The following is a 230,686-nucleotide window of genomic DNA, read 5'->3' as shown; positions in this document are numbered from 1 at the left end:
CTTCCCTTCGGGGCACAAAGCAAGGTGCTGCATGGCTGTCGTCAGCTCGTGCCGTGAGGTGTTGGGTTAAGTCCCGCAACGAGCGCAACCCCTACCTTTAGTTGCCAGCGGGTCAAGCCGGGGACTCTAAAGGGACTGCCTTCGCAAGAAGCGAGGAAGGCGGGGACGACGTCAAGTCATCATGGCCCTTACGCCTAGGGCTACACACGTGCTACAATGGCGCATACAGAGGGTCGCTACCTAGCGATAGGGTGCCAATCTCAAAAAGTGCGTCTCAGTTCGGATCGGAGTCTGCAACTCGACTCCGTGAAGCCGGAATCGCTAGTAATCGCGCATCAGCAACGGCGCGGTGAATACGTTCCCGGGCCTTGTACACACCGCCCGTCAAGCCATGGAAGTCAGGGAGACCTGAAGCCGGTGACCGTGAAAGGAGCCGTCTAGGGTAAAACTGGTAACTGGGGCTAAGTCGTAACAAGGTAGCCGTACCGGAAGGTGCGGCTGGATCACCTCCTTTCTAGAGACGGCCCGGGCTTTCCCGAGAAGCGAGGGGCAGCGGGCGCGGACAGAGGCCTTGGAGGCCTGTTTCAACCGATCACACTCAAACACGATCACGGCCTATGCAGCAGGCATAGGCTACTATTTGGGGCACCTGAGAGAGAGCGGGGTGAAGGGTTAGACAACCCTTGGCCCTGGACTCTGGACTTGTGCCCTGGGGAAAGTTCTTTGACATGATGGGAGAGAGAGAAAGAAGGACGTTCCGGCCTTAGGGCCGGGACGGAAGAGAAGAGGCGGGCCGCCCCCACGCTTGTGGGGCGGCCGAGAACGCAGAGAAGGGCGCACGGGGGATGCCTAGGCTCTCAGAGGCGATGAAGGACGCGACAAGCTGCGAAAATCCGCGGGGATCGGCACATACGATTTGATCCGCGGGTGTCCGAATGGGGCAACCCAGTGCATTGAAGATGCACTACACCTTCGGGTGGGCGAACCCGGGGAACTGAAACATCTAAGTACCCGGAGGAAGAGAAAATAACAATGATTGCGCAAGTAGTGGCGAGCGAACGCGCAGGAGCCCAAACCAGCGCTGTCACGGCAGGGCTGGGGTTGTAGGACCACGCCGTCGGACCAATGAACGAAGCTTAACTGCCTGGGAAGGCAGGCCGGAGCGGGTGATAGCCCCGTGAGCGCAAGTTGATTGGCCGTAGTGGAATCCTGAGTAGGGCGGGACCGGAGGAATCCCGCCTGAATCCGGCGGCACCATCCGCCAAGGCTAAATACTCCTGAGAGACCGATAGTGAACCAGTACCGTGAGGGAAAGGTGAAAAGCACTCCGAATAGGAGGGTGAAAGAGAACCTGAAACCGTGCGCCTACAAGCGGTCGGAGCCCCTGTGTGGGGTGACGGCGTGCCTTTTGCATAATGAGCCTACGAGTTACTCCTCCCTGGCAAGGTTAAGCGTCTGGAGGCGCGGAGCCGCAGCGAAAGCGAGTCTGAATAGGGCGCAGAGTCAGGGGGGGTAGACGCGAAACTTTGTGATCTACCCATGGGCAGGATGAAGGTTGGGTAAAACCAACTGGAGGTCCGAACCAGTTTGCGTTGAAAAGCATTTGGATGACCTGTGGGTAGGGGTGAAAGGCCAATCAAACTGAGAAATAGCTCGTACTCCCCGAAATGCCTTTAGGGGCAGCGTCGCGGTGGAGTCATGTGGAGGTAGAGCTACCGATAGGACTAGGGGGAGTCACATCCTACCGAATCCTGACGAACTCCGAATGCCACTTGACATACGCGGCAGTGAGGCGCGGGGTGCTAAGGTCCCGCGCCGAGAGGGAAAGAACCCAGACCGCCGGCTAAGGCCCCAAAGTCCACGCTAAGTTGAACAAAGGGGGTCCAGCTGCCCGGACAGCCAGGAGGTTGGCTTGGAAGCAGCCATTCCTTTAAAGAGTGCGTAACAGCTCACTGGTCGAGCGGCAGGGCATCGATAATAATCGGGCATCAAGCGAGGCGCCGAAGCCGCGGATTATGACACGGGTCATACTGGTAGGGGAGCATTCCAAGGACGGCGAAGGCGTCCCGGCAAGGGGCGCTGGAGTGCTTGGAAAAGCAAATGTAGGCATAAGTAACGATAATGCGGGCGAGAAACCCGCACACCGAAAGACCCAGGTTTCCTGATCAACGCTAATCGGATCAGGGTTAGTCGGGTCCTAAGGCCGAGGCGAAGGCTAAGGTCGATGGACAGCTGGTTAATATTCCAGCACCGGCGCGCCATAGCGATGCGGTGACGGAGAAGTGAAAGGACGGCGCACTGACGGAATAGTGCGTTTAACACCGTAGGTATTGGGCCGGTCGTCAAGCACGCCGGGCTAGCCGAAAGTGGAAAGTACTCCAACCCCCCGGGGGCGGAGATCGTCCCTAAGCAGGCTCCCTAGAAAACCCGCTAAGCGTTTAAATGGCGCGCCGCCCGTACCGCAAACCGACACAGGTGGTCGAGGAGAGAATCCTAAGGTGCTCGAGTGAATCACGGCCAAGGAACTCGGCAAAATGGCCCTGTAACTTCGGGAGAAGGGGCGCTTCCTTGCAGCGATGCAAGAAGCCGCAGTGAAAAGGCCCAGGCGACTGTTTAACAAAAACACATGGCTTTGCCAAATCGAGAGATGACGTATAAGGCCTGACACCTGCCCGGTGCCGGAAGGTTAAGAGGGGGGGTTAGCCGCAAGGCGAAGCTCTGAATCGAAGCCCCGGTAAACGGCGGCCGTAACTATAACGGTCCTAAGGTAGCGAAATTCCTTGTCGGGTAAGTTCCGACCTGCACGAATGGTGTAACGATCTGGGCGCTGTCTCAGCCGTGAGCTCGGTGAAATTGTAGTATCGGTGAAGATGCCGATTACCCGCAACGGGACGGAAAGACCCCATGAACCTTCACTACAGCTTAGCATTGCCTCTGGGTCACTCATGTGTAGGATAGGCGGGAGGAGAAGAGGCGGCGTCGCCAGGCGTCGCGGATCCGTCCTTGAAATACCGCCCTTGAGTGGCTTGGAGCCTAACCGCGTGAGCGGGACATTGCTTGGCGGGTAGTTTGACTGGGGTGGTCGCCTCCAAAACAATAACGGAGGCTTTCAAAGGTTCCCTCAGCACGCTTGGTAACCGTGCGCAGAGCGCAATAGCAGAAGGGGGCTTGACTGTGAGGCCCACAAGCCGAGCAGGGCCGAAAGGCGGATATAGTGATCCGGTGGTTCCGCATGGAAGGGCCATCGCTCAAAGGATAAAAGGTACTCTGGGGATAACAGGCTGATCTCCCCCAAGAGCTCATATCGACGGGGAGGTTTGGCACCTCGATGTCGGCTCGTCACGTCCTGGGGCTGGAGAAGGTCCCAAGGGTTCGGCTGTTCGCCGATTAAAGTGGCACGCGAGCTGGGTTCAGAACGTCGTGAGACAGTTCGGTCCCTATCTGTTGCGGGCGTCGGAGATTTGCGGGGCTCTGTCCTTAGTACGAGAGGACCGGGATGGACGAGCCTCTGGTGGACCTGTTGTGCCGCCTGGTGCAGCGCAGGGTAGCTACGCTCGGACGGGATAAGCGCTGAAAGCATCTAAGTGCGAAACCCGCCCCAAGATGAGATCTCCCTTGAAGGGCCGTGGGAGACGACCACGTCGATAGGCCGCAGGTGTAAAGCCGGAGACGGCAAAGCCGAGCGGTACTAATTGCCCGGGCGCGTTCTCCAAGAGGCCGGACACGGCCCGCCGCTTCCCCCCCTTTCCCTCTCCCCCACAAGGTCAAAGACACACCACAGCATCAGGCACGGACAGCAACCGTGCGACGGCAATGGTGGCTATGGCGCCGGTGTTCACCTCTTCCCATCCCGAACAGAGAAGTTAAGCCCGGCTGCGCCGATGGTACTGGGGTCACACCCGGGAGAGTAGGTGGCCGCCAACCACATCACGAAGGGTTACCCCCACAAAGGGTAACCCTTTTTTTATGCCACCACACCCCACACACTGGCCGCGGCAGGGCCAATCCCTTCCCGCTCATGCACGCCCGCATCCGACCCCAGGCAAAGATCTCATTGTTCTTCAGCAGCCGAACCGAGTGCTCCAGAGCCCCGTCCCGATGGAGCAAGTCTGCTGAAGGAAATCCTTTTTCATCCATATACAGTACTTCCCTGTAAGCCTTACATAGTAAAAGTTAGTGCAGGTTGATAGGATGCAGCACTATACATTGCTTTTAAGGCTGTTCCTGTCTATCTTGTACCTATGGCTTTACTATACCCTACTTTTCTTTACGCTCTTACAGCTATTGCTATACCCGTCATTCTGCACTTGGCTCAATTAAGACGTGCTAAAAGAATCAACTTTAGCAATGTAAGGTTTATTCAGGCTTCGAAAGATGTAACAGCAAGTCAGCGGAATCTAAAGGAGGTACTCATCCTGCTGTGTAGAATATGTTTTATTACCTTTCTTGTGCTTGCATTTGCACAGCCTTTCTTGCCGGCCTCTGAATCTACTGTACCTACAGATACCTCACAGGTAACTATTGCAGTAGACAATTCCTATAGCATGCAGAATATGCAAGATGAGCAGGACATATCTTTACTAACTGCAGCCGTAGATCAGGCTAAGTCAGTTATTGATCTTTTTCCGGCTTCTACCTCTTTTGGGTTGTTATCAGGGAATAATATAAGCCGATCGGGTACTGTACCTGCCAGTGATGCAGCTTCTAAGCTGGATGAACTTGATTATGTAGCTAACGCTAACTTAGGTCTGCAAAACAGGAACAATGAAGCGGAGCATCTGTTTTACTTTTCAGACTTTCAGAAGAGTACCTTTTCGCCTGCTTTACTTTCTCAATTTGATTCTACAAAACAGCTCCATCTGATTCCTTTAAAAGCAGATGGAATTTCTAATATAACTATTGATACTGTATATCTGGAGGATGAGTTCTTAAGAGCCGGAGGAGATAATACCTTACACGTTCGTATTTATAATACTGGAGTCACAGCAGTGGAGGACTGTGCTGTAAAACTAATTATAGGTGGCCGGCAAACCTCTGCACTAAGTCTTGACTTACCACCACAGCAGGCTACAGAGGCTGTTCTTAACTTTAAGTTTAGTGGTGACATCAGCCAGAGTGCTTCTATCGAGATTGAGGATTTCCCGGTTGAATTCGATAATGTTTACTATTTTACACTGGCCCCATCTCAAAGAATAGAAATAACTGAACTTGCCGATCGTACAGGTAGTCCTCTGCAAAGGCTATATAACAATGAGTCGTTTTTCAGGCTAATACAGTTTAATGCTAATAATATGGATTATGCGCGTGCCAGCAGCTCGAATGCTATTGTTTTGAACGGTTTGCCTGTTATTTCTCCGGCCATCCTGTCTACAGTTAACAGCTTTGTGCAGGCAGGAGGCACGGTTATAGTTATACCTCCGGCAAATGGCGATGCTAATAGTTATAAATCTCTATTCCAGGCATTGAGCATACCTGCCGATTTTAACAATGCTACAGCAACTACAGCTAAAGCAAACATTGCTGCCCCTGCTTCAGATAACCCTTTCTTCAGAAGCATTTTTGCAGATTACGACCCTAAAATGCAAATGCCGGCAGCGGTAAGGCAGCTATCCTGGTCAAGAGCCTCAGATGATATTCTAAAGTTCAGAGGCGGTGCGCCGTTTCTATCCCGCTTCAATCGTGGGCAGGGACAAGTCTTTCTAATGGCATCAACTTTAAATGAACAATATAGTGAACTGGCAGGGCATGCCTTATTTGTGCCTATTATGTATCGTTTAGCAATTGCCAGCTACAAACAGGAACAGCAGTTGGCTTACTCCCTGGCAGGCGGTACCATTCATGTTCCGGCAGTACCTTCTGTTAAAAAGGAAGGTATTTATAAACTAGCAAAGGATAGCCTGGAGTTCATACCTGACCAGCAGGTAAGAGAGGACAGGGTGTTTTTTGATATTCCTGCCGAAATGGATGAAGCAGGAGTTTATGAGGTGCGTCTGGGGGATTCAACCATTACAAGACTTGCCTTTAACTACGATAAGAAAGAGTCTTTTCTGGAGCAATATTCACCCGATGAATTAAGGGGTATGCTGCGTCAGGATCAGCAGCATATTCATGTCTATAACTACGGCGACACATTTTCTGTGAAAGGAGAGTTCGAAAAAAGATTTTTTGGCGTAAAGCTTTGGAAATATTGCCTAATATTGTGTTTGTTTTTCCTGATGGCAGAAATAGCACTTATTAGATTCCTCTAGCATGAAAGTACTTCTTCGAGCAGCACAAATTATTAACCCCGATTCAGCATATCATTTACAAACACAGAATATACTTATCGAAAATGGTAAGATTCTATACATTGGCACAGATGAACCTGAGGCTGACACACTGATTGCAGCAGATGGCTTATGTGTATCAGCAGGTTGGGTTGATTTACATGCCTTCGTAGGTGAGCCGGGGCTGGAGCATAAAGAAGATCTGGAGACAGCCGCTGCAGCTGCTGCAGCCGGGGGCTTTACAGAAATATTATGTTTGCCTAATGTACAGCCTGTTGTTCAGACAAAAGGCGCGGTTAGCTTTTTAAGAAACAGAACTGCACATTTACCTGTTACTCTGCACCCGGCCGCAGCACTTACTGTTGATACAGAAGGTAAAGACCTGACAGAGATGATAGATCTTCACACGGCAGGGGCAGTAGCTTTTACAGATGGCATAAAACCTTTGCAAGGTGCAGACGTCATGCTGAAGGCTTTGCAGTATGTGCAGATGTTTGATGGTTTATTGATGAACAAACCCGAACATACCCGCCTGACAGATCATGGGCAGATGCATGAAGGACAGGTAAGTACATTGTTAGGTATGAAAGGCATACCTGCCATGGCTGAAGAAATAATGGTAACCCGCGATTTACAGTTGTTGGCATATACAGGCGGTAAGCTGCATTTTTCGCTGATTTCCACTGCTGCTTCGGTTGAGGCTATTCGTAAAGCAAAAGCAGAAGGGCTGCAGGTTACCTGCGATGTAGCCAGTTACCAGGCAGCTTTTACAGACGAAACCATTGCTCCATTTGATACAAACTATAAAGTAGCTCCTCCCTTCAGAAGCGAAAAAGATGCTGCTGCCCTGGTACAAGGACTTGAGGATGGCACCATAGATGCCTTGGTATCTGCACATATACCACATGATACCGAATCCAAAAAGCTTGAATTTGACTTAGCCGATTTTGGCATAACAAATTTGGAAACGGCTTTTTCAGTTGCCTATACTTCTTTGTCAGATACCTTATCCCTGGAAAAGATAATCTATAAACTGACAGATGGGCCACGTCAGGTCTTAAGTTTGCCAAAACCTGCTATTGCCGAAGGAGAGGAGGCTAATCTTACTATCTTTAGCCCTGTCCTTGGCTGGACACCAGATCAGGATACCGTAAAGTCTAAATCATTTAATAGTCCGTTTTTTGGTGTTAATCTAAAAGGAAAAGTCCTTGGTATAATTCATAAAGGGCAAGTAGTCCTTAATTAATCTTTTTTAATATATTTAAGCTTAATAACAGCATGGCAGCAGAATCGCTGCCTGATTTTATAAAATGTTTGATCAAGGTATTGCACGGGTTGGTGTGCGTTATGGAGTGCTTTCTGGAGTAGCATGTTTTGCTTTGGTGATCGTTATGCACCTGGTTGGGTTTAATCCCTTAGCGGAATCCGGACGTATTACTTATTTACCTATCCCGGTTTTTCTTTTTCTGGGGATAAAATATTATAAACAGTTTATAGATGCGGAACTGGGCTTTTTAAGGGGCTTACGTGTTGGTGTTTCCGTGTCATTCTATACTGCGCTAACAGCAGCTATGCTTCTGTTTCTGTTCTTATACTTTGCCGGAGATACAATCATTAGTGATTATATAGCTGAATCGAAGAGAATAATGGAAACGCAACGGGAGATGCAGGTAGAGGCGTTAGGAGAAAAATTATATGAACAAACATACGCTGCGCTCGATTCGGTAAGTGCTTCGTTGCTGGCAACTTCTGATTTTGTAACCAGGTTTCTGGCAGGTTTCTTTATTGCTATAGTAGCGGCCGTTTTCTTTAGAAAATAATATCTTCAAACCTATAAATTAAAACTCATGGACACAATTACTGAAAAGCAGCCTTCCGTATCCTCTGTAGCACTTAAATACGGCTTAATCTTTGGATTGATCAGCGTAGTTTATTCACTGATTCTGATGCTTGCCGATTTAGGCACAAATAAATGGCTAGGTGGGCTTGGTTATATAATTTTGATTGTTGCCATTGTTGTTGCCATTAAAGAATTTAAACAGCGAAGCGGGGGCTTTATGTCCTACGGGCAGGGCTTGGGAATAGGTACTTTAATTTCAGCTGTGGTAGGCCTATTGGGTGGAATATTTATGTGGGCGTACACCTCGTTCGTCGATACTAATTATATGAGTAATATGATGGAGCAGCAACGAATAGAATTAGAAAACAGGGGCATGAGTGATGAGCAAATTGATGCAGCACTAGAAATGGGGCAAAAGTTCCAAGGTCCATTAATCACTATTTTTGCAGCATTAATAGGTTATGTAATCATTGGTTTTATTATTTCCCTTATTATATCCGCTATTATGAAAAATACGCGGCCGGAATTTGAGTAAATACATGCAATATCCTTATGATATTTCGGTAGTGGTTCCTCTTTTTAACGAAGAGGAATCGCTGCCTGAACTGGTGCGTTGGATCAGACGTGTGATGCACGCACACAGTTTTTCTTACGAAATAATTTTGATTGATGATGGCAGTACCGACCGCTCCTGGGAGGTGATTGCTGATCTTAGTGAAGAAGATAAGTCAATTAAAGGTGTTAGCTTTAACAGGAACTATGGTAAGTCCGCTGCTCTGCACGTTGGTTTCCAGCGATGCGTAGGAGAAGTGGTGATTACCATGGATGCCGATTTACAGGATAGTCCTGAAGAAATCCCGGCGCTATATGATATGATTAAACACCAAAAGTATGATCTGGTGTCGGGCTGGAAGCAGAAGCGTTTTGATCCTATCAGTAAAACTGTTCCTTCCAAACTATTTAACGCAGCTACCAGAAAGCTTTCAGGAATAGAACTACACGATTTTAATTGTGGCCTTAAAGCTTATCGGCAGTTAGTGGTTAAAACAATAGAAGTGCATGGGGAAATGCACCGCTATATACCTGTTTTGGCTAAATGGAACGGCTTTTCTCGCATTGGAGAGAAGGTAGTGCAGCACCAGGAGCGGAAATACGGCACTACCAAATTTGGTCTCGAACGTTTTATATACGGTTTCCTGGACCTGCTTTCCATTACATTTGTCTCCCGCTTCAAAAAACGGCCCATGCACTTTTTCGGTACAATGGGGACATTATCATTTATAGTTGGTCTGGGTATAACTATCTGGCTGATCATGCAGAAGGTGTTCAGGCTGTATCCGGATGGGCGTGCGCGAGATGTGGTTGATCAACCTCTTTTCTTTTTAGCCCTGGTAGCGGTGATAGTGGGAGTACAACTATTCCTAGCAGGATTTCTGGCAGAAATGATTTCATTGGGAAGCAGAAATAAAAACGAGTACCTGATCAGGGAGCGAATTGGTGCTTTTCAGAAGTAATGGGTAGGCAAGTGGTGATAGTAGGACCTGCGCACCCGCTTCGGGGTGGTGGAATGTCTACTTTTAATGAGAGGCTGGCCAGAGAGTTTCAGGAACATGGAGATGAGGTGGAAATTGTTACTTTCAGCCTTCAGTATCCAGCTTTTTTGTTTCCTGGCAAAACGCAATATTCAGAGGAGCCTGCACCACAAGATCTATCTATCAAAGTTCTTATTAATTCTGTTAATCCAGTTAGCTGGATCAGAACAGGTAACTACATTCGCAGGAAAAAGCCTGATCTTGTGTTGTTCCGCTACTGGTTGCCTTTTATGGGACCTTGCCTGGGAACAATTGCCCGCCTTATCAGGCGAAACAAAGTCAGTAAAGTGCTGGCAATTACAGATAATGTTGTGCCGCATGAGAAACGGCCCGGCGATAAACTCTTTACGCAATACTTTCTTAGTTCCTGCCATGGTTTCATAACTATGTCGCGTTCAGTGCAGCAGGAACTTAAAATTTTTGAGCCGGAAAAACCTGCTGTATACCTGCCTCACCCGCTGTACGACAATTTCGGCGAAGCAGAGACAAGAGAAGCAGCCTGTAAAGCTCTGGACTTAGATCCAACTTTCCGGTACTTGCTCTTCTTTGGCTTTATTCGTGCCTATAAAGGTTTAGATCTGCTGCTACAGGCAATGGCAGAACTGCCACTTCAACAGCTACCGGATGTTAAATTGATTGTTGCCGGAGAGTTTTACGAAGATGCCGCACCATACCATGACTTAATGGAAAAACTGGGGCTTCGGGATAGGCTGGTGCTGCATACCAATTTTGTGCCGAATGCTGCCGTAAGGCATTATTTCAGTGCTGCAGACCTAGTTGTACAGCCTTACAAACATGCTACACAGAGTGGCGTAACACAAGTTGCCTATCACTTTAACAAACCAATGGTAGTTACAAGAGTAGGTGGGTTGGCTGAAACAGTGCCAGACGGTAAAGTTGGCTATGTGGTGGAACCTCAGCCGCAGGCTATTGCCGAAGCCATAAATAAATTTTATACATCAGATAATACCTCAGGCTTTGCTGAAAATATAAGTGAACTAAAGGAACAGTTTAGTTGGAAAAAGTTTGCGCAGGCTGTTTGGGACCTTGCAACAATAAATAAGTAAGCATATCTACTACTCCCTTTAACATTCCATTCTACTTTTATTTCAAAAAGATAAAGCTGCCAAAGGTCCTCTACCGTTCCAAGAGACTATCTTGTGTTCAATATTATCTTTTTCGTACAATTATTTTTAATTTACTTTTAATCCATATAATTTTTAGTATATTAGAATAATAAATCGATAATTGGGCATTTTGTGTCATTACAATGAAAATTTCAGTACTAGCGGTTTTCATAACCTTCTTTGCTTTAGTTAATTCTTTACGAGCACAGAATGCTATGCCCGATACAGCCTTTATTCAAGTAGCTGTTTCAAATGCTACAGAAGCTTATAAAAGTGCTGTAGGAATTCATGCACACCTTTATACTGGTCCTGAATATGTGAATCATCGTAAACAGTTTATGGAAGGGCACCAGTTTTTTGAAACTAACCAGCTATCAGAAGGAAGCGTGCTATACGATGGCGCATGGTATCAGCAGGTGCCAATGTTTTACGATGTTGTAACAGATGAAATCATTCTTTATAACAGTGGATTTTCCCAGAAACTTGTAAGCAAGAAAGTAAAAACCTTCTATTTCCTTAACCATAAGTTTGAGAGGTTTGAGCACGATTCTACTGGAGCTTTTCCTTACCAATCGGGCTTTTATGATGTACTACACGAAGGAAGCGTGCAGCTTTTGGCTAAAAGAGTTAAAGTAGCTAATGAAAGAGCCACAAGCCAGGGCATGGAAGGAGACTATAGCATCGCTGATAAATACTTCCTGGAGAAAGACGGAAAATATCAGCAGGTGAAGAACAAGCGATCTTTGTATAAAGCACTTCAAACGAATAAAAAGCAGCTCAACGAGTATGTAAGAGCAAATAAAATTAAGTTTAGAAAGAATCGTGAAGAAGCAATGGCTCGTGTCGTCGGCTACTATGATAGCTTGAATCCTTAAACTCCTGGTCTGCATTTTTATCCAAAACATCTTCTGATTCTTTATTATATGAAATATTTCTACAGAAATGTCTTCATTGTTCTGGTTTATGTTCTTTGCAGTATACAGCCCTGTGCAGGGCAGGGAGCAAGCGAGGCCACTATTAGCGGAACTTATCAAAATACTTCTTTCCTGAATTTTGTTTTAAAAGTCGAATCTGAAACTCCTTATCGCTTTTATTTCGATCCCGCAGATGTAGACAGCATTTTTGTAAATCTGCAAATACAGTCGCAACCATTACCCACCGTACTTACAGCCATTTTTAAAGATACCAACCTTAAATTTGCTTTAAGTCCCCAAAACCAAGTATTTATTACGGCAGGCACTCAAATTTATGCAGGTTTACCAGAAGGTTTCTTTGACAAAAAAACTCAGGGAGGAGATGCACAGCTGGAGGTTATAGCGGAGCAGTATCAGCCTCCTAAAAGTAAAAAAAGTGCTGCTTCAGAAGTAAAACTCTACGAGATTGGCACCAGAAAAGAGAACAGCAGTGGCAAGGCAAGTCTGGCAGGTCACTTGCGTGATGCCAGTTCCGGAGAGCCCATTATCGGAGCTTACATCTACATTCAGTCGCCGGTAATCGGCACCGTATCCGACCAATACGGCTATTATGCGTTGTCTTTACCGGTTGGGCAACACGAGCTGAGAATTAAAGCTGTCGGTTTAAAAGATACAAAACGCCACATCATGTTACAGTCTGACGGCAAACTGGATATTGAAATTGAAGAGGATGTCCGGTTACTAAAAGAAGTTGTGATTGAAGCCGAAAAAGACAGAAATGTGTCTGGTATGCAAATGGGGATGGAACGCCTTGATATCAGAACTATTAAGCAGGTGCCAACGGCTTTTGGCGAAACAGATATTTTAAGAGTAGTACTTACGCTTCCTGGTGTAAAATCTGTCGGCGAGGGTAGTACCGGTATGAACGTTAGAGGCGGCTCTACCGATCAGAACCTGATTCTTTTCAACGATGCCACCATTTATAATCCCTCACATTTATTTGGGTTTTTCTCCGCCTTTAACCCGGATGTCCTTAAGTCTGTTGAGTTATATAAAAGCGCTATACCTGCTAAATATGGAGGACGCTTATCGTCTGTGTTGGAGGTAACTTCGCGTGAGGGTAATAAAAAGAAGCTTTCCGGTGGCGGTGGTATCGGTTTGCTAACCAGCAGGCTTACCTTAGAAGGACCCATTAGAAAAGATAAGACTTCTTTCTTAATTGGCGGGAGAAGCACTTATTCAGACTGGCTGCTAAAACAGATTCCGGGCTACAAAGAAAGTTCGGCCTCCTTTTATGATATTAATGCAAACATTAGTCATGAAATGAACAGGAACAATACATTTTACCTGACAGGTTACACCAGCAGCGATAAGTTTAAGTTCAGTGCCGATACGCTTTACAAGTTTACCAACTACAATGCCAGTGCAAAGTGGAAGCACATCTTCGGGAATAAACTTTATAGTGTTGTTACCGGAAGCTATAGCCATTATGCTTATAGCGTAAACAGTTCTTCAAATCCTGTTAACGCTTTTTCTTTAGGGTTTGGTTTGGATCAGGGAGGTGTGCAAGCCGATTTTAATTATTTTCATAATAGTAAACACACAGTGGATTTCGGAGCTAGTTCAACGGTTTACGCTATTAAACCCGGTACTATGCAACCCAACAGCCCCGAATCGTTAGTTGCCCCCGATGTGCTACAAATAGAAAAAGGAGTCGAAAGCGCAGTTTACTTATCTGATAGGTTTGATATTACTCCTAAACTATCGGTATCATTAGGCCTGCGTTACTCCATATTTAATGCAGTGGGTGCAAGAGAGGTATTTAGCTATGCCCCTGGCGTACCAAGAACAGAAACTTCTATTCAGGATACTATTTCATATGGAGCTGGGGAGAATATAGCTACTTACCATGGCCCCGAGTACAGATTGTCGGCCAGATTGGGTTTAACTGATAATTCTTCCATAAAAGTTAGCTTTAACCGCTTACGGCAATACATTCACATGCTATCCAATACCGCATCCATATCTCCAACAGATATCTGGAAATTAAGCGATGCGAACATAAAGCCCCAAGTAGGAGACCAGGTGGCATTAGGTTATTATAGAAACTTCAGAGCCAATACAGTTGAATTCTCTGTGGAAGGATACTACAAAAAGATGAAGGACTTTCTGGATTATCGTAGTGGAGCAACTTTGGTAATGAATCATCATGTGGAGACAGATGTGATTAATGCCGAGGGAGAGGCTTACGGCGTAGAGTTTATGCTTAAAAAGTTGTCTGGAAAACTGAATGGCTGGGTAAGTTATACCTATGCCCGCACATTGGTACGGGTGAATGATCCGGCCATTTCTGAAACTATAAACGGCGGCAATTACTATCCTAGCAACTTCGATAAGCCTCATGACTTTACCCTGATCAGTAATTACAGGTTCAGCCAGCGGTTTAGCACTTCTTTAAATTTTACATACAATACAGGCCGACCGATTACTTTACCAATTGCCAAGTATAACGATGGCACCAGCGACAGAATTCTCTACTCTGATAGAAACCAATACCGGATTCCAGATTACTATCGCGTAGATTTTGCCATGAACATAGAAGGCAACCATAAGGTAAGAAAGCTGGCACATAGCTCCTGGACCCTGGCCGTTTATAATCTGACCGGGCGCAAGAATCCTTATTCAGTTTATTTTAGATCAGAAGGAGGAAGAGTGAATGGGTATCAGCTTTCAATCTTTGCGCATCCCATTCCTACCATTACTTATAACTTTAAGTTTTAGTATCATGTTTAATTTGCTTAGAATAAAGGCAGCATTACTGTTCTTCCTGTTTCTAGTGGTTGGCTGCGAAGAACCTTACCTTCCTAAGGTATTGGAAATGCCCAACGCATACCTGGTGGTAAGTGGCTTTATAAACACGGCAGGCTCAACTACAATTAATTTATCCTATACACAGAACCTGTACGAAGAAGGAGTGCCACCAGTAGAATCTGGTGCACGGGTGTCGGTTGAGTTGGAAGATGGAGGCCAAATAGAGCTATATGAGCGAAGCCCGGGAATCTATGTTAATGAATTAAACATCGGGCCTGGCGCTAAATGCAGGCTAAAGATTGTAACTTCCACCGGGAAGCAGTACCAATCGGAGTATGTAGAGGCAAAACAGACTCCGGCCATTGATAGGGTAAGCTGGAGGGCAGATTCGGATGCGCTCGGGATTTATGTCAGTACACACGATGCGACCAATAAAAGCAACTATTATAGTTGGACCTTTGATGAAACCTGGCATTATACTTCTGCTTTTCCAACAAACCTGGAATACAAAGATGGAAAAGTAACTTATAACTTTTACATGGAAGATATTTACAACTGCTGGCGGTCAGAAAATTCTTCAAACATACTAATTGGAACTTCTACTAAACTCACCAGTGATGTTATCAGCGATTATTTGGTAACACAGGTTCCAAGTGCTTCTGCTAAGCTTGGCATTAAATACAGCATTCTTGTAAAGCAAAGGGCATTAAGTAAAGAGGCTTTTAATTATTACGAAAAGCTCAAGAGAAACACCGAAAGCATCGGGACTTTGTTTGATCCACAGCCTTCTCAGTTAACAGGGAATATAAGCTGCACAAGCAGTCCTGAAGAACCTGTGATCGGCTTTATAACTGCATCAACAGTGGAAGAAAAAAGGCTTTTTGTTAGCCGTAGTGAAATGCCGCAGCATTGGAGGCCTGCTTACCAGCGATGTGAGTATGATACTATTATGGTAGATGAGGTACGGGAGCAACTCGAGGGCGGGTTTAAACTTCCTTTTGGCGAATATATGGTAGGCATGACTGTAGTTGGCTACATGGTCTCTCAGAAATCGTGCGTGGACTGTCGGGTATACGGTACAAACGTAAGGCCTCCGTTTTGGGAATAGTACCTGCGCGTATGGATTTTATAAGGCCGAAAAACATAACTAAAGTGGAAATGATACATACCCATTTTAACAGAGCATCATTTTTTTTGATTATGCTATGTCTGTGCTTTGTAAGCAATGCGCTCGGGCAGAGCCGGAGCACCTCAGGTATAGTTCAGTCTTTTGACAAGTATCGGCTGAAGGCATTGCAGGAAAAGCTATTTCTGCACCTGGACCGGCCAGCTTACATTTCGGGAGAAACGCTTTGGTTTAAAGCTTACACCGTGGATGGTGATTTGCATAAACCTTTGGATATAAGCAAGGTAGCTTACGTGGAGGTACTAAATGCTGAGAACACACCTGTACTACAGGCTAAAATACCACTCAGCAAAGGGATGGGCAATGGTTCTTTTATACTGCCATTTACACTGGAGTCCGGTCAGTATACGGTGCGGGCGTATACCAGTTGGATGAAGAACTTCAGCCCGGATTTTTTCTTCCATAGTCAGATTACCATTGTTAATACACTTAAAAATGCCGAAGCGGCAGCGCCTGCACTCCAAAACAGAGAATATGAGGTTCAGTTCTTTCCTGAAAGTGGCAACCTGTTAAGTGGCATTGAGAACAAGGTAGCTTTTAAGGCTGTAGATATTGTTACCGGTAAAGGCATTGATTTTGAAGGAGAGCTTAGGGATGAGGAGGGTGACATAGTAGCTCAGTTTACTCCTGCCCACCTGGGGATTGGCCATTTTAATTTCATTCCGAAAGCAGGCGTACAATATGTTGCCACACTCCGGGTTCACGGAAAGGAAGTGCTTTCAAAACCTTTAGATGCTTCGCTTGCTGCAGGATACCACCTGAAGCTTCTGGATAACGGTCCCGAAACTATTAACCTTACATTACAGACTGTCGGAATGCCTCATGAGCAACTGTACCTGTTAGGGCATGCAAGGCAGATAATCTCTGTGTCTGAAGACAGATACGTAGGGCAGGAAGCCGTCACCTTTTCTGTTCCTAAAAGTAGTCTGTCCGAGGGTATCACACACTTTACTGTATTTAACAGTAAAGGCCAGCCTGTGTGTGAACGCTTATACTTCAAGCGTCCTGCTGAAAAGCTTTTAGTTGAAGCAATAGCAGACAAAGACTTTTATGCCAACCGTGATAAAGTAAAACTAAGCCTTGAAACTTCAGGTAGCGGAACAAAAAGTAGTGTTCCTGCTAATTTGTCTATGGCTGTATATAAGCTCGATGCTTTTCAGCAAGCTATAACAACTGATATGGGTACTTATTTGTGGCTTTTATCCGACCTGAAAGGTACAATTGAAGATCCTGATTCTTATTTTAAAGAAACATTACAACACACGGATGAAGCAATTGATAACCTGCTGCTCACCCATGGCTGGAGTCGCTTTGCCTGGAAAGACATACTGGATAATAAGGAACCTGTTTATGCCTACCTGCCTGAGATGGATGGACATTTCATCCAGGGAAAAGTAACTAAAATTTCCAGTGGAATTCCTGTCTCTAATGTGACTACTTACCTGGGTTCACCTGGCAAGCATATTCGTTTTTATAATGCAGTTAGCAATATGCAGGGGGAGTTTCGTTTCGAAGTAAAAGACTTTTTTGGGGCAAGAGAAATTGTTGTGCAGGCTAACAATGCTAAAGACACCACTTACAGCTTTCAGGTATACAGCCCTTTCTCAAACAGATTTGCTTCTCAAAAGGCTTTTGGCTATAACATAACATCTGCTGTAGAGCCGGAGCTGGCACAGCGGCATTTAGAGATGCAGGTTCATAACAACTATTTCAAGAAGTACACCAATCTGTTTAAAGCTCCTCTTGTAGATAGCCTAGCGTTTTATGGCATACCCGACGACCAGTACCTGCTCGATGACTATAAGCGCTTTAAAGTGATGGAGGAGGTAATGAGGGAATATGTACCAAGGGTAATGGTGCGTAAGCGTAGAGATGGTTTTCATTTTCATGTGCATGATTCTCCTCACAAAGCTGTGTTTGAGGAAGATCCGCTGGTGCTGCTGGATGGGGTACCAGTCTTCGATGTAGACAGGATAATGGCATTTGATCCTTTGAAAGTGAAACGGCTGGATGTGACAGCAAGTAAGTTTCTGGTTGGCCCGCATCTATATAATGGTATAGTAAGCTATGCCACCTATAACGGTGATTTGGGCGGTTTCAAATTGAGTCCGCATGCGCTTTTGATGGAATATGAAGGAATGCAGCTGGAAAGGGAGTTTTACGCACCAACCTATGACTCCGAAGCAGCGAAGAGCAGTAGGCTGGCTGATTTTCGCAATCTGCTGTTCTGGTCTCCAAACCTGCGTACAGATAAGAACGGAAAAGGGACAGTTGAATTCTATACTTCTGATCTTGCAGGAAAATACATAATTGTAGTGCAGGGGCTGAGTGCCGATGGAAAGGTTGGCAGTAAAATACTAACGCTCGAAGTTAAACAGCCTATCTGAACCCTGAGTAAGTTTCTGTGATTTCCCGATAGGCAACCCTGTATCGCTTGCCTGTTTAAAAGAAGCAGGGTTTGGAAAGTATAGGGTCTAATCAATAAAAATTAGCGTCTGATAGTGAATAGGTTACATAGCCTACTGAAATCATTTACAGATACAGTAAACATGTATAGCGGTTTTGCTGTACTTGGTGTTAGCTTTATATATCATTAGTTAAATATCTTATTCTTGTTAGGAACAGAATTATAAATCATAGATGAGAGTCAGAAAGGCAGTAATTACCGCAGCAGCACGCGGAGAAAGGCTATACCCGGTTGCAGATACGATACAAAAGGCAATGCTTCCTATTATTGATATAGACGGATTGCATAAGCCTGTTATCCAGATTATAGCAGAAGAGGCAATAGCCAGCGGAATAGAAGAACTATGCATTGTATGTGCGCCGGGTGATGAACAACGTTATGTTGAGGCGTTCACCTCTCTGCGCGAAAATCTGGTAAAATCGTTTGGTAACAGCAGTTGGGCCAATGAAGAAGCCGCAAAGCTTAGCGACCTAATTACCCGCATTCAGTTTGTGGAACAGGAGCAACCTTTAGGATACGGGCACGCTGTTTATTGTGCCCGTGATTTTGTAAACAACGAGCCTTTCCTGTTACTGCTTGGTGACTACCTGTATGTATCTAACCTTGTGAAAAAGCGCTGTGCGGCACAACTCATTGAGCTGGCCATACAGGAAAACTGTTCTGTTTCGGCGGTAAATCCCACAGTTGAGCACCAGATTGGCAGGTACGGGACCGTTACCGGGAAGCATGCAGACAGTACTGGTGTTTATCAGATTGAAAAAATAATAGAAAAGCCATCATTAAGTGTGGCCGAATTAGAATTGCAGACACCTGGCTTAAGAATAGGGTACTACCTCTGCTTTTTCGGAATGCATGTTTTTACACCGGAGCTGTTTTCTATTTTAGAAAAGCATGTGGCAGATCATGACACTAATATTTTGCTTACTCCAGCCTTACAGGAACTCGCCGACAACGCAAAATATCTTGCTTTAGAAGTTAAAGGAAATCGCTACGATTTAAGCAAAAAGCTAGGGTGGTTGCAGGCTCAAATTGCTTTAGGATTAGCTGGCGAGGCACATGATGAAACACTTACTTCGATGGTGGAGCTTCTGGCCGAAGCAAATACAAGATCAAAGTCCTGATATTTGAAAGTGGTGCTGCAAGTTTATAAATGAAAGCAGTGCCTGAAGCTTTTTAATACTAAGCTGCATGAATATTTTTATAGAAACAATCACCTCTACAGATACTGCAAAACGGAACCGCTCATTTTACGAAATGAGCCGCGGGCTGTCGAGCAGAGAACTACTGAAGGCTTTGAAAGAGCTGGAAGACTTCCGCAAAACAACAAGCAGCCTCTACGATAAAGTAAGAGCTATTCTGTTCTTGTTTGCTGGCTACAGGTTCTTTTTAATGGAATCTAAAGACACGCCAAGTGTAGGAAAAATTCCTTATGCGGGGTTCGAAGATTTATTAGGACGCCGTTTTGAGCAGGCAATTGCTACATTTTTACTGGAGCTTGATAAACATGGGCCCAATGCAGCCTTGTTTAGCGGTATAGCCGAGGCTTACCACCATTTATCTTTCCAGATACTGGCCGATCAGGTGCGAAAAAGCGTGCGCTCCAGCAAAGGCAATCAATGGATGTTCAGGGTGGGGCACCAGGATGAGCATCCTATTCGCATCCATCGTAAGCTGCTGGAGCGCCAGGAAAATACTCTTTTCTATCCGGTTTTACACGAGCAGACTTCTGTGCGGATGGACTTAACCCACAGCGGCTGGTCCGATATTTTCTTTTTAGGAATGGATTATCCGGAGGGAGCAAGAGTTGTAAATATTTCGATTGACCTGGGCGTTTACGGTCGTGATAAAGACATTAAGCCGCCTTTAAACACCTACATACGAGTTATTCAGGAGCCTGTGCTACGGCTCACCAGTATCGATCTGAACACTACCAAAGATGTTACCAGTCTAGATGATCTTTTCAACTTTGGGAATGATTACCTGAGCTTAGTAAAAGCAGGAGTTATAGCGTCTGGCCTTATTCCGCCTTCTTTTGAAGGTACCAATCAGTCCCTGGCTGCTATACTTGGTCGAATTGTGGCGCCTGGAATGGGAATAGAAGTGGTAACAAAGGTGAATGATATTCCGAAAGGCTCCAGGTTTGCTGTATCAACAAACCTGTTGGGTTCTATTATCAGCTTGCTGATGCGTGCAACAGGGCAGACTAAAAACCTAGAAGGAGGCTTAGAGGAAACTGAAAGGCGTTTAGTGGCTTCACGTGCCATTCTGGGCGAATGGATCGGTGGCTCTGGCGGAGGCTGGCAGGATTCAGGTGGTGTATGGCCAGGTATCAAGGCTATTCAGGGAACCTTTGCCCAACCAGGCGATCCGGAGCATGGAATCAGCCGTGGTACTTTGTTGCCAAAACACCGGGTGTTGAAAGGCGAGGAGATTCACCCGGATTTTGAGCAAAAGATTATGCATTCGCTTGTGCTGATGCATGGCGGTATGGCTTCCAACGTGGGGCCTATTCTGGAAATGGTAACTGAAAAGTACTTGCTCCGCGGAGAGAAAGAATGGGCGGCCAGGCAGCAGACCAATCAGATTTATGATAACATACTGGCGGCCATCAAAGGCGGTGATATAAAAGCGCTTGGAGCCAATACAGCAAAAAACTTTGCTGAACCTATCAAAACCATTATACCCTGGGCATCTACCTTTTTTACAGAACAGATTATTGCAAAAGCTAAAAAGCAGTTTGGCGAGAACTACTATGGTTTCCTGATGCTCGGAGGTATGTCCGGTGGAGGGATGGGGATGTTTGTAAATCCGGACGGCTACGAAGAGAGTAAAAGTGCTGTGCTGGAAATGCTTCATCAAACGAAGCAGGAACTTTCGGCTTCCCTGCCATTTGCTATGGAACCAGTAGTGTATAACTGGAGCATCAATTCTAAAGGTACCTGGGGAACGCTTAAAGCTGGTAATGATGCTTTAATGCCTGAGCAGTACTATGGCATTCAGGTATCGGAACTGGTAAGAAAGGAGCCTGCCTCTATTTCATACATTCGACGCGCTGAAATAGACTTCTTTACAACTCACTGCCAAGAAAATAACTTAGCTTACCCACTGCTCAGAACCATTATCAGCAACTTGTTTAAAGTATCTGATCCTACTTCACAAAGCAACCAGTCTGCAGAAAACGAAAAGGCAGATCGTATTAAAAAAGAAAATGGCTTTGACTATATTCAGCATGAAGAGATTCGCGAAGAGCTACAGAAGGGACGAATAGGGTTATCCAGAAACCGCTTATCTGCTGAAACAACCATTGAAGATGTGCAGGCCAATGATACAGTAGCATTAGAGGAACTGGCAGGACATTCTAAAGCTGGCGAGGAAGTTATAAGAGCAGGAGGGGTTGCCGTAATGAGTCTGGCCGCTGGCGTTGGCAGCCGCTGGACGAAAGGGGCTGGCGTTATTAAGGCGCTTAATCCTTTTGTAGAAATGAAGGGCATGCACAGGAGCTTTTTGGAAATTCATTTAGCAAAGACTCACCGTGTTGCTGCCAACTACAATGCTGCTGTTCCGCATATAGTGGCTACCAGTTACCTGACACATGCTCCTATCCGGGAGAAGCTGGAACAGACAGGCAACTATGGGTATAATGGTTCTGTACTGCTTTCGGAAGGAAGATCAATTGGGCAGCGTTACGTGCCGATGGAGCGTGACCTGCGGTTTATGTGGGAGGAAATGCCACAGGAAACGCTGGATGAGAATAAGCAGAAAGTGCGCGATGCTGTGCGGGAGAGTATGATTAACTGGGCTAAGACAAAAGGGGAGGGTTCTGATTATGTGGATAACATAGCCGCACAACGTTTCTCGCCTTTGGGCCACTGGTATGAAGTGTCGAACATGCTTCGAAATGGTACTTTATCCAAGCTATTAAAAATGCAGCCTTCTCTCCAGACAATCATGCTGCACAATATAGATACCTTAGGGGCCGATATTGATCCGGCTGTTTTAGGCTATCATTTGCAATCGGGTAACATGCTTACATTCGAAGTGGTGCCCCGCCGGATAGAAGATACAGGTGGAGGTCTGGCCAGAATTAACGGACGCGTTCGCTTATTAGAAGGCTTGGCTCAACCTCGCGAAGAAGATGAGCTGAATCTGAGTTATTATAACTCTAATACCACCTGGATCCAAATAGACCCGCTGCTAAAACTGTTTGGCCTTACACGGGAGGAACTACAAAGTGCAGATGAAGCACGTTTGGCGAAAGCCGTTAGGAGTGTAGCGCATCGGATACCTACTTATGTTACTATAAAGGATGTGAAGTACCGCTGGGGACACGGTCAGGAGGATATCTATCCGGTAGCCCAGATCGAAAAGTTGTGGAGTGATATGTCGGCTTTACCAGATGTAAAGGCAGGTTATGTGGTCGTGCCAAGGTCCAGAGGGCAGCAAATGAAAGACCCTGCTCAGCTGGATTCCTGGGTGATAGATGGCAGCAAGGACTACGTTACTTCTTTAGGCGTTTTTTCGGATTAAAAATTACTTTAAGAAAGGCTATAAAAAAGGACGGGCTGCCTCATATAGAAGCATCCCGTCCTTTTTAATTAGTATAAGTTCACAACCTACAACGCCTCATCATGCTGGCTGAGGTCCAGGCCTTCCAGTTCTTCTTCTTTGGATACCCTGAGTGGTGAAATCATGTTTGTGAGAAGGAGAAGTAACCAGGAGCCGCAGAAGGCGAATACTGAAACTCCGATCATTGCTCCCAACTGTACCAGGAATAACCTGGTTTCTCCAAAAATAAGGCCGTTGCTGGTTTCGTTAGCGGCATTAATGGCCTGATTGGCAAAAACACCTGTTAAAAGCATGCCTACCATACCACCCACACCATGGCAAGGGAATACATCTAAAGTATCATCAAGAGAAGTTCGGGAGCGCCAGTCCACTACAAGGTTGCTGATAATGGCAGCAATAACGCCAATGGCAATAGAATGAGGTATAGTTACAAAACCGGCCGCCGGGGTTATGGCTACCAAACCTACCACAGCACCAATACAAGTACCCATGGCAGAAGGCTTTTTGCCTTTGGCAGCATCAAAGAACACCCAGGCCAGAGCCGCCGCCGCAGAAGCCGTTGTAGTAGTGGCCAGGGCAATGGTAGCTAAATCGCCGGCACCTAAGGCTGAACCGGCATTAAAACCAAACCAGCCAAACCATAGCAATCCTGTGCCTAGCATTACATAAGAAATATGTGCCGGAGTATGGCTGGAGGTATCATGTCGCCTTTTCAGGAAAATAGCCGAGGCAAGAGCTGCCCACCCGGCAGACATATGTACAACAGTGCCGCCGGCAAAATCAAGTACACCCAGGTTTAGGAGCAAGCCATCAGGATGCCAGGTCGCATGCGCTAGGGGAGCATAGATGAAAACAAAGAAAAGGCAGATGAAAAGCACATAGGAGATAAACCTGATGCGTTCCGCAAAGGCACCAGTGATTAGTGCTGGTGTTATAATGGCAAACTTCAACTGAAACATTGCAAACAGTAGTAGCGGAATAGTTGGAGCCGCAGGCCATGGAGCGCTCTCTATCACGCCCTTCATCATAAAAAAGGTGAGGGGATTGCCAAATATACCGCCAACAGAATCGCCAAAAGCAAGGCTGAACCCGAATACCGCCCAGATAACAGCTACAATGGCCATGCATATAAAACTTTGCAGCATAGTAGAAAGCACATTTTTCTTGCTAACCATACCACCATAGAAGAAAGCTAAACCTGGTGTCATGATAAGAACCAGCGCGGTGGCTGTCAGCATCCAGGCGGTGTCTGCGGCACTGATTTCGGAAGAGCCTGCTGCAGCCGGAACAGACGGAAAGAAAAACGTGGCGGCTACAATCAGGAGAAGTACAATAAAAGGAATAGGAGATAAAGGTTTGGTCATTTGTGCTGTATTGTATTGGTCCAAAAATAAAGTTGTAATAAGAGAAAAAATAACGCAGCATTTTATGCTCTACATCAAACGAGATGAGAGAACATGGCTCAGCAGGCTGCCAAGCATTTTGTTATCATAAATCTATTTCATAGAAAAGCAGTCGCTCCGGGAATGGGAGCGACTGCTGTAAAGTTAAGCTAACTGTAGCTTTGAAAGGTCTTTTGAAGGTAACTCAGAGCTTCCCATCAGGTAAATATCTATGGCGCGTGCGGCTTCACGTCCGTCCGAGATGGCCCAAACTACTAAAGACTGACCTCTGAAAGAATCGCCTGCAGAGAAGATGCCTGCTACATTGGTTTGCCATTCCTGTAGTTTAAAGTTGCCTCTGTTGTCGAACTCAAAGTCGAAATTTACCTGGAAAGCATCGTGCACCGGTCGCTCATAGCCAATGGCAATGAAGGCACGCTCGCAGGGAAGAATACGCTCGCTGTCTGGCTTTTCGGTATATTCGCGCTGGTTTTTCCATTCCAGTTCAACTACCTTCAGGCCTTTTACATATCCGTTTTCATCGGCTATGAATTCTTTGTTTAGCCACCCCCAGCTACGTTCGCAGCCTTCTTCATGAGAGCTGGATGTGGTCAGGATCATGGGAGCTTCGGGCCAGGGATTGACATGGCTTCTGTGGCCGGATGGCATCAGGCGGTACTGCAGTTGTGTGATAGACTTCGCACCCTGGCGGTTAGCTGTACCTACACAATCAGAACCTGTATCTCCGCCACCAATCACAATTACATGCTTGTCTTTGGTGTCAATATCATCTTCTGCGGGAATCACCTCGCCAGCAACTTTACGGTTTTGCAGTGTCAGGAAGTCCATAGCGAAATGAATTCCCTTCAGGTGATTGCCCGGTATTGTTAAGGATCTCGGTTTGCTGGAGCCAATGCACAACAGCACTGCATCGTACTTTTTATGCAGCTTCTTTAGGGTTGTGTCCCTGCCAATTTCAACATTGTATTTAAACCGGATTCCTTCCTGCTCCATAATGGCCAGGCGGCGATCAATGGTCCATTTCTCAAGCTTGAAATCAGGTATGCCGTAGCGAAGCAATCCACCCGCTTTGTCGTCTTTTTCATACACAACCACCTCATGGCCGGCTTTGTTTAATTGAGCTGCTGCTGCCAGACCTGCAGGTCCGGAACCTACTATAGCCACTCTTTTGCCAGTTCTTTTTTTAGGAGGTTTCGGCTTTACCAGACCTAGTTCAAAAGATTTTTCAGCAATTGATTTCTCGATGTGCTCAATCGTTACTGCTGGTTTATTAATGGAAAGCACGCAACTCGACTCGCATGGTGCCGGGCAAATCCTGCCTGTAAATTCAGGGAAATTGTTGGTGCTGTACAGGATTTGGGCTGCCCGTTCCCATTCTCCCTCGTACACAGCATCGTTAAAATCCGGGATAAGGTTACCAAGCGGGCAGCCATTGTGGCAAAAAGGCACACCGCAGTCCATGCAGCGGGCTGCCTGCTCTTTGGTTTTTTCTTCCGGAAATGGTGTATATATTTCGTTTGAGTCGTTTATTCTTTCTTTAGGGTCTCGTGTTTTTGGTAGTTCACGATCATATATCAAGAACCCGTCTGCTTTTCCCATCAGGCTACTACTTTTAAAGATTCATTAGATTTTACTTGCATCACACGCTTCAGGTCGTGCGGCATTACTTTCTGGAAGTGAAGCTTGGTTACATCCCAATTGTTCAGAAGCTCTTGAGCCAGCACGCTGCCTGTATAAGCATAATGCTCATGCAGCTTCTGGTTAATCCAGGCTAAGTCTTCTTCTTCCAGCGTTTCCAGGTCTACCATGCTCAGGTTGCATTGGTCCGGGAACTGGTTGTGCGGATCGTAAATGTAGGCCATTCCACCGCTCATACCCGCAGCAAAGTTTCTGCCTGTAGCACCCAATACAAGTACCTTACCGCCTGTCATATACTCGCAGCCGTGGTCGCCTATGCCTTCTACCACCGCCTCTGCTCCCGAATTTCTTACACAGAAGCGCTCACCGGCCATGCCATTGATGTAAGCCTGCCCGGAAGTAGCTCCGTAGAATGCCACGTTGCCTGCAATAATGTGTTCATGCGCCAGGTATTCGCTTTCTTTGAAAGGCTTCAGAATAAGTTTACCGCCAGATAAACCCTTGCCGATATAGTCATTGGCTTCACCAACCAGCCTGAACGTAACGCCCGGAGCCAGGAAGGCACCAAAAGTCTGACCGGCAGATCCATGAAATTCAGCATTAAAGCTGTTTTCCGGCAAGCCGATTCTGCCAAACTCTGTAGATATCTCATACGATAGCATCGCACCCACCGAACGGTCTGTGTTTTTTATCTGGTATTCCAGTACACCTTCTGTTCCATTGCCATTCCTGAAGTCAGCAATCAGCTTTCTGTCCAGTACAAAATCAATCTCATGATCCTGCGAAATCTGGTGATAAGTACCTACGTTATGGCCAACATATTCCTGGTGAAGAATAGGAGTCAGGTCCAGGTTCTTCAGTTTCCAGTGGTTCAGGTCTGTTCTAACCTTCAGCACCTGCGATTGTCCTACCATCTCATTTATGGTACGGAAACCGAGCTGTGCCATTACCTGGCGTAGCTCCATTGCCATAAATGTAAACAGGTTTACCACATGGTCCGGATCGCCTGTAAAAAGCTGGCGCAGTTCCGGGTTCTGGGTAGCTATACCTACCGGACAGGTGTTCAGATGGCATTTACGCATCATAATACATCCTTCTACTATAAGCGCTGCCGTTGCTACGCCGTATTCTTCAGCGCCCAGTAAGGTAGCCACCGCCAGGTCGTAACCTGTCATCAGCTTCCCGTCTGTCTGAAGCACCACACGGCTGCGCAGGTTGTTTTTGATGAGCGTTTGATGCGCTTCGGCCAATCCGATCTCCCAAGGCAGGCCGGCATGGCGAATTGAACTGAGCGGGCTTGCACCTGTACCACCATCGGCACCGGAAATCATAATAGCATCGGCCTTTGCTTTAGCCACACCGGAGGCAATGGTTCCAACTCCTGCTTCTGCCACTAGTTTCACATTGATGCGTGCATTCGGGTTGGCATTCTTCAGGTCGAAGATCAGCTGTTTTAAATCCTCAATCGAATAAATGTCGTGGTGAGGAGGAGGAGAAATTAAACCTACACCAGGAGTAGAATGGCGCACTTTGGCAATCCAGTGATCTACTTTATGCCCTGGTAACTGACCGCCTTCTCCTGGCTTAGCGCCTTGTGCGATTTTAATCTGTATTTCATCGGCATTAGCCAGGTAGTGGCTGGTAACACCAAAGCGGCCGGAAGCAACCTGCTTAACAGCCGATCTTTCAGAGTCTCCGTTAGGTCTTGGAATGAAACGTGCTTCATCCTCACCACCCTCACCGCAATTGCTACGCCCGCCAATGCGGTTCATGGCAATTGCCAGCGTTGAGTGCGCTTCATGCGAAATAGAACCAAAAGACATGGCCCCTGTCGCAAAGCGTTTCAGGATGTTTTCTACGGGTTCTACTTCTTCCAGCGGCACCGCCAGGCGCTTGCGGAACTCAAAAAGATTGCGAAGCGTGATAGTTTGCTGCTGATGCTCTCTTACCAGCTTCGAGTATTCCTTAAATAATTGGAAATCGTTCAGGCGCGTAGACTTCTGCAGCAGGTGGATTACGTTCGGGTGCAGCAGGTGGGCTTCGCCGTTGCGCTTCCACTGGAAGAAACCGCCGGTTTCCAAAATGCCATTCCGATCAGGATAAGCCGTAAAATGTTTGGTCAGGCATTCCTTCTCAAGATCTTCAAAATTCAATCCCTCTAAACGGCTGGTCGTGCCTCTGAAGCATTTCTGCATCACTTCCTGCCCAAAGCCGAGGCATTCGAAAATCTGTGCGCCCTGGTACGACTGCAATGTGCTGATGCCCATTTTAGACAGGATCTTGAGAAGACCATTGCCTACTGCCGAAATAAAGTTATCGAAGTAATGGGTATATGGCTTCGCATTGTCCAGCTTTTGCTGGTCATGCAGGCTTTTGATCGTATCATAGATCAGGAATGGATATACCGCACTGGCACCGTAACCTATAATAGTTGCAAAATGATGTGTTTCCCAGGCATCGCCGGCTTCTACTACCAGTCCTGCCTTGGTGCGTATTCTTTTCTCGATCAGGTGGTGATGCACGGCCCCTACCGCCAACAGAGAAGGTACGGCAGCCCGTTGTTTAGAAATATTTCTGTTCGATATTATCAGGATCTTCTTGCCGCTTCGAACGGCTTCTTCAGCTTCTTTGCAAATAGCATCCAGTGCTTTTTGTAAAGACCCGGGTTCATAGCTCGAAAAGGTAGCATCGATTGTCTGGTGTTCAAAACCTTCTTCACTCAGGTACACCAGCTTCTGAAATTCCACAGGGGAAAGCACAGGTTGCGAAATATGTATCTGGCGCGTATGCTCCGGGCTCTCTGCCAGAATGTTCAGCGATTCGCCCACTCTGGTAAAGAGCGACATAACCAGGCGCTCCCGGATAGAATCGATAGGCGGATTGCTTACCTGTGCAAAGAACTGTTTAAAATAATTGGCAACGTGCTGGCTTTGCTGCGAAAGTACGGCAAGCGGAGCGTCAGAACCCATACTGCCTACTGGTTCATACCCTGAAGCAGCCATAGGCTGCACCACCATTTTCAGGTCTTCCTGAGAATAACCAAAGGCTTTTTGCTTCTGCCTGATTTCGGCTGGAGGAAACGGTTGCAGGTATGTTCTTGGCTCGGGGCGAAGACGAAGCTTGATGCGGTTCTGGTCTATCCAGTCGCCGTAAGGCTTATCGTTGCATATCAGTTCTTTGATTTCGTCGTCTTCGTATATTTTATTTTGAGAGATATCTGCCAGCAACATTTTACCTGGCTGCAGACGACCTCTTTTAATTACATCCTTCGGGTTTACCTCCAGCGCACCTGTTTCAGATGCCATAATCAACCTGCCCTGCTTTGTTACGCAGTAGCGCACGGGGCGCAGGCCATTACGGTCGAGTGTAGCACCCACCTGTGTACCATCTGTAAAAAACAGCGCAGCCGGGCCATCCCAGGGCTCCATCAGTGAAGCATGAAATTTATAGAAAGCTTTGCGCGCCTTGTCCATGAAAGGGTTATCCTGCCATGCCTCAGGCACCATCATCATCATTACATGCGGTAAGGGCCTGCCAGCCAGCGTCAGCAGTTCTACCACGCCGTCCAGGTTAGCTGAGTCTGAGTACTCCGGATTCGTGATCGGAAGCAGCCACTGTAGCTCCTCGTCGGTAAACAGAGGAGAAGACATCAGGGCTTCTTTTGATTTCATTTTGTTCACATTCCCTTTAATGGTATTTATTTCACCATTATGGGCGATAAAGCGGAACGGTTGTGCCAGTTTCCAGTTGGCAAATGTATTAGTAGAGAAGCGGGAGTGCACTATAGCCAGTGCTGATACAAAATCTGGGTGGCGCAGGTCGTGGTAATACCTGGCTAACTGATCTGTTTTCAGCTGACCTTTATAAATAATTTTGCGGGAGGAGAAGCTGGCAATATAAAATGTGTCGTTTACTCCTTCGACATTTCTCTTAATCTCGTTTGTAATAAAGTTTCTCAGTACAAATAGTTTGCGTTCCAGGTCAGCACCTTTAATGGCCGTGTCTGCCGGTTTCACAAATACCTGTTCAATGTAAGGTTCCACAGCTTTGGACTCGTGGCCAGGTACTTGGCCATTGACAGGCACCAGCCTGTAGCCAAGCAGTTCAAACCCAAGGTTGCGAATACCGGCATTAATTGCCCTACGGCATTTTTCCCTTACCTCGTACAGAATAGGGAAAAAGATCATACCTACTCCATAGCCACCTTCGCCAGGTAAGTCGATCGCAAATTCCTGCAATTCCTTTTGAAAGAAATCGTGGGGCATCTGTACAAGTATACCCGCACCGTCGCCAGTTTCGGCATCACTACCTGTGGCACCACGATGCTCCATGTTTTCCAGCATGGTTAGGGCATCTTTCACTACATGGTGGTCTTTGCTGCCGTTCAGGTTCACAACGCAGCCAACACCACACGAGTCGTGTTCCAACTCAGGCGTGTAAAGTCCTTTGTTTCTTTCTACTGTTTGGTCCATTAACTAATTACAATGTATTTGTGAGATTTCTTTATTAGGGAGAAATCATGAAGATAAAATATAAAATTGATAAAAACAAAGAAACTGATTTAGTATACTTACCTAAGTTTGTGATTTAACTTATTAGAGTGGTAAATTTTTATCTTATATTTTGACTAATTATTAAATATATGCTTTGTTGAGAGGGTTTAATTAGTAGTCTCTGAATTTTTGAGGATAAAAATTTAAATAAATTAAACTTTAGATAAGTATTTTATTAAAGTAGCATAACTGCTTCTTTTAAATGAGGCAACAGATAATAAAATGTGTTAAATTTTATTAATGTAATATTTGGTTTTTAATCCGTTAGATAGGTGCTGGAGAATATGATATGTGGCCGAGAACAGTATAAGCAGATAGTAATTATGTTAGATGAGGGCGGAAATATGTGAAGGAATTTGCTGCGTATAAGTAAAGTTTTATAGCTGGTGTTTTGGGCAATAATACTTAAAGGTTATGATGCCTTAAAAAAACAATAAAGGTATAAATGCCTAAACTGGGTGGTCTGCCCTATAGCATTTAGGCATCTGCGATGGTCTTGTTTACCTAATTTAAAATGCTTCTCAGGTATATTCCAAGCCAGACGCGGAGGCTGATGGAGGGAAAGCGAAACAGTCAGTTTTGAAAATTTTTACAGATAGCCGCTGTTTTAAATTTTATTGTGCAATTTTAGCATCAAATGAAGGACGATGTCTTTTTTAGAGTAAATTATAACAAACTATAAAACATGGAGAAAGAACAGCTATTCCAGGTAACAGAACAAAAGTTAACGGAACAGGGATTCACAATTGATAAACAGGATCAGACCCGCCCATGGGGAGGATTCTTTGTTATTAACGAAGATCAGGCACAGGCTTTTGCCGATACTTATTTTGACGGGATGCCTATCGATCAACTGAAGATATCAGGTAAGCTAAGCCCTAAAATTTTAATTGTAGCCCCTGAAAAGCGCCTTTCCTGGCAGTATCACCACCGCCGCGCTGAAATCTGGAAAGTTGTTCAGGGCAAGGTTGGTGTTGTTACCAGCGATACAGATGAAGAGGGAGCCTTAAATGAATACGAACCAGGACAACTGATCACACTTAAGCAAGGTGAACGCCATCGTTTAGTGGGTTTAAAAGAATGGGGTGTACTGGCCGAAATCTGGCAGCATACCGATGTGAACAATCCATCGGATGAAGATGATATCGTGCGGGTGCAGGATGACTTTGGTAGATAACATCTTACTCAATAGAGAAATCAGTAATAGTTTTTGGAAGGAGGCTTAGGCCTCCTTTTGTTTTTTGGAAAAGCATTATAAAAAGATTCTTCTTAAAACCGGCTTGTTTTGGGTAGAGGCAGCACAACAGCTGTTCAAAATTTGGAGCCTCAGGTGCAGGAAACTATCGTGCTATTTCTTATTTTGGCAAAAGTTACGGCTCTTACGCTATACCTGTATGGAAGTGTGAAGGCAAAACAGATCGAAAACAAACCTAGGCCAATAAATATGTCTTTTTCGCACCCCATCCTCTCGCTCAACCATATTACGGTACGTCATCAAAACCACATGTTATTCCAGGATTTAACCTTTCTTGTAAATAAAGGAGAGCATTGGGCCCTGGTGGGGGAGAGTGGTTCCGGCAAATCTACGCTGTTAAAGACAATTGCGGGAAGTTATAGTATTGCGAAAGGTCATGTGGAACACCATTATTTTAAGGAGTTCCAGGAGCAGCATCCGCAGGATGATCCGTTGTTTACTTACCATAATCTGGTGGCAGAGGTGTCGCAGAAGCATGACTTCAGAAATTTGTCTAACCAGGCAGACTTTTATTATCAGCAGCGCTACCACTCTCAGGATTCTGAGGATGCTCCCACGGTACAGGATTATCTGAGCGGAATCAGCCCCTCTTATATAGCCCATAGCTACTGGTCTTATGAGAAGGTGGTTGCTACTTTTCAGCTCGAAGCTTTGCTGCAAAAGCAGCTTATAAAGCTTTCGAATGGAGAAACAAAGCGACTTTTATTGGCAGCTGCGCTACGTAAGCACCCCAAACTGTTACTGCTGGACAACCCGCTTACAGGCCTGGATGTGCAGACACGGCTCGATCTGGATGCCATTATAGCAGAGATAGCTGCTTCAGGAATTACCATCATCATGGCTACCTCTCCAACAGAAATTCCGGATGTTATTACGCATGTGGCCGTGTTACAGGAAGGAAAGATAGTGCGCACGGTGCCTAAAAGTGTGTATCACCCGGATCTGGTGCATCTGGTTGCCCATGTTACGCCAGATGAGGAAGAACTGCAGGAACTGCTTGCTTCGGAGCATCCTGAAGTGTTTCATACTATTGTGCACATGCAGGATGTCTCTATTAGATATGGCGACAAGCAAGTGCTCAGTCGTATAAACTGGCATGTAAAAGCCGGAGAACGGTGGGCATTGCTGGGTAAGAACGGAGCCGGTAAAACTACTCTGCTCAGCCTTGTTAATGGCGATAATCCGCAGTCGTATGCCCAAAAGATTACCCTTTTCGATAAAAAAAGAGGCAGTGGCGAAAGCATATGGGATATAAAAAGAAGGATCGGTTTTGTATCTCCGGAGCTGTACCAGTACTTTCCATATCATAACACCTGCCTGCAGGTAATTGAATCAGGATTCTACGATACATTAGGCCTCACCCGGCCAAGCGAACCTGCTAAAGCTGCTGAGGCCTTGCGCTGGATGCAGTTACTAGGGATAGAGCAGGAGGCAAACAAGCAGGTGAAGCAGGTCGCTGCCAGTGTGCAAAGGCTGTGCCTGCTGGCTAGGGCATTAGTTAAGTGCCCTCCATTGCTTATCCTCGATGAGCCTTGCCAGGGGCTTGATCCAAAACAACAGAAGCGGTTCAAGCAGCTTCTGGAGGCTATCTGTACGCACAGCGATACCACCATTATTTATGTAACGCACTACCAGGAAGATATTCCGGCCTGTATCAACCATGTGTTGCACCTCGAGGCCGGAAAAGTTAATCCAGCGTATCAACTGGTAGAGTAGTAACCTGTAGGAGCTGTTTTTTTTCGGCTGCTGTTTAAAATTTTTCTCTGAGTGATTATACTTAGGTGTTCTTCTGTGCATTTTTCTAAAATAACAGCATTTTCTTTTTGAGCCTGTCAATTTATAGTTATATTGGCAGCGTTTTAGCCTTGTTGTTGTTTTAATGTTAAGCTTGCAGGGTGAATTTTGCGAAATTTTAAACAGTTATTGACTATGGAAGTAACAGAACCTACCTTAGATGTTACCGAAGATCGGTTAAAATCCATCTTTGTGGAGGAATACCAGATTCCTATTGCCTACAAACTGGAGGAAGAAATCCACCAGCGCGAGTATCTCTCGAACGGAGAGATGAAAAAGTGGGATGGAGATGTGCATACCGTTTATTCTCCGGTTGCTATAAAATCTGAAGCTGGTTATAAGCGCAAAATAATCGGAACATACCCTGTCTGTACTGCAAAAGAGGCTATGGAGGCGCTAGATGCTGCCGTAGCTGCTTATGACAACGGGCGCGGACAATGGCCAACGATGAGTGTGCAGGACAGGATCAGCTGTGTCGAAAAGTTTACACATAAGATGATTGAGCAGAAAGATATTGTGGTGAAGCTCATCATGTGGGAAATCGGCAAATCCTATGCAGATTCGGTTAAAGAGTTTGACAGAACGGTAGAGTATATTTATGCAACCATCGATGCTCTGAAAGACCTGGACCGCCAATCGTCTAAATTTGAAATTGAGCAGGGCATTGTGGCACAGGTACGTCGTTCGCCGCTGGGGGTGGTGCTGTGTATGGGGCCATTCAATTACCCGCTGAACGAGACCTTTACAACACTTATTCCAGCCCTTATCATGGGCAATACCTTGCTGTTTAAGCCGCCAAAGCACGGTACTTTACTGCACTACCCTTTGCTGGAGGCTTTTAGAGAAAGCTTTCCGAAAGGCGTTGTAAACACGATCTATGGTCGTGGCAACACCATTGTGCCTGGCCTGATGCAATCAGGTAAAATAAATGTGCTTACCCTGATCGGCTCGAGCAAAGTAGCAGATGAACTAAAGAAGCTGCACCCTAAAGTAAACCGCCTGCGTGCTATCCTGGGGCTTGATGCAAAAAATGCGGCTATTGTAACCGAAAATGCCGATGTAAGCCTGGCGGTTTCTGAAACGGTTCTGGGGGCTTTGTCTTTTAACGGACAACGTTGTACGGCCCTGAAAATAATTTATGTGCATCGTTCTAAAGTAGAGCAGTTCCTGGCCGAATTGAGTGCAGCTGTAGGAAAACTGAAGTATGGTATGCCATGGGAGAAAGGCGTTGCTTTAACACCGCTGCCGGAGCCTCAAAAACCTGCGTATCTAAAAGACCTGATAGATGATGCTGTTGCCTATGGAGCCTCTGTTGTGAATGAAGGGGGCGGCACTTCTTTTGAATCCTTTGTTTACCCGGCTATTCTATATCCGGTGAATGAAAACATGAAGGTATACCGTGAAGAACAGTTTGGTCCGGTAATTCCGGTGGTGCCTTTCAATGATCTGGAGGAGCCTATCCAGTACCTGATTGACTCGACACATGGGCAGCAGGTAAGCATTTTCAGTAACGATGCCACTGAGGTTGCTTCGCTGATCGACCCTTTGGTGAACCAGGTGAGCCGTGTAAACATCAACTGCCAGTGCCAGCGCGGACCAGATACGTTCCCGTTCACAGGGCGTAAAGACAGTGCCGAAGGTACCTTGTCCGTTGTAGATGCGCTGCGTTCATTCTCCATCCGCTCTCTGGTGGCTACAAAGCTTAACGATAGCAACAAAAAGTTGATCAATGAGATTGTAGGTGGTGAAGAATCCAACTTCCTGAGTACAAAATTTATTTTCTAAGGAATAGAAATTCCTGTTAAGTCGCATTCCGAATAAAGTGAGAAGCTGCATTGGCCGATAACCTTACCTGCACAGTAGCTCCCTTTATTCGGAATGTTTTTATTTTATCTAGGAAAGACTTCAGATAAATGGCTTTGCCACTGGTTCGGTCTGTATTTTATTTCAGCGTTTATTCCTTTTCTGGTTGAAGTGCTGTGTGCAGCCAGTAAGGTACTACATCATATAAAATGCTTCCGGGGCCAAAGGAGCAGGTACATTGGGCTCCTGTAAAATTTGCTTCAGGTTTATTTCTATGGTTCTGGCAATGGCCGTTACCGATGTATCGGTTGGTTTGTTATCGAAAGGCTCCTGCATGTGCTTGGCGGTTTTTTCTATCAGGAAGAAAGTAGAGGCAATGAACGTGAGAATAGGAATTTCCCATACACCTACCAACTCTACCAGGGCTAATGAGAGCGTTACCAGGAACAGGTAAATAAAGAAGTGCACAAACAAGCCATAAGTCACCGGAAACACTGTGTTTTTTATCCGCTCGGCCTTGCCCATCGAATCGCATAGGCGCACAATGGTGCTGTCGAGTTGTACCTGCTGATACGCATTGATAGCGCCTTCTTCATGTAATTTTTTTAAGTCGGCCATGTGCAGCATAAGCAGAGCATAAGGCTTATTGTTTTGAGTCTGAATAAAGTCCAGCTCGGCTGGCGATAAAAACTCCGCCATATGATTAAGATCGAACGCCTGCCCGCGTAACGACTTGCCAAGGCAATAGCACCAGGCTATCTGGCGATAGGCCATTTTCGTTAAAGTGGAAGAAGCATCTCCCGATGCCATTGCTTCTGTGGCAATAAAGCCTTTTAACTGGATAACAAGCGAGCGGGAATCGTTCACAATAGCTCCCCATACCTTTCTTGCTTCCCACCAGCGATCATAAGATTGGTTAAGCCGGAAGGCAAGCAGCAACGAAATAGAAGTACCTAACACTGTTGGCAATTGCAGCGGAATATTAGGCAGGTAATCAAAAACGAAAAGCTTTAGAAGGTGGAATGCAATGGAAAACAGCAGGACCCTGAATACATTGTTTCTGATTTTATCAAAAATGTACTTAGGTGGTATTCGTGTTTCTATAAGCATGACAATAGCTGTTAAGTAGGCCGACAGGCGTCTGAATTATTTGCTTTCTTATAGTACTTCTTCTGGCGGCTATATGTTTAGCTGTTTCTCTTAAGCATCTCTTAAAGAATAAAATCAGTGTGTCTGGAATATTTTGCTGTAGTTTTAACTATATGTGGTGCAGGTTGAGCTTTTATTAATATTTTTTTTATATTGAAATAATTTTATCAAAACAACGCAAGCTGCATGGAGGCTCTTTTACCCATTTTATTTGCGGCACTGGTAGGCATGGGCCATGCTTTTGAAGCAGATCATCTTATTGCTGTCAGTAATATAGTTTCGAAGCGCGATAGTATGGTATTAGCGGTAAAAGATGGCTTTTACTGGGGGCTTGGCCATACCACTACTATCGTTGTCATAGGTTCGGTTATTATCTTAAGCAGGGCCACCTTTTTAAACTCCGGCTACTTTGAGGCAGGGGTGGGAGTTATGCTCATTGTAATGGGAATCAGCAGGCTTACCAACAAGAACAACTTTAGCAAAACCAGGATACCACGCTACCAGCATAGTTTTGCCTATACAATTGGGTTAGTGCATGGTTTAGCAGGAAGTGGTGCTTTGGTGCTGCTGGTTATGAGCGAAATCAGCGATCCGATGCTGGGCATCACATACCTGTTTGTTTTTGGCATTGGCTCTATCATCGGTATGTTTATCGCGGCAGGCCTTTTCAGCATTCCCTTTACCCAGCGCATGAAAATTAACAAGAGCGTAAGAGCAGGAATCGTTGTCGTTTCTTCCCTGATCTGCATCCTGTACGGTAGCTGGATGATCTATGAAAATATGGTGCTGTAGCAGGACCGGTGCAGGTATCGTGTATCAGGTCTTTTACTTTTAATCTTTAAATATTTGAATGTTAACTTTCTACCTCTCTAACTCAAGATCATGCACCTTTCTCCTAAAGATATAGATAAGCTTGTACTGCACAATGCAGGTTTTGTAGCCCAGAAACGGTATGCCCGAGGGCTGAAGTTAAATTACCCGGAGTCAGTAGCTCTTATTGCCACCCAACTGCTCGAATTTATCAGGGATGGAGAAAGCGTAGCCTCGCTTATGAACTTGGGAAAACAGATTTTAGGCCTGCAGGATGTGATGGAGGGCGTGGCTGATATGATTGCTGAAGTGCAGGTAGAAGGTACTTTCCCGGATGGCACAAAGCTGGTGACTGTACACCACCCTGTTTGTCGGAACAGTGGTTCCCCAGAACTGGCGCTTTATGGTTCCGGGCTTAGCCGCAGCCCTAAAACAGCCTCACCGGATAACTTGGTGAATGCTAACCCGGGAGAGTATATATTATCAGCAGGTGAACTGATCCTGAATGAAGGGCGGGCTACAGTAGAGGTGGAGGTAACCAACATGGGAGACCGGCCGGTGCAGGTCGGGTCGCATTATCCTTTCATTGAAACCAATGCGGCCTTAAAGTTCGATCGGGAAAAAGCGTTTGGGTTTCGCTTGAACATACCGGCCGGCACAGCAGTACGCTTTGAGCCGGGAGAGCGCAAAAAGGTAACTTTAGTAGCACTGGCTGGTGAGAGAACGGTATACGGCGGCAATAACCTTACGGGCGGTATACTTTCAGAAGAAAACAAGGCTGCTGCCATAGCCAAAATTAAAGAGCAGCACTTTCAGCACGAGAGCTGATTGTAAAGCAGATATGCCTCAGACTTTATCAGATAGCTAAAATAAATTAAGACGATGAGCTACAAAATCGACCGCCACGCTTATGCCGATATGTATGGTCCTACTGTGGGCGATAAGGTTCGTTTAGGAGATACAGACCTGGTAATAGAAGTTGAAAAAGACTATAGCACCTATGGCGAAGAATGTAAGTTTGGAGGAGGAAAGGTTTTGCGCGATGGTATGGGACAGGCAGCCGGCATCCGGCAGGCCGATGCTTTGGATATGATTATTACCAATGCGTTGGTGCTCGACTATACAGGTATCTACAAAGCAGATATAGGCATTAAGAATGGCAGAATTGCAGGTATAGGAAAAGGAGGGAACCCACACATTATGCCAGGCGTGTCGCCAGGTATGGTAGTGGGCGTTACCACCGAAGTAATAGCCGGCGAAGGGCAAATTTTAACGGCTGGTGCCATTGATTGTCATATTCACTTTATCTGTCCGCAGCAGATTACGGAGGCGCTGGCCTCAGGTGTTACGACAATGGTAGGAGGTGGCACAGGTCCGGCTGCAGGTACAAATGCCACTACTTGTACACCGGGAGCTTTCTTCATTGAGATGATGCTGAAAGCGATAGAAACTTACCCTTTGAATTTCGGTTTTTTGGGAAAAGGAAATTCATCTAAACCGGAGGGGCTGATAGAGCAGGTGGAAGCCGGTGCCCTAGGCTTTAAACTGCACGAAGACTGGGGAACTACACCGGCCGCTATAGATTCGTGCCTGAGCATTGCTGAGCAGTACGATGTGCAGGTCTGCATCCACACCGATACCTTAAATGAAAGTGGTTTTGTGGAGACCTCTACCAGTGCTTTTAAGGGAAGAACCATTCATGCCTACCATACCGAGGGAGCCGGTGGAGGGCACGCACCGGATATCATCAAAATATGTGGTGAACCCAATGTCATTCCTTCTTCCACCAATCCTACCAGGCCGTTTACAGTAAACACCATAGACGAGCACCTGGACATGCTCATGGTGTGCCATCACCTGGATAAAAATATACCGGAAGATGTAGCCTTTGCCGAAAGCCGGATCAGGGGAGAAACCATTGCTGCTGAAGATATACTGCACGATATGGGAGCTCTGTCTATTATTGCTTCTGATTCGCAGGCAATGGGGCGTGTAGGAGAGGTGGTTGCCCGCACCTGGCAAACAGCACATAAAATGAAACAGCAGCGCGGGCAGTTAGGCGAGGACGCCTCCACAGGCAGCGACGCAGATAATTTCAGGGCGAAGCGCTATGTCGCCAAGTATACCATTAATCCTGCCCGTGCACATGGTTTTTCAGAAGAGATTGGCTCTGTAGAGGTAGGCAAACTGGCAGACCTGGTGCTATGGAAACCTGCTTTCTTTGGCTCCAGGCCAGAAATGGTAGTTAAAGGAGGCGTTATTGTGCAGTCGCAGATGGGAGATGCCAATGCTTCTATTCCAACGCCACAGCCTTATTTTTCGAGGCCTATGTTCGGTTCTTTCGGGGCAGCAGTTGGTAAAACTTCTATGGTATTTGTGTCCGGGGCATCGGTAGCACATGTAAAAGCAAACTATGGCCTCAGCAAAGAAGTGGTGGCGGTAAAGAACTGCCGCAGCGTTACTAAAAAAGATATGGCCCTGAACGACTACCTGCCAAATATTGCCGTGGACCCGGAAACCTATAAAGTAACCGTAGACGGAGAGCACCTGACCTGCGAACCTGCTACCAAACTGCCGCTGGCACAGCTGTATAATTTATTTTAGGAACAGACATGATTGGCAGCGGCTATTCTTCCAATATTTAGATCTACTATCTAAAATCTAACATCTAGTCTCTATGTCACAATTTGCCCGACTGTTGCACCTGGTAGATTCTTCTATTCCGACAGGCTCTTTTGCCTATTCGTATGGCTTGGAGAGCAGTATCACGTTTGGCCTGATCAATAGTCAGTTTGGCTTACGGAATTACCTGTACTCTTACCTGCAGCAGGTGGCAAGCATGGAGATTCCTTTTATCAATTCGGTTTTTGAACTGGTGCAGCCAGAAATGGAGCAGGAATTACAAACTATGGCTGCTGAGTATGATGCCATGATGTTAGTGCCTGCCATTCATAAAGCAAGTGTAGTGCAGGCAAAGAATTGGCTGAAGCTACTGAAATTATTTTACCCGGACGCAGGTATGGGAGCTGTAAAAGAATGGTTTTCAGTACTTGAAATTCCAATGCATTATACATTGGTTTTTGCGCTCTGCCTGAAAAAAATAGGTTTCAGTTTACAGGATGTGCAGACGATGTATCTGCACATGGCTCTGCGCGACCAGGTAAGTGCTGCTATTCGTTTAGGCTTTATCGGGCCTATGGAGGGGCATAAGCTGCAGCACGATTTCTATAGCATCTTCGATAATTTGCTGGCTGCACATGCTGATAAACCTTACTCGCATGCTAGCAGGACAGCTTTTTTGTTAGATACAGCACAGGTGTTTCATGAGGATATTTACTCTAAGTTATTTCAAAACTAAGATTAGAAAATGTGAGGATTTGGGAAAGGCTTCAAATTTCCAAATCCTCAAGTTAGGAAGTTTTAAATCAATATAATCAGCACATTAACACATTAAACAATTAGCACATTAAACCATGGCCTTTGTAGATAAATTAGCTCTGTTGCTCCACGGGCACTCACACGAGTTTTATGAGTCGCCTGGCGACTATAATGAACGGGAAACACGTAAGCTGCCTTCTTACCGCAACTTCCGTAAAAGGGCTTTTACGGTAGGTATAGGCGGGCCTGTAGGTACCGGAAAAACAGCCCTTCTGAAAGCATTATGTGAAAGGCTCCGGAACGACTACGAATTAGGTGTCGTTACGAATGATATTTTTACACGTGAGGATGCAGAGTTCCTAATCCGTAACAGTGCTCTTAGCGAAGACAGAATTGTAGGAGTGGAAACAGGGGGATGCCCGCATGCAGCCATACGCGAAGATATTTCCCTGAACATGGATGCGCTGGAAGGGCTGATGACAAAATTTAACAACAAGATAGACTTCCTGTTTGTGGAGAGCGGTGGCGATAACCTAGCTGCTCATTTCAGCCGCGAACTGGTAGATTATTCTATTTATGTAATAGATGTGTCCGGCGGAGATAAAGTTCCCCGTAAAGGCGGGCCTGGCATTACACAATCTGACCTGCTGGTGATCAATAAAATCGATTTAAAGGACTTAGTGCGTGCAGACCTGGGTGTGATGGAAAGAGACTCTAAAAAAATGCGGGGCGAAGGTCCTTTTGTGTTTGCCCGTGCCTTAGATGGTTATAACCTGGATCTGATTATCGACCATATTAAAGCGGCGAAAGAAAGAGCCTATAGCTTGGTTAGAGAAGACAGGCGCTAACTATAAAAGTTTAAAATTTCCGCTTCACGGGGTTATAGCCAAGCAACGCTTCGGTGGCAAGTATCGCCATGATACGTTCGTACAGAGGCTGTAACTGCATGCGGGTTTTTGCCATGGCCCTTAAAATATAGACTCCTTCTTTTACTTTTGATACTGATAATACGCATACCTGTTGTGTCATATTAAAATGAAGAGAAGAGCTTTCGGGCATCTTGAGTTCAAGCAGCTTTTCAGCCAGAAAGGCGAAACGTGCATCGCCTGGAGAGCCAACCAGATATGCTGAAAACATGGTCTGGTACTGATCGAAATTGGCTGGAGAAGTGGCAATGTTTTCTGCTGGGGAAAAGGAGAAGCGGTCCAGCAATACAAGCTTACCGGCCATACTTACCCGGATCTCAGAAGCAAATGAGGTGAATAGAAATTTCTCGCCCGTATCCATACGGCCCGAGTGAAACCAATCCACGGCAAAAAGAAGTGCATGAGGAGCTAGTTGCCATTGCTGCACCTGCTTGTAATGGCTGCTTTCCTGTAGTACTACCGGGTCAGGAAACACAATGGCCAGCGCCTCCTCTTCCGCCACGCCATTCAGTACCTGTTCTGCCACAGCACCGTTTTCCGACTTAAATATTTTGGTGTTGGACTGAGAGTTGAGAAATAATCTGCTGCCGGCTGCACACGTTATGCGCAGCTTTATCTGATCGCCTGCCACCATACCACCCCCATAGCTCGAGAGTACTACATGGCAACTACCGTTGGGGGAGGCGGGGTTCAGGATTTTAAGAGGCTGAATGTTTTTAGAAGTAACCAGCTTAGACTTATACTTTACTTCTTCTACTGCAATTTCACTCCAGTCTGTTGTTTGGCTCATGAGTTCAGGCTATGGGAGCAATATAATGTGAAAAAGGCATAATGTTTTTATAGTCTTTACAAAAGTTTAAAGAAAGAGCTGTGGTTATTAATAATATTCTATATATATTGGCATCATATCCTATGAGAAAGAATTTCACAATTACGACAACCTTTACAACCATCATTCAAGTAATGCATGGGGAAGGTCGTTATTAGGTATAGATAAAAGAATTTGAACCAAGCGCCTTCCCTCACAGGGAGGCGCTTTTATTTTAACTGGCACATGAAAGTTTTAAAGTTCGGAGGTACAGCAGTAGGCTCACTGGAGGGCATCAACAACATGTTAGACATCATAAATGCAGAAATACAGCAGGGAGAAACACCTGTTATTATTATTTCTGCCATGGGCGGTGTTACAAACATGCTGGCAGCTATGGCCGAACAGGCTGCTCAGGGGGGCGAGTTTGAGGCAGAGCTGAACGAAATTAAGGCGCGCCATATAGATGTTGTAAAGGAAATGCTGCCTATGGAGCAGCAGAACGAAGTATTTGGGCAGCTTCAGCAGTATTTCGATGAATTGACGAAAGTTCTGCAGGCCATACAAAGCTTAAAGGAATGCACTGCCAAAACCCACGATCTTGTCATCAGCTATGGAGAAAGATGTGCAGCTTATCTTATCAGTAAAATAGCAGAGCAGCAATTTCCGGAGTCTGTTTTTGTCGACTCTACTCACTTAATCAAAACCGATAGTAACTTTGGGCAGGCAAGAGTAGATACAAAGCTTACAGACAACCTGATTAGTGCCTTTTACCATAGCCAGTTGGGCAGCCTGCTGTTTATAACTGGGTTTATAGCCAGCGACCACCACGACCAGGTAACAACTTTGGGGAGAGGGGGCAGCGATTATACGGCAGCCATAGTTGGATCGGCACTTAACTGTAGTGAAATACAGATCTGGACCGGCGTAAACGGTATGATGACGGCTGACCCGAAACTGGTGAAGAAAGCTTTCTCGTTGCCTGAACTTACCTACACCGAGGCTATGGAAATGACATTTTTCGGAGCCAAAGTGGTTTACCCGCCAACAATGATGCCGGTGTTCCTGAAAAAGATCCCGATCATCATCAAAAATATTCATGATCCGGCATTTGCCGGCACCAAGATTTGCAGCGACTGCCAGCATACTGATTTGCCTATCAGAGGTATTTCTTCTATACACAATATCAGTGTGGTAAACCTGCAGGGCAGTGGCATGATCGGGAAAGCAGGCTTTAGCGGGAGGCTGTTCTCTATGCTTGCCCGCGAACAGATAAACGTGATATTGATTACGCAAAGCTCATCAGAGCACAGTATCACGTTTGCCATCGATCCGAAAGATGATACCAAGGCACAGCAACTGATAGAGCAGGAGTTTGAACTGGAACTGCAGGCTAAAAAGCTGGAACTGCCAGAGGTGGAGTCCGGTCTGTCGATCCTGGCCATTGTAGGAGAAAATATGAAAAAGGCGCCTGGTATATCAGGTAAGCTATTTCATGCACTTGGCCGAAATGGCATTAACATTCGTGCCATTGCACAGGGCTCCTCAGAGTATAACATATCGGTTGTAATTGCACAGCAGGACCTGGCGAAGGCAAATAATGCCGTACACGATGCGTTCTTTACAGAATTGAAAAAGACGCTGCATGTTTTCTGCGTAGGCACAGGCAACATAGGTAAAACCTTGTTCAGGCAGCTGAACGAAAACGCTGATTTTCTGCAGAAGCACAACGGCATACAGGTAAATGTAGTTGGCATCAGTAACTCCAGAAAAATGCTGCTGACCGGTGCGGGCATTGCGCTGGAAGACTGGCAACAAAGGCTAGAGGAGGAGGGAGAGCCAGCTGATTTAGGCCAGTTTATCGGTAGAATGAAAGAAATGAACCTGCCTAACTGTGTTTTTGCTGATAATACTGCCAGTCCGTTGCCTGTTACTTACTATGAGGAGATTCTGAGTGCTGCTATCTCGGTGGTTACCTCTAACAAAATTGGAAACTCCTCTTCCTACAGCCAATACAATGCATTCAAAGAAGCTGCACGTTCGCATGGTGTCGATTTTTATTATGAAACCAATGTAGGCGCAGGCCTGCCCATTGTGCGCACGCTCAAAGACCTGATGCTAAGTGGCGACCGGGTGCTAAGCATAGAAGCAGTGCTTTCCGGTACCATCTCCTTTATTTTTAATTATTTTAAAGGCGATGCTTCTTTTCACGATGTGGTTAAACTGGCGCAGGAAAAAGGCTATACCGAACCAGACCCGCGTGACGATCTGAACGGAACCGATTTTATGCGTAAGATGCTGATCCTAGCGCGTGATGCCGGGCACGAGTTGGAAGCGCAGGATGTGCAGATCGAAAATATATTACCTGCTTCCTGTCTGAATGCCCAGTCTGTTCCCGAGTTCTACCAGGAACTAAAAGCTGCCGATGATTATTTCAACAACCTGAAACAGCAGGCAGAGAGCAGCGGCAGAGCGCTTCGGTATATCGGGAAGTTAGAAGGCGGTAAAGTAAGTATTACGCTTCAGATGGTGGACGAAAGCCATCCCTTTTTTGTGCTCTCGGGCAGCGATAACATCATTTCCTTTACAACAGAACGCTATAAAGAGCGCCCATTGGTGGTAAAAGGGCCTGGTGCCGGAGCAGAAGTAACCGCTGCGGGAGTATTTGCCGACCTGATAAACGTGGGAACCCTCTAAAGCAGGCAGGCCTAAAACACAGCGGCATCTGTAACGAAATTTACAGATGCCGCTGTGTTTTACCTTACCGGCAATATTAGCTTGAGCTGCCCTGGTACACAGAAACTGACAGCGCAGGCAAGTTTATTTTTTTCCCTGCTGGTGCTGTGCCTGGTGCCGTGGGCAATTTCTGGTCGCTGTGTTCCAGCCATTCGGCGCTGTTCGAGTCGAGTATCTTTTCCCAGTTATCCGACCAGGTCGGAAAGGTATAAGGTATTTTATCTTCTGACAGGTTAAAGATGCAGAGCAGGCTAACTTGGCCATCAAAGCTCTTGCGCTGCAGCACATACCCTTTCTGATCCAGCGGAATTACGTTTAAGCCATTTTTGTTGAAGTTTTGTAAAACAGGATTTGAGCGGCGTAGCTTAATTAACTGCTGATGCCAGAGCAGCATGGTGCGGTGCTTTCCTTCTTTGCGCTTTTGCCAGTCCAGCTTCGATTGTTGGAAAGTATCCTCAGCCTGAGGATCAGGCGGCGCAACTTCCCAGTTAAATCCTTCAAACTCCTTTTGTCGTCCTTGCTGCACCGCTTTTATCAGTTTTTTGTCGGAGTGACTTACAAAATAAAAGAAAGGCTTGTCTTCAGCATATTCTTCTCCCATAAACAGCATCGGGATGTAAGGGGAGAGCAGAATAGCGGCGGCTGCAAGTTTAAGGCGCTCAAACGAAACAAGAACAGTTAAGCGTTCTCCTCTCACCCTGTTTCCTACCTGATCGTGGTTCTGGTTAAACACAATAAACTTATTCCCGGATACGCCTGCAGATGAAGCCCCATGCTTACGCTTCCTGAATCTGACGTAGTCGCCGCTGTGTACGAAGCCTTCTTTGTAAGCCTTTCCTACCTGTTCCATCTGCCCGAAATCCTCATACAAATGCTGGCCTTCTTTATCCAGCTTTACATAAAGCGCATGGTGGAAATCGTCGAGCCATTGTGCATCAAATCCAAAGCCGCCCATTTCAGGCGATTTTATAACACGGGGACTGTTAAGGTCGCTTTCTGCGATCATGTAAAACGACTTGCCCAGCTTTTGCTCCAGTTGCTTGATTTTGTTATAGGTAAGCTCCCAGAAGCTAACAGCACCTGTGTCGTAGATTGTGTGTATCGCATCGAGGCGAAGTCCGTCTATATGATAGTTTTTGAACCAGTGGATAGGGTTATTCGAAAAGTACTCCCGCACCGGATCGCACCATGCCCCATCATAGTTAATGGCATCTCCCCAGGGAGTGCAGTAGGCATCGGTAAAGTAGGGCCCATACTGAGAGAAATAATTACCCTCCGGCCCCAGGTGGTTGTACACCACGTCCAGGAAAACTGCTATGCCTCTGGCATGGCAGGCATCCACAAAATGTTTAAAGCCCGTCGGTCCTCCGTAAGTACTTTGTGCAGCATACGGAAAAACGCCGTCGTAGCCCCAGTTACGTCCTCCTGGAAATTCGGAAACCGGCATTACCTCAACTGCATTTATACCTGACTGAACCAGGTCGTCGAGGTAAGGAATGGCCGCTTCGAAGGTGCCTTCGGGGGTAAAGGTGCCAATGTGTAGCTCATATAGAATCAGGTCTTTAAATGGGATGCCACGCCAATTCGTGTCAAGCCATGTATAAGACCGGTGATCAACTACCTGCGATGGCCCATGTACCCCTTCCGGCTGGTAATGAGAAGCCGGGTCGGGGTAATCATGCTCACCATCAGGCATAAAAAAGTACCTGTCTCCGGGGCTAATACCTTCTAATTCTATACTAAAATATCCCCATTTGTCTTTCTGCATTTCGTGCTTCTGATCCTGGGGGTACACCAGGTGCAGTAGCATCGATTCTCTATGGGGTGCCCATACGCTAAAAGTACAGTGGCCATTTTCTGAGTAACTAGCCCCTGCATTCATAAAATTTATTAGATGTCATTTGTGTTGGTTGAGTTGCAGGTGTTTTTTACTTTAAATAGCCATAAATGTTTAGTGCTTAGCTGGTAAAAGGAGTAATTAGTTTGTAAATGCAAGCTTTGCTAAGCTTCATCCAACTTAATAATCAGGCCTTCGTCTCCGCTCAGGGTAATGGTGCTGCTAATAATTTCGCCTTCGCGCTCCGGATAACACGATAGAAGAATGGTGCCTTTAAACGTTTCCTGCTTTGGCTTGAAATAGCAAGGCCGGTGCGACAGGTTGAGTACAATAAGGAATCTTTGCTGCTCATATACTCTGATGTACGCCAGCATTTGCCTGTCTGAACCGACAGGTATATAGTCTCCCTGGTGGAGCGCTGGCTCCTGCTTGCGGAGCTGTATGAGCCTTTTGTAAAAAGTAAGCATAGAGTAATTGTTGTTCTGCTGCACTTTTACATTTTCACGCCGGAAATTATCGGCTAGCCTTAGCCAGGGCCTTGCACTGGAGAAGCCGGCATTTTCACTGTCGTCCCACTGCATAGGCGTGCGGGCCGGGTCGCGGCTTAGGTTCAGGTCTGGCATGTTGAGGCCCTGCGGGTCCTGTACTTCTTCGAGCGGAATAGGTACATCGTGCATACCTATTTCTTCTCCATAATAAATAGTAGGGGTGCCGCGCAATGTTAAGAGCAACATGGCGGCTACTCGGGCCTGCGTGCTGCCTACCCGGCTTGTAATGCGCGGCTGGTCGTGGTTGCCCAGCACCCAGTTTGGCCATCCGTCTGCGGGCAAAGCACCTTCATACTGATCAATGATCGAAGCTATTTGTTCGGCTTTCCACTCTGCATTCAACAACTGAAAGTTAAAGGGCAGGTGTGCTTCCTTTTCTTCGGACCCATAATAGGTAATCAGCTTGTGAATAGGTAAATATATTTCACCTATAATCAACCGGTCTTTGTACGCATCGGTCACTTTGCGCATCATTTTTACAATATCGTGCACCTCGGGCTGATCGGTAGAGTAAACAGGCAACAGCTTTTCGTAAGTTGCCATATACGGTTCGTAGTCCGGGTTCTTAGGGTTATCGCGTAACTGATCGTCTTTGATCATGTGCCACATAACGTCAATCCTGAAGCCATCCACCCCTTTGTCGAGCCAGAAGCGCATTACATCCAGCATCGCCTCCTGCACTTCCGGGTTGCGCCAGTTCAGGTCGGGCTGCTCTTTCAGAAAAGCATGGTAATAATACTGTTCTGTTTTTTCGTCCCATTCCCAGCCGCTTCCGCCAAAAACACTTAACCAATTGTTCGGCTCAGATCCGTCGGGCAAAGCATCTTTCCAGATATACCAGTCGCGCTTCGGGTTATCACGGGAAGAGCGGGACTCCAGGAACCAGGGGTGCTCGTTGGAAGTATGGTTCGGCACCAGGTCGAGTATAAGCTTCATGCCGCGGCTGTGCACTTCCTGCTCCAGCTTTTCGAAATCTTCCATGCTTCCGAAAAGCGGATGTATGCCTTTGTAGTCTGATATGTCGTACCCGAAATCTGCCATAGGAGAAGAGAAGATAGGAGATATCCAGATGGCTTCGATGCCTAGCCACTTGAGGTAATCCAGCCTGCTGATAATACCTTTTAAATCGCCGATACCATCGTTGTTGCTATCCTGAAAAGAGCGCGGGTAAATCTGATAAATGACACCTGTTTGCCACCAGAGGTACTGGTTGTTATCTTTCATGTTGGTTAGTTATAGCGGTTATAGCAAAATACATTCAGCCAAAACGATTCGGGAAAGGGAAAGGTTATTAGGGGGCAGCACCCCAGAGAGAAGATTGGCAGGTATAGTTCTTACGGAAACATTAAATAAAGCAGCAGTTTAACATTTTTAAGAGGAAACTCCGGAGAGGGTACTTTATTCTATCAAAGGAATTATTATCTTTCCATAACATTAAATTGAATAATCAGAACAGCAAACCACCCTTATGGCACAACCCGTTGAACAACCCGTTAAAAGTAAAACATTAGTAGTCCGAAGTGCCGTTATTGCTGCATTGGGAGGGCTGTTATTTGGCTTTGATACAGCGGTTATTTCCGGTGCTGAACGTTCCATCCAGGAGCTGTTTCAGTTGGATGGTTTCTGGCATGGTTTTACAGTAGCCATTGCCCTGATTGGTACGGTGGTTGGTTCGTTAACAGGAGGCAAACCGGCCGATAAGTATGGGCGAAACTCGGTGCTGATGGCCATTGCAGTACTTTACCTGGTGTCTGCTTTAGGAAGTGCTCTTACAAGTTCGTGGATTGGTTTCCTGATATTCCGTTTTATAGGGGGCTTAGGTGTGGGCGCATCATCCGTGATCGGGCCGATGTATATAGCTGAGATTTCTCCTGCTGCCTTAAGAGGTAGGTTAGTAGGTTTGTTTCAGTTTAATATTGTGCTGGGCATTTTGCTGGCTTTTTTATCTAATTACATGGTGGCCTCTATGGTAACCACAGATGCCTGGCGCTGGATGCTGGGTATAGAAAGTGCACCGGCACTGCTGTTTCTTGTACTCATTTTTCTTTTGCCTTCGTCGCCGCGCTGGCTTGTATTAAAGAACAGACGTGAAGAAGCAGCCGATACACTGGCCAGGTTAGGAGTGGCAGATGTTGGAGCCCAGTTAAAAGTAATTGAAGAATCAGTATACTCAGAACAGCATTTGCAGACAGAGCGGCTGTTTGTAAAGCGCCTGCGCGTGCCGGTGATGCTGGCCATACTTATTGCTTTCTTCAACCAGTTTTCAGGTATAAATGCCATTATGTACTACGCGCCGCGCATTTTCGAAATTGCGGGGTTAGACCATGCTTCTGCGCTGTTTCAATCGGTGGCAATAGGGGTAACCAACCTGGTTTTTACCATGCTGGCTATGAGTATTATAGACAAGGTTGGAAGAAAAACCTTGCTGCTGATTGGCTCTGCGGGCACTGTGGTTAGCTTAGGCCTGGTATCTACTGCCTTTTTTGGCGATGAGCCAGCCGGGGGAGCTGTTGTGCTGGTTGGGTTACTTGGTTTTATAGCCTTCTTTGCTGCTTCGCAGGGGGCGGTTATCTGGGTGTATATCTCAGAGATATTCCCGAATCGCACGCGGGCTAAAGGCCAGACCCTGGGCAGTTCAACCCACTGGATACTGGCAGCTATAATCTCATGGCTCTTCCCGGTGGTAGTAGGCGGAGATCGTATGGCAACCAGTTACGCCTTTGCCTTTTTTACCCTGATGATGTTACTGCAGGGGTGGGTTGTGTGGCGGTATTTTCCTGAAACCAAGGGAAAAAGCCTGGAGCAGATACAGGAAGAGTTTGGCCTGTAGTTTTTGCTACTGATTAGTTGTTGCAGGTTCTGTTTTCTTTTCCCGGGCACCACCTTCCAGGTAATCCTTAATGTATAGCTCCCGGATAAAAACCTGTATGACAGCAACCAGTGGAGCAGCCAGTATGACACCCAAAGGCCCAACCAATATGCCAAACAGTACCAGCGACAGCAAGGTAACTACAGGCGAAATATTTACGGTTCGCTGGAAAATCATGGGTGCCAGTAAATAACTCTCAAGCGACTGCACAAGCAGGTACAGAATTGCCACATAAAGCGCCATCATCGGGCCATCGAGTAAAGCTATCAGCACGGCGGGTACCGCAGCAATAATAGGACCGACAGTCGGAATAAAATCCAGGAAGAAAACAATTACTGCCAGCGCCAGTGCCAGCGGTATGCCCAGTAGCATCAGCCCCAAACCGGTTAATATACCTACAAATACCATGGTAACCAGTTTGCCGAACAGCCACCATTTCAGGGTATCATAACTTTTTTCCAGCACATCGTTTAAGCGTGGTCGCTGCCGTGGGGGAAATAGACTGACAATGCCTTTCTGGTAGGAGGAGGGATTGCCGGCAAAGAAAATGCCCACTACTATAACAATAAGCAGGTTGGTGATGATGTTTATGGTAGAGGTAAAGAAGCTGCCTGCGCGGCTTGCAAGCTCCTGGGTATCCGGCACCAGGCCCCCGCCGTTTTCTGTGAGTTCATCCAGTGCCTGCTCGCCCCACTCTGTCTGTCTGAGTTGCTCTTCCAGGCTGCTGATAGATTCCGGAATTGTTTCACGCAGGTCCTGCACCTGTTCCTGTACGGTTGGAGCAATGAGCCAGATTGCCAGGGCTATAGTGCCAAAGAAGATCAGGTTAGCCAAGGCCAGCGCCAATCCCTTTTTCATGCTGGTTTTGTCGTGTAGCCAGTTAGTAATGGCGCGCAGCATCACAGCAAACAGAATACCGGCAAACACTAAGAAAAAGAAGTTAATAGCATAAATCAGCAAAAGAATTCCGCCAATAAATAAAGTAACAATAACGGTGGTGATAACTACTCTCTGTGTAAATGTATATTGCTGATTCATTGTTACGGACTAACTGTAGTGTTTGCGTTAAGAACTAAAACCTGTACATAGGTATACTACAGGGAGCGGATAAGGATATGGCAGATCAAAAAAGCCCCACTTTGAACAAACAAAGTGGGGCTTCTTGTAAGGTTTGAAGGGTGTTTACTGCTTCACCAGCTTCTGGTTGAAAACCTGGTTGCCGTATTGAACCTGCAGCACGTAAAAACCTGGAGAAAGGGCATCAAGGTCAGCCAGTGTAAGCGCTCCGGAAGCATCTGTGGTGTGCTGCTCCTGTAAAAGTGATTTTCCGTTAATAGCCGTTATTGTAACAAATGCCTTGGTGCTTTCCGGAACACCAAGCGAAATTGTTATTTGGCCCTGGAAAGGGTTAGGCATGGCCACAACTTTAAAAGCAGTTGTGGCATGTTGTGCAAAAACGATAGTTGAATATTCAAAACTGCCATTTTCGTCGATTTGCTTTAGACGGTAATATTGTATGTCGCTGTTCCAGAAAGCTTTGGCATCTGTAAACTGATAATTTTGTTCTGTGTTCGATGTACCGGCTCCTTTCACGGTTCCAATTTTTTCAAAAGCAAAGCCATCTTTGCTGCGCTCTATTTCAAAACGGTCGTTTTTGATTTCTGTAGCTGTTTTCCACTGAAGTGTAACACCAGCATTGGTAGTAGTGGCTTTAAAGCTGATGAGCTCTATGGGCAGCGGCGTGTAATTGGGGTTGATGTATTTTACAGCAGCATTATCGTTACAGGTAACGCAAACGTGGTCGATTGGTAAGTAAGTTAATGTACTGGAATTATTAATCTTTGTAGTGCCAGTAGATGCTGTATTGTTGTTCTGGTCAAATATAACACCGGTGCGGCTTACATCATAAAACGTTATTTTATCGTCAGCGCCCATGGCAAATCTACCCTGGTTTACTGTATAACCTGTAAACATAAAGTTGCCGTTGTGCCCGCTTACGGTACCATCGTTCCAGAAGTCTTTACCCTGTATTCTTCCGTCAGCACCAGGATATTCCACACCTTCAATTATATCGCCGTTTATTACAGCTCCCTGGTTGCGGAACTGCCCGTTATCCACCGTAAACAACCCTACATTGGTTATGGTGCTGCCACTGTTATTAATAACGTCCTGTCCGGCTACAAACGTGCAGTAATTCAGTAATTTGTTGTTTGAGTTAAGCTGTACTTTGCCTTTCGCATCGAACAAGCCCTTGTTTATTAAAGTACCATCAAGCGTTACATTGCCTGTGCTGGTTACTATAGAGCCCTGGTTCGTTATCTTGGTTGATTGATGCGTTGTGAAATCTCCTTTAACTTCCAGCTTGCCCAGATTCTCAACATTGGAACTGTTCGCTAATACAAAGTTGCTTCCGAAAGAGATCTCAGCGTCTTCGCCGTTGTGGATGGTTGTGCGGTCGTTAAAGTTAACACTCGACTTAAAAGCCAGTGATTTTCTGTTTGTAATGGTGGAGTTGTTCCTGAGATTTACGCCATTGTTGAAAGTGAAATCGCCATCGTTGGTGATAGTTGCTACGCCGCTGTTATTTACATTAAAATCGCCGTTTACAGTTGTTACAGCGCTCGCGTAGTTGTTCAGGTTTAAATTTCCTTCAATTCCAGATGAGTTGTTAAGGGTAAGTGTTTTATAGTTGTCGAAATTCAAAACGCTTCCTGACCTTACGGATAAGCCTAGAATGGCAGTACCTCTGTTTTCGAAGCTTACAGCGTTGCCATAAGAGTTTAACGTGTTAAATGTAATGTGGCCTGAATTCAGGATCTGGGATCCCGCATAAAAGTTAACCTCTCCGGTGAAGTTGGCAGTACCCTGGTTTTCGAATCGAACGTTGGTGCCGTTTGTGGTAATTTTATTGATACTGGCATTCGCGTTTCTTTTGTTTATAACAGTAGAATTCGTGTTCATAGTAAAATCATTTCTGAAACTCACGGTGCCATAGTTCTCAAAATAAAATCCGGAAGCAGTTCTGAAGTTGTCGAATACAATTGAGCCGCAGTTAAAAACTTTGCCGGCTGGATTGTTGCCTAAGCTCTTATCGAAGGTGCCTGATATAATATACAGCTCTTTTGATGAAGTAAAATCGCCGTGTATATTGCCACTGTATGAGCTGGCGCCAAAGTCGATGCAGACTTTGGAAGTGTTGTTCCAGTTTATGTTCTTATTAGAAGTGGCAGTTGTGATAACTGTTGCATCTGTAGGGCAAACAGGGCACTGAGCAGTAGCATGAAAGGAAATAAGGTATAACCCAAGAAACAGGCAGAAGAGAGATACATATTTGGAGGTTGCTCTACCAGTGAATGTCAGCAGAAAAGTTACCAGGGTGAATAAATTTCGAATCATTTTTCTAATTATGTCCTAGTGATTAGGGGCAAGTGCTTTGGCTAAAGGCACGCTTGCTTTTGTATCAGACAGACTTAATCTTAGAAGAAGACTTCTGTGAATTTGTCTATCTCTTTATAGCATTGATGAATCATATTTTATGTATGATATGCTATATAGCTATAGACCTTAATTCTATTTCTATGCCAAATGCCAGTACTGTGGCATTTGGCAGTTTAAACGCTGTTTACGGTTCAGGTTGGGTTTAATTTATTCCATCATGGGAGAGGCTATTCCATAAATGGGAATTGTATGCTGCCAGGAGAAATGGGAATTATCCTACTGATGAGATGCAAAAATGGGAGTAGCTTAGCCTGTAAGCTGTTGGAGGTTGTATAGAGGCTATTTATCCAGAAACTGAATTAAAGGTGTTATAAACCTGTCAAAAGCTTCGATATGCGGTAGATGTCCCACATTATTGAGTTCTACCAGAGAGGAATTCTTTATTTTTCGGGCGGTATCTTTTCCGAGCTGCGGGTAATTGCCCATTGTTTTTCTTACTTCCTCAGAAACCAGGTTTTTACCCAAGGCTGTTTTATCGCGCTGACCAATTATAAGCAAAGCAGGCGCTTGAATGGCAGCAAACTCGTAAACGACAGGCTGTGTAAAAATCATGTCGTAGGTCAAAGCCGAATTCCAGGCAATGCGAGGATAATCTTTGTTTAATGTCCATCCAGCCAAAGGTACAACCCATTTATCATAAGCAGGCTTCCATTGCCCGCCGTAATAGTTCTCCTGCTGGTATTGCTTTATCTTTTCATAATTCTGGTTCAGTTCGTTTTTATACCACTGGTCTACCGTCTGGTAAGGTACTTTCAGCTTCCAGTCTTCCAGGCCAATCGGGTTTACCAGAACAAATTTTTCTGTTGATTCAGGGTACATAAGTGCAAACCTTGTTGCCAGCATGCCACCCATCGAGTGTCCTAAAACAGTAATCTTCTTAATCTGAAGGGTATCTATTACTGCCTTTGTATTTTTGGCCAGCAACTGGAACGTATACTGCAGGTGCTCCGGTTTAGACGACTTCCCAAAGCCAACCTGATCCGGTATAACTACTCTATACCCTTTCTGAGCCAGTGCTTCTGCCGTTTGCTGCCAATAGGCGCCATTAAAGTTTTTGCCGTGAAGCAGCAACACCGCCTTTCCATTGGGCTTGGCTGGTCTTACATCCATATAAGCCATCTGCAGCTGTTGCCCCTGTTCTGCCAGTTGTATAAAGTGTACCGGGTAAGGGTATTCGTAATTTTCTAAGTTAATACCAAGAGGCTGCTGCTTTGCCTGTTGTGCCAGCGCACTATGTAAAGAAACTGTCAGGAAAAGGAATAAGAAAATTTTCTTCATCTCGGCCATAAAGCGTGTAAGTGTGTACAATACCTGCCATAACGGTTACTGTATATAACCTGGGCAATGCCCCGGGTAGGAAATTAGGTAGCGCTATGCGCTACCTAATTTCTCTATCATTCGGGCAATAAAAATCAGGACTGCAGCGGGTGGTGTAAAAGTACGATAGACCGGCCATCTATTTCAATGGTGGAACCAGCTTTATACGTTACTCCTTCATCCTCTACTCTGTTCTCACTGGTATCGATAATTTTTGTCCATTCTGTACCGTACTTCTTGGAAGGAAGCTTGTACTGCAACGGTTCATAATGTGCGTTAAATATAACGTAAAAACTATCGTCGGCAATATGCTCCCCTTTTGGCCCACTCGAACGAAGGCCTTTACCATTCAGAAACACAGCCAGCGACTTAGCAAAGTCCTGGTTCCAGTTTTCGTCCGACATTTCTTTGCCATCGGGCAAGAACCAGGCAATGTCTTCTATGCCCACACCTTTTATCGGCTGGCCCTGGAACCATCGTCTGCGACAGAACACCGGGTGGTTGCGGCGCAGGCTTATCAGTTTTCGGGTAAACTCCAGTAAATCCTTATCGGCTTCAGACCAATTAAGCCACGAAATTTCATTATCCTGGCAGTAGGCGTTGTTGTTGCCGTTTTGCGTGCGGCTGATTTCGTCGCCGGCCACAATCATAGGCACACCCTGCGAAAGGAAGAGCGTTGTAAGGAAATTACGCTTTTGCTTTTGTCTAAGAGCAAGCACTTCGGCACTGTCAGTCGGGCCTTCTTCGCCACAGTTCCAGGAGCGGTTATGGCTTTCCCCGTCGTTGTTATCTTCGCCGTTTTCGGTATTATGCTTCTCGTTGTACGATACCAGGTCGTTCAGCGTAAAGCCGTCGTGTGCAGTAATAAAGTTGATACTTGCCGTCGGCCTGCGGTTATCATCCTGGTAAAGGTCTGAGCTACCAGTAAAACGTTCGGCAAATTCTGCTAACATACTGTTCTCGCCTCTCCAGAAGTCACGCATGCAGTCGCGGTATTTTCCGTTCCACTCTGTCCAGCCCGGAGGAAAGTTGCCTACTTGGTAACCGCCTTCTCCTACATCCCATGGCTCTGCGATTAGCTTAACCTGCGAAATAATAGGGTCCTGGTGAATAATATCAAAGAAAGAACTTAGCCGGTCTACCTCATGAAGCTCCCGGGCCAGCGTAGAGGCTAAGTCAAAACGGAAGCCATCTACGTGCATTTCCAGTATCCAGTAGCGTAAGCTGTCCATGATAAGGCGCAGCACGCTCGGCAGGTTCGCATTAAGTGTGTTTCCCGTTCCGGTATAGTCCATGTAATAACGAGGATTATCGGCTACTAAGCGGTAATAAGAAGCATTGTCTATGCCTTTAAAAGACAAGGTAGGGCCCATGTGGTTGCCTTCGCCGGTGTGGTTATACACCACATCCAGAATAACCTCTATGCCTTCTTTATGCAGCGCTTTTACCATATTCTTGAACTCTGTTACCTGCTCCCCAAGCGTTCCGCTGCCAGAGTAGCGTACATCTGGAGCAAAGAATCCGATGGAGTTATAGCCCCAGTAATTGGTGAGGTTTTTTTCTACCAGGTAGCGGTCTGTAATAAAGTGATGCACAGGCATCAACTCTACAGCCGTAATGCCCAGGTCTTTGAGGTATTGTATGGTAACAGGGTGCGCCAGCGCGGCATAAGTACCCCTGATTTCTTCCGGAATATCGGGATGTTGCTTTGTAAAGCCTTTTACATGCGTTTCATAAATGATGGAGTTATGATAAGGCACTTTCGGTGATTTGTCTCCTTCCCAATCAAAGTTAGGGTCAATTACAACCGATTTAGGTATATAAGGCGCACTGTCGGTGTTGCTGAAGCTAAAGTCTTCGTCTTCGTGGCCTACCTCATAACCAAACAGCGAGTCATGCCATTCAATGGTACCAGATATGGCCTTTGCATAGGGGTCGATTAATAGTTTATGAGGGTTAAAGCGATGGCCGTTCTGTGGCTCATACGGGCCATGTACCCTGTAGCCATACAACTGGCCGGGTTTGATGTCCGGAATATATACGTGCCAGATCTCATGCGTTCGCTCAGCCAGCTTTATCTTGGCTGTCTCTTTTTTGTCGTCTGTCGAATCGAAGAGGCACAATTCAATTCCTGTTGCGTTGGCTGCAAACAATGCAAAATTCACTCCTTTCCCGTCCCACGTTGCACCTAGCGGATATGGTGATCCAGGGTATGATTTTATTTCCATATAGTGTTACCTCTAAATAATGTTTGAAAGTCTTGTTTTGTTGAAAATCAAATTCTCAGGGTGTACGAAGAATAGCCTTGAATGGTCTACAGGGATAATAAGTATATTGCAATTTTAAGTGTAAATGGCAAAAGATTTTGTAAAAGCCGAAGTTGACTGCCGCTGTACTTTGTGCGTATTTGTAGGAGTAGCTAATGCCTGGAGCAGGCAGAAAAAAGCAGTTAAAGGTTTATGATCAATTTTACAGATATATTTATTGTCTTTATACTACTCTCCAGTTTGTACACTGGCTGGCACCGTGGCTTTTTAATTGGTATGCTGGATCTGCTCAGGTGGGTGGGAAGCTTCCTGCTGGGGCTACGGTTCTATCCGTACCTGGCTGGCTGGCTGAGCCGGCACACCGATTGGAGCGAAATATGGATTCCGCCCATTTCCTTTTTTATAGTAGCTATAATGGCTGGCATAATTATACAGTACGTAGGTATGCTGTTGGTAAGGCAGTTTCCTCGTTCTGTTCATACCCGCAAAAGCAACCAGGTGCTGGGGCTTATACCCGGCTTTTTTAGCGGGTTGATTACAGCTGCTATTCTGGCTGTTTTTCTGCTGACCATTCCACTTCCCGGGAGTGTAGAAGATAGTGTACAGAACAGCAGGCTCGCTAATTACCTGGCTTCCTATACCGATCAGGTAGAAACCCGGTTAGCGCCTGTGTTTGATAAAGCAGCACAAAGAACTCTTACAAAGCTTACTGTAGATCCGGAATCTGAAAAATTTATAGAATTACCTTTCCGGGTAGCTGATTCTAAACCCAGGCCAGATCTGGAGGCAGAAATGCTGCAACTGGTAAACGAAGAACGTATTGCTAATGGCTTACAACCCCTGGAAGCAGACACAGCGCTACGGGAAGTAGCCCGCCAGCATTCTGCTGATATGCTGAACCGTGGTTATTTTTCCCATTACTCACCGGAAGGCAATGATGCTTTTTACCGCATCCGGCAAGCCAACATCTCTTTCCGGGCTGCTGGTGAGAACCTGGCGCTGGCTCCCTCGCTTACCATTGCCCATGATGGCCTGATGAATTCGCCTGGTCATCGTGCCAATATTCTGCAAAGGAGGTTTGGCAGAGTAGGCATCGGCATTATGGAAGGTGGCTCGCGCCGGCTGATGGTAACGCAGAATTTCAGAAACTAATTTATAACCAGGAATTAAGAGGATTTTCAAATCTTCTTAATTCCTGGTTATAAATCTTCAAATTCTCAAATCTCATCATTCCCGATCATGCGTCTTCCTGGTATAGCAGGTGCTGGTACTGCTGGTGGCGGTTTATATAGGTAGCAACGGCGGGGCAGGTGGCTATAACTTTAAAACCGTTATCTGCAGCGAATTGAAGTCCTTGTTCAATAAGCTTATGGGCAACGCCCTGGCCGCGTGCAGATTCAGGTACAAACGTATGTGTGAAATCCAGTACTTTATCCGAAGGTAAAGCATAGGCAAGTTCAGCTTCTTCGTCTGCCTCCAGTTCTATAGTAAATTGCTGGTATTTTTTATCGTGTTTAACAGTTAATTCCATTTGAATTCTTTTGGTAATGCTACGTATACGTTCTTTCGGAGTTAGGCAAAGGAGCAGCTGGTAGTAAAGGTTCTGCCTTTCACTAAAGTTTAAACAAGGGTTTTGTACCTTTGCGTTTTATTTCAGATCCATGACACGTAAACAACACATTACTATAATTCTTATACTAGGGTCTTTAGCCACTATCAGTCCTTTTGCCATTGATATGTATTTGCCAGGTTTCCCGGCTATAGCTAAAGACCTGAATACGACCATCGATAAGGTGCAGCTGTCGCTAACCAGCTACCTGATTGGTATTTCTGCCGGTCAGTTGCTGTACGGGCCGCTGCTGGACCGTTATGGCAGGAAAATTCCGCTTTATATTGGCCTGGTTATTTACCTGATAACCTCTGTAGGCTGCGCTTTTACAACTTCCATAGATGCACTTATTACCATGCGTTTTCTGCAGGCAATCGGAGGTTGTGCCGGTATGGTGGCAGCTCAGGCGCTGGTGCGGGACTTGTTTCCGGTGGATAAAACAGCACAGGCTTTCTCGCTGCTGACGCTTGTTATTGCCGTTTCGCCTATGGTGGCACCAACAGTAGGAGGCTATGTAACCACGGCTCTTGGGTGGCATTATGTTTTTATAGCACTTGCCCTGATTACCGCTTTAATTATAGTCGGGGTTTTCTTTCTGCTGCCCCAGGGCAAAGAACCGGACGCAACTATATCGCTTCAGCCCAGAGCGGTTATAAGTAATTTTCTGACTGTGCTAGGGCAGCCGCAGTTCCTGCTTTATGCCTTAGCCGGAGGCATTGCCACTGCTGCCCCCTTTGCCTACATTGCCGGTTCGGCAGATGTATTTATCAATATTTATGGTGTAAGCGAGCAGGAATACGGGTGGATATTCGCCATTCTGGCGTTTGCCATGATAGGATCGACGCAGCTGAACCACGGCTTGCTGAAAAGATTCAGGAGTGAACAAGTTGTTAACTTCACCTTATTTTACCAGACATTTGTAGGCATTGTTTTAGTAGCAGGAACCTGGTATGGCCTGTATGGCAAGACTGCTTTAATTATACTGATGTTTATCTTCCTGACAGGGCAGGGGCTTACAAACCCTAATGCCACAGCACTTTCGCTGGCTCCTTTTTCCAGGCATACAGGTAGTGCCGCTGCATTGCTGGGTAGTTTCAGAATGGCCATGGGAGGACTGGTTTCCGCTGCTGTAAGTGTGCTACACAACGATACCACCTTGCCAATGGTTATAGTAATGACGCTTTGCGCTTTGAGCGGGCTTATTATCTTATTAGTCGGCAAAACAGCCATTCAACACAGGGCCAGCAGGAAAAAAGTAGAAGAAGATACGTCGGTTATACTATAAGTTCCTTTTATAAAAAGCGCACCGGCTGCAGGCCCGATCCGGACCTGCAGCCGGTGCGCTTTTTATATCTAAAAATTGTATCCGAGCCGCAAGCTGTTGTTCCAGGTGCCTACCAACTGCTTTTGTTGCGACTGCATTCCATCAAAATCAAGTCGCAGTTCAGGGTTCGTAAGCAGAAGATCGGTTTCCAAGCCAAATTCCAGCTTGTTAATTCTGTAAGAAATTCCTCCGGCTGCACTATATGCTTCCGCAGGTTTTCTAACAGTACTTAGCCTCCCTGTTTCTACAGAAGTGTGAATGTCCAGTTGCCAGGTTTTGGGCATTGCTAAGCCAACAGATCCCCTGGTATAAATGGAGAACTGCTTTAGCGGGAGTTTCAGGTAAAGGTCGGCCAGAGCAGTAGTGGTTCTCCAGGGCGGAACAAGCACAGTGCCGGAAGTAGCCTCTTCCATAACCGCAATGTTAAAACTATTAACGCGCCTGCCTATAGTAGCACCTACAGCCAGAAAGCTGAAAATATCTTTTGCATAGCTTATTTTTGCTATACCACCATCGTTTATCATGCCTTCTATTCTGAGCCCCATCAGGTCCAGCTCACCCAGAGGAGCCGCAATGCCTCCCTGCAAATAAATGTGGTGCGTTCTTTTAGACCTTTCCTGTGCCAAACCTGGAAATGTTACCAGGGCCGATATAAGTAAAGATAAAGCTACTTTCATAAGGGTATTTCTAAAATCAGGGCTAGTATCAGAAACCAGGCTTCTTAAAAAAGAAACGGGTAATCTACCTTAAGCTGTTGTACGTACAACAGAAAAATTTATATTGCATATCCTATAATAATCCAAAGAACTGAAGCTATGCAGTTCTTTAGCAGATGGAAGGATAGGGCAGAAAAAAACAGTTTAACAGTATGGCGCAAGTACTGTTGGCTAAAGCGATAAACAAAAAATAACTACTAACAAACTTTAATATTTACATGAAACAGGAGCTTACAAATCCGTTTGGCAGAGTTTTTTTAACGATAGAAGAGGATGCGCTAAACAAATGGATATATGTAAACTGGATGGGGTACCTGACAGCAGAGAACATTAAAATGGGGGCAAATGCGTATACTACTGCTCTGGAGAAGGCTGGTTATAACTGTGTGCTTAACGATACGCGCCTGATTATAGGTTCCTGGGATCATTCGATGGATTGGGTTATAAATGAATGGGCTCCTCAGGCTGCAAAAGCAGGCTTAAAGTATTTCGCCATGATTACAACACCTGAAACCTTTGCTGACTCTTCGGCATCAAATTTTTATAGCAAGCTTACAGCTTTTAAAGCAGAGGTGTTCGACGACATGGATAAAGGCAAGCAATGGTTAAAGCAATTTTCACTATAGAAGAATATCCTGTTATTTAGCTAAACTTATAAAGTAAGGGTTGAGTTATATACTCTTTTCTACCTACCTTAGAAAAAAACTTCAAGTTCATCTTAACAAGTAAGAATACATGAAGCACGAAGCTATAGTAGGTATGGATATTGGCACAACCAGTACAAAGGCAGTTGCCTTTGATGCAGCAGGCGCTTTTCTTTACCAGTATACTATAGAATACCCGCTGCTGGATACAGAGCCGGGATATGCTGAACAAGACCCGGACGTGGTGCTTCAGGCAGTATTGGATGCCTTAAAAATTGTGGCGGCTGAACTGGCCGTTAAAGGCTATGTGCTGGAGGGGGTGAGTTTTAGCAGCGCCATGCATAGCTTTATGGCACTGGATGCACAGGGCAACCTGCTCACAAAATGCATTATATGGGCCGATACGAGAAGTAAAGAGTATGTGAGAAGTCTGAAGAACACCGCTTTGGGGCATCAGATCTACCTGGAAACAGGCACACCTCTTCACCCCATGTCACCCTTGCTTAAACTCTGCTGGTTTAAAGACCACGAGCCGGATATCTTTTGCAAAGCTCATAAGTTTATCGGCATAAAAGAGTATGTGTTCTTCCGGTTGTTTGGTGAATTTATAATAGATTACTCTATTGCCTCCGCTACAGGCCTTTTTAATATTTTCAAGCTGCAATGGCAGGCATCGGCTCTTGATGTTGCCGGCATTACTCCTGATAAGCTTTCGCAACCTGTTACGCCTGCCTATACGCTTCGTAATCTGCAAGCAGGTTATGCCGCCTATCTAGGCATAAACCCTGCAACACCTTTTATAGTTGGTGCCAGCGATGGCTGCCTGGCAAACCTCGGGTCTAATGCTGTCAGGCCGGGGCAGGCTGCTGTCACTATCGGAACCAGCGGGGCTATCCGGGTTATGGCCAGCAGGCCCGCCACCGATATACAGGAACGTATTTTTAGCTATATTCTGACTCCCCGGCATTTTGTGTTAGGAGGGGCCGTAAATAACGGGGGCATTGTGCTGCGTTGGTTCAGGAACAACTTTGGGGAACAGGAAATAGCAGAAGCACTGGCCATGCATGCAGACCCCTATGTACTGCTGTGCGATAAGGCTTCTACTGTGCCGGCCGGTGCCGAAGGACTTATTTTCTTACCTTATTTATTGGGAGAGCGTGCCCCTATCTGGGATGCGGATGCACGTGGCTGCTTCTTTGGAATTCATTTTAACCATACCCGCTTACATTTTTTAAGGGCTTTGCTGGAAGGTGTTATTTTTAGTGTATATGATGTATGCCAGGCCCTGGAGCAAACAACTGAACCGGTTACAGCTATTTTTGCCAGTGGCGGTTTTGCCCGCTCTGCTATGTGGGTGCAGATGCTGGCCGATATCTGCAATATAAAAGTGCACCTGACAGAAACACCTGAGGGCTCTGCCTTTGGCGCTGCCATTATGGGGATGTACGCGCTCGGAAAAGTAGAAAGCCTGGAAGTGACGGAGAAAATGGTGCAGGTAATCAGAACATTCGATCCTGATCCTCAGGCACACGAAACGTACATGAAAACCTATGCTTTATATAAAGCCCTTTACCCGAAATTAAAAGACTGCTTTACAGAAGTTGTGTCGCTGGAGAAATAAAAACCGGAGAGCCACATCCGATTCAAAAGCCCGGACCTTTCAGGGACTGGAGTTTATTTAGCTGGCAAACGGGCAAAATAAACTTTTAAGATAAAAATCAGAACCGGGAATAATGGCAGGTATAGGAAAAGCCTGCAAACCTGTTAATTTCTAACCCTTTAACGCTAAACTATGGCTTTGCTGATCCTTTTTGCAGGTATTATAGCACTTCTCATCCTGATCATCGTCTTCAAGTTTAACACATTTATTTCTCTTATCCTGGTATCAATCGGCGTGGGGATAGCAGAAGGGATGGCTGTAAAAGATGTGCTGGTATCGGTGCAGAAGGGTTTGGGCGACACACTTGGTTCGCTTGTCTTAATTCTGGGTTTTGGTGCCATGCTGGGAAGCCTGGTGTCTGAAAGCGGGGCGGCACAACGTATCACACAAGGGCTGATCAGGCAGTTCGGAAGAAAAAACCTGCAGTGGGCAATGGTGCTGACAGGTTTTATCGTAGGCTTGCCGATGTTTTACAATGCCGGTTTTGTTATCCTGATTCCACTGGTGTTTACAGTAGCTGCTTCGGCAGGCGTGCCGCTGCTTTATGTAGGCGTACCTATGGCGGCGGCCCTGTCGGTAACGCATGGCTTTTTGCCGCCTCACCCAGGCCCTACTGCAATTGCCGTTATCTTCGGAGCCGATATTGCTTTAACGCTATTGTACGGGCTCATTCTGGCAGTGCCCACCATCATTCTGGCAGGCCCGGTGTTTACCAGCATGATCAAGAACCTGAAGGCAGAGCCACCTGCTAATTTGTTTACTCCCCGGCACTTTACAGAAGAGGAGATGCCTGGCTACGGAATCAGCATTTTAACAGCGTTGGTGCCTATTATACTAATGGCCACGGCTGCTGTACTTTCCATTACTGTACCGGCTACTTCTGCTATAAGGCAACTGTTTGAATTTATAGGAGATCCGGTTATAGCGCTGCTTATCTCTGTGTTAGTGGCTTTGTATACGTTGGGGCTAAGCCGCGGTAAAAGCATGGCGGAGCTAATGAAATCCACCACGGATTCGGTAACAAGTATTTCTATGATTCTGCTCATTATCGGGGCAGGCGGTGCTTTAAAACAGGTGCTGGTGGATAGCGGGGTGGGAAACTTTATCACCGGCCTTATAGAAGGCACAACTTTGTCGCCGCTGTTTATTGCCTGGTTAATAACTGCGCTGCTGCGCGTTTGCCTGGGCTCTGCCACGGTGGCTGCCATTACAGGAGCTGGTATAGCGTTGCCCATGCTGGCCTCTACAGGAGTCAACCCCGAGTTAATGGTCTTGTCCATCGGAGCCGGGAGCCTTATGTTTTCGCATGTCAACGATCCTGGCTTCTGGATGTTTAAAGAGTATTTTAATCTTACGATCCCGCAAACCATTCTCACCTGGTCTCTGATGGAAACAATCGTATCTGTGCTGGGGCTGATTGGCGTGCTATTGCTGGAGCCGGTTGTTTAGCCAGGCGCAGGCATCCGTGCTTCTGAAAGCTTTAAAATAGAAAAGGCTCCCACCATCGGGAGCCTCCTCATTATATTGAAAATTAAACTTTTCAACTTTTAGCCGTTTATTTATACGGGAACAGCCAGAGCAGGGTTACAGCTTTTAAAAAAATAATTGAAAAATTTTAGGTTGCTTTTACAGGCTGAGCCAGGTCAGGATGCAAAACTTCAGGATGCCATTGCCTGCTGCACAGTTAGATCACATGAATTTCATGATAACAACTAGGCGTTAAACTTGGTAAAAGCGAATAGCAGGACGAAGACAGAGAGGTGCTTCCTTCTTAGGGTTGAATGAAAGGTGATTTGTTCCAAACAAAATTCGTGCAGCTGGAGTCTTGTTACTGGTATCCGTTTCCTTCCTTATTTTTGCGCTCATGTACACAAGAGAACAAGCATCACAACTGCGCCAGGCTTTCTGGACAGCCTTCGGGCAATACATAGCACCGCATCCTTCAGCGGAAGGCATGAAAACGAACTGGCTTAACTATAAAACAGGCTTTAAGAATTTATATTTCAGAATGGTGGCCGAAAAGAAAAGCGCATCCATTGGTATAGAAATGACGCATCCGGATGCGGAACTGCAACAACTTTTTTTTGAACAGTTTGAGCAGTTGAAAGCCCTGCTGCACGAAACACTGGGGGAAGAATGGGAGTGGGAGCTTCATACAACAGACGATAATGGCCGCACGATCAGCAGAATTTACAAGGAAATAGAGAAGGTAAATGTTTTCAACAAAGACGACTGGCCAGCTCTTATTTCATTTTTCAAGCCCCGCATTATCGCTCTGGATGAATTCTGGAGTGATGCCAAATACAGTTTCGAGGAACTGAAATAAGGTGCTTTTGCCGCACAAATCTGCTCTATTAAGTAAGCATAAACAAAACCACTGCCTTTGTAGTTAGGTATAGAGATGTTAGCAATTAACACCGGTTGCTTAAACTGGATATCCGATACCTGATGAATTCAACCACCATTGCCATTGTTGGCGGAGGAGCAAATGGCGTTGCTACCTTTGTGCATCTTGTGCTAAAGCTTATAGTTTCACCTGTAAAGTGCGAGCATGTAAAAATTGTTTTAATAGAAAAAGACCGTGAGTTTGGGCCCGGACTGGCTTATGGTACAAAGGAGGAAGGGCATCTGCTGAATACCTCGGCCGGGCTGATGGGTATTTTTGCTGAAGAGCCGCTGCATTTTGTGGAATGGCTATACAAGAACAGGGAAACAGTACAGCAGGAGTATGCCGGAATTGAGATAGATGCAAACAGCTACGTGCCCCGCCACTTGTACGGTCGTTACCTGAAAGCAACTCTGAGCGAGTATAAAGATGTTGCGCAGCGCCATAACCTCCGGGTCAGCTGGCTGCACGATGAAGTGACTGATGCCGAGATAACTGACAAACGTGTTGTGCTCGCATTAAGATCAGGTGCTGAGGTAAAAGCTGACTTTGCCGTGCTGGCAACAGGCACACCGGAACCTAATAATTTCCCACATTTAAAGGAATCTCCGCAATACGTCGATTTTCCCTGGCCTTCTGACCGGCTTCTCCGGAAAATTCCGCGGGATGCTGCTGTAAGTATGTTAGGTACCAGCCTGACAGCTATCGATACCATAGTTACATTGACAGACAACGGGCACCGCGGAAAACTAACTCTGTACTCTCGTAATGGTTTATTGCCGAGGGTGCAAACTCCTTTTGATGTGCCTTTTGAGCGGGAGGTGCTTACGCTTGCACAAATCCGGAAGATGATCCGTGAAAAGAAAAGGACGCTCCGGGCAAAAGATCTTTTTCGCCTGTTCAGAGCCGAAGCGGAGCGCGTAATGGGCATCCAGGATTCCTGGAAACAGTTTAGCCGGGTAGAGAGGCCTCACCTGGAACTGCTGAAGCAGGACCTGGAGCTGGCACTAAAAGGGGAGAGCGTATTTCAGAATATAGCTTTCTCAACGCGATATCTTTCTTTCGAAGCCTGGAAGCTGCTGCCCGAGGACCAGAAAGTCTTATTCATGAAATGGTTTGGTGCGCACTGGGACATTAACCGCCACAGCATGCCGCCGCAGAACGCCCGAAAATTGCTCCGTTTACTGGAATCGGGGCAACTAACTATAAAGCCGCACTCGAGCAAAGTGGAATGGAAACCTGAGGAGAAAAAGTTTTACATGTACCTGGAAGACGGCTCAACAGACCAGGCTACTTACTTGGTAAATGCGACAGGTACTGCCAAGAAAATCGAGAGGATGGAGATTCCCTTGTTACAGGCATTGCTGCACAAAAAGCAACTGTTACCTTATAAAGCAGGTGGTATAAAGGCTAACCCGGATACACTTCAGATTATAGTGCCAGGCAAGCCACAGGCTCGCTTGTATGGAGTGGGGCAGCTGTTAAACGGAGAGTTGCTGGATACAAATTCTGTTTGGTTTAATGTTGCCTGCGTAGACCGTATGACAAACGATATTCTTCACCGCCTGGCCAATGGATGTATTTAATAAACTGCTCACCAATGTGCTGCCGCTCTATGCCTTTATAGGCGCCGGCTATGTAGCCAGCCGCTGGTTCGGCTTAAAAAGCAAACCGGTTTCGTGGGTGCTGCTCTATATACTGATCCCGATCGTGATTTTCGAAAACATTGTGGATGCCGATCTGAACCAGTTTCTGGTGGTAGCTGCCATTGTGTTTGCACTGTGCCTGCTCATGAGCCTGCCTGCCTGGCTCACGCACCGTTATCTTGTCAAAGATTTTAACAAGTACCTGCTTTCCTGTTCCTTCTCCTACTTTAATATTGGCTGGTTCGGTATTCCGGTTGTGCTGGCTTTGTTCGGGGAAGAGAAAATGGCGCTTATCATCAGTGCCTACATGGGCAACGTGTTTTACGGCGATACCATTGGCTACTACCTGGTTTCCAGGAGCAAAGACTTACCTGTGATGGCTTCTGTGAAGAACGTACTTAAGATTCCGGCAATTTATGCCTGTATAGTGGCGATTGCCGCCAATTTACTGGGCTTTGAATTGCCTGAGTCTGTAGGACCTGTTATGGAAGGAGTCAGTTGGGTATTATCAGCCCTGGGCATGGTGATGATCGGGATCGGCTTAACCGAAGTCAAGTTCAAGAAAGTGGATTATAAAATGTTCGGGAAAATACTTGGTGTGCGCTATGTCATAGCCGCCATTTTGCTGGGCCTGCTGGTGCTGGGCGAGTCCGGCCTGGTAGGGCAGCTAGAGGCAGAAGATCAGAAACTGCTGTTGCTTATCCCTCTTTTCCCGATTGCAGCCAACCTGGTGGTATTTGCCTCTTTCCTGGATACAGAAAAAGAGAATGCCGCTTTAGTAGTCTCTCTTTCTTCTATCATTTCCCTGATATTGGTTCCGGTAGCATGCGTGCTGCTGTTCCAGTAAGAGTATCCTGTTTAAAATCGCCTTGTATGCTGCCGTGCCTGCTTTTTCAGGGGCTCCAGCAGATACTCTAGGCCATTGGTTTTGATTTCGTAGATGGTAGCTAATTGCATCCCGAGTTTGCCGGCTGGCAGGCCCTGGCTGTAAAACCACTCCAGGTAAGAAACCGGCAGATCGCATAAGGTAGTGCCCTTATACTTGCCGAAAGGCATCTGCACTTTTACCAGGTCCAGCAAAATATCAGCATTGGGTTGTGTTTGTTCAGACATAAGGCAAGTGCTTAGGCTTTGGTCATTTCTATGTGGTCGATCCCATCTTCGTCGTATACTTCGCCTGACTGCTCAAAACCGAAGGCCTCGTAAAATTTTCGGGCATACACCTGTGCTCCGATCTTGATCGGGCCTGCGCCATAAAGTCTATAGCAGGCATCCAGCGATAGTTGCATTAGCACTTTGCCTACGCCGGTGCCTCTTACAGCCGGGCTGGTTACAATGCGGCCAATCGACATGTTGTGCTCGTAAGACAGGCCCGGCGGTACAAGTCGCGCTGTAGCGGCCAACTTATTATCCTGGTATAGCAGCAAGTGGTGGCACTTCTGGTCTTTATTGTCAAGATCCAAGAATACACAGTTTTGTTCTACTACAAATACCTCGCTTCGTAGCCGGAGCATGTCGTACATTTCATCAGGAGACAGCTCCTGAAAAGCTTTGCAGATGTGGGTAAAAGCCATAATCAAAGTTCATTCAGCCTTCAATGTTACTAAAAAGCAGGCGAACAACCGCTGGTAAAATGCAAAAAGCCCCTGCCACAAAAAGCAGGGGCTTGTGTGCCAGTTAATTGCCGGTTTAAATTTCTATTGCGACCATTCCGTTGGCTCACGGTCCCAACGGTGCTGCTTTAGCTCTTCCAGGAGTTCCTGTGTCAGTCCTTTGCCATCGCTGGCGCCAATGTTGGTCCGCACGTTCTTCTCTTTGCGCATGCCTGGTATGGTAGTATGAACGCCAGGGTTGCTCAGGATAAAGCGCAAGGCCATTTCTGCCATGGTCATGCCTTCAGGTATAAGCGGTTTTAATTTATCGGCATGTTCTACGCTGGAATTCAGGTTTTCCGGTACAAAGTAGGTGCTGCGCCAGTCGTCAGCCGGGAAAGTAGTTTCTTTCGTGAAGGTGCCGGTCAGGGTGCCCTCATCGAATGGGACGCGTGCAATAATGCCAATGTCCAGCTTCTCGCAAAGAGGGAACAGGGTATCTTCCGGGGCCTGATCAAAAATATTGTATATCACCTGCACACTGTCAATCAGGCCTGTGTGTAGCGTGTTCAGTACATTCTCGGGTTCCCAGCGGTTTACACTCACGCCCATGTGCTGGATTTTGCCGTCAGCTTTCAGCTTTTCTACTGCCTTTTGCCACTCTTCGTGTTCGGCCCAGCTGTCTTCCCACACGTGGAACTGCTGCAGGTCTATTGTTTCTACGCCCAGGTTCTTCAGGCTTTTTTCGGTATATTCTACAATATGAGATGCCGGAAAGCAATCTTCCAACTTAAATTCGCGGCGGGAAGGCCATGTAAAGTTTTTGGGCGGAATTTTAGTGGCAATGTACAGGCGCTTTCCCGTATGGCGCTTTAAAAGGCGGCCAAGAATCTGTTCGCTTTTACCTTCGCCATAGCCCCAGGCAGTATCAAAAAAATTGCAGCCACCCTCTACGGCTATATCCAATGAGCGGTCCGACTGGGCATCGTCTGACTCCGTCCAGCCTGCCATGCCCCACATCCCGTATCCTATTTCACTTATGTTCCAGCCTGTGCGGCCAAATCTTCTGTATTCCATAGTTATCAGTTTATAATGAGTATTTCAGTAAATATAAAAAAGCTATCTGGTTTTAACATATAATACAGCTTTCTGTACCTGTCAGGTTTGCCTTGTATGCTATAAGCAAAAGATGCCCTTAACGCCGCACAGCCTGAATTTATACCTGATCTTGAGTATTAATACTTATTATATCTACGCTCTAAGTACATATTCGGTAAGCAGCTGCTATTTTCGTACATAACATTGCACAGGTAGAGCCGTAACTCATGGCATCAACTTGTATTTGATCATAAGGGTAAGTCTATTCTACTTACCTGCAGCTTTTTCTACTAAAGACAATATGAGCACAGAATCTCTTCATATTTTTAAGGGAGGCGGGGAAATGGGCGCTTTAATGCGTGCATATGACTGGGATACACATCCGCTCGGGAATCCTGAAACGTGGCCCCAAAGCCTGAAAAACAATGTGCGGCTGTTGTTGAACTCTGGTTTCCCGATGTTTATCTGGTGGTCCAGAGAACTGTATTCTTTCCATAACGATCCGTACTTGCCTGCTTTAGGAGATAAGCATCCTATGGCATTGGGAACTTCGGCTCCTGTTGTGTGGGCTGAGATCTGGGGCCAGTTGCAAGGCATTGTAACAGATATTTTAAACGGCGGAGAGCCCTTTTATGCAGAGGCCTTAAAATTGATGTTGGAAAGGAAGGGGTTTTTAGAAGAAACCTACTGGACCTTTTCATACAGCCCTGCATTCGATGACGATGGAAGTGTAAAAGGGATTTTCTGTGCCTGCTCAGAGGTGACAAGTACTATACTCGGGCAGCGGAGGCTAAAATCTCTGAAAGATATTTCTGATGCCATGTCTCAGTTACAGACACAGCAGTCTGCCTGCCAGTCAGTTTGTGATATACTGAACCAAAATACCAGTGACATCCCGTTCAGCATGATTTTCCTGTTGAATGGTGCTGGTTCAGTAGCTCAATTGGCAGGACATTCAGGAGGCAACCTTTCAACAACTGATCTTCTCAGAATTGATCTTACGGAAGAAGGAAATGAATTTGCACGACATTTAAATGCAGTACTGGCATCTGGTAGAGCTGAAATAATAGACCTTAAAAGCCTTTCCGTTGAAGCCATGATACACATCAGACATGTAAATGGTGCCCGGCAAGCTGCTATCATACCCATTTTCAGGCCTGGTCACAATTATCTGATTGGCTTTTTCATCTCAGGCCTGAGTTCAACGCTGGAGTATAACCAGGATTTTCAGAATTTCCATCAGTTGCTGGCAGGGCAGATAGCAACTTCCATTGCAGGTGTGCAGGCCAGGGAAGAAATGGCCCGGCAGCAAAAGTATTTAAGCGAGATTTTTCAGCAGGCTCCTGTAGGTATTACAATTTTGAACGGACCCGACTACATAGTAGAGCTGGCTAACCCCGGTATATGCGAGCTTTGGGGGCGTACGCTGGAAGAAGTATTAAACAAGCCGCTACTGTCTGTTCTGCCCGAGGTGAGAGACCAGGGGATAAAGGAGCTTCTGGATGGTGTATTAACTACCGGTATACCTTATGTAAATAACGAACTGCCCGTGACGCTCGAACGCAACGGAAAAATGGAGAAAGTTCATTTTAACTTTGTGTATCAGCCGCTGCGGAATGCCCAGGGGTTTATAACAGGTATTATTGCTGTGGCTGTTGGAGTAGATGAGCAGGTGCAGGCGCGGCACGAAATCGAAGCGATGAACAAAGAGCTGCTAGCCACCAATGCCGACCTCGATAATTTTGTTTATTCCGCCTCACACGATTTAAAAGCTCCCATTTCCAATATAGAGGGGCTGATGCATGCACTGGTTCATCACCTGCCGGAAGAAACACTGCATTCTGATACCGTAATGCGCCTGATCGAGCTGATCCGGGGCTCGATAGACCGGTTTAAGCGTGCTGTAGCCGACCTGACGGAAGTTGCCAAAATTCAGCGGGAATCAGAGGAGGATGTAACTAATATCCAGTTGCCGGAGGTGGTGAAAGAGGTGCTGCTGGACTTTGAAACGTTGATCCACGAAACCCAGGCGCGCATCGAGACTGATTTTGCAGAAGCATCAACAATTAGTTTTTCTGCAAAAAACATCCGTAGCATCGTGTATAACCTGGTGAGCAATGCCCTGAAATACCGTTCTCCCGACAGAACACCGCACATACATATTGCCACTGAGGTGACAGCAGATCAACTGGTTCTAACTGTTTCCGATAATGGTCTGGGTGTAAACATGGCAGATAAGCAAAAGATGTTTTCCATGTTTAAGCGTTTACACGATCATGTGGAAGGTTCCGGCGTTGGGCTTTATATTGTAAAAAGAATAGTTGAAAATGCCGGAGGCAGGATAGAAGTAGATGGCACAGTAGGAGTTGGTACAACATTTAAAGTATATTTTATACTAAAATAGTACCTTTGTACGTATAAGGAGAAACTCTTCACAATTATAGAGGCGTACTACATGAGAAAGATAGATTCTGTGCTGCTGGTAGACGATGATGAAGCTACTAATTTTGTTAATGAATTACTTTTTAAGAAGCTCGGTATAGCTGAGAAACTCCATATTGCCAAGAACGGGAGAGATGCCCTGGAATTGCTGCAACCTTGTAGTTTAGTAGCGGACAACCTGGAAGCGCCATTGCCAAAACTTATTCTCCTGGACCTTAACATGCCGGTGCTGGATGGGTTTGGATTTCTGCATGCTTTTGACTCGCTGGATATACCGGGGAAAGAAGCAGTGGTAATCGTAATACTTACCACCTCGCTGAATGCGAAGGATGTGGAGAAAGTAAAAATTAACGGCGTAAAAGACTTTGTAAACAAGCCCCTGACCGGAGATGCTTTACAGCAGCTGCTTCAGAAGCACTTTGCTTAGCCCTCCTCATCTTTTACATGGTCGAACTTATAGGCAATGGAGCTCGGTTCAATATCGCGGCCATGGTTGTTGGCGTATGCCTTTGTTACAATAGCGCCAATATATAGAATAATAGAAGAGTAAAACACCCACAGCAGCAGCACCACAAAAGAACCTGCCGCGGCATAAATACCTGCAATCTTAATATTGTTCAGCACCAGGTTAATAACCTGCTTCCCGATCAGGAAGAGGATGGAGGTGATGATGCCCCCTGCAACGGCATCTTTCCAGCTGATGCGCGCATCGGGTAAAAATTTATGTATGGCTGTAAACACCACCAGCACAACAGCTACTGAAAAGGCAATGTTGATCGTTCTTACGGCGGGCTCATACCACTCATCAAAAACCTGAAACAACTGATCGCTGAACATGGCAAACAGCGTGTCCAGCATCAGGCTGATAGAGAGCAATATTCCTAAGCCAGCCAGCAGAGCCAAGGTCAGGAGCCGGTGTTTCAAGAGCTTGAAATACTTTACCTTCGGCTTTACCTTAATATTCCAGACAGAGTTAAGTGCTTTTTGTGTGATGAACAGAATAATGGTAGCGCTTTTAACCACCACCACCACAGCTATCAGGATGCCCCAGATGCCGGCCGGTACTTCTACTACATTTTCCAGCACGGTGCTTACCTGTTCGCCGGCTTCTTCGTTTATCAGCTCCTCTACGCGATGCACAATCTCTGTTCTTACTTCCTGTTCGGCAAAAAAGGCGGAGCCTATCAGGGTAAGCACGATCAGGATGGCAGGAAGTGAGAAAATAGTAAAAAAAGCGATAGCAGCACTATAAACGATAGGTTCGTTTTGCTTGAAACCTTCCTGGGTGTCTTGCAGGATATGCCATGTTTTCTTAAAAAAAGCTTTAGAAGTAGTCATCATACGGTAGCCATAACAGGTTCTATAGGACCAGCTTTTTTTGTAAACGCTAAACGGAGGCTTGAGTTAGCTTTTGGCAGTTGAAGCCAGGCTAGCGGGCGGGCTGCCTTGGCTTTTCAAATTCCAGCCGGAAGCATGCTCCCTCCTCATTGTCGGGCCTGTCGATAATGCTAATGTGGCCATGCATTTTTTCAACTATCGCTTTAACAGTCGCCAGCCCGACCCCTACGCTGTTTTCCTGTTGGTTCGGATGAAAATGAAGCGTTTCGAATAACTGAAATACCTTTTCCCGGTACTGTGGCTGAATGCCGGGACCATTATCAATCACATAAAAGAGGTAGCGTTTATCGCTTTCCATAAAATCCACTAAAATTTCGCCCATTTCTTTGTTGTTATATTTAACAGCATTGGAAATAAGGTGGTGCAGTATCTGGTGCAGCCCAGGCTGGTAAAGCAAGAGGAGGGGATGCTCCTGCGGATAATCAAGCACAAAGGAAGCCGGAACATGAACTTGTGTAATAATTTCCCGGATCAGGTCTGTCAGATCGAATGTTTCGGCTTGGTTAACGGAAAGAGTAGTTACTTTGGAATAAGTCAGAATACCGTTGATGAGCTGGTGCAGCTGGTTTGTTCTCTGGTGGATAAGCGACAGGTATTCCATACCCTGCGCATCCAGTTTGTCGCCATACTCATCCTGCAGCCAGGTAGCCAGCGAACTGATGCCCCGGAGTGGCGTTTTCAGGTTGTGTGAGGCCCGGTACGAAAATTCGGCCAGGTTTCGGTTGAGCCTGCTCATTTCCTTGTTTAACTGTTCCAGTTGCCTGTTTCTTCTTCTGAGCTCCAGCTGGGACATCACCTGGTTGGCAAGTGCCCGTAACGCGTCTAATTGGTTTTGGGTTAATTCTCTGGGTTTATAGTCCAGCACACACAGCGTTCCGAGTGCATATCCGTCAGGACTCATGAGCGGGATACCAGTATAAAAAATTAGTTGCGGTCCTGCTGCTACATAAGGATTGTCGTGAAAGCGTTCATCCTTTGTTGCATCCGGAATAATTGTTGGCCGATAGGGATCGTTAATGGTATAGGCACAAAAGGCCAGTTCTCTGGGCATTTCTGTTACTTCCAGACCATAATACGACTTGGTCCATTGTATGTCAGCATCAATCAGGTTAATAAGGGAGATTGGAGTCTGGCATATTTCGGAAGCGATTTTGGTTATATCGTCAAAGTCTTTTTCGGGTAAAGTGCCCAATACCTGGTACTCATGCAACACAGCCAACCTGCTTTTTTCATTTTCAGGAATTTTCGGATTTATCATTTCTTATGTATATGCTAAAGTAATACAGGTAATTATGATCTACTCGTTGAAAAGGGGCTGTGATACAGGTGTAAAATACACAATTATTTTTAATTTAATCATATTTTTTTGGATATTATGCTGATGTGTGATACGCTTTATACCTGATGTAGCACTTTAAGCGATGCAAAAACGTTTGAAGCAGAGGCAGTGGCGCTTGCAGAAGAACTGCCTAATTTTATTACCTTTGCACACAATGAGAATAGGAATAATTTTCGGTGGGCCATCGCGTGAGCGTGAGATCTCTTTTGCGGGTGGCCGTACGGTTTACGATAACTTAGATAAATCACTGTTTGAGGCGGTTCCGGTATTTGCCGACAGCCTGGGCAACTTTATATTACTAGACTGGCAGTACATTTACAAAGGCACCATCCGTGACTTTTACCCACCTGTAGAGGCGCTGCCGGAGACAGAACACGGGCTGCAGATCTACCTGGAATCGTTGGGAGAGCTAAGCATCACCGAGCAGGATGAGATCATTGCCAGAGCAGGTAAGCGCCTGTTGCCGCATGAGTTTAGCCAGCACTTCGACTTTGCTTTCCTGGCATTGCACGGGCCCTACGGCGAAGATGGTAGCATTCAGGGGCTGCTGGAGTGGTATCATATCCCTTATTCCGGCTCTGGCATCCTGCCTTCTGCTATAGGGATAGATAAAGCCATTCAGAAAGAATTGCTCAGGCAAAACGGTTTTCCAACGCCCGACTACAGAACCATTTCCTACAGCGACTGGATGCAGCAGGAAAGCCGGGAACAGTTGTTTGACCGGTTGGTGGCAGAGCTGGGTTTGCCGCTGGTGCTGAAGGCTCCTCACCAGGGCTCTTCTATTGGTGTGTCTATCATCAAAGAAAAGGATTTCAGCCTTTTTGAGCAGGGAGTAGACCGTAGTTTCTTTACCAAGACCATCTACAAAGCACAGTGGCAGCAGCTTTCGGAAGAGAAGCAGGTAGCCGCCATGAAACAATTGGTAGATATACGTGAAGGAATCGGAATGCCGGTTACCCTGGAAGATGGTACTATCATATATCACCCGGAGGAGTTGTTGCGGCATATCAACCAAACTTTTGCCGTCTCTGTTGCCAATACCATAACACTTACCAGCCTGGAGCGTGAGCCAATGGTGCTGGTGGAGGCCTTTATACAAGGCAGGGAGTTCTCGTGTATTGTAGTGCAGGATGAAACCGGAAAAGCGCTTGCCTTGCCGCCCACTGAAATTGTGAAAGGCAGCGAGGTATTCGACTACCGTTCGAAATACCTGCCTGGGCTGAGCCGGAAAATTACCCCTATCAACCTGCCTACGGAGCAGATACAGCAGATCAGGCAGGCCTGCAGTAAGTTATTTACAGCCTTCGGCTTTAATGTGTATGCCCGCCTCGATGGTTTTATTACCGGAAATGGCGAGATTTTCCTCAACGACCCAAATACGACCTCCGGCATGTTGCCTTCGTCGTTCTTTTTCCACCAGGCTGCCGAAATCGGGCTTAATCCTTCGCAGTTCCTGACGTATATCATTCGTACGTCGCTGGTGGAGCGCCTGAAGTCGGGCAAAGATACCGTGAAACTGGCCGGGTTGCTGCAAAAGCTTGATGAGGCTATCAAAGAAGAGCAGGCACAGCGCCACGATAGAATTCGGGTAGGCGTAATTATGGGTGGCTACTCTTCTGAGAGACATATTTCGGTGGAAAGTGGACGCAATATTTATGAAAAGCTCTCTTCTTCTACCCAGTATGAGCCGCTGCCAATCTTCCTGACAGGCAGCAACGAGGAGCACCGTTTGTACAGCATTCCGATCAACATTATGTTGAAAGATAATGCCGACGATATCAAAGAAAAGATACTGCACTTTGAGCATGGCGGCAAAGCGCATCCGGTGTTGCAGGATATTATGGCAGAGGCCGAAAACATTACCCGCAAGTATACAGGTAAGAGCCTGGAAGAGCCGCAGCGTATCTCTTACAGCCAGCTGAAGAACCTGGTGGATGTGGTGTTTATCGCCTTGCATGGCCGTCCGGGAGAGGATGGTGCGCTGCAACAGGAACTGGAGAAGCTTTACATACCTTATAATGGTTCCGGCATACGCTCTTCGCAGATCACGATTAACAAATACGAGACCAACGAGATACTGGCAAAGTATGGCGTACCGGTAGCCAAACATCGGATGGCCTTTAAAGAAGACTGGCTGCAGGATGCAGAGGCTTTTTACCGGGAACTGGAGGCGGAGTTTACGTATCCGTTTATAGCCAAGCCTGCTGATGATGGCTGTAGCTCTGCAGTTAAAAAAATAAAGAACCGCACTGAACTGGAAGCTTTCACAAAGCTTATTTTCAGAGAAATGGAAGAACTGGACACAGAATGTACCAGAACCTTATCGCTGGGCTTTAAAGAAGAGTTTCCGAACAAGGCCGGCTTCCTGGTGGAAACGCTTATCTCCAGAAACGGAGCCAAGCACTTCCTGGAGATAACCGGCGGCTTACTGACGCGCTATAGCCCGGATGGCACGGTAGCGTACGAGGTGTTCGAAGCATCCGAGGCCCTGGCAGAAGGCGAAGTACTGTCGCTGGAAGAAAAGTTTCTGGCGGGCGAGGGGCAGAATATTACACCGGCGCGTTATGCTGCTGACCCGGCGCGCCGCCAGAAGATATCGGATAAGGTGAAAGAGGACCTGAAGCGTGTCGCGCAGATTCTGCAGATTGAAGGGTATGCCCGTATAGATGCCTTTGTCCGCATCCTGGAAGACGATGAAGTTGAAACAATCATCATAGAAGTGAACTCCTTGCCAGGTATGACACCGGCAACCTGTATTTTCCATCAGACGGCTATCAACGGCTACAAACCTTACGATTTTATTCACAGGATTCTGCAGTTTGGCATAGAACGTACAAAATTGAAAGCAACCATATAAGTTAGAAAGTTAAAAAATCAGAAAGTTTGAAAGTTAAGAATTAGCATGTGAAGGAGAGGCTGATTGTATCAGTCCTGTGTTTTGTGCCTAACGTCTTATGTCTTATATACCCATGTTAAAAGCAAATTCATTTAAAGATGTAGTCATACATCTGGCCATTATGGCAGGAATTGTTGCCCTGCTGATTTTTGGTTTCTTTTACCTGTATCTGCCTTCGGCCACCAATCATGGCGAAACCATATCGGTGCCTAAAATTACCGGCATGCAGTTGCCCGATGCAGAAGAGTACCTGGAAGAGCAAAGCCTGCGCTACTTTATTAACGACTCGACCTATAATCCTGACAGGCAGCCTTTCGAGATTCTGACGCAGGACCCGAAGCCGGGGGCCAAGGTAAAAGAAGACCGTAAAATCTACATCAGCGTTAACATGAAAAACCCGCCGATGATCAAGATGCCGAAGCTGATAGGAGGTTCTGTTAAAAATGCCGAATTGATCCTAAAAAGCTACGAACTGCGCAAGGGCCAGATTACCTATGTGCCGGATTTACAGGAAAATGCCATCCTGAAGCAGTTTATTGGTGGTAAGGAAGTAAAACCCGGCGATCTTATTCCGAAGGGTGCTGTGATAGATTTGCATGTAGGAAATGGCTTGGGGAATACTGAATTTGAGGTGCCGAACGTTGTAGGTATGCCGGTAGACGAAGCCACTGTTCTGATTGTTGGGCAGCGCCTGCAGATTGGTAACATCATTTATCAGCCAGGCAGCGCTGAGCCGGATGGTACTGTTCTAAGACAGCGGCCTTTTGCTGAAGTAGGAGCCAAGATACGCGAAGGCGACCTGGTGGATCTTTGGGTAGCGGGGTCTGATCCTGTTCAGGGGATCGACTAAATATAAACCATGAAAGCGCCTGCCAGCTCGGTGGGCATTTTCATTTTAAGATGCTGTTACGCAGGATGTATGGAAGTATGCCTGCTGCGTTGTTGCCGGAAATTTAACGTCTGAATCTGATTTCTAAAGTCTTTATTATATGCGGTTTCTGCTGGTGCTTTTAGGTGTATGGTTACTTTGCTGTTATGAGGCAGCGGCACAGGTAGTGCTGTCGCCGCTCCAACAGGAGGTGCGCCAGCCCGATACACAGCAGCACAGCCAGGTGGAAAGGCGAATGGCGAATGCGCTTTCGCTGCCTTTTTTCGATGATTTTGCCACTTCTGCGCCAGCGCCTGATCCCGGCCGCTGGATAAACGGAGGGGTGTATATTAACAACAGGTTTGGCCGGAATCCCATCACTAAAAATGTGGCTTCCTTTGATGGATTAAATGCCGCCGGCGAGCCTTATGCACCCAATTCAGTTGCTCCGGGACCTTCAGATACTTTAACTTCGCAACCTGTTCTGCTGGGTAACCTGAACCCGGCCGATTCTGTTTACCTGAGCTTTTACTGGCAGTCGGGCGGCAATGGCGATATTCCTAACCGGGATGTGAACAATAATATTTTCCTGCAGCTGGAGTTTAAAGATGCGTCGGGCAACTGGCAGGCGGTTTGGAGGCAACAAAGCGTAGGCATCTTTACGGAATTTGCCCAGGTGTTCGTAGCTGTAAAAAATCAGCAATACTTCCACAATGCCTTCCAGTTCAGGTTTCGGGCAGCAGGTATGCGCACCGGTATGCTGGATACCTGGAATCTGGACTATGTGGAGTTGGGAAGCAATCGCCGCAAAGGCCAGGTGACCACACGGGATATTGGCCTAAGCGGACCTGTATCCCGTCTGTTGAAAAATTATACTGCCATGCCTATACGGCAGTTCTTAGAGAATCCGGAAAACGAATTGGCCGAAACCATCTCTGCCCGCATCAATAATCTGGGCGATTTTCCGGGGGCAATTACCTGGAGTAGCTTTGTGAAGCGGGTAGGAGCCGGAGCAACAGATACCTTTGAAACCGTTCCGGTACTATTGCCGGCGCTGGCAAGGCAGTATGAAATCAGTAGTGCCCCCCGTCTCTCACAGGTGCCTTTGCCAGAAGAACATTTTGTGCTGGAGCATGGCTTCAGGCTAAATACAAGAGAGCAAAACCAGCTGCAGCTGGCCAACGACAGCACCACACGTAAAACAGTTATAGCCGATTATTATGCCTTCGACGATGGAACGGCAGAAGGAGGTTATAGTTATGTTGCAGGTACGCAGGTGGCGCAACGCATTGTGCTTAACCGCCCCGACCAGGTGCGGGGTTTCAGGGTATATTTCCCCAGAGCAGGCGTTAATCTGGCAGGAACCAGTATTGCTTTCAGAATATGGTCGGATAACAATGGCATTCCCGGCGCCATGGTTCACCAGGAAGCTTTTCAGGTGCAGTATACCGCAGGTTTTAATGAATTTTACGAGGTGATTTTTGCAAAGCCTGTACGGGTAAGTGATGTGTTCTACATTGGCTGGAACCAACCCAGCGGCTTGTTTTTAAACATAGGATTTGATGTGAATGAACCCGCCACCGGCCGCTACATTGGCAGCGTGAGCGGCTGGCAGGAAGACCCGACCGTTGGAGCTGTGATGCTGCGCCCTTTGCTGACAGGAATTGCGCTAGGGCTGGAAGAGGAGCTGGCACAGCAGGCCATCCAACTATATCCGAATCCATCCTCCGGAAATGTGTTTGTAGAAGGCGACTACAAGCGCCTGGTCGTGTATGATATCCTGGGCAGAGAAGTTTATACTTACCGGCCAGGTGTTACAAAAGAAAATTTTCCTTTAGATTTACGGCACTTAGGCAGCGGAGCCTATATGGTACGTATTGAAACAAGTAAAACAGTCATTACAAAAAAACTAATTTTAAGCAGACCATGATAACAACAGATATCACAGTAGACGAGCTGAAAGAGCGACTAAACAAGGGCGAAACACCTGTTATTATAGATGTACGGGAAGAGTATGAGTACCAGGAGGGAAACATCCCGGGAGCAAAGAATATTCCGCTGAACTCATTGCCGCACCACCTCGATGATCTGGAAGACCTGAAAGAGCAGGAGGTAATCGTGCAGTGCCGTTCCGGTAAGCGCTCTGCCACAGCACAGGCTTTCCTGCAGCAGCAGGGCTTCAGCAACGTACGCAACCTGGTTGGGGGCATGCTGGCCTACGAAGAACAGCGCTAGTTCACATAGCTATAAAACAAAAGAGGCAGAAGATCTTTACAGATTTTCCGCCTCTTTCACCTTTATTAAAACCTTACTCTATTATGAACGGAGAAGGACTGAAGCATAGTATAAAAATGACGAAAGCAATTATGCCTAATGCTTTTCTGGCAGGTGTAAGCGGTGCTTCGTCGGGGCAGGAGGGGTGAAAAATGCCCATTACGCGCGATAGCAGCAGCCCAAAAACCAGCCAGCCCGAATAGCCGTCTGCATTCGGGAAAGCCAGCGACACCAATACCTGGACAACCAGCACAATGCCGGCAAGGTAAAGTGCATAGCGAATACGAGGCACTGCCGGTTCCAGCACAAACACCAGATACAGTAAGTAAATCGGCCATAACCAGATATATCCCTCTGCTTTGGGAAATGTAAAGGCTAGGCTGTACTGGAGCATCAGCATCATAAGAGAAGCCGCAAAAGCATACCGCTTTTCTCCCAGCAGTTTGTTAAAAGCCCAGAAGATAAACGGTACAAAAATAATCAGCAGCTCCTCCGACCATAGCGGTGTGCTGTAGGGCGATATAATGCCTAATCCGGCGTAGGTAATAAAGCAGACAAAAAAGATCGGGGAAAGCTGGTTAAAGCGTTTGTAGCCCAGCAAGCCATACAGCACATGGCCGCCATCCAGCTGGCCAATCGGCAGCAGGTTAAGAGCTGTAAAAAAAAGCGACAGGTACCCGGCAAACAGGTAAGGGTAGTGCATCACCTCGTACTTGTTCGGCACAAGCGCCGGGTCTGTAGCCACAAAACGCTCAAAAAAGATAAACAACAGGTTCTTGCCTAAAGCCAGGTTTACATCTGCTTCTCGATAAACATGCTGGGCATAGTCAAGCCCGAACTGCCTGTATTCCGGGTGTACCGTAAAAATGTGTTCCGGTGCCGGTAAGTGGGTAAAAGCATAGAACAATAATGGAATAGCCACCACAAAGCCCGCCAATGGTCCTGCTACCCCTATATCAAAAAACTGCCTCCGGGAAGAGATGCGCCCTTTTATCCGGATAAAGGCTCCCATGGTGCCAATGGTAGAGGTGAAACCGAACCAGAGCGGAATATAGTAAGGTAATGTAACGCGGGTGCGGTAGTATTTAGCCGTGAAGTAATGGCCAAACTCATGCACCGTAAGCACACCCAGGAATGGCAGCGAAAAGTAAAGCCCGGCGGTGAGCTCAGGCCACGAGATCGTGCCTCCCATGTTAAACCCCTGCGGACTCAGGAAAAAGATTTTACCAAACTGCCATTCGGCCCCGGCGATGGTGGTGGTCAGTAACGTAAGGCAAAAAAGCAGCAGGTGTAGGGTATAGCCCCTTTGCTGCCTAGTTATCAGCATCTTTAAAAAATTCGTTTATAGTAAGTGGTGGCTGTAGGTGTAAGGTCTGTATGCCTATTTTCCTGGCGCTTTCGATATGTTGTATACTATCATCTATAAACAAAGTTTCTTCTTTCTGTAAGTTGTGCTGCTGCAATATCTGTTCAAAAATAACAGCATCGGGCTTGCGCAGGCCTACCAGGTGCGAGTAATAGGTTTGCTCGAAAAGCGAGTCCAGGCTCGGGATGGTAAAGCTGTGGGCCACGATTTCGTTAAAGCGCTTCAGGTGGATGGCATTGGTGTTACTTAGCAGAAAAATACGGTACTTTTTGCCAAGCTCGAGCAGCAGGTCTATGCGCTCCTGCGGAATGTCGAGCAGCATGGCATTCCAGGCTGCGTCTATTTCTTCGTCAGTCGCCTCCAGGTCATACTCTTCGCGCAGTTGCGCTCTGAACTCTTCAGCAGTGCTGGCACCGGTTTCAAAGAGGTCGAACAGCTTGGATTGCGCTTTCTGGCTATACTCTATGGAGCGGCCGCTTTTGCAATACCGCTGCAGTTCCTGTATGCTTTTATGGTAGTCAAGGTTGATGATGACCCCGCCCAGGTCGAAGATGATATTTTTGATTTGAGCTAAATTCACAGATTTTTTTTGCGTTAGTGTTTGAAATCTCAATGCAAATATGTAGAATTGCACTCCCAAATCAAAGAAAGCAATCTAAAGCGGTTTTGATGGGAACGGGCCTATAGCTCATTCGGTTAGAGCAACTGACTCATAATCAGTAGGTGCCTGGTTCGATTCCAGGTGGGCCCACTTGATAATCAAGCACTTACATCGTTAATTCGGAGTAAGTGCTTTTTTGTTTGCAAACAATTTGAGAAACAGGAGCTGCTATTTTTTAAGCTTCCTAAAACTTAGGAGGAATATTGGATTATCAGAGAAACAAGCACCTAATATTAGATTAGGTGCCTGTTGTCAGTAGATTTAAGTGCTAAACATCGTCAAACTCAAATGTGCCTTGGCATACCAGACTCTAAAGAGGCATTTCAGCTACCTCAGATATAGTCATAAGCCTTTCATTTTATTGTCGCTCTTCAGAAAATATATAATTCACAATTTTATTAACCTCTTTTAGCTTCTCCAGCCATGCCTATGCAGTGCCTGAGAGCTTCCTTAAGATAATGAAAACTTCAGATGGTATACCACCACCAATTTACTCAAAGACAGCAAGCCCCACTGGCTGTCTTTGAGTAAATCGAAAGCTACTATAACAGGAAAAGGGTATCGGCCCTATGAACTACATATTTGCTTTGTTTTTGAAGTTCTGCGGCAAGAGGTCTTTGATGTTTTTGTGGTTGATGGACATGATGTTTTGCAGGGTGTGTTTTAGCCACTGGTAGGGGTTTACCTCATGCTTTTTGCATATGGCCAGGAAGGAGTAGATCATACCGGCCCGCTTTGCAGCATCATGTGAGCCGGCGAACAGGTAGTTCTTGCGCCCCAGGGCCAGCGGCCGGATGGCGTTCTCCACCCCGTTGTTGTCGATGTGCAGGCTGCCGTCGTAGAGGTAGGCCGAGAGGGCGTCCCAGCGGGCGTAGGCGTAGGCCATGGCTTTGCCGATCTGGCTCTTGGGCAGCGTGCTCTTGATCTCCTCGAAGATCCATTTGCCCAGCTCGTTGAGCACCGGCAGCGACTCGGAGAGCCGTAGTTCTTTAATGGCTGCTGCCTCCAGCCCCTCTTCTTTTGCCTTCCTTTCCACTGCATACAAGAGCTGGATGAGGGTGAGCGCTTTGCCAGCCCTTGCCTTGTCATTTTCCAGGGCCCGCTCGAACTCTCTTCGGGCATGGGCCCAGCAGGCCAGGTGGGTGACCTCCTTTTTCCTGCCGTACTTTTCGTACACGGCGTACCCGTCGGTTTGCAGGTAGCCCCGGAAACCATCGAGCATGGCCTTTACCCCCACCGCAGCGCGCGTGGGTTGGTAGTCGAAGAGCACCGTCTTGTCCAGGGGGGCATGGTAGACCCAGTACCAGCCGGTATGGGCGGCACCTTTCTTATCCGAGTCCAGCACTTTGATCGGCGACTCATCCACCTGCAGGTAGCCTTTTGCCTTGGTCTCGAACACCAGCTGCTCGTAGAGCGGCTCGAGCTTCAAGAGCGCCTCCTTGGTCCAACCCTCAATGGTGGAGGAGGCTATCTGGATGCCCTCCCGGGCGAAGCGCTGCTTCTGGCGGTAGAGCGGGAGATGGTCCATGTACTTATCCACCAGGATGGAGGCCAGCAGTCCGGCCCCGGCAATGCCCTTGTCGATCACCCGTTCCGGCAGCTGGCCGATCACCACGCTTTCTTTGTCTTTGGCGGCATACTTATAGCGGATGTAGCGGCGGATGAAGAAGCGGGCCGGCTCACACTCGAGCTCCTCGGTGACTTCCCTGCCGATGCACACCATCTGGGAGAGGTCTCCTTCGGGGTGTATCTCCACCTCCTCCACGGGCAGGTGCTCAGGGAGCTTGGCGCGACCGTGGTGGCGGGGGCGACGGCGCACGTAGTCGATCTTCTGCTTTACCTCCTGGTGCTGCTCTTCTACCTCTTTGGCCGCAGCTTCAAAGGGAAGCTGGAACTGGGAGGCGTCGCCCTCGAAGCGCTCGCGCCTCTGGCCGAACTGCATGCGGCGGTACATGGCCACCTGGGCCTCCAGGTAGGCGATCTTCTCGTCACGGCTGGAAATAAGCTCCAGCAGCTCCTGTTTGGAGAGGTTTTCCAGTACCGTTTGCATGCTCTAAAAATAAGCAAAAACAGCCATGGCACCAAGGATAATGCGTTTATGGTGGCAAAGAAAATCTTCTCCTGCGGTTGCTCTTCACCACTTCGATTCCTTCCACCATCAGCACCAGTTCGCTCCAGCTTATAGCGCCAGTAGTGGTGTTTTTCGGTAAAGGGAAGGTGCCCTGCTCGAGCCTTTTGTAGTAGAGCACAAAGCCCCCGTGTTCCCAGTGGAGCAGCTTGAGATGGGTACGTTTGCGGTTGAGAAACACGAACACTTCACCGCTGGTGGGACTGCGGCCCAGTTCCGATCCTACCAGACCGCACAAGCCGTCGAAGGATTTGCGCATGTCGCAGTTGCCTCGGTAGAGCAGGTAGCGGAGGGAGGAGGTGAGGCTGAGCATTTAGTAAAGGTGCAGCAGGCGGCTCACAAGGGCCAGGTCCCGGGAATCGACCCGTACCTGCACGCCATTGGGATAAATTACCTCCAGGTAGCTAGCTGCTCGCTCAGCGCTTAGCTGCATAAAACCGGAAGCCGGCTGCTTTTCCTTCCGTACTTTGTGGATCCAGTAGATAAACTGAGAAACTTTTAGGCCCTGCTCCTGACAGAAGGCCCGCTGGCTCTGCCCGCTTTGCTCATAAACCTCCACTAAGTGGAGCATCTTTTCCTGGTGGGTCATCTCTCTCTTTTTACCAGCAAAACTAAGCCCTGCAACTCAACTACAAAATATGCACTTGGTCGGCCGGATACGGAAAAGGGGGCATACGGCTTTGGGCTACCTGACCCCTTGACAGGTCGAGGAAGAATTATATCAACAAAAGAGCGCTGCATAAAAAAAGCCTTCAGTAAACTATTGCAATTCCAAACAGATCGCAGTACCCAAGCTTCCCGAGGCCTTTCGGCAGTGCTGGCAGTCATGTCATTGGTTTGCCTGGGGCTGCAGGAATCCAGAAAGGCGATACCCACACGAACAAATAGCATCGGTAAGAACTTGAAAAGCTTCATTCAAAAGTGTGTTTAGGTGTTGTGTGTAATTCCTGACATATTAACTATTAATTTCCGTAGCTAACGAAAGCTCATTATTTAGGGAACTCGTACATTAAACTGATGCTCTATGTTAAGACCGTATTTTAATTGATGCGTCACAGCTCGTGCGTAATTCTGGTTAGGAATGCAGGTTCTTCTAATAGAAGATATGGTAATTTCATTGGTGGCTCATTAGAGACCCCGTTCAGGATACTTATAGCATTTGATAGGCATTCCCTTAGAGCAGATTTTTTTGAACAAATTTTTGAAAATTGAGAAATCAATTAGTGATATTGCTTTGCCTTTTCTGAAAGAAAAGATGATAAAACCCTCTTTATTTTGCTACTTTCAACAAAGTCGTTAGTCAGGATTCTTTGCTTAACCCTCCCAAGCCTTGCTAATGCCTATGTTATATGATAATTATATAAGCAGCAGGTACTTCTATCACTCATAATAATTCTATGAAAATATTATGAGCGATAGAAGTACCTGCTGTAGGTTTAATACTGAAGGACTAAAACACTTGTATAATCAAATGAGGCTAATTTCCGTACCCAGGATTTTGTCTCAATTGAGGGTTTATATTCAAGACGTTCTGCCCGATAGGAAAAATTTTTAGATGTTCAGCGTTATCCGGAGTTTTATCCCACCATGTTCCAGTCGTGAACTTGTTAAAGCGAATCAGGTCAATACGTCGGCGTCCTTCTGCCAAAAATTCCCTTCCCCATTCATCCAGGAGTTCCTGTTCCGTTAATTCATTGCCACTTGCCTCATAGAGACTGGTTGAACCGGCCGGATAGTAGCGGCTTCGAACTAAGTTGAGCAGCCTGGCAGCTTCTGCCTTGTCACCAGCTCTGAACTTACATTCCGCCAGAGTATAATAGATTTCTGCTAAGCGTATCTCCACATAATCAGATTCTATTTTATGAGGTGAAGTAGAAGGGTAAAAAGGGTATTTAACTGGATAAACCCCAGAGTTCTGATCAGCATGGTTCATGTTAGATTCTTTATCAGCTAATTCTTGGCCTGGTTTTAGATCTTTGAACCACCCCACCTGATCCCGTATATAAAGTTTATATCCACGAGTGGTTTTAACTGTATCTTGATCATTGTTATAAGGGAGGTAACCGTATAAAAACATTCCTTCCCGTGTGCTCTCTCCCGTATTCTTATACTTTTTCAATCGGACATCATCCTTATATTTTTGAAACTTCACGAATGGTTTCCCAAGTTCAAAAGTATATTCGACACTGTCCACGTTAAGACCTGGTTGTAAAGCGAACCGAGGATTCATTCCCCCCCAATCTGTAAACCCGAAATACTGGTGACCGTTATAAGGCCCCATCCACCAATACATGCCACCATCATACTGCCAGTGGGATCGACCGAATGTCCCAGGAAAAGCAAATATAGTTTCTTGGCTTTCGTCATTATTCCAGTCAAAAGGAGCATCCCATCTGCTCTCAATACCGTAGCTACCATAAGTTCCATCGATGATTTCTTGGCAAATAGTAGCACATTCATTGTACTTATTCTGCCCAATATACACTTCCGCATTGAGGTAAAGGCGCGCCAAAAGTGACATAGCACCGGCTTTAGTCCATCGGCCATCAAACTGTTCAGTACCAGGCTGACCTTTCGCAAGTAAATCTGGAAGCGATTCCTGTAGTTCTTTTTCTATAAAAGCAAATGTCTCTTCAGGTGAGGATTGTTCCTTTCCCCGTGTTTGGCCTTTTACTTGCGTTATTAACTCTATATTGCGGTATAAATCAAATAATCTGAGGTAATACCAGGCACGAAGCGTACGTAGCTCCGCAATTAGTTGCTTTTGCTCTTCAACCGACATGCTAAACTTGGCAGGGTCTAGAGCCTGAATATCCTCTAGAGAGTTTGTAGCTTGGACAACGCCTGTATAAAGGTTATTCCATCCATCATTCACAAACCAATCTTGGGGAGTCCAAGTATGATTATGAGCGCGTATATAAATGCCTCCATCGAACCAGTCACCTTCCCGGTTTGGGGTCATAATTTGGTCTGCTGTGTTTTCCTGCATGATGTACTGAGCACCTTGTACGGTCCAGTAACCGTGCTCGAAACTTCTTAAAAAAGTGCGATAAACATCATTTTTGGTCTGGATAAAGTTTTCGGAGGTCACTCTGTCATAAAGCTCTTCGTCTAAGTCGGTACAACCGCCTAGCAACGAGGTGCTAATTAGGCTAACAGCGATATAAGTAAAGAATTTATTATTTTTCATTTTGTATGAAGTTGCAGTTAAAAACCAAAATTTACACCTAACAATACCTGAGTGGTAGCCGGGTAGAAAGAGCGCGTAGCGTTTATACCAGGATATAGTCCGTTTACCGGGTACCGATCTGGGTCGCCTCCTGTAAAGCTGGTAAAGGTTGCCAGGTTTCTTCCCGCAGCATATACCCGAAGTGAGCGGGCGAACTTGCTGTTAAAGCTAAAGGTGTAGCCAACAGTAACATTATCGATTTTCATAAAGTCACCTTTTTCCAAGAAGTAGTCAGAAAGAATTACACTCGTGCTGCTGTTTGTTAATTTGGAGTATTTGCCTCCATCATAAGCAGACTCTAATAAGTTAGCACCGGCTTGGGTAGCAGGTGTTCCAGTGTAAAATGCATGCGTATTAAAGAGATCATAGCCAAAGTTGCCGCGCAGGAAGAGACTCGCATCCCAGTTTTTATATTTAACCGTGTTACCTATGCTTCCTGTAAACTTGGGCAGACCATTCCCAACATACTGCCTATCTTCATTCCTGGCCTGATCTGCGGGTATGATATCTCCGGCATTATTATATACCAGTAATGCACCCTGATCATTAACTCCGGCTGACCGTAGCATATAAAAAGAACCTACTCGTCTTCCTTCTTCCAAACGCTGGGCATTTCCTGGGCTACCAGGTGCAGGCAGACCGACTACATCAATAAAGCTTTGGCCCTCGTACTGTTCGTTTGAAAAAGAAACAAACTCATTCTGGTTTGTAGCGCCTGCAAGTGAAATATTATAAGTGAAGTTTTCCTTATTGATAATATTAGCATTCAGTTGAAGTTCAAGCCCTGAATTTTTCATTGTCCCTACATTGGCGTAGGTTTGATTCACAAGATTTGGTGGAAGTTGTACATTGTACCAGCCTAATAAGTCTTCATTTTTACGGGTGTAATAATTAATACTTCCAGATACTACATAATCAAAAATAGAAAAGTCTATACCAAAGTTAGTATTCTTGGCCTTTTCCCAGCGCAGGTCATAGTTAGTATTTTGATTAGGCCCCCACACCTGGTAAAATTCATTGTTCAGCAGGTAATAGCCATAGCCAGTGTAGGTGTCTAATGACAAATAATTCCCAAAATCTTGGTTGCCAGTAACACCGTAGTCAGCCCGTAATTTAAGCTCGTTTACCCAATTGAATCCATCCATAAAAGACTCTTCACTAATTCGCCATCCTATTGAGGCAGCAGGGAAATAGCCCCACTTGTTGGAATAACCGAACTTAGAGGAACCTTCATACCGCACACTGGCAGAAGCGAGATATTTGTCTTTAAAGGAATAATTAACCCTTCCGAAAAATGCGATCAACTTAGAAGTGTTTTTAAAGCTGCCCATTTCGTTTCTCCCTTCTACTTGCGCATACAGTCCAGTACCAATATTATTATAAGTTAAGGCATCACTAGGGAAGTCTCTATTTGAGACAGAAATGCCAGAATTTTCAAATTGTTGGTAAGAGTACCCCCCCAGAACTTTGAAAGAATGTTCTTTGAAATCAAGATCATAGTTCCCTATCCATTCTAAACTTCTTTGGTTATACTTATTAGATGCCCGACTAGCAGAATTCATACCTCCCTGGTTTTGTAAAGCGTATGTGGAGGTAGAGGGGCGGAAAAAAAAGTCAAAAAAATCAGTCGAAAATTGCCCTACTGTCAACTGCGTATTTAAAGTAGGCAGTATGTTTAACTTAAAACTTGCATTCCAGTCCAATATCTTTGCTTCCGATCCACTAAGCTCTGTTTCTAACCGCTCAACCGGATTATATGGATTATCATAACCTGTATTGATGTTAAAGTAATTTACCGGATTGTCCGGATTCCTGACAGGCATTGTTGGATTTAGGGTTAAAGCCCGGGTGAAAACCTCATAATCCGCATCTCTCCTGGTGTAGTAGCGGGGAGCAATAGTGAATCCCACAGAATAAAGGTTGCTTTTAGCTGTATGATTTAACATGATGCGAGCACCGTACTCCTCTCTTCCTGAGCGGAGGTCAAGCCCTTCTGCATCACGGTAATCCGCTGTTGCCCGATAACTGTTATTTCTGTCGCCTCCTGAAACAGACAAAGTATGCTTGTGTGCAAAAGCATATTTCTTAGTAACTTCATCCAACCAATTGGTTCTTGCGCCAAAATCAGTACCTCTGTTCTCCTCAATAAATTTTTCTGCACTTAGGGGCCTAAGTTCTTGGTTTGAGAGAAGGTCAAAAGAGGTATAGCCACTGTACTCAGCCCTTAACTCGCCCGTTCCAGCTTTTGTTGTGACTATAATAACGCCATTACTACCTCGGGTACCATAAATAGCAGAGGCAGCACCGCCTTTGAGCACATCGATTGATTCTATGTCATTTTGATTGATGTTATCTAAACTTCCCCCAGGCACACCATTAATAACTATCAAAGGGCCTAAACCTGCATCACGAGAAGAAACGCCTCTTAACTGAATACTCGGTCCTGCATTAGGGTCTGCCCCTCCACTGTTGGAAATAGTAAGTCCAGCAACCTTGCCCTGTAAGGACATTAACGGGTTGGTAGCGGCTACTGTCAATAAATCTTCCCCACTAACATGGGTAACAGCACTTGTTACTTCTTTTTTATCGAGAGTACCATACCCTACCACTACTACTTCTTCCAACGTTTTAGTATCAGTTCTTAAAATAACATTAATTTCGGTCTGATTATTTATAAGAACCTCCTGGGTGACAAATCCAATGAATGAGAAAACCAGGGTTCCTCCACCATCCTGAAGGGGAAGACGATAACTCCCATTGGTGTCAGTTGCACTACCAGTAGAAGTACCTTTTAATAGAACGGTTACTCCCGGAAGAACAGAGCCTGACTCGTCCTTTACTACACCACTTACAGTCAAACCATTTTGCGCCAGAGCCGGCATAGCTTGAGCTATAAATATGAATAGCAGGGCTACATAGTAAACCCTTTTAGCATTTAAAAATTTATTGACCTTAGGGTAGAACATATATGAAAATATCTGCCCTAAGAGTAGAGATAGAGTTGGTTTCATAACTAAATGAATAACTATTTTAAATTAAAAATTTGACTAATTGGGGAAGAATAAGATTAATAATCATCAAGTTTGGCATGTTAACTATCATATGACAGCCATTATTTAAATAATATCATAGATTACATAATTATCCTGCAGTAGATAAGCTTCATATAATAGACCTAAAATAAAATGGCAGGCAGAAGGTACACAATAGTAATTGTTCACTAAGAGTTTAAGAAAGAATATAATGCGAACAAACTAGTTAACAAAGGAATAGACATTTTTTTCATGTCATAAGCATCGATAGTTAAATAAGTGAGTAAGTACAAGATTATCGGTTTTACTACAAATTTTACTCTTGAGATTGCTCAAATTGCGTAAGGCATTTAATGTATTCTTGTTTAAACAATGAATTTATTAAACAAAATATAGTTAAACAAGTAATAAAGTAGATAATTTTTAAAAGATTGTTTTTGAACCTCTTAAAATATTATTAAATAAGTGAGAACTTACACAGTAATTTTATTGGCAATTATAATGTTTTTGTCTGCTTAAGCAACGTGTGTATAAGCCTGATATAGGTGCATTACTTATCTTATATACTCTATCTTAAGCCTCGTATACTATTAGTTCGAAGCGCCACCTCTATTGTGCCCTATTGCCCTCGAAAAATATGGGAGGAAGCCGGAAGAAAGTAAATAGCTAAATAGTTCAGAGTAATTCTTTTGGCGCTATCCGGTAAGGCTTTCGGAATGGTTAACTATAAAAATAAAACGCCCCTCAGAGTTTACTGAGGGGCGTTTTGTAAGTCATATTATAATTCTTACTTTTCGTTTGCTTCTAACCACTTCCGGGCGTTTACAAACGCTTCCATCCAGGGTGATACTTCATCCTGACGGTCTTTCGGATAATGTGCCCACTGCCATTGCAGAAGCGAACGCTCGATGTGCGGCATCATGACCAGGTGGCGGCCCGTTTCATCGCAAAGCATGGCGGTGTTAAAGTCGGAGCCGTTCGGGCAGGCAGGATAGGTGTCATAGGCGTACTTCGATACGATCTGGTACTTGTCTTCTGTTAGCGGCAAGCTAAAGCGGCCTTCTCCGTGCGATACCCAAACACCCAGTGTACAGCCGGCCAGGCTGGAAAGCATCACCGATTTATTTTCCTGTATGGTTAAAGACGTAAAGATGCTTTCGTGCTTCCCGCTCAGGTTATGGTGCATTCTAGGTTTCTGGTCGTGGTTCAGGTTAATGAGACCTAACTCCACGAACAGCTGACAACCGTTACAGATACCTACCGATAGCGTGTCTTCACGTTTGAAGAAATTCTCCAGTGCTGTTCTGGCTTTATCGTTGTACATAAAGGCACCTGCCCATCCTTTGGCGGAACCCAATACATCGGAGTTAGAGAAGCCACCCACAGCACCGATAAACTGAATGTCTTCCAGGGTCTCTCTTCCAGAGATCAGGTCCGTCATGTGTACGTCCTTTACGTCGAAACCTGCCAGGTACATGGCGTTGGCCATTTCACGCTCCGAGTTGCTTCCTTTCTCGCGGATAATAGCTGCTTTTATTCTTGGCTTAGAAGGATCGATAACTGGCTTTTTACCGTCGAATCCTTCCGGGAACTTGTAGATCAGCTCGTGCTTCTTGTAGTTGTCGTAACGCTCTTTTGCACTAACCGGACCACTTTGCTTGATGTCCAGCAGGTAAGAAGTTTTAAACCAGGTATCACGTAACTCGGCAATGTTGAAACTGTAAGCATCTGAGCCGTTCTTCAGTTCAAGGGTAGCAGAAGATGTAGCTGTACCTATTTTGTGGAACGGAACATTATTCGCTTCTAAAGTAGCTTCTACGTCAGCAGATGCCTGGAATACCACGCCAATGTTTTCAGCGAATAACACTTTCACGCTGTCTTCCTCGCCCAGTGATGTTAAATCAATACTTGCACCCAGGTTGTTGTCCGCAAAGCACATCTCCAGCAGGGTAGTGATCAAACCCCCGCTGCCAATATCATGGCCTGCTTCTATTTTGCCTTCTTTGATCAGGCCTTGCAACGTGTTAAAGGCATTTTTAAACTGCGCCACATCGGTAATATCAGGTGTTTCGTTGCCTATTTTGTTTACTACCTGTGCAAAAGACGAGCCTCCTAGTTTATAGGTGTCGTTAGATAAGTTGATGTAGTAAATATTACCGCCATCGCGTTGCAACACCGGCTCTACCACCTGGCGTACGTTGCTGCAATTTCCGCCGGCTGAGATAATCACTGTACCAGGGGCAATAACGTCCTCGTCTTTGTACTTCTGCTTCATAGAAAGCGAATCTTTTCCTGTCGGGATGTTAATGCCCAGGGCAATAGCAAAATCCGAACAAGCCTCTACTGCCTGGTATAAACGAGCGTCTTCACCAGCGTTTTTAGAAGCCCACATCCAGTTAGCAGAAAGCGAAACGCTCTGTAAGCCATCTTTCAGCGGAGCCCAAACTATGTTAGATAAGGACTCGCCAATAGCATTACGGCTACCAGCTGCCGGATCAATCAGGGCTGAAATCGGAGCATGGCCAACTGACGTAGCAATACCTTCTTTGCCCTGGAAGTCAAGTGCCATCACACCGCAGTTGTTCAGTGGCAGCTGCAGCGGACCAACACATTGTTGTTTCGCCACGCGTCCACCCACGCAACGGTCTACTTTATTGGTGAGCCAGTCTTTACAGGCTACAGCTTCTAATTGTAATAGCTGCTCTAAATAAGTATGCAGCTGGCTTTTATCATAGATTACTGGCTGGTAATTTCTTTCAACCGTCTTATCAGTCATTACCACTTTTGGCGAGCTTCCGAACATGTCGCTTAGCTCCAGGTCCATCGGTTTCTGGCCCGTAGTTGCTGACTCAAAGGTAAAGCGATGGTCGCCAGTCACGTCACCCACGGTATACATAGGAGCACGCTCGCGCTCTGCTATCTTCTGCAGGGTAGCAATGTCATCTTCGCCGATTACCAGGCCCATACGCTCCTGCGATTCGTTTCCGATGATTTCTTTCGCTGATAGGGTAGGGTCGCCTACAGGCAGTTTATCCAGGTCTATCTTACCGCCTGTTTCTTCTACTAATTCTGAAAGGCAGTTTAAGTGTCCACCAGCACCGTGATCGTGGATAGAAACAATCGGGTTGTTTTCGCTCTCCACCATGCCTCGAATAGCGTTAGCGGCACGCTTCTGCATTTCCGGGTTAGAGCGCTGGATGGCATTTAATTCGATGCCTGTTCCGTGCTCGCCTGTGTCGGCTGAAGAAACTGCCGCGCCACCCATACCGATGCGGTAGTTTTCACCTCCGAGAATAACAATTTTATCGCCTGTTTTTGGATGTTGCTTCTGTGCCTGGCTTGCTTTGCCGTAACCAACGCCACCAGCCAGCATAATCACCTTGTCGTAACCAAGTTTTCTAGGGGCCTCCAGCTCATCTGCTTTTTCGTCGTGCTCGAAGGTTAGAACTGAGCCGGTAATCAGCGGCTGTCCGAATTTGTTCCCGAAATCAGTGGCTCCGTTAGAAGCTTTAATCAGGATATCCATCGGCGTTTGATACAGCCACTGTCTTTCCTGAGTAGCTTTTTCCCAAGGACGGTCTTTCTCCAGGCGCGACAAAGCCGTCATGTAAACAGCTGTACCTGCCAACGGAAGTGCTCCCTGTCCACCAGCCAATCGGTCTCTGATCTCACCACCAGAACCGGTAGCGGCACCGTTAAATGGCTCTACTGTTGTCGGGAAGTTATGCGTTTCTGCTTTTATAGAAATAACCGATTCGAAATCACTTACCTGGTAGAAGTCCGGCTCATCGGCACGCTTTGGTGCGAATTGCTGCACCACTGGTCCTTTTATAAAAGCAACGTTATCTTTGTAGGCAGAAACAATATCGTTGGGGTTTGTTTCTGATGTTTTGCGGATTAATTTAAAAAGCGAACTTGGTTTCTCTTCGCCATCAATTACAAATTTGCCATTGAAGATCTTATGGCGGCAGTGCTCCGAGTTCACCTGCGAAAAGCCAAATACTTCGGAATCGGTTAGCGGCCTGCCTACTCTTTCGGAAAGCTGGTTTAAATAATCCACTTCTTCATCGCTCAGCGAAAGTCCTTCCTGCTTGTTGTAGGCGGCAATATCGGTAACTGGCAGCACAGGCTCCGGTTCAATATGTATTGTGTAGATTTCCTGGTCCAGCCCCTTATACTTTTGCGAAAGCATTGGGTCAAAATCCGTGAAATCTTCTGTTACTATTTTAAACTCTTCAATCCGGATAATCCCCTCGATGGCCATGTTCTGAGTGATTTCCACGGCATTGGTGCTCCATGGCGTTATCATGGCGGCACGAGGACCAACAAAGAAACCGCTTAAGGTTTTTTCCTGCTCTAATATGGCGTTGCCGAAAAGCCATTCCAATTTTTGAACATCTGTTGTACTCAGTTCGCCTTCGCTTTGTAAGGCGTAAACTGTATCAGGCTGACTAGAAAAGAAGTGAAGCATGCTTAGTTTTTTTCAAGCAGCAAAGGTAGGGTTTTAATTTAAAAAAAGGGAGAGGTGGGGGAGGGTGTTAGTGTATTTTGAATCTGATTTGAGATGTAAAGAGGATTGAAATTTATTTGCTTATCTTTTTCGCTGCTGCCGGTGGAGACAGCCGTGCTGGTGTCTGATCTGGCGCAGAAGGCTGCTGCCATCCTTATCTGGGACGGCAGCAGCCTTCTGTTATACTTGTAAAAGGATTAATACCTTACATCGTGTATTAATTATTTGTCAAATCGATGCATCTCGTTTTCAATCATCCATTTCCCATCCTGGTTGCGCCATTGGCTGAAGTAGATGCCACTTAGTGTTTGGTCAGCTTCCGAACGAATACGCAAGATGCCTATATCCACTACCACTGAATCGGAAATAACCGTTTTCTTAGATCTCCTTTCCAGGAAGCGGACGTTTTGCTGGTGGTAGAGTGTAAGAAATGATTTGATGCCAGCACGCCCCGTACTTCAGGCAGGTTGTTGAACACCACAGGAATTGCATTACCCATTATGAGGCTGGCATCGCCAACGTACAATTTACTGAGGGAGTCCATTTCTCCGGCATTGTACGTTTGAATAAAATCAGCGTTCAATTTTAGAATTTGTGCACGTACTTCTGTTTTATGTTGGGCTCCGGTGGTGGTTGGGTACCGAAAGAATAAGGCTAATACTGTAACCAGAAATGGGATAGATAGCAGCGATAGTTTTACCATTTTGTTATGTTTTAAGTTAAAAAAATATGAAAATGAGTTACTAGCTTTTGCATATCCATCTGAGATAAGATTATTTTTACCAATCACATCGGCATGGTTATAATCAAGGGCTGCAAAAATGATTCTGATAGTATAGCTCCTGGGAGTGACTTCTCCGGATTCTATCCGTTGCAGTGTCCGTACACTGATGTTACATTTCTCTACAAGCTCTTCCTGCGTTAATCCTTTGGCTTTTCTTAAGTCTAGTATTTTCTTTCCTAGTTCAGGTTGTATCATCTGTCGTTGTTAGTTTGGGCAAGATTAAATATACTTTTAAAATGTACAAAAATGGGTCTTGATTTTTACCTGACATTAAGGCGACTTTTACCTGACTTTTGTTGTATGGTTTTGATAGATAGTATGTTGAGTATGAGTGTTGCGTAGCTCGTACTCATACAGTTATTCGTTTGAAGAGCATAGCTATTAGGCCAAAGGCTTTGTAATGAGAGCTATGTAGTGGTAATTTGAGTGAAAGTAGGGCATGAACCAGTGCCGAACCCCTACCGATGACTTTCATATTCCCACTGGCGGCGCTACTAAACACCAAAGTTAGCTCCTCTCGTTCTTTCTAACTCATGCTCAGCATCTACGGGCTTTCTGCTGATACTTCTTTAGCCATTTATTTAACTTTCTTATCGATAATTAGCTCCGTTGCTTTTTTAGGCATAATTTCCTTTGTTATCAGTTGCTGTCAGAACATCGCAAATGATCATAGGTACCTGTTGCCCTCAAAAGCAAAGCTACTGCTGTTCACAACGGTCCTGCTGCTCTCCGCTTCATGCAGGAATGTCGAAGAGCCTGCCCCTGTACAGCTTCGACGCAGTTAACCATCATTTAAAAATTGCTCATGATGCACTTATACCTGTATGACCAATCTAAAGGAGGTAAAATAGCCCGATTAGTGGGTTTGCTCCTGCTTTTTTTGCTTGGGCTCTTTCTGCAAAGCCCGGCCCAGTCAATCTCGAAGTACATAGTCGTTGATCAGTTTGGCTATCCCGAAACAGCCAGAAAAGTAGCTGTTATCCGCAATCCGGTAACAGGCTTTGATGCCGCAGAGTCTTTCCAGCCCGGAACAGTTTACCGTGTTGTCAACGCATCTACCGGGCAGACGGCGCTGGAGGGCACGCCCACCAGTTGGAACAATGGTCAGGAAGATCCAAGCTCCGGCGATAAAGCCTGGCATTTCGATTTCTCACTGGTCACAACGCCCGGCACCTATTATGTGCTGGATGTTGCGCAGCAAGTGAAATCTTACGACTTCATGATTCATAACTCGGTGTATCAGAACGTGCTGAAACAGGCAGTACGGACTTATTTCTACCAGCGGGCCGGTATGGCCAAAGAAGCGAAGTATGCCGGGGCAGCCTGGGCCGATGCTATTAGTTATGCCGGGAATTTACAAGATTCCCAGGCCCGGCTCTATAACGCCAAAACCAATGCGGCTACGCAAAAAGATCTGAGTGGCGGCTGGTTCGATGCCGGCGACATGAATAAATACGTGAACTTCGTGCATGGTCCGGTAATCCAGTTATTAAGAGCTTACGAAGAAAAGCCTGCTGCCTGGACCGACAACTATAATATTCCGGAGTCTGGAAACGGGATACCTGATATACTGGATGAGGTGAAGTATGAAATTGATTGGTTATGGAGGATGCAGAACGCAGACGGCTCCGTGTTGAGCATTGTGGGCTATCAGGGCGATGCCAGCCCGCCTTCCAGCGACAAAACGCAGCGGTGCTATGGCCCGGCTTCTACCTCCGCTACCTTAACCGGGGCGGCCATTTATGCCTATGCGGCGAAAGTATATAAAACGTTAGGTACACCTGCCATGCTGGCGTATGCCGATCAGTTGCAAACTGCCGCCGAAAAAGCCTGGGCCTGGGCCGATGCGAATCCGGATGTGCTGTTTCGCAACAACGATAACGCCAATAATTCGCAGGGGTTGGGCGCAGGCCAGCAAGAGGTGGACGATTATACCCGGAGCATGTTCAAGCTATCGGCGGCCACTTTTCTATATGCTTTAACCGATAAGGCCGTGTATAAAGCTTACTTCGATGCGAACTATACTAAGTCTCACTTGTTCGAATGGAGCTATGCTTATCCGTTTGAGCCTGTTACGCAGGACGCCTTGTTGTATTACACGTCCCTTCCTAACGCAACCGAATCCGTGAAAACAGCTATCCGGGATAAGTTTACGGCGGCCATGAAGAGCAACTCTGAAAATTTACCAGCCATAACCTCGGTAAAGGATCCTTACCTGGCGCATTTAAACGACTATACCTGGGGAAGCAACAGCTTTAAAATGATACAGGGGTTAATGATCTATGACCTTATAACGTATGATCTGGACCCTGCCAATACTGAAACGTACCAGCATGCTGCAGCCGGTTATGTGCATAGCCTGCACGGCGTAAACCCGATGCAACTGGTATACCTGAGTAATATGTTTAACGATGGCGCGGAAAACGGTGTAAGAGAATTCTACCATTCCTGGTTCAAAGACGGCAGCGCCAAATGGGACCGGGTAGGAACATCGCAGTTCGGGCCGCCACCAGGTTTTTTAACCGGAGGTCCCAACCCGTCTTACGACTGGGATGGTGTTTGCCCAGGCAATGCAGGATGCAACGCCATTTCCATAACTCCGCCCAAAGGTCAGCCTGCCCAGAAAAGTTACAAAGATTTTAACCACTCCTGGCCATTAAACTCCTGGTCGGTTACAGAGAATTCAACAGGCTACCAGGCAAACTATATCCGGTTGCTCTCCAAATTCGTTACTTTGTCGCCTCAGGCGCCCCTGGCAGTAAAGGCCGAACAGGTGGCAACTTTCAGCTTATACCCAAACCCTGCGCAGCAGGTAGTGCATATCGGGTTACCTGAACTGGTAAAGGGAAAGATTGCCGTGAAAATTCAGGATGTGCAGGGCAAAGAGGTGCTGAGCGGAAGCTTCGACAACAAAGCCTCTTTTAGCCTGCCTACTACCGATCTGGCCGATGGTATTTACATTTTACAGGTGATGTATGCTAATCGGGTGATGACGAAGAAGTTTGTGAAGCAGTAAGGCTCCCGTGTTCTTCTCAGCCCTTAGTATTGAAGAGCACCTATGGAAAGTAAGCTGGCCGCAGCAGGCCCTTCAGGAAGTTGTAGGGCAGTAGCAGTTCAGTGGCACCCATGGCATAGGGCCCGATCTCGTAAGGGTTATAGTAGAGCTGCAGTCCTTCTGCGGTGAGGGCGTAGTTCTGAGGCAGAGGAAGTGTATTACCTGTAATAAAGAGACCTGCTTCCGAGAGCGGCATGTCGCCTACCATTTCCTTTCGTACCTGCCTGAACTGCTGCTCCGCCAGTGCCTGCAGTTTTACGGTATCGTTAACCATCTCAGGCAGGGAGAGCAGATGCCCGGTGCTGTCGAAACTTTGCAGGATGCGGGTAGGGTTTCCGTGTGCACCCCCAAGATAAGTGAAGTTATCGAAAAGCAGCGACACCACCCGGGCCGACACATAAAGCGGCTGGCCCTTTACCTGCAGCTCCCACCCATACAGGCCTGGATGCGGTGGGTCAGGCATTTGCTGAGTGCTCTCCTTGTAGCGCTGGCGCTCCTCAAAAAACAGGTTGGCAAGCTTTTCGGCAGCATCGGTATAGCTTGTGGCAGATGTGTCCGCATCAGGACCAAAATCGTAACGCATGAGCTGTAACCGCTGCTGTACATAGTGGTTAATGCTTTGGCGCAATGCTGCGGGCCCGGCAGTGGCTACAGGGTAGGTAATGTGCAGCCTGGCACAGGTGGAGCTGTCAGGGCTGCAGTCATCAGAGGTACGCTGCAGGTTCTCAACCCTGAACTGCAGGCGTTCAGTTGCAACTGCACTTGCCTGTTCCTGCTGCGATTGGCAGGACCAGAGGCTACAGGCGCTCAACAGCACTATAGCCAGCCTGATAAAATGGGTTGTATACATACTTGTAAAATAGGTGGTATGGGTTGATATCCTGTTACCGGGCAACACAGGTGCGGCCTCTTGTAAAGGTAGTAAAATACAAAAAAGCCTGCAAAGGGTACGCGCAGACCTGCCTTCTATTAAAACTGCAACTGTGCCTGTATACGCATGAGTCCACCTGCCTGATGGTTATCCGGGTGCTCATAGTCCTCATACCTGCGGTCGGAGAGGGTATATACCGTTACCAGCTCTATATGCTCGACAGGATGAATCTCCACACCTATTTCACATTCTTTCACGGTGTAACTCCTGGCATCCAGCTCATGCTTTTTTCCACCGTCGTAGTACTGCAGGCGCGTAAAAGGTATCAACGCGGCTTCTCCACCGGTACGGGCATAAGAAAACGTAACATAGCCGCCTTGCAGGTCTTTTACTCCAATCGATCCTGTCGGCTTATCAAATTCCGGACCTCGGCCAATGGTATATTCTGCCTGTATGCCAAAAGGCTTCGGATACAGCACAAACGATGCGGCAAGGCGTTGGTCTATATACGACAGGTTGCTGTTCGCTTTTACGTCAGGACTGTGCTCGGGCAGCACAAACTGTCCGGTGTAGGCCTGTATGCCTGGCTCAATTACCTGTTGGCCCAGCACAATGGGGTAAGAAAACCGGGTAACAACATGAAATGCGTTGTTCAGGTCGGGGTGGTTAGCTGTTTGCCCGTTGTAAATGCCCAGAGCAAACACGCCAAAGTCTCCGGAGTGCTTATACGGCTTTAGCGCTTTCATGAGTGCCCGCTTTTCCTGGCTGGCCCAATAAAAGAATACACCCATGTCGCGTTCGTCTTTTACACCACTGTTCAGTGCATCGTTCCGGTCGAGGGGTAACCGATGGCTGCTCGACTGCATGTTCTCGAACCCGAAAGGCACTTTGCTTTGGCCTATGCGTATTCTATACTCGTTGTGCTTGTCCAGGCCGATATCCACATAAGCATCTTTTACCCTGCCCACATGAATAGACTCTCCCACCGATTTGGCAAAATCAGGTTGGATGTATATGTATATTCTCGGACTGATCTGGCCGTAGAACTTCAGACGCAAGCGCCTTAGCGAAAGGCCGCCTCCTTTGGCCCCCCAGAACTCGTCGCACTGTTCGCACCCCAGCTCGGGGTTGGTTTCGAAGAGCTTGTTGTACCGGACCTGCATGTAGCCGCCAACATGTATTTTATCGTACCATTTTTCACTTTGCTTTTGCTGTGCCGAGGCGCTGAGGCAGATCATACACGCTGCCACGAATAACAGAATACGCATAGGAGTTGAATTAATCCGCTTTTTGGTTTAACACACTACCTTTTGCATCCAGCACCACCTCCAGGTCTTGCTTGGTGAATGAGCTAAGCTCTACTTTATAAACAGTTTCGGCACCCGTGCGTATGCGCTCCAGGTCATCCAGGCTGTAGCCTTTAAAATCGGAGTTGATCCTGTTAATTACTTCTTTCGGAAGTTCTTTCCGGGTAATATCTTCTTTGAGTTTGCTAACGGAACCTGATGGCTGGTACCAGATTTCATGATCGGTATTCCAGCCTGTTTCGAACTCCACATGATACAGGTCGCCTTCTTTCTCCCATTCCACGTCGCTGGCTTTAGGAAAGTCTTTCTTAAAGTTGTTCAGTATAACCGAAGGTACCTGGCTTTGCGGAATATCCTGTGCCAGGGCCAGGTTAGAAAAGAATAAAACTATTGCCGGGATAATTAAAATGTGCTTTTTCATCTGTATAAAAATTTAGTTTATACAGCAAAGCAACTACCTGAATTTGGAAAGAATTGGGAATAACGATTTTTTGGTGGTATGTAGTGTATGAAAAAGTAAGCGCTTTACTTTCTTTTTCTACGGCTGATCAACAACTGATAAAATAAATATAGCGATTTTTATATTAAATTTTTGTTTACTGTTGTTTGTGCATAACTAGTTAAATAACTTTATGCTTCAGGGCCACTTACGGCCACACTACCCTTATGAAAAGCTTCTTCGCCCTTGTTGTTGCTCTTTTTATTCTATGTTCCTGCAGTTTTGCGCAAAAGGCTGTTTTGCTGAAGCGCTTTATGGCCATAGATAGTTTGTCTGACTATCAATTTGCTGCTGATAATGTATTTGTGCCACGGCAAAGCTATTTTGAGGGCTATCAGATTTCGACGGGCAAAGCTTTTGCTACAGATAATACGGCTGTTGTTTACCGTATGCAGCGTTTTGGCAGCGCCGGAAGCGCTATTCTATACAATTCGACCAGGCAAGACGGCTTCGGGCATTTAACGGCCTCTGATCATGCTACCACCAGAAAGCTGCTGGATAAAGTAGTGGGCGTAAACTTTGTAAACGGATCAAAATTTACCTTTGTGGTGAATGCGAGTACCGACGGCCCTTCCGGACTATATGCAACCGACGGCACAGTGGCAGGTACAAAGGCTTTGATGCAGTACGACTACGTATCGCCTTATGATGTAAAAGCAATTTATGCAGCTGCAGAAGATAAAGTGTATTTTGCGCTTTACCGTGATACCGTTGCCGATATTTACCAGACAGATGGTACGGCCGCTGGTACCCGGTTGATTGGTCGTGTAGAAAACGAAGCAACAAGTTCTAACCTCAGTTCTTACGACCAGTCTTTTTTCCTGAAAGACGGGGAGCACGTGTACTATGTTGTCAGTAAGTATATAGCTGGTGAAGCATATACTACGGCTGCCAGCTGTTACCTGGTTGCTTCCGGAGGAATACAGCATACAGGTACCTACCAGAACATAAGTACGTATGAAGAGGGATGGCAGATAAAGGACGGTGCTGCTTACAGCTTTGATGGGGTAGCAGGTTATTTTACAAAGGCAGAGGGCGGTAAAAGTGTTTCTTTCTTAAAAGCTAACTATGGCCTGTTTGTAGGGGAGTTTCAGGATAAAGTACTTTTACTGGCAAACCAGAGCAACAAGGTTGGCTACGATTTGTATGAGACGGATGGTACTGAGGCTGGCACCAAGCTTATTCAAACACAGGTAGTAAGAAGTAAAGTTATCGAGTTTGACGGAAAGCTTTATTTCTGGGCTACGACTAGCCGATATGGAACAGAACTATGGCAATATGACGGTAGAAGTGCAGCGTTAGTAGAAGATATCAAAGCAGGAGAGGCAGGGTTTTTATCTTTTCCCGATCCTCAGTTTCAAATAGTGGATAACACCCTTTATTTTGCTGCAGCGGTAGCTGATGTTCAGAATAGCCATGCTATCAATCTGGAGCTATACAAGCTCTCCGGAAATGCCGGCTCTATCTACTTAAGTACCTTTGCCGACTATAACCGGAATGGACAGCAGGAGGCCAGTGAGCCTTTTCTGCCATATCAGCACTTTGAGCTGGGCGAAGACGGGCGGCAGATCTATACAAGCCATAACTTAACAAAGCTTAACCTTGACAACGGTAGCTATACGCTCTCGCTGAAGCCCCAGCAGGGGTGGAAGATGGCAACCGGCCAGGAAACAGTGGAATTAGTATTGCCTTTGCATGAGAACCAGACTTTTACGTTTGGCCTTGTTCCGGAGCAGGAGATAACGGCAGTAGAGGCAAAACTTGTTTCGCTGGCCCCACCACGCTGCGGGTTTTTAACAACCTATGAGCTTTCTTATCTAAACAAAGGCACCAGACAAGCAAGCGGAAAAATACAGCTCGTTCCGGAGAAACAGTTTTCACTTATCTCTGCTAATCCTGCCCCGGATGTTGTTTCAGGAGATACCCTGCAATGGAACCTTTCCGGTCTGGAGCTGCAGCAGCACGGCCTGATACAGCTCCATTTTCGCATGCCAACATTTGAGAGCATGGGCGATACGCTGACATCTGTTGTGCTTACTAAATTCCAGAGTGCAGGCAGTACTACTGTAGCGGCAGATACCAGTATGCTCCAGCAAATCCTGTTGTGTTCCTACGACCCGAATGATATACAGGTAAATCCGGTCGGTGTTACCGAAAAACACCTGACAAAAAAAGATCAGCCTCTGGAGTACCTCATACGCTTTCAGAACACAGGCAATGCCGAAGCTATCAACATTATGGTAGCTAATAGTATAGAGGAGAACCTCGATCTGCGTAGCCTGCGAATACTGGGCAGTAGTCATCCGATGTATACCTCCGTTCGTAACAACACACTACACTTTTACTTTGATAATATCTTGCTGCCCGACAGTACTAGCAACGAGCCTGGCAGCCACGGGTATGTGCTGTATGCTATTAAACCCAAAGCCGGGTTACCGGATAGCACCCGTATCGAAAATACAGCCGATATTTATTTTGACTATAACCCGCCAATCCACACCAATACGGTGTTCAGTACACTTGTAACAGAACTGCCTGCCGTTAAAACCGACGGTCCATTAGCTGCCGGAAAAAATACAGAGAAGGCCGATCTTACAGTCTTTCCAAATCCGGCGAGTAACACTTTAGCGCTGGAATGGCAAGGTTCTATGCAAGGGCGCAGCAGTTATTATATAGTAAATAGTCTAGGGCAGGAAGTGCTGAGGGGAGAATTCACAGGCCGCGCTACCTCCTCTATACCTGTCACACACCTGGGCAGGGGCTTCTATTTTGTGCGGGTAATCAACAATGGCAAAACAGCCTGTAAAAGGCTTGTGCTTCAATAGTAAAGGCTTGCTTCACGAAGCGCTTTTGCTGGTCTGCTAACCCGGCCGGTTGTTTAAGGTTTGGGGGAGGGTTTCGCAGGAGAGTGACAGCAGCTACTTATGGCGGTACACCGAAGGACTAACTCCCATATAGTTTTTAAAGGCAATGGAAAAATGCTGGGAGTGCTCATAACCAAGTGCGTCGGCTACTTCATCTACTGTTAAAACACAATCTTTTAGCAGCTTAGCGGCATATTCCATGCGCAGCTTTCGGATATAGCCAAAAACCGTAGTTCCGAACACCGCCTTAAATCCTTTTTTCAGCTTAAACTCGTTGAGCAGGCACTGGCGGCTCAGCTGTGTAAGGTTGAGGTCTGCCAGGAAGTTTGTATCCAGGTAAGCCTTTAGCTGGTAGAGCTTTTCGGCTTCGTCAGGACGAATGGTTTCTTTGCCGCGCACCGGCGTTTTAAACTGCTCTATCTGCAGGGCCAGCAACTCCAGAGCTCTCGATTGTAGCAGGAGGTTGCGCATAGGGCCTGAGGCCGGGCATTGCCTGATGCTATCCACCAACTGCGCCATAAGCGGTGTAACTGTGCTGGTGCCGTTGATACCGGAGAAAGGCCGCTGCTGCAGTATCTCCTTCTGGATACGCTCGCTCCACTGATCATCGTACCCGATGGCTGAAGCCAGGAATTCTTTATCAAACGTGAGGTGCAGCATCGAAATAGTTTCATAACCCTTTACCAGGTTAACGCCACCGCCTTCTGGCAAATAGATAAGGTTGTGGCGCAGCGCCTTCATGTCCAGGTCATGCTTCAATCCCTTAAAGTTGGAATGCATGTGGCCTCCCATCATAAAATTAATATTGATACAGTCTCCGGGCGTTGAGTCGTGTAGTAAAATATCGCCGGAAGCAGTATGCCAGTTTAAGTTCATGATGTGGAGGAAAGGGAGAGAGCAGGTATTGATAGCAATTTCTCCAGCCTTGGGATGGTGTACCTGGATACCGCTTTGGGGTATAGCATTACCTGAAAAAGCCAGCTTTCCTTTAATCGGAGGAATTACCTCAAAGTCGAAAATATCTTTAGTATGTAAAGCGGTAGCAGCCATAACAGTATGCTTTTAATTTAATGTGCAGGGGGGATAAAGGCTGTACAAAAATAATGTAAAGTAGGATATATAGTATATCTGTGTAGCATAAATATTTCCGTGGCTCCGGTCCCTGCCTTTCACATAATCCATTCTGCGTAGGAGCTAATCCTTTTCTCGTAGGCACCCCGGTAGTTAAATCCTCAAATTTGCAATGTATTCAGCATGAGCGGAATGTATATAGTAACTGCTGCAGCTCTGTTTAGGCTGCTGTAACAATTATTCATCTGCTAATTACTGAAATGAGCCTTACTTCTTTTACTAACAAAGAACGCGGCTGCTTGTCCTAAGTAGGACGAAACCTGAATGCACAGAAATTAAATTTTAAAACTATGATAAAGAAAATTTTGAAATGGACAGGTGGCGTATTAGCCTCCTTGCTGGTACTGTTAGTTCTGTTTTACCTGATGGTATCTGCTAATATAAGCAACAGGGCAGAAAAGAAATATACGTTCGCCTCAGAAGACATTGCCATACCGGATGATCAGGCGCTGCTCAAGCGGGGAGAACACCTGGCTGTGATCAAAGGCTGTACCGATTGCCACGGCGAAAACATGGCCGGAAAAGTAATGATGGAAGATGCTGCTTTGGGGCGACTGGTGTCGAGTAACCTGACAAAAGGAAAAGGCGGACTGCCGCAGCAATACAATACTTCTGACTGGGTAATGGCGCTACGGCATGGAATAGACCCTGGAGGGCGTCCGTTGCTGTTTATGCCTTCGCACGAAACCACATTGCTCTCCGAGGAAGACATGGCCGCTCTTATTGCTTATTGCCAGCACCTGGAGCCTGTTGATAATATCTTGCCAGCTTCAGAACTGGGGCCTGTTGTAAAAGTAATGACATACCTGGATAAAATGCCGTTATTGTCTGTGGAGAAGATCGATCACCAACTGCCTATGGTGGCTAAGGCTGATACCGTTGAGGGCGTTGCCATGGGGATGTACCTGGCGGTTTCCTGCAGTGGCTGCCATCGGCCAGACTTAAAAGGCGGCGACCCATTAGCACCGGGCTTGCCTCCAGTACCGGATATTACCAGCTCCGGCAAGGTGGGCAAATGGACGAAAGCACAGTTCATCCAAACATTAAGAACTGGCAAAACACCAGAAGGGAAGCAAATGAGCAGCGATAACATGCCCTGGAAAATGACCGCACAATACGACGAGAAAGAACTTGCTTCTTTATACCTGTACTGCCAGTCTATTAAATAGCTGGAAAGAAGCTTTACAGTCGAAAACAACTTATGCTGCTACTGAAACAGAGCAGCCTTCTCAGGCCTCATCTATAGCGCAGCTATAGGTGAGGCCACTTACCCTTTCTGCAGCCAGCTGATGGCGCTGGGGCGATCATAAAAGTTCTGGAATATGATTTTCACCTCCGTCTTTTCCAGGATGTCTTCTGCCAGTTCTTCTACCAAGTCTTCCCGTTTTTCGTTCGGGCTGCCCAGCCTCGCTATTTTCTGAAGCCGCGTTTCCGTCAGGCTCTTTCCGAACTCCTGGTTAACTTCAAGATACTCCTCATCTGTTATGCCTGTAACATCTTCGTGAGCATCAATTAAGAGATTCCGGATATCGTAAGATTTAATGGTGGAAATCAGCCTCTCAATAGAGTATTGCAACTCTTGCTTGGATGCCCCTTTGTAATCCAGCCAACGGGCTGTTAGAATGTCATGGGATACATCATAGTCCATTTCTATATGCCCATCGCTGTATAAGATCATAAAGGTTCGTTCCTGCCTGGTATTTAATAGTATGTCTGTTGCTTTTAATTTTAACTGCATAACGTGCTGTAAAGAATTGTGTTTGATCTTTCGAAGCCGCCTGTACAGAAAAAGAAAGCCTCTCCACAGGAAAGGCTCTCAAACTATAACTAATCTAACTTTATTCTTTTAAAAAAATTGTTGCTCCGGCTCTTATTTATGCTGCAAACCTGCCACTGCCAGAGCTACTACGTTTTAGTAAACCACTTGCAAAAAGCATTCCAGTTCTTCTATATTGCCTTAAAGCCTGATTTATGCACATCAGCGGCAATGGTATGTTCAGAATCGTACACCAGGTGTCTGTTTTCAAACATGTTTGAAGAACTGTTGCTTTATAGGGCAGCGGCTTAATTAACGCCGCTGTCACCTTGCTTGGCATCGTCGTTACGGATGCTCTTCTTGCGCTTTGGTGGGCGCTGCTGGTCCAGTTTGCCAAAGGCATAGTTAAAGGTAACCCTGAAGCCACGGTTGTAATTTACATTTTCGATGTTCTGCACATACCCTCGTGTTATAATTTCGCCTTCAGCGTTTCTTGCCTCAGCTACTCGCACATTGGTTTTCATGCGCAGTGCTTCTCTGAACGGGTTATCTAGACCGATGGCGATACCGCCTTTTTTATCGAACAGCTCTTTCTTGAAGGCCAGGCTATGGTACGAGAAAGATGCGAATTCACCTAGCAACTGCACTCTGCGGGAGTTAAAGCCGCCGTTGAACTGTGCACTGATTCCTTTGCCGAAGTTATAGGAAGAGTTCGCATTGATGTTATACATCCAGCCGCTATTGCTGCCGATGCTGCTCTTCAGATCCATGTAAAAAATGTTGGAGCTGCCGCTGAGGGTCCAGTCATTGGTAGGCTTGGTTGAGCCGAATATGCTGGCACCGTAGGTCTTATTCTTCGCAATGTTATCAAAAGATAAGGTAGTTACATCTTTCAGGTTCCCATTCGCATCCTGCACGCGATCAATGTTTGCTATGGTTTCTATTGCATTATCTGTCTGGCGCATGTATAGCGAGGTGCTGATAGAAGTAGTTTTAAAATAGGTGCTGTAGCCTAACTCATATAAGTTGGTAAGCTCTGCATCCAGATTCGGATTACCCTGTACCCTGGTGTTAGAAGTTTGTTCCTGCAGGTAAGGGTTCAGGTAAAACAGCGACGGGCGTTGAATGCGTTGTGTGAAGTTTGCTTTAAAAGTATGAGCTCCTTTGAGCGTATAAGAAAGTGCCACGCTTGGGATAATATTGTCATAGTCTCTGGCATAGTTTCCCAATGCATTTTGCTTTGTGCCTTCGGTTTGCATTTCGCTGCTGATATCTGTAAACTCATAGCGGCCTCCCAGCTTTACATTCAGCTTTTTCTTAAGTGTAAAGCCATAGGTAAGGTAGCTGGCATATACATTCTGCTGATAATTAAATATAGTATGCAAGGCTATTGTCTCGGCAGGACTTGTACTAACGCTTCGGTTACGGGCATCACTTTCTGCATCTCTGAAAATAGATTTGGCACCCACCTCCAGTATAGTTTTATTCACAAAGGGATGTGTATAATCTACCTGGAACGTAAGTTCCTTGTTGGTGCTTTCGTTTGTGTTGCGCACAGTCTGAAAAGGAGCTTCTCCAAGAGCACCATAATCCTGGCTTACCTGGTTATCGGCCGGAGACACGGAGTACAGAGAGAGTATAGCTAATTCCTGTTGCGGCTTCTTAAAGTAGTGTGTGTAGTCCAGGTTATAGTCTGTGCCTAAACGTTGTGTTTTGTTCCTGATCTCGTTTTTGAAGTTGCTTTCTTTGAGAGTTCCGTCTTTCTCTATCAGCAGGTTTCTTACATCCTGCTGATTTTCCATACGAAAACTGCCGCCGTTAGACCGGATACCACCAGAAATGCTGTTCTGTGGGTTAATGTCATACTCAAAGCCAAGCTGGCCGTTCATAAAAGCCCCGTTAATGTGCGAGGCACCAGCCTGATAGTTATTGGAGCTGTCAGACACGATGCTGTTGGTCAGGCTGCCCCTGTTATAGAACATGTTACCGCCAAAAGTACCATTTATGCCAAGTTTACCCCGCTTTATGTTTAAGCTGGCATTGCCGTTGCTGGAGCGCGTACCGCCTGTCAGAGCCACAGAGCCCGTTACACCTTGCAAACCACCTTCGCGCTTGGTAATGATGTTGATAATACCGGCTGTGCCTTCGGCATCGTATTTGGCAGATGGGCTGGTAATCACTTCAACAGATTTGATCTGATCGGCCGGTATCTGTTTTAGCGCATCGGCGATACTGCCTGCCATAATAGCAGAGGGCTTGTTGTTGATGAGCACACGCACATTAGAGCTTCCGCGAAGCTGCACATTGCCATCGGTATCTACCGATAAAGAAGGTACCTTTTGCAGTACATCGGCAGCAGTGCCACCGGCATTAGTGATATCTTTCTCAGCATTGTAAACCGTCTTGTCGATCTGCTCTTCCACCAGTGGCTTTTCACCGGAAACAACCACCTCCGATAGTTTCTTTGCATCAGAGGCGAGTGAAATAGTGCCCAGGTTTACATTGTCGTTATCTGAGGCAACAGAAACACCCTCAATTACAGTAGGCTTATAGCTCAGGAAAGTAGCTTGTACTTTATAGCTGCCTGCTGCCACCTTGGTAATGGTAAAGCGGCCTTTCTCATCGGCCATAGTACCGTCTACGGGTTTGCCTGTAGCCACGCTAATTAGTGCAATGGTGGCATACTCAACCGGCTTATTGGTTTCGGCATCTAAAACTACGCCTGATATTTTTGCATTCCCTTTTGGTGCGACGGCTGTTGCAGCCGTTTGTGGCTGAGGCCGGTTCTGTGGTGTGGCCGGTGCTTGAGCAAACACGGCAGTTGTGCTTAAACCTAAGATCAGAAGCAGTATATTTTTCTTCATAGTGTTTTGTTCAGGTGCTGTTTTCATGTTTCAAAATGAGCTGTTCGATGTGAGCTCTGGCAGCAATCCTAAACAAAACTAGATGGCATTTCCGAAGCTAAAAAACAGAATATACCAATACTCCTCATTTCTATATAAACAGGCAATGGAACTCTATTAGCCGTTAGTCGTTAAATATGCTTGTTTAGTCGTAGGTTGAATTGAGAGGGGAGTAGTTGACTTAAATAAGAACTGGTTTTGCAAGTATCATGTTAATCAGCCAAGTCTGTTGTTAAATTTTAAACGATAGGTTGGGAGATCAATAATGTTTGCTATCTTTGTAGCAGAATACCGTCGTGTAATGGCGTGTTATTTATAAAGAAGAGGCGAGAGAACAGGCTCTGAGACCCTCTGGCAACCATCGGATAAGAAAGGTGCCAAGTCCTGCCCAAGTTTAATTTCAGGGGAATATAAATTAAAAAACCATGAACAAGACAAAAGGCTTCACTTCTGATTTCAGGGAACCGGCTTCCCAACCTTTTATAATTCCTGCATTTTACGGAGTTCAGCAAATGAGTTGTTGCTGTTGTTGTTACTGCTAGCAGCTGCACAGGTACAACTTTCTTTGTGTTTTAGTTGTATTTTCAGTAATAATAATTCCTAGTAATTCTATAGAATTTTAATAGCCCTGTTTGCCGGATGATTATTTATATTGATTCCTATTGGTACCGGGCCATACATCAGAATAAAAAGCCTTATTACCATAATTCACCCTCTGCTGCACGTCGCTGACATATAACTGACGTAAACAGAGTTAAAGCATACTGAATTGAACCGACTGAAGCGAAAGGAATGATGTGATCGTTCTGCTTCATTTTTAATAGATTGATTTTAATTAACTGAAATGCAAAGTTTTAGATCAGAAATAGAAAATCCGATAGTCGAAAAGGATATCATCGAACTGGAGAAAAAGATCAGGCTGTACCAGACCGGCCAGATGCAGGAGGACAAGTTTAAAAGTCTTCGCCTGGCCCGTGGCATTTACGGCCAGCGCCAGTTAGGTGTGCAGATGATTCGTATTAAACTGCCCTTTGGTAGATTAACATCAAAACAGCTGGTGCACATAGCTGGTATTTCAGACGAATACTCAACCGGAAACCTGCACCTGACAACACGCCAGGATATACAGATACACTATGTAAGCCTCGATAGAACACCGGAACTGTGGGCTAGGCTGGACAAGGAAGACATCACGATTCGGGAAGCTTGCGGAAACACCGTGCGTAATATAACGGCTTCTCCGGAGGCAGGTATCGATCCGAACGAACCATTTGATGTATCGCCTTATGCCGATGCTGCTTTCCGGTATTTCCTGCGCAACCCTATATGCCAGGAGATGGGCCGGAAGTTTAAAATGACCTTCTCTTCCAGCGAAAAAGATACAGCCATGACCTACATTCACGACCTGGGCTTTATTCCAAAGCTGCAGGAAGTGGACGGCCAGACAGTGCGTGGCTTTAAAGTTGTGATAGGCGGTGGGCTGGGAGCACAGCCAATGCTGGCGCAGCCGCTCTATGAATTTCTGCCGGAAGACCAGGTAATTCCGCTCATCGAAAGTGTGCTGCGCGTGTTCGACCGCTATGGCGAGCGAAACAACCGCAATAAGGCACGGTTTAAATACCTGCTTAGTAAGCTGGGCTTAGAGGAAGTGGTGCGCCTGATAAAAGAAGAGCAGAAAGCCCTGAAAGTACATGCGTTTGAAGTAGATAAAACGGCAGACTTTACGCCTGCACTGCCGGCTCCGAAAGAAATACCTAACTTTGTAATTGAGAACACAGAGAATTACCAGACCTGGTTAAAGACAAACGTGTTCCGCCAGAAGCAGCAGGATTACTTTGGCATCTATATTAAAGTGCCAACCGGTGATGTAAGTTCTGATACTGCCAGAGTGCTGGCTGCCCTGGTGCACGATTTTGCCGGTGATGAAATACGGGTAACGCAGAACCAGGGTCTGATGCTGAAGTATGTGAAGGAAGAGGCACTGCCGTATTTCTATTCTCAGCTGGATGCTTTAGGCCTGGCCTTGCTTGGGTTCGACAGTGTAGCAGATGTTACTACCTGCCCTGGCACCGATACCTGTAATTTAGGTATCTCTAACAGTACCAACTTTGCCAAAGTATTGGAAAACCTTATTTATACCGAATATCCTGAACTGATCTTCAATACAGATATCAAGATCAAGATCAGTGGCTGTATGAACTCCTGCGGTCAGCATGGGCTGGCTAACATCGGTTTCCATGGCTCCTCCTTAAAAAGCGGCCAGAATGTGTTACCGGCTTTACAGGTGTTGTTAGGTGGCGGCACAGTAGGCAACGGTGAGGGAAGAGCAGCCGATAAGGTAATTAAAGTGCCCAGTAAGAGGGCTACAGATGCCCTGCGTTATGTAATCAACGATTACAGGGAAAACAAGCAGGAGAACGAGAAGTTTAACGAGTATTACGACAGGCAGGGTAAAAACTATTTTTACCAGCTGTTAAAACCGCTTGCCGACCTTACAACCTTAATGGCAGAAGATTTTATCGACTGGGGTCACCAGGAAGAATTTGCGACTGCGATCGGGGTAGGAGAATGTGCCGGTGTAATGATAGACCTCGTAGCAACGCTGCTTTATGAGTCTGACGAGAAACTGGAGTGGGCCAATGAGGCTTTTGAAGATAATCGTTTTGCTGATGCTATATACTATGGCTATGCCTCTTACATCAGTACAGCCAAAGCGCTGCTGCTGGATAAAAATGTAAAAGGCAACACGCATGCTGGCATCATGGATGATTTTGATACAAACTTTGTGGCTACCGGCGAATTCCGGTTTGAGCCTGATTTCAGAAGCACAGTGCTGCAAATCAACCAGCATGAGCCAGGGGAGGAGTTTGCTAAAGCTTACCTGAGCAATGCGCAGCTGTTCTTACAGCAGGCAACCAGCTACCGCCAGCAGAAAAAAGCAGAGCGTGTAGGCGGTGCTATTCTGAAGTAAGTTTAAAATTGTTGGATAAACAGAAAGAGGAGTAAATAGTTACTCCTCTTTCTGTTTTAGCAGCTTAGTTGTATAAATTAAGGCGCTAAACAGTTTCATGAAGTTGTCTTCTATTTTACCTTTCACTATGGCTTACGAGCAAAAGAAAAATGCACCCTTCGCGTTAACCAAACCGTCAAACGACGAAAACCCGCTTTTCCCGGTGTTCCTGAAGTTAGAGCAGCTGCGTACCCTGATTGTGGGTGGCGGAGCAGTAGGACTGGAAAAGCTAACGGCTATACTCCGGAACAGCCCGAAGGCTGCCATAGAGTTAGTAGCACCGGTTGTTAATGAGGAGATTCTTGCGTTTACAGAGCGCCATCCCAACCTGCTTATCCGGCAACGTGAATTCCAGGCTTCTGATTTGGAAGGAAAAGACATTGTGCTGGTAGCAACCGACGATCCGGCTTTAAACAAAGAGGTGCGGGATCAGGCAAAAGCCAGGAAGATTCTTACCAATGTAGCCGACACTCCCGTGATCTGTGATTTCTACCTGGGTTCTATTGTGCAGAAAGGAAGCCTGAAGCTTGCTATTTCAACCAACGGTAAATCGCCTACGGTTGCCAAGCGTGTGAAAGAAGTATTAAACGATACTTTTCCGGATGAAACAGAGCAGTTGCTGGCAAACCTTACCCGGATCAGGGCCAGGTTAACCGGCGATTTTGCCGAGAAGGTAAAGCAGCTCGATAAGATTACCAACAGGCTGGTTGAGAAAGAGGAAAGCAAGAAGAATTCAACGCTTAGATCTGCGCTGGCGATAGGAGGCCTTTCACTGGTCGCCGTTGCTGTTAATCACTTTATCAAAAAAAGATGATGCAGTATGTTCTGCCCAACTGGCCCTTGCTGGTCGAAAGGTGTTTAAACGAGATAATTTAGGAGTGATAACTATAAATTGCCAGGTGTGTATTAATTTAGTTTTTCTTAGGTAGCTCTTGTTCCTAATACAGCTGCTTCAGAAACGAACAAGAAAATTTATCATTTTTACAATGTCGAATAACGAAACCAATTCTATCCGATTACAGGCAAAGCGTTCTCATAACAGGGAGCATTCGGTGCCGCTCTATTTAACCTCCAGCTTTTTATTTGAGGATGCAGAGCAGGCGAGGGCGGTTTTTGCTGATGAAGAGGAAGGAAATATATATTCCCGCTACTCCAATCCGAATGTGGATGAGTTGCTGACAAAAGTATGTGCCTTGGAGAAAGCAGAGGATGGATTTGCCTTTTCCTCGGGTATGGCAGCCATATTTTCCAGTATGGCGGCACTGTTAAAGGCTGGCGATCATGTTTTATCGGCCCGTGCAGTTTTCGGCTCTACTCACCAATTGCTTACCAAAGTCTTTTCGAAGTGGGGAATAACGTTTTCTTATGCTGATACGGCGGCTCCGGAGCAATGGGAGAGCCTGATCACACCCGCTACGAAAATGATCATCATGGAGACTCCTTCTAACCCCGGCCTGGAGCTGATAGACCTGGAGTGGATTGGGGAGCTGAAGAGAAAACATAACCTGATCCTGGCTGTGGATAACTGTTTTGCCACACCCATTCTGCAAACACCTGCCGACTATGGTACAGATTTGATCATTCATTCTGCAACAAAGTACATGGACGGACAGGGGAGAGTACTGGGAGGTATTGTGGTAGGTAAAAAGGAGTTAATTGATGAAATTCGCTTTTTTGCACGCCATACAGGTCCTGCTATGTCTCCGTTTAATGCCTGGGTTATTTCCAAAAGCCTGGAAACATTAAGTTTGCGCGTGGAGAAGCACTGCGAAAACGCTTTAAAACTGGCACAAACACTAGAAGGACACAAAGCGCTGGACTTTGTTCGTTATCCATTCCTGCCTTCTTTCCCACAGTATGAGCTGGCGAAAAAGCAGATGAAGCAGGGAGGAGGCATTGTGACTTTTGCGGTTAAAGGAGGCTTTGAGGCTGCGAAGCAATTTGTGAATAACCTGCAGATGATCAGTATAACTTCTAATCTTGGCGATACCCGTACCATTGTTACACATCCGGCTTCTACCACACATTCTAAATTAACCGAAGAAGAACGAGCCGCTACAGGTATTACACCCGGCCTGATCCGTGTTTCGGTGGGACTGGAAAATGTAAATGATATTATCGGTGATATTGTGCAGGCGCTGGATGTTATAGTTTAAAAATTGGAAGATTTGGAAATTTGAAGATGAGGTGCTATTAAATGCAGTCAGTGATAATATGCTTATTTATAATTTTAATTACGATGAATAAGAACATTCTTAACGCAAGTTGCAATTATCAATCTCCAAATTCTCAAATCTTCAAATTTCCAAATCTCCAGATCGGTAATCAGCCAACAATTTCAAAAGTATAGTCTATAGTGGCCGTTTTGTAAAGTATAGTTGCTACAGAGCAATATTTTTCCAGCGATAGGTCGATTGCTCTTTTTACTTTATCCGCATCCAAGGGACCACCTAAAATGTAGTGCACCTGAATGCTTTTAAAGATAGAAGCATCGCCTACTTTTTCGCGTTCTGCATTTACTTTAATATCGAAAGAGGTAATTTGCTGTCGCTGCTTTTTAAGGATCAGGATAATGTCGATAGCGCTGCATCCTCCCAAACCCATCAGTAATAATTCCATTGGCCTTGCACCTGCATTATGACCACCTATGTCCGGAGAACCATCAATATTAATTGCAACTCCCGATGCACCTGTTGCCTGGAAGTGGAAATCCTGGTCTACGCGTGTTAATTCTACTTGCATATAATAAATAAGTATATCTGTACCTGAAAACCTAAAGGTATAAAAGTAAAATCCCACTAACAACCTGTTTGGCTGTTAGTGGGATTTTACGCTTTATATAGTAAATAAACCTGTTTCCTGCCTTAATTTAAACCGAGCAAAGGGAAACATTCAAACAGCTTCTGAATTAATGGGTGTGGAGACCGCACTCTTTTTTAGAGTTGTCTTCCCACCACCAACGGCCTGCCCTGAAGTCTTCTCCAATGCGGATAGCACGTGTACAAGGAGCACAGCCAATGCTGATAAAGCCTTTATCATGCAAAGAGTTATAAGGAATTCTGTACTCTTTGATAGCCGCTCTGACTTCTTCAAATGTCCAGGCCAGCAGCGGGTTAAACTTAATCACTTTAAAGTTATCGTCCCACTCCAGTAACTGCAGCCCCTGGCGGGCGTCCGACTGATCGGCACGGATACCAGTAACCCAGATCTGAACTCCCTGCAGGGCTCGCTTAAGCGGCTCCACCTTGCGGTGGTAGCAGCATTCTTTGCGGTCTTCGACAGAGTTATAGAAGCTAAGCGGGCCTTTTTCGTTTACCAGGTTCTGAATTGCTTCATGCTTAGGGAAGTATACTTCCATTTTTCTGCCATAATGCTCGTTGGTGCGATTAAGCAGACTGTAAGTTTCGTTAAATAGCCTTCCGGTGTCCAGCGTAAAAACACGGATTGGCAGGTTGTTTTCGTAAATGAAGTGTGTGATTAACTGATCTTCTAAACCTAAGCTGGAGGAGAAAGCAATACTTCCTTCGAATTGAGTTGCCAGAAAACGTAATCCTTCTTCAGCTGTTTTACCTTCTAATAAAGATAATAAGGCTGGGATCTGAGCTTCTAACGATGATAATGACTGACTCATGTATAGCAATGTTTTTAAGTTCTTTTTTTGATGAAAGCCTTAAGATTAATCAGGGTTGTGCAGGCAGATAAGTGCTTCGCTTATAAATTGCACAGAAATGCCAGAAAAAATTAAAAGATTAATCAGGATGTATTGCCCGAAAAGGCTGGTTCAGGCACAAATCTACAAAGGAATCAGATTTGTTAGCTAACAGCAACAACAGCAACAGCAGACATGCGCTGTTTTAGTAGTAAGCGTTGGATAGGATGAAAATAATACAGCCTGGCACGACTCGGTGCTGCTAAGGGCTGAAGAAGAAATGTTGAATAAATTTTTCATGTTCTTAAAATTTATATGCTCCCGTTTAATCGGGATAGGAATTGGCACCTGCCATACAAGGTGGTTGCCAGAGGGTCATAGAGCCTATTCTCTTACCTCTTCTTTATAAATTCTAACAGGAGGTTTGTTTGTCCTGCTATGTTTGTATTACAAATATATGCCTTTTTTTGTTTCAAAAAACAGACCTGCCAGAAAAAAAATATATTATCTCTATAAGTAAGCTAGGGATTTACAATTGACAATGGCTCTAAATTGCTTTAAAGCCGTTTAGCAGATTATGAAGGCGACATTTTAGTTATGTACTTTACCAGCGAACGTTTTGCAATTGGAAGTAAAGAATGTTCGATAGGGCAGGGCATCTTGGCTATCACTACAAAAGTGGCAGGATTAGGAAATTGCTGGTGCTCTTTTACCAGCTGCCCTTTCAGGTTTTCGTGTGTTTGTGCTAAACCTCTCCGCACACTTTTTAAATACTGCGTGTTGATGCCACGGTACTTTTCATAAGTGTTCTGAAATACAGAAATCCGGTAGGCGTATACCTGTGTTTCTTTAGCCGGGAAAGTATCCAGAAAGAGGTAGCCTTCATCGTAATAGATAGGCGTAATACCTACAGGGCTGATCTCCAGGTGGCTTTCTATGAATTCGTACAGTTCTCTTCCTTCGCCTACTGCATGCGAGAAAAGAGGGGAAGCAAATTGTATAATTTCTTCAATCTGCTGCATAGTTTCATCATCTTCCACTATTTTTTCGTACACAAGCTCCAGTTTCTCGAAATCGGCCCGGCTGATGCGTTTAGGAAACTGCTCATATACCAGCTTCTTATGCTCTTTTACATGCAACAGGTTCCGGTAATGCATAATCAGGTCAGAAAAGGCAGGGTATAAATGAAGCTTTTCGAATTCAGCTTTGGCAGCCTGCAGGTAAGCCAGGAGCATATACTTTTTATATTCGAAATCGATTAGCCCTTCGGTTAACCAGTTGATGGGTAGGGTGTTCATAGCCTTCAACTTTAAAATGTAAGTGAAAACATAATTGCCATTTGCAAGACAATGAATATACGATTTTACGCAGCCTGTTGCAAGAGTTATAAAACCTGTTTAGAAAAAATTGGAGAAGATAAAGGAATGAACACCTATACAATAATAGCGGCTTGGTTTCCGATAAATTTATGACTACTTGACAATGTTGGATCTACCTTTGTTTCGGTCAGGAACTTTGCTTGCTTTTAAATAAGAATTTGTTTGTAACGGGTAAGTAATTAGTTACTTCATACATCAATGTCATGGTTTAATTTAATATATTGCCTCTTTAAAGTTATTGGGGAAGTTATGGCTTTAGTCCGGCTTCTCTACTTTATACTACATCTGAACAAACCCTTATACTTCATCTGGAATGAACTCTAAAGTCTTGCCTTTTAAGGCACTCTTTCTCTTCGTAATTATTGGTTTTAGTATACTCAGTGCCTGTAGCAGCAAGCGCTCCGGTGATCCCAGAATCTTGGTATTCAGCAAAACCAGCGGCTATCACCATGCTTCAATTGCTGCCGGCAATGTAGCGCTCATGAAGCTGGGAGCGGAAAACGGTTTTGTAGTGGACACCACTTCCAACGCGACATTCATACATGAAGACTCTCTGGCAAAGTATGCTGCTGTTGTTTTCCTGAATACTACCGGTGATGTGCTGGACCAGTACCAGGAGGCTGATTTTGAACGCTACATTCAGGCGGGAGGTGGTTTTGTTGGTATACATGCCGCCACCGATACTGAGTACGACTGGGAATGGTATGGTAAAATGGTTGGCGGGTATTTCGAGAGCCACCCACAGGTACAGGAGGCAACTATACAGGTGGTGGATAACAGCCACGCCTCTACCAAACATTTACAGGCGCAGTGGAAGAAGACGGATGAGTGGTATAATTTCAAGAACCTGAATACAGACGTGAAGGTACTGCTGAAGTTGGATGAGCGTAGCTACGAAGGCGGGAAGAACGGCGATAATCACCCGATTGCCTGGTACCACGAGTATGATGGTGGGCGTGCCTTTTATACAGGACTTGGCCATACGGAAGAATCTTACCAGGACGAAACTTTCCTGAAGCACTTGCTGGGCGGGATTCAGTATGCCATAGATGATAACAAAGAACTAAACTACAGCAAGGCAAGTTCGGAGCGTGTGCCGGCGGAAGAGCGCTTTGTGAAAACGGTACTGGCGCAAGGTGTGTTTGCGGAACCTACCGAAATGACTATCCTGCCTAACCTGGATGTGCTGGTGGCGCAAAGAAGAGGAGAATTGATGCTGTACAGCCAGGAGACGAAAACTGTAACGCAGGTGGGATACCTGAATGTGTACCACAAAGCCACCGTGCAAGGGGTAAATGCAGAGGAGGGCCTTATGGGTATAGTGGCCGATCCTGATTTTAAAAATAACAACTACGTTTACCTGTACTATAGCCCGATCGATACTTCTGTAAACCGTTTGTCGCGCTTTGTTTTCCGTAATAACCGCCTGGATATGCAATCGGAGAAAGTGGTGCTGCAGTTTTACTCCCAACGTAACATCTGCTGCCATACAGGAGGCTCTCTGGCCTTTGGTAAAGACAGAATGCTATACCTTTCCACTGGCGATAACTCTACTCCTTTTAATGAAAAGGGCCAGCGCTACGTGACCAACGGCTTTGCTCCGCTCGACGATCGTCCGGGCCATGAGCAGTACGATGCCCGCCGCACCGCAGGTAATACCAACGATCTGCGCGGCAAAATCTTAAGAATAAAAATGAAGGAGGACGGAACCTACGAGATACCTGATGGGAACCTGTTTCCGAAGAACGAACAGAAAGCGAAGCCCGAGATTTATGTAATGGGTAACCGTAACCCATACCGTATTTCAGTAGACCAGAAAAACGGCTATCTATACTGGGGAGAGGTAGGACCGGATGCTGCTAACGATAGCCTTGGCGTTCGTGGTCCGAGAGGGTACGATGAATTTAACCAGGCCCGTAAGGCAGGTTTTTTTGGATGGCCACTCTTTGTCGGAAATAACTATTCGTACCACCGCTACGATTATGCTGCCGGTAAGGCAGGCGCGACTTTCGATCCGGCTAAGCCTGTGAACGACTCCCGCAACAATACAGGTCTGCGAGAGCTGCCTCCCGCACAACCGGCCTTTATCTGGTATCCTTATGCCGAATCACCGGACTTTCCGCAGGTAGGTTCCGGTGGCCGTACTGCCATGGCAGGGCCGGTATACTATACCGATATGTTTCCGAAAGCAACGGCCTATCCGGAGTACTATAACGGTAAAGTTTTCTTCTATGAGTGGATGCGTAACTGGATTAAAGTACTGACACTGAAACCAAATGGCGATCTGCAAAAGATGGAGTCATTTATGGCCAACACTACATTCAACTCTCAGATGGATATGGAAGTAGGTCCGGATGGTAAAATCTATATTGTGGAGTACGGCAAAGGCTGGTTTATGGCTAACCCGGAAGCTGCCCTGGTGCGCATAGATTATATTGCCGGAAACCTGCCACCGAAGATTATATCTTTTGAGGTGGATAGAACCAGTGGGGTAAATCCATTACAGATCACGGCCAAAGTGAAAGCTGTTGACCCGGAAAAAGATAAGATAGTTTACAGATGGCGTGTGGGCAACTTCCAGAAGGAGACGCGCGAGCCATACCTGCAGCATGCTATCAGAGAGCCGGGAGCTCATGTGGTAAGCGTAGAGGTGGTAGACAGTAACGGAGCTTCCCGCAAAAGTGAGGAGATAACCGTGAACTCCGGTAATGCCCAACCAGTGGTTTCTATAGAATTGAAAGGTAACCGTACTTTCTACTTCCCGGGACAGCAGGTACAATACCAGGTAAAGGTGGTAGACGAGGGAGATAAAGTAGATATGAATAACTTATATGTATCTACGGACTACATCAAAGGAACTGATCTGGCCGGCGCTTCTATGGGGCACCAGGTCGTGTCGGAGGAGATTATGGGTAGAAACCTGATGGCTGCCTCGGACTGTAAGTCCTGCCATAAAGTAGATGAAAAATCTATAGGTCCGTCATTTACGGAGGTGTCGCTTAAGTATAAAACCGATCGTGAGGCTCCCAACTACCTGACAGAGAAAATCATCAAAGGTGGCAGCGGTGTCTGGGGAGCAAACGCTATGCCGGCTCACCCTACAATGGATCCGTCGGAGGCTCGCCAGATTGTGCGCTGGGTAATGTCGCTTGCAGAAGCAGGCACCAGGAAGCCTTCTTTACCGGCAGCAGGCGAGGTGGCCGCGGAAGCTAACAGAGAGCCCGGGCAGGCATCAGTACTGAAGCTGGAAGCTACCTATACCGATAATGGCGGTCCGAGAGCGCCACTGCCACTGACAGGAGCCAATGCCATATACCTGCGCAACAGCAGCATGGATGTGAGTGAGTTTAGCACTATAAATTCATTTGCCCGCAAAGATTCGCTGGGTAGCCAGTACCTTGTTTTCCCTGGCGGAGATGGCTGGCTGAAAGTGAACCAGGTAGATTTAACAGGTATCGGGAGTATAGAATTAACAGGCTTCAGCAATGGACAGGCTGGCCGCTATCAGGTAGAGGTGCGTACTGGCCGTGTAGACGGTACGAAGATAGGTGACGGGCAAATAAGCTTCGGCGCTGAGAAAGGCAAAGTTACCGGTACTGTATCGTTGCAGAGAGGCACCGGCGCCGAGTTTCAGGATGTGTTCATCATCTTTAAACCAGTAAACGGTGGTGCTGCCAACAGAAAACCAATGCTGAAAACGGTAAGGTTTGTGAAGCAGTAGGAGGCTGGTTAAGTATAAACGACAGCTCAGCCAAAAAAGCAGCGGGGGCGCCACATACATGTGGCGCCCCCGCTGCTTTTTTGGCTATAATATTATTACCCGAAAATCTCGTTCAACACACCTGCCAGCCTTACACCTCCCTTTAGTAATTGCTCATTTAAGCTATACACGTGCCTGAAATTGTATGCGTAGCTTAGCTTCTGTTCTGGCTGCTCTATTTCCTTGTACAGTTGGTCGGCCAGTACGTAAGACTCGAACAGCCATTGGTTGATCGGCTGCTTTTGCCATTCCTGGGTTTGCTTTTTGGTGGTATGGTTAATTGCTTTCACATACTCGGTATAGCTGAGTTGCTGATACTCTATTAGTTGCTCATCCCATACCCGGTGCAGGTTAGAAGGTTGGTTAAACCAGCTTACCCTGATCCTGTTGCCACCCAAGTCGCCCGGCCGGCCGGCATGCATGGGCTGGTGCATGTCACCCACAATATGAATCACAAGTCGCAGGTACATTTGTTTTTGCTCCAGAGGCAGCTGCTTGTTTTTCAGCTCCTGTATCATAAAATTGAGCTTGGTATAAGCATCGGTTACCGTGTCTTGTGCCAGGTAAGCATCAATTGCTTCGTGCGACATGCCTTCCTCAAAGTTGATGTAATGCCAAGTGTTCAGGTAATTATAAGCAGGATCAGATTTAATAAAATCGGCCCAGTTGCTGGCAATCGCAACCGATTCGGTGCCTAAGATCTGCTGCACTTGCTTTCTGGCTTTCCGGGATAAATGGAGGTCAGCTATTTCTCCTACTATGCGATGGCCCAGCATGCCCCAAGCCATGGTTTGCAGCGGGAGGTACAGAAATAAACCAACCAGAAGTATTTTTTTTAAGATGTTATTTGCCATTTTCATTTTAAGTTTGGTGCTGCAAAGTTCAGCAATTTTTCCTTAAGAAGGGAATATAACTGCTATTGTAAAGCAATTGGCTGTTTATAGTATAACGGACTAAAGTAAAACTCCTATCGGTCGGGCCGTAAATCCGTAAGTATTGGTTTAGCTAAAATTATTACATGAAAGAATATTATTCCTCTAAAGTTGTTCTTGTTACAGGAGGCGCTCAGGGTATAGGGCTGGGTATGGTACAGGCATTTGCACGGGCCGGGGCTACTGTTATCATGGCCGATGCCGATAAAGAAGCAGGAGATGAAGCAATACAATGGCTGAAAGAGCAGGAACTGGAAGCTGCCTTTATCACCTGCGATGTAGCAGAAGAAGAGCAGGTAAAGGCATTGATGCTGCAGGTTAGTGAGCACCATAAACAGCTCGATGCGCTGATAAACAATGCCGGCATCAGCAATCCGGATGTAGGTTCTCTGGAAGATATGCCTGTTGCTGATTTTGACAGGGTACTGGCCGTAAACCTGCGCGGTCCTTTGCTGTGTACCAAATATGCTTTGCCTTTGCTGTATAAAGCGGCCTATCCAGCTATCCTGAATATTTCTTCTACCAGGGCTTTTATGTCGGAGCCCAATACCTTTCCTTACAGTGCGTCTAAGGGTGGACTGGAGGCACTCACACATTCATTGGCTGTGAGCCTGACAGAGCCGCGCGTGCGAGTAAATGCCATTGCGCCGGGTTGGATAGAGGTTGGCCCCTGGGAGAAAGAGAGCAAGCGTTATGAACCTCTCCATACCAGGCAGGATAAAGAGCAGCACCCGGTAGGCAGGGTAGGTACACCCGAAGATATTGCCGAAGCAGCTTTATTTCTATGCTCCGATAAAGCAGGCTTTATTACAGGCCAGAGCTTAACGATAGACGGCGGTATGACCATTAAGATGATTTGTCATTAATATAATGTTTTAGAAGCTAGCTGCTTATCCGGCAAAAGGAAATGCTTTGAACCCTTTTCTTTTCTCCTGCGGTAAAAACAAATACAACAGCTGAGAATTGCTTATGATAACTGCTCCGCATAACCCTACTATTCTTTATGTAACAAACCCAATGTGCGCCTGGTGCTATGGCTTTACCCCCGTGGTGCGACGGCTGCAGGCTCTCTGGCAGGGGAGGCTGAATGTGCGGGTGTTGCTGGGGAACCTGCAGGCCTATGCAACAGAACCTATACAGCCTAAAGAGAGGGAGCTGCTGGCACTAAGCTGGCACCGGGTACAGGAGCGCACCAGCCTTCCGTTCGACTATAGCTTTTTTACACGGTCAGGCTTCGTTTACCGCACAGAGCCGGTATGCAGAGCGCTGCTGGCTGTGCGCCTGTTGCGGCCTGTGCTTACACTGGAGGTGCTACGGGCTTTTCATTCAGCTTTTTATTCCGATGGCCAGGATATAACAGACACAGGTGTTCTGGTGAATATTGTCAGGCTGTTCGGGATATCTGAAAACCTGTTCATGACACTTTTTGAGGCAGAAGAGATTATGATGCAGCTCGAAGAGGAATTTCTTTACGTAGAAAACATAGGAGCAACAAATTTCCCGAGCATTTATGTAGAAGACATTCATGGACCGCAATTACTCGTAAAAGGATTCAGTAGCTTGAATGAACTGGAAGAGCAGCTGTTGCTAAAGCTAAACAGAGGCTGAAGCAGGGGAGAAACGCTGCCTGCTCCACTCACAGGGATTGAAAAAATAAATTCAGTAAAAAATATATATAAATTTTGATAAATATTGTGGATACAACTGTTGTCTTCAATATTAAAAAAAACGTATATTTATTGCTGAAGCTGTATTGCTTTTGAGATTCCTAAGAGATATGAGAAGTAAAACAACCGTAAACCAGGTAGATGAATACCTCGAAAAACTGACTCCCGAAAAACTGTTGCTTGCCCAGGAACTGCGCCGGATCATAACTTCCACAGCGGCTCACCTGGAAGAATGCGTGCGGTGGGATAGTCCGTGTTATTTCTTTTATGGGCCCGTTTGTTACTTTGCCTCTTCAAGGAGTGGTCTGCACTTTGGGTTCTTTCGGGGCAAAGAGCTCGATGATCCGGAAAAAAGACTAGTGAGCCGTAACGGGCAAATGCTTCACGTTAAAGTAAGATCGATGGATGATATTAATGAGGCTTATTTTGTTGAGCTGATAAAGCAGGCTGTCCATTTAAACCAAAATTAACTACTGCTGTAATTTGCCGCATTCCGGCTGCCCACAGGCCTGGCCTGCCGCTTCGAGCTCAATGGTAACATGGTGTATTTCCAGATCGGCCATGGCCGTCCTGATCCGTTGCTTTATCTCTTCCGACTGATCGAGGGAAACCTGGGGATCTACGACGGCGTGCATCGTTAAAATATGGTTGGTGCCATCCAGTGTCCAGAGGTGCAGATCATGCACCGATCTGATTTCGGGCAGCTTCTCCAGCCTTTGTTCCAGGGCAGGCATTTCGATATGGGCAGGAGTAGCCTGCAACAGGATCTTCAGCCCCTCGCGCAGGTTCTTCACAACATTGTAAAGTATAAAGCAGGTGATGACAAGCGACAGCAGTGGGTCAATCACAGGCAGGTCGAAAAAATACATGATAATACCGCCAGCCAATACTGCTGCCCAGCCAAATATATCCTCCAGCAGGTGCAGCATAACTACTTTTTCGTTGAGCGATGTGCCCTTGTTTAACCGGAGTGCGGCTATACCATTTACCAGTATACCTGCCACTGCAAAAAGGATCATTCCGGGTGCGTGAACCGCTTCCGGGTGGAACAGCCTGGGAATTGCCACCAGCAGCACCAACACAGATCCTGCCAGCAAAATAACAGAATTAATAACAGCGCCTAAGAGTGAAAAGCGCTTATAACCGTATGAGTAACTATGATCCCTGCCTTTTTTTGATAATCTTTCAAAATACCAGGCAAGTCCGAGCGAGAGAGAATCGCCGAGGTCGTGCAGCGCGTCCGACAGAATAGCCATACTGTTGATCCATAAGCCGCCAACGATCTCGAATACAGCAAAACTCAGGTTAAGAAAAAAAGCTACTTTAATATTGTTGCTTGCCTGATGGTGATGATGCGTATGATGGTGGTGATGCTGATGTGCCATATTTCATAAACGACAAAATTGCAGATATTGATGCTGCTCAAGGCACATGTTTACCTTTATCATAACATCTGCTACCTTTGTACTGTTAAAGGGTAGCATCTTAACAGCTATTGCAAATATAGGTAAAGTTATTCCACAACAAATTACAGATATGAAGATACTACTCATTGAGGATGAGCCTAAAGTAGCCTCTTTTATAAAGAAGGGTCTGGAAGAACAGGCGTACGAGGTCGATCAGGCTTACGACGGGTTCTTTGGCGCCAAGCTTGCCCTGCAGAATAACTATGATGTAGTGGTGCTCGACCTCATCCTGCCCAAAATGAACGGACTCGATGTGTGCCGTGAGATCAGAAATCAAAAGAGTAGCGTTCCTATTCTGATGCTTACCGCCCTCGGCACCACCGATGATAAAATTGTAGGATTGGATGCGGGAGCAGATGATTATCTTACTAAACCTTTCGAATTTAAAGAGTTGCTGGCGCGTATCAGGGCGCTGAACCGGCGATCCGGGGAAAGTAGTTCAACCGAAAAGCTGGTGCTGGCCGATCTGGAAATGGATGCCATCAAAAAATCGGTCACCAGAGCAGGCAAGTCGATTAGCCTCACAGCCCGTGAGTTTACTTTACTGCAATACCTGCTGCGTAACAAAGGGCGCGTTATTTCCAGGGTGGATATACTGGAAAATGTTTGGGAAACCTCTTTCGATACAGGTAGCAATGTGATAGATGTGTACATCAACTTCCTTAGGAAGAAGGTAGACAAAGGCTACGACAACAAGTTGATTCATACCTTGGTGGGCATGGGGTATGTGCTTAAAGAACAGGACGAAGTATGACCATCCGGGCAAAGCTCACGCTTAAATTTGCTATTATCATAGCCATTATCCTTATTCTGTTCTCGCTGGTGGTGTACTACTTTACTTCGCTGTACCGGCAGGACGACTTTTACAAGCGGATCGAGCGCAGGGCTTATATTGTGGCGCACCATGTGCTGGATGCTGATGAGCTAAGTGAGCAGGAACGACATCGGAACCAGGTGAAGTATTACCAGGTGCTGCCCTACGAAGTGGTAAAGGTGTTTGATACCAACGGAAAATTGCTTTTCTCAGACGGAGAAGGTGCCCTTAACATAAATCAGAAGCTGTTGGAAAGAGTGGTGCGGCAGAAAAAGGTAGAGTACGAGCATGGCACCAGGCAGGTAGTAGGTATTTATTACCCTGATAACCAGGGGGAATTTATTGTTTTCTCTTCCTGTATCGACGCCTACAGTTTGCGTAAGCTGCAGCATTTAAAAGTAATTCTGATTGTTGGTTTATTAGGGTCTCTGGTGGTGGTTATTATTGCCGGATGGCTGTTTTCGCAGCAAGCCTTGCAGCCTATCACAAAAGTAGTAAGCGAGGTAGAAAAAATTAATGCTTCGGGGCTGCACATGCGCTTAAGTAATGCCGAAGGCAAAGATGAGGTTTCGCACCTGGCACAAACTTTTAATAAAATGCTCGACAGGCTTGAACTTGCCTTCGAAATGCAGCGGACATTTGTTTCGAATGCCTCGCACGAGCTTCGTACGCCTTTAACCGCAATGATTGGGGAACTGGAAGTTGCCCTTATGAAGGACCGGGAGCTGAAAGAGTACCAGCGGGTGCTTTCTTCAATCCTGGAAGATGCGCGTTTGCTGGCGGAGCTTTCAAATGGCTTACTGCAGATTGCACAGGCCAGTATAGATTCTTCTAAAATAAAACAGACTTACCTGCGCTTCGATGAACTGGTGTGGCTGGCAACCGACCAGGCCCGCAAACGGCAGCCAAATGCCGCCATTCATATAGATTTCCTTAATTTCCCGGAAGATGAAGACCGCCTGGTTGTAAAAGGAAACGAGGCGCTTTTGCTTATTGCAATCGTTAACGTTATCGAAAATGCTATCAAATTCTCGCCATCCGGCCAAAGTGCCGTTGGGCAGATTATCATAAACGGTAGAATGGTGCAGCTAAAGGTAAAGGACAAAGGACTGGGAATAACAGTGGAAGACCTGAAGCATGTATTCGTGCCGTTTTTCCGGGCAGATAATGTGCGGAATATATCTGGTCACGGAATTGGCCTGCCACTGGCAGAGCGTATTTTAAAACTGCACAAGGGCAGTATACATATTGCCTCTCAAATTAATGAAGGAACGGAGGTAACTATATCGCTGCCACAGGCTTATGGTTTTATCGCTATTTAATTATGATTTTAATTCTGTTTTAATCCTATTTTAATTTCCTCTTAATGTTGCTTCTTTATCTTTGATAAGATAGGTGCGTTAAAATGCTGTTTTTCAGTCAGAAATAAGTGTTAGAACACAGACTAAGCCTAAGCGACAGGAATATGAGAGAAAATGATAAAAGCCCAAACTATTTGGCCCATCTCGGTAAGGATATTCCTTCTGGGCTGGTTGTGTTTTTTGTAGCACTTCCCCTTTGTCTTGGGATCTCGCTGGCTTCCGGGGCGCCGCTTTTTTCAGGTATTGTAACGGGTATTGTGGGAGGTATGCTGGTGGCCTGGCTGAGCGGCTCGCAACTGGCTGTCAGTGGTCCGGCAGCAGGACTTACCGTTATTGTGCTTAATGGCATAGAAACGTTAGGTTCTTTCGAGAGTTTTCTGCTGGCTGTTGTGCTTGCAGGTATTATTCAGGTGGCGCTTGGCTTTTTAAAAGCTGGGGTTATTGGGCTGTACTTCCCGTCATCTGTTATAAAAGGGATGTTGGCTGCTATTGGCTTAATCCTGATTCTGAAGCAGATTCCTCATTTTATGGGTGCTGATGAAGATTTCTTCGGCGAGATGGAGTTCTTCCAGCCTGACGGGCGCAATACCTTTACAGAAATCGGGCACGCCTTATCGGGTATACAGGTAGGAGCTCTGATTATCGGGATTATTTCACTGGTCTTAATTCTGGCTTGGGACAGCCCTAGGCTGAAGCGTTTTAAGTTTTTCAAGTTAGTGCCGGGCGCACTGGTAGCTGTATTGCTATCCATCCTGCTGAACTACATTTTTATCAACTTTATACCGGAAATTGCTGTAAGTGCAACACACCTGGTTAACCTGCCTGTTATCAGCGGCATAAGTGGTTTAACACAAGAACTGCGTTTTCTGAGCCTGGAGCACTTAACTAGTCCTTCGCTCTATATTGTAGCCTTCACCATTGCAATTGTAGCCAGCCTGGAAACACTGCTCAGCGTAGAGGCCATTGATAAATTAGATCCGCATAAGCGCCGCACACCTAATAACCGGGAGTTAAAGGCGCAGGGGATAGGTAACATTGTGGCTGGACTGTTAGGGGGGCTGCCTATGACAGCTGTTATTGTACGTGGTACAACCAATGTGTCAGCCGGTGCCCAGACCAAAGTTTCGTCTTTTATACACGGTACTTTCCTGATGCTTTCGGTGTTGTTTCTGGCTAATTTCATGAATCAGATCCCGCTTTCTGCCCTGGCAGCAGTACTTCTGGTAGTTGGGTATAAATTAACAAAACCTGCCTTGTTTAGAACACAGTTTAAGCTGGGATACGAGCAGTTTCTGCCGTTCTTTATAACCGTGGTTGCCATTATGTTCTCAGACTTGCTTATCGGTATTTGTATTGGTCTTGTCGTTGGCGTTATCTTCATCCTGAAAGCCAATTACAAATCACCTTACTTTTATCATAAAGAAGAGCATAAGGACAAAGAGGTTATCCGTATTAAGTTAAGTGAGCACGTATCTTTCCTGAACAAAGCGAGCATCGTGCTGACGCTGGAAAACCTGCCTGATAACAGTTATGTGATTATCGATGGCGAGAATTCTGAATTTATTGATTACGACGTGCTGGAGGCTATTCAGGAATTCAAAAACACAGCCCACGAAAGAAACATCAAATTAGAGATTTATAATGTGCCGGAGGTTTCAGTGCTGGACGTACATTAAGCAGATATTACTTTACAATAACTAAAGATAAAACATGGAAAAAATATTTGAGAATAATAAGAAATGGGTGGAGCAAAAGTTGAGCGAAGACAGCGAATACTTTACTAAGCTCGCCAAAGGACAGGAGCCGCGCTACCTGTTTATCGGATGCTCTGACAGCCGTGTGCCAGCCAACGAAATTTCGGGTACGGGCCCTGGTGAAATGTTTGTGCATCGTAATATTGCCAACATGGTAGTGAACACTGATGTGAACCTGCTATCGGTGTTGCAGTATGCCGTTGAAGTACTTAAAGTAAAAGATATTATTGTATGCGGCCATATTGGTTGTGGCGGGGTGGCCGCAGCTGCCAGCAACAAACAGTTCGGTTTAATAGATAACTGGCTGCGCAATATCAAGGATGTGATTCGCCTGCACGAAAATGAGCTGAACGCTATTGAAGACGAAGAGCAACGCCTGCGCCGCCTGGTTGAACTGAATGTAATTGAGCAGGTGCATAACCTGTCTAAAACCTCTATTATTCAAAACGCCATGCAGTCTGATAATCCTCCTAAACTACATGGCCTGGTGTACGACATTAAAGAGGGGCTCTTAAGAGACCTGAATGTGGAGTACGAATCATTTAAGCGGTTCGAAAAGATCTACAGCATAGTAGACGAGTCTGCCGTTGAGGCAGGCACTGAAAAATAAGATTACCTATTATCAGATCTCATATACTTGAAAAAAACCTCTGCATTTGCAGAGGTTTTTTTTATCAGGTAACAACTATCTGCCTGGAAGCAGATAGCTCAGCATGAGTAAAACTGTAGAGTTACGTAGGTTAAGGTTTGTAAGAGGCCCTTCGTCGTAGATGTTCTTTACGCCTCCGTTATACCTTAACTCGATACCCACACCTGTTGGCATGCGATACCCTAAGCCAGCCACATAGCCAAAATCTATGGCATAAGGATTATCGGTAATATTGGTTTTTACAACAGTGGTTGTATTGTCAGAGGCAGAGCTTTCCTGCAGTCTTCTGCCTTTGGCTATAAAAGAAACCTGCGGACCTGCATCAAAGAATACACCGCCTGAAGACAGATGAAGCATAACAGGTATATCTATATAGTTCAGGCGTAGTGTTTCATGTATCTGTAATCCATTGTTTGTATAGTCTCTTTCGGCACCTTTAGAAGTAAACAATGCTTCGGTCTGGATACCCACTCTTTCCGAAAAGTGGTGCTGGTACAGAAGGCCGGCTGTATAGCCCAGGCGAAAGTCATAATCTTCGGCATGGTCGCCTTTAAGGGTAGTATAGGTAAGGCCACCTTTCAGGCCCACATGCTGGGCTACACCTAATTGTGTTACCAGGCACAACAGGCACACAAACAGTATTTTTTTCATAGTTAACATATATTAAATGGTCCAAAGAAATCCGGAGTAAAGTAATGCAGCAATGCTGCATCACTAATTTGGTATATAATCCGAACTATCTGCTTTACGGCGCCACCAACTTTAGTAATAGTACTTAGGCAAGAAAAGCAATAGGTTTTGCTGTTTTAGCCTGTAAATAAAAAGCCCGCTGCTATGGCAGCGGGCTTTCCAGTATAGTTATGGTCATATTTCCGGTTTATCGCTCAATAGCAATAGCCGGAGATTATTTTACCACTCGTAGTCTCTGCGGGATGATGAACCGTAAGAGTATGGAGGTCCATCGTAGGTAGTTCTTCCTGTATAGTTAGAACTGCTGCGCTGGTTGCCTCTGTAGTCATCATTACCGTCGTTCATTTCGTCCATTCTTCTTCTGCGTTCTGCTTCTTCATCACCGAACCAGGATTTTACCTCGTCACCGGCTCTATCCCAGAACCCACGCTCATGATCATTGTCATGGTCGCGGTTCCAGCTGCGGTTGCTACCAGAATTGTAGTCGTTCGACCAGTCTGAGGAAGAACCTGTGCTGCCGTAGTTTGAGCGGCCATAGTTAGAAGAGGAGCCGTAGTTGCTGCCTGCATTAGAGTTTCTTCTAAAGCCTAAACCATCGCGGTCGTTTGAGTCGTTATCGGAGCCGTAAGAGCCACTGTAGCTGGATGCACCGGTTCCGAAGCTTGTGTTGTAAGAGCCTCTGTTATAGCGGTCAGACTCATTGTCGCGTCTGTCGTCCATTCTTCTTCTGCGCTCAGCATCATCGTCGCCGAACCAGGATTTTACCTCGTCGCCTGCACGATCCCAACCGTCACGCTCGTTGCGGTCGTTGTTGCGCCAGTTAGATGAGCTATTGTTATTGTCGTAGCTGCTGCCATAGTTGGAGCCGCCGTAGTTGGAGCGTCCATAGTCTGAGCTTCGGTAGTTATTCGATGAGCCGCGGCTGCTATAGCGGTCAGACTCGTTATCGCGTCTGTCGTCCATTCTTCTTCTGCGCTCTGCATCGTCGTCGCCGAACCAGGATTTTACCTCGTCGCCTGCACGGTCCCAGCCGTCACGCTCGTTGCGGTCGTTGTTGCGCCAGCTGGAAGAGCTATTATTTTGTTTGCTGTTATCCCAGTTACCAGCAGAGCGTCCATAAGTAGACGTACCACCGTATCCAGAAGTATTATGTACATCGCGTCCGGCTCCAAATCCACCCAAGGTATCTTTACCGTGAGCAGAAGAAGAGGTGCGCATTCTTCTTTTAGTTAGATCATTCTCGTCAGAATAGTAATTCCTGGCAGAACCTCTGCTTTCTGACCGATAGTTGTCATTGTACGGGTTGTAGCCCGAATTTTCATAGCTTCTCATAGGTCTTTATTTGTTTTAGGTTAATACATAGTCAGGCATTTCTTTCGAACTGCTTGCTATTTTTTACGGGTATGAGCGCTATAAGTTTAAAAAGGCCTGCAGGCAATGTATAGCTGTAAAAGGTGCCTTTTAAAAGATAAGGTGGTGTGGCAGAGACTACTTAAGGTAGCGCAAAGGCAGGTATGTTTATAGGTGCAGCCCTTGCAGATAGAACAAAGACCTATTTAAATAGGCAGGATTATTCCCTGCTTTTCCAGTTAAAGAAGTGTGTGGTTATTTGAACTGGTAAATCACCTGACCAGCTTCATTTATGGTTAAAGCGGCATCAAAAGCCTCGCCGGTTTTATCGGAGGTAAAGCCTTTAATAGTGCCTGTTTTACCTTTCAGCAGCAGCGCTTCTATCTGTTTGTCGGAGAGTTGTTTTCCACCCATTTCAAAGTGAAGTAAAAAATTACAGCCTTCCCGGAAGCGGCTGCAGCCATAGGCTGCTTTGCCTTTCAGCAGCTTTCCTTGCCTGCATTTCGGGCAAAGGGCAAAAGGATCGGCGGCAGGAGCTTTTTCAGCCTTCTCCGTTACCAGTTGGTTTTGTGCATCCAGGAGCAGTATGGCATCAAAGCTTTCGCCCGCTTCTGTTTTAAAACCTTTTATAACCGGAGTTTTTCTTTTGCTGATCAGTGAGCTTACCTGTTTCTCGGTGAGTTGCTTTCCGTGTTGCTCTATCGGAATCAGGAATCGGCAGCCTTCTTTAAAGCGGGCACAACCGTAGGCTTTGGAGCCTTTCAGAATGTGGCCTTCGGAACAGGCAGGGCAGGAGCCAAGGCCTTTGGCTGGATCGTTCACTGCCTTGGCTGCTTTCACTTTTTTCTTTTCTGTAGGGGCAGCTTCTTTCGGGGTCACTTCCTGCTGTGGCTCCAGTGTAACGGTGGCGCGGTCGTATTTTACTTCCTGCACCAGGCTTACCACGAACTCCTGTAGCTCCTGTAAAAAAGCATCCGCTTTAAATTCGCCACCTTCTATCTGGCGTAGCTTGCGTTCCCATTGCCCGGTCATCTCTGCCGATTTTAGAGTCTGATTGCGGATAACACCAATCAGGTCGATGCCCATCTGAGTAGGCATGATCTTCTTTTTGTCTTTGCGGATGTACTGCCTTTTGTAGAGGGTTTCGATAATAGCGGCCCGGGTAGAAGGTCGTCCGATACCGTTCTCTTTCAGAGCATCCTTCAGTTCTTCATCTTCTACCTGTTTGCCTGCTGTTTCCATGGCACGCAGCAAGGTGGCTTCGGTATACTCTTTCGGCGGGTTGGTCATTTTCTTGTCGAGCAGGGGCACGTGCGGCCCGTGCTCTCCGATTACAAAGTTTGGCAGAATACCACTGGCTACTTCTTCATCTTTGTTTTCGCCTTCTTTACCGGCAGGGGCGTCCGGTTTTACATCTTCAGTACCATATAGCACACGCCAGCCCGGTTCCAATATCTGCTTTCCACGCACTCTGAAGGCATAGCCCGCAGAATCGGCCATAACAGAGGTGTTGCTCACAATACAATCCGGATAAAAAGCAGCGATAAAGCGGCGGGTAATTATATCGTATACATCGGCCTCGCGCCCATACAGGTTACTGGCAGCAGCACCTGTCGGTATAATGGCGTGGTGGTCGGTTACTTTGTTATTGTTAAATACCTTCTTGGTTTTGCGGATCTTGCTTTGCAGCAGTGGTGCCACCTCCTGGCTATAGTTTCGGAGGCCCTGCAGAATGCCCGGAATTTTAGGGTAAATATCGTCCGGAAGAAAGGTTGTGTCTACACGCGGGTATGAAACCACTTTCTTCTCGTAAAGGCTTTGCACCGTGCGTAAGGTTTCCTCTGCCGATAAGCTGAGCTTGTTGTTGCACTCGATCTGCAGCGACGTCAGGTCGAAAAGCTTTGGTGGTGCTTCCGTGCCTTTTTTGGTATCGACATCGGTAATGGTAAGATCAGCCTGTTGTATGGCTTCCAATATCTTCTGGCCTTCTTCCTCCTGGTGGAAGCGGCCGTTGGTGCTGGAGAAAGTTGTGTCGCGGTAAATGGTTTTAAGCTCCCAGTAAGGTTGCGGCACAAAGTTCTGTATTTCGTGGTGGCGGTTCACGATCATGGCCAGCGTTGGTGTCTGCACTCTGCCTATAGATAGTGTCTGTCGCCCCTGCGCATATTTTAAAGTGAACAAGCGGGTGGCATTCAGGCCCAGCAGCCAGTCGCCGATGGCGCGGCTTTTACCTGCCTGGTACAGTAAGTCGAATTCTTTTCCGTCGCGTAGTTGCGCAAAGCCCTGGCGTATGGCTTCCTCGGTAAGCGATGAAATCCAGAGGCGTTTAAATGGCCGCCTGTATTGCGCCTCCGTAAGTACCCAGCGCTGTATTACTTCTCCTTCCTGGCCTGCATCACCACAGTTAATTACTTCCTCGGCATTCTCCAGTAGCTTTTTAATAATGTTGAACTGATTCTCTACACCTTTATCTTTCAAAAGCTTGATGCCATAGCGTTCTGGCAGCATTGGCAGGTCGTAGAGGCTCCAGCGTTTCCACTCGGGGCGGTAGTCATCGGGTTCGCGAAGCTGGCAGAAATGGCCAAAGGTCCAGGTGACCTGGTAGCCGTTGCCTTCGTAATAGCCATCTCTCTTTGTTTTGGCACCAATCACCATGGCTATCTCACGGGCTACACTCGGTTTCTCAGCAATACAAACTTTCAAGCTATCGGATTTTAGAAATTAAACAGCCTTCAAATTTACACAAAATGAGCGGGATTTGCGAGAGCAGCCGGGAATTTGCTGTATAACAGGAGCTTTGGCTCATTCAGCTTTGTGCCTTCACAACAAGAAGTTATTTCGGAAGGAGTATGTAGTGCCAAAAGAAGGCCAGCCTTACCCAAAAGCCTTTTCTGGATGTACATTATTTCGGAACATATGCCCGGCTTAAAAGTGAAGGGAGTAGCTTTTAAGTATAAAATGAGTATGATTGGCTGGCTCTGCCTTCCTGCTTATAGTGCCTGAATTTCTGAAGAGAAGCTACATTTTAAATTAAAAAAAATTAATATAAAAATTATAACAAGGGCAGTTCACAAACGTAAAAACGGAGTAAGGTAGTTAGATGAAAAAAGCTCTCTGCTACCTTATAAGTTAATAAGCCGCACCAGTTAGTACCCCTCCTTTTGGCATTCTGAATTTTAAGGATGCTCGGCCTTTTTGATACCTCATTCCAGTCATTTTTTTCTTCTCCTGAAAGAGGTATACCTACCAATAAGTATGCCTAGTCCTTTTGCTGCCTGTTGTTAGTTTAATCCGAGCCTTTCCGGCACACCATCTTTAGTTCTATGACAAATTTTTACAAATCCTGCAGAGGCGAGTTACGTCTGCTGCCCCCCACATTTTATCTTCTGATTTCAGGTATACGGCGCTGGCGGCCTCTGAATAGCCTTGGCCTTTTGCCTGTATTCGTATGGCTCTTTTGCAACCTCGGCCCCCTTCCAGCTGCACTCGCACAACCCTCCGGCTTTATCGATGAAAAGATAGGCGGCAACTGGAATGCGGCAGTAGGTATGGCCTTTTCGAAAGACGGAAACCGCATGTACGTGTGGGAGAAGGGCGGTAGGGTATGGATCGTGGAAAACGGGCAGCGGCTGCCGAACCCGCTCATCGACATCAGCGAGGAGGTGGGAGACTGGAAAGACCACGGCATGCTCGGCTTTGCCCTGGACCCGAACTTCGACAGCAACGGCTACTTTTACCTGCTGTACGCCGTCGACAGGCACCACCTGCTGCACTTTGGCAAAAGCAGCTACAGCGCTAGCGCGAACGAATACTTCAACGCTTCCATCGGCAGGCTTACCCGGTATACCGCCAGGACCTCCGATAACAAAAGAAGCACAGACATGAGCTCCCGAAAAATATTGATAGGGGAGTCTATAACACAGGGCCTGCCTATTCTGTATACCGGCCACGGCGTCGGCTCGTTGGTGTTCGGCGAAGACGGTTCGCTGTTACTCTCCATTGGTGACGGTGCATCAGCCGGTTACATCGACATGGGCTTCGACCCGGCCAACCCGAACGATACCTATATTACGCAGGCGCTGCGCGACGGCATCATCACTCAAAAAGAAAACATTGGCTCCTACCGCTCGCAGCAGGTGGACTGCATCAACGGCAAAATACTACGCGTAGACCCCGCCACGGGCAATGGCCTGCCCGGCAACCCTTACTACAACTCCGGTAGCCCACGCTCGGCGTCGTCCAGGGTATGGGTGCTGGGGCTGCGCAACGCCTTCCGCTTTTCGGTAAAGCCGGGCAGCGGTAATGCGAATTTTCCGGGTATACTGTACATCGGGGATGTAGGCTGGTATGTGTGGGAGGAGATAAATGTGGCTACAAGGCCGGGAATGAACTTTGGCTGGCCTGTTTTTGAGGGGCTGGAGCAGCAGGAATGGTATTTCCATAAGCAGGTGCCCAACAACTATGCTGCGCCCAACCCTTTGTACGGCACCGGCAACTGCACACAGCAGTACTTTTACTACGGCGATATGATTAAGCAGGTAAGGCGCACCACGGCTCCCTACTTTTATAACCCCTGCAACTACAATCAGGCTATTCCGAACTCGTACCGGCTTTTTGTACATGCCAGGCCGGCATTTGAGTGGAAGCACTCCGAAAGAGGGGGCGGCTCCAGAACAGGTATATTTAATGGAGAGGATGCCGCTGTGGCCATGATCGGGGCGGCGAATTCTCCTGTGTCGGGGCCGCAGTTCTCGGGCAGCTCGGTAACGGGCGGTGTGTGGTATACAGGCACCGATTTTCCGCCTCAGTACAGAAACACCTACTTCTTCGGAGACTATGTGGGTGGCTGGATCAAGAACTCGACGTTTGATGTGGACGAAATGCCCCGAAGCATCAGCAACTTTAAGGATAGTGATGCCTTTGTGGTAGCCTTGGCTACCAACCCTGTCTCGGGAGGAATCTACTATATAAAGTATGCCACCGAAATCCATCTGATAAGGTATAGCTCCGGTAACCTGCCGCCCAAGGCTGTTGCCACTGCCGACAAGCTATCCGGTGCCAGCCCCTTCACGGTCAGGTTTACAGGTTCCGGCTCTTCCGATCCCGAGGGGCAGTCGCTGCGCTACGAGTGGAACTTCGGAGACAATACTCCTGTGAGCACCGAGGCTAACCCAAGTCATACCTTTACAGCATCTGGCCTTGCCAGCTTTCATGTGGTGCTAAAGGTAACCGATGCCGGTGGCTTATCTTCAACGGCCACTCTGCTTGTTTCCATCAACAATACGGCGCCGGTAGTCACCATTACGAGCCCCGCACAAGGTACCAGGTTCCCGCTCACGCAGAACACCGTCTACAACCTGACGGCCAATGTAACCGACAGGGAGCACTCAGGGTCGCAGTTGCAGTACCAGTGGCAAACGGTGCTGCACCATAACGATCACACGCACCCTGAGCCGATTGATTCCAAGCCTTCCACCACTACGACAATCACACCCGTGGGCTGCGACGGCGAAATCTATTTCTACCGCATCTCTTTAAAAGTAACCGATGCCGGCGGCCTGACCGGTTCCAGTTATGTAGACCTGTACCCCGACTGCAGTGGGGGCGTTAGCAAACCTTTAACCATTACCTCTCCTGCAAACGGAGCCACATTTGCGGCGGGCAGCAACATACCCTTGAGTGTGAGTTTTGCGGAAGTTGTGCGCAGCTGGGCCAGGGTGGAGTATTGGCAGGGAACAGCCAAAATAGCGGAGGCTACAGCTACACCTTTCAGCGCTGCCTGGCAAAGTGTACCGGCAGGTACCTATAGTATTGTTGCCAAAGCCTTTGACGCGCAGGGCCACACAGCACAGTCCGATGCCGTAGCGGTTACTGTAACAAGCGGAGGGGGAGGAAATACAGGTACAGGCAGGATCACGCGCGAATACTGGCCGAACCTGTCAGGCTACGGTGTTGCCTCCATACCCGTTAACAGTGCGCCGTCATCGGTTTCGGAGCTTACCCTGTTCGAGGGGCCCAGTAACATCGCCGACAACTACGGCACGCGCTACAGGGGCTATGTGACGGCGCCGGTGTCGGGGCAATATACCTTCTGGATAGCAGCCGACAACAATGCCGACTTGTGGCTGAGCACCTCAGAAGATCCCTCCCAGAAAGTGAAGCTAGCCTACGTAAACGGCTGGACTTACGAGCGGGAGTGGACAAAGTTCAGCACACAGCAGTCGGTGAAGGTTACGCTGGAGGCGGGCAGGCGCTATTACATAGAGGCGCTGCAGAAAGAGGAGGCCGGAGGCGATCACCTAGCCGTGGGCTGGCAGCTGCCGAACGGCACACTGGAGCGGCCTATACCCGGCAACAGGCTCAGCCCTTACGGCAGCACCCCGGGGCAGTATACCGTAACGGCCACTGCGGGTGCGGGAGGCACAGTAGCTCTGTCGCCGCAGAAAGCCACCTATACCTCCGGTGAAAGAGTTACCGTAACGGCCACTGCTAATGCAGGCTATGTCTTCAGTAGTTGGAGCGGCAGCGCTACGGGCAGCACCAACCCGCTTAGCCTTACCATAACCGACAACATGGCCATCACAGCTAATTTCCAGCCAGGCAACACGGGTAAAATTACGCGGGAATACTGGCAGAACGTGTACGGGGTGCCCGTGACCAATATACCGCTTTCCAGTCCGCCTACCAGCGTCAGTGAACTCACTGTTTTTGAATCGCCCATCAATATTGGCGACAACTACGGCACCCGTATCCGGGGCTACGTGACCGCACCTGCCACAGGGCAGTACACCTTCTGGCTCTCCGGTGATGATGTGGCGGAACTGTGGCTAAGCACTTCTGAAAGTCCGGCAGGCAAAGTAAGAATCGCCTATCTCGATGCCTATACCTACTCCCGCGAATGGACCAGGTACAGTACGCAGCAGTCTGCCAAAATAAACCTGGAGGCAGGCAAACGCTATTATGTGGAAGTGCTGCAAAAAGAGCAGGGTGGTGGCGACCATGTGGCGGTAGGGTGGCAGTTGCCAAATGCTACGTTTGAACGCCCTATTCCAGGTAACCGATTATCGCCTTACATCCAAGGTATGTCGGGTACTGCTATGGCTGCTACGGCCGAACCGCTGTCTGATGCCGATAAGGTAATACTTTACCCGAACCCTTTCTCGGAGGGAATAACGCTTGCCTTTAAAGAGCCAGGGGAGACACTGCAGGAAGTGGCCGTGCTGGATATACTGAGCAGGGTGGTATACAGAAAAACAGAACAGCTCCAGCTCACCCACGGCGAGCTAACCATTAATCTGAAAGATGCAAAACTTCAGACAGGCATTTACCTACTGCGCTACATTAACAGCAAAGGAAAAGTTTACCTGATCAAAATGAAGAAAAGCTAGGGCAGCGGTGTATTTTACGTGATTCTTAGGTTTTTCTTGCAGGTGATGGAGGTGCCGAAGTAGCCACTAAGGTGCTTTTGCACCTCCATTTTGCCTGCCTCAGTTGCTAACTACAGCTATGGCTTGTGCGTAGCTATAGTTACAAATGCTTTAAAATTTACCTGCAGCTATTTATTTTTGTCGCCACTATGCAGCCTATCGGAAAACTTATTGTAATGGTCGGAGCCGTAATCATCGTTGTTGGACTGGTGGTGTGGCTGGCAGGCGACAAGTTCAGTTGGTTCGGCAACCTGCCAGGTGATATTCGGGTAGAGCGAAAGAACTTTCGTTTCTTTGCGCCAATTACCAGTATGCTTCTGCTAAGTATACTGCTCTCTTTCCTGATGTGGGTGTTCAGGCGGCTCTTTTAACGCAGCTTTAACGGTATCAAAAAAATATGGAGCCGATTTAAGTTGTGTTGCTTAAATTGCTGCATTACCTGATACTGCTACAGATGTTTTTTATTCTCTCCAAAACCCTTCACTTTCTCCTGATGCCCCTGCTCTGGGTGCTGGTACTTTTGCTATTAGCCATCTTTCTGAAATCACCCAGGAAGAAAAAAGTTTGTTTAGCGGCAGGTGCAGGGCTGCTTTTGCTGCTCTCCAATCCGTTTCTGGCAAACGAAGCCTGGCGGGCATGGGAGGTGGAGGCTACACCTGTCAGCGAGATCAATAATTACGATGCAGCCCTGATCTTAACAGGTGTAACAGGTTACAGAGAAGACCTGCCCGACCGCATTTTAACCCATAAAGGAGCAGACCGCTTTCTGCACCCATTGCAGCTTTACCGCATGAACAAGGTGAACCTATTTGTGGTAACGGGAGGTAATTCTTCTGTATTGCTCGATAACATACCGGAAGCAGAGCAGATTGAAAGAATACTGCTGATGGGAGGCGTGCCGGAAGAGGATATTTTAACTGAAAGCAATAGCCGCAATACACGTGAAAATGCCCTGCATACAGCCGAATTGCTAAAGAAGCACCCGGAGTGGAAGCGTCTGCTTCTGGTAACATCTGCTTTTCACATGCGCCGTTCGCTGGCCTGCTTTCAGAAAGCCGGTGTAGAGGTTACTCCTTTCAGCACCGATTTCTATGCTTCGCCCAGACGCTTTACACCCGACGAAACCATTATTCCAGATGCAGGTGCCTTTAGTGGCTGGCACCTGCTGATCCATGAAATAGCGGGCTACCTGATCTACAAGATACTGGGGTACTGCTGATATAATGCAGGAGGGAACAGAAAAGAAGCAAGCACCACTACTATGGGTGCAAGCAGGGTGCGGTAACTGATGGAAAATAAAAATTTTCTGTTAAAGAATTGCACAAGTGTAGCCTGAGACTGTAACATTAAATCTAAATACCTGTTAAAGAACTAGCTTCATAACTTGTTGAAACAGCATGCTGCTGCTTGTTCCAGGCAAACATATAACACGCTGCTTCAGGCCAAAGAAGCACTTCCGGATCAGATTAAGTTTTACTGCTATAAAATTCACATCATGGAAAACACCTATTATAACCCTGCCGACTTAGCCAAATTTGGCAACATTACGGAATTACAGCCTGAACTTGGCCGCAAGTTCTTCGACTATTATGGCGAAGTATTTAAAGAGGGCGCGCTTACCGAGCGTGAGAAGTCTTTGATTGCCTTAGCTGTGGCACACGCCGTGCAATGCCCTTATTGTATAGACGCCTACAGCACCGACTGCCTGCAGAAAGGAGCCGATGAAAACCAGATGATGGAAGCAGTGCATGTGGCGGCGGCCATTAAAGGTGGGGCAGCCCTGGTGCACGGGGTGCAGATGATGAACAAGATCAAAGAGTTAACCATGTAGCCTATGCCGTCACCCGTAAAATCTTTACAAGGGCAGCAGCACGAGCTGTCGAGTTCTTTTTTTCAGTTACAGGTATTACAACAACCAACGGTGCAGGGGGAGCAATTCCCTCTGTTTACAGAAAAGCTGCAACAGAATAATTTATACCCCTTAAAACCAACGGGCACCACTATTCTGCAGGTGAATGTGGGTAAAATGTGCAACCAGGTATGCAAGCACTGCCACGTAGATGCAGGTCCGGACCGCAAAGAGATTATGACCCGCGATACAATGCAGTTTTGCCTTGATGCACTGGTTGCTTCTCCCCAGGTTAACACAGTGGATTTGACAGGCGGAGCACCTGAGATGAATCCGAACTTCAGGTGGTTTGTGGAAGAGCTGTCGAAGCTGGGGAAACAGGTGATCGTGCGTTGTAACCTCACCATCATACTGGCAAATAAAAAGTACCACGACCTGCCTTTGTTTTTTAAGAAGCATAAAGTACAGGTAGTGTCTTCTTTGCCTTATTTCTCTGCTTCCCGAACCGATGCGCAAAGGGGAGAGGGTGTATTCGAAAAATCTGTGAAGGCACTGCAGATGCTCAACGAAGCAGGTTACGGCAAAGAGGGATCTGGTTTGCAACTGGACCTGGTGTATAACCCTTCGGGTGCTTTTTTGCCGAGCGGGCAGAAAGCGCTGGAAGGAGAGTTTAAGCGCAGGTTACGCAGCGGGTATAATATTGAGTTTAATAACCTTTACTGCATTACCAACCTGCCTGTGAGCCGCTACCTCGATTACCTGATAGCCAGCGGCAATTACAGTAGCTATATGGAAAAGCTGATTAATGCTTTTAATCCGGCTGCTGCTGCCAATGTAATGTGCCGCAATACTATTTCTGTAGGCTGGGATGGTTACCTCTACGACTGCGATTTTAACCAGATGCTGGAGCTGAAAGTAGCCGGAGATGCACCTGCACATATTCAGGATTTTAATCTTGCAGCTCTGGACAACCGTTCTATTGTTCTGAACCAGCATTGCTATGGCTGTACCGCCGGTGCCGGCTCCAGCTGCGGAGGAGAAGTAGTGGCTATATAATAACTTGTAAATTAGGAATGCTTGCTTTGGGGTTTCATCCCAATCAACTGATTGTTAATGAACGGTTGTACCTTTTAGCAGTAACTTTCTCATTCTCCACCCTTTTAAAACTTCAGCATGTCCCGTTTATTGATGCTTTTTGTACGAAACCCTGAACTAGGAAAGGTGAAAACACGTCTGGCCGCATCTATTGGGGAAAAACAGGCATTGGATGTGTATATCCGTTTGTTGCAGCATACCCGTAACATTACCAGAAATCTGGCGGTGGATAAGCTGGTGTATTATGCGGAACGGGTAGAAGAGGAGGACCTGTGGGAAAAGGATATTTACCAGAAACAGGTACAACCGGATGGCGATCTGGGAGAGAAAATGCAGGGAGCTTTTGCTGCTGCTTTCAAAGAAGGTTATACTTCCGTTATGATAATTGGTAGCGATTGTCTGCAACTTTCCCAAGCTGTTATAGAAGAGGCTTTTAACCAACTGCAAACACATGATGTAGTAATAGGTCCGGCTGAAGACGGCGGGTATTATTTGCTGGGAATGAATAAGCTATACCCATACCTTTTCCAGGACAAACGCTGGAGTACCGAATATGTTTTTCCCGATACCTTGCAGGATGTGCATCAGCATAACCTAAGCTGTTTTCTTTTACCTACGCTTTCTGATATCGACCATGCAGAAGATCTTCCGGCCGGTTTTCTCCTGTAAAAAACTCTGTTCCGGGGAGGTGTTGTGTAGCTTAGGCGGATTAGTTTATAATTTGATAATAAGCCAGTAACGCGCAGGTAACATCAGCTTTATACTTTTGCTTTAGATAAAAGCATTCCTAAAGTACCCGGCTGAGTATGGAGATAATTACGAAACAGCAGTTTTCAGCGGCTGCCGCACTCGATAAAGTCAAATTTCATTTTCTTTCTTCCGTTTTAATGCAGATTCTGAAGATTAAGGATCTGAACATGCTCTACGATACCATTCATACACTGGATGGTGTTGCTTTTATAGACGGGGTGTTAAAAGAGCTGGATATAAAAATTGATATTCATCCGCACGACCTGAAAAACATACCACAGCAAGGTGCTTTTATTGCCGTGGCCAATCATCCGTATGGTGCCCTGGATGGGCTTATTATGATGAGCCTGCTGGCGAAAGCACGCCCAGACTTTAAAATGATGGCCAATCAGCTGCTGATGCGCGTGCCAAACCTGCAGGAGCTGCTGATTCCTGTAAACCCGTTCCGGGAACAGAACAAAGGCAGTGTGGCCGGTTTGCGAGAGTCGCTCAAGCAACTGCACAACGATATGCCGATTGGTGTTTTCCCGGCTGGGGAGGTTGCCAGTTTTAAGTTCAGTTCTTCTTCTGTAGCTGACCCTGAATGGCATTCTTCCATTGAGCGCCTCATTCACAGGGCGAAGGTGCCTGTGCTGCCTATCTACTTTAGCGGTGGCAACAGCCTTGCGTTTAATGTGCTGGGCTTGCTGCACCCTTTGCTGCGGACAGCTCAGCTGCCGGCGCAGTTAATAAACAAGCAGGGGAAAACGGTAAAGGTAAGAATTGGCAAGCCTATTTCTTACAACGAGCTGCATGCCTTCCCGGAGCAGGAGCTGCTGCGTTATGTGCGGGCAAAAACCTACATGCTCGGTACTTCCTTTCAGCAGGAGCAACTGCCTGTGCTGCAACGGCTCAAAAAATATGCTGCCCCAGAAGCTGTTATAGCTGAAACGCCTGCGGCTGTTATTGCCCGGGAGCTGGATGCACTGGATAAATCTGCCCTGTTAGTGAAATACAACCACCTGGAGGTATACCTGGCCAAGCAGGAGGCGGTGCCGCATGTGGTGCGGGAAATAGGCCGGTTACGTGAAATAACTTTCAGGGCAGTGGGAGAAGGCACTAACAAAGCCATCGACTTGGATAAGTACGACGAATACTACCACCACCTTTTCATCTACGACAGAAAAGCGCAGTTACTCGTAGGGGCCTATCGCCTGGGCAAAGGCAATAGTATCTACAAAAAGTATGGTAAGAAAGGCTTTTACCTGCACTCCCTCTTTAAGATGAGCGGAAAAATGGCTCCCACCCTTAAAGTTTCGCTGGAGTTAGGCCGCTCTTTTGTGCGACAGGAATACCAGCGGCAGCCACTGCCTTTATTGCTGCTCTGGAAAGGCATCTCTGCATTCCTGGAAAAGAAGCAAAGCTATCGCTACCTGATCGGGCCGGTAAGTATCAGTAACCTGTTCTCAAGTGCCTCTAAAATGCTGATGGTTGATTTTATAACTACTCATTTTTATGACCTGGAGCTGGCTAAGCATGTGCGGGCCAGAAAGCAGTTCCGCTACAGGTTCTCAAAAGAGCAGTATGAGCAGGTAGTTAAGAACCAGGTATCTTCTATAGAAACGCTCGAAAAGCTGATTGCAGACATTGATCCGGCACATGCCACATTACCAGTGCTGTTAAAGAAATACCTGAAGCAGAACGCCCGCATCATAAGCTTTAACATCGATCCGAAGTTCTCAAACTCGCTGGATGGTTTTATGGTGATGGATGTGTCTACGCTTCCTGCCACTACTTCCAGGATGCTGGAAAGGTATGCCACGGAGCAAAAGGGGGAAGCGTAAACAGCAGCTTTGCCCTTGCCTGATATGATTTCGTGATGTTGAGAAAAGGTTTTACATTTGAGTAAGCAATAACTCAGATGAGCCGCTGCCGTGTAAAGGTTTTCGGTTTTCAGCCTTATATCTTTATTGGTATTGCTCCGTATCAACAGCAACTATGGCATCTACGATAGATAAAAATACGCTTGCCTTTCTGGCCGATCTTTCTCAGAACAATACCCGGGAGTGGTTTCAGGAAAACAAAAACCGCTACGACGCAGCCCGCAAAAACTATATACAGTTCCTGGACGAGCTGCTGAAACAAATGCAGGCTTTTGAGCCCATTGCTTACGGGCAACAGGGAAAAGACCTGGTATTCCGGATTTACCGCGATGTACGCTTCTCCAGCGATAAGCGGCCTTACAAAGATCATTTCGGAGCATATATAGCTGAAGGGGGGCGTAAATCCATTAACCCTGGCTATTATCTGCACCTGGCCGGCAACAACAATTCATTTGTGGCAGGCGGTTTATGGATGCCGCCCGCCGAGCAGCTCAAGGCAGTGCGGCAGGAAATAGACTATAGTTTAGACGAGTTCAGGAATATTATAGAAGCACCGGCTTTCAAAGATCGCTTTGGCTCGATTTCAGGCGATCAGTTAAAAACTACTCCGAAAGGCTATGATAAAGATAATCCGGCAATAGAGTACCTGCGCTTTAAAAGCTGGAATGCCATTATGCCTGTTTCAGATAAGGTAGTGCTTAGCAGCAACTTCTTAGCTGTTGTGCTGGAGGCCATGCAGGAATTAAAACCTTTCAACGATTTCCTGATGGCTCCGCTTCGTGACCTGGGGGCAGAAGACTAATCTTTGAGGTTGTGATGCCACTGATGCCGGCGGTACAGGTACAGTTCCACGAATAACCACAAAAACACCAGGGCATATTCTACTATAACCAATGTAATATCTTCGTGCCTGCCAGGTGCTGCGTAGGCAAGTATAATCAGGCCCGACCAAACCACGGCATACCGGAAGTGGCTTATAGCGGTAAGGGCTATAAGTGGGGTAATATGCCAGGGCTGTACGGCAGAAGACAGCAACAGGTAAATGGTAACAGCTGCAGCCATATATCCCACCATTCTTCTAACGGAGCTCAGTTTTTTTACTTTAGCCAGCGAGAGTATACTTACGAAGCTAATGAAGGCAAGAATTGGCCCCACCGCCTGTACATGGCCTGCATCTGTAAACAGCTTTAACATCCACCGGAGCAGGTAATAAAAACTGGCATTGAACGCCGGTGCCTGCAAATAAAACCGCCAACCCGACAAGAGATCCTGTAAAGAGTGCTGCAATAGTAGGGGAGAAAAGAAGAGGAGTAGCGATCCCAGCAGAGCAACTGAAAACAACAGGAAGTTCCTTGTCCCTATCCGGCTCAGGATAAAAGGCAGGAGCAGCAGCGGCAGAAATTTTGTAGCCACTGCCGCGCCAAAGCTTATACCTGCTGCCAGGCACCGCTGGTACGTGAGCAGGTACAGCGTGAGCAGGAGAAAAAAGATCATCAGCGCCTCCAGGTGCAGATTGCCTGCCAGTTCCAGGATCACGAGCGGGTTCAGGGCATACAGAAACACATGCTTATCGGAAAGAGCCGTTTTGCGCACCAGCCGAAGCAATAGCCATATACTACCAGTCTCAGCCAGCAGCACAACTATACGCATCAATATGATATCACCGGCCGGTGTATACGCTGTGGTTCTGGTTGCCAGCCATCCTATGGCTTGTGCCAGGGGAGGATACAGGCTGTGATGATCCGGAAACTCAAAGCGGTGGATGAATGCTGGTGTTGCGAACAGGAATAGCAGCCTGAGTAGAATGGCAGCTACTATGCCGTGCCTGGTAGCTATTTTCTGGTTGATGATGTACACATAGCATGCAAAAAGCAGGGTATACAGCAGCAGTAGTTGGGTAAAGTTTCCTTTCGGGATGAAGTAGGCTAAAGCAACATACGCACAGGCAGACAAACCCAAGAGCGCGTACGATATACCTGAAGCCTTGATCATATAGAGGGAAAAGCATGAGCCTGCAAGTATAAAGTAAATATCAGCTATTTACAATGTATCACGCTCATTCAGTGGGCGCTAAAGCCGTTAAGAAGCAGTAGAAGCAAATTTAAGGTGGTTGCCTGACGGAAAAGCAGCAGCCAGCATGCTTTTTTAGAATAAGTTATGCTGAAAAGCGAGAATTCTCAAAACTATGTTATAGCTTTGCACCCGTTTTATAAATGGAACATTTTGAGCCCATTATTGTTCTAAGATTGTATAAATTGCCATACTAATTTCATGAGCAGAGAGACAGTACAGATTGGAGATAAAGCACCGGATTTTGAATTGCAGCGTTGTAATGGTGGCTTTTTCCGACTTTATGACGTGTTGAAAGAGAAGAATGTGGTATTGTACTTTTACCCGAAAGATAACACAAGCGGCTGCACCAAGCAGGCCTGTAAGTTCCGGGATCAGTATGATGCTTTTAAAGAGCAGGGAGCCGAAGTGATAGGTATCAGCTCTGACAGTTTTGAGTCGCACAAGCGTTTTGAGCGGGTGTATCACCTGCCTTTTACCTTGTTAAGTGATAAAGGAGGTAGTATCCGTAAGTTGTATGGTGTTAAGCGCAACATGCTGTTATTGCCGGGTCGTGTAACTTATATCATCGATAAGCAAGGCATTGTGCGCTATATCTACGACTCTATGAATAACCCTGTTGAGCACGTTGACAAAGCGCTGGAAATGCTGCAATTGCTACGTGAAGAAGAAATGCAGCCGGTTTAGTGGCTGCAGAAACAGAATTTATATTTAAACTTATAAGAAAGCCCTCCGCGCTAAAACGGAGGGCTTTCTTATAAGTTTACAAAGGTGCCGCAAGTGGTGCTATACAGAGCGACTGAAGACCGGTGTAGTGGGCTGGCTATCCCATAAGCGGGCATCCAGGCACATGGCGATGTTGCGCACAAAAGGCTTGCCTGTTGGTAAAACTTCTATATGTTGGGTGCTGTAATCAACCAGCTTATCTTCTGCTAAAGGCTGCAGGCGAACCAGCGCATCAACCAGGTATGGCAGTTCGTCTGCTTCCCAACTGGTGCTGAACTGACACATCAGGTTCTTGATGTGCCGCCGCAATAATATATCTTCCGATGTTAGTTCATGCCCTTTCATAAGAGGCAGTTTTCCTCGCTGAACAGCCTCTTCGTATGCTTCTACCTCCTTCTGGTTCTGCATAAATGCGGTACCGGTATCGGAAATGCTGGAGGCACCCAGGCCAATCAATAATTCCGTATGGTGAGAGGTATAGCCCATAAAATTGCGGTGCAGAGAGCCGTGCTGTGCCGCCATGTACAATTCGTCTTCCGGAAGAGAAAAGTGGTCCAGGCCTACTTCTACGTATCCGGCCTCTTGGAGCAGGTTTCTTCCGAACTCGTAAAGCGCACGCTTTAAGAAAGGGGCCGGTAAATCGGCATCGGAATAGCGGCGTTGCGACTTACTTTTCCAGGGCACGTGTGCGTAGCTGTAAAACGCAATTCTTTCTGGCCTAAGCTCTTTTACACAGGCGATGGTATGCTGTATGCTATCGGTGGTCTGCAGCGGGAGTCCGTAAATGATATCTGCGTTAATGGAAGTATAACCAATAGCACGCGCTATATCAAAAACTTCTTTTGTTTGTTCGAACGTCTGAATGCGGTTAATCACGAATTGTACCCTCAGATCGAAATCCTGCACCCCTACGCTAAGCCTTCTGAAGCCTGCCTCGTAAAGCACCTGGAGCTGCTCTACTGTGGTATAGTTAGGATGCACCTCAACGCTGAACTGAGCGTTTGCGGGTACTTCAGCATCCTTTAAAAGCTTTTCCAACAGGTATTTCAGATTTGCTGCGCTAAAGAAAGTGGGGGTGCCGCCTCCCAGGTGTAGTTCTGTAATACGGGGCTTCTCCTCGAACACAGCCAGGTATTGCTGCCACTCCTGCAGCAGGGCCTCCAGGTAAGGTTCTTCTACTTTATGATTTACCGTAATGCGTTTGTTGCACCCGCAGTAAGTACAAAGCTGCTCGCAGAAGGGCAGGTGCAGGTACAGACTGATTCCTTCGGACGTGTTGGTTTTATGAAATGCCTGTTTTACGTGCTGCAGCCAACGCTCCTGCTCTAGCTCTCTGTTGTCCCAAAACGGAACTGTAGGGTAGCTGGTATAGCGGGGCGACGGAACATCGTATTTCTCGAGTAAGCAGTTAGAAGCAGCGTTATCAGACCTGAACATATACAATCTTGCTAAGTGGTTTGTTTTCATAGAGGCTGTTTACCTTTCTCTGCAAAGGTCGCCAGGAAGGGGGGCAAGGGAAATGATATTCGTCATCAATAAAAATGCGCTTCGTCTTACTGCTGTATGGTTCTTTGCCGGAAGAATAGTAACTTTGAAGATAAAGGAGTTAAAAGAAGCTGTTTAACTATGAGAATTACTGCACCCACGTTAGTGTTGGATAAGAAAAAGTGCCTGTTGAATATAGAACGAATGGTGGCAAAAGCGAAACGCAATCAGGTAGTATTACGGCCTCACTTCAAAACGCATCAGTCGGCACAGGTAGGAGAGTGGTTTAAAGCATTCGGCGTTACTTCTATTACGGTATCGTCGTTGCAGATGGCCCGCTACTTTGCCAGCCACGGCTGGAAAGACATTATGGTCGCTTTCCCGGCCAATGTGCTGGAGATAGACCTGATAAATGAGTTGGCAGCAAAAATTACGCTTCATTTAGTGGTGGTAAACCCCGAAACGGTAGAACTGCTGGCTAACAGGCTGCACTACCCGGTAAAGCTATGGCTTAAGATTGATGCGGGGTACCGCAGAACCGGCCTGTCGCCTCACGACCACCCGGAACTGGATCAGATTATCGGCAGCATCGATAGCGGTAAATACATGACTTTTGGGGGCTTTGTGGTACACGATGGCCATACCTATAAGCAGTCAACAGTGGGGGCAATTCGTACTATCCATAAAACAAGTGTGTTCCTGCTGCAATCGCTGCGGGGGCGTTATATAAAACAGTATCCAGATCTGAAGCTTTCTATCGGTGATACGCCATCCTGTAGTGTTCTGGAGAACATGGAGGGCGTTGATGAGATCAGGCCCGGCAATTTTGTATTCTACGACCTTACCCAGCAGCGCATTGGCTCCTGCTCGTATGAGCAGATAGCCGTGTGCATGGCCTGCCCTATTGTGGCGAAGCACCCCGACAGGAACGAATTTATCATATACGGAGGTAGTGTACACTTTTCGAAAGATTCGCTGCTGACGGAAAACGGCACCTTTATATTCGGGCGTGTAGTCGATAAAAATCGTAACGGATGGTCTGCGCCCATAGAGGGAGCAGAAGTAGTGGCGCTATCGCAGGAGCACGGCACCGTAAGAGTTAGCAGCGAGATGTTTGAAAGATATGATATCGGCGACCTGATGTATGTGCTACCTGTACATTCCTGCCTGACAGCGGATGCCATGCGTGCTTACCTGACCCTGGAAGGGGAATGGCTAGAGCATCTGTCCGGTTTATCTGTGGCAGATCGTGCAAAGCAGCTTATAATTGTGTAAGTGCCCTTGTTGTACCTGTTACCACTTCAGCCATTCTTTTAAAATCCAGCGTATCAATTGTATCTGTTTTCTGGTGGTAATTGGGGTTTCGGAGAAAAGAGGAGTCGTTGATCATGATAGCCTCAATGCCATACTTCCAGTAATTGCGGTGGTCAGATAAGCCTACCAGTCCGTAGGCCTGCGGTAGGTTTACAGCCTGCACATCAATAGCAGCGTGTGGCTGCATCAGCTTTTGAAAACGTTGCGTAAATTCCTGTTGCCCGGCATTGCCCACTACTGCTATAAAGTTGCCTTCATGCGGGTAATATTGTTTCAGTGTTTCATCGGGGAAGCGCTGTGAACCGGGAACATCAGAAAAATAGCCAATCATTTCGTAGCAGATCATCGATTTTACGCGGGTGCCTGCCTGGTGCAGGGATTTGGCATGAACAGCACTACCCATATTTTCTGTAGCAAAAAAAGGAGGCTCCTCCAGGCAAAAGGCAACCAGTTCTATCGGGTATGGCAGTGCTGGTAAAGTTGTAAGCAAACGCGCCGTTTCCAGCAACCCGGCTATTCCACTGGCGTTATCGTCAGCTCCCGGCTGGTCGCCGCATACGTCATAATGGGCGCCAACTACCACTCTCGCTTCTCCGGCACCCGGAAGCAGGGCGCTGATATTTTTGTACGTATGGCCATCAACTTTGAAAGGTTGCTCGGTTACCGTTAGCCCAAGCTGTTGCAGTTGTTCTGTAATATAGCTTGTAGCCTTTTCCAGCGATTCATAGTTCTGGTAATGTCGGGCAGGCTCTATACTCGTAAGAGCAGCCACATCCTTGTACAGTCTGTCGGCGCTTGCTTTCATAGGAATGTTGGATTTAGTGCGGATAAGCAGCTTATCCAATGAGGTTATGCAAGACTATACTAAACCAACAGAGGCGCAGTAACTACTGCGCCTCTGTTGGTTTAGTATAGTCTTGCCCTAGTATTAATACTTGAAGAAGTTCCTTCTGTCACGATCTATGTACTCGCTGTCGTAATGACGTTGGTCACCGGCATTGTCACGGTTGCGGTAGCTTCTTTCATCGTTGCGGTCTGATCTTCTGCTGTTCTGATCCTGGGAACTGCTGTACCTGTTCTGGTCTCTGTTCCGGATAGAGCCTAAGGAACCGTAGTTTCCGTCTGTGGAGCCATAGTCTCCGCGCTGAGGCTGGCGGTTGTAGCAACTGCCCATATAGCCGCTGTTGCCACTATAGCTTGAAGAGCGATAATCGTCCTGGTCGAAGTTATAGTTGTAGCGGTCCTGGTTTCTGCCTTCAAACCTTCTGGAGAGGTCGGAGCCGTAAAGGTCATCTGAGTTTTGGCCTCTGCCTCTGCCTCTGCCATAGTTGCTGTCGCGGTGGTTGTAATCGGAGTCGTTGCGGTAGGCTCTGTAGCCACTCGGGCTATAGCCTCTGTTGCGTGCTTCGTCCGGCGAACCGTGGCCGCTGTCGAAATTGTAATTGGTGTCGGAGTCGTAATGCCTTTGCGATTCATACCCGGCCCTGGTGCTCCCGAAGCCCTGTGCACCGCCATAGCTACCCATGTTGCCATAGTTCCTGGAGGTGCTGTAAGTGCCGTATACATCCTGGTTGCTTACATTCCGGTTGTTATTTCCGTTAGCATCGTTGCCCCAATGGTTAGAGCGTCCTTCATGGTCACCGAAGCGGTTGCCTTCTCTGCCTTCTTCGTTCCGGAAACGGTTCTCTCTGTTACGCCTGTCTTGTTCGTTATGCCTGTTATATTGATCTCTGTTCATCGGTTTAATAGTATTTGGTTCTTATACATTAACGATGAGCAGCATAGCAGGTTTATCTTTTACTGGCCGACCTGCTTCTCCAGTATTTTTTCGGCCTGCACAAGCGTAGTCTCTTTTACCTGAGAAGATGCATGTATAAAGCTTATGTCAGGGTAGTGAAAGTATAGCTAATATCATGCAGGCTGTGATATATGGTCAGGTTCGGGAATATAATCGGCAGCTTGTTTTGGAACGTTATTTATATGGCCGGCGGTTGTATCTGTTTTTCTGTTATCAAATAGGAGCAACTGACAGAGCGTGGGTGGCTTTTCCTTCAAATCTTTAAAATTTTCAATTCCTGAAGTGCCTTATTAAGGGTTTTAGCTCCGCTGCAAAACCTTTTTTACTTCAAATACAGGAAGACAAAACAATTTACAGGCTGAATAAGTAAAAGTTTCTACTTTCTGGTTCCTAATTAGATAGTACAAACATGAGCAAAGCAGAAAACTGCTTTGCTTACACTATAACATACATCCCAAGATTGAATAAGAAGTGGTATGGCAGAAGAAAACAAACCCAAAGACGATAAAGACAAAGCGAAGGCCCACAAGTTTTACAAAAGTGCCCTGACTTTACTTTTAAAAGCCGAAATTCCTTTTTTAGTAGGAGGCGGTTTTGCCCTCAAACTCTATACAGGCATAGAGAGAGATACAAAAGACCTGGATATATTTTGTAAATCAGGCGATTGCCCGAGCATTTTGAAACTGCTTTCTGATAAAGGCTACGATACAGAACTGGTGGATGCCAGATGGTTGGCAAAAGCCAGAAAAGAGGAGCATTTCGTTGATTTTATTTTCAGTAACCCCAGTAACCAGATTCCGGTTGATGATGGCTGGTACGAACGGGCCGCAGAAAGTGAGCTCTTTGATCTGAAACTGAAGTTTATATCGCCGGAAGACCTTATCCGCTGTAAAATTTATGTGCAGAACCGGGAACGGTACGATGGCTCAGACATTAACCATACGTTGTTAAAGTATGGTGATAAACTGGATTGGAAGCTGATCTGGTCGAGCCTGGAGCAGCACTGGCAATTGTTGATGGCTCAGTTGCTTTCGTTCCAGTTTGTGTATCCTTCGGAAAGAGACATTATACCCCGGTGGCTGTTTGATGAGCTGATGAAGAGAGCGCGTGAAACATACGACATGCCCCCTCCAACCGAAAAAATTTGTCGTGGCCCCCTGATAGACCAGACGCAATACGGAACCGATGTTACCGACTGGGAGTATAAAGCAATAACTATCCGAACAGTATAAAACATATTATGGCTAATCCTGATAAAACAAAACAGAAAACACGCATTGCTGCCGTGGGCGATATACATGTACGCGAAACAGACAAAGGAAACTGGATTGAATTTTTTGAGGAGGTATCGGATAACGCGGATGTACTGCTTCTGTGCGGCGATTTAACAGATACTGGCCGTGTAGCGGAGGCGGAGATACTGGCAAAGGAACTGAAGGCATGCACAATTCCGGTGGTGGGTGTACTCGGTAACCACGACTATGAGCGTGATCAGCAGGATGAGATTCGGTCTGTGCTTCTACGAAAAGAAGTGCACATGCTGGATGGAGAAAGTGTGGTGCTGGAAGGTGTGGGTTTTGCAGGTATAAAAGGATTTGGTGGCGGGTTCGACAAGGGCATGCTGGGTATGTTCGGCGAAAAGATGATGAAGCGTTTTGTGCAGGAAGCTGTAGACGAAGCCTTAAAGCTGGATGCGGCCCTGGCACGGCTCGACGGGGAGTATGAGGACCTGAAAAAGGTAGTTGTAATGCATTATGCCCCTATACAGGCAACTGTAGTAGGTGAGCCTGAGGCGATTTTCCCGTTTCTCGGATCTTCGAGATTGGCAGAACCTCTTAACCGCAGGCAGGTAGTGGCTGCTTTTCATGGCCATGCCCATATCGGAACCTTGGAAGGTGAAACTTCCAGAGGAGTTAAGGTATTTAATGTGTCTAAGCCTATTCTGCAAAAAGCAGGGTATAAGCACCCGTATTATATACTGGAAGTATAGCCTGTAGAGGCTTGTTAAAGCGAAAGCTGGCCAGGATACCCTGCCCAGCTTTCGCTTTTTTTATATACCTGTTTTTGATGATGAAAAGTAGCAGGAGACAGAAAAGCTGCTGCTTTTTACATTTAAAATTTTATATATTTAAACCAGTAAGCCGGTGCGATAGCGGAGATTGTCTAAAGACAATACCTGTATCATAATCTTCATTTAAAAAAAGCCATAGATAAATATAACCTTGCGTCTTCTTTTAAGTTTAAAAGGTAATTCAGATTAACATGCTGTAAACCAAATATGTTTAAAGGGTACGGCAGTGGCTTGTAAGGCTTAAAGGAAAGTGGAAGGGTTAAAAGTCTTCATCTAATATATCGTAGGGCCAGTGGGGTTCTATAACTTGTTTAGTTAATTTCTAACCAAATTACTGTTTATGGCAAAATACGACAGATGGTACCATCCATATGATATAAACGAAAAATACAATAAGCGTGTAGCATACTTCAGCATGGAGTTTGGCATTCACCAGGCTCTTAAAACCTATTCCGGCGGACTCGGCTTTCTGGCTGGCTCTCATATGCGGAGTGCCTTCGATCTCCGGCAAAACATGATTGGCATCGGCATTCTGTGGAAGTTTGGTTATTACGACCAACTGCGTAACGACGACCAGACGATGCGGGTGCAGTTTCAGAAGAAATATTATTCCTACCTGGAAGATACAGGCATTACTGTAAGTGTGGATGTGAATAAGCACACTGTTAAAGTGAAGGCCATGGTGCTGAAGCCTGAAATATTCGGAACGGTGCCTATCTACTTCTTAACAACCGACATTCCGGAAAATGATTATCTGGCCCGCACGATTACCTTCAGGCTTTATGATGGAGAACCTAATGCCCGTATTGCACAGAGTATTGTACTGGGCATTGGAGGTGCAAAAGTAGTAGATGCGCTGGGTGGTGCCGATATATACCACATGAACGAAGGGCATGCTTTGCCACTGGCTTTTCATCTGTACAAAGTGTTTGGTAATATGAACGATGTGCGTAAACGCATGGTGTTTACAACGCATACGCCCGAAAAAGCCGGTAACGAAGAACATGAAATTCACCATCTGCACAATATGAGCTTCTTTAACAATGTGCCGTTGGAAGAAGTGCGGCAGATGACGGGCATGCACGGACACATGTTCAGCCATACTTTGGCAGCGCTCAGAATCTCTAAAATCGCCAATGGTGTTTCGCAGCTGCATGGGGAGGTGGCGCGCGGCATGTGGTACGAAAACGATAATGTTTGCGAGATTAAAGCAATTACCAATGCCCAGAATGTGCCTTTCTGGATGGATGTGCCACTGCGCAAGGCCATGGAGCAGAATAACGACCGGGCTTTGGTAGCCAGAAAAGCAGAAATGAAGAAGCAGCTTTTCGAAGTAGTAGCCGACCAGACAGGTAAACTTTTCAGTCCGGATGTGCTCACCATTGTCTGGGCCAGACGGTTTGCAGCCTATAAACGTGCCGACCTGATTGTGCGGGATTTTGAACGATTCCTGAACCTGATCAATAACAAAGATTTTCCGGTGCAGATGATTTGGGCCGGAAAGCCTTACCCGTTCGATTCCGGTGCTATTGCCGTATTCGATAAACTGGTAAACCTGGCGTACAAGCGAAATAACTTTGCTGTGCTGACGGGCTATGAAATTGAGCTATCGAGAAAGCTGAAGCAAGGTGCGGATGTGTGGCTGAACACACCTCGCAGGCCAAGAGAAGCCTCCGGAACCAGCGGTATGACAGCTGCTATGAACGGCGCTGTAAACTTTTCGGTGCAGGATGGGTGGCTGCCTGAGTTTGCCCGCCACGGAGAAAATGCCTTTGTGCTGCCTATTGTAGATACAAACTGGTCTATTGACCGGCAGGATGAAACAGATTACCAGAACCTGATGCGTATACTGGAGGAGGAAATAGTGCCAACCTACTACCACAACCGGGAAAGATGGCTGAGCATTGTAAAAAACAGTATGCGGGATGTAGTTCCTAAGTTTGGTGCAGACCGTATGGCACATGAATACTATCAGTTGCTGTACTAGTGTTTTATAAAACAGGCATGTTGGCTTGTTGCTTCTTTCAGGCTTCATGAGAAAGCGTTAATCTGATAAACGGGAAGTGCACTAGTTGCGCCAACAAAAAGGCTGCCTTTGTACAGGCAGCCTTTTTGTTGGAATCATGTAGCAAGCATCCTAGAAAGGATAGCCAATGGCAATGTTCAGGTTCATACCTGCATCTCCCCGGAAACCAAAGTTAAAATCATCTAACACATAGCGCTGGCCAACTGGCAGGTAAGGAACCCGAACAGGTATACCGAAATCGAGGCGAATTACAAAGAACTCGATATCCACCCGAAGGCCGAATCCGGTACCTACAGCCAGTTCATTGATGAGGCTACCGGCATTGAAAAGGCCACTTTCACCGTTGCTTCTTGCACCAGTTGCCCCTTGGTCGCGCAATAGCCATATATTTCCGGCATCAACAAACAGAGCACCCCTTAGTAAGCTGACGATAGGAAATCTGTATTCGATGTTAGTTTCAAATTTAATATCGCCCACCTGATCGAAGAAGGCTACTCCGGTAGAATCACGATAAGCACCAGGACCAATACTTCTTGGCCTGAAAGCTCTTATACTATTGTTGCCACCTATAGAGAATTGTTTTACATAGGGTAGCGAAGCAGAGTTGCCATAGGTAAAGCCTGCACCAGCAATAAACCTGGTAGCCAGCATACTTTTTTCAGAGAACTTTAAATAATATCTAAAATCATTTTCTATTCTGGTGTATTGAGAAAAGGGCTGTCCTGCAATCGTTCTTGGAAACTCATCGGTAGGACTGTCAGCTCCGGTCAAACTATATAAGCCATTTAGAATGTTTCCGGAAACATCCAGAGAAATCCTGTCAAAGAATTGATGTCTTCTTTCCTCATAAACCTGAGTGCTTATGGTAAGTTGATAAATTGACCCGATGATAAACTGGTCATTAAAGCTTCTTTGTAGAAAAGGGTTTAACTGAAGGCGTTCTTCGAAAGCGCTAGTAGTGCTTAACAGGTTTACATACTGCAGATTAATTGGAGTTACTTCGTATGTCAGTGTTCTTTTTGGGCGCCAGTTATAACTATAAGAGGCGTTAATAGAGTTCATTCTAAAAAACTGCACTCTGTTCAGAAGGCTGGTGCCAAGGCTGATCCGGGTTTTAGGTACAAATTCTGATCTTAGGTTTGGTGCCCAAAAAGGTGCTACAAATCTTGGGAAGGTAAGATCGGTACGAATACCCAGTTCATAGGAATTCAATACAGAAGATCTGCCGGATGTTGAATTGCTTTCGTCAGCAGGTTGCCCGCCTATCTGGGTTTCGTAGTTTGCATCGAGGTTAACTGTCAGCAGTTCCGAGCCCCGCAATGCGTTGCGGTTCCTGAACGAAGCTGTTATGCCGGGTCCGGCAAAGTTGTTCGATTTATTGACGTACTGTGTTTCTACCCGCAGCGACTTTTTCAGGTTAGGGGTCAGCGATATTTCAGCATCTAACCTGTTTTCCTGTAACGTATCGCGGTTAAACCTGACGTTTACAAATTTAAATGCTCCCAGTCCCATCAGCCTGCTGGTAGTAAGCAGGTGGTTCTGGCGTGTATACAAGCTGTCTCTTTCCAGAAACAGCCCGTGCGCCAGGTGCTTGGACTTTACATAGTTTTCGTCCGGGATGTAGTAGAACCGTTCGAACTTAAGCGTGTCGTTATCAACGTTGCTCTCAGAAACCGTATGGTTGGTGGTAATGTAGATATCATCTATTTTGTAAGGTTGTAAAGCGAAGGCTGGTGCATCGCGTTTCACCAGGATTCTAACATCATACAGCCTTTCGCCAAGTGTTGTGTCTACCCTGAAGGCAAGGAAATCGGGGCTGAAGTAGAAAAAGCCTTTATTTTTAAGCACATTATCAATGCGTTCCCGCTCCTGCACCATCGTCTGCAGCCTGAACGGATCGCCAACCTTAAGCAGTGACTCTTCTTTTGTTGCTCTTATGTGGCTGTATAGCTGCAGTGAATCCCCTTCCGGATAAACTATATTGCGAATGCGGTAAGGTGGCTGCACACTAGCTTTCCATTCAACAGTAGCTTTTTTCTTTTTTATCTGCGTGGTGCTTCCTACTTCATTATCAAAATAGCCCAGGTTGTTGAGCCTGCTGCTCATAACATCAGCTATGGTGGTGGTATCTACCTGTGAGAGCAATACAGGAGGTTCTCCCACTTTTTCTTTAATCCAACCTTTAATACCGCCTGTGTCGGCTGTGTCGCCCATAGCGTTATAAATCCAGAGCTTAAAACGAAGGCCCAGAATAGAGCTGTTCGGTTTTGGGCGAACAGTTCCGTCTAATTCGGCTTCCAGTGCCTTGCGGCTTGGCTTTTCTGGTTCACCTTCTACTTTTACATTATAGCCGGCAAACAAGGCATCGTTTTCAGGTACACTTTTCGTACTGCTGCAGCCTGATGCTATAAATAGTGCCAGGAGAAAAAAGTAAAGTGTTTTACTGTTGAATAACCAATAGCTGGTCGGTATATTTTTGATCATGGGTTGCTATGTGCTGCAAGGTTTAGTGTGTAGATGCAACGATGGGTGATAAGTCCCTGCTGCATTTTATATGTTCGTGCACACGCCTGCCTGTCCATAAGATAGGCAGGCGTGTTATTTGCTTAGTCAAATTCTACGGCCTGTAACTGGCTGCTACTGGTTGGGCCGGTAGCGGCTTCTCTGCGGCGCTCTTCCCGCCTTGCCTGCCTTCTCTCGGCACCTTTAAAAAGCTCAGAGAAGTTATCATAGTCACGCTGGAAAATCAAAGAGGCACCGGTTGCCTGCACATCTCCTTCCAGGAAGCTTTCGTACTGGTTTCTGCGGAATCCTCTTACTCGCAGGCGGCCATCAGGTAAAATGGAGTATTCTACCGAAATATCTCCGCCAAAGTTGCTCATCGAGTTTTGCTCGGTGCTCTGGCCTTCCAATCCAATGTCGCCACCTACTCTTACCGTAAGCCTGTCGTTCAGGAACTGCTGCCGTACTGCCACATTCAGGTCTGTCCGGCCTTCTGCTGCGCCGGAAGAGTAGTCTTCATAAGAGTTTACTCCCAGCTCCAGGCCTAAGCCTCCTGCATAGCGGTCCGTCAGGCGGCTTAGCTGGTCATTCATTACCTGGCTCAGGCTGTTTCGGGCCGACGCGGCTAAACCTCCACCAGAACTCTGCAGAGGATCAGGGGCCAGGAACCTTCCTAAAACCAGCAGGGCAAATACCTGTTTGTTCATTTCAGACTCATCCTGTCGCAGCGATACCAGTTTAGCTTCTATCTGCCCGTCAAAGGCCCCTCTTTCTTCTTCAGGTAGTTGTATATCAAACCCGATCTCTGGCTCCAGCATTTCTCCTTCAACATTTACAAAAACCTGGAACGGAAGCTGGTTACGGAGTTGGTTCTGCTCGGTCTGATCGCCGGTTATTTCAGAGGCTACCAGTTCACGCGGGGCCGTTTTTACATCATAAATGGCTGAAATATTTACATCTGCCATCAAAGGATCGCCGGCCCAGGCAATATAACTGCCCTCTGCTATTCGAAGCTCGCGCTCTACCAGGCTGTAAAATGCCATCTGGTAGAGTCCGTCTGTGATATCGTATCTGCCGGAAAGGTTAATTTCGCCATTAGGCGCTATAGCAGTGGTTAAGGTACCATTCCCTCTTATTTCCAGTTGATCGCCTGTAAGCGGATCAATTACGACAGTAAAAGGAGAGGCATCGGTAACCACGATCTCGGCATCTATCACAGCCCCTACAAAACCCGAAGTCTCAGCGTCTTCCATTCCCTGTTGTACCATGTAATAGATGGAGTCGTTCAGGCTGCCATATTGTACAATACCTTCCTGAGCGGCTGCACCAGCTTCATCGGCAGGTACTACAAACGACATGTTGGAACCGTCTAATACTTCAACTCTGGCGTTGATTACCGGTACGGCCATGGTGCCTTTTATGGTGGTATTCGTTGCCAGGAGCAGTTTTCCATAGAACAGGTCGTTATCGTTTACAGTTGAGTTTACAGCCAGGAAACGATCGGTTGTAATACCCATGTCGAAGCGGAAATCGGTATAGTCCTGTGTCAGGATGTTGCCGTTTACTACTAAATTATTGTTGTTGATGTCTGTAATCGTAAAGTTAGGAAAGTTGATACCTTGCTGGTTGAATACAATACGCTCGTTCTGCAGGCGGTAAAGGCTGCCGACCATGGTAGGGTTAAACTGTGCCTGGTTAAAGTTCAGCTGGCCGGTAATATCAGGATCGGCTACAGAGCCTCTGACAGCCATGTTGCCACTTATAGTGCCTCCCATATCGGTTACCATGTCGGCTGTAAAGCCTTGCAAGGCAGCCAGGTTTATCGTTTCTATGTTCGCATCGAGGTTCAGGGTACTGGTTTCCGGTTGTGCCTCATAAAAGCCTCCGATCAGTACTCTGTTGCCGTTGCCTGTAAGCGATGCCTCAAGGTTATAGCGGTTTTCGGTAGCACTGTTGGCTCTTAATGCTATATCTCCTACAGGTACTCCCATATAGGCCAAGCTGCTGATGCCAATATCTGATGTAAACGCCATGTTGCCTTCTGTCAGGTTGCGCAGGGTAGCTTCGCCGTTTATTGTGCCTGCAATCAGGCTGTCGGCCTGCTGAAAGGATTCCATCAGGTAAGCTATTTCGAAATTACCGAACTGTACCTGCAGCGGGGCATTCGGGGCAACCTCTCCCAGGCTGTTAGCCAGTATAAAACTGTTGCCTCGCTGTATGCGAATGTTGTTGGCGTACAGTACATCTCCGCCAAACTGGAAGTAGTTATCTTCAGGCACTGTCCAGGCTTCGCTGTTGATGTAGATCTGGCCCGGATTCAGGGCAAAGCGATACCCGTTTCTGCTGACGCTGCTTAAGTGGCCACCCAGCATAAAGCGAGGGTCTCCGTTATCTTCGGAAATGGCCAGGCGTAACGTCATATCATCGTCCCGGGCGGCTCCATCCAGCAGGATATTCTGCACCAAAAAAGAAGGAGAAGAGACTTCACTCAGGCCAAGGCTGTAGCCTAACTGTTCCTGATTGCCGCGTACTTCCATCACAAAGTCTTTCAGGTCGAAGTCCTGGTATTCGATCAGGCTGAAACCTCCGTCCATGGTAAAAGTCTGTGTTTCTCGGCTGTAGGCACCTGTAATAGGAGCGGAGGGTTTCAGCGTTTCCAGGTCGGGTACAAAGGACTTTATGAGTTCAATGTTTCGGAGCTGCATGGTAAAGTTAAAGTCGCCCAGGCTCAGATCGGCAGGGTAGGGTGGATCTGGTTGCAGGTCCAGGTAATTGGAAAAGTGTTTCTGCAGTGCTGTAGGCAAGGTTTCCAGGCTATTGGTGAAGCGCATATCAGCATCCATTATTTTGGAATTCAGCTGTACTTCGGTAAGCGTTGGCGACTGGGCTAATGCCAACTGAACAGAATCCAGGGCATACGGTACCTGCTGATGGCGTACTACCAGTTCACTTGCCTCCAGGTTGCCCCTCAGATTACTCAGGTCTGCACCGGTAAAGTTGCCCTTCAGCTTTCCCTGAATGGCCAGATCATCGGCATACAGGTGGAGTTCCTGCAGGTTGATTCCGTCTATATCCGCATCGAAAGCGTACTGTGGCTGCTCGCTGTTCCGTAAGTTAAAATCACCGTTTAAGTCGAAGGCCAGATTCTCGTCTTTTGAAGATGCCTCTACCAGGTAGCGGTTTTGATCTACTTTAGCGTTGACAACGATATTGTTGTAGCGATAGTCGTTGTAAACAGCTTCTCTGATAGTAGCTCTTACATCGGCTCGCATTGTTTCCGGATCGAAGCCAGCTCCAGTAGCTGTCGCTTCCATAGATATGGTGCCTACCCCCATTTCAGGGCCCAGCAGCTGTTCCAGGTCGAAGCGGTCTGTCCGGACACGGGCATTAAAAGGGGCTGCAGTTGTTGGGCCTGGCTGCATATCTACCACGGCATTTATATTGCCATAGGACGTTTGCAGTGTCGCATTGGCATCGAAATTCTCCAGTGTGCCGGTGTAGTTACCTGTCAGGGCTACGTTTGCTGGTATATTGATATCAGGTGGAATGGTGCCCGGAGGAGCCAGGGCCATAATATCGGTTCGGGTGGTGGCAAAGCGGTTCAGGTTCAGGTCGACGAACAGCCTGTCCGGGTCCATGGCATTGCGCACATTGCCACTTATATTAATGGATGTGCCTTGCAGCCCTGCTACCTGAAAGCTGTTTATATTCAGGTTATCCAGCCGGCCTTCAGCCTGTCCGTTTAAACGGATGGTAGAATTGGCAACTGTTCTGAACGACGGGTTTTGCGCCAGGTCAGGAACAAAGTATAAGGCATCCTGCATTCCAATATAACTGTTGTCGATATCCAGTCGGAGAGATACCAGGTTTGGATTTTCTGCTGCTGCTTCCAGCGATGGATATTGTACGGCAAGTTCTTTTCGGAAGCGGCTGTGCCCTGTCTGCAGGTCGAGATCGGTAAGGCTTGCGCTGGTGGAATCCATTGCAATTTGTGCCTGGAAATTATTTACTTTAAAGCCGCTCTTTTCCTGTAGTGTAAGTTGCTGCAGGTTCAGGCCCATTTTGTTCTGGCTATAAAGCACATCCTTTGCGTTCAGCTGAATGTCTTTAAAAACCATGTGGTTAAAGTCCATTCCCTGGGCTTGCGCTGGCGTGTTAAAGTTATCAAACCGAACATGCAGGCCTGCAATGTTCATGTTGTTCAGGTTCACGGTCCAGTCCATAGGCTGCCCGCTCGACTCTTCTACAGACTTGTCGAGCTTCTCTACGGTACGGGCCGGGTTTATGGCAAGAGAATCCGGGTCTTTGTATTTTTCCTGTACATACACCAGCGAGGTATTTTTCAGGTCGAAACTGCGAAGGTCTACCCGTGCGTTAGGCAGGTCAATGTTATCTGTCGTAAGTTCAGATTCTCCCAGCCTGAGTTCGATAAATTGGTCCGCTACTTCGCTTTTATAGCTGATGTCGATGTTTTCGAGGGCCACCCTGTTCAGCCCGAACTCCATTTCCAGCGGATCAGAAGGTTCTTCGTCGGCTGGTGGCGGAATCTTTGTCTGCACATATTCTACTTTCGTGTTTCGCAGCTCAATAGCATCCACCAGGTACCGTTCATTCTCCAGGTCAAGTTCTTCCATGGTCGTCAGAAATCTTCCGATACGACCTGCAACCATATTACCTCCGGCTTCATCCCGGAAACGCAGCTTTATATTTTCGAGATCGATCACATCCAGGCTAATAGCCATGCCTCCCGACGTTGTATCGGCTGGAGTAGCGGCTGCGGTGGTGTCGCCGGCAAATGCTTCTGTAATAAAATCGAAATTGCTGGTGCTGTCAGGCCGGATGTGTACATTGGCTGAGGCATTCTTTAAATGTACTTTGCCAATATTTACCTGTCCTTTTAGCAAGGCAAAAAATTTAATGTCTACACCCAGCCTTTCGCTGTACCAAAGGGTATCCTGCTGCTGATCTTCTACATAAATATTTTCCAGTACAATGGAGTTTCGCCAGCCGGTGGTCAGTCCGCCTATCTCTACACGGGTATCCAGCATTTCAGACAGGTAAGAAGCGCCTTTCTGGGCAGCAAAGTTTTGTACCTTAGGGATTTGTAAGGCAATAATGATCAGTATAATTAAACCGACTACAAAGATGAGCAGCCAGAGTATTATCTTTAAGAAGACTTTCCCTATATGTTTAGCCGTTGCGATAATATTAAATGTTTAGGTGGTTATGCATGCACTTACGAAAAATTGAATATAAGGATAATCTCAAAGCCTGAAATTGTCTTACTTCATGCTTTTGATCTGCCTGTTTGGCCCTTTAAACCACGTAAAAGGCTATTTTTACTCTTAAACAAACGGAAAGAGTATTGTTATTCGAAGTTTGTGTTTTAGCTGTAAGCTAAGTTGCGCCAGCTTTGATAAAGTGCCTGGAGAGGAAGACAGAAAGGAAGGGGCGGGTGCGTAAAAAAAAAGCCTTTCCGCTACAACTAGAGGAAAGGCTTTTTATTGAAAGCGTGAACTACAGTTTTCTTATTTGACAGAAGAAGTGGCTTGTCCGAAGCGTTCTCCGAAATAGTCGCCAGGCTTCCAGCTTGGCCTTTCAGAGCTTTGTGCCACCAGGTAGCCAATCAGGAAGTTAAGCTGCACATAACGCTTGCCTGCCTCGAAGTCAAAGATACCATCCATACCATCCTGCGGCTTGTGATAGTATACTTCGCGCCATTCTTTCACAAACTGATCGAGGTTATTTTTACCGTCGGCAGTTTTGTTGCCATACTTAATGTGCAGTGCAGGAATACCGTTGGATACAAAGCTGTATTGGTCGCTGCGCACAAAGCGGTTTTGCTCCGGCTCCGGGTCTTCCTCTATGTCGATACCCAAATAAGCGCTGGCCTGCATTACCTGTTGCTCCAGAGTAGAGTGGGCTGCACCCAGCGGAACAGCCGATAAGAGAGGCGCAATAATAGTAGGCATATCAGTATTGATATCGGCAACGATGTTTTCTTTCGGCACTGTTGGGTTTTTAGCAAAGTAGGCCGATCCCAGCAAGCCCATTTCCTCCGCTGTAACCATTACTAACAGCACAGAACGCTTTGGCTTGGCTTTGATGCGGGAATAGATTTTGCCAATTTCCAAAAGGCTGGCAACACCAGAGGCATTATCATGTGCACCGTTATAAATAGAGTCGCCATTGATAGGGCGGCCTATGCCCACGTGGTCGAGGTGCGCGCTGTGTACGATGTATTCGTTTTTCAGCTGCGGGTCAGAACCCGTAATGCGGCCTACCACATTGTAGCTCTCTATGTCTTCGTAAGAGGATGTATAGGACGCTTTCAGAGAAGTAGTGAGTGCAGTTGAAACGGGCGTACCGGCTTTAAGAGAGGCAATTGTTTTTTCTGTTTCAAGGCCGCTACCCTGTACGAGCTTCTGAAAAACCGGCTCCGTAACAAGTCCGAAAAGCTTTATCTGCTCATTAAACGTTCTTGAAACAGCTACTTTTCCATCTGGCCCCATCACACTGTTTACCCCACGTTGCAGGTTACCCACAGGCGCTGTAGGATTAGAAGATGCCATGATAACTCCCACAGCACCATGGTCTGCAGCTGTCTGGAGAATTACCTGCGTGTCCATGCTGGCGGAGGCTACCGTAGAGGGGAAGCTGGCAGGGGCGCCCCTGAAAACAACTACGATCTTTCCTCTGGCATCCACAGACGCATAATCATCATAACCCATGTCGGGTGCACTGATGCCAAAACCAGCAAAAACAAGCGGAACATTGGCTGTAACATTTTGCTCCTCCAGGTTCGGGTACAACGCAAAATCTTTTCCGTAAGCGAGTGTTTCTTCTGTGCCTGTTGCATTGCTGAAAGAAGCGGTAGCCGATGGTGCTACAACTGATTTCCGTATTCGGACACGTTGCAGGTAAGTGCCGTTTTCACCGGCCGGTTCTATGCCCATAGCTGTATACTTGCCAATCACATAGTCAACCGCCATCTGGTAACCCTCGGTACCAGGCAAGCGGCCTTTTAGCTTATCATCGGCCAGGTAAGCGATATGGTTTTTTATATCGTTCGGCTTTACCTTTTTCAGGCTCTTCTCTACTTTCTTCTCCAGTTTAACTTCCTGAGAAAAAGCGTTACCTGCGTAAAGTAAGCCGCCAAGCAATAGCAAAGAATAAATTCGTTTCATGTAGTCGTTAACTCTTGTTGAAACTTAAAGGTAAGTACAAAAATTTTATTTTATCATATCCCGTTGCTCCTGGTATAGGAATAAGTGTTATGGAGGCAGCATCAATTTAAAAATTGATAAAAAATACAGAACTTGGGCGGTTAAATAACTTAGCCTATGTACCGCATCCTATGCTTGCTCCTTCTTATGGTTTGCCTGCCCTTTGCCGCTCTTTTTGCCCGGCAGGCTACATCAGATACCTGGTATCTTTTAAAGCCGGATCGTGTTTTCGATGGTGAAACCATGCATACAAACTGGCAGGTGCTGGTTAAAAATAATAGAATAGAGGCAGCTGGCAGTAACATTACACAGCTGCCTGCAGGTGTACAGGTAGTGGAGCTAAAAGGTACTACATTGCTTCCAGGCTTGATAGAAGGGCATAGTCACCTGTTTCTGCACCCTTACAACGAAGTGAGCTGGAACAACCAGGTGCTGAAGGAATCGCGGGTAGAGCGTGTTGCCAGAGCTACGGTGCATGCACAGAAAACATTACTGGCTGGTTTTACGACTGTGCGTGATTTAGGCACAGAAGGTGCCGGGTATGATGATGTGGGCCTGAAGCAGGCCATTGAGAAAAATGTAATTATAGGGCCCAGAATGCTGATTGCCACCAGGGCCATTGTGGCCACAGGCAGCTACGGACCCAAAGAGCTGAGCTATGAAATAGAAACGCCTATAGGTGCCGCCGTGGCCGATGGAGCAGAGGGCCTTACCAGGGAGGTGAGGGCGCAAATTGGCAATGGGGCCGACCTGATAAAAGTATACGCCGACTACCGCTGGGGGCTGAATGGGCAGGCGGCTCCTACCTTTACCGAAGAAGAACTCAGGAAAGTGGTGGAGATTGCCCAAAGTAGTGGCAGGCCTGTAGTGGCGCATGCTTCCACGGCTGAAGGCATGCGCAGGGCTGTAATGGCTGGCATTACTACCATAGAGCATGGCGATGGAGCTACATCTGAAGTTTACAGGCTGATGAAGAAACACAACGTGGCCCTTTGCCCTACACTGGCTGCGGGCGATGCTATTCTGCAATATGGCGGCTGGAAGAAAGGCACTGCTGAAGAACCTGAACGGATCAGGGCAAAGCGAAAGAGCTTTAAAGCAGCTCTGGATGCTGGTGTTACTATTTGTATGGGAGGTGATGTAGGTGTTTTTCCGCACGGCGATAATGCGCGGGAAATGGAAATGATGGTGGAATACGGCATGAAACCAGTAGATGTACTGCGTTCGGCTACTTCGGTTAATGCAGATGTCTTCCGGATAAGTGAAAAAGTTGGCCGGATAAAAGCAGGCATGCTGGCCGATATAGTGGTGGTAGACGGAAACCCTGCCGAAGACATTTCACGGGTACGGCAGGTGCGGCTTGTGATGAAGGATGGCATCATTTATAAACAGTAACAGCGGGGCCTGGGATAAATTAAAAGGATGTTTCGGCTGTTTAATACTGGAAAAAGGGAGTTTCAGGTGCAAATATGAAACATTGCTTTTCTTTGCCTGTTACTTTTACGCTTGCTATAAGTGATTAACTACCTACTTGCGGCTGCTTGTGTCTGGGTATGACAGAAAACTAATCTGAAAAATTGTTATCTTGCGCCTGATTTAGTCACTGGTAACCAATTTTGTGCATGTCTGGGAACCGGGAGCGGGAAGGTAGCAGGGACAGTACTTTTGCTGAACCTTATGCAAGCATACTTCCATATTAGTAAAACAATATTAGCTGGCGTGGACATCGTTTTGGCTTTATCCGGGAGCTACTCCAGGATTGGGTTGTGCACAGGCCTTATTTAATTGATTTCGAAGTTACCGATAAATGATGCGTAAGAATATTTTAGTGCTTTTATTGTTCTTTTATGCATCAGTTTCCTATGCTTTTCCAACAGCAGCTACTGATAGCATTCTGAATGAACTCGGACAGGTAATTAAGAACAGAGAAACCTACACCGAGAAGAAACAGGCCCGGATTCAGCAGTTAAAGCAAAACCTGCAGGAGTCGGCTGAGATGCCTTTGCAGCAGCAATTCAAGATCTACAGCGATCTGTATTCGGAATACCAGGCTTTTAAATATGATTCTGCTTTTGCGTACGCGCTCAAGCTTCAGGAAACAGCCCGCCGACTGGATGATCCTGTAAAAGCAACCTATGCTAAACTAAAACTCACCTTTACACTGCTATCATCGGGCATGTATAAAGAAACATTTGACTCCCTGCATACTGTTTCTTTGGCGAATATGCCTGACAGTATAAAAGTAGCATATTATGTGCTTAACTCGCGCACGTACTACGACCTGGGGGCGTACAACAAAGACATTTACTATACCCGGCGCTATGCCGAAAATGGCGATGCCTACACTGATTCCGCCCTTACCCTTGTGAGCAAAAACACACTGCAGTTTTACAATTTAAGAGGCATAAAGCGGCTGAATGAGGGAAAGCTTGAGGCAGCCAGAAGTGATTTCGAACACATATTATACAATTTTACTCCTTCTCCTTCTTTCCACGATTATGCCATGGCTGCCGCTTTGCTGGCAAATATCTACGAAAGGTTAGGCGAAACAGACAAAGCCATTGCCATGATGGCACAGGCTGCCATAGCGGATATAAAATCATCAACAAGAGAAACCACAGCCATGATGTACCTGGCGGAATTGTTGTATAATAACGGCGACGAAAGCAGGGCCTATACTTATATAAAACAGGCACAGGACGATGCCACCTTTTATGGTGCAAGGCAGCGGAAAATTTATGTGTCGGCCATACTGCCCATTATTGAAGGGGAGAGGCTGGTGACTGTAGAAAACCAACGGAGCCGTTTGTTTACCTACTCTATTGTGGTGACGCTGCTCTCGGTATTAGTGCTGGCCTTTGTGGTGATAATTTTCAGGCAGCTTAAACAGCTTCGTGAAGCTAAGCGAACGGTAACAGAGGCAAACAATAATCTGCACGAAATAAATAAAAGCCTTGTAGAGGCTAACCGAATAAAGGAAGAATATATCGGATATTCGTTTGGTATGTACTCTGGCTACATCGATAAGATGGAGAAATTTAAAAAGTCGCTTGACAATAAGTTAAGGGCCAAAAAGGTTGATGAGCTTGGGCAAGTGATGAAGAGTATCAACCTTAAGAAGGAGCGGGAAGATCTGTACCTGAGCTTTGACAGAATTTTCCTAAAGCTTTTCCCAAGCTTTGTACCCACTTTTAACTCTTTATTTAAAGAGGAAGACCGGGTTGTTTTGAAAGACAAAGATTCGTTGAATATAGAAATGAGGATCTTTGCCCTGATCCGGATTGGCATCCATGACCATGAGCAGATTGCCAGCATGCTGGAGTATTCGGTTAGCACCATCTATAATTATAAAACCAAAGTGAAGAACCGGTCCATTGTTCCGAACGATGAGTTCGAAAAAAGAATTATGGAAATTAAGGCTTTTTAATTAAGGTTATAACACAGGATTTACAGCCTTTAAATTGTACTTTAATGCTGTAGATTCTATAATTTTAGCCATATCTGCTTGTGCCTGCCTTTTTTTAATTCTTTAGGCTTTCCATCAAATTTTTTGCCATCAAATAAAGTATATACTCTTGCTATTTTTTATGTATAGTCGTATAAAATACTGGTGAGTGTTTGCTCATTTTTAAGTGAATATTTGCTCCATTTAAATTTTAATTTTTCTAGATTACTTCGTTGTCAGCTTCACTCTAAAAGTTCGAAAGGTGCTTTGTTTCTGCTCAAGTCGGGCTAAAAACTAAAAATACAGGCCAAAAAGCACCTACTTTTTAGTTACTTTTTTAAGTCGTTTTGGGTTTAGTAAATATCTGGTATTGAGATGGTTTGCTATTTACAAGCATTACTTTTTTCTACTTTTTTTACTTACTAATTCTTTTTGAGTGATCAGCTCCGCATGTTTGTAGTATAGTGTGTGATTGCTCATTCTTACTTATGTCTTCGCAGCTATTTGTACATACTCATGAACAAGGCATTTATAAAAATTCAAATTGATAATTTATGATAAAAATTCTAACTCATTGGCTACAGGATGTAGAGCCACTCTTATTTAATAAACCATCTCGCCCTGGCAGATCTGCTGTTTGGGTATTGGGGCTTGCATCATTCTTTATTTTAACATTGCTACTGGCTACACCTGGTGTGGCTCAAAATACCCATACTGTAAATGGGAGGGTAACTGACGAAAATGGAGTAGGTTTACCTGGTGTTACTGTTCTCTTGAAAGGAAGCTCTACGGCTGCGCCGACCAATGCGAATGGCAACTTTACCATTACCGTTCCAAGTGCGAACGGCACACTGGTATTTTCTTACATAGGCTTTCAGACACAGGAAGTACCCATTAATAACCGGTCTACCATTGCCGTAACACTTGGTACAGATGCCAAGGCACTTGGCGAAGTGGTTGTAATAGGTTATGGTACTCAAAAGAGTGAAGATGTGTCTGGTTCCCTCACCTCCGTATCAGCAGAGGATTTTCAGCGTGGCAATGTGGTTACGCCAGAACAACTGATAACAGGTAAAGTAGCCGGAGTGCAGATTACCTCTAATGGCGGTCAGCCCGGAGCAGGTAGCACAATTCGTATACGGGGCGGCGCTTCTTTAAATGCCAGTAACGATCCATTGATAGTAGTGGATGGTGTGCCTCTAACAGGATATGGTATTTCGGGAGCTACAAATCCACTAAGTCTGATTAACCCAAACGACATCGAGACGATGACCATATTGAAGGATGCTTCGGCAACTGCTATTTATGGTTCCAGGGCGTCGAATGGTGTTGTGCTGATTACGACTAAAAGGGGCAAGGGTGGAAAAACGACTGTTAATTTTAATTCTCAGTTTATTACGTCTACTGTAACAAAGAAAGTCGATGTGCTAAGTGCTGACGAATTAAGGGCTTATGTAAACGAAAACGGCACCGAAGAGCAAAGAGCCTCTTTAGGAAATGCCAATACTGATTGGCAAGACGAAATTTACCAGACTGCGCTCGGCACAGATAATACCTTAAGTGTATCCGGAGCTTTGAAAAATATGCCTTATCGGGTTTCTCTTGGATATTTGAATCAGGAAGGTGTGCTACGCACTGATAAATTCGAGCGTCAGTCTGCAGCTATTAGCCTGACACCGGAATTCTTTGATAATCACCTGAAAATAGACCTGAATGCAAAAGGTTCTATCACAAACTCCCGCTTTGCGAACCAGGGTGCTATTGGTGCTGCGGTTGCTTTCGACCCTACGCAGCCTGTCCGAACCGAGAATCAGTATGGAAATTATTTCGAATGGACCACGGTGGAAAGGACAGATCAAGGTGAAAATATTCTGCTGAATCCTAATGCTTCCCGTAACCCGGTATCTCTGCTGGAACTGAGAGATGACCGTAGCAAAGTGCGCAGGAGTTTTGGAAATGCACAACTAGACTATAAGTTCCACTTCCTGCCAGACCTGCACGCTAATCTGAACCTGGGATACGATATAGCTACTGGCGAGGGAACCATTTTTGTTCCGGCAGAGGCAGGGCAAAACTTAATCAATAACAACCCTGCTTTATCCGGTTTAAACAACAGGTATAGACAAACAACCGACAACAGAGTGTTCGAGTTCTACCTCAACTATACAAAGAACCTGGCAGCTATCAACAGTGATATTAATTTTACTGCGGGTTACGGCTTTTACGATAACAAAACTACCAACTACAACTATCCAAGTTATAGTGCCAGTGGTGAGGTGCAGCCAGGAACTACCCCTGTATTCCCTTTTGATATTCCACAAAACAGGCTCAAATCCTATTATGGCCGTCTGATCTATACGCTTCATGATAAGTACATCTTTACCGGTACATTGAGGACAGATGGTTCTTCCAGGTTCTCACCCGAAAACAGATGGGGTGTTTTCCCGTCTGCTTCCATTGCCTGGCGTGTCAGCGATGAGCCTTTCCTGAATTCGGTTGGTTCTTTGTCGGACCTGAAACTTCGCTTAAGCTATGGTATAACAGGGCAGCAGGAGGGTATTTATAATTATTCTTACCTGGCCAATTACAACCTGAGTTCTCCAGCGTCACAATACCAGTTAGGTAATTCTTTTTACCATATGTATGCGCCGGCTGCTTACGATGCAAACATGAAGTGGGAGCAAACAGCTGCTACCAACGCAGGTCTGGATTATGGCTTCCTGAATAACCGCATCAGTGGTTCCCTGGACGTTTATTACAGAAGGACAAAAGATCTTTTAAGTGTGATTCCTGCTCCGGTTGGTTCAAACTTCAGTAACCTGATCTTAACGAATGTGGGTAATATTGATAGCAGAGGCCTGGAATTTAATGTGAATGCTGTTGCCGTGGAAAAACAAGATGTAACCTGGAACATTGGGTTTAACCTGACAGCCAACTGGAACGAAATTACTAACCTTACCGCTTCAGATGATCCTTCCTTTGCAGGAAACTTAGTGGGAGGTATTTCCGGGGCGACTGGTCAAAACATCCAGATTCACTCGGAAGGTTACAGGCCGTATTCCTTCTATGTTTTCAAACAGGTATACGATGAAAACGGGAAGCCACTGGAAGGTGTTTATGCAGACCTAAACGATGATGGCATCATTAACGATAATGACCGCTACAGGTATCAGGCAGCAGCCCCGATTGTAACATTGGGTTTTAATACACAACTTAATTACAAGAAGTGGAGTGCAAGTACTATTGTGCGCTCATATTTAGGCAACTATATCTATAACAATGTCTCCGCGAACCTGGGTGTGGAACGTAACATCCTAAACCCATCTGAGTTTATAGGCAATAGTACCACAAGCATCTTTAACACCAACTTCTTTAATAACCAATACCAATCTGATTATTACATCGAAAATGCCTCTTTCCTAAGGATGGATAACCTTACCTTAAGCTATAACGCTGGTAAAGTATTTAACGCAGCAAACTTAGTGCTGAGCCTGACCGGCCAGAACGTGTTTACGGTTACCAAGTATTCCGGCGTAGACCCTGAAATAAGCAGTGGTATTGATAATAACTTCTATCTGCGACCAAGAACTTTTGTTGTAGGCTTAAATCTTGGCTTCTAGTCCATCACATTAATATAGAAACAGAAATGAAAAGGTTCTTCATAAAAATATCTTATATATCAGCTCTCTTACTCGGCTGCCTTACAGCGTGCGATACAGATCTTGACCTGACTCCGACCAATGCTACTACCTCAGTTACTGTTTATAGTACCCCGGAAGGGTATAAACAAGTGCTGGCCAAAGTATATGGTGCCTTCGCCTTAACTGGAAACGATGGCTCTGGTAGCTCTGACTTAGGTGGCATTGATGCGGGTACATCTGACTTCCTGCGCTTATACTGGAACGCGCAGGAGTTAACTACAGAGGAAGCACATGTTACCTGGAACGATCCTGGCTTGCCTAACTTCCATAACCTGAACTGGACTTCGGGCAACATCATGCTCACCGGTTTGTACAACAGGATTTTCTATCAGATTACTGTTGCCAATGAATTTATTCGTGAGTCTACAGATGCCAAACTAAGTGAAAGAGGTATTGCAGGAGCTGATGCTGAAGATATCAGACACTACCGTGCAGAAGCGCGTTTCTTACGTGCCTTTCAGTATTGGGTGGCAATGGATTTGTTTGGCAATCCGCCTTTCGTAACGGAGAATGATCCGATTGGTAAGTTTATGCCGCCACAGATATCCAGGGCCGAACTGTTTGCTTATGTAGAGTCAGAACTACTCGCCATTGAATCGATGATGGTAGCACCGCGCCAGAATGAGTACGGGCGTGCCGATCAGGCAGCAGCGTGGGCTTTACTGGCTCGGTTATACCTGAATGCACAGGTGTACACCGGCGAAGCACGCTATACAGATGCTATTACTTATGCTAAAAAAGTAATCGATTCCGGCTATACCCTGAAAAGTAATTACCGGGAGCTGTTCCTGGCTGATAATGATGTTAATAATTCTGAAACTATTTTGTCAATTAATTATGATGTAGTAAATACTCAGAACTACGGTGGAACTACTTATATCATTAATGCTGCTGTTAATGCAGAAATGAACCCGGCAGCTTTTGGTGTGCCTGGGGGCGGCTGGGGAGGTGTGCGCAGCACTAAAAGTCTTCCTTTCCTCTTCTCCGATTATAGTGGAAATACTGACAAACGTGCCATGTTCTATGGCAATAAACCAGAGATGGATGATCCTTCTGCTTTTTCTGATGGACTAAAAGTGACAAAGTTTAGAAATATCACTTCTACAGGTGCAACGCCACAGCCCGGAGGTACTTATGTTTCAACTGATTTTCCGTTAATCCGCCTGGCTGAAATGTATCTCATTTATGCTGAAGCTGTTCTGCGAGGAGGAACCGGTGGCAACACGGGTACTGCACTAGAGTATATCAATGCTTTAAGAACACGGGCTTATGGAAATGCTTCGGGCAATGTGGGTAGCATTTCCCTGGATTTTATATTGGATGAAAGAGGCCGGGAATTGTACTGGGAAGCATTCCGACGCACAGACCTTATTCGCTATGGAAGATTTACTTCCGGTGACTATGTATGGCCTTGGAAAGGTGGTGTTAAAGAAGGTAGAGGTGTTAGTGATATTTACAGGCTTTTCCCGATCCCGTCAAGCGATTTAGGTGCCAATACCAATTTGGTGCAGAATACTGGTTATTAATTATTTATCTTAATAAAATAAGGAAAGAATATGAAAGCGTATTTCATAAAAAACATAGGCATACTTGGTTTGCTGCTATTCCTGTTTTCTGCTTGCGAAAAAGATGAAGATAGAATAATAGCCAGAGCAGAGGGAGTTGCAGCTTCATTAGCGGCATCTGAAAACACTTTAATTTTGCAAAAAGAAAACGCAGAGGAAGAGGCGATCAGCTTTACCTGGAATAAAGCTGACTTTGGGTTTAATGCAGCATTAACCAATACGTTGCAATTTGCCGTAGCCGGTACCAATTTTGCAAGTCCCCGAGAAGTGGTACTGCCTGCCAATACATTATCCAGAGAGTACAGTGTGATTAATTTCAATGCTCTGTTGCTTGCCATGAATTTACCAACCGGAACAAATTCAGAAGTACAGGTGCGCCTGAAGTCTGAAATTGCTAATTCCGAGGCCATAGCTCCGGTTTATTCCAATGCCGTTAACCTGACTGTTAATCCATATCCACTGATATCGTTTATGTATGTACCGGGGGCCTACCAGGGCTGGAATCCGGCAACAGCTGATAGTTTGATATCTCCAACCAGTAACGGTATTTACAGTGGTGTTATAAGTTTCCCGGCTGGTTCTACGGAGTTTAAGATTACGCCAGCCAAGAGCTGGGATAACGCTTACGGAGATGCAGGTGGGGGTGCCGTTAGCACCGCTGCCGGAGATAACCTGAAAGTGCCCGCTGCCGGAACGTATCGCTTAACGTTGAATACCAACGATAACACCTTTACGGCCGACAGGTATAGCTGGGGGGTTATTGGAGATGCGACACCAGGCGGTTGGGATACTGATACCGACATGGCTTACAACAATGGTACACAAACCTGGTCGGTTACAGTAAACCTGGTGCCTGGCTCCATCAAGTTCCGTCTTAACGATGATTGGGGAACCAATTACGGTGGTTCCAACGGGAATCTGGCTAATGCCGGGGATAATATCTCTGTCGCCTCAGCTGGTACTTATAAAATCACATTCAGCCTGGTCACCAACACTTATACACTCGAAAGACAATAAACCTGATCCGGGGAGCAATACTCTTTTGTTCCCCGGATCATACATTCAGAAAAACTCCTGTAACCCTGCCTGTGGCTTTACATGCTGTCTTCTTCCTTATGAAGAAGAACAGGTGTGGTGTGGGGTATATATTCTGAGAATCTGAACACAATATTAATTTCATTATTCACTGACTATTCATCATGAGAATACGATTAAAAGGAATAACAGCCTTTTTTGTGGTTTTATGCAGCTATTTATCTGCCTATGCCCAGCATAGTCTTGTTAAACCTGTCGGCAATGTTACCAATGCCACCATTTCAGGCCAGAACATTGCTATTACCACCGATCAGCAAGTACAGGTACAGGTAGCGGTATATAGCCCTACGGTAGTGCGGGTGCGCATGGATAAGCAGCAATTGGCAGAAGACTTTTCATACGCCGTAGTAGGTAAACCGCAGCAAACCAGGGTAAACATTACGCAGGATAACAGCCGCATCCAGGTAGTAACCGATTCTCTAACAGCAACTATCACCAAAGCTCCTTTTTCAGTCGCTTTTTTTACCAGAGACGGCAAAGTAATTAATCAGGATGAACAAGGCCTGACCACCTCCTGGATCGGAGAAGAAGTTACCACCTATAAACATATGCAGGAGGGAGAACGCTTTATAGGGCTTGGCGAGAAAACCGGCGGGCTGGACCGCAGAGGCAGTGGCTATACCAACTGGAATACCGATGCTTTTGGTTACAGAACCAACCAGGACCCGATATATGCCACTATTCCTTTTTACATCGGGATACACAGCGGGCTGAACTATGGCATCTTCTTCGATAACAGCTATCAGTCTGATTTTAACTTCGGAGCCAGCAACAACCGCTTCTCCTCTTTTGGTGCGCAGGGCGGTGAAATGGATTACTATTTTATCTACCATACCAAAGTAAGCGATATTATTGCGTCTTACACCAGTTTAACTGGTCGCATGGAGATGCCTCCGCTCTGGAGTTTAGGTTATCAGCAGAACCGCTACTCTTATTACCCTGAAACCGAAGTGTTCCGGATTGCGCAAACGCTGCGGGAGAAGAAAATTCCGGCAGACGGTATAACATTGGATATCCATTATATGGATGCCTATAAACTCTTCACCTGGGACAAGAGTCGCTTCGGAGACCCGATGGCAATGAACAAGAAGCTGAAAGAAATGGGCTTTAAAACCACAGTAATTGTTGACCCCGGCATTAAGGTGGAAGAAGGCTATGGTGCCTATGAGCGGGGTAAACAGGATAATATTTTTCTGAAATATGTAGATGGGCAGAATTATACCGGGCAGGTATGGCCAGGCTGGACACACTTCCCCGACTTTACAAGCAAAAAAGGACGTGAGTGGTGGAAGAAAGAACTTAAATTCTTTACAGATACAGGTGTAGATGGCTACTGGAACGACATGAACGAAATAGCAACCTGGGGGCAGAAAATGCCAAATAACGTTCTGTTCAATTTTGAAGGCAGAATTACTACGCATAAAGAAGGACGCAACGTATATGGCCTGCAAATGGCACGGGCCAGCTACGAAGGAGCCCGCCTGCATACGCCAAATAAACGTACTTTCCTGCTTTCCCGTGCCGGCTTTTCAGGTTCTCAGCGCTACACAGCTATCTGGACAGGCGATAACCGCTCCGAAGACGACCACATGCTGCTGGGAGTGCGCCTGATGAACAGTATGGGCGTTAGCGGCATTGCTTTTTCGGCAATGGACATAGGCGGTTTCACAGGGAACCCTACCGTGGGTTTGTATGCCCGCTGGATTCAACTGGGTGCCTTTACCCCATACTTCCGTAACCATACTGGAGTAAACACCAAATCGTCGGAGCCTTGGGCTTATGGGGAGGAGGTGACTGAAATTGCACGCAACTTTATTAACCTGCGTTACAAGTTGTTGCCTTATATCTACTCTAATTTTTACCAGGCAACTCAAAATGGGCAGCCGCTCATGCGTACGCTCGCAATAGACTATACCCACGATGCCAATGTGTACAACAGAGAGTTTGATTCCCAGTTTCAGTTCGGTGAAGCATTTCTGTTAATGCCTTTCGAGAGTACCCTGAGCTATGGCAAAGTATATTTCCCGCAGGGCAAGTGGTATAACTTCTTTACAGGCGAAGTAGAGCAGGGGGGGCAGGAGAAAATAATGCCTGTCCTGTACCACAGAATGCCGGTTTATGTTAAGGAAAGCAGCATCATCCCGATGCAATCGCTGGTGCAGCACACTGGTGAAAAGCCTACCGATACACTAACAGTGCATGTGTACAAAGGTGATGTGAGCAATACCTTTGTATATTATGAAGACGATGGTGAAAGCTACGACCACGAAAAGGGAGGGTACTATAAGCGCAGCATCAGTTACGATCCAAAGCGCAAAACCCTTACTTTTGAAAAAGCAGAAGGAAACTATAATAGCCACTTCAAGAACCTTAAAGTTATGTTCCACGGCTTTGAGGGCACTTCCAGGGTAAAAGTAGGCGGGAAAAACCAAACTTTGCAACGAAACCTGGTAAGTTTTATAGAACCAATCTCGCGTTTCGATCCGGAAGGAGTTTCGAATCCTGTGGAAGGGTATCAGGTACAAAGCCTGGTAGTAAAGCACAGCAAAGATAAAATGGTAATCAACTTATAAGGTGAGTACAAGCATCTGCAGGCAATGTTTCTGCAGATGCTTTACTGCTTTATGTAAGGCCCGGATAGCCGGATTTACAATATATGTAATTGTTTAGCCTGAACTGGCTTCCTCTACTATAATTTAACAGTATGAAAAAGACTACTCTACACTATGCTATAGTCCTGCTGCTGCTATCCTTTGTTTCCGGATGCAACAGAATTGCCAGTAAAAGTGCCAGCACTGATAAAGTAAGCGATTGGCCCAGAGGTGTTACTTATGAAATTTTTGTGCAGTCTTTCTGCGACTCCGACAACGATGGCATAGGCGACATTAAAGGAATGACTTCTAAATTGGACTACCTGAAAGATCTAGGAGTTGAAGCCGTTTGGCTGATGCCGATGAGCCCTTCGCCGTCTTACCATAAATACGATGTGGTAGATTACTATGGAATCCATCCCGACTACGGCACATTAGCTGACTTTAAAGAGTTTGTAAACCAAGCACATGCCAGGGGTATTCATGTAGTGATTGACCTGGTTCTGAACCATTCCGGTGTAGATCATCCCTGGTTTCAGGAGGCTGCCCGTAATCCGGAAAGCCGGCTCAGAGATTACTACGTCTGGGCGCATCAGGATGACCCGCAAACACAGAAGAAAGGAAAGATTATAGCCGGAGACTCTGATAATGAGAACCGCTGGCACAGGATAGAGGGCAGTGAGTACCTCTACTACGGCTACTTTTATGGCGGCATGCCCGACCTGAACTATGATAATCCTGCTCTTCGCGAAGAAGTATTCAAAATTGGCAGGTTCTGGCTAAGTGAGGTGGGAGTAGATGGTTTCAGGCTGGATGCGGCCCGTCACATTTTCCCGGACGACAGACCTGAAGACAATCACCGGTGGTGGGTTGAGTTTAAGCAGGAGATGCAGAAGGTGAAGCCGGATGTGTACCTGGTAGGGGAGGTGTGGGCCGATGCAGCTACTGTAGCTCCTTATACCAAAGGGTTGCACGCCCTGTTTAACTTCGATATGAGTTATGCTATGACCAACGCTGCAAGGCAGGAGAGAATAGATTCTCTGGTGATAAAGCTGGCCCAGATCAGGAAATACTATAATGGTGTTAATCCAGATTTTATAGATGCTTCTTTCCTGACCAACCATGACCAGAACCGCATTATGAGTGAGTTGAATGGAGATTTGAACAAGGCGAAAATGGCTTCAGCTTTATTGCTGACATTGCCTGGTTCGCCTTATATCTACTATGGCGAAGAAATTGGCATGACAGGTAAAAAGCCGGATGAACATATTCGGGAGCCTTTTATATGGGAGCCGGGGCAGGAGGATAACTGCCGCGCTACCTGGCTGGAGCCGAGGTTTAGTACAGAACAAACAGTAAGCCCGGTTGCGGTGCAATTGCAAAATGAAAATTCGCTACTGAACCATTATAAGACCTTTATTCAGCTCAGAAACAGCAGTAAAGCACTTACTTTCGGAGAACTGGAGCCTGTTCAACTGAACAACGGCAGTGTTGGAGCATTTCTGCGCACGCATTCCGATGAAACCCTGCTGGTGCTGCATAACCTTTCTGGTGCCGAAGCCAGTGTAAAACTGCCGGATAACCTTCAGGGGTATACTAAGCCTTTCTTCCAGAGCAAAGACTTTAGCTTCCAAAATAGTACGCTTCGGCTACAGCCTTACGCAACGCTGATCCTAAAGAAGTAAATCACAGGTAGCAGGAGCAAAATAGACAAGATTTTGCTCCTGCTACTAGTAAACAGATGTTCGGGTAAATAAAATGCAAATGGGAAAGATGTACGCAAGATTAAAAGCAAATTTCAGGCAGCTGCTATTGCTGTGGCTTGTGCTCGTGTGGCAAAGTGGGGCATTGGCACAGGTTGTCACAACACAGCCTGCTTTCCCTACAGAGAGCCGGGAGGTTACTCTTATTTTTGACTTGGCGCAGGCTAAAGATTCCCGTGCAGCAGGCCTATTGGGTAAAACCGACGATGTATACCTATGGTCTGGTGCCGGTACGACAGAAACAGGAGATGCTTTCGAGTATCAACCAGCCGGGCAAACTACCTGGAGTGCTCCCTTTGCTCCGGGCAAAATGACATCGCTCGGAAATAATAAATGGCAGATAAAACTGGTTCCGAAGCAGTATTTCGGTGTACCTGCCGGGAAGTCGGTACGTCGGCTTGGGGTATTGTTGAAGAATGGCAGCGGAACAGCCCAGACCGAAGACCTGTTTGTTATAATCTACCCAGAAAACCTGCAGGTTGCCTTTCGTGCACCTGCGCAAACGTCTTTTTTTGCAGACGCTAATGCTTCTATTCCTGTAAAGGCCGTGACATCACAACCGGCTACCCTCAGCCTGAAACTGAATGGCAGTACCGTACATACCGTTCAGAACGCAACAGAGCTGGATTTTACGCTAGGTGCTGGTTCTGATGGTGGCGTGCGTAAAACAGTGAGTATAGAGGCTAAAACGGCTACAGAAACAGTTACAGAAAGCTTTACTTTTACTGTAAAACCAGAACCTGTTGTGCGGTCCTTACCCAGTGGTATAGTAGATGGCGTTAATTATACTGCTGCCAACAAAGTAGTGCTTTCTCTTTATGCCCCACATAAAGAGTTTGTGTATGTAATTGGCGAGTTTAACAATTGGGAAGCGCAGCCAGGCTATCTTATGCATCGGACAGCAGACGGAGAGCGCTATTGGATTGAACTGGAAAATATGGCAGCAGGGCAGGAAGTAGCTTACCAGTACCTGGTGGATGGCACACTGGCAGTAGCAGATCCTTATGCAGAGCTTATCCTGGATCCGAACAACGACCAGTACATTCCGGCTACTACTTACCCGGACCTCAAGCCTTACCCGAGTGGAGCATCAGGCATTGTGTCTGTGCTAAAAACCAACCAGCAACCATACAACTGGAAAGTAACCGATTTTCAGCGGCCAGCCCCTGAGAAGCTGGTGGTGTACGAGCTGCATATCCGTGATTTTATAGCAGATCGGAACTATAAAACTTTAACAGATACTCTTAGCTATCTGAAGCGCCTTGGGATAAATGCCATTGAACTGATGCCCATCATGGAATTTTCCGGTAACGACTCCTGGGGCTACAACCCAATTTTCTATTTTGCTCCCGATAAAGCCTATGGAAGAAAGGATGATCTGAAAGCCTTTATAGACAAATGCCATGCGTTGGGAATTGCTGTTATCCTGGACATTGTGCTGAACCAGGCCGACTATGAGTTTCCCTATGTAAAAATGTACTGGAACCGCGACAGGCCAGCAGCCAATAACCCTTTCTTTAACCAGCAGGCTACCCACCCGTTCAGTGTTTTCTTTGATTTCAATCATGAAAGTGCTGCCACCAAAGCACTGGTAGAACGGGTAAACCGTTTTTGGCTGGAAGAATACAAAGTTGATGGCTATCGGTTCGACCTATCGAAAGGTTTTACACAAAAGAACGCTGGGGACAATGTGGATAACTGGAGTGCTTATGATGCCAGCCGGGTAGCCACCTGGAAAAGGATCTATAACGAAATACGCAGCTATGATGAAACAGCCTATGTCATACTGGAGCACTTTGCCGTGAACCAGGAGGAAAAGGAGCTGGCTGATTATGGTATGCTTTTCTGGGGGAACCATAATTACGACTATCGCAACGTAGCGAAAGGCAATACGGCCAATCCAAACTGGATCTCCTATAGGCAACGGGAGTGGCAGAATCCGCACGTAGTAGGTTATATGGAGAGCCACGACGAAGAACGCTTGCTGTATGACGTACTGCAAAACGGGCGTGTAGAAGCTGCTTATAATACACAGAACTTAACCACAGCGCTAAACAGGGCAAAGCTGGCTGCAGCCTTTTTCCTGCCAGTGCCTGGTCCTAAACTTATCTGGCAATTTGGAGAACTGGGGTACGAGGTGCCTATCGATTTTAACGGGCGAACAGGGGCCAAACCTGTTCGCTGGGAGTATCAGCAGGATGCAGAGCGGCAAAAACTGTATAAAGTCTATGCTGCTCTAATCAATCTGAAACTAAGTCAGCCTGCTTTTCAAACAGATGATTTTACCCTTGATTTTGAAAATAGCGTGAAGCGGATCACCCTGCGCCACGAAACCATGGATGTGCACATTATTGGAAACTTCGATACAAAGCTACAAAAGCCAGCTGCCGATTTTCCAAAATCAGGTATCTGGTACGACTACTTCTCTGGCGGAGAAGTAACCGTTACAAATCCGGCAGAAATTATAAGTCTGCAGCCAGGAGAGTTCCGCCTGTTTACCACCCGGAAACTGGAGACACCTGCACAGGGCCTGTTGCCATGGCAGGGGCTGTTGCTTGCTGCAAAAGGTACAGTGGCAAGTTCGGGTAATACCCTGGTTTATCCGAATCCTGTGCAAGGTGGTGCAGTCGTGGAAATGCAGGGCACTTACCGTGGTGCTGTGGCTATTAAGCTACTGGATGCGACGGGCAGAGTCATCAGAACAGAATACACATTTAAACTTGCCGATACATTCCAGCAGCCGATAAATTTGAGCAATGTAACCAACGGAATCTATTACCTGCAAATAGAAAAAGGTGCTGAGCGGGAAGTAAAGAAGGTGATAAAAGTAGATAATTAAAAAGAAGCATTACCTGGCACCGCAAAAAGAAAGCCCTCCTGCTTCCCATGCAGGAGGGCTTTCTTTTTTTGGAAACCGAAGTATAAAGGCTTAATTTTCTGTATAAGCATTGATTGTTTCTATCGTGCCATCCGGACGGTGCGTAAGCTCTGTTACTTTTACACTTCTCAGGTGTGTTTTACCGCCGGAAAGAGAACTGTCGTGGTAGAACAGGTACCACTGGCCGTCGTGCTCTACAATAGAGTGGTGGTTCGTCCAGCCCAGTACAGGCTCCAGGATAACACCTTTGTAGGTAAACGGACCATAAGGGCTGTCGCCAATGGCATACGCTATGTTGTGTGTATCGCCGGTAGAGTAGGAGAAGTAATATTTGCCGTTGTATTTGTGCAACCAGGCAGCTTCAAAAAAGCGTCTATCGTTGTCGCCGGCTAATAGAAGCTTGCCATTCTCATCGAGTATCTGCACATCACGAACAGGTTCAGCAAACTGCAGCATGTTGTCGCTCATACGTACTATTTTAGGCATCAAAGCAGGCTGATCATCTGCCGGGTAAGTATCGTTGGCATTGTAGGTGCCTGTACTCCATCTTTGGAGCTGTCCTCCCCAAATACCACCGAAGTACATATAAGAGGCTCCATCAGAATCAGTAAATACTGTAGGGTCTATGCTATAACTGCCTTCAATAGGCTTTGCTTCGGGTTTAAACGGACCGGCAGGTGATTTACTGGTTGCCACGCCTATTCGGAAAACATCCTGCTTGTCTTTTACAGGGAAGTATAAATAATAGGTGCCGTCTTTATGAGCCGCATCTGGAGCCCATAATTGCCGGCCTGCCCACGGAATGTCTTTTATGTCCAGGGCAACACCATGATCTGTTACTTCTCCACCTACTCTGTCCATAGAAAGTACATGGTAGTCTCTCATATCGAAGTGAGAGCCGTCATCTTTTTCAGGAATGCCTGCGTCAACATCATGCGAAGGGTAAATATAGATTCTGCCTTCAAATACATGAGCAGAAGGGTCTGCTGTATAAATGTTGGTAACCAATGGCTCTGTAGAAGGTTTTTGAGCTTCTGAAGTGGTTGAGGCTGTGGCATTGGCATCATCCTGGTTGTCAGGGTTGTTGTTCTGGCAGGCACTTGTCAGCAAAGAAGCTGCTACCAGCATAAAGAAGGAGGATTTGAAATAGGTGTTTTTTGTCATTGTTTTGTTTTTATCAATAGTAAGGTGATAAGAGTATGTGCATTAGTTGTTTATCATATAATTCTGCCAAAACAGTATCGGAAACAGAGATAATAACATGAACGAATGGATGAAACAAGCTCTGTTTACTTTACAAGTAACTTTTGGGTGGCATAATTCTGGCCATCGAAAAGCTGTAAGATATAAAGACCAGGATTTATATCTAAGGCTATGTGTACCGATGCCTGCTTATTTAAAGCAAGTTCGTGGATCATTCTGCCATTCAGATCGAGGATTGTAACAGTATTTACTTTTTCAACTCCGTTTAGTGTAAGATTTCCGTTAACTATTGGGTTAGGGTAAGCGGTAAAGGAGAGTGCTTCATTTCTTTGCAGGCCGGTTACAAAACCTTGCACATACTCTCTTAGCCACTTCATTGCTGGCCTTTCTACACCATTGGCTGTAATAAGATAAGCTCTTTGGTCGTTTCTCCACAGCCCTGGCCTGTAACCCCATAAAGTGATGCCCTGTACCGAGGGATGCTCCCAGAAAAGAGGGAAGATACGTTGGTATTCCTGTTGCTGAACCAGATCAGTAGGGCCGTCTATGTCCATTTCTGTGATATAGATCGGAAGGTCAGTTGCCGCAAGCGCATTAAGATTTGCAGTTATTGTTGCAGAACCTGCTGTTGTAGAGAAAGCATGGGCCTGCACCCCAATTCCATCAATCAGATGGCGGGGTTTAAGCAGCTGTATAATTTTTAGGTACTTATTTAGATTGCTGGTGTTGTTAATAATGTTATACTCATTCAACATCAGTTTTGAGGCTGGGAAATAGTGGCGGGCCAGCTCAAAGGATTTGATAATCCAGTCCCATTCAGTTGCGCCTGATCCACCCAAAGCGTTCATGTAATTGCCTCCGCCATTCCCGGCCTGGTTTGGCGGGTCATTAATTGGTTCATTTACTACTTCTACAAAGTCGCAATCCGGGTAGCGCTCCGAAACTAACGAGAACCATTCTTCAATTTCTTCCAGTTGCTCATTGGCTGGCAGGTTTTCTATCCAGGAAGGCTGCTGATTTCCCCAAACCAGTACGTGCAGTCTAAATGGGAAGCCATTGTCTTTGGCAAGTTTATAGGCAATGTCTAATTCCGTCCAGTCCATTACATCCCGGTTTGCCTCTACACTGCCCCATTTGCCTGCATTTTCGGGTGTTACCTGGTTCCAGTAGCCGGCAAAATTCAGTAATTGCATTTTGCTGTAGATATTTCCTAAAAACTTTGCTTTTCCGTCAGCAATCGGTCGTGACTGGCCAAGTATACTATAACTGCTCAACAAAACCGCTGCTATAGATAGCGTTATGTATTTGTAAAGTTTTGTCATAAGATACATGTCGTAAGGCATTATAGGCAGCAGATTATAGTTGTAGTGCCATCAAGATTCTACCTAAAGCTAAAGGTATAGAACCAAACACATATTTGCAACCGATTTCAGGAGAATAAAAGTGATTAATTACATTTGTTCTTCTTGCTTAAGTTCTGTAAGGGTTTCCTATAATACCACATGTAACTGATAGAGCCAAGGAGGTAATTCCATTAATAGACTGGCCTATGCAGTATGTTGCCCGGAAGCTATGCAACCGATTTCATTTTGTGAAAACGTTAACTTTATAGTAAAAAAACAGCCTCTCCACAAGCATGATGTGGAGAGGCTGTTTTTTTGCAGCGTCTTGAAATAAGCTAGATAAGATCTACTCCGGTATAATTGTAAGGTGATATCTCTTTAAGCTCAGCTTTAATTTCCTCATTAACCTCTAAAGTGTCGATAAAGCTTTTAATGGCTTGCTCAGTAATTTTTTCATTTTTGCGGGTCAATGCCTTCAGCGCTTCATAAGGTTGCGGGTAACCTTCACGGCGCAGCACGGTCTGGATGCCTTCTGCCACTACAGCCCAGTTTTCTTCCAGGTGGTTATGCAGGGCGGCTTCGTTGAGTTCAAGTTTTCCGATGCCTTTTTCAAGCGACTTAAGCGCTATAACCACATGTGCCAGTGGAACTCCTACATTGCGTAATACCGTTGAATCCGTCAGGTCGCGCTGCAGGCGGGAGATGGGCAGTTTGGCTGCCAGGTGCTCTAAAATGGCATTGGCTATACCCAGGTTGCCCTCTGCATTCTCAAAATCTATCGGGTTAACTTTATGCGGCATAGCCGATGAACCTACTTCACCTGCTTTTATTTTTTGCTTAAAGTAGCCCATCGAAACATACTGCCATACGTCCCGGGCAAAATCAATCAGAATAGTGTTCAGTCGCTTTAATCCGTCGAAGTAGGCCGCCAAGTTGTCGTAATGCTCAATTTGGGTGGTGTATTGGCTGCGGCGCAGCCCCAGTACATCCTGCACAAAGCGATTGCCGAAATCGGGCCAGTTAATGGCAGGATACGCCACATGATGTGCATTAAAATTGCCGGTAGCACCTCCGAACTTTGCTGAGAATGGCACTTGGCGGAGCAGGTTCATTTGAGCTGCCAGTCGCTCTGCAAACACCATTATTTCCTTTCCCAGTCGCGTAGGAGAAGCAGGTTGGCCATGGGTATGGGCCAGCATCGGCACGTCCTTCCATTGCTGTGCCAACTCTGCCAGTGTTTGGTGCAACTGCTGAAAAGCTGGCATAATAACACGATCATCGGCATCGCGCAGACTAAGCGGGATGGCTGTATTGTTTACATCCTGGGAAGTGAGTCCAAAATGTATAAATTCTTTGTACTGGCTTAGGCCAAGGGTGTCAAATTGATCTTTTATAAAGTACTCAACAGCCTTTACATCGTGGTTGGTTACTTTCTCGGTCTCCTTTATCTGCAGCGCATCGGCTTCGGTAAAGTTTTCGTAGATGGCGCGTAACGCCTTAAACTGGTCCTGGGGCACACTGCTTAGCTGCGGAAGCGGCAGTTCGCACAGCGCAATAAAATATTCTACCTCTACCAGTACACGGTAGCGGATCAGGCCAAACTCAGAAAAGTATCCGGCTAAGTCTGTGGTATTCCGACGGTAACGCCCATCCACAGGAGAAATGGCGGTAAGTGTTGTAAGATTCATGCAGGTATAACTTTGTTCAAAGATAAGTAGCTTTGCCGAACCAAGCTAAAAAGCTTTCTATTTAATTAGAGAAGTACTTTGGATAGCGAAGTACAACTTATCTGCTCGTGCTACGTGTATAAAATTGTACTTTCCTGCGTTAATGCAGAATAGTAAACCAAGGAGCGGGTGCCTCTGGCACTATGCTTGCAAGCAGGAGGACACGCCGACAGGGCGGTTTAATATCTAAAGAAGTATAAAACCGTATGAGGAGGTGACATAACAGGTAATGCTTCTATATAGGAGTGTTTAAATATTATCTGTTGCATCGTTTTACAAACAGATTCTTATTGCGTAATTCGCAGCACTATATTGTGGACCAGAGATTGAAAAAAAGAATATTAATTGGAGCAGGCGTACTTGTTGGACTGCTTCTGCTTTCGGTTGTCTTGCTTATCATGTTTAGAAGCAGGGTGTTAACCTATACGATAAACCGGGTGATAACAAAGGTAGAAAACAAATACCCGGTTGACTTTACGATTGAAAGCGCAGATTTTGTAAACCTGAGAACCGTTGCTATCAAGGGCATTGCTTTGGTGCCTCACCAGGGAGATACCCTGTTTACAACTGATAATGTGCATGCCAGCGTTAGTCTTCGCTCTATTTTTAAGGGCAGAATCGTATTCTATCGCCTCGAAGTAGCCAATGGTTATCTTACAGCTATTAAACACGGTGATCAGGATAACTTTTCTTTTTTAATGAAGAGAGACCAGGAGGAACCCGTAGATACAACCAGCAAAGGCAGCAGAAACTATGGGAAACTACTCAACAATCTGATTGAAACGGCTTTTGATAATACCCCGGATCAGGTAGATTTTAAGAATCTGAATGTTTCGTATAAATCAGATAACCGCACCATCGATGTCAGGATGCCTTCTTTGGTAATAGAGGACGGAAACATTAACACAGAACTTACAATCAGAATTGACACGCTGGTAAATAATATGCGGGTGCGGGGCACCATTGATCCGCGTGACTATAACATCGCAGCCAGCTTGTATGCAGCCGATAGTAAAGGAATCCAGATACCGTATGTAGAAAAGAAGTTTGGCGGTAACGTTACATTTGATACGCTGCATGTAAGCCTGAAGGATAAGAATTACCGCAACGAGAGGCTTACGGTGCGAGGCTCAGCTATGCTGAATAACCTGGTGGTAAACCATACAAAGCTGGCAGATGAAGACATTCTGATAAAGGAAAGTGCTGTAAATTATGTAGTAACCCTTGGGCCAAACTACTATGCAGTGGATAGCCTGACCGAGGTGCGGGTAAACAAAGCGGTGGCGAATGTGTATGCCGTTTACCAGGATGCCTCTTCCAAAATTATCGATCTGAAAGTAAAAACCAAGGCGGTGCCTGCCAATGATTTTTTTGAGTCGTTGCCGGTTGGCTTGTTCGAGAATCTGGAAGGGATCAGGGCTACAGGAACTTTGCAGTATAAGATGAACTTTCATGTGGATATGGCGCAGGTGGATAGCGTGAAGTTCGATTCTGATCTGGATGCCTCCAAAGATTTTAAGATTGTGCAGTATGGTAACACCAATCTGGAAAAGATAAACGGCACCTTTACCCACACCGTGTATGAGTACGGAAAACCTGTCAGAACTTTTACAGTAGGACCTGCCAATAACTTCTTTGTACGGATCGGCGAAGTATCGCCTTACCTGCGCAATGCTATTTTAACCGCTGAAGATGCCGGGTTTTATCGGCACAACGGCTTTCATGAAGAAGCCATACGGCAGGCTATTGTTGTAAATTTAAAAGAGGGAGCCTTTGTGCGGGGAGGCAGTACACTATCCATGCAGCTGGTGAAGAACGTGTTCCTGACGCGCAAAAAGAACCTGGCACGTAAGGTGGAGGAGGCTATAATTGTATGGCTGATCGAAAACCTGGACCTGGTGTCGAAAAACCGCATGTTTGAGGTGTACCTGAACATAATTGAATGGGGGCCGGATGTATACGGTGCCAAAGATGCCTCCCGGTTTTATTTTGGTAAGCAGCCTTCTGAACTCAACCTGGCAGAAGCTATCTTCTTAACGAGCATTATACCAAGCCCAAAACGGTTCAGGTCTTCGTTTGATAACTACGGCAACCTGCGGAGCTACAAAGCTGGTTATTTCCGGCTGATCTCAGGTATTATGGTAAGAAGAGGCCTTATATCGCAGGAAGAATATGAGAACTTATACCCGAATGTAAGGCTTTATGGCCGGGCACGCGATCTGATTGTTACCGCACCAGATGCCGAAAACCAGGAGGAGGAAGAAGAGCAGTTGGAACTGGAAACAATAGATATGCTGGGGTTTTAGAAAATAGTAGAAATAAAGGCTGCGCTACCCGGTAGCGCAGCCTTTATTTAATTTTATCACGCACTTACCTTTATTCACTTGAAAGCACCGCAGCGAAAAGAAAAGGAAGCAGAAAAAGCAGTAGGTTTATTACCCCGCATAGGAGCATTTGCAGCAAGAGCCGGTTTCGACTGGTTTATAGGTGCGCTCATTGGTATGATTGTGCTGGCATACATATGGCCAACACCCGGCATACAGGAAGGCCCCTTCTCACTAAGTGAAATTGCTCACTATGGCGTTGCCCTCATATTTTTTTTCTATGGTTTGCGGTTAAGTCCTGAGAAATTAAAAGCTGGCCTGAGTACCTGGAAACTCCACCTGGTGGTACAGTTTAGTACCTTTATCCTGTTTCCTTTGCTGCTGATTCTGTTGCACGGTTTTTTTATTGGCACCGACTATGAGCTGCTTTGGCTGGGGTCTTTTTACCTGGCTGCGCTGCCGTCTACTGTTTCTTCGTCGGTGGTGATGGTGTCTATTGCAGGCGGAAATATGCCTGCCGCTATTTTCAATGCCAGTATCTCCAGCTTACTGGGTATTTTTATAACGCCTCTCTGGATGAGCCTGTTCCTGACGACGAATGCCGAAGGATTTGATATCTGGGAGGTGATGGGGAACCTGATGCTGCAGGTCCTGTTGCCCGTAGTGCTGGGGATTGTTCTGCACCGCTTCTGGGGAGCCTATGCCGAAAAGCACAAGAAAAAGCTGCGTTACTTCGACCAGACTATTATCCTGATTATAGTATATACTTCCTTCTGCGAGTCTTTTGCCCGCAATATGTTTGAAGACTACAGCCTGCTCAACCTACTGGTTTTGGGGGCAAGTATGCTGCTCTTGTTTTTCCTGGTGCTGGGGCTGATACAAGGTATTGGGAATGTACTTGGCTTTAGCCGCGAAGACAAGGTAACAGCCGTATTCTGCGGTTCTAAAAAATCGCTGGTGCACGGCACGGTGATGTCGAAAGTTATTTTCCCGGATGCCAATATGGTTGGTATTATGCTGTTGCCCATTATGATGTACCACGCGCTTCAGTTGTTGGTTGCCAGTATTATTGCACAGGCTCAGGCACGCAAAGCCGGATTAGATGTGTCGGGCGAGTAGTTTATATAGACTTTAACATATCTTTAACCTTTCTTTAACTAAAGTTAAGGGGTGCTGATAATCAGCATTTTATATGCTTTTCGGGAAATAATAGGGAAAAATTATACAGATTGATGATGTATCCTGAAATTATTGGAGGCGAAATGATCTGTTATTTCCCTTTTGCAAACGTCCTCTAATGTTCTGTTTCTATACATAAACCATTTGTTATGTACCTGGTCAAAAGCTAAAACAGTAAGTAAACCCATCTCTAAGTTCTGGCGGTTTTCGAATAACTCTTTTCCACTTACCTGTACCTGGTTATCCCAATTGTTGAACAGCAGCAAATAACCGCGATCCATGGCTTCGGCGGCAATCTGCTTTTCCATTTCTCCTGTATCCATACTTCTTAGATGGGTTTCTATTTTAGTTTGACTTCACAGATGTTAAGAGAGCCTGATGCGTCTCCAACAGAGATATATACTTGCTTTGCAGGTTAAGCAAAGCTCTTTCGCATTCCTTTAGCGTGTGAGGGCGGTAATAGTTGTTTGAAGCCTCAGAGACATCATTGGCTGATATTTGATTCGAATCTTGTTTATCGTCTCCTGCAGGATTGAACATGTTCGGGAATTCTTCCGTGAAATCGTGATGAATGATTCTGCCAACCTCTAGAATAAATTCATATTCCAAATTAGCATCATCAAATTTGTTGTATAAGGTGCCTCTACTAATATTCAGCTTCTTATGAAGTTTTGATAGAGATATACCGCTACTTCTTACAACAGCTTCAACTATTTCTCCTCTATGAGCCATAAACAATTCTCTTTTTGGTTGTACAAAGTTTGTAAGAGAGTTGTATAAATTTCTGTACATATTTTAAACAATATTTCTTGCGTTTGTGATTAAAATTTAAATACATTTGTACAACATTATTCAATAATGTTTAGTATATGTTTAATAATCGTTTAAACAATAATTAAACCAAAATTCAAAATATGATCAGTAATGCAGAAAAAATTGAATTGAGGGAGCTTTTAGACAAATATTTAAAGCATGGTGACAAAACTGAAGTGGCAAGCACTTTAACTGTTTCCCCACAGATAGTTTCTATGGTGTTAAAAGAGTTTGATCTAGAATCTCCAATTATGGATGCATTGATAGCTAAAGCAGAGGCTAATAAAGCGGCTAGCCTATCAAAAACGAAGCATAACGTCAATAAAATCAAAAATTTAGGTACGTAATATGGCTGTGAAATTTTTTATAGGATCAAAGGGTAAGCGGCGAAACAAGGTTTTGCTTGAGCTTGCTTGCCAACTGCAGTCTCAACTGGGTAAACCGGTGCATATTTTACGGCTTGATAGCTTAAATTCTAAAAGGGAGGATAAGTTATGAATTTCAATGTTAAAGGTGAGCTTCGTAATGCTTGTTTGCATGCTACTGAAGTAGCAATGTCAACTAATTCAGTTCAAACTTTTAGGGTTTGTGATGTTCAAATACCTGGTGGAGCCTTTTGGCAGGTTCAGATTAAAGTGACTAATAATGCGTCTGAGATCATTGACATTGGAGAGGGAGACATTTTAAACTATTCAACAACCCTAGTTAATAGAATTCCAATTGAAACTAAAGTATACCTCCTCACCATGAATTTTAAGGTAGCTCAAATGGCAATGGATCTCCGTGATGGTGAAGCTATAAGAGAATTAACAAAAATAGTTAAGGATGCTGGGTTATATAATGTATCCACATCATCTAGTGATATTCTTGAGTTCTTCAGGAAAGCCTGGAAATTGGTGAAAAAAGCAGCTATTACAGTATCCAGAAAGGAGGTTGTATCATGTTAACAGTTCCTACAAATCCAGCAACTATCAGGGTTCATGACCGGGTAACTCATCAGCAGTTCGGATGCGATGAAAAGTTTTTTCAGGAGCATGTTAAAGGCAAGGATTTACCAGTGCTTAAAAAGTACAACTCCTTCTATGTAGTGCTTCCCGTGGCAGGTACTAACCCTGAGACAGATTCTTATACAGTACACGAGTCAGAGCTACTTCCTAAAGATCAAGTTCATGGAAACGCTTAAGTATTCATCAGATCCGAACAACTTACTTCACTTGGAGTGCTTCCCTGCTGTTCGTGTAGACAGCGGTAAGTATAAACTGGAGCAGCAATACAAGGTGCAGTTAGGAAGTAAGGAAATCGGAGTTGTGCAGTGTGTTAGATCACAGGATATCCTATTGAGGCATATAACTGACAGTCTTTCTTTAACTATTACAGGTAAAGAAGCCGCTTATATGAAAGCAGTACTAAAAAAAATGTATCCTAACACTGACTGGTACAGGCAAAAGATATGCTACATGCACTTTAAGTGGGTAGAGAGGTTTCAGAACGCAGTTATAACAGAGCATGTACCAAAGCAAATAGCCGTGCAAACTTCATTAGGATTGACGGCGCGGTCATACTCTTCTCACGCTTAAACATCCAGTCTTTTACTGATTAGTTAGGCAATTGCAAAACAGTTGCCACGGCTTCTATACTCATTTACAAATGAAAAAGCATTTCACTTTTCGCCTTACCGCTTATATGCTTATGATTATTGTTTTAGTTGGCTTGCTTTCGTGCAACAGGACCTTTTCAACCTGCCCGGCATATAAAAGAAGCTATGCAATGAATCGCAGGCACAAACCCGCAAAAAAGCCAGTGATGGCGCAAACTTGGTTGAGAGATACTACTAAAAATTAAACTGCAATTCTTATGAACACTGTAAAGGTAACTGTAGTGGCAGATGGTCAAATTCTTGACAATGCTAAAAAAATGGAGGTTGTTCCTCCCATGACTCCCCAACAAACAGCAAACAACTATGCTGCTTATGTAGAAGATTTATACTCTCTTCCGCTAGGAACTGTGTCTGTAAGTTTTGAATAAAATTTAATGAATAAAATGGAACAGAAACACACTCCTGGCCCGTGGTATGTAAATGATTTTTCAGGTTACCACAATCTCTATGACAAGCCTGATTATAACGCCAACAACCTACTTGATGAGGATCAGTGTGCAAGAGCGCCGCACAATGCAAAACTGGCGGCGGCAGCGCCTGAACTGTTAGATGCGCTGCAAGAGCTTATTGAGGTAGCCACTGAATACTACAAGATGGTGTTTGACAGAGACGTTCCGGCAGATCACTACGCGATCAGCAACGCATTGGAAGCAATCAAAAAGGCAACCGAATAACTAATGATATTATGGATATGCATACACTAGAACAGCGCATTTCTGAAGTGATGCTTTCGTATAAGCGGGGTGAGTTGCATCTGAGCGATGCCGTCAAGCGGATAATCACTTTTGCAGTAGTACCCCCATTACTAGAGGCTCAGGAACATAATAGTCGACAGGCAGCTAAGAACGTCATAGAAATAACAACCTAATGAATAAAAAAGGTGACGAACTTTTGTTTTTATCTAGGATAAAAGCAAATGGAGAAGGGGTTATGAAACCTACTGAAGCTTCAAAATACGAAGAGCCTTATACCTTGCATGTACTGTCTCTCACACACAAAACCTATATAGCTTTTGGAGTTAATAGTGTCTATGTAGTGAAACTGAAAAAATAATGAAAAAGATGATTCTACATTACATTATTGTGGCACTTGCTATCCTGTTTATTGCTGGAGCTATTTGGCATGGGTGGAGCGTTGAAGTAGGCAATTCATCCGGGTTTCACTTTAAATTATATCAACTCCCCCTGAAGCGTTTTTTTAAAAAACCCTGAAAATTTGACTAAATGAGCAACATAATTGCGCTCGAAAACAAACTGAGGCGGTTGCGAAAGCTTATTTATAAGCATGGTGCCTGGAGCGTTGGTTTTAGCTACATACGCGCAGAAGAGCAAAAAACCATAGAGCAACTAAAGCAACTACAATCTAACTAACACCCTTCCAACTTTCTTCCAAGTAGCTTAAATACACTACTATGTCAGACCAAAATTCTTCATTACCATACTACAAACAGAGGCTGCAGGAAGCTGGAATTCCTGATGCTCTTAATATCATTACTGCCAAAAAACCTGATCTGGATGTATATGCTACTTCCAAATCAGACTATATCTTCTCTCAGGATGATCCGGAAAAGGATAACATGAAAATTTTGTATCCGGATTTGTACGGTAATTTCTACACCTATGATAATGGTACCAAAAACAACCCTGTAAAAATATTTTACAGAACGCGCCTTAAAAAGCCCCTCCAGATCGTCCGGAACGGGAGAGAAGAGGAAATGAAGTACACTCAGCCGAAAGAAACGGGGAACTATCCTTTCTTTAACCCTGGACTGATTCTAAAGTTCCGGAACAAAGAGAAGATAAAGGATCTGTACTTTGTAGAGGGGGAGATGAAAAGCTTTAAGGGCTATGCTGAAGGTCTGGATATAGTTGGATTACCAAGCATACACGGCTTTTATAACGGGGATGTTCGGGGTAAGCTTCATGAGGATATACAGGAGCTTATTATTACCTGCCAGGTTGAAAACGTAATTTTTATCACGGATGCCGATACCTTAACTATCAGGTGGGAGAGCGGTAAGGATTTAAGTAAACGTCAGTATAATTTTTATGGTGCTGTAAAAAACTTCAGAGAGTCGCTACAACTGCTGTTGGATAGGGATGATGTAGCCCTGAAAAATATCTACTTTACCCACCTTAAAAGGAAATTCTGTGCAGAGGAGGCAAAAGGGCTGGATGATTTGCTGGTTAAATATCAGGCTGAAAAAGAAGCAGTACTAAATGACTTAAAGCAATTCCAGTTTGCAGCCCGTTTCTTCGAAGGCTTTATTCTGACCGATGGCAATTTCAATAAGCTATTCAAGCACTTTGGGCTGGATAATGTTGAAAACTTCTATTCTATTTATAAAGACTTCATCGGGAGCAGAGAGTTTGGCTACAGGAGAGCGCTATATCACCATACAGGGGAAAAGGTAGAGTTTGTAGCGCATCAGGATGCAGAGAAATTTATGCGGGTGGGGCCTGACTGGCTGAAGCGTGTGGGTGTGCCGAACAAATATGGCGAACTGGAGGAAGAGCTGGTACCCTGGAAGATCGGGGAGATAACCCGCGACTACAAGAACATAACTAACTTCCTGGACCAGGTACCAAAATATGATTCCTTCTGTGTGATGCCGAACTGGAACGGACACTATCAGCGGGTGCACAACGGCTGCTATAATCTTTACGCGCCGCTTACTCACCTGGCCAAAGCAGGAGGAATAGAAACAACGCTTAATTTCCTGAAGCACGTTTTCGGAGGAGAGGCTACAGTAGATAAAGAAATTATCGGTGATCAGTTCACGGTTGCTCTGGACTACCTCACACTGCAATTCCAGATGCCTGAGCAAATGCTGCCGGTACCTGTATTGGTCTCTCCCGAAAACAGAACAGGTAAATCTACTTTTCTAAAATGGCTGCAGCAGATATATGCCAGCAACGCCTGTATCCTGGGCAACGACCAATTTAAAATGAAATTCAATGCCCACTACATTACAAAGTTCATCATCGGCATAGATGAAGGCTTTTTGGATGTAGATAAGAAAGCAGAGAAAGAGCGCCTGAAGCAGCTGGCCACGGCTGATACCGTGTACATGGAGAATAAAGGCATGAACGTGAAAAAGATCAGCTACTACGGTAAGCTGATTATCTGCTCTAACGATGCCGACCGTGTTATGAAAATGGAAGATGGGGAGAGCCGGTGGTTTGTTGTTCGGGTGCCCCGAATTTCAGATGATAACGTTGATCCGGACCTGGAAAAAAAGCTCAAAGAAGAAATACCAGCCTGGCTGCACTTCCTTAAACACCGAAAGGTTTTCCACCCAAAGGCAGACCGTCTATGGTTTAAGCCGGAGTGGTTCATTACTGATCAATTCAAGAAAATTGTAGAAACAACCAAGAACAGGTTGGATGCCACTGTTGAAGAATACATCAAAGAGAAGTTCCTGATGTATAAGCTGCCAGTGCTGAAAATACACCTTAAGTTTCTCCTAAAGGATATTAATGAGATGAGTAAGTACAAGTTCGATGAAAAAGAGCTGAAGTACTACCTGAAAGAGAAAAGAGGCATGGAGGCGCATAAGGTGCAAAGAATTCAGATACCAGTTTCTATCGACATGGAAGGAAATTTCGGAGAGCCTACCATCACTTACCACCAGGACACGCAAAGGGCCTATGAGTTTAGGTACGAAGACTGGCTGAGCGAAGAAGATATTGAGGAGTTCAAAACCCCTTTCAACCCTAAAGCTGATGAAGAAGTGAAAACAAAATCGGTACAGGGAAATCTGGAGCTGAACGCAAAAGTGTATCAGAAAAATCCCTCTTAAATTTTTCTTTTGAAAACCCCCTTTGTGCAGCTGTAAAGGCTGCTAGATAATATTAAAAAGTGTATCACAATAAACAGATGATTTTTAAGAACAATAAACTCAATGATTATGGCAAAAGAAATGATCAAAACCATAGGTGAAGCCATTCCAATTCACCGGTTGTTATGGATGGAGGAGTTTCAGTTTACAGAGACAGGCCCGATTTGTCAAAAGACAGGTCTAATTAAGAATGGTGAAGAAATTGGCTACATCAATGCAAATTCTAATATCGAATATGCCGCTCCTGATACAATGGTACTGCCCGTTAAAATTCACATTAAAAACTAAAGATTAAAACGATGAAAACTGTAGATATAACAGTAGTTCAGCAACCTACTGATGTACATTTTGAATGTCCCGAATGTGAGGAAGAAGTAGACATTGATTACAGAAAATTTTGCTCAGAAGTAGGTGAGCCTTGTGATTGGAGCTATGCCACTTTCGAGTGCCCCGAATGCAATAAAGAAATCGAAATTGATTCAGTAGACTGGAATTAATCTAATGTTTGATCTAACACACGGAGCTCTATTTAATGGCATTGGAGGATTTCCCCTTGCAGCTGCTTGGGCGGGAATAACAACCCGGTGGATAGTTGAAATCAACTCCTATTGCAATAACCAATTTAAAAAGCAATTCCCAAATGCAACTCAGTTTACAGACATACGAACCGTCAGAAACCTTCCTTACGTCGACATTATCAGCGGCGGCGACCCGTGCCAGCCAAATTCGCTTAGCGGAAAAAGGCTTGGCCAGGAAGATCCACGTTTCCTCTGGCCAGAGATGTTACGCATTATTGTTGAGACAAGGCCACGTTGCGTGCTTAACGAAAATGTTTCAGGAAGCATTTCTAACGGGGTCCTGGATCAGAAGATCAGCGATCTGGAAAGTGCGGGCTACAGCTGCTGGCCGCCCCTTGTTATACCTGCAAGTGCCGTCGGAGCCTTTCACAAGCGAGAAAGGGTATGGCTTATTGCCTACACCGATGTTCAAGGACGGGAAAGGGTATTATGTGAGCACCCGGGAAGCTGCACTCAAACGAGTAGGCCGGAATATCCACTGGATGCACAAGGCAATGCTTTTCTACAATTTGAAGAAAGGCTGGGCGAACCCGCGGTTTTCGGAGTACCTCATGGGATACCCACCGCAGTGGATCAATTAGGTGCTTTTGGTAATGCAATTGACCCCCGAATAGCCTTCGAGATTTTCAAGGCAATCAAAGAAGCAATCACGAAAAACTAATGGTTTACTACAACAGGCACTCATTCTTTAGATTCAAAGAATTGGGAGCGGCTCTCGGGTATCCTGAGTGCTGCATTAAAGAATTTATCAGTGATCAATTCGCAGGTATCTTACCAGGAATGACTTTAAGAGGAGATTATGGGCAAAATACTGGTTTTATTCCTTGCCTATATCATTGCATGATGATAGAAGTTGGGTTAATTAATCTCCACAGTTTAATACAACCCACACGCATATTTAGCACTGCTTTCCCCTCTTGTTCTCATGAAGAGTTCTACGAATTCATAAAACCTTTAAATTTATAATGAATAACCAATGACACAAGTAGCGCTATTTGTTAGGGTATCGAAGAACAGCCAGGACTACAACAGGCAGATCTGTGATCTGTCTGTACTGGCAAAGCAAAAGGAATGGGAGGTAGTTGCCACTATAGCTGAAAAGATAAGTGGGGCTACTAAAAACGCTGACAGGGAAGGTATACAGAAGTTGCTGGAGCTGGCGCACAAGCAAGGCATTGATAAAGTGCTGGTGACGGAAGTTTCCAGGCTTGGAAGGAAAACATCTGAGGTATTACAGGTGCTGGAGAAGCTAACAGAACTTGGTGTTTCGGTATATGTGCTTAATTACAATATGGAAACTATAAACAAGGGAGGTAAGCAGAACCCGATTGCGCAGATGATATTTACGTTGCTGGCCGAATTTGCCAGGCTGGAGCGCGAAACTCTTGTGGAGCGAATCAATTCCGGTTTGGAGCAAGCAAAGCGAAGAGGCATCAAGCTCGGTAGAAGGGAAGGTTCCAAAGTGAGCACAGAGAAGTTTCTGGAGAAGTATAAAGCTGTGGTCCGTCAGTTGAACCAGGGTAAAAGCGTCAGAGATATTGCGGCCATTTGTGAGGTAGGCACTGCCACAGTACAGAAAGTGAAGAAAGCTTTAGGGGGTTAACGCTATTCGGTAGAAGCATTCTTTTCGGTTGCTTGAATATCAAGAAAAAGCAACAAAGCAAATGGGGCCTGTAGAGGCCCTTTTTGCTTTTACACCAATTCCTACGAATAATAACGTACGAAATGTAACGTATGTAACATAAATACAATAACTATGAATTTAGTTTTAATTTGCAAAGGGTAGTTTTCGCCACAAGAATTAAAAACCTGTTACATTTGTTACATTTGTTACAATTTATTAAAAATATAAGAATAGACTAAATAGAGTGGGTTTTTCCGGCCCGAAATTTTGTAACAGAAAAAATCAGTTTGTTACATTTGTTACACCCTAAAAACCTAAACCTCAAAATCTGTAACAAAAGTTACAAAAAATAAACCCCTTGTAACAAAATATATTTTTGGTTAAGTTGTAGAAAATCAGTAAATTAAGGCTTAAAAGTAACAGATGTAACAAAAGTAACACTGTTTTAAAAATTCACGCAGAAATGGCCGATTTACACCATCTTGCCGAATCACCTGAAATACCCGCACTTGCTGCTGAAACTGAGTTTTATCCAAAATACCTGTGTCGAAACAACGCGCTTTTTATAAAGTTGCTCAGCGAGACTAAAATACAGCAGATAGCAGGGGAGGATTACGGCAACGTCAACTGGAACTGGCAAAGCTCCTCGTACGAGTGCTCTGCCCTGTTCACCAAACAAATGTTATCAGACCCCAACTATATACCTGTTTCAGAAGATGCCTACAATGAGATCAGAAACCGCTATATCACCTTCCACAAAAAGCTGCTGCAACGATAGCCACCACAGAAGAAGCCACTACCAGACACTGCTGCATCACCTGCAGCAACGCATAAGCCAGGAGGCTGACCCGGTAAAGAGAAAGGAACTGGAGGCGGAGGCCGCCCATTGTGAATTCGAAATGGAAATGAGCTGATGAGAAAGTATGACTATAACCGTACGCGCTTTTACGGCTACCCGCTCCAGGTAAGGTTTCTGGAGAAAAAGCAGGAGGTAGAACATACCGGTATTGTAAAAGAGAAAAAGCCGGATTGCCTGGTGTTCCAGGACGGCAAAACAGTTTTCCGTTCCCGTATCATCAGCCACCGCGCCGCTTAACCATTTGCCTCTTATTCCTATAAGCCAGCCTCATCGCTGGCTTTTTTTGTTTAGAAAGTATTTATACATATATGTATAAAATGTGTGCAATATATGTGAAATTAGATGTAATAAATTGTTATATTTAATTGTTCCCGCTTCGGTTGTCCCTTAGTAGCGGTTATCGGCATGCTAAATTGTACGATATTTATAAATGGCATATGATCCTCACCTTTCCTGTTAAAGTAACATCGGCAGTATACAAGTACCTGCAGGTGCACTTAGGCCCTGATTACAAACTCTCGGAAACAGACCATATCGGCATGTACCTGTATAACCTGCTCCGGCAGCCGCTGCAGGATAAGCAGTACGACAAGTCTGTTGAAAAATACACGGCAAAATTCCCCGTCAGAATTGTCTCGTCCACGGTGATGAATAAGCGCTGCAAAAACTGCTCTTCCTACACCTTCTACAAATTCAACACCTTTATCCAGAACCTGCTGAAGGCAGAACTGCATGCCTATGTAGACAACCACCGTGAGTTTGGCTTAACCATGCACGGTGCCATTGTGGAGTTTATGGAAAAGTACGATTTCTGCGATGAGGATTACACCTTCGAAGCCCTTAAGAAAAGCTACCAGCGATGGAAGGAGGACCAGGCAATGAAGAAAAATGTTCATCAGATTTGTCCCGCTCTTCGGCCCGTTGCCAAGCTATCTTTGTCAGCATAAGGCCCTACTGCATGCGCAACATAACACCGGATATCGATACCAATATTGGCGGCTTGGACATTGTGTTTTTTACACCTGTCGAAAACATAACAGGCTATCCCGTACAGGATGGTTTGGTTCTGCGTGGTGATGTAACTCTGAAAGAGAATTGTGTTTGGTACCTGATGGGATATACCCGCGACACGGCCAGTTATGAGCAGCAGCAAAAAACCGACAGGAGAGGCACCATCTACGAACTCAAGCAAAAGGGCTTCATTCCCAGGGATGCACCGGAGTTAGGTTCTGCCTTATATGATCTGGCCCGCCGCCGCTTTGCCCTTATGTTCCGCGACCGTAACGGGTTCCTGCGCATTACTGCGCCAGGCACTTACGCCACCTTTACCCATTCCTTTGCCTCTGGTGACTCTCCGGCAGACCGCAACGGCTATAAGGTAAGCTTTGAGGGGGAGGGAGTATTGCCAGCCCTTTATTATGCCGGTGCTTTTGAGGTGAGCGAACTTGGTATTGTGAAGCCGCCAGCTCCTGGTGAAGGCAACACGGTTACCATTATGTTCAACGGGCAGGTGGTTCGGTTAGTGCAGCCAGGGCAAATACTGGAGGTTACTTCTCCTTATACATTAGGATTTGATATCAGATTTATATGAGCATCACAACACCACAGGAGATCAATGCCCTGAAGGCGCGTATCGGTTCCGCTTTGCCGGATGGTAACCACGGCCAAATAACGCCTGCACAGGAAAGGGCGGCCCTCACCCAAATCATAGACTTCTTCCAGGAAAAGTTTTCGGCCCTTTCGGCTGTTGCTCCTGAGCAGTCAGAACTGCCGGCAGAGTACAAGTTCAGGCTCTACATCGTGCCGTCTCTGGCGGCAAATGCCTACGGGTATTCAGTTACCAGGGCCTATAATCAGCAGCTGGATATTTATGAGCCTGCTGCCTCCGCTAACTATATAGAAGTTAAGCAAGGATCGGCATATAATGCACAATATGCAGGCAAGCGCCTTCTGTTTTACAGTGATCAGTATTTTGACTATACCCATTCAGCAGGCTACTTAACTGATATAGCCCGATTGGGCTTCCCGGCTGTATACGATGATTTGTTTCATCCCAACTCTAATTTAGTTGATCTGACAAGGCTTGCCTTCAGCCAGCACATGGTCAGTGATTTCCCTTATCTGCTTTATGTTAACAACAATGCTGGCAACACCGCTTCTACTTACCACATCAACGATGCTGCCTCTGCTGATTTTCAGCTTATAACCAAGTACTACAATTCGGTTGCAGCAGGTAAAAAGGTATATGCCTTTGTAGGAGACAGCTTCCATGCCGGAGACAATAGTTACTTTGGCAACCTTTCTCCGAAGCAATACCAGGATCTTTATACAGGCGGTGTTTTTAATAACGATTACCCTCTGCTTAAGCAGCTGGAGACAACAGGATTGCTTCCACGTGTTGAAGTTCTAAACCTTAGATCTCTGGTTACTCCTTTTGAGGGTTCAGATGCCGTGCTTATCCCAAACCTGCAGGTTCCAGATCCAACGAGAGGCAACCAGCCGGTTAACAAGAAAACGCTGGATGAAACTAAGGCACAACTCCGCACAGAAGCCGCTTCTAAATTTGTTGGGGTAAATGAACAAAACCAGTTATTGGCCCCAAATGGATCTGTAATCGTTACTGGTCGCCCTGTGCTCGGATCGGATACTATCAAAAAAACAACTGATGGTGCCGGTAACGACGTTCTCTCTCTGGCTCCTGAAGTAGAGGAGATAATAGCTACTACAGAAGAGAATGCTAATAATGCACTTACAGAAGTACGTGATAAGTTCCTCGACAAAGATACTATTGCACAAGTACGCGCAATGTCTGCTACTGAAATAACTCTCCTGCAAAGTGGAGTGTACAGAGGTGTACGTTTGAGCGGGTATTCTACAAAAGGAGATACTCCTTTCCCTGCAAACTACTTTGTGTCTAATACTACTGAGCCTGATGATAATGGTTCAGTACTAGTGGTTGAAGATATTAAGCTAGCTACTACAGAGTACCTTTCTATAGAGCATTTTGGGGGTAGGAAAAATACCACGTATGATAGCTTTCCCGCTTTCAAGACTATGGTTGCTTACTATAACAGAATGAACTACAATATTACGCTTGTAGGGGAATACCTGTTCAAAGCTGATGGTACAGATACTACAATCTATGTTTCTGCTGACTTCTCTAAGGCGAAGTTAACAATGGATTGTAATGGTCACAAAGACTTTAGGATCAATTTTCGTCCTAGAACAAGCTTTCATTCTGCTACTTCTATAACTGATAATATTACCAGAACTACTGTTCTTAATGCAGTTGAAGCTGCAATCAACACAAATAATAAAGTACTTACAGGGATAGCAGCATCTACTCTTAAGAACAAGTATATATGTCTTAGAACGTATGATGCTCATAGAGTTGGTAGAGTAGAATCAGAAAGACTTGGAGGTAATGCGCAGACTTGGTGGAAGGAAGAGAATTTCTTTGTAGACGTTCATGGTAATATTGAAGGAGAATTTTATAACAACGACTTAGATTTAGTTAATCCAGATGGAACTTTTGCTTACTACATAGAAGGCTATGAGTTTTCAGATAAGAGATATTTTATAGGAGGCACGGTTAAGTACTTACAATCTAATATAAGTCCTAGTCCTAGTATTTATAGACAGATAGGATTCTACTTTGAAGGATTGTGTAATATAGAGCTAAGTGGGATAACAGCAGACATATACCCCATTCAAAATTCTATATTTGGATTTATACGCCTATTGAAGTGTTATAATGTAAGTGTTGATGGGCTTTCTGCTACTCCTGCTAATCACAATCACAGTCTTACAAACAACAACTCGTCTTATGTACTCAACATTACAGACTGTCAGAATGTAGACATATATAAATATACGTGTCCTGATTTGCTTAATAGCAATCAGTGGGGTTCTACGTGCGGTCATAGGTCTACAAATGTGAACTTCCATAACTGTGTTACGAATAGAATAGATTGCCATTACAGGGGGTGGAATTGGTCTGTTAATAACACCAAAATAGGTAATAAAGGCATTACTTATTCAGGCGGAGGAATATGGAGAATAAAAGATGTAGAAGTACATGGAGCACAATATATCCTGTCTGGTAGAAGTGATTATGCTTCTGAATTTAGAGGAGACATTTATGTAGAGTCTTCTACATTATATACATCATTCGATAGTAAGAACACTGTAGTTGATATAACTGTAGCTGCTGATACTACTAATAGCTTTGCTTTTCATCCGGGCAAGGTTAATGAAGTAATACATGCTGGATGTACCAATCTGTATATTAAGAATGTAACATTCTCTAATGCTGTTAGTGGAGGTGCCAGGCTAAACTCTTTCAATAGCGCAGTTAGGGTAACACAGGAGAACTTGACACAGCATATCAAACTTCCCAATGTGTACGTGGATGGAGTACAGATACAGAATGTTAGTGTTACATCCTCTGATAATGATAATAGATTCAGTGCATTCTACTTCGACTATTATAGCGCATTCATGCAAGTTAGGCAAGGTGCTAATAATGTTAATGTTAGTGCGGCTGCCTCAAACGTACTCCCTTCTTTCACAGAGAAATACAACCTTTTTGTAGAATGCAGGAATGTAAACTTTGGGAGAAATACAGGTATTAACTTAATAGCGTTTAATACTACAGGTGCCTCTAATGTTGCGGTGTTTGATGCTTCTACGAATAAAGGACAGGCACCTCTGATAAGCTTTATTCTTCATAATTGCAAGAATGTTGTTCCTGTTACACATGCCTACAGAGCGAAGATAGAAGCCTATAATAGCGAAATATTCAACGCTGTTACACCTTTTAATGGCGGAATGTATTCTTGGAATAAAGTACATGCTTACAATGGAGTATATAAGATAGGCAACACTTTTAATTATCCGCTAGTTAATAACAGTGTCTTAGAGGGCGATGTAATACTAAATGGTATTCAATTTGATGTAACGCCTGATGCGCCTGATAATCTCATAGCAGGGACTTTGTTTAGGACCACAAACTATCCTTCTGCAACCTTTACCCCTGTTGTGGTATTACTAGACTTCATTAAGCCAGAGATTAGGAATAATCATCTTTCCAGAGAGATAAAGGCGAGATTACAGATAATATCTAATAACCTAGTCGCAGCTGGGAATAAGGGTTTCCTGGTTTCTTATGTAGAGAATATTCTAAGAACTAATAGGGATGGGAGTATTGCAGAAGTGTCTAATATCGCTGATTTGCCTGTATTGTGGGATTTCACAAGATTCGGAAATCTTAAAGCACTGTACTACACAGGTACAGAAAAAGAGCAACTACATTGGGATAATACTAATGTTAGATGGGTTAACCAATTAGGGGCTAAAGTGGGTTCAAGAAGAAGTGGTACAACTGCTCAACGTCCTGCTGTTGCTGATGTGCCAATAGGTTATACTTATACTGATACAACAACAGGTTATTCTGTAAGAAGCAATGGTACAATCTGGAAAGGAGATAAGATAGAATGGGGAGTTGATTTTGATCTGAATACTGATACAGCAGATTGTAGATTCAGAGGTAAGATTCAGATAGATTTCCTTAGTGCGGTATTTACAGGATATACACTCTACAAAGCAGGTGTAGCTATGACTACCAGGACAACAATGGCTGATTTGAATACAGACCTTGCTACTATCACAAACCTTAGTGCTGAGAATTGGATTAGGCTAACCATAACACCTTCTTCTACAGAGAGAAAAGGTGGATTTGTAGGAGGGTACTATGCCTAGTTTCTATATAAGAGGTTATAGTACAGCCCCTGTTGCTCTGGCAGATGTATGGGTAACGGCCTCTTCCCAGGTGAAGGAGTTTGAGGTAACGCCTGGGGTATATGAAAAGTACGTGCGGGCAACTTTTGATTTTCATCGCTCCGGAGACACTTCCGATGCGCTTACAGTGACTGCCATGCACTCGGCAGCCACAAAGGGGGAAACAGTTACAAGCCCGCGCACATTCGCAGCAGGAAGCAATATCGCCTCATTCTCTATCAACTACTTTGAAAGCCAGGGGTGGCAGACGGGCGACACGATCAACCTTACGCTGCTGCCTGGCACCGGCTACACGGTGATCGAGCCGGATGAAGTGAGTATTCTGGTTGATTTTACCTCCGCGCCTAAATTTGTGATTGAGGACAATGTCATTAATGCGGCTATATACTTGCCAGCTCCTGGGGAGATCAGCGCAGACTACGAATACACCACCAACAACGAATCGACCTGGAGCCCGTGCGACGGCACCTACATCGATCTAGAGGGGGTGAGTATTCCGTTGGGGCACCTGAAGGTAAGGCGCAAGGCAATAGGGGCCACACCTGCCGGGCCTGCTGCAACCTCTACCAAGGCGTACGGCAACGCAGTCAAGGTTTGGCAAGGGCCGCTGGTGATCACGGCTGGCGGTGTTTACTCCGGCAGGTACAGAAGCACTGATCCAGATGTTCCCGCCGTAGACGTGAAAACCTCTGACTTTGTGGACCTATCGAATGTAGAGGTAGAGTATGCGCGTATAGGCATTAAGGCGCATTTCGGCACGCACAACCCAACATTAGGGCATGGCATGGGCATCAACCTGCGTTGCCGCAATGTCCGTGGCAGAGGCTTGCCGATTGTGGGCACGCTGGTGCAGAACAGGCAGTTCATCGATATTGAGGAATACATCAACCTCGACATCCAGCATTGCTTTTTCCGTAACTCAGCTGGTATCAAGTTCGTGGGAACATATAGAGGTAACGGCACTACCGACTCCATTGACGTGCGGTACAATGTTGGCTACAACATCGACTGCCGGTTAAGCGAGGAGCTGAGCGATCACAAGGACGGCTACGCCCGCATGCACGGAAATTTCATCACCTGGGGCAACACTAAAGGCACTGAGGTTCCGAACGTGAAGATCGACTGGAACTACCAGCTCTCGCGCATGGGCCAGTCTGACGGGGAGGATACCATCTCTATTTCCAATGCAAGGGGCCAGGCGGGTTCCTACGCCAGCGTGAGCAACAACCACCTGCGAGGAAGGGCTTACTGGCTCTACCAGCGCCACCACCACGGCGGTAACACGGAGCAGTACGACTCAGGAGTATCTATCCTGGTGGAGTCTCCCGGCGCCACCAACCAGTTCCGGCCTGATACCTGCGCCAGGTACATCAACGTGGAAGACAACCTGGCCATGGATTCCAACGGCGGTCACTTCGGTATCGCCTCTGCCATGGATGTGAAGATGCGACGCAACACGTCTATTTCAAAAGCGATGGCCGATAAAGCCGACTTCTTAAAGGTGGGTGGTGTGGATCAAGGTGAGTATAAGGGCAATTCCGGCGGCTCCTACATGCACGATAATTACTACAACAACACCAATAACTGCCAGGGCTGCGAGGTGAGCGACATGACCTACGGCATCGTGAAAGACTACCGCTTCTCGGAAGGCTACCTTCGGAAAGACGAGTTTTACGGCGGCAACACCAACCTGCAGCAGATCAACCCTCACTACCTGCCAGCGGAAGAGGTGATCGATGAGGCCACCATCAACGCACGGGAGCGATCCTGGTGGAACAGGGTAGCTGCTAATAATCTAATCATAGGGGTAGAGTAGCCGGCATTTATACCTACAAAACCCTGTCCTTTTTTCTCCTTCGGGTGTGGTTCATCTTTGTGTCGAAGCTTACAGCTACATAGATGAACCACCTTCTTTCCAATATTTTACGCGGTGCATGGTTAATAGACGAGCAGGCAGCCAACGGTTATATGCCGTATGTGCTTGCTTTGATTAACCGTGAACCTGTATCCACTGCCCGAATACAAGATGAAGAAGCCTCAACACTGCCGTTTGCCATTTCGGCCAGTGGTGAGGCTTTTACTCGATTCAGTGCCTACGATGAAGCACCATTAGGGGCTGTTGCGGTAGTGCCTGTCTCTGGGCCAATGATGACGGAGGATTATTGTGGTTCACCTGGTACCAGAACGATAGGGCAGCGCATTCAACAGGCAGATGCACATGAGAATATTGCTGCCATTATCGTGCAGTTTTCTTCTCCTGGAGGCACTGTGTTGGGTACAGAGCATTTTGCATCTGTTATAAAGAATACTAAAAAGCCTGTCGTAGCTTTTGCTGAGCAAATGTGTTCAGCTGCTTATTGGGCCGGTAGTGGTGCAGATGCTGTTGTGGCAGCTGGACAATCTGCTATGATTGGCAGTATCGGTACCATGATCTCTTTTGCAGACTATAGCGCACGCTATGAAAAAGAGGGCATTAAGCTGCATAATATTCGTGCTACGGAGTCAGTAGATAAAAATGAGGCTCATTACAAAGCTCAATCAGGAGATTACACTGCTATTCGGGCTGAAATGCTGGACCCACTCAACAGGGCTTTTATGGGTGCTGTTAAGGAGAACAGAGATGGAAAACTTGACCTGAAAAAGTTTAATGTGCTTACAGGTAAAGTTTATATAGGTCAAGACACTGTCGCTTCAGGTCTGGCCGATGAAGTAGGCACTTTCGAGCGTGCCGTAGAGCTGGCGTTAGAGCTGGCAAATTCCCAATCCACAGAGCAAAATTCAAATTCACATACCATGTTTGGAAGAAACAAATTTGCAGCAGTTGCTGCACTAGCAAACCTTGCTGTAGTAGAATCAGCAAAGGTAGAAGCTGCTAATGAAGAACTGGAGGCGGCTGGCATCACAGGCGCTGCCCTTATTTCTAAAGAAGATTATGAGGCATTACAGGCGAAAGCAGCCAGAGTAGATGCCTTGACATCTGAAAACACCACCCTCACAGCCGAAAAAGAAACATTGGTTTCTGAGAAAGCGACACTGGAGCAAAATCTGGTGGATGCCAATGCTAAGGTCGCAGCTTACGGTGCCCAGCCCGGAGCCACGCCAACTACTGAAACAGCAACTACTACCGAGATTACAGAAGGAGCTCCTGCTGCTAGTCTTGATACAGAGGCAGCTGCCTTCCATGAGTTGGGTAAATCATTTAAACGCTAACCCTTTAAAATTCTATAAATGAGCGCTGTAAAAGTAGATGCGCTGGCAGCCTATGCTGGCACCTATCAAAAGCAACTGATCGCGCAGGCGGTTAACGGCATGGATGTCGCTCAGGACGTAACAGTTCTGCCAGGCATCAAAAAGGCCACTCAATTCACCAAGCTTACCGTTGGTAGTATCCTAAAGCCTTTCAACTCCACTCACCAGCCAACTGCAAATGCTTTGCAATATTCTGGTCAGATTCTGGAAGTGAAGGTAGGTAAGGCTGACTTACTCATTGATACAGATGACTACCGCCAAATTTGGTTATCTGAACTGATGAAGGCTGGTGTTAACCCGAATGATATTCCAGAGGAAAAATTCACTTGGGAGCAGGTAATGAAAGCGTTTGGTGCTGAGCTGAACAACACTACGGCTTATAGTGGTGTGTATAATGCTTCTGGAAATAGCGCTATTGATGTAGCTAACGGCTTCGGAACGATCCTGGCTGCTGCTATCACAGAGACAAAAGTAACTCCGGTTGTAACTGGTGCTATTACTTTAGCGGATGCTGTAGAGCAGATAGAAGCTGTATACAAGTCGCTTCCTGTTGTGTACCGCAACATGAACACTGTGGCATACATGAGCTTTAACAGCTATGATTCTTACTGTGAGAACTATGCAGAGCGTTTTGGAACACAGCCTATCTATAACCAGTTCGGGCAGCTGTATTTGAGACATTCAGCCGGTAAATGCTTAATCAAGCCTGTTACCTGGATGGGATCTAGCGGACGCGTTATCATCACTCCAAAAGAAAATATGATAATGGGTACGGATTTGTTAGGAGACGCTAACAAAATCAATACTGTCCCTGATGTATGGACACTGAAAGCAGGTATTGCCATGGCAGTAGGCTTCCAGTTTCGTGACCTTTCTGCCATGCGTGTAAACGATATCCAATAGGAGGTTTAAACATGGCTGAAACTAAGGCACAACTTGAAGATCGTGTAGCTGAGCTGGAACAGGAAATCACTACAAAAGAAGCTGAAAAGGCTTCCCTGCAGTCTATGATTGAGAATCTTTCAAAAGAACTTGCAGAGAAAGTATCTGGACTGGAACAAGCTTTAGCTTCTGAAAAGGAAGCTAAAGCTGCATTGGAGGCCGAAAACGCAGAACTCTTGAATACGCTCCAAGCACAGCATGAGAAGCTTAATGAGGTGGCAGAGAAATCCGTTACCTCTTTATCTCAAACTGTTTCTGTAGATGGAAAAGAGTATGACGTGTCGGTACAGAAGTTCAATTTCAAAGGCAGAGAGATAACTGCTGCAGAGCTTCTGGAAGACGGAAAGCTGCAAAGAGAACTGCTGAAAATCGGTTCAGGTGTATTAAAAGAAATCGTTTAAAAGAGAAGAAATCATGCCATTAGACTTGCAAGATTTAACAGATTTAGGCGGAGCAGACAACACCCCGGGCTTACAGGGTGTTGCTTACTTTGCGCCCCTGAAAGCGTTTGCCGACGGCGGCATTAAAGAACCAGGTGAGGACGGCGTAACTATCGCAACGCCACATGAGTTCAAACCAGGTGAAGGCTTCAGCGAGATTTATGTAACGCTGGACTCTAACCAGTTCAACCTGGCCACAACCGGAGAGCGTGACAGTCGCGGTAAATCAGTTGGGGGTGAATTCTTTCATCCTGGCAACACAAAGGCAGCCGCTCAGTTCGACCGCGTTACCAAAAATCAGTCAGGAATCCTTCTGGTTAAAACTCCTGATGGGGTGGTGCTACAGGCAGGAACGAAAGGCTTACCTGTTGAGATTTCCGGTACTTATGGCTCTGGTCAGCTTTCTTCGGGCCGCCGTGGCTGGACGTTTGCCATTGCTGGCTATCAGAACGGTATGATGTTCTACGAAGGCGCAATTGCCTTGAAGCGTGATGCTGTAGTAGGAGGATAAGATGCCAAAGCTGAAGCCGGAAGTAGCAAGGAAGTATGAGTTCGGTACCCATCACACGAAAGTGGATTGGCGGGGCCGTCTGATCAATCTTTGCGAACTTACCCTCTCAGAGGCTAATGCCCTGGTAGCTTCAGGCAACTTTCCTTACCTGTTGCCGAAGCGCCGAAAGAAATAGTATTCCATAATTGTTTTTTTTGTACTGAAAACCCCTGTTGATGCAGGGGTTTTCTTATTTGTACCGCGTCCTTTTTTGCTGCCTGTAACTGTTTGAAATTCGCTGCATGAGCATACAGGAATGGCTTCACAGCAACCGCGACTACGCCACCGGCAGGCAGCTTTACGAGCAGCACGGCAGCAGCACGGCCTTGAAAAAGGTTTTTGCCCTGGGTGAATCAGTTTATAACCGGGAGCGGCTGCTTGCCGAGTTAAAAGCCTTGCTTCCTGCTGCCCCTCTTCCTAAGCCAGCCGCAGTACCAAAACCTTTGCAAAAGGAGAAACCTGCCAAAGTAAAGCCGATCAGCACTACAGAAAAGCATGTGCTAATCCACAGGGTAAAAGAACAGATGTACAAGCTGTACCGGGAGCGGGAAGAGCAGCATGCTATCATGGGAATGGAGCATTTAGCGGCAGAAGATCGATACAAGCACGCATTAAGGGTGCTGGAGATATCAGACCGGCTAACAGAACTATGGCAGCAGCTCCAGTACATAGAGCAGCACGGAGCCTTGCCTGCCCCTGAGCCGAAGTATACCATTCCTGATAGCGGCGCTGAGATGCTTAAGCTGCTGGCTAACCTGAAAAGCCAGCGCAGCAGGCTGCGAAATAAGCCAGACCGGCAGGAGGATTACCAGCTGGTTTGCCAGCGCATAGAAGAAATTGAAAGGAGATTGAAAGATGGCAACCAGTAAGCACCGCAGAGCCAGGCGCACAGCCGAGGATAACACCTTTGATAGAATATTAGCCTCTTTCTTATCAGAAAAAGCCGAAGATGAGCTAACCCTGCATGAAAAGGAGGTAAGGGCACGCTATGTGGCTATTCAGGCCCTTTCCGAAGCGCATTATCTTGATTCTGATATTATCAAGATTCACATAGAAAAGCAGGAGGAATTAGGCAGGCCAATCAGCCGTGCTACTGCCTACCGTGATCTGGCTGCAGCCCAGGAACTATTTGGAGAAATCAATAAAACAACCAGGCAGGCCAAACGATATGCGTTGCTTCAACTGGCTAAAAAAGGGCTTCAACTTGCCGACAAGTTTGAAGATGCCAGAGGCTATGCCGCCCAAATCCGAAACATGATCATGATTGAAGGCTTGCATAAGGATGATCTGAGCGTGGTAGATCCGGAGCAGGTGCAGCCGCCTCAGTTCATCATTCAGATCGGTTCTAAGCAGGTGGATCTGAATACCCTGAAAGGTATTAAAGACATCGACTTTCAGGAAGTAGTTGAACTGGTGCAGGAAGAACAACTGGATGAGCAAAAAATGCTTGGTTACCTGAACGAACTGGATGAGGAGCGGGAGTAATGGTGGTACGCGACACAAAACAGCTAAAGCTGAACAAACCACAGCTCCTTTCCTTACTGGCCCGGAAGAGCTCTTCCACCAGTGTTTGGGGCCGTGGTACCGGCAAGTCTTCTGATATAGGTAACCTGATCGATGGCATTGTAAAGACAATGCCACGGAGCTGCTGGGCCATTGTGGGGCGTACCTATCAGCAGCTGCTTACCAGAACCCTGCCATCTACTATTGCCGCTTTAGAGCGCTTAGGTTATTACCGGGGTGTGCATTTCTTTGTCGGGAAATCAGCCCCGGAGAACTGGCGCTGGAGTTTGCCTTATCAGTCTCCTTTAGCCTTCAAGCATTTTATCCATTTTTTTAACGGGACAGGCTTTGTGCTGATCAGCCAGGATGGCGGCGGCGGTAGTGCCCGTGGCTTGAACTTAGATGGGGCTATTACAGATGAAACGCTGCTGCTGGATAAGGAAAAGTACGATGATGAAGTTTCGCCTACACTAAGGGCCAATAAAGACAGATTCGGGCACCTGAAGATACACAGGGGCCACTTCCATTTTACTTCCATGCCTCATGGCGACCAAGGCCGCTGGATTCTCGATCAGGGTAAATACCTGCTGGAGAAGTACGATTTTATTACGCTCACCAATGAAATGCTTGATCTGCAGTTAAAGTTTGTAGATTCTCGCGATAAGGAGTACCGGCTTAGGCTGTGGCGCGATATACTGGAAATAAAGAAGCAGATCAGGTTTTACCCCGATAAGAAGGGACTGTACTACAGCGAGGCCAATATCTTTGATAACCTGGAGAACATACCACTAGCCTATCTGCAGGAGCAGCGCGATGTACTGACGGAATTTACCTTTTTAACCGAGGTACTTAATAAAAGGCCCGGCAGTGTGGAGGCTGGCTTTTATCCGATGCTGGATACAAAACGACACACCTACGATGCCTATAACAACGATTACCTGAACGGGCTGGAGTTCAATCTGAAGAAGCTATCGGTGGTAGACAGCCGCATGGATGGGGATTGTGAGAGTGCTCTGCCTTTGCGGATCGCGGTCGATTGGGGTACCAGGATCAGTACGCTTACCATAGCGCAGGACTTACCGAAGGAGTACCGTTTCCTGAAGGGCATGTACGTAAAGCGGCCTAAGCTTATAAAGGATCTGGCAGAACTGTTTACCACCTATTATGCCTACCATCTCAATAAGACGGTCTACTTTATTCAGGACAATGAATGGGGTAACCGGAGATTGCCCAACTCTGACGTTACCTTTAACGAGGAGTTTGTAAGGCACTTAAGGGCTGCCGGGTGGCGCGTGTTGGTAGTGGACCTGGGGCGTGTAGCTTCTCCGCAGGTTCGGTATCAGTTGGCTCACGCCCTGCTATCACCAGACAGTAGCTTAAAGAAGGTAAGCTTTAACCGCCACAACTGTAAGGATGTGCTTACAGCTATGAGCCTGGCCCCGCTGAGGCAGAACCGCAAAGGAGAATTTGAGAAAGACAAATCAAGTGAGAGGCGAGAGAGCACACCAGCTGAAGAGGCCACACACTTCACCGACACGGTTGACCTGCACTTTGCTACGATCAGGAACCCGATTACCAACAGCACACCAGACTTCTCAGACATGGTGCTTATCTCTTCCTAACTTTTAGCCAAAGCAGAGGAGAAGCCGCAGCCCCGTAAGGTTGCGGCTTTTTTGTTTCATGGCAGCGGCCATTCATATATCACCGTGGCAGCCTCCGGAAATTGCGAAACTATGTTAGTGCACGTCGGGGTGAGAATCTGCAAAATGAGAATAAAAAGAGCAGGGAATGAGGTTAAAGCCTTGTTAGGTAGATGGTTGGCTAGAAATTTTTGAGACAATATCTTTTTGACTATAAAAGCATCAAAATAAAAGAATTCTATAAAAAATTTTCCTAAATGATAGATAATGCTAATCACGACTACTATTCCTAAGATGTTAACTACCCACTCTGGGGTTCTTCTTTTTGGTGAATACATGTTGTACAAATTTTGGAAGCCAACAACAGCTATTAAAAAGAAGGTTCCTTCATTAAAAATATGTATTGTGATTGCACATATCTGTGCAAAATTGGTTCAAAAATTGTATACAAAATTTCACACTTGCCTCCGTACTTTTATAGTGCGAAACAATACAGTGGGACAGATGCCACTTTAAACATAATCTGATTTGTTTACGGGTGGCATTGTGGATTTATAGGGAATCAGTTTCTATAACAATAAGCATTTGCCTCGGTAGAAGGAGTGGAGTGTCCGTAAGGCCTCCTAAATAACCACTGTGTTGTTTCGCAGCTCCCACTCTACCGGGGCAAATGCGTTTAATTAATTTATTATGCGAAACAACACAAAAACAGAAAAGCCATCAGAAATGCATGCCTTTTCCAATCCCATTGTAACAGTAGTTCCGAATGGGCCAGTATTAACTATGAAATGTGGGAGAGAGATGCTTCCGACAGATCAGACCTTTTACCTGCAACTTTCCCGCTTTCTGCAGGAGGTAGAGATAGGGCCACTGCAGGATATATTATTTAGAGTGTTGGTGGAACAGGCCAAAAAGCCGGATCTGATATCTATAGTTCCGGAAGATCATGTTGAAACACTGCACAGCCTCTACGATTTCCTTACCGCCTGTCGTACCGTTTGGGAGTCGGATGATTACGAATTTGAACTTTAATAATAAATAGCACTAAAACTATGGCAAGATTTGTAAATGTAGGAACAGAAAAAGAAAATCTCACTTCACAGCTCTATGTTGATCTGGATAAAGTAGAGATGTATGAGTACTTTCCTAAAACAGAGAATGAGAGGCAACGCTTATTTTTAACTTTGGTTTCAGGGTTCGAATTAAGGCTACATGGTGAATTAGCAGACAAAATACATTCCTATATTGCTCCTTATCAAGGTGTTTCTGAACTTGAGTAAATAAAATAGCCCCTGGTTTGCAGGGGCTTTTTTTATTGTCTTTCCCCTCCAAAACCCTGTCCTTTTTTCCGCTCCTGTAGTGCCCCATCTTCGCAGTGATGAGTGCAACAGGAGTGATACGGCTAACGGAAGTACTGCAGCATATGCAGGCTGGCCTTACGCCTTTCGATATTGCCTACGTAACGCTGGATCAACGCCGGAAAACTGGTGGTGAGATCAAGCGATACACCCAGTGTTTGCTTTCCGGCATAAAACAGAAAAAGGGCAAAGCCACAACAGGCGCAAACCCGAAACCGGAAAGCACCTCATGGGCAAAAAATCCGAACCACTTCGATAACGCAACCCGCAACCTCACGCTCCCCAACGGGCAGAAGCGGAAACTGCATATCTGGCTCATCACAGAATTTAACGGCATGAAAGTCCTGATCTGATGAGTACAGTAGTAAGCGAAGATTTAACCGTAGCCTATTCCCAGTTTACCGTGCTAAAGACAACCGCTTTGTCTGGCGGTACCGCTATGCTCCCCAAAGTAGGCGCAAAGCCCACCACTCCCGCAGAAAAGCAGATGGGTGGCGGCGAAATAGCTTTATGGGGTGAGAATAACCTGTTTCCGGTAGAGGTAATGAAAGATGTGGAATCAGATGCCGTGCTGGCCTCTGGTCTTCGCAAAATTACCGATATGTGGTACGGTGGCGGCCTGGTGTATGGTCTGGTGTCGGGTTTTAATGAAGACGGCACCGAAAAGTTTGAGCGTACCAGTATTCCGGAGGTAGAAGCGTTCCTAAACCGCAGCAGGCGTTACGGCTACGAAGCCCTGCAGGATCTGGCCTACTTTGTAAATGCCTTTCCTGAGTTTATCCTGACAAAAGATCGCTCTAAAATCTGGTCAATCTGTGAGCAGGAAGCCTATCATTCCCGCTATTCCAAACCCGATACGAACGGAAACCTGAATCATTTGTACATCAACGCTAATTGGGCTGATGGTGGCACAGCGGAGAACTCTACCAAAGTTCCGGTAATTGATCCTTACTTCGATACTGCCGAAACCATTAAGGCCCGCAACGATGGCTATAAGTACATTTACCCGATTTCGGTGCCAAGCCCGGGCAAAACAGTGTACCAGCTGGCCAGCTGGAATGCCATTCGCCGTACCGGCTGGCTCGAAGTAGCCAAAGCCATTCCGCAGTTTAAAAAGAAGCTGTTCGAAAATCAGCTGAGCATCAAATACATTATTGAGATACACAGCCTGTACTGGAACTGGAAGTATGGTGATTGGGATGCCAAACCGAAAGAGGAACGCACCCAGATCATCAAGCAGGAAGTAGAGGATTTCAATAAAATCATGACTGGTCCGGATGGAGCAGGCAAATCTATCCTTTCCCTCACTTTCATGCACGGAGGGCAGGAATTTAATGCTTACAAGGTTACGGCCATAGACGATAAGCTGAAAACGGGCCTGTATGTAGAGGATAGTCAGGAGGCTGCTTCTCACATCATGACGGCTTTAGGCTTGCCTACTTCGCTTTACGGTGCCTCGCCAGGGAAAGGAATGGGGGCCGGTAGTGGCTCAGATGCCCGCGTGGCCTTCAACAACTTTATCAGCACCTCCAAGTTCGTGCAGGACCTGGTACTGGAGCCGCTCCATTTTGTGAGAGACTATAACGGATGGCCCGAAAATCTGCGCTTCCGGTTCCTGAACCCGCTCATCATGACTTTAGACAAAGGCAAACAATCTGACCAAGAAGCTTCTTAACACCATGCCGCTAATACTTACCATAGAAGAGTTCAGAGAGCACGTTTCGGTAAACGTAGCCACTGATATACAAACCCTACAGGCAGATGTGCTGCTGGTGGAAGATGAACAGATTAAAAAGCTGTTGGGCTATGCCTTTTACGAGGAGTTGCTGCAGAAATACGAAGAGGGAACCCTCTCTGATCTACAGGACAAACTTCTTAAAAAGCTGCAGAATGCCATAGCTAACTTGGCCGCCGCTGAGTTCCTGCCCATGGCAAACGTGCAGATTGATGATCGGGGAGCGCATGTATTCTCCACCGATACCGAGAAACCGGCTTTCCAGTGGCAGATAAAGATGATCCAGCGCCAGCTGCAGCGCAAAGGCTTCAATGCCATGGAGCGTGTGCTGGAGTTCCTGGAAGAGAACATCGATAACGAAGATTTTAGCGCATGGGCTGAATCCGAAGTTTCTACCGTGTACCGTCAGTACCTGATAAATAGAACTACAGAGTTTAACGAGCATTACAGCATCGGAAACAGCAGGCTTACTTTCCTTTACCTTTTGCCGTTCCTGAAAAAAATGGAGCGTTTCAGCCTGGAGCCTGTATTGGGTACTGCGCTGTTTGAGGAGTTGCAGGAGCAGATAAAAGACAAAGATCTTACGCCTGATAACACAAGGCTCCTTGAGTTGTTCGTGCAGCCTGCGCTGGCACACCTGGTGGTAACCAAAGCCCTTACTTCCGGTGGTTTTGCCTTTCAGGGGGAAGCATTGCTGGTAAACCTGCTTGAAGATACCGACAGCGGCACCAAAAGCACCGCTGTAGACAATGAAAAGCGCCTACAGGCAAAGGTACAGGAAGCCTGGAACGATGGACAGGCATACCTAATGAAGCTGAAAGAGTACCTCAATACCAATGCCTCAGCCACTAAATACGCCTCTTACTACAACAGTAACCTTTATGTAAAGCCAGGTGAGCAGCTAAATGTTGTTTACCGCAACCCGACTAACTCAAAAACATTCGCAGCCCTTTAATCTTTCACCCAATGAACGACCACTTAAAAATCACACCAGCGGGCATTCACATGATGCACGACTTTGAAGGGTGTGTACTTTATGCCTACCAGTGCCCTGCTAAAATCTGGACAATTGGTTTTGGGAATACTTTTTACGAGAATAATACGCCTGTTCAAAAAGGAGATAAAATCACTCAAGAACGCGCAAACGAACTCTTTGCTTTGATTGTGGCAAGGTTTGAGGCACAGGTAAAGAAGGTTGTAACTGTTCCTTTAACAGCTAACCAATTCAGTGCCCTGGTGTCATTTGCCTACAACTGCGGCATCGCCAATTTAAAAAGCAGTACGCTGCTCAAAAAAGTGAATGCTAATCCGGCTGACGGCTCTATCCGAAACGAATTCCTGAAATGGAATAAGGCAGGAGGCAAGGTGCTCTCCGGCCTTACCAGAAGGCGAACAGCAGAAGCAAACCTCTATTTCAGTTAAATCCATGAAGGTTTTTAACATCATTCTGCTGCTTATAGCTGCTAAGTATACTGATGCGCTACAGTTTGTAAACAAATACATCTTTGCTGATTGGGATTTTATACCCTACCTGGTTGTGATAATCACCATAGACACTTTTACAGGTGTGTATGCTAATTGGAAACTAGGCAAACTGCATTCCTTTAAGATGAGGAGCTTGTTTGAAAAGATTCAGATGTATGCAGTGGGCCTTATCATAATCCACGGCATTGCCTCGCATTTAGTAGATGGCTCCCCAAACAAACTAGTGCTACTGGTAGCCCCCTACCTGAAGAATAGTATGTACCTGTTCATGCTGGCCTGTGAGGCGCTTAGTGTGGAGGAAAATCTGAACAAAATAGGTAAAAGCTACCTGCCGAAGTGGATTCGCAAAAAGCTCCTGGATTACAAAGAAACGGGCGTAGTGCCCAAACCTGAAGAGGAAAACCAACCTGTTATACAATGAGAAACTTTATGCTTTTGCTATTGTGCAGCCTGACGCTGCTGGCATGTAGATCTACTGCCTATCCTGTACCTGTTCATCCGGATCAGATCATGTTATCCGAAGAGCTTAAATCCCTTATCCCGATAGGCTCAACAGTAGAGCTTGGGGACTGGTACTACACCCGCCTGAATGACAGTGTAGGACTGGTAAGCCAGAAGGTAGCTCCTGTGATGATGAAGAAGTGTAAGAACTGCGGCAACACCACCATTACAGACAAATCCAAAACAAAGGATAAATCGGAGGTAGTAGATAAGAGTAAAACCAAGGATAAGAGCGACACCACGGTTAAAGACAAATCGGACAGCTCCGTCCGTGTCACAGAAAAGAGTACATCGTGGAGTGGTATTTTCGCTATCCTGATTGTGGCGCTTGCAGGTGTTGCAGCGGTGTATTTAATCTGGAAATGGAATAGGTAAGTTTTTTCATAGTTGATCGTGCATAAGAAGCCGCCTTTTGGGTGGCTTTTTTGTTTGGAACCCTGTCCTTTTTTGCGGCTGTTTTTGCCGCCAATTTAGCGCATATTCTTACCGTTTATGCGCAAATTGGAAATCTACATACCTACCTCCAAAGGCAAAGAAAAGTACATTGGAACGCTCGTTCCTGCTAGTTGGGATGAGCTAAACCCCAGGCAGTTGCTCCGGTGCATGCGCTGGCTATACGGGTTTTCAGTACCGGAAGGAGCTTCTGAAAAAGAAGCCCAGGCGGTTAAAGCTATGCAGAAGCGGATGCTTTTAAAAGAGCTCCTCGGGTTGAAGCCGTGGTACTTCAAGGCCCTTCCGGATATTGCCATTGCCCAGCTGCATAGCTGCACCGATTTTCTGTTTTCCTCCAACAATCTCACAAAGCAGCTGTTGCCTGCCATTGGCAGCCGCTTCCGAAAGTGGTACGGCCCAAAGGAGCGCTTTCGCAATCTTTCTTTTTTAGAATTCATCTTTGCTGATACCTACCACCTGCGCTTTATCAAAACAGGCGATCCCGATTGCCTGCACAAACTGCTGGCCGTGCTTTACCGCCCAAAGGTTGGCTTCCATTTCATCCGCAAGCGTCTGAGTTCCTATTCCGGAGATATCCGGGAGCCTTTTAACGAGCACCTGCTGGAGGCAAGGGCAGCGCAAATGCAAAGGCTTCCGGAAGATGTAAAGCTGGCCGTGCTGGCTTGGTACCGGGGCTGCCGTAACCGGCTTGAACAAACCTACGACTTGGTGTTTACCTCCGAAAACGAGGAGCAGGCCACGAAAAGCAGCGGGTGGGAGCCTGTTTTCCGGCAGATGGCCGGTGGCAAGTTCGGAGATATTGAGCGGGTAGGCAAAGTGCCTGTCCATACCATTCTGGCTGAAATGCAGGACTTACTGCACCAGAAACAAGAATGGGAGAGAAAGAACCCTGTAAAAAAGCATTAACATGACGCATGCCGAATACATGACCCAGGGGCAGCGGCTGGCCGAACGGCACAAGGAGCTGCAGCACTCGGAGAGCAATAACCGCTTTTACCGCATGTACCTGAGCTTTAACCCGGAACAGTTGCTGCTGGATATGACCGACTTCTTTTCAGCTCTGCGAAACAAGATTAAAGACGAGGTGCCCTTTATGGTGCTGCAGAACTACATGAGCAAGTACGCAGATAACAGGGGCGATAACAAAGAAAAGCACCTGGACTGCGCCTTTATGGTGTTGCAAAAACTGGATAAGTCGGAGAACAAAGATGCCGTGTACGATCATACAGAGCAGATCGGTGCGGAGTTGCTGGCTGCCTGGAGGTATCAGTTATTACAGACCTACAAGCACCAGCTTCCGGTGCATGGTATTACCTCTGAGCCCATTGGGCCTATTGGCACCTATTTCTACGGCACGCGATACAATTTCACCATTGTGGCTCCCGCAAACGCAGAGCTGCACTATAACCCATCCAAGTTCTTAGAATAATATGGCAGGAGAAAGATATGCCAGGCTGAGAATATCCTTTACAAACGAACCCAAAGGATCTTCTTTCACCATTACCCTGAACGGCACCAGGCAAACCTTTACAGACGGGGTTCACTTTTACTCCAGTGGTACCGGCTCTGCTTTTAATCAGCCGAACACAGCGGAAAGCGTTGCTGTGGCTATCATCATCAGGCTACAGGATTTAGGCTGGAGGAACCTATATACCGTTGAGACCTATGAGTGGCTGCTGAATATCGGTGGAAACCCCTCTACGTTTAAAGGTATACAGATCAAGGCCAATACCTTCGACAGTGCGCTTAATTTTCAGCCCTCTTCCTTTAACAACCTGAATGGGGCCAACTTTTTTGAAGAGCTGCACGAAAACACGGTTAATCCGCTACAGATTACTACGAATGTGGTAAAAGCTACCTGCTTTGGCAGTAGCACGGGCAGCATAATCGTTTCTGTAGCAGGCGCTGTTGGTAGTGTGTCTTACGCATGGAGCGATGGGGCCGTAACAAAAGACAGGTTTAATCTTCCTGCAGGTATTTACCGTGTTACGGCCGTTGACAGCCAGGGCACCACGGCCGAAGCCACGGCTGAAATTACGCAGAACCCTGTCATAGCTGTAACCGGCAGTGTGGGTAATAACCAGATAACCCTGGAAGTTTCGGGCGGTGTGGCTCCTTATACCTTTTTATGGAATGACGGAGCAACGGTACAAAACAGGACAGGCGTAGATGGGGGCATTTATACGGTTGTTGTCACAGACAGTATAGGCTGCTCCAGGTCGTTCACCTTTACCCAGGAAGAAGAACGCTTTTGCTTTTCCCAAAACCCGGTGTACCTGGAGCTTCAGGCAGACAACCTGCAGTCCAAGCCAAACCTTTCTTTTTTGTGCGAGGTGTGGGTAGAGCCTGTTTACCTGAGCGGAATATTCAAGCAGGTGGCCGTGCTGGAGCATCCTGCCGATAGCGAAGGGAAAACCACCTTCGATGTAAAGGAGTTTCTGCAGCCCTTTCTACAACACCACCTGCCTGAGCCCGGGCAGATGGGGCCAACCATGGCCGAAGGTGCTTTCAAGCGGTTTTATCTGAAGCATACCGAAAAATACGGACTGGTGCCAGTGCCGGGGGAAGTTACTGTAAAGGAAAACCGCTATGTGGTGCAAGGTGGTTTGAGCTTTGAGGAATTCGCCTCTGATACTTTTTTCACTACTTACCTGTTGCAGCGCAAGCCGTTTTTTAGCTGGCAGCCGGCACTTAAAAAAGTGCGGGAGAACCAGCCGGAATACCTGTACTTCATGCCGAATTACTTCGACATTACCTCTTTTTCGTTGCGTGTCAGATATTACTATGCTGACGGCACCTACGCCACCGCCACCTCTTACACGCAGGCAGGGGTAAGGCGCTTTGAACTGTATTGCCTGCCCGTTGGCTTCCTGCAGTTGCAGTTGCAAGGCGAAAAACAGGTGCTGAAATACGAGGTATGGGTAGAGGATCAGAACTCCAGGATACTTACCGAAACACGCACGTATGAGCTGACGCGGGCCTTCGATCAGGTGTGCCGGTACTTCATCTATAATAATTCACTGGGCGGTGTGGATACGCTGGCAGCCACGGCGCTGGCTGATGAAGAGCTCGAGATATCTTCGGAAAGTATAGACAGGGTTTTACTGTCAGGTTACAAGGCTGCAGACGGAGACAGAAGCGTAATCCGGAAGGCGGCACGGCCGAGCCTAAAGCTCAGTTCGGGCTACCTATCCTCGCAACAGGAGTTGGATGCGCTTACGGATTTCGTGTTGAGCTGCAATGTGAAGCTTCTGGAAAATGGCAGATACCGGGCCGGGGAGGTTGTTCTCAAGAACTTTAACCGGAAGCGGGAGGATGAACCGCGGCATTACCTTGATTTTGAATTTGAAATGGCAGCCTTCCATAGCTATACCCCGCCTTTGCAATGATCGCTTTTAAAATCAACGATGAGTACCTGGACTTAGAGTCTGGTACCTCCATTGAAATAAAGCTGGTAAACCCGCTTTTTAACAATGATTTTGAGCAGGGCATGCTAACCTATGACTTCAACGTGAAGGCTACGCCCAAAAACCTGCTTTTGCTTGCTTTTGCAGGGCACCTGAGTCTCCGTACTTCTGCTGTGCAGGCACTGCCCTGCCAGATGTGGCTCAATAACCAGCTGTGGCGGGTAGGAAAGCTGCAGGTGCTGGAACGGACGGAAAAGAACTACCGGGTAAACTTCCAGAGCGATGCCGGGGCTTTGGATGAGCTGGCGGAAGATCGGCTTCGGGAAATTGATTTGGGATCTGTGCAGATGAACAACAGTGTAAAGGCACTGTATCCTGTCGATAAGGTAGCGCAGTTCCCCGTGCGCAATACCGGCTTTTACAAAGAGCCTCCCGTGCTTTATAGCGGCACTATGAATAATTTCTTAAACGGTTTTAACGAGGCTCCCAAAGTGCCATTCCCTTACCTGGTGCATGTGTTGCATCAGCTGATGGCAGCGTATGGATGGACGGTAAAGGGGCAGTGGCTGGAAGAGGAGGCCACCAGGCGCCGCGTTATTTTTAACACCGTGGCCGTGGATAACGGGGAGGTGGTGGTAAACCGGCATGTGCCCGACCTGACGGCTGGCGAGTTTTTGAAGGCGATCAGGAAGCGCTACGGGCTGGGCCTGGTATTCCGGACGAAATCAAAAGAGCTGGAGCTGGTGAGGTTGCAGGATGCGCTGAAGTCCACGTCTTACCAGGATTGGACGTGGCGGGTACAGCGGGGCTATACTTGGGCTCCCAATAAAACAGACGGATTTACTTTGCGCGAGGAGCTGGATTCGGAAGATGATCTGCAGAAAGAGTTGACGGAAGATTACGGCACGCTTGTTTTTGGTAACGGGAAAGAAGTGGTGGAAACAGGGGTGGGCTCTACAACCATGGAAACCTTACCATGGGGTGCGGTCGTGCCGGGTGTTTCTCAGTTAGGAGGCTCTTATGAAGAACCTTCCAAATTCAGCTTTCGCGTGCTTTCCTACAGGGGGCTTGTAGACAATGCACCGGCTGCGGAGAACGAAACGTGGGACGATTTGCAGGATGCCCTGCAGGAGTGGTATACCTGGAAAGGGCAAACGGAGCTGATACAGCGTACCGTGAACCTGCATGTGTCGCACCTGCTGGAGCTTGATCCGCTTTGGAAAATATTTGTGCGGTCGGAGGAGGGTACTGTTAAAGCCTTCTGGAGTGAGATAGATATTACCGTCAGCCTGAAAGACGGTATACGCCCTGCCAAAGTTAAATTCTTAAAAATTATGCAATAGCTATGGCAGAGGAAATCAAATCAGATATCCAGATAGCGGAGGAGTGGCTGGAATGGTCTATCAGCGACTGGAAAAAAGAGCAAAATCGCCTCCGTATCGGCAAAACCAAAACACTTTTGAACAGCCTTCGGGGGAATATCTCCGGTGGCGAGGGCATTCGGGTGCAGGTTGAGGTATTCTATGCCTGGTATGGGCAGATGGTGGATATGGGCGTTGGCCGTGGCACCAGGAGCGGAGGCCAGAAAGATAACAGCACCATGCGCAGAGTTTTAGGCAAAGGAGCGGGGCATGACCGCAAAGCCAAACGATGGTACAGCAAAGGCAAGGCCAGTATGGGGTTTCAGACTATCCGTTTAGCAACCCTTTTAGGGGAGGCCAAGGCAAAAGAGGCTGTCCGGAAAATAGCAAATAGTGTCGATCATAAGCACGTAATAACAATCAAATAACATGGCACAGACAGAAGAACGCCACATAAAGATCATCATGGATGGCAAGCAGGTAAACGCCTCTCTCAAAGAGATGGAGGGCGCTGCAGCTGTAATGAACAACCAACTCAAAAAGATGAGTGCCGATGATCCGAAGCGTAAAGACCTGCTGAAGGATTTTCAGGAAATGCGGAACCGGATTAAATCCACTAAAGATGAACTTTATGGCGTACAGAAGGCATCACTAGCCTCTAAACTTGGGCTGGATGGTATTACATCAGCATCAGGCTTAATGAAGGCAGGTTTCCAGGCAGCCGTGGCAGCCTTCCTGCCTTTACTTGCTTTTCAGTCTATAGTAGAACTGGGCCGTAAATTTCTGGGCTTGGTAGATCACATAGACGAAGTAAAAGGCAAAATTCAGCAGCTAACAGGGGCGCAGGGGCAAATGCTGGATGATATGTATGTGCGCGTGCAAGCCATATCAGAAACCTTTGACGAAGAATACAATGATGTAATCAAGTCTGCCAATGTGCTGATGAAGGAGTTTGGCATTACGCATGAACAGGCATTTGATCTGATTGAAAAAGGTTACTTATCCGGAGCAAACGCCAGCGGTGAGATGCTGGAACAGGTAAAGGAGTATTCCACCCAGTTTGCCGCTTCCGGGGCATCTGCCGAGGAGTTCTTTGCGATACTGGTAAAAGGTGAAAAAGCGGGCATTTTCTCAGATAAGGCAGCGGATACTGTGAAAGAATTCGGGCTCCGGATCAGGGAGCAGACCAAGGCCACAGGTGAGGCACTGGATGCTGCTTTCGGACAGGGCTTTACGGATAAGGTGTTTGAAGGGATTAACAATGGCTCCATGACGACAATGGAGGCCCTTCGCATGGTAAGTAAGGAAATGAATAACACTCAGGTGCCTGCAAGCGAACTACAAACAGTTATCGCTGACGTTTTCGGAGGGCCAGGTGAAGATGCCGGTTTAGCCTTCCTGCAAAGTCTGCATGAGGTAAGCGGTGGTATGGATGGAATGATCGACCTTACCAACACTCTCACCTCTGCACAGTATGACCAGCTGGAGGCCAATAAAGAACTTGCTGCTGCAGAGGAAGAGCTGGGGAGTGCCTTCAGTGGCACAGGGGCAACTATAGAATGGCTTTGGACCAAGATGAAGACATTTGGCCTTGAAATTATCACCAAATGGATCAATGACTTCAGAATAATGGGCTATGAGGTTAATGGCTTTGTGGCTTCTCTAAAAAGCTTGGGAGGCAGTATCAGTGATTTATTTTCTGCCATGATGGACGGAAACTTATCTGGTATGGCTAGTGCCTGGAATAACATGGGTACCAAAGCTTCTAATGCATATTACGATGCCTATGCTACGGCTGCCAAAAAAGATTTAGCCGACCTTCAGAAAATGGAGGAACAGGAAAAGGCAAAAGCAGAAGCCGAGGCTAAAGCCAGAGCCTTGAAAGAGGCAGAGGCTACCAGAGCCGAGAAGGCAAAACAGGCCGAAAAAGCAGCAAAGGAAGAGGAAAGGCTCCGGAAGGAAGAAGAGTCGCGCCTGGCCAAGGCATTGGAACAATACAAGGAAATGAAAGCGAAAGCGGAAGTTGAAGCTGGTAAGCTAAAAATTGCCGTCATGGAAGACGGTGTCGAGAAAACCTTAGCGAGTCTCAGATTTCAGCATGAGCAGGAAATAAAAGAGCTTGATAAGCAGCGTGCTGCTGTAATGGCGAATATTGCCATTACGGAAGAAGAAAAGCAGGCCCTGCTGGCTTCCTATGCAGAGCAGGAGAAGTTAAGGCAGGAAGAACTAAAGATTGCTGAGGAGGAGGCCAAAGTTGCCGAACGCGAAAAGGAAAGAGAAAAGTGGTTTGAGCAACTGGAAGAGGATGAAGAATATAAAGCCGCCGTATTGGAGGAACAGTTTTTGGCTGCCTATGATGCAGAGACAGCCAGAGAAACGGCTTTGGTGGAACTTCATAAGCAAACATTAGAAAAAAAACTGGCCGATTTAAGAGCCCACGGAGAAGGCGAAACCCTGGAGGCGCTGAAGATTAAAAACGAGTTGTTAAAAATCGAAAAAGATAAAGCTGACTCGGCTAAAGCGATTGCAAAAGAACGGGCTATGTTCGAAAACGAAATGAATATGCTGCGTGTAAGCGGTGCAGGGGATGCCTTAGATAGCTTAATGGGCTTTATGAATGAAGAGTCAGATGCATACAAAGCTTTTAAAACTATCAGAAAGGCCGTTTCGGTAGCGGAAGTATTCCTTAACCTGGAGAAGGAGCAGGCTCTTAATGCCGCTACAGCGGCAGCCAATCCTTTGAACAGCGTCACTCTAGGTGCGGCGGGCGCAGCTCAGTTAAAAGTTATGAATACCCTGTCAACAATTAGGGCTGTAACCTCTATAGCTAAAATAGCTGCTTTTGCTAAAGGAGGTAGTACTGTGCCTATGGTAGAAGTTAACGGTGCCTGGCAAATGGCCAGCGGCTACAGCGGGGGTAGCATTGGTGCTTTTGCGGATGGAGGTATGGTAAACAATGCCCGTTTGGGGCTTATAGGAGAGCGCGGGGCTGAGTGGGTGGGTCCTAACTGGATGCTGACCAGTCCGAAATATGCCGCCACCTTTTCCTGGCTGGAGGCTGAAAGGCAGCGTGGAGGGGTAAAGGCTTTTGCTACGGGTGGGGCTACGGCTCAGATGCCTGCTGCTCCTGAAGTGGTGGATAACTCTCTTTTGCTGCTGGACGCTTTGCAAGCGATCAATAACAATCTTATTATAAACAATGAGAAGATAGATGAGTGGCAGCGGGAGTTGCATGTAATCTATAATGCCGGTGGTGCTTCACAAGCTATGCAGCTCAGAGAGGAAATGGAAAGAAGAGCAGGTATTTAATTGTTTCGTGAATTTATATATACAGATTTTTATATTTGTGTATAAATTCAATCTTAACACTTTTTTATGAAAAATCTTTACTTTTTAGGGGTGATGGCGGCGACATTGCTAAGCTCCTGTAGTGCCTCTTTTCAGGTCGTGGAAACAGCTTCAAGTGATGTCAAAACCGATGGGAAAGAATATGTGTTCAATACAAATGAAGTGGCTGTTCACTACAATCTTTGGGACGGACGAGGGAATATCCTTTTCAATATTGAGAACAAATCCAATTCTCCTATTTATGTTGATTTGGACAGGAGCCACTTAATTGTGAATGGAAGTAGCGTCGATTATTATTTAGAGGAGGAGACCACAACATCTGTAAAATCCGGAGCTGCCAGAGGGTCCTGGGGTACCTTATGGAGCGACCAATATGAAGTTAGCAGGAAGGCAAAGATGAAAAAGGTAGTGGAGGTTCCTCCTCAAAGCTTCATTACTGTAGGAGGAAGAACTATTATTTCAGAACCTCTTTCAGATTGTGGTATCAATAAGATAAAGAGAGGCGGCATAGCTTCTTCTGGCACTTTCACTGAATCGGACTCTCCTCTTACTTTTAGGAACTATATTACTTACTCTAATAGCTATGATCTAGCTAGTGCAAACGTGGTTCAGAATGAATTTTATGTTGTAAGAGTTCATAACATGACAACGTCTACATTTAATGGCAAGACTATAAAAGAAAAAGATTGTCCTGGTGAGTT

Annotated in this window: 171 protein-coding genes, 1 tRNA gene, 3 rRNA genes and 2 riboswitches (2 of these 177 cut by a window edge); of the genes, 121 read left to right on the top strand and 54 right to left on the bottom strand. The window is 46.2% G+C overall.

Annotated elements, in window-relative coordinates:
• The 15 genes from C1N53_RS13070 to C1N53_RS13000 all read left to right on the top strand — a co-directional run.
• Nucleotides 1-514: ribosomal RNA gene (locus C1N53_RS13070) — 16S ribosomal RNA — on the top strand; it begins 1,010 nt to the left of the window's first position.
• Nucleotides 515-818: 304 nt separating this feature from the next.
• Nucleotides 819-3,712, top strand: a 23S ribosomal RNA gene (locus C1N53_RS13065).
• A 100-nt stretch (nt 3,713-3,812) separates the two neighbouring features.
• Nucleotides 3,813-3,924, top strand: a 5S ribosomal RNA gene (gene rrf / locus C1N53_RS13060).
• The 16S, 23S and 5S rRNA genes sit together here, the layout of an rRNA operon.
• A gap of 317 nt (nt 3,925-4,241) precedes the next feature.
• The gene (locus C1N53_RS13055) at nt 4,242-6,248 is read left to right on the top strand and encodes a VWA domain-containing protein (RefSeq protein WP_137759732.1); all 2,007 of its coding nucleotides are present in this window, start codon (nt 4,242-4,244) and stop codon (nt 6,246-6,248) included.
• Nucleotide 6,249: 1 nt separating this feature from the next.
• Entirely contained in the window at nt 6,250-7,512 is a 1,263-nt protein-coding gene (locus C1N53_RS13050; protein ID WP_137759731.1) for a dihydroorotase, read from the top strand.
• Between the two features lie 64 nt (nt 7,513-7,576).
• Nucleotides 7,577-8,086 carry a DUF4199 domain-containing protein gene (locus C1N53_RS13045; RefSeq protein ID WP_137759730.1) on the top strand — a complete coding sequence of 170 codons (510 nt, stop codon included), beginning with the start codon at nt 7,577-7,579 and terminating at the stop codon, nt 8,084-8,086.
• Between the two features lie 27 nt (nt 8,087-8,113).
• Entirely contained in the window at nt 8,114-8,641 is a 528-nt protein-coding gene (locus tag C1N53_RS13040; protein WP_137759729.1) for a DUF4199 domain-containing protein, read from the top strand.
• A gap of 4 nt (nt 8,642-8,645) precedes the next feature.
• Nucleotides 8,646-9,620 carry a glycosyltransferase family 2 protein gene (locus tag C1N53_RS13035; protein ID WP_137759728.1) on the top strand — a complete coding sequence of 325 codons (975 nt, stop codon included), beginning with the start codon at nt 8,646-8,648 and terminating at the stop codon, nt 9,618-9,620.
• Nucleotides 9,620-10,765 carry a glycosyltransferase gene (locus C1N53_RS13030; RefSeq protein ID WP_137759727.1) on the top strand — a complete coding sequence of 382 codons (1,146 nt, stop codon included), beginning with the start codon at nt 9,620-9,622 and terminating at the stop codon, nt 10,763-10,765. The genes C1N53_RS13035 and C1N53_RS13030 overlap by 1 nt, the downstream gene beginning before the upstream one ends.
• A gap of 275 nt (nt 10,766-11,040) precedes the next feature.
• Nucleotides 11,041-11,700 (top strand): hypothetical protein, encoded by a 660-nt coding sequence (locus C1N53_RS13025; RefSeq protein ID WP_137759726.1) that lies wholly within the window; start codon nt 11,041-11,043, stop codon nt 11,698-11,700.
• 48 nt (nt 11,701-11,748) lie between these two features.
• Nucleotides 11,749-14,520 carry a TonB-dependent receptor gene (locus tag C1N53_RS13020; RefSeq protein WP_137759725.1) on the top strand — a complete coding sequence of 924 codons (2,772 nt, stop codon included), beginning with the start codon at nt 11,749-11,751 and terminating at the stop codon, nt 14,518-14,520.
• Nucleotides 14,521-14,524: 4 nt separating this feature from the next.
• Nucleotides 14,525-15,658 (top strand): DUF4249 domain-containing protein, encoded by a 1,134-nt coding sequence (locus tag C1N53_RS13015; protein WP_168194029.1) that lies wholly within the window; start codon nt 14,525-14,527, stop codon nt 15,656-15,658.
• 50 nt (nt 15,659-15,708) lie between these two features.
• On the top strand, nt 15,709-18,123 hold the full coding sequence (locus tag C1N53_RS13010) for a hypothetical protein (RefSeq protein WP_137759723.1): 2,415 nt from the start codon (nt 15,709-15,711) through the stop codon (nt 18,121-18,123).
• A gap of 253 nt (nt 18,124-18,376) precedes the next feature.
• Nucleotides 18,377-19,324: a UTP--glucose-1-phosphate uridylyltransferase gene (locus tag C1N53_RS13005; RefSeq protein ID WP_137759722.1), complete on the top strand. Its 948-nt coding sequence runs from the start codon at nt 18,377-18,379 to the stop codon at nt 19,322-19,324.
• A 67-nt stretch (nt 19,325-19,391) separates the two neighbouring features.
• Entirely contained in the window at nt 19,392-22,730 is a 3,339-nt protein-coding gene (locus tag C1N53_RS13000) for a UTP--glucose-1-phosphate uridylyltransferase (RefSeq protein ID WP_137759721.1), read from the top strand.
• An 86-nt stretch (nt 22,731-22,816) separates the two neighbouring features.
• Here C1N53_RS13000 and C1N53_RS12995 read toward each other — a convergent pair whose 3' ends face one another.
• The 3 genes from C1N53_RS12995 to gltB all read right to left on the bottom strand — a co-directional run bounded on the left by C1N53_RS12995 (nt 22,817) and on the right by gltB (nt 30,282).
• Entirely contained in the window at nt 22,817-24,133 is a 1,317-nt protein-coding gene (locus C1N53_RS12995) for an ammonium transporter (RefSeq protein WP_137759720.1), read from the bottom strand.
• Between the two features lie 183 nt (nt 24,134-24,316).
• Complete coding sequence (locus C1N53_RS12990) at nt 24,317-25,771, bottom strand: glutamate synthase subunit beta (protein WP_137759719.1); 1,455 nt, start codon at nt 25,769-25,771, stop codon at nt 24,317-24,319.
• Nucleotides 25,771-30,282: a glutamate synthase large subunit gene (gltB, locus tag C1N53_RS12985; RefSeq protein WP_137759718.1), complete on the bottom strand. Its 4,512-nt coding sequence runs from the start codon at nt 30,280-30,282 to the stop codon at nt 25,771-25,773. The genes C1N53_RS12990 and gltB overlap by 1 nt, the downstream gene beginning before the upstream one ends.
• Nucleotides 30,283-31,048: 766 nt before the next feature.
• Between gltB and C1N53_RS12980 the strand changes: the two genes are divergently transcribed.
• From C1N53_RS12980 to C1N53_RS12970, 3 genes are all read left to right on the top strand, one after another.
• On the top strand, nt 31,049-31,540 hold the full coding sequence (locus C1N53_RS12980; protein ID WP_137759717.1) for a phosphoheptose isomerase: 492 nt from the start codon (nt 31,049-31,051) through the stop codon (nt 31,538-31,540).
• Nucleotides 31,541-31,681: 141 nt separating this feature from the next.
• Complete coding sequence (locus C1N53_RS12975; RefSeq protein WP_206077572.1) at nt 31,682-33,334, top strand: ATP-binding cassette domain-containing protein; 1,653 nt, start codon at nt 31,682-31,684, stop codon at nt 33,332-33,334.
• Nucleotides 33,335-33,547: 213 nt separating this feature from the next.
• Entirely contained in the window at nt 33,548-35,197 is a 1,650-nt protein-coding gene (locus tag C1N53_RS12970; protein WP_137759716.1) for an NADP-dependent glyceraldehyde-3-phosphate dehydrogenase, read from the top strand.
• Nucleotides 35,198-35,410: 213 nt separating this feature from the next.
• Here the strand turns inward: C1N53_RS12970 and C1N53_RS12965 are convergent, their stop codons facing one another.
• Nucleotides 35,411-36,325: a bestrophin family protein gene (locus C1N53_RS12965; protein WP_137759715.1), complete on the bottom strand. Its 915-nt coding sequence runs from the start codon at nt 36,323-36,325 to the stop codon at nt 35,411-35,413.
• Nucleotides 36,326-36,550: 225 nt separating this feature from the next.
• On the opposite strand from C1N53_RS12965, the gene C1N53_RS12960 reads away from it, so the two are divergent.
• From C1N53_RS12960 to ureG, 5 genes are all read left to right on the top strand, one after another.
• Nucleotides 36,551-37,156: an urease accessory protein gene (locus C1N53_RS12960; protein ID WP_137759714.1), complete on the top strand. Its 606-nt coding sequence runs from the start codon at nt 36,551-36,553 to the stop codon at nt 37,154-37,156.
• A gap of 90 nt (nt 37,157-37,246) precedes the next feature.
• A complete protein-coding gene (locus tag C1N53_RS22795) occupies nt 37,247-38,002 on the top strand; it encodes an urease subunit beta (RefSeq protein WP_137759713.1) in 756 nt (251 codons plus the stop codon).
• 54 nt (nt 38,003-38,056) lie between these two features.
• A complete protein-coding gene (gene ureC / locus C1N53_RS12950) occupies nt 38,057-39,778 on the top strand; it encodes an urease subunit alpha (protein WP_137759712.1) in 1,722 nt (573 codons plus the stop codon).
• A 73-nt stretch (nt 39,779-39,851) separates the two neighbouring features.
• Nucleotides 39,852-40,532 (top strand): urease accessory protein UreF, encoded by a 681-nt coding sequence (locus C1N53_RS12945; protein WP_137759711.1) that lies wholly within the window; start codon nt 39,852-39,854, stop codon nt 40,530-40,532.
• 115 nt (nt 40,533-40,647) lie between these two features.
• Nucleotides 40,648-41,400 (top strand): urease accessory protein UreG, encoded by a 753-nt coding sequence (gene ureG, locus C1N53_RS12940; RefSeq protein ID WP_137759710.1) that lies wholly within the window; start codon nt 40,648-40,650, stop codon nt 41,398-41,400.
• Between the two features lie 10 nt (nt 41,401-41,410).
• On the opposite strand, the gene C1N53_RS12935 is transcribed toward ureG, so the two are convergent.
• The gene (locus tag C1N53_RS12935; protein WP_137759709.1) at nt 41,411-42,268 is read right to left on the bottom strand and encodes an urease accessory protein UreD; all 858 of its coding nucleotides are present in this window, start codon (nt 42,266-42,268) and stop codon (nt 41,411-41,413) included.
• 264 nt (nt 42,269-42,532) lie between these two features.
• On the opposite strand from C1N53_RS12935, the gene thrA reads away from it, so the two are divergent.
• Nucleotides 42,533-44,983, top strand: coding sequence for a bifunctional aspartate kinase/homoserine dehydrogenase I (gene thrA / locus C1N53_RS12930; RefSeq protein WP_137759708.1), 2,451 nt, complete (start codon nt 42,533-42,535; stop codon nt 44,981-44,983).
• A 76-nt stretch (nt 44,984-45,059) separates the two neighbouring features.
• Here thrA and treZ read toward each other — a convergent pair whose 3' ends face one another.
• Complete coding sequence (treZ, locus tag C1N53_RS12925; protein ID WP_137759707.1) at nt 45,060-46,904, bottom strand: malto-oligosyltrehalose trehalohydrolase; 1,845 nt, start codon at nt 46,902-46,904, stop codon at nt 45,060-45,062.
• Between the two features lie 119 nt (nt 46,905-47,023).
• Complete coding sequence (locus C1N53_RS12920; RefSeq protein WP_137759706.1) at nt 47,024-48,631, bottom strand: alpha-amylase family glycosyl hydrolase; 1,608 nt, start codon at nt 48,629-48,631, stop codon at nt 47,024-47,026.
• A gap of 244 nt (nt 48,632-48,875) precedes the next feature.
• Between C1N53_RS12920 and C1N53_RS12915 the strand changes: the two genes are divergently transcribed.
• The gene (locus tag C1N53_RS12915; protein ID WP_137759705.1) at nt 48,876-50,237 is read left to right on the top strand and encodes a sugar porter family MFS transporter; all 1,362 of its coding nucleotides are present in this window, start codon (nt 48,876-48,878) and stop codon (nt 50,235-50,237) included.
• 6 nt (nt 50,238-50,243) lie between these two features.
• On the opposite strand, the gene C1N53_RS12910 is transcribed toward C1N53_RS12915, so the two are convergent.
• From C1N53_RS12910 to glgX, 4 genes are all read right to left on the bottom strand, one after another.
• Nucleotides 50,244-51,314, bottom strand: coding sequence for an AI-2E family transporter (locus C1N53_RS12910; RefSeq protein ID WP_137759704.1), 1,071 nt, complete (start codon nt 51,312-51,314; stop codon nt 50,244-50,246).
• A gap of 144 nt (nt 51,315-51,458) precedes the next feature.
• Nucleotides 51,459-53,672, bottom strand: a complete 2,214-nt coding sequence (locus tag C1N53_RS12905) for a T9SS type A sorting domain-containing protein (RefSeq protein WP_137759703.1) — start codon at nt 53,670-53,672, stop codon at nt 51,459-51,461.
• 381 nt (nt 53,673-54,053) lie between these two features.
• Entirely contained in the window at nt 54,054-55,052 is a 999-nt protein-coding gene (locus tag C1N53_RS12900) for an alpha/beta fold hydrolase (RefSeq protein ID WP_137759702.1), read from the bottom strand.
• Between the two features lie 134 nt (nt 55,053-55,186).
• Nucleotides 55,187-57,319, bottom strand: coding sequence for a glycogen debranching protein GlgX (gene glgX, locus C1N53_RS12895; protein ID WP_137759701.1), 2,133 nt, complete (start codon nt 57,317-57,319; stop codon nt 55,187-55,189).
• 231 nt (nt 57,320-57,550) lie between these two features.
• Here glgX and C1N53_RS12890 point away from each other — a divergent pair, with 231 nt between their 5' ends.
• On the top strand, nt 57,551-58,510 hold the full coding sequence (locus tag C1N53_RS12890) for a CvpA family protein (RefSeq protein WP_240773214.1): 960 nt from the start codon (nt 57,551-57,553) through the stop codon (nt 58,508-58,510).
• A gap of 85 nt (nt 58,511-58,595) precedes the next feature.
• On the opposite strand, the gene C1N53_RS12885 is transcribed toward C1N53_RS12890, so the two are convergent.
• Nucleotides 58,596-58,889: a GNAT family N-acetyltransferase gene (locus tag C1N53_RS12885; protein WP_137759700.1), complete on the bottom strand. Its 294-nt coding sequence runs from the start codon at nt 58,887-58,889 to the stop codon at nt 58,596-58,598.
• A 130-nt stretch (nt 58,890-59,019) separates the two neighbouring features.
• Between C1N53_RS12885 and C1N53_RS12880 the strand changes: the two genes are divergently transcribed.
• A complete protein-coding gene (locus tag C1N53_RS12880) occupies nt 59,020-60,252 on the top strand; it encodes a multidrug effflux MFS transporter (protein WP_137759699.1) in 1,233 nt (410 codons plus the stop codon).
• A gap of 68 nt (nt 60,253-60,320) precedes the next feature.
• On the opposite strand, the gene C1N53_RS12875 is transcribed toward C1N53_RS12880, so the two are convergent.
• Complete coding sequence (locus tag C1N53_RS12875) at nt 60,321-60,968, bottom strand: hypothetical protein (RefSeq protein ID WP_137759698.1); 648 nt, start codon at nt 60,966-60,968, stop codon at nt 60,321-60,323.
• A 257-nt stretch (nt 60,969-61,225) separates the two neighbouring features.
• On the opposite strand from C1N53_RS12875, the gene C1N53_RS12870 reads away from it, so the two are divergent.
• From C1N53_RS12870 to C1N53_RS12845, 6 genes are all read left to right on the top strand, one after another.
• Nucleotides 61,226-61,633 carry an STAS/SEC14 domain-containing protein gene (locus C1N53_RS12870; protein WP_137759697.1) on the top strand — a complete coding sequence of 136 codons (408 nt, stop codon included), beginning with the start codon at nt 61,226-61,228 and terminating at the stop codon, nt 61,631-61,633.
• 109 nt (nt 61,634-61,742) lie between these two features.
• Complete coding sequence (locus C1N53_RS12865) at nt 61,743-63,272, top strand: gluconokinase (RefSeq protein ID WP_137759696.1); 1,530 nt, start codon at nt 61,743-61,745, stop codon at nt 63,270-63,272.
• Between the two features lie 171 nt (nt 63,273-63,443).
• The gene (locus tag C1N53_RS12860) at nt 63,444-64,760 is read left to right on the top strand and encodes a gluconate:H+ symporter (protein WP_137759695.1); all 1,317 of its coding nucleotides are present in this window, start codon (nt 63,444-63,446) and stop codon (nt 64,758-64,760) included.
• Between the two features lie 415 nt (nt 64,761-65,175).
• Nucleotides 65,176-65,637: a DUF4268 domain-containing protein gene (locus tag C1N53_RS12855; RefSeq protein WP_137759694.1), complete on the top strand. Its 462-nt coding sequence runs from the start codon at nt 65,176-65,178 to the stop codon at nt 65,635-65,637.
• A 95-nt stretch (nt 65,638-65,732) separates the two neighbouring features.
• Nucleotides 65,733-67,283, top strand: coding sequence for an FAD/NAD(P)-binding protein (locus tag C1N53_RS12850; protein ID WP_137759693.1), 1,551 nt, complete (start codon nt 65,733-65,735; stop codon nt 67,281-67,283).
• Nucleotides 67,270-68,190 carry an AEC family transporter gene (locus C1N53_RS12845; protein WP_137759692.1) on the top strand — a complete coding sequence of 307 codons (921 nt, stop codon included), beginning with the start codon at nt 67,270-67,272 and terminating at the stop codon, nt 68,188-68,190. Before C1N53_RS12850 ends, C1N53_RS12845 begins: the two co-directional genes overlap by 14 nt.
• A gap of 11 nt (nt 68,191-68,201) precedes the next feature.
• On the opposite strand, the gene C1N53_RS12840 is transcribed toward C1N53_RS12845, so the two are convergent.
• The 3 genes from C1N53_RS12840 to C1N53_RS12830 all read right to left on the bottom strand — a co-directional run bounded on the left by C1N53_RS12840 (nt 68,202) and on the right by C1N53_RS12830 (nt 70,012).
• Complete coding sequence (locus tag C1N53_RS12840; protein WP_137759691.1) at nt 68,202-68,456, bottom strand: DUF3820 family protein; 255 nt, start codon at nt 68,454-68,456, stop codon at nt 68,202-68,204.
• Nucleotides 68,457-68,467: 11 nt separating this feature from the next.
• A complete protein-coding gene (locus C1N53_RS12835; RefSeq protein WP_137759690.1) occupies nt 68,468-68,917 on the bottom strand; it encodes a GNAT family N-acetyltransferase in 450 nt (149 codons plus the stop codon).
• A gap of 123 nt (nt 68,918-69,040) precedes the next feature.
• Nucleotides 69,041-70,012 carry an aldo/keto reductase gene (locus C1N53_RS12830; RefSeq protein WP_137759689.1) on the bottom strand — a complete coding sequence of 324 codons (972 nt, stop codon included), beginning with the start codon at nt 70,010-70,012 and terminating at the stop codon, nt 69,041-69,043.
• 322 nt (nt 70,013-70,334) lie between these two features.
• Between C1N53_RS12830 and C1N53_RS12825 the strand changes: the two genes are divergently transcribed.
• Nucleotides 70,335-72,437 carry an ATP-binding protein gene (locus tag C1N53_RS12825; protein ID WP_240773213.1) on the top strand — a complete coding sequence of 701 codons (2,103 nt, stop codon included), beginning with the start codon at nt 70,335-70,337 and terminating at the stop codon, nt 72,435-72,437.
• A 51-nt stretch (nt 72,438-72,488) separates the two neighbouring features.
• Nucleotides 72,489-72,902 carry a response regulator gene (locus C1N53_RS12820; RefSeq protein ID WP_137759688.1) on the top strand — a complete coding sequence of 138 codons (414 nt, stop codon included), beginning with the start codon at nt 72,489-72,491 and terminating at the stop codon, nt 72,900-72,902.
• On the opposite strand, the gene C1N53_RS12815 is transcribed toward C1N53_RS12820, so the two are convergent.
• Together C1N53_RS12815 and C1N53_RS12810 are read right to left on the bottom strand one after the other, a co-directional pair.
• Complete coding sequence (locus tag C1N53_RS12815; RefSeq protein WP_137759687.1) at nt 72,899-73,816, bottom strand: YihY/virulence factor BrkB family protein; 918 nt, start codon at nt 73,814-73,816, stop codon at nt 72,899-72,901. The two genes, C1N53_RS12820 and C1N53_RS12815, sit on opposite strands and share 4 nt — an antisense overlap.
• An 88-nt stretch (nt 73,817-73,904) precedes the next feature.
• Complete coding sequence (locus tag C1N53_RS12810) at nt 73,905-75,131, bottom strand: ATP-binding protein (protein WP_137759686.1); 1,227 nt, start codon at nt 75,129-75,131, stop codon at nt 73,905-73,907.
• Nucleotides 75,132-75,366: 235 nt separating this feature from the next.
• Here C1N53_RS12810 and C1N53_RS12805 point away from each other — a divergent pair, with 235 nt between their 5' ends.
• The 4 genes from C1N53_RS12805 (at nt 75,367) to C1N53_RS12790 (ending at nt 81,211) form a co-directional block, all read left to right on the top strand.
• Nucleotides 75,367-78,069, top strand: coding sequence for a D-alanine--D-alanine ligase (locus C1N53_RS12805; protein ID WP_137759685.1), 2,703 nt, complete (start codon nt 75,367-75,369; stop codon nt 78,067-78,069).
• Between the two features lie 112 nt (nt 78,070-78,181).
• Nucleotides 78,182-78,958, top strand: a complete 777-nt coding sequence (locus C1N53_RS12800) for a PASTA domain-containing protein (RefSeq protein WP_137759684.1) — start codon at nt 78,182-78,184, stop codon at nt 78,956-78,958.
• A 139-nt stretch (nt 78,959-79,097) separates the two neighbouring features.
• A complete protein-coding gene (locus C1N53_RS12795; RefSeq protein ID WP_137759683.1) occupies nt 79,098-80,906 on the top strand; it encodes a T9SS type A sorting domain-containing protein in 1,809 nt (602 codons plus the stop codon).
• On the top strand, nt 80,903-81,211 hold the full coding sequence (locus C1N53_RS12790; protein ID WP_137759682.1) for a rhodanese-like domain-containing protein: 309 nt from the start codon (nt 80,903-80,905) through the stop codon (nt 81,209-81,211). The genes C1N53_RS12795 and C1N53_RS12790 overlap by 4 nt, the downstream gene beginning before the upstream one ends.
• A 73-nt stretch (nt 81,212-81,284) precedes the next feature.
• Here C1N53_RS12790 and C1N53_RS12785 read toward each other — a convergent pair whose 3' ends face one another.
• Nucleotides 81,285-82,577 (bottom strand): site-2 protease family protein, encoded by a 1,293-nt coding sequence (locus C1N53_RS12785; protein WP_137759681.1) that lies wholly within the window; start codon nt 82,575-82,577, stop codon nt 81,285-81,287.
• Entirely contained in the window at nt 82,564-83,196 is a 633-nt protein-coding gene (locus C1N53_RS12780) for an HAD family phosphatase (protein ID WP_137759680.1), read from the bottom strand. Before C1N53_RS12780 ends, C1N53_RS12785 begins: the two co-directional genes overlap by 14 nt.
• A 97-nt stretch (nt 83,197-83,293) precedes the next feature.
• On the opposite strand from C1N53_RS12780, the gene C1N53_RS12775 reads away from it, so the two are divergent.
• Nucleotides 83,294-83,367 (top strand) — tRNA-Ile (locus C1N53_RS12775).
• Nucleotides 83,368-83,851: 484 nt separating this feature from the next.
• Here the strand turns inward: C1N53_RS12775 and C1N53_RS12770 are convergent.
• From C1N53_RS12770 to purL, 6 genes are all read right to left on the bottom strand, one after another.
• Nucleotides 83,852-85,327: an IS66 family transposase gene (locus tag C1N53_RS12770; RefSeq protein ID WP_137759115.1), complete on the bottom strand. Its 1,476-nt coding sequence runs from the start codon at nt 85,325-85,327 to the stop codon at nt 83,852-83,854.
• A gap of 46 nt (nt 85,328-85,373) precedes the next feature.
• Nucleotides 85,374-85,718: an IS66 family insertion sequence element accessory protein TnpB gene (tnpB, locus tag C1N53_RS12765; RefSeq protein WP_137759116.1), complete on the bottom strand. Its 345-nt coding sequence runs from the start codon at nt 85,716-85,718 to the stop codon at nt 85,374-85,376.
• Nucleotides 85,719-85,994, bottom strand: coding sequence for an IS66 family insertion sequence element accessory protein TnpB (locus C1N53_RS12760; protein ID WP_137758840.1), 276 nt, complete (start codon nt 85,992-85,994; stop codon nt 85,719-85,721). It abuts the gene before it with no gap.
• Nucleotides 85,995-86,882: 888 nt separating this feature from the next.
• A complete protein-coding gene (locus C1N53_RS12755; RefSeq protein WP_137759679.1) occupies nt 86,883-88,595 on the bottom strand; it encodes a RagB/SusD family nutrient uptake outer membrane protein in 1,713 nt (570 codons plus the stop codon).
• 17 nt (nt 88,596-88,612) lie between these two features.
• Complete coding sequence (locus C1N53_RS12750; RefSeq protein WP_206077571.1) at nt 88,613-91,645, bottom strand: SusC/RagA family TonB-linked outer membrane protein; 3,033 nt, start codon at nt 91,643-91,645, stop codon at nt 88,613-88,615.
• 808 nt (nt 91,646-92,453) lie between these two features.
• Entirely contained in the window at nt 92,454-96,137 is a 3,684-nt protein-coding gene (gene purL / locus C1N53_RS12745) for a phosphoribosylformylglycinamidine synthase (protein WP_137759678.1), read from the bottom strand.
• 105 nt (nt 96,138-96,242) lie between these two features.
• Between purL and C1N53_RS22885 the strand changes: the two genes are divergently transcribed.
• On the top strand, nt 96,243-96,368 hold the full coding sequence (locus C1N53_RS22885; protein WP_256377473.1) for a hypothetical protein: 126 nt from the start codon (nt 96,243-96,245) through the stop codon (nt 96,366-96,368).
• 29 nt (nt 96,369-96,397) lie between these two features.
• On the opposite strand, the gene C1N53_RS22880 is transcribed toward C1N53_RS22885, so the two are convergent.
• The gene (locus C1N53_RS22880; RefSeq protein ID WP_256377472.1) at nt 96,398-96,526 is read right to left on the bottom strand and encodes a hypothetical protein; all 129 of its coding nucleotides are present in this window, start codon (nt 96,524-96,526) and stop codon (nt 96,398-96,400) included.
• Nucleotides 96,526-97,155 carry a helix-turn-helix domain-containing protein gene (locus tag C1N53_RS12740; RefSeq protein WP_137759677.1) on the bottom strand — a complete coding sequence of 210 codons (630 nt, stop codon included), beginning with the start codon at nt 97,153-97,155 and terminating at the stop codon, nt 96,526-96,528. Before C1N53_RS12740 ends, C1N53_RS22880 begins: the two co-directional genes overlap by 1 nt.
• A 610-nt stretch (nt 97,156-97,765) precedes the next feature.
• On the opposite strand from C1N53_RS12740, the gene C1N53_RS12735 reads away from it, so the two are divergent.
• Nucleotides 97,766-99,976, top strand: coding sequence for a glycoside hydrolase family 9 protein (locus tag C1N53_RS12735; protein WP_137759676.1), 2,211 nt, complete (start codon nt 97,766-97,768; stop codon nt 99,974-99,976).
• A gap of 40 nt (nt 99,977-100,016) precedes the next feature.
• Here C1N53_RS12735 and C1N53_RS12730 read toward each other — a convergent pair whose 3' ends face one another.
• From C1N53_RS12730 to C1N53_RS12720, 3 genes are all read right to left on the bottom strand, one after another.
• Nucleotides 100,017-100,865 (bottom strand): DUF3298 and DUF4163 domain-containing protein, encoded by an 849-nt coding sequence (locus C1N53_RS12730; protein ID WP_137759675.1) that lies wholly within the window; start codon nt 100,863-100,865, stop codon nt 100,017-100,019.
• Between the two features lie 119 nt (nt 100,866-100,984).
• Nucleotides 100,985-102,154, bottom strand: a complete 1,170-nt coding sequence (locus C1N53_RS12725) for a porin (protein ID WP_137759674.1) — start codon at nt 102,152-102,154, stop codon at nt 100,985-100,987.
• A 10-nt stretch (nt 102,155-102,164) separates the two neighbouring features.
• The gene (locus C1N53_RS12720) at nt 102,165-102,614 is read right to left on the bottom strand and encodes a PepSY-like domain-containing protein (RefSeq protein WP_137759673.1); all 450 of its coding nucleotides are present in this window, start codon (nt 102,612-102,614) and stop codon (nt 102,165-102,167) included.
• A gap of 245 nt (nt 102,615-102,859) precedes the next feature.
• Between C1N53_RS12720 and C1N53_RS12715 the strand changes: the two genes are divergently transcribed.
• Nucleotides 102,860-105,517 carry a T9SS type A sorting domain-containing protein gene (locus C1N53_RS12715; RefSeq protein ID WP_137759672.1) on the top strand — a complete coding sequence of 886 codons (2,658 nt, stop codon included), beginning with the start codon at nt 102,860-102,862 and terminating at the stop codon, nt 105,515-105,517.
• Between the two features lie 93 nt (nt 105,518-105,610).
• On the opposite strand, the gene C1N53_RS12710 is transcribed toward C1N53_RS12715, so the two are convergent.
• Nucleotides 105,611-106,606 carry an AraC family transcriptional regulator gene (locus tag C1N53_RS12710; RefSeq protein WP_137759671.1) on the bottom strand — a complete coding sequence of 332 codons (996 nt, stop codon included), beginning with the start codon at nt 106,604-106,606 and terminating at the stop codon, nt 105,611-105,613.
• A 371-nt stretch (nt 106,607-106,977) separates the two neighbouring features.
• Between C1N53_RS12710 and C1N53_RS12705 the strand changes: the two genes are divergently transcribed.
• Nucleotides 106,978-107,856 carry a c-type cytochrome gene (locus C1N53_RS12705; protein WP_137759670.1) on the top strand — a complete coding sequence of 293 codons (879 nt, stop codon included), beginning with the start codon at nt 106,978-106,980 and terminating at the stop codon, nt 107,854-107,856.
• A gap of 98 nt (nt 107,857-107,954) precedes the next feature.
• On the opposite strand, the gene C1N53_RS12700 is transcribed toward C1N53_RS12705, so the two are convergent.
• Complete coding sequence (locus C1N53_RS12700; protein WP_137759669.1) at nt 107,955-108,425, bottom strand: hypothetical protein; 471 nt, start codon at nt 108,423-108,425, stop codon at nt 107,955-107,957.
• A 326-nt stretch (nt 108,426-108,751) separates the two neighbouring features.
• On the bottom strand, nt 108,752-111,307 hold the full coding sequence (locus C1N53_RS12695) for a TonB-dependent receptor domain-containing protein (RefSeq protein ID WP_137759668.1): 2,556 nt from the start codon (nt 111,305-111,307) through the stop codon (nt 108,752-108,754).
• Nucleotides 111,308-111,656: 349 nt separating this feature from the next.
• Nucleotides 111,657-111,763, top strand: a riboswitch (SAM riboswitch).
• 427 nt (nt 111,764-112,190) lie between these two features.
• Between C1N53_RS12695 and C1N53_RS12690 the strand changes: the two genes are divergently transcribed.
• From C1N53_RS12690 to C1N53_RS12680, 3 genes are all read left to right on the top strand, one after another.
• On the top strand, nt 112,191-114,317 hold the full coding sequence (locus C1N53_RS12690; RefSeq protein ID WP_137759667.1) for a nitrite reductase: 2,127 nt from the start codon (nt 112,191-112,193) through the stop codon (nt 114,315-114,317).
• Nucleotides 114,318-114,444: 127 nt separating this feature from the next.
• The gene (locus C1N53_RS12685) at nt 114,445-115,170 is read left to right on the top strand and encodes a bifunctional precorrin-2 dehydrogenase/sirohydrochlorin ferrochelatase (RefSeq protein WP_137759666.1); all 726 of its coding nucleotides are present in this window, start codon (nt 114,445-114,447) and stop codon (nt 115,168-115,170) included.
• 172 nt (nt 115,171-115,342) lie between these two features.
• Nucleotides 115,343-116,512, top strand: coding sequence for a PLP-dependent aspartate aminotransferase family protein (locus tag C1N53_RS12680; protein ID WP_137759665.1), 1,170 nt, complete (start codon nt 115,343-115,345; stop codon nt 116,510-116,512).
• Nucleotides 116,513-116,681: 169 nt separating this feature from the next.
• On the opposite strand, the gene C1N53_RS12675 is transcribed toward C1N53_RS12680, so the two are convergent.
• The 3 genes from C1N53_RS12675 to C1N53_RS12665 all read right to left on the bottom strand — a co-directional run bounded on the left by C1N53_RS12675 (nt 116,682) and on the right by C1N53_RS12665 (nt 119,303).
• Entirely contained in the window at nt 116,682-117,098 is a 417-nt protein-coding gene (locus tag C1N53_RS12675) for an OsmC family protein (protein ID WP_137759664.1), read from the bottom strand.
• A gap of 166 nt (nt 117,099-117,264) precedes the next feature.
• Nucleotides 117,265-117,987 (bottom strand): phosphoadenylyl-sulfate reductase, encoded by a 723-nt coding sequence (locus C1N53_RS12670; RefSeq protein ID WP_137759663.1) that lies wholly within the window; start codon nt 117,985-117,987, stop codon nt 117,265-117,267.
• Nucleotides 117,988-118,313: 326 nt separating this feature from the next.
• Nucleotides 118,314-118,417, bottom strand: a riboswitch (SAM riboswitch).
• Nucleotides 118,418-118,580: 163 nt separating this feature from the next.
• Nucleotides 118,581-119,303: a hypothetical protein gene (locus tag C1N53_RS12665; protein ID WP_137759662.1), complete on the bottom strand. Its 723-nt coding sequence runs from the start codon at nt 119,301-119,303 to the stop codon at nt 118,581-118,583.
• Nucleotides 119,304-119,697: 394 nt separating this feature from the next.
• Between C1N53_RS12665 and C1N53_RS12660 the strand changes: the two genes are divergently transcribed.
• On the top strand, nt 119,698-123,105 hold the full coding sequence (locus C1N53_RS12660; RefSeq protein ID WP_137759661.1) for a ThuA domain-containing protein: 3,408 nt from the start codon (nt 119,698-119,700) through the stop codon (nt 123,103-123,105).
• Between the two features lie 95 nt (nt 123,106-123,200).
• On the opposite strand, the gene C1N53_RS12655 is transcribed toward C1N53_RS12660, so the two are convergent.
• Nucleotides 123,201-123,998 carry a S1/P1 nuclease gene (locus C1N53_RS12655; RefSeq protein ID WP_137759660.1) on the bottom strand — a complete coding sequence of 266 codons (798 nt, stop codon included), beginning with the start codon at nt 123,996-123,998 and terminating at the stop codon, nt 123,201-123,203.
• A 164-nt stretch (nt 123,999-124,162) separates the two neighbouring features.
• On the opposite strand from C1N53_RS12655, the gene C1N53_RS12650 reads away from it, so the two are divergent.
• The 3 genes from C1N53_RS12650 to C1N53_RS12640 all read left to right on the top strand — a co-directional run bounded on the left by C1N53_RS12650 (nt 124,163) and on the right by C1N53_RS12640 (nt 126,213).
• The gene (locus tag C1N53_RS12650) at nt 124,163-124,942 is read left to right on the top strand and encodes an SDR family NAD(P)-dependent oxidoreductase (protein ID WP_137759659.1); all 780 of its coding nucleotides are present in this window, start codon (nt 124,163-124,165) and stop codon (nt 124,940-124,942) included.
• 103 nt (nt 124,943-125,045) lie between these two features.
• A complete protein-coding gene (locus C1N53_RS12645) occupies nt 125,046-125,684 on the top strand; it encodes a DsbA family protein (protein ID WP_137759658.1) in 639 nt (212 codons plus the stop codon).
• A gap of 169 nt (nt 125,685-125,853) precedes the next feature.
• On the top strand, nt 125,854-126,213 hold the full coding sequence (locus C1N53_RS12640; RefSeq protein ID WP_137759657.1) for a DUF1801 domain-containing protein: 360 nt from the start codon (nt 125,854-125,856) through the stop codon (nt 126,211-126,213).
• Here the strand turns inward: C1N53_RS12640 and C1N53_RS12635 are convergent, their stop codons facing one another.
• Complete coding sequence (locus C1N53_RS12635; RefSeq protein ID WP_137759656.1) at nt 126,214-127,128, bottom strand: cation diffusion facilitator family transporter; 915 nt, start codon at nt 127,126-127,128, stop codon at nt 126,214-126,216.
• A 151-nt stretch (nt 127,129-127,279) separates the two neighbouring features.
• Here C1N53_RS12635 and C1N53_RS12630 point away from each other — a divergent pair, with 151 nt between their 5' ends.
• The 4 genes from C1N53_RS12630 (at nt 127,280) to C1N53_RS12615 (ending at nt 131,748) form a co-directional block, all read left to right on the top strand.
• Nucleotides 127,280-127,963: a response regulator transcription factor gene (locus C1N53_RS12630; RefSeq protein ID WP_137759655.1), complete on the top strand. Its 684-nt coding sequence runs from the start codon at nt 127,280-127,282 to the stop codon at nt 127,961-127,963.
• The gene (locus tag C1N53_RS12625) at nt 127,960-129,345 is read left to right on the top strand and encodes a HAMP domain-containing sensor histidine kinase (RefSeq protein ID WP_137759654.1); all 1,386 of its coding nucleotides are present in this window, start codon (nt 127,960-127,962) and stop codon (nt 129,343-129,345) included. The genes C1N53_RS12630 and C1N53_RS12625 overlap by 4 nt, the downstream gene beginning before the upstream one ends.
• 143 nt (nt 129,346-129,488) lie before the next feature.
• Nucleotides 129,489-131,060, top strand: coding sequence for a SulP family inorganic anion transporter (locus tag C1N53_RS12620; protein WP_137759653.1), 1,572 nt, complete (start codon nt 129,489-129,491; stop codon nt 131,058-131,060).
• A gap of 34 nt (nt 131,061-131,094) precedes the next feature.
• On the top strand, nt 131,095-131,748 hold the full coding sequence (locus tag C1N53_RS12615; RefSeq protein WP_137759652.1) for a carbonic anhydrase: 654 nt from the start codon (nt 131,095-131,097) through the stop codon (nt 131,746-131,748).
• Nucleotides 131,749-131,823: 75 nt separating this feature from the next.
• Here the strand turns inward: C1N53_RS12615 and C1N53_RS12610 are convergent, their stop codons facing one another.
• From C1N53_RS12610 to C1N53_RS12600, 3 genes are all read right to left on the bottom strand, one after another.
• Nucleotides 131,824-132,438 carry a porin family protein gene (locus tag C1N53_RS12610; RefSeq protein ID WP_137759651.1) on the bottom strand — a complete coding sequence of 205 codons (615 nt, stop codon included), beginning with the start codon at nt 132,436-132,438 and terminating at the stop codon, nt 131,824-131,826.
• A gap of 258 nt (nt 132,439-132,696) precedes the next feature.
• Nucleotides 132,697-133,809 carry an SWFGD domain-containing protein gene (locus C1N53_RS12605; protein WP_137759650.1) on the bottom strand — a complete coding sequence of 371 codons (1,113 nt, stop codon included), beginning with the start codon at nt 133,807-133,809 and terminating at the stop codon, nt 132,697-132,699.
• Nucleotides 133,810-134,082: 273 nt separating this feature from the next.
• Nucleotides 134,083-136,530, bottom strand: a complete 2,448-nt coding sequence (locus C1N53_RS12600; protein ID WP_137759649.1) for a type IA DNA topoisomerase — start codon at nt 136,528-136,530, stop codon at nt 134,083-134,085.
• A gap of 111 nt (nt 136,531-136,641) precedes the next feature.
• Between C1N53_RS12600 and C1N53_RS12595 the strand changes: the two genes are divergently transcribed.
• From C1N53_RS12595 to C1N53_RS12555, 9 genes are all read left to right on the top strand, one after another.
• On the top strand, nt 136,642-136,830 hold the full coding sequence (locus C1N53_RS12595; protein ID WP_137759648.1) for a hypothetical protein: 189 nt from the start codon (nt 136,642-136,644) through the stop codon (nt 136,828-136,830).
• Nucleotides 136,831-137,261: 431 nt separating this feature from the next.
• Entirely contained in the window at nt 137,262-141,215 is a 3,954-nt protein-coding gene (locus C1N53_RS12590) for a PA14 domain-containing protein (RefSeq protein WP_168194028.1), read from the top strand.
• 125 nt (nt 141,216-141,340) lie between these two features.
• Nucleotides 141,341-141,625, top strand: a complete 285-nt coding sequence (locus C1N53_RS12585) for a DUF2905 domain-containing protein (protein WP_240773212.1) — start codon at nt 141,341-141,343, stop codon at nt 141,623-141,625.
• A 44-nt stretch (nt 141,626-141,669) separates the two neighbouring features.
• Nucleotides 141,670-142,473, top strand: coding sequence for a YdcF family protein (locus C1N53_RS12580; RefSeq protein WP_240773211.1), 804 nt, complete (start codon nt 141,670-141,672; stop codon nt 142,471-142,473).
• A gap of 276 nt (nt 142,474-142,749) precedes the next feature.
• Nucleotides 142,750-143,085, top strand: a complete 336-nt coding sequence (locus C1N53_RS12575; RefSeq protein WP_137761493.1) for an arsenosugar biosynthesis-associated peroxidase-like protein — start codon at nt 142,750-142,752, stop codon at nt 143,083-143,085.
• 3 nt (nt 143,086-143,088) lie between these two features.
• Entirely contained in the window at nt 143,089-144,159 is a 1,071-nt protein-coding gene (arsS, locus tag C1N53_RS12570) for an arsenosugar biosynthesis radical SAM (seleno)protein ArsS (protein WP_137759646.1), read from the top strand.
• Between the two features lie 117 nt (nt 144,160-144,276).
• Nucleotides 144,277-144,867 (top strand): TIGR04282 family arsenosugar biosynthesis glycosyltransferase, encoded by a 591-nt coding sequence (locus C1N53_RS12565; RefSeq protein ID WP_137759645.1) that lies wholly within the window; start codon nt 144,277-144,279, stop codon nt 144,865-144,867.
• Nucleotides 144,868-145,004: 137 nt separating this feature from the next.
• On the top strand, nt 145,005-146,771 hold the full coding sequence (locus C1N53_RS12560; RefSeq protein WP_137759644.1) for a lysophospholipid acyltransferase family protein: 1,767 nt from the start codon (nt 145,005-145,007) through the stop codon (nt 146,769-146,771).
• A gap of 154 nt (nt 146,772-146,925) precedes the next feature.
• Nucleotides 146,926-147,612, top strand: coding sequence for a DUF2461 domain-containing protein (locus C1N53_RS12555; protein WP_137759643.1), 687 nt, complete (start codon nt 146,926-146,928; stop codon nt 147,610-147,612).
• Here the strand turns inward: C1N53_RS12555 and C1N53_RS12550 are convergent.
• Nucleotides 147,609-148,802 (bottom strand): hypothetical protein, encoded by a 1,194-nt coding sequence (locus C1N53_RS12550; protein ID WP_137759642.1) that lies wholly within the window; start codon nt 148,800-148,802, stop codon nt 147,609-147,611. The two genes, C1N53_RS12555 and C1N53_RS12550, sit on opposite strands and share 4 nt — an antisense overlap.
• 279 nt (nt 148,803-149,081) lie before the next feature.
• Between C1N53_RS12550 and C1N53_RS12545 the strand changes: the two genes are divergently transcribed.
• The gene (locus tag C1N53_RS12545) at nt 149,082-149,567 is read left to right on the top strand and encodes a peroxiredoxin (protein WP_137759641.1); all 486 of its coding nucleotides are present in this window, start codon (nt 149,082-149,084) and stop codon (nt 149,565-149,567) included.
• A 99-nt stretch (nt 149,568-149,666) separates the two neighbouring features.
• On the opposite strand, the gene hemN is transcribed toward C1N53_RS12545, so the two are convergent.
• On the bottom strand, nt 149,667-151,043 hold the full coding sequence (gene hemN, locus C1N53_RS12540; RefSeq protein ID WP_137761492.1) for an oxygen-independent coproporphyrinogen III oxidase: 1,377 nt from the start codon (nt 151,041-151,043) through the stop codon (nt 149,667-149,669).
• A gap of 189 nt (nt 151,044-151,232) precedes the next feature.
• On the opposite strand from hemN, the gene C1N53_RS12535 reads away from it, so the two are divergent.
• Nucleotides 151,233-152,366 carry an alanine racemase gene (locus C1N53_RS12535; protein ID WP_137759640.1) on the top strand — a complete coding sequence of 378 codons (1,134 nt, stop codon included), beginning with the start codon at nt 151,233-151,235 and terminating at the stop codon, nt 152,364-152,366.
• Here C1N53_RS12535 and C1N53_RS12530 read toward each other — a convergent pair.
• Together C1N53_RS12530 and C1N53_RS12525 are read right to left on the bottom strand one after the other, a co-directional pair.
• A complete protein-coding gene (locus tag C1N53_RS12530; RefSeq protein ID WP_137759639.1) occupies nt 152,353-153,210 on the bottom strand; it encodes a M28 family peptidase in 858 nt (285 codons plus the stop codon). The genes C1N53_RS12535 and C1N53_RS12530 overlap by 14 nt on opposite strands.
• Nucleotides 153,211-153,333: 123 nt before the next feature.
• On the bottom strand, nt 153,334-154,143 hold the full coding sequence (locus tag C1N53_RS12525; protein WP_137759638.1) for a hypothetical protein: 810 nt from the start codon (nt 154,141-154,143) through the stop codon (nt 153,334-153,336).
• 536 nt (nt 154,144-154,679) lie between these two features.
• Here C1N53_RS12525 and C1N53_RS12520 point away from each other — a divergent pair.
• The 3 genes from C1N53_RS12520 (at nt 154,680) to glgP (ending at nt 158,261) form a co-directional block, all read left to right on the top strand.
• Nucleotides 154,680-155,435, top strand: coding sequence for a nucleotidyltransferase (locus tag C1N53_RS12520; RefSeq protein WP_137759637.1), 756 nt, complete (start codon nt 154,680-154,682; stop codon nt 155,433-155,435).
• 8 nt (nt 155,436-155,443) lie between these two features.
• Nucleotides 155,444-156,193 (top strand): metallophosphoesterase, encoded by a 750-nt coding sequence (locus C1N53_RS12515; protein ID WP_137759636.1) that lies wholly within the window; start codon nt 155,444-155,446, stop codon nt 156,191-156,193.
• A gap of 421 nt (nt 156,194-156,614) precedes the next feature.
• A complete protein-coding gene (gene glgP, locus C1N53_RS12510; protein ID WP_137759635.1) occupies nt 156,615-158,261 on the top strand; it encodes an alpha-glucan family phosphorylase in 1,647 nt (548 codons plus the stop codon).
• A gap of 150 nt (nt 158,262-158,411) precedes the next feature.
• On the opposite strand, the gene C1N53_RS12505 is transcribed toward glgP, so the two are convergent.
• From C1N53_RS12505 to C1N53_RS12495, 3 genes are all read right to left on the bottom strand, one after another.
• A complete protein-coding gene (locus tag C1N53_RS12505; RefSeq protein ID WP_137759634.1) occupies nt 158,412-160,784 on the bottom strand; it encodes a BamA/TamA family outer membrane protein in 2,373 nt (790 codons plus the stop codon).
• 122 nt (nt 160,785-160,906) lie between these two features.
• The gene (locus C1N53_RS12500) at nt 160,907-165,850 is read right to left on the bottom strand and encodes a translocation/assembly module TamB domain-containing protein (protein WP_137759633.1); all 4,944 of its coding nucleotides are present in this window, start codon (nt 165,848-165,850) and stop codon (nt 160,907-160,909) included.
• 480 nt (nt 165,851-166,330) lie between these two features.
• Nucleotides 166,331-167,989 (bottom strand): M28 family peptidase, encoded by a 1,659-nt coding sequence (locus tag C1N53_RS12495; RefSeq protein WP_137759632.1) that lies wholly within the window; start codon nt 167,987-167,989, stop codon nt 166,331-166,333.
• Between the two features lie 156 nt (nt 167,990-168,145).
• On the opposite strand from C1N53_RS12495, the gene C1N53_RS12490 reads away from it, so the two are divergent.
• From C1N53_RS12490 to C1N53_RS12455, 8 genes are all read left to right on the top strand, one after another.
• A complete protein-coding gene (locus C1N53_RS12490; protein ID WP_137759631.1) occupies nt 168,146-169,423 on the top strand; it encodes an amidohydrolase family protein in 1,278 nt (425 codons plus the stop codon).
• Nucleotides 169,424-169,835: 412 nt separating this feature from the next.
• Nucleotides 169,836-171,455, top strand: a complete 1,620-nt coding sequence (locus C1N53_RS12485) for a DUF6377 domain-containing protein (protein WP_137759630.1) — start codon at nt 169,836-169,838, stop codon at nt 171,453-171,455.
• A 572-nt stretch (nt 171,456-172,027) separates the two neighbouring features.
• On the top strand, nt 172,028-175,093 hold the full coding sequence (locus C1N53_RS12480; RefSeq protein WP_137759629.1) for a TonB-dependent receptor: 3,066 nt from the start codon (nt 172,028-172,030) through the stop codon (nt 175,091-175,093).
• Between the two features lie 26 nt (nt 175,094-175,119).
• Entirely contained in the window at nt 175,120-176,700 is a 1,581-nt protein-coding gene (locus C1N53_RS12475; RefSeq protein ID WP_137759628.1) for a RagB/SusD family nutrient uptake outer membrane protein, read from the top strand.
• A 30-nt stretch (nt 176,701-176,730) separates the two neighbouring features.
• Entirely contained in the window at nt 176,731-177,756 is a 1,026-nt protein-coding gene (locus C1N53_RS12470; RefSeq protein ID WP_137759627.1) for a SusE domain-containing protein, read from the top strand.
• 182 nt (nt 177,757-177,938) lie between these two features.
• Nucleotides 177,939-180,407 (top strand): glycoside hydrolase family 31 protein, encoded by a 2,469-nt coding sequence (locus C1N53_RS12465; protein WP_137759626.1) that lies wholly within the window; start codon nt 177,939-177,941, stop codon nt 180,405-180,407.
• A gap of 131 nt (nt 180,408-180,538) precedes the next feature.
• Nucleotides 180,539-182,110, top strand: a complete 1,572-nt coding sequence (locus tag C1N53_RS12460) for an alpha-amylase family glycosyl hydrolase (RefSeq protein WP_137759625.1) — start codon at nt 180,539-180,541, stop codon at nt 182,108-182,110.
• A 79-nt stretch (nt 182,111-182,189) separates the two neighbouring features.
• Complete coding sequence (locus C1N53_RS12455) at nt 182,190-185,027, top strand: alpha-amylase family glycosyl hydrolase (RefSeq protein WP_240773210.1); 2,838 nt, start codon at nt 182,190-182,192, stop codon at nt 185,025-185,027.
• Between the two features lie 90 nt (nt 185,028-185,117).
• On the opposite strand, the gene C1N53_RS12450 is transcribed toward C1N53_RS12455, so the two are convergent.
• The 3 genes from C1N53_RS12450 to purB form a co-directional block, all read right to left on the bottom strand.
• Nucleotides 185,118-186,230, bottom strand: coding sequence for a glycoside hydrolase family 43 protein (locus C1N53_RS12450; protein WP_137759624.1), 1,113 nt, complete (start codon nt 186,228-186,230; stop codon nt 185,118-185,120).
• Nucleotides 186,231-186,355: 125 nt separating this feature from the next.
• Nucleotides 186,356-187,591: an endo-1,4-beta-xylanase gene (locus C1N53_RS12445; protein ID WP_168194027.1), complete on the bottom strand. Its 1,236-nt coding sequence runs from the start codon at nt 187,589-187,591 to the stop codon at nt 186,356-186,358.
• Nucleotides 187,592-187,947: 356 nt separating this feature from the next.
• Nucleotides 187,948-189,300 carry an adenylosuccinate lyase gene (purB, locus tag C1N53_RS12440; RefSeq protein ID WP_137759623.1) on the bottom strand — a complete coding sequence of 451 codons (1,353 nt, stop codon included), beginning with the start codon at nt 189,298-189,300 and terminating at the stop codon, nt 187,948-187,950.
• Nucleotides 189,301-189,665: 365 nt separating this feature from the next.
• Between purB and C1N53_RS12435 the strand changes: the two genes are divergently transcribed.
• Both C1N53_RS12435 and C1N53_RS12430 read left to right on the top strand, forming a co-directional pair.
• On the top strand, nt 189,666-191,645 hold the full coding sequence (locus C1N53_RS12435; protein ID WP_137759622.1) for a biosynthetic peptidoglycan transglycosylase: 1,980 nt from the start codon (nt 189,666-189,668) through the stop codon (nt 191,643-191,645).
• Between the two features lie 138 nt (nt 191,646-191,783).
• Entirely contained in the window at nt 191,784-192,782 is a 999-nt protein-coding gene (locus tag C1N53_RS12430; protein ID WP_256377507.1) for a bile acid:sodium symporter family protein, read from the top strand.
• 101 nt (nt 192,783-192,883) lie between these two features.
• On the opposite strand, the gene C1N53_RS12425 is transcribed toward C1N53_RS12430, so the two are convergent.
• Nucleotides 192,884-193,165 carry a hypothetical protein gene (locus C1N53_RS12425; protein WP_137759621.1) on the bottom strand — a complete coding sequence of 94 codons (282 nt, stop codon included), beginning with the start codon at nt 193,163-193,165 and terminating at the stop codon, nt 192,884-192,886.
• A 22-nt stretch (nt 193,166-193,187) separates the two neighbouring features.
• Nucleotides 193,188-193,574, bottom strand: coding sequence for a hypothetical protein (locus C1N53_RS12420; RefSeq protein WP_168194026.1), 387 nt, complete (start codon nt 193,572-193,574; stop codon nt 193,188-193,190).
• Between the two features lie 182 nt (nt 193,575-193,756).
• Here C1N53_RS12420 and C1N53_RS12415 point away from each other — a divergent pair, with 182 nt between their 5' ends.
• The 42 genes from C1N53_RS12415 to C1N53_RS12225 form a co-directional block, all read left to right on the top strand.
• Nucleotides 193,757-194,002 (top strand): hypothetical protein, encoded by a 246-nt coding sequence (locus C1N53_RS12415; protein ID WP_137759619.1) that lies wholly within the window; start codon nt 193,757-193,759, stop codon nt 194,000-194,002.
• A 147-nt stretch (nt 194,003-194,149) separates the two neighbouring features.
• Entirely contained in the window at nt 194,150-194,602 is a 453-nt protein-coding gene (locus C1N53_RS12410) for a hypothetical protein (protein ID WP_168194025.1), read from the top strand.
• 222 nt (nt 194,603-194,824) lie between these two features.
• Nucleotides 194,825-195,232, top strand: a complete 408-nt coding sequence (locus C1N53_RS12405; protein ID WP_137759617.1) for a hypothetical protein — start codon at nt 194,825-194,827, stop codon at nt 195,230-195,232.
• Nucleotides 195,233-195,509: 277 nt separating this feature from the next.
• Nucleotides 195,510-195,680, top strand: a complete 171-nt coding sequence (locus tag C1N53_RS22560) for a hypothetical protein (protein ID WP_168194024.1) — start codon at nt 195,510-195,512, stop codon at nt 195,678-195,680.
• Between the two features lie 6 nt (nt 195,681-195,686).
• Nucleotides 195,687-195,986, top strand: a complete 300-nt coding sequence (locus C1N53_RS12400) for a hypothetical protein (RefSeq protein WP_137759616.1) — start codon at nt 195,687-195,689, stop codon at nt 195,984-195,986.
• A 193-nt stretch (nt 195,987-196,179) separates the two neighbouring features.
• A complete protein-coding gene (locus tag C1N53_RS12395) occupies nt 196,180-196,365 on the top strand; it encodes a hypothetical protein (protein WP_137759615.1) in 186 nt (61 codons plus the stop codon).
• Between the two features lie 170 nt (nt 196,366-196,535).
• Nucleotides 196,536-196,682, top strand: coding sequence for a hypothetical protein (locus C1N53_RS22555; RefSeq protein ID WP_168194023.1), 147 nt, complete (start codon nt 196,536-196,538; stop codon nt 196,680-196,682).
• A 41-nt stretch (nt 196,683-196,723) separates the two neighbouring features.
• Nucleotides 196,724-199,114 carry a DUF5906 domain-containing protein gene (locus tag C1N53_RS12390; protein ID WP_137759614.1) on the top strand — a complete coding sequence of 797 codons (2,391 nt, stop codon included), beginning with the start codon at nt 196,724-196,726 and terminating at the stop codon, nt 199,112-199,114.
• A gap of 108 nt (nt 199,115-199,222) precedes the next feature.
• Nucleotides 199,223-199,441 carry a hypothetical protein gene (locus C1N53_RS12385; RefSeq protein ID WP_137759613.1) on the top strand — a complete coding sequence of 73 codons (219 nt, stop codon included), beginning with the start codon at nt 199,223-199,225 and terminating at the stop codon, nt 199,439-199,441.
• Nucleotides 199,442-199,452: 11 nt separating this feature from the next.
• Nucleotides 199,453-199,650 carry a hypothetical protein gene (locus tag C1N53_RS12380; protein WP_137759612.1) on the top strand — a complete coding sequence of 66 codons (198 nt, stop codon included), beginning with the start codon at nt 199,453-199,455 and terminating at the stop codon, nt 199,648-199,650.
• A 4-nt stretch (nt 199,651-199,654) separates the two neighbouring features.
• Entirely contained in the window at nt 199,655-200,392 is a 738-nt protein-coding gene (locus C1N53_RS12375) for a DNA cytosine methyltransferase (protein ID WP_137759611.1), read from the top strand.
• 315 nt (nt 200,393-200,707) lie between these two features.
• Entirely contained in the window at nt 200,708-201,334 is a 627-nt protein-coding gene (locus C1N53_RS12370) for a recombinase family protein (RefSeq protein WP_137759610.1), read from the top strand.
• A 484-nt stretch (nt 201,335-201,818) separates the two neighbouring features.
• Nucleotides 201,819-202,133, top strand: coding sequence for a hypothetical protein (locus tag C1N53_RS12365; protein ID WP_137759609.1), 315 nt, complete (start codon nt 201,819-201,821; stop codon nt 202,131-202,133).
• Nucleotides 202,081-202,269: a hypothetical protein gene (locus C1N53_RS12360; RefSeq protein WP_137759608.1), complete on the top strand. Its 189-nt coding sequence runs from the start codon at nt 202,081-202,083 to the stop codon at nt 202,267-202,269. Before C1N53_RS12365 ends, C1N53_RS12360 begins: the two co-directional genes overlap by 53 nt.
• On the top strand, nt 202,269-202,451 hold the full coding sequence (locus C1N53_RS12355) for a hypothetical protein (protein ID WP_137759607.1): 183 nt from the start codon (nt 202,269-202,271) through the stop codon (nt 202,449-202,451). Before C1N53_RS12360 ends, C1N53_RS12355 begins: the two co-directional genes overlap by 1 nt.
• 200 nt (nt 202,452-202,651) lie before the next feature.
• Entirely contained in the window at nt 202,652-203,161 is a 510-nt protein-coding gene (locus tag C1N53_RS12350) for a hypothetical protein (RefSeq protein ID WP_137759606.1), read from the top strand.
• An 11-nt stretch (nt 203,162-203,172) separates the two neighbouring features.
• Entirely contained in the window at nt 203,173-203,805 is a 633-nt protein-coding gene (locus C1N53_RS12345; protein WP_137759605.1) for a hypothetical protein, read from the top strand.
• Complete coding sequence (locus C1N53_RS12340) at nt 203,802-207,974, top strand: hypothetical protein (protein ID WP_137759604.1); 4,173 nt, start codon at nt 203,802-203,804, stop codon at nt 207,972-207,974. Before C1N53_RS12345 ends, C1N53_RS12340 begins: the two co-directional genes overlap by 4 nt.
• A complete protein-coding gene (locus tag C1N53_RS12335) occupies nt 207,967-209,829 on the top strand; it encodes a hypothetical protein (RefSeq protein ID WP_137759603.1) in 1,863 nt (620 codons plus the stop codon). The genes C1N53_RS12340 and C1N53_RS12335 overlap by 8 nt, the downstream gene beginning before the upstream one ends.
• A gap of 83 nt (nt 209,830-209,912) precedes the next feature.
• On the top strand, nt 209,913-211,223 hold the full coding sequence (locus C1N53_RS12330) for a S49 family peptidase (RefSeq protein ID WP_137759602.1): 1,311 nt from the start codon (nt 209,913-209,915) through the stop codon (nt 211,221-211,223).
• A gap of 18 nt (nt 211,224-211,241) precedes the next feature.
• On the top strand, nt 211,242-212,165 hold the full coding sequence (locus C1N53_RS12325; protein ID WP_137759601.1) for a hypothetical protein: 924 nt from the start codon (nt 211,242-211,244) through the stop codon (nt 212,163-212,165).
• A gap of 11 nt (nt 212,166-212,176) precedes the next feature.
• On the top strand, nt 212,177-212,605 hold the full coding sequence (locus C1N53_RS12320; protein WP_137759600.1) for a hypothetical protein: 429 nt from the start codon (nt 212,177-212,179) through the stop codon (nt 212,603-212,605).
• Between the two features lie 13 nt (nt 212,606-212,618).
• Complete coding sequence (locus C1N53_RS12315) at nt 212,619-213,155, top strand: hypothetical protein (RefSeq protein WP_137759599.1); 537 nt, start codon at nt 212,619-212,621, stop codon at nt 213,153-213,155.
• A gap of 1 nt (nt 213,156) precedes the next feature.
• Nucleotides 213,157-213,330: a hypothetical protein gene (locus tag C1N53_RS22550; protein ID WP_168194022.1), complete on the top strand. Its 174-nt coding sequence runs from the start codon at nt 213,157-213,159 to the stop codon at nt 213,328-213,330.
• A 106-nt stretch (nt 213,331-213,436) separates the two neighbouring features.
• Nucleotides 213,437-214,063 (top strand): hypothetical protein, encoded by a 627-nt coding sequence (locus C1N53_RS12310; protein WP_137759598.1) that lies wholly within the window; start codon nt 213,437-213,439, stop codon nt 214,061-214,063.
• Nucleotides 214,050-214,679: a hypothetical protein gene (locus tag C1N53_RS12305; RefSeq protein WP_137759597.1), complete on the top strand. Its 630-nt coding sequence runs from the start codon at nt 214,050-214,052 to the stop codon at nt 214,677-214,679. The genes C1N53_RS12310 and C1N53_RS12305 overlap by 14 nt, the downstream gene beginning before the upstream one ends.
• Nucleotides 214,679-216,319, top strand: a complete 1,641-nt coding sequence (locus C1N53_RS12300) for a hypothetical protein (protein ID WP_137759596.1) — start codon at nt 214,679-214,681, stop codon at nt 216,317-216,319. Before C1N53_RS12305 ends, C1N53_RS12300 begins: the two co-directional genes overlap by 1 nt.
• Before the next feature lie 708 nt (nt 216,320-217,027).
• Nucleotides 217,028-217,369, top strand: coding sequence for a hypothetical protein (locus tag C1N53_RS12295; protein WP_137759595.1), 342 nt, complete (start codon nt 217,028-217,030; stop codon nt 217,367-217,369).
• A 20-nt stretch (nt 217,370-217,389) separates the two neighbouring features.
• On the top strand, nt 217,390-217,617 hold the full coding sequence (locus tag C1N53_RS12290; RefSeq protein WP_137759594.1) for a hypothetical protein: 228 nt from the start codon (nt 217,390-217,392) through the stop codon (nt 217,615-217,617).
• A gap of 98 nt (nt 217,618-217,715) precedes the next feature.
• On the top strand, nt 217,716-218,048 hold the full coding sequence (locus tag C1N53_RS12285) for a hypothetical protein (RefSeq protein WP_137759593.1): 333 nt from the start codon (nt 217,716-217,718) through the stop codon (nt 218,046-218,048).
• Entirely contained in the window at nt 218,048-219,370 is a 1,323-nt protein-coding gene (locus C1N53_RS12280) for a hypothetical protein (protein ID WP_137759592.1), read from the top strand. The genes C1N53_RS12285 and C1N53_RS12280 overlap by 1 nt, the downstream gene beginning before the upstream one ends.
• A 4-nt stretch (nt 219,371-219,374) precedes the next feature.
• Nucleotides 219,375-220,385, top strand: a complete 1,011-nt coding sequence (locus C1N53_RS12275; protein WP_137759591.1) for a DUF6712 family protein — start codon at nt 219,375-219,377, stop codon at nt 220,383-220,385.
• 11 nt (nt 220,386-220,396) lie between these two features.
• Nucleotides 220,397-220,852, top strand: coding sequence for a lysozyme (locus tag C1N53_RS12270; protein WP_137759590.1), 456 nt, complete (start codon nt 220,397-220,399; stop codon nt 220,850-220,852).
• Nucleotides 220,853-220,856: 4 nt separating this feature from the next.
• On the top strand, nt 220,857-221,336 hold the full coding sequence (locus C1N53_RS12265; RefSeq protein ID WP_137759589.1) for a phage holin family protein: 480 nt from the start codon (nt 220,857-220,859) through the stop codon (nt 221,334-221,336).
• A complete protein-coding gene (locus C1N53_RS12260; protein WP_137759588.1) occupies nt 221,333-221,791 on the top strand; it encodes a hypothetical protein in 459 nt (152 codons plus the stop codon). Before C1N53_RS12265 ends, C1N53_RS12260 begins: the two co-directional genes overlap by 4 nt.
• A 117-nt stretch (nt 221,792-221,908) precedes the next feature.
• Nucleotides 221,909-222,775, top strand: coding sequence for a hypothetical protein (locus C1N53_RS12255; protein WP_137759587.1), 867 nt, complete (start codon nt 221,909-221,911; stop codon nt 222,773-222,775).
• Between the two features lies 1 nt (nt 222,776).
• A complete protein-coding gene (locus C1N53_RS12250; RefSeq protein WP_137759586.1) occupies nt 222,777-223,298 on the top strand; it encodes a hypothetical protein in 522 nt (173 codons plus the stop codon).
• A 1-nt stretch (nt 223,299) separates the two neighbouring features.
• Nucleotides 223,300-225,258 (top strand): SprB repeat-containing protein, encoded by a 1,959-nt coding sequence (locus tag C1N53_RS12245; RefSeq protein ID WP_137759585.1) that lies wholly within the window; start codon nt 223,300-223,302, stop codon nt 225,256-225,258.
• A complete protein-coding gene (locus tag C1N53_RS12240) occupies nt 225,255-226,619 on the top strand; it encodes a hypothetical protein (RefSeq protein WP_137759584.1) in 1,365 nt (454 codons plus the stop codon). The genes C1N53_RS12245 and C1N53_RS12240 overlap by 4 nt, the downstream gene beginning before the upstream one ends.
• Nucleotides 226,620-226,621: 2 nt before the next feature.
• Entirely contained in the window at nt 226,622-227,065 is a 444-nt protein-coding gene (locus C1N53_RS12235; protein WP_137759583.1) for a hypothetical protein, read from the top strand.
• Between the two features lies 1 nt (nt 227,066).
• Nucleotides 227,067-229,946: a phage tail tape measure protein gene (locus C1N53_RS12230; protein WP_137759582.1), complete on the top strand. Its 2,880-nt coding sequence runs from the start codon at nt 227,067-227,069 to the stop codon at nt 229,944-229,946.
• Nucleotides 229,947-230,012: 66 nt separating this feature from the next.
• Nucleotides 230,013-230,686: the 5' portion of a hypothetical protein gene (locus C1N53_RS12225; protein ID WP_137759581.1), read on the top strand. It continues 79 nt past the right edge of the window; the window shows 674 of its 753 coding nt (coding positions 1-674); its start codon is at nt 230,013-230,015; its stop codon lies off the right edge, out of view.

The organism is Pontibacter sp. SGAir0037 (assembly GCF_005491705.1).
Classification (GTDB): Bacteria; Bacteroidota; Bacteroidia; order Cytophagales; family Hymenobacteraceae; genus Pontibacter.
Note: the sequence above shows the minus strand (reverse complement) of the source record. Positions and strands in the feature narration are given on the sequence as shown.

Excerpts from the sequence above, each read along its gene's own strand:
- C1N53_RS12530 (WP_137759639.1), bottom strand. The coding sequence starts at position 153,210 with ATGAAAGCAAGCGCCGACAGACTGTACAAGGATGTGGCTGCTCTTACG.
- C1N53_RS12615 (WP_137759652.1), top strand. The coding sequence starts at position 131,095 with ATGGAAAAAATATTTGAGAATAATAAGAAATGGGTGGAGCAAAAGTTG.
- C1N53_RS12910 (WP_137759704.1), bottom strand. The coding sequence starts at position 51,314 with ATGAATCAGCAATATACATTTACACAGAGAGTAGTTATCACCACCGTT.
- C1N53_RS12455 (WP_240773210.1), top strand. The coding sequence starts at position 182,190 with ATGGGAAAGATGTACGCAAGATTAAAAGCAAATTTCAGGCAGCTGCTA.
- C1N53_RS12320 (WP_137759600.1), top strand. The coding sequence starts at position 212,177 with ATGGCTGAAACTAAGGCACAACTTGAAGATCGTGTAGCTGAGCTGGAA.
- C1N53_RS12350 (WP_137759606.1), top strand. The coding sequence starts at position 202,652 with ATGATCCTCACCTTTCCTGTTAAAGTAACATCGGCAGTATACAAGTAC.
- C1N53_RS12245 (WP_137759585.1), top strand. The coding sequence starts at position 223,300 with ATGGCAGGAGAAAGATATGCCAGGCTGAGAATATCCTTTACAAACGAA.
- C1N53_RS12425 (WP_137759621.1), bottom strand. The coding sequence starts at position 193,165 with ATGGATACAGGAGAAATGGAAAAGCAGATTGCCGCCGAAGCCATGGAT.
- C1N53_RS12855 (WP_137759694.1), top strand. The coding sequence starts at position 65,176 with ATGTACACAAGAGAACAAGCATCACAACTGCGCCAGGCTTTCTGGACA.
- C1N53_RS12575 (WP_137761493.1), top strand. The coding sequence starts at position 142,750 with ATGGAAAACACCTATTATAACCCTGCCGACTTAGCCAAATTTGGCAAC.
- C1N53_RS12345 (WP_137759605.1), top strand. The coding sequence starts at position 203,173 with ATGCGCAACATAACACCGGATATCGATACCAATATTGGCGGCTTGGAC.
- C1N53_RS13025 (WP_137759726.1), top strand. The coding sequence starts at position 11,041 with ATGCCCGATACAGCCTTTATTCAAGTAGCTGTTTCAAATGCTACAGAA.
- C1N53_RS12260 (WP_137759588.1), top strand. The coding sequence starts at position 221,333 with ATGAGAAACTTTATGCTTTTGCTATTGTGCAGCCTGACGCTGCTGGCA.
- C1N53_RS12475 (WP_137759628.1), top strand. The coding sequence starts at position 175,120 with ATGAAAAGGTTCTTCATAAAAATATCTTATATATCAGCTCTCTTACTC.
- C1N53_RS12740 (WP_137759677.1), bottom strand. The coding sequence starts at position 97,155 with ATGATACAACCTGAACTAGGAAAGAAAATACTAGACTTAAGAAAAGCC.
- C1N53_RS13040 (WP_137759729.1), top strand. The coding sequence starts at position 8,114 with ATGGACACAATTACTGAAAAGCAGCCTTCCGTATCCTCTGTAGCACTT.
- C1N53_RS12825 (WP_240773213.1), top strand. The coding sequence starts at position 70,335 with ATGAGCACAGAATCTCTTCATATTTTTAAGGGAGGCGGGGAAATGGGC.
- C1N53_RS12500 (WP_137759633.1), bottom strand. The coding sequence starts at position 165,850 with ATGCTGGATACCCGTGTAGAGATAGGCGGACTGACCACCGGCTGGCGA.
- C1N53_RS12410 (WP_168194025.1), top strand. The coding sequence starts at position 194,150 with ATGAATTTCAATGTTAAAGGTGAGCTTCGTAATGCTTGTTTGCATGCT.
- C1N53_RS12965 (WP_137759715.1), bottom strand. The coding sequence starts at position 36,325 with ATGCTTATAGAAACACGAATACCACCTAAGTACATTTTTGATAAAATC.
- C1N53_RS12670 (WP_137759663.1), bottom strand. The coding sequence starts at position 117,987 with ATGAGTCAGTCATTATCATCGTTAGAAGCTCAGATCCCAGCCTTATTA.
- thrA (WP_137759708.1), top strand. The coding sequence starts at position 42,533 with ATGAAAGTTTTAAAGTTCGGAGGTACAGCAGTAGGCTCACTGGAGGGC.
- C1N53_RS12355 (WP_137759607.1), top strand. The coding sequence starts at position 202,269 with ATGAGAAAGTATGACTATAACCGTACGCGCTTTTACGGCTACCCGCTC.
- C1N53_RS12290 (WP_137759594.1), top strand. The coding sequence starts at position 217,390 with ATGGCAAGATTTGTAAATGTAGGAACAGAAAAAGAAAATCTCACTTCA.
- C1N53_RS12760 (WP_137758840.1), bottom strand. The coding sequence starts at position 85,994 with ATGACCCACCAGGAAAAGATGCTCCACTTAGTGGAGGTTTATGAGCAA.
- C1N53_RS12935 (WP_137759709.1), bottom strand. The coding sequence starts at position 42,268 with ATGAGCCAAACAACAGACTGGAGTGAAATTGCAGTAGAAGAAGTAAAG.
- C1N53_RS12730 (WP_137759675.1), bottom strand. The coding sequence starts at position 100,865 with ATGTATACAACCCATTTTATCAGGCTGGCTATAGTGCTGTTGAGCGCC.
- hemN (WP_137761492.1), bottom strand. The coding sequence starts at position 151,043 with ATGTTCAGGTCTGATAACGCTGCTTCTAACTGCTTACTCGAGAAATAC.
- C1N53_RS12725 (WP_137759674.1), bottom strand. The coding sequence starts at position 102,154 with ATGCGTATTCTGTTATTCGTGGCAGCGTGTATGATCTGCCTCAGCGCC.
- C1N53_RS12900 (WP_137759702.1), bottom strand. The coding sequence starts at position 55,052 with ATGAAGAAAATTTTCTTATTCCTTTTCCTGACAGTTTCTTTACATAGT.
- C1N53_RS12480 (WP_137759629.1), top strand. The coding sequence starts at position 172,028 with ATGATAAAAATTCTAACTCATTGGCTACAGGATGTAGAGCCACTCTTA.
- C1N53_RS12705 (WP_137759670.1), top strand. The coding sequence starts at position 106,978 with ATGATAAAGAAAATTTTGAAATGGACAGGTGGCGTATTAGCCTCCTTG.
- C1N53_RS12535 (WP_137759640.1), top strand. The coding sequence starts at position 151,233 with ATGAGAATTACTGCACCCACGTTAGTGTTGGATAAGAAAAAGTGCCTG.
- C1N53_RS22550 (WP_168194022.1), top strand. The coding sequence starts at position 213,157 with ATGCCAAAGCTGAAGCCGGAAGTAGCAAGGAAGTATGAGTTCGGTACC.
- C1N53_RS12920 (WP_137759706.1), bottom strand. The coding sequence starts at position 48,631 with ATGAAAGATAACAACCAGTACCTCTGGTGGCAAACAGGTGTCATTTAT.
- purL (WP_137759678.1), bottom strand. The coding sequence starts at position 96,137 with ATGCTTCACTTCTTTTCTAGTCAGCCTGATACAGTTTACGCCTTACAA.
- C1N53_RS12750 (WP_206077571.1), bottom strand. The coding sequence starts at position 91,645 with ATGAAACCAACTCTATCTCTACTCTTAGGGCAGATATTTTCATATATG.
- C1N53_RS13050 (WP_137759731.1), top strand. The coding sequence starts at position 6,250 with ATGAAAGTACTTCTTCGAGCAGCACAAATTATTAACCCCGATTCAGCA.
- C1N53_RS12255 (WP_137759587.1), top strand. The coding sequence starts at position 221,909 with ATGCGCAAATTGGAAATCTACATACCTACCTCCAAAGGCAAAGAAAAG.
- C1N53_RS12315 (WP_137759599.1), top strand. The coding sequence starts at position 212,619 with ATGCCATTAGACTTGCAAGATTTAACAGATTTAGGCGGAGCAGACAAC.
- C1N53_RS12405 (WP_137759617.1), top strand. The coding sequence starts at position 194,825 with ATGGAAACGCTTAAGTATTCATCAGATCCGAACAACTTACTTCACTTG.
- C1N53_RS12380 (WP_137759612.1), top strand. The coding sequence starts at position 199,453 with ATGAAAACTGTAGATATAACAGTAGTTCAGCAACCTACTGATGTACAT.
- gltB (WP_137759718.1), bottom strand. The coding sequence starts at position 30,282 with ATGGACCAAACAGTAGAAAGAAACAAAGGACTTTACACGCCTGAGTTG.
- C1N53_RS12665 (WP_137759662.1), bottom strand. The coding sequence starts at position 119,303 with ATGAACACCCTACCCATCAACTGGTTAACCGAAGGGCTAATCGATTTC.
- C1N53_RS12785 (WP_137759681.1), bottom strand. The coding sequence starts at position 82,577 with ATGCTGATAACTAGGCAGCAAAGGGGCTATACCCTACACCTGCTGCTT.
- ureC (WP_137759712.1), top strand. The coding sequence starts at position 38,057 with ATGAGCTACAAAATCGACCGCCACGCTTATGCCGATATGTATGGTCCT.
- C1N53_RS12610 (WP_137759651.1), bottom strand. The coding sequence starts at position 132,438 with ATGAAAAAAATACTGTTTGTGTGCCTGTTGTGCCTGGTAACACAATTA.
- treZ (WP_137759707.1), bottom strand. The coding sequence starts at position 46,904 with ATGAATGCAGGGGCTAGTTACTCAGAAAATGGCCACTGTACTTTTAGC.
- C1N53_RS12415 (WP_137759619.1), top strand. The coding sequence starts at position 193,757 with ATGATCAGTAATGCAGAAAAAATTGAATTGAGGGAGCTTTTAGACAAA.
- C1N53_RS12640 (WP_137759657.1), top strand. The coding sequence starts at position 125,854 with ATGAGAAGTAAAACAACCGTAAACCAGGTAGATGAATACCTCGAAAAA.
- C1N53_RS12340 (WP_137759604.1), top strand. The coding sequence starts at position 203,802 with ATGAGCATCACAACACCACAGGAGATCAATGCCCTGAAGGCGCGTATC.
- C1N53_RS12390 (WP_137759614.1), top strand. The coding sequence starts at position 196,724 with ATGTCAGACCAAAATTCTTCATTACCATACTACAAACAGAGGCTGCAG.
- C1N53_RS13045 (WP_137759730.1), top strand. The coding sequence starts at position 7,577 with ATGTTTGATCAAGGTATTGCACGGGTTGGTGTGCGTTATGGAGTGCTT.
- C1N53_RS12945 (WP_137759711.1), top strand. The coding sequence starts at position 39,852 with ATGTCACAATTTGCCCGACTGTTGCACCTGGTAGATTCTTCTATTCCG.
- C1N53_RS12365 (WP_137759609.1), top strand. The coding sequence starts at position 201,819 with ATGGCCGATTTACACCATCTTGCCGAATCACCTGAAATACCCGCACTT.
- C1N53_RS12330 (WP_137759602.1), top strand. The coding sequence starts at position 209,913 with ATGAACCACCTTCTTTCCAATATTTTACGCGGTGCATGGTTAATAGAC.
- C1N53_RS12995 (WP_137759720.1), bottom strand. The coding sequence starts at position 24,133 with ATGACCAAACCTTTATCTCCTATTCCTTTTATTGTACTTCTCCTGATT.
- C1N53_RS12880 (WP_137759699.1), top strand. The coding sequence starts at position 59,020 with ATGACACGTAAACAACACATTACTATAATTCTTATACTAGGGTCTTTA.
- C1N53_RS12445 (WP_168194027.1), bottom strand. The coding sequence starts at position 187,591 with ATGACAAAACTTTACAAATACATAACGCTATCTATAGCAGCGGTTTTG.
- C1N53_RS12295 (WP_137759595.1), top strand. The coding sequence starts at position 217,028 with ATGCGAAACAACACAAAAACAGAAAAGCCATCAGAAATGCATGCCTTT.
- C1N53_RS13035 (WP_137759728.1), top strand. The coding sequence starts at position 8,646 with ATGCAATATCCTTATGATATTTCGGTAGTGGTTCCTCTTTTTAACGAA.
- C1N53_RS12625 (WP_137759654.1), top strand. The coding sequence starts at position 127,960 with ATGACCATCCGGGCAAAGCTCACGCTTAAATTTGCTATTATCATAGCC.
- C1N53_RS12720 (WP_137759673.1), bottom strand. The coding sequence starts at position 102,614 with ATGAAAAAGCACATTTTAATTATCCCGGCAATAGTTTTATTCTTTTCT.
- C1N53_RS12865 (WP_137759696.1), top strand. The coding sequence starts at position 61,743 with ATGAAGCACGAAGCTATAGTAGGTATGGATATTGGCACAACCAGTACA.
- C1N53_RS12685 (WP_137759666.1), top strand. The coding sequence starts at position 114,445 with ATGGCTTACGAGCAAAAGAAAAATGCACCCTTCGCGTTAACCAAACCG.
- C1N53_RS12845 (WP_137759692.1), top strand. The coding sequence starts at position 67,270 with ATGGATGTATTTAATAAACTGCTCACCAATGTGCTGCCGCTCTATGCC.
- C1N53_RS12680 (WP_137759665.1), top strand. The coding sequence starts at position 115,343 with ATGTCGAATAACGAAACCAATTCTATCCGATTACAGGCAAAGCGTTCT.
- C1N53_RS12305 (WP_137759597.1), top strand. The coding sequence starts at position 214,050 with ATGGCAACCAGTAAGCACCGCAGAGCCAGGCGCACAGCCGAGGATAAC.
- C1N53_RS12915 (WP_137759705.1), top strand. The coding sequence starts at position 48,876 with ATGGCACAACCCGTTGAACAACCCGTTAAAAGTAAAACATTAGTAGTC.
- C1N53_RS12800 (WP_137759684.1), top strand. The coding sequence starts at position 78,182 with ATGTTAAAAGCAAATTCATTTAAAGATGTAGTCATACATCTGGCCATT.
- C1N53_RS12400 (WP_137759616.1), top strand. The coding sequence starts at position 195,687 with ATGAATAAAATGGAACAGAAACACACTCCTGGCCCGTGGTATGTAAAT.
- C1N53_RS12870 (WP_137759697.1), top strand. The coding sequence starts at position 61,226 with ATGAAACAGGAGCTTACAAATCCGTTTGGCAGAGTTTTTTTAACGATA.
- C1N53_RS12285 (WP_137759593.1), top strand. The coding sequence starts at position 217,716 with ATGAGTGCAACAGGAGTGATACGGCTAACGGAAGTACTGCAGCATATG.
- C1N53_RS12460 (WP_137759625.1), top strand. The coding sequence starts at position 180,539 with ATGAAAAAGACTACTCTACACTATGCTATAGTCCTGCTGCTGCTATCC.
- C1N53_RS12860 (WP_137759695.1), top strand. The coding sequence starts at position 63,444 with ATGGCTTTGCTGATCCTTTTTGCAGGTATTATAGCACTTCTCATCCTG.
- C1N53_RS13000 (WP_137759721.1), top strand. The coding sequence starts at position 19,392 with ATGAATATTTTTATAGAAACAATCACCTCTACAGATACTGCAAAACGG.
- C1N53_RS13010 (WP_137759723.1), top strand. The coding sequence starts at position 15,709 with ATGATACATACCCATTTTAACAGAGCATCATTTTTTTTGATTATGCTA.
- C1N53_RS12645 (WP_137759658.1), top strand. The coding sequence starts at position 125,046 with ATGATAACTGCTCCGCATAACCCTACTATTCTTTATGTAACAAACCCA.
- C1N53_RS12525 (WP_137759638.1), bottom strand. The coding sequence starts at position 154,143 with ATGAACAGAGATCAATATAACAGGCATAACGAACAAGACAGGCGTAAC.
- C1N53_RS12885 (WP_137759700.1), bottom strand. The coding sequence starts at position 58,889 with ATGGAATTAACTGTTAAACACGATAAAAAATACCAGCAATTTACTATA.
- C1N53_RS12300 (WP_137759596.1), top strand. The coding sequence starts at position 214,679 with ATGGTGGTACGCGACACAAAACAGCTAAAGCTGAACAAACCACAGCTC.
- C1N53_RS12250 (WP_137759586.1), top strand. The coding sequence starts at position 222,777 with ATGACGCATGCCGAATACATGACCCAGGGGCAGCGGCTGGCCGAACGG.
- C1N53_RS12815 (WP_137759687.1), bottom strand. The coding sequence starts at position 73,816 with ATGATGACTACTTCTAAAGCTTTTTTTAAGAAAACATGGCATATCCTG.
- C1N53_RS12360 (WP_137759608.1), top strand. The coding sequence starts at position 202,081 with ATGAGATCAGAAACCGCTATATCACCTTCCACAAAAAGCTGCTGCAAC.
- C1N53_RS12325 (WP_137759601.1), top strand. The coding sequence starts at position 211,242 with ATGAGCGCTGTAAAAGTAGATGCGCTGGCAGCCTATGCTGGCACCTAT.
- C1N53_RS12735 (WP_137759676.1), top strand. The coding sequence starts at position 97,766 with ATGATGCACTTATACCTGTATGACCAATCTAAAGGAGGTAAAATAGCC.
- C1N53_RS12700 (WP_137759669.1), bottom strand. The coding sequence starts at position 108,425 with ATGCAGTTAAAATTAAAAGCAACAGACATACTATTAAATACCAGGCAG.
- C1N53_RS12690 (WP_137759667.1), top strand. The coding sequence starts at position 112,191 with ATGCAAAGTTTTAGATCAGAAATAGAAAATCCGATAGTCGAAAAGGAT.
- C1N53_RS12395 (WP_137759615.1), top strand. The coding sequence starts at position 196,180 with ATGAATAAAAAAGGTGACGAACTTTTGTTTTTATCTAGGATAAAAGCA.
- C1N53_RS13015 (WP_168194029.1), top strand. The coding sequence starts at position 14,525 with ATGTTTAATTTGCTTAGAATAAAGGCAGCATTACTGTTCTTCCTGTTT.
- C1N53_RS12385 (WP_137759613.1), top strand. The coding sequence starts at position 199,223 with ATGGCAAAAGAAATGATCAAAACCATAGGTGAAGCCATTCCAATTCAC.
- glgP (WP_137759635.1), top strand. The coding sequence starts at position 156,615 with ATGGCAAAATACGACAGATGGTACCATCCATATGATATAAACGAAAAA.
- C1N53_RS12770 (WP_137759115.1), bottom strand. The coding sequence starts at position 85,327 with ATGCAAACGGTACTGGAAAACCTCTCCAAACAGGAGCTGCTGGAGCTT.
- C1N53_RS12550 (WP_137759642.1), bottom strand. The coding sequence starts at position 148,802 with ATGATCAAGGCTTCAGGTATATCGTACGCGCTCTTGGGTTTGTCTGCC.
- C1N53_RS12755 (WP_137759679.1), bottom strand. The coding sequence starts at position 88,595 with ATGAAAAATAATAAATTCTTTACTTATATCGCTGTTAGCCTAATTAGC.
- C1N53_RS12635 (WP_137759656.1), bottom strand. The coding sequence starts at position 127,128 with ATGGCACATCAGCATCACCACCATCATACGCATCATCACCATCAGGCA.
- C1N53_RS12795 (WP_137759683.1), top strand. The coding sequence starts at position 79,098 with ATGCGGTTTCTGCTGGTGCTTTTAGGTGTATGGTTACTTTGCTGTTAT.
- C1N53_RS12310 (WP_137759598.1), top strand. The coding sequence starts at position 213,437 with ATGAGCATACAGGAATGGCTTCACAGCAACCGCGACTACGCCACCGGC.
- C1N53_RS12230 (WP_137759582.1), top strand. The coding sequence starts at position 227,067 with ATGGCACAGACAGAAGAACGCCACATAAAGATCATCATGGATGGCAAG.
- C1N53_RS12450 (WP_137759624.1), bottom strand. The coding sequence starts at position 186,230 with ATGACAAAAAACACCTATTTCAAATCCTCCTTCTTTATGCTGGTAGCA.
- C1N53_RS12490 (WP_137759631.1), top strand. The coding sequence starts at position 168,146 with ATGTACCGCATCCTATGCTTGCTCCTTCTTATGGTTTGCCTGCCCTTT.
- ureG (WP_137759710.1), top strand. The coding sequence starts at position 40,648 with ATGGCCTTTGTAGATAAATTAGCTCTGTTGCTCCACGGGCACTCACAC.
- C1N53_RS13055 (WP_137759732.1), top strand. The coding sequence starts at position 4,242 with ATGGCTTTACTATACCCTACTTTTCTTTACGCTCTTACAGCTATTGCT.
- tnpB (WP_137759116.1), bottom strand. The coding sequence starts at position 85,718 with ATGCTCAGCCTCACCTCCTCCCTCCGCTACCTGCTCTACCGAGGCAAC.
- C1N53_RS13020 (WP_137759725.1), top strand. The coding sequence starts at position 11,749 with ATGAAATATTTCTACAGAAATGTCTTCATTGTTCTGGTTTATGTTCTT.
- C1N53_RS12275 (WP_137759591.1), top strand. The coding sequence starts at position 219,375 with ATGCCGCTAATACTTACCATAGAAGAGTTCAGAGAGCACGTTTCGGTA.
- C1N53_RS12375 (WP_137759611.1), top strand. The coding sequence starts at position 199,655 with ATGTTTGATCTAACACACGGAGCTCTATTTAATGGCATTGGAGGATTT.
- C1N53_RS12650 (WP_137759659.1), top strand. The coding sequence starts at position 124,163 with ATGAAAGAATATTATTCCTCTAAAGTTGTTCTTGTTACAGGAGGCGCT.
- C1N53_RS12620 (WP_137759653.1), top strand. The coding sequence starts at position 129,489 with ATGAGAGAAAATGATAAAAGCCCAAACTATTTGGCCCATCTCGGTAAG.
- C1N53_RS12695 (WP_137759668.1), bottom strand. The coding sequence starts at position 111,307 with ATGAAGAAAAATATACTGCTTCTGATCTTAGGTTTAAGCACAACTGCC.
- C1N53_RS12420 (WP_168194026.1), bottom strand. The coding sequence starts at position 193,574 with ATGGCTCATAGAGGAGAAATAGTTGAAGCTGTTGTAAGAAGTAGCGGT.
- C1N53_RS12565 (WP_137759645.1), top strand. The coding sequence starts at position 144,277 with ATGTCCCGTTTATTGATGCTTTTTGTACGAAACCCTGAACTAGGAAAG.
- C1N53_RS12465 (WP_137759626.1), top strand. The coding sequence starts at position 177,939 with ATGAGAATACGATTAAAAGGAATAACAGCCTTTTTTGTGGTTTTATGC.
- C1N53_RS12270 (WP_137759590.1), top strand. The coding sequence starts at position 220,397 with ATGAACGACCACTTAAAAATCACACCAGCGGGCATTCACATGATGCAC.
- C1N53_RS12715 (WP_137759672.1), top strand. The coding sequence starts at position 102,860 with ATGAAAAGCTTCTTCGCCCTTGTTGTTGCTCTTTTTATTCTATGTTCC.
- C1N53_RS22560 (WP_168194024.1), top strand. The coding sequence starts at position 195,510 with ATGAACACTGTAAAGGTAACTGTAGTGGCAGATGGTCAAATTCTTGAC.
- C1N53_RS12630 (WP_137759655.1), top strand. The coding sequence starts at position 127,280 with ATGAAGATACTACTCATTGAGGATGAGCCTAAAGTAGCCTCTTTTATA.
- C1N53_RS12280 (WP_137759592.1), top strand. The coding sequence starts at position 218,048 with ATGAGTACAGTAGTAAGCGAAGATTTAACCGTAGCCTATTCCCAGTTT.
- arsS (WP_137759646.1), top strand. The coding sequence starts at position 143,089 with ATGCCGTCACCCGTAAAATCTTTACAAGGGCAGCAGCACGAGCTGTCG.
- C1N53_RS12560 (WP_137759644.1), top strand. The coding sequence starts at position 145,005 with ATGGAGATAATTACGAAACAGCAGTTTTCAGCGGCTGCCGCACTCGAT.
- C1N53_RS12335 (WP_137759603.1), top strand. The coding sequence starts at position 207,967 with ATGCCTAGTTTCTATATAAGAGGTTATAGTACAGCCCCTGTTGCTCTG.
- C1N53_RS12505 (WP_137759634.1), bottom strand. The coding sequence starts at position 160,784 with ATGATCAAAAATATACCGACCAGCTATTGGTTATTCAACAGTAAAACA.
- C1N53_RS12805 (WP_137759685.1), top strand. The coding sequence starts at position 75,367 with ATGAGAATAGGAATAATTTTCGGTGGGCCATCGCGTGAGCGTGAGATC.
- C1N53_RS12970 (WP_137759716.1), top strand. The coding sequence starts at position 33,548 with ATGGAAGTAACAGAACCTACCTTAGATGTTACCGAAGATCGGTTAAAA.
- C1N53_RS12820 (WP_137759688.1), top strand. The coding sequence starts at position 72,489 with ATGAGAAAGATAGATTCTGTGCTGCTGGTAGACGATGATGAAGCTACT.
- C1N53_RS12370 (WP_137759610.1), top strand. The coding sequence starts at position 200,708 with ATGACACAAGTAGCGCTATTTGTTAGGGTATCGAAGAACAGCCAGGAC.
- C1N53_RS12875 (WP_137759698.1), bottom strand. The coding sequence starts at position 60,968 with ATGAAAGTAGCTTTATCTTTACTTATATCGGCCCTGGTAACATTTCCA.
- C1N53_RS12980 (WP_137759717.1), top strand. The coding sequence starts at position 31,049 with ATGGAGAAAGAACAGCTATTCCAGGTAACAGAACAAAAGTTAACGGAA.
- C1N53_RS12485 (WP_137759630.1), top strand. The coding sequence starts at position 169,836 with ATGATGCGTAAGAATATTTTAGTGCTTTTATTGTTCTTTTATGCATCA.
- C1N53_RS12240 (WP_137759584.1), top strand. The coding sequence starts at position 225,255 with ATGATCGCTTTTAAAATCAACGATGAGTACCTGGACTTAGAGTCTGGT.
- C1N53_RS12810 (WP_137759686.1), bottom strand. The coding sequence starts at position 75,131 with ATGATAAATCCGAAAATTCCTGAAAATGAAAAAAGCAGGTTGGCTGTG.
- C1N53_RS12555 (WP_137759643.1), top strand. The coding sequence starts at position 146,926 with ATGGCATCTACGATAGATAAAAATACGCTTGCCTTTCTGGCCGATCTT.
- C1N53_RS22555 (WP_168194023.1), top strand. The coding sequence starts at position 196,536 with ATGAGCAACATAATTGCGCTCGAAAACAAACTGAGGCGGTTGCGAAAG.
- C1N53_RS12790 (WP_137759682.1), top strand. The coding sequence starts at position 80,903 with ATGATAACAACAGATATCACAGTAGACGAGCTGAAAGAGCGACTAAAC.
- C1N53_RS12660 (WP_137759661.1), top strand. The coding sequence starts at position 119,698 with ATGAACTCTAAAGTCTTGCCTTTTAAGGCACTCTTTCTCTTCGTAATT.
- C1N53_RS12675 (WP_137759664.1), bottom strand. The coding sequence starts at position 117,098 with ATGCAAGTAGAATTAACACGCGTAGACCAGGATTTCCACTTCCAGGCA.
- glgX (WP_137759701.1), bottom strand. The coding sequence starts at position 57,319 with ATGGAAATAAAATCATACCCTGGATCACCATATCCGCTAGGTGCAACG.
- C1N53_RS22795 (WP_137759713.1), top strand. The coding sequence starts at position 37,247 with ATGCACCTTTCTCCTAAAGATATAGATAAGCTTGTACTGCACAATGCA.
- C1N53_RS12890 (WP_240773214.1), top strand. The coding sequence starts at position 57,551 with ATGATCAATTTTACAGATATATTTATTGTCTTTATACTACTCTCCAGT.
- C1N53_RS12960 (WP_137759714.1), top strand. The coding sequence starts at position 36,551 with ATGGAGGCTCTTTTACCCATTTTATTTGCGGCACTGGTAGGCATGGGC.
- C1N53_RS12515 (WP_137759636.1), top strand. The coding sequence starts at position 155,444 with ATGGCTAATCCTGATAAAACAAAACAGAAAACACGCATTGCTGCCGTG.
- C1N53_RS12840 (WP_137759691.1), bottom strand. The coding sequence starts at position 68,456 with ATGTCTGAACAAACACAACCCAATGCTGATATTTTGCTGGACCTGGTA.
- purB (WP_137759623.1), bottom strand. The coding sequence starts at position 189,300 with ATGAATCTTACAACACTTACCGCCATTTCTCCTGTGGATGGGCGTTAC.
- C1N53_RS12605 (WP_137759650.1), bottom strand. The coding sequence starts at position 133,809 with ATGAGAAGCTATGAAAATTCGGGCTACAACCCGTACAATGACAACTAT.
- C1N53_RS12835 (WP_137759690.1), bottom strand. The coding sequence starts at position 68,917 with ATGGCTTTTACCCACATCTGCAAAGCTTTTCAGGAGCTGTCTCCTGAT.
- C1N53_RS12545 (WP_137759641.1), top strand. The coding sequence starts at position 149,082 with ATGAGCAGAGAGACAGTACAGATTGGAGATAAAGCACCGGATTTTGAA.
- C1N53_RS13005 (WP_137759722.1), top strand. The coding sequence starts at position 18,377 with ATGAGAGTCAGAAAGGCAGTAATTACCGCAGCAGCACGCGGAGAAAGG.
- C1N53_RS12710 (WP_137759671.1), bottom strand. The coding sequence starts at position 106,606 with ATGGCTGCTACCGCTTTACATACTAAAGATATTTTCGACTTTGAGGTA.
- C1N53_RS12990 (WP_137759719.1), bottom strand. The coding sequence starts at position 25,771 with ATGGGAAAAGCAGACGGGTTCTTGATATATGATCGTGAACTACCAAAA.
- C1N53_RS13030 (WP_137759727.1), top strand. The coding sequence starts at position 9,620 with ATGGGTAGGCAAGTGGTGATAGTAGGACCTGCGCACCCGCTTCGGGGT.
- C1N53_RS12265 (WP_137759589.1), top strand. The coding sequence starts at position 220,857 with ATGAAGGTTTTTAACATCATTCTGCTGCTTATAGCTGCTAAGTATACT.
- C1N53_RS12655 (WP_137759660.1), bottom strand. The coding sequence starts at position 123,998 with ATGGCAAATAACATCTTAAAAAAAATACTTCTGGTTGGTTTATTTCTG.
- C1N53_RS12495 (WP_137759632.1), bottom strand. The coding sequence starts at position 167,989 with ATGAAACGAATTTATTCTTTGCTATTGCTTGGCGGCTTACTTTACGCA.
- C1N53_RS12520 (WP_137759637.1), top strand. The coding sequence starts at position 154,680 with ATGGCAGAAGAAAACAAACCCAAAGACGATAAAGACAAAGCGAAGGCC.
- C1N53_RS12235 (WP_137759583.1), top strand. The coding sequence starts at position 226,622 with ATGGCAGAGGAAATCAAATCAGATATCCAGATAGCGGAGGAGTGGCTG.
- C1N53_RS12470 (WP_137759627.1), top strand. The coding sequence starts at position 176,731 with ATGAAAGCGTATTTCATAAAAAACATAGGCATACTTGGTTTGCTGCTA.
- C1N53_RS12905 (WP_137759703.1), bottom strand. The coding sequence starts at position 53,672 with ATGATTCGAAATTTATTCACCCTGGTAACTTTTCTGCTGACATTCACT.
- C1N53_RS12830 (WP_137759689.1), bottom strand. The coding sequence starts at position 70,012 with ATGGAATACAGAAGATTTGGCCGCACAGGCTGGAACATAAGTGAAATA.